This window comes from Pelomonas lactea (assembly GCF_043555885.1).
Classification (GTDB): domain Bacteria; phylum Pseudomonadota; class Gammaproteobacteria; order Burkholderiales; family Burkholderiaceae_C; genus Pelomonas; species Pelomonas lactea.
The window spans coordinates 282,961-510,620 of sequence record NZ_JBIGHX010000002.1 but is presented as its reverse complement, the minus strand read 5'-3'; the positions used below and the strand labels follow the sequence as shown (position 1 = coordinate 510,620).

General features: G+C 70.2%; 183 protein-coding genes, 1 other RNA gene, 1 pseudogene and 4 riboswitches (2 of these 189 only partly in view). Of the genes and pseudogenes, 105 read left to right on the top strand and 80 right to left on the bottom strand.

The genetic code is table 11. The features are described from left to right. Positions 1 to 234, top strand: partial view of a MipA/OmpV family protein gene (locus ACG04Q_RS06560; protein ID WP_394510104.1) — the end only. The gene continues 624 nt to the left of window position 1, outside the view; 234 of the gene's 858 nt are visible here — the last part of the coding sequence; the start codon falls outside the window, past its left edge; the stop codon is at positions 232 to 234. 287 nt (positions 235 to 521) lie between these two features. On the opposite strand, the gene ACG04Q_RS06555 is transcribed toward ACG04Q_RS06560, so the two are convergent. Further along, the gene (locus tag ACG04Q_RS06555; protein WP_394510103.1) at positions 522 to 830 is read right to left on the bottom strand and encodes an Mpo1-like protein; all 309 of its coding nucleotides are present in this window, start codon (positions 828 to 830) and stop codon (positions 522 to 524) included. A 372-nt stretch (positions 831 to 1,202) separates the two neighbouring features. Between ACG04Q_RS06555 and ACG04Q_RS06550 the strand changes: the two genes are divergently transcribed. Both ACG04Q_RS06550 and aroC read left to right on the top strand, forming a co-directional pair. After that, positions 1,203 to 1,670 carry a CBS domain-containing protein gene (locus ACG04Q_RS06550; protein ID WP_394510101.1) on the top strand — a complete coding sequence of 156 codons (468 nt, stop codon included), beginning with the start codon at positions 1,203 to 1,205 and terminating at the stop codon, positions 1,668 to 1,670. Between the two features lie 70 nt (positions 1,671 to 1,740). Further along, complete coding sequence (gene aroC / locus ACG04Q_RS06545; RefSeq protein ID WP_394510099.1) at positions 1,741 to 2,838, top strand: chorismate synthase; 1,098 nt, start codon at positions 1,741 to 1,743, stop codon at positions 2,836 to 2,838. 74 nt (positions 2,839 to 2,912) lie between these two features. Here aroC and ACG04Q_RS06540 read toward each other — a convergent pair whose 3' ends face one another. Beyond that, positions 2,913 to 3,707, bottom strand: coding sequence for a substrate-binding periplasmic protein (locus ACG04Q_RS06540; protein ID WP_394510098.1), 795 nt, complete (start codon positions 3,705 to 3,707; stop codon positions 2,913 to 2,915). Positions 3,708 to 4,042: 335 nt separating this feature from the next. Between ACG04Q_RS06540 and ACG04Q_RS06535 the strand changes: the two genes are divergently transcribed. After that, positions 4,043 to 5,209: an efflux RND transporter periplasmic adaptor subunit gene (locus tag ACG04Q_RS06535; protein WP_394510097.1), complete on the top strand. Its 1,167-nt coding sequence runs from the start codon at positions 4,043 to 4,045 to the stop codon at positions 5,207 to 5,209. Between the two features lie 10 nt (positions 5,210 to 5,219). Next, a complete protein-coding gene (locus ACG04Q_RS06530) occupies positions 5,220 to 8,462 on the top strand; it encodes an efflux RND transporter permease subunit (protein WP_394510096.1) in 3,243 nt (1,080 codons plus the stop codon). Positions 8,463 to 8,539: 77 nt separating this feature from the next. Here ACG04Q_RS06530 and ACG04Q_RS06525 read toward each other — a convergent pair whose 3' ends face one another. Continuing rightward, on the bottom strand, positions 8,540 to 9,679 hold the full coding sequence (locus ACG04Q_RS06525; protein WP_394510095.1) for a hypothetical protein: 1,140 nt from the start codon (positions 9,677 to 9,679) through the stop codon (positions 8,540 to 8,542). 19 nt (positions 9,680 to 9,698) lie between these two features. After that, positions 9,699 to 10,586, bottom strand: coding sequence for a LysR family transcriptional regulator (locus ACG04Q_RS06520; protein WP_394510093.1), 888 nt, complete (start codon positions 10,584 to 10,586; stop codon positions 9,699 to 9,701). A 72-nt stretch (positions 10,587 to 10,658) separates the two neighbouring features. Between ACG04Q_RS06520 and ACG04Q_RS06515 the strand changes: the two genes are divergently transcribed. The 6 genes from ACG04Q_RS06515 (at position 10,659) to ACG04Q_RS06490 (ending at position 17,610) form a co-directional block, all read left to right on the top strand. Then, positions 10,659 to 11,987 (top strand): MFS transporter, encoded by a 1,329-nt coding sequence (locus ACG04Q_RS06515; RefSeq protein WP_394510092.1) that lies wholly within the window; start codon positions 10,659 to 10,661, stop codon positions 11,985 to 11,987. A gap of 11 nt (positions 11,988 to 11,998) precedes the next feature. Further along, positions 11,999 to 12,122, top strand: a riboswitch (TPP riboswitch). Positions 12,123 to 12,210: 88 nt separating this feature from the next. Continuing rightward, positions 12,211 to 14,097 (top strand): phosphomethylpyrimidine synthase ThiC, encoded by a 1,887-nt coding sequence (gene thiC / locus ACG04Q_RS06510; RefSeq protein ID WP_394510091.1) that lies wholly within the window; start codon positions 12,211 to 12,213, stop codon positions 14,095 to 14,097. Next, positions 14,097 to 15,095, top strand: a complete 999-nt coding sequence (locus tag ACG04Q_RS06505) for an FAD-dependent oxidoreductase (RefSeq protein WP_394510090.1) — start codon at positions 14,097 to 14,099, stop codon at positions 15,093 to 15,095. The genes thiC and ACG04Q_RS06505 overlap by 1 nt, the downstream gene beginning before the upstream one ends. Next, positions 15,088 to 15,291, top strand: coding sequence for a sulfur carrier protein ThiS (thiS, locus tag ACG04Q_RS06500; protein WP_394510089.1), 204 nt, complete (start codon positions 15,088 to 15,090; stop codon positions 15,289 to 15,291). The genes ACG04Q_RS06505 and thiS overlap by 8 nt, the downstream gene beginning before the upstream one ends. A 4-nt stretch (positions 15,292 to 15,295) precedes the next feature. Next, a complete protein-coding gene (locus ACG04Q_RS06495) occupies positions 15,296 to 16,084 on the top strand; it encodes a thiazole synthase (RefSeq protein WP_394510088.1) in 789 nt (262 codons plus the stop codon). After that, positions 16,081 to 17,610 (top strand): bifunctional hydroxymethylpyrimidine kinase/phosphomethylpyrimidine kinase, encoded by a 1,530-nt coding sequence (locus tag ACG04Q_RS06490; protein WP_394510087.1) that lies wholly within the window; start codon positions 16,081 to 16,083, stop codon positions 17,608 to 17,610. The genes ACG04Q_RS06495 and ACG04Q_RS06490 overlap by 4 nt, the downstream gene beginning before the upstream one ends. Here ACG04Q_RS06490 and ACG04Q_RS06485 read toward each other — a convergent pair. The 5 genes from ACG04Q_RS06485 to ACG04Q_RS06465 all read right to left on the bottom strand — a co-directional run bounded on the left by ACG04Q_RS06485 (position 17,596) and on the right by ACG04Q_RS06465 (position 23,383). Beyond that, positions 17,596 to 18,195 carry a 3'-5' exonuclease gene (locus tag ACG04Q_RS06485; RefSeq protein ID WP_394510085.1) on the bottom strand — a complete coding sequence of 200 codons (600 nt, stop codon included), beginning with the start codon at positions 18,193 to 18,195 and terminating at the stop codon, positions 17,596 to 17,598. The genes ACG04Q_RS06490 and ACG04Q_RS06485 overlap by 15 nt on opposite strands. A gap of 20 nt (positions 18,196 to 18,215) precedes the next feature. Beyond that, positions 18,216 to 20,036, bottom strand: a complete 1,821-nt coding sequence (locus ACG04Q_RS06480) for a putative bifunctional diguanylate cyclase/phosphodiesterase (RefSeq protein ID WP_394510083.1) — start codon at positions 20,034 to 20,036, stop codon at positions 18,216 to 18,218. Beyond that, the gene (locus ACG04Q_RS06475; protein ID WP_394510081.1) at positions 20,033 to 20,596 is read right to left on the bottom strand and encodes a YfiR family protein; all 564 of its coding nucleotides are present in this window, start codon (positions 20,594 to 20,596) and stop codon (positions 20,033 to 20,035) included. The genes ACG04Q_RS06480 and ACG04Q_RS06475 overlap by 4 nt, the downstream gene beginning before the upstream one ends. 7 nt (positions 20,597 to 20,603) lie before the next feature. Next, entirely contained in the window at positions 20,604 to 22,568 is a 1,965-nt protein-coding gene (locus ACG04Q_RS06470; RefSeq protein ID WP_394510080.1) for a TonB-dependent receptor plug domain-containing protein, read from the bottom strand. Between the two features lie 122 nt (positions 22,569 to 22,690). Then, on the bottom strand, positions 22,691 to 23,383 hold the full coding sequence (locus ACG04Q_RS06465) for a hypothetical protein (protein WP_394510079.1): 693 nt from the start codon (positions 23,381 to 23,383) through the stop codon (positions 22,691 to 22,693). A 182-nt stretch (positions 23,384 to 23,565) separates the two neighbouring features. On the opposite strand from ACG04Q_RS06465, the gene ACG04Q_RS06460 reads away from it, so the two are divergent. Further along, a complete protein-coding gene (locus ACG04Q_RS06460) occupies positions 23,566 to 24,855 on the top strand; it encodes an oligogalacturonate lyase family protein (RefSeq protein WP_394510077.1) in 1,290 nt (429 codons plus the stop codon). Positions 24,856 to 25,088: 233 nt separating this feature from the next. On the opposite strand, the gene ACG04Q_RS06455 is transcribed toward ACG04Q_RS06460, so the two are convergent. Beyond that, entirely contained in the window at positions 25,089 to 28,064 is a 2,976-nt protein-coding gene (locus ACG04Q_RS06455; RefSeq protein WP_394510075.1) for a TonB-dependent receptor, read from the bottom strand. A gap of 160 nt (positions 28,065 to 28,224) precedes the next feature. Further along, the gene (locus ACG04Q_RS06450; RefSeq protein WP_394510074.1) at positions 28,225 to 29,163 is read right to left on the bottom strand and encodes a LysR family transcriptional regulator; all 939 of its coding nucleotides are present in this window, start codon (positions 29,161 to 29,163) and stop codon (positions 28,225 to 28,227) included. Between the two features lie 103 nt (positions 29,164 to 29,266). Between ACG04Q_RS06450 and ACG04Q_RS06445 the strand changes: the two genes are divergently transcribed. Then, entirely contained in the window at positions 29,267 to 30,283 is a 1,017-nt protein-coding gene (locus ACG04Q_RS06445; RefSeq protein ID WP_394510073.1) for a zinc-binding alcohol dehydrogenase family protein, read from the top strand. A gap of 3 nt (positions 30,284 to 30,286) precedes the next feature. On the opposite strand, the gene ACG04Q_RS06440 is transcribed toward ACG04Q_RS06445, so the two are convergent. Beyond that, positions 30,287 to 31,747, bottom strand: coding sequence for a hypothetical protein (locus ACG04Q_RS06440; protein ID WP_394510072.1), 1,461 nt, complete (start codon positions 31,745 to 31,747; stop codon positions 30,287 to 30,289). Positions 31,748 to 31,815: 68 nt separating this feature from the next. Continuing rightward, entirely contained in the window at positions 31,816 to 32,607 is a 792-nt protein-coding gene (locus ACG04Q_RS06435) for an NRDE family protein (protein WP_394510070.1), read from the bottom strand. 91 nt (positions 32,608 to 32,698) lie between these two features. On the opposite strand from ACG04Q_RS06435, the gene ACG04Q_RS06430 reads away from it, so the two are divergent. Continuing rightward, the gene (locus ACG04Q_RS06430) at positions 32,699 to 33,478 is read left to right on the top strand and encodes a substrate-binding periplasmic protein (RefSeq protein WP_394510068.1); all 780 of its coding nucleotides are present in this window, start codon (positions 32,699 to 32,701) and stop codon (positions 33,476 to 33,478) included. 175 nt (positions 33,479 to 33,653) lie between these two features. Here the strand turns inward: ACG04Q_RS06430 and ACG04Q_RS06425 are convergent, their stop codons facing one another. From ACG04Q_RS06425 to ACG04Q_RS06350, 16 genes are all read right to left on the bottom strand, one after another. Next, entirely contained in the window at positions 33,654 to 35,042 is a 1,389-nt protein-coding gene (locus ACG04Q_RS06425) for an L-serine ammonia-lyase (RefSeq protein WP_394510067.1), read from the bottom strand. A 128-nt stretch (positions 35,043 to 35,170) separates the two neighbouring features. Then, positions 35,171 to 38,059, bottom strand: a complete 2,889-nt coding sequence (gene gcvP, locus ACG04Q_RS06420; protein ID WP_394510066.1) for an aminomethyl-transferring glycine dehydrogenase — start codon at positions 38,057 to 38,059, stop codon at positions 35,171 to 35,173. Positions 38,060 to 38,078: 19 nt separating this feature from the next. Then, on the bottom strand, positions 38,079 to 38,453 hold the full coding sequence (gcvH, locus tag ACG04Q_RS06415) for a glycine cleavage system protein GcvH (protein ID WP_394510065.1): 375 nt from the start codon (positions 38,451 to 38,453) through the stop codon (positions 38,079 to 38,081). Between the two features lie 2 nt (positions 38,454 to 38,455). Further along, positions 38,456 to 39,568, bottom strand: coding sequence for a glycine cleavage system aminomethyltransferase GcvT (gene gcvT / locus ACG04Q_RS06410; protein ID WP_394510063.1), 1,113 nt, complete (start codon positions 39,566 to 39,568; stop codon positions 38,456 to 38,458). A gap of 27 nt (positions 39,569 to 39,595) precedes the next feature. Beyond that, positions 39,596 to 39,704: riboswitch (glycine riboswitch) on the bottom strand. 20 nt (positions 39,705 to 39,724) lie between these two features. After that, positions 39,725 to 39,821, bottom strand: a riboswitch (glycine riboswitch). Between the two features lie 80 nt (positions 39,822 to 39,901). After that, positions 39,902 to 43,150 (bottom strand): amidohydrolase family protein, encoded by a 3,249-nt coding sequence (locus tag ACG04Q_RS06405; RefSeq protein WP_394510061.1) that lies wholly within the window; start codon positions 43,148 to 43,150, stop codon positions 39,902 to 39,904. A 103-nt stretch (positions 43,151 to 43,253) separates the two neighbouring features. Further along, positions 43,254 to 43,520: an SGNH/GDSL hydrolase family protein gene (locus ACG04Q_RS06400; protein WP_394510060.1), complete on the bottom strand. Its 267-nt coding sequence runs from the start codon at positions 43,518 to 43,520 to the stop codon at positions 43,254 to 43,256. Positions 43,521 to 43,719: 199 nt separating this feature from the next. Next, positions 43,720 to 44,619, bottom strand: coding sequence for an aspartyl/asparaginyl beta-hydroxylase domain-containing protein (locus tag ACG04Q_RS06395; RefSeq protein WP_394510476.1), 900 nt, complete (start codon positions 44,617 to 44,619; stop codon positions 43,720 to 43,722). Positions 44,620 to 44,633: 14 nt separating this feature from the next. Next, the gene (locus tag ACG04Q_RS06390) at positions 44,634 to 45,497 is read right to left on the bottom strand and encodes an LpxL/LpxP family acyltransferase (protein WP_394510059.1); all 864 of its coding nucleotides are present in this window, start codon (positions 45,495 to 45,497) and stop codon (positions 44,634 to 44,636) included. A 173-nt stretch (positions 45,498 to 45,670) separates the two neighbouring features. Then, entirely contained in the window at positions 45,671 to 62,260 is a 16,590-nt protein-coding gene (locus ACG04Q_RS06385) for a PA14 domain-containing protein (protein WP_394510058.1), read from the bottom strand. A 3-nt stretch (positions 62,261 to 62,263) separates the two neighbouring features. Beyond that, entirely contained in the window at positions 62,264 to 63,871 is a 1,608-nt protein-coding gene (locus ACG04Q_RS06380) for an EAL domain-containing protein (RefSeq protein WP_394510057.1), read from the bottom strand. Further along, positions 63,868 to 64,701, bottom strand: a complete 834-nt coding sequence (locus tag ACG04Q_RS06375) for an HDOD domain-containing protein (protein ID WP_394510056.1) — start codon at positions 64,699 to 64,701, stop codon at positions 63,868 to 63,870. Before ACG04Q_RS06375 ends, ACG04Q_RS06380 begins: the two co-directional genes overlap by 4 nt. After that, on the bottom strand, positions 64,698 to 66,041 hold the full coding sequence (locus ACG04Q_RS06370; RefSeq protein WP_394510055.1) for a hypothetical protein: 1,344 nt from the start codon (positions 66,039 to 66,041) through the stop codon (positions 64,698 to 64,700). Before ACG04Q_RS06370 ends, ACG04Q_RS06375 begins: the two co-directional genes overlap by 4 nt. Positions 66,042 to 66,212: 171 nt before the next feature. Continuing rightward, complete coding sequence (locus ACG04Q_RS06365; protein ID WP_394510054.1) at positions 66,213 to 67,553, bottom strand: HlyD family type I secretion periplasmic adaptor subunit; 1,341 nt, start codon at positions 67,551 to 67,553, stop codon at positions 66,213 to 66,215. Next, on the bottom strand, positions 67,550 to 68,209 hold the full coding sequence (locus ACG04Q_RS06360; protein ID WP_394510052.1) for a hypothetical protein: 660 nt from the start codon (positions 68,207 to 68,209) through the stop codon (positions 67,550 to 67,552). Before ACG04Q_RS06360 ends, ACG04Q_RS06365 begins: the two co-directional genes overlap by 4 nt. A gap of 6 nt (positions 68,210 to 68,215) precedes the next feature. Then, positions 68,216 to 69,613 (bottom strand): TolC family protein, encoded by a 1,398-nt coding sequence (locus ACG04Q_RS06355; RefSeq protein ID WP_394510050.1) that lies wholly within the window; start codon positions 69,611 to 69,613, stop codon positions 68,216 to 68,218. A 12-nt stretch (positions 69,614 to 69,625) separates the two neighbouring features. Further along, positions 69,626 to 71,347 (bottom strand): peptidase domain-containing ABC transporter, encoded by a 1,722-nt coding sequence (locus ACG04Q_RS06350; protein WP_394510049.1) that lies wholly within the window; start codon positions 71,345 to 71,347, stop codon positions 69,626 to 69,628. A 210-nt stretch (positions 71,348 to 71,557) separates the two neighbouring features. On the opposite strand from ACG04Q_RS06350, the gene ACG04Q_RS06345 reads away from it, so the two are divergent. Then, entirely contained in the window at positions 71,558 to 72,979 is a 1,422-nt protein-coding gene (locus ACG04Q_RS06345; protein ID WP_394510048.1) for a dihydrolipoyl dehydrogenase, read from the top strand. Positions 72,980 to 72,989: 10 nt separating this feature from the next. Here the strand turns inward: ACG04Q_RS06345 and ACG04Q_RS06340 are convergent. Next, positions 72,990 to 73,316: pseudogene (locus ACG04Q_RS06340) on the bottom strand (zinc-binding dehydrogenase); the annotation flags it as partial. Between ACG04Q_RS06340 and ACG04Q_RS06335 the strand changes: the two are divergent. The 3 genes from ACG04Q_RS06335 (at position 73,266) to ACG04Q_RS06325 (ending at position 76,081) form a co-directional block, all read left to right on the top strand. Continuing rightward, the gene (locus tag ACG04Q_RS06335) at positions 73,266 to 73,586 is read left to right on the top strand and encodes a LysR substrate-binding domain-containing protein (protein WP_394510046.1); all 321 of its coding nucleotides are present in this window, start codon (positions 73,266 to 73,268) and stop codon (positions 73,584 to 73,586) included. The pseudogene ACG04Q_RS06340 and the gene ACG04Q_RS06335 overlap by 51 nt on opposite strands. 10 nt (positions 73,587 to 73,596) lie before the next feature. Further along, positions 73,597 to 74,367, top strand: coding sequence for an exodeoxyribonuclease III (gene xth, locus ACG04Q_RS06330; RefSeq protein WP_394510045.1), 771 nt, complete (start codon positions 73,597 to 73,599; stop codon positions 74,365 to 74,367). A 112-nt stretch (positions 74,368 to 74,479) separates the two neighbouring features. Then, positions 74,480 to 76,081, top strand: coding sequence for a methyl-accepting chemotaxis protein (locus tag ACG04Q_RS06325; RefSeq protein ID WP_394510044.1), 1,602 nt, complete (start codon positions 74,480 to 74,482; stop codon positions 76,079 to 76,081). Between the two features lie 22 nt (positions 76,082 to 76,103). Here the strand turns inward: ACG04Q_RS06325 and ACG04Q_RS06320 are convergent, their stop codons facing one another. The 3 genes from ACG04Q_RS06320 to ACG04Q_RS06310 all read right to left on the bottom strand — a co-directional run bounded on the left by ACG04Q_RS06320 (position 76,104) and on the right by ACG04Q_RS06310 (position 78,088). Then, the gene (locus ACG04Q_RS06320; protein WP_394510043.1) at positions 76,104 to 76,751 is read right to left on the bottom strand and encodes a CatA-like O-acetyltransferase; all 648 of its coding nucleotides are present in this window, start codon (positions 76,749 to 76,751) and stop codon (positions 76,104 to 76,106) included. Between the two features lie 87 nt (positions 76,752 to 76,838). Next, entirely contained in the window at positions 76,839 to 77,159 is a 321-nt protein-coding gene (locus ACG04Q_RS06315) for a hypothetical protein (protein ID WP_394510042.1), read from the bottom strand. 182 nt (positions 77,160 to 77,341) lie between these two features. After that, positions 77,342 to 78,088 carry a helix-turn-helix transcriptional regulator gene (locus tag ACG04Q_RS06310; protein WP_394510041.1) on the bottom strand — a complete coding sequence of 249 codons (747 nt, stop codon included), beginning with the start codon at positions 78,086 to 78,088 and terminating at the stop codon, positions 77,342 to 77,344. 87 nt (positions 78,089 to 78,175) lie between these two features. Here ACG04Q_RS06310 and ACG04Q_RS06305 point away from each other — a divergent pair, with 87 nt between their 5' ends. Then, positions 78,176 to 78,595, top strand: a complete 420-nt coding sequence (locus ACG04Q_RS06305) for a hypothetical protein (protein WP_394510040.1) — start codon at positions 78,176 to 78,178, stop codon at positions 78,593 to 78,595. Positions 78,596 to 78,661: 66 nt separating this feature from the next. Next, on the top strand, positions 78,662 to 79,204 hold the full coding sequence (locus ACG04Q_RS06300) for a PaaI family thioesterase (protein ID WP_394510039.1): 543 nt from the start codon (positions 78,662 to 78,664) through the stop codon (positions 79,202 to 79,204). A 125-nt stretch (positions 79,205 to 79,329) separates the two neighbouring features. Here ACG04Q_RS06300 and eda read toward each other — a convergent pair whose 3' ends face one another. Further along, positions 79,330 to 79,953, bottom strand: coding sequence for a bifunctional 4-hydroxy-2-oxoglutarate aldolase/2-dehydro-3-deoxy-phosphogluconate aldolase (eda, locus tag ACG04Q_RS06295; protein WP_394510038.1), 624 nt, complete (start codon positions 79,951 to 79,953; stop codon positions 79,330 to 79,332). Between the two features lie 114 nt (positions 79,954 to 80,067). After that, complete coding sequence (gene edd / locus ACG04Q_RS06290) at positions 80,068 to 81,897, bottom strand: phosphogluconate dehydratase (protein ID WP_394510037.1); 1,830 nt, start codon at positions 81,895 to 81,897, stop codon at positions 80,068 to 80,070. A 133-nt stretch (positions 81,898 to 82,030) separates the two neighbouring features. On the opposite strand from edd, the gene ACG04Q_RS06285 reads away from it, so the two are divergent. After that, on the top strand, positions 82,031 to 82,654 hold the full coding sequence (locus tag ACG04Q_RS06285; RefSeq protein ID WP_394510036.1) for a gamma-glutamylcyclotransferase: 624 nt from the start codon (positions 82,031 to 82,033) through the stop codon (positions 82,652 to 82,654). A 1-nt stretch (position 82,655) separates the two neighbouring features. Here the strand turns inward: ACG04Q_RS06285 and ACG04Q_RS06280 are convergent, their stop codons facing one another. Next, positions 82,656 to 83,261 carry a nucleotidyltransferase family protein gene (locus ACG04Q_RS06280; RefSeq protein WP_394510035.1) on the bottom strand — a complete coding sequence of 202 codons (606 nt, stop codon included), beginning with the start codon at positions 83,259 to 83,261 and terminating at the stop codon, positions 82,656 to 82,658. Between the two features lie 104 nt (positions 83,262 to 83,365). On the opposite strand from ACG04Q_RS06280, the gene pdxH reads away from it, so the two are divergent. Beyond that, on the top strand, positions 83,366 to 84,001 hold the full coding sequence (pdxH, locus tag ACG04Q_RS06275) for a pyridoxamine 5'-phosphate oxidase (protein ID WP_394510034.1): 636 nt from the start codon (positions 83,366 to 83,368) through the stop codon (positions 83,999 to 84,001). Here pdxH and ACG04Q_RS06270 read toward each other — a convergent pair whose 3' ends face one another. From ACG04Q_RS06270 to ACG04Q_RS06250, 5 genes are read right to left on the bottom strand one after another with little or no spacing between them, the layout of a single operon-like run. Continuing rightward, complete coding sequence (locus tag ACG04Q_RS06270; protein ID WP_394510033.1) at positions 84,002 to 84,496, bottom strand: DUF3299 domain-containing protein; 495 nt, start codon at positions 84,494 to 84,496, stop codon at positions 84,002 to 84,004. Between the two features lie 19 nt (positions 84,497 to 84,515). Further along, entirely contained in the window at positions 84,516 to 85,706 is a 1,191-nt protein-coding gene (locus tag ACG04Q_RS06265; protein WP_394510032.1) for an ABC transporter permease, read from the bottom strand. Continuing rightward, positions 85,703 to 86,422, bottom strand: coding sequence for an ATP-binding cassette domain-containing protein (locus tag ACG04Q_RS06260; protein WP_394510475.1), 720 nt, complete (start codon positions 86,420 to 86,422; stop codon positions 85,703 to 85,705). The genes ACG04Q_RS06265 and ACG04Q_RS06260 overlap by 4 nt, the downstream gene beginning before the upstream one ends. Beyond that, entirely contained in the window at positions 86,422 to 86,949 is a 528-nt protein-coding gene (gene msrA / locus ACG04Q_RS06255) for a peptide-methionine (S)-S-oxide reductase MsrA (protein WP_394510031.1), read from the bottom strand. Before msrA ends, ACG04Q_RS06260 begins: the two co-directional genes overlap by 1 nt. Before the next feature lie 10 nt (positions 86,950 to 86,959). Further along, positions 86,960 to 90,409: a DUF748 domain-containing protein gene (locus ACG04Q_RS06250; protein ID WP_394510030.1), complete on the bottom strand. Its 3,450-nt coding sequence runs from the start codon at positions 90,407 to 90,409 to the stop codon at positions 86,960 to 86,962. Between the two features lie 39 nt (positions 90,410 to 90,448). On the opposite strand from ACG04Q_RS06250, the gene ACG04Q_RS06245 reads away from it, so the two are divergent. Then, positions 90,449 to 91,243: a YdcF family protein gene (locus tag ACG04Q_RS06245; protein WP_394510029.1), complete on the top strand. Its 795-nt coding sequence runs from the start codon at positions 90,449 to 90,451 to the stop codon at positions 91,241 to 91,243. A gap of 151 nt (positions 91,244 to 91,394) precedes the next feature. Here the strand turns inward: ACG04Q_RS06245 and ubiD are convergent, their stop codons facing one another. Further along, the gene (gene ubiD, locus ACG04Q_RS06240; RefSeq protein WP_394510028.1) at positions 91,395 to 92,933 is read right to left on the bottom strand and encodes a 4-hydroxy-3-polyprenylbenzoate decarboxylase; all 1,539 of its coding nucleotides are present in this window, start codon (positions 92,931 to 92,933) and stop codon (positions 91,395 to 91,397) included. Between the two features lie 219 nt (positions 92,934 to 93,152). Here ubiD and ACG04Q_RS06235 point away from each other — a divergent pair, with 219 nt between their 5' ends. The 18 genes from ACG04Q_RS06235 (at position 93,153) to tolA (ending at position 107,862) form a co-directional block, all read left to right on the top strand. Continuing rightward, complete coding sequence (locus ACG04Q_RS06235) at positions 93,153 to 94,010, top strand: lytic transglycosylase domain-containing protein (protein ID WP_394510027.1); 858 nt, start codon at positions 93,153 to 93,155, stop codon at positions 94,008 to 94,010. Positions 94,011 to 94,018: 8 nt separating this feature from the next. Then, positions 94,019 to 94,139: riboswitch (ZMP/ZTP riboswitch) on the top strand. A gap of 58 nt (positions 94,140 to 94,197) precedes the next feature. Next, positions 94,198 to 95,451 (top strand): serine hydroxymethyltransferase, encoded by a 1,254-nt coding sequence (glyA, locus tag ACG04Q_RS06230; protein WP_394510026.1) that lies wholly within the window; start codon positions 94,198 to 94,200, stop codon positions 95,449 to 95,451. A 9-nt stretch (positions 95,452 to 95,460) separates the two neighbouring features. Beyond that, positions 95,461 to 95,904 (top strand): transcriptional regulator NrdR, encoded by a 444-nt coding sequence (gene nrdR / locus ACG04Q_RS06225; RefSeq protein WP_394510025.1) that lies wholly within the window; start codon positions 95,461 to 95,463, stop codon positions 95,902 to 95,904. Positions 95,905 to 96,048: 144 nt separating this feature from the next. Then, positions 96,049 to 96,594, top strand: a complete 546-nt coding sequence (locus tag ACG04Q_RS06220) for a pilus assembly FimT family protein (RefSeq protein WP_394510024.1) — start codon at positions 96,049 to 96,051, stop codon at positions 96,592 to 96,594. A 104-nt stretch (positions 96,595 to 96,698) separates the two neighbouring features. Next, positions 96,699 to 97,175 (top strand): type IV pilin protein, encoded by a 477-nt coding sequence (locus tag ACG04Q_RS06215; RefSeq protein ID WP_394510023.1) that lies wholly within the window; start codon positions 96,699 to 96,701, stop codon positions 97,173 to 97,175. 2 nt (positions 97,176 to 97,177) lie between these two features. Continuing rightward, positions 97,178 to 97,765: a pilus assembly FimT family protein gene (locus ACG04Q_RS06210; RefSeq protein WP_394510022.1), complete on the top strand. Its 588-nt coding sequence runs from the start codon at positions 97,178 to 97,180 to the stop codon at positions 97,763 to 97,765. Continuing rightward, positions 97,759 to 98,499: a PilW family protein gene (locus ACG04Q_RS06205; protein ID WP_394510021.1), complete on the top strand. Its 741-nt coding sequence runs from the start codon at positions 97,759 to 97,761 to the stop codon at positions 98,497 to 98,499. Before ACG04Q_RS06210 ends, ACG04Q_RS06205 begins: the two co-directional genes overlap by 7 nt. Next, positions 98,496 to 99,800, top strand: a complete 1,305-nt coding sequence (locus ACG04Q_RS06200; protein ID WP_394510020.1) for a PilX N-terminal domain-containing pilus assembly protein — start codon at positions 98,496 to 98,498, stop codon at positions 99,798 to 99,800. Before ACG04Q_RS06205 ends, ACG04Q_RS06200 begins: the two co-directional genes overlap by 4 nt. Continuing rightward, entirely contained in the window at positions 99,797 to 101,134 is a 1,338-nt protein-coding gene (locus tag ACG04Q_RS06195; RefSeq protein WP_394510019.1) for a type IV pilus modification PilV family protein, read from the top strand. Before ACG04Q_RS06200 ends, ACG04Q_RS06195 begins: the two co-directional genes overlap by 4 nt. Before the next feature lie 25 nt (positions 101,135 to 101,159). Then, on the top strand, positions 101,160 to 102,191 hold the full coding sequence (ribD, locus tag ACG04Q_RS06190; protein WP_394510018.1) for a bifunctional diaminohydroxyphosphoribosylaminopyrimidine deaminase/5-amino-6-(5-phosphoribosylamino)uracil reductase RibD: 1,032 nt from the start codon (positions 101,160 to 101,162) through the stop codon (positions 102,189 to 102,191). A 24-nt stretch (positions 102,192 to 102,215) separates the two neighbouring features. After that, positions 102,216 to 103,313, top strand: a complete 1,098-nt coding sequence (ribBA, locus tag ACG04Q_RS06185) for a bifunctional 3,4-dihydroxy-2-butanone-4-phosphate synthase/GTP cyclohydrolase II (RefSeq protein ID WP_394510017.1) — start codon at positions 102,216 to 102,218, stop codon at positions 103,311 to 103,313. 16 nt (positions 103,314 to 103,329) lie between these two features. Further along, on the top strand, positions 103,330 to 103,803 hold the full coding sequence (gene ribH / locus ACG04Q_RS06180) for a 6,7-dimethyl-8-ribityllumazine synthase (RefSeq protein ID WP_394510016.1): 474 nt from the start codon (positions 103,330 to 103,332) through the stop codon (positions 103,801 to 103,803). Further along, on the top strand, positions 103,800 to 104,303 hold the full coding sequence (nusB, locus tag ACG04Q_RS06175) for a transcription antitermination factor NusB (RefSeq protein WP_394510015.1): 504 nt from the start codon (positions 103,800 to 103,802) through the stop codon (positions 104,301 to 104,303). Before ribH ends, nusB begins: the two co-directional genes overlap by 4 nt. Further along, positions 104,303 to 105,493: a pyridoxal phosphate-dependent aminotransferase gene (locus ACG04Q_RS06170; RefSeq protein ID WP_394510014.1), complete on the top strand. Its 1,191-nt coding sequence runs from the start codon at positions 104,303 to 104,305 to the stop codon at positions 105,491 to 105,493. Before nusB ends, ACG04Q_RS06170 begins: the two co-directional genes overlap by 1 nt. Then, positions 105,490 to 105,885 carry a tol-pal system-associated acyl-CoA thioesterase gene (ybgC, locus tag ACG04Q_RS06165; protein WP_394510013.1) on the top strand — a complete coding sequence of 132 codons (396 nt, stop codon included), beginning with the start codon at positions 105,490 to 105,492 and terminating at the stop codon, positions 105,883 to 105,885. The genes ACG04Q_RS06170 and ybgC overlap by 4 nt, the downstream gene beginning before the upstream one ends. After that, positions 105,882 to 106,556: a protein TolQ gene (gene tolQ / locus ACG04Q_RS06160; protein WP_394510012.1), complete on the top strand. Its 675-nt coding sequence runs from the start codon at positions 105,882 to 105,884 to the stop codon at positions 106,554 to 106,556. The genes ybgC and tolQ overlap by 4 nt, the downstream gene beginning before the upstream one ends. Next, the gene (gene tolR, locus ACG04Q_RS06155; protein WP_394510011.1) at positions 106,557 to 106,991 is read left to right on the top strand and encodes a protein TolR; all 435 of its coding nucleotides are present in this window, start codon (positions 106,557 to 106,559) and stop codon (positions 106,989 to 106,991) included. A 1-nt stretch (position 106,992) separates the two neighbouring features. Beyond that, positions 106,993 to 107,862: a cell envelope integrity protein TolA gene (gene tolA / locus ACG04Q_RS06150; protein WP_394510009.1), complete on the top strand. Its 870-nt coding sequence runs from the start codon at positions 106,993 to 106,995 to the stop codon at positions 107,860 to 107,862. Here tolA and ACG04Q_RS06145 read toward each other — a convergent pair. From ACG04Q_RS06145 to ACG04Q_RS06130, 4 genes are read right to left on the bottom strand one after another with little or no spacing between them, the layout of a single operon-like run. Beyond that, positions 107,846 to 108,334, bottom strand: a complete 489-nt coding sequence (locus ACG04Q_RS06145) for a DoxX family protein (protein ID WP_394510007.1) — start codon at positions 108,332 to 108,334, stop codon at positions 107,846 to 107,848. The genes tolA and ACG04Q_RS06145 overlap by 17 nt on opposite strands. After that, positions 108,331 to 109,017 carry an HvfC/BufC family peptide modification chaperone gene (locus ACG04Q_RS06140; RefSeq protein ID WP_394510006.1) on the bottom strand — a complete coding sequence of 229 codons (687 nt, stop codon included), beginning with the start codon at positions 109,015 to 109,017 and terminating at the stop codon, positions 108,331 to 108,333. The genes ACG04Q_RS06145 and ACG04Q_RS06140 overlap by 4 nt, the downstream gene beginning before the upstream one ends. Further along, positions 109,011 to 109,850, bottom strand: coding sequence for an MNIO family bufferin maturase (gene bufB / locus ACG04Q_RS06135; protein ID WP_394510005.1), 840 nt, complete (start codon positions 109,848 to 109,850; stop codon positions 109,011 to 109,013). Before bufB ends, ACG04Q_RS06140 begins: the two co-directional genes overlap by 7 nt. A 2-nt stretch (positions 109,851 to 109,852) precedes the next feature. Then, complete coding sequence (locus tag ACG04Q_RS06130) at positions 109,853 to 110,116, bottom strand: BufA1 family periplasmic bufferin-type metallophore (RefSeq protein WP_394510004.1); 264 nt, start codon at positions 110,114 to 110,116, stop codon at positions 109,853 to 109,855. A gap of 113 nt (positions 110,117 to 110,229) precedes the next feature. On the opposite strand from ACG04Q_RS06130, the gene ACG04Q_RS06125 reads away from it, so the two are divergent. Together ACG04Q_RS06125 and ACG04Q_RS06120 are read left to right on the top strand one after the other, a co-directional pair. Next, positions 110,230 to 110,805 (top strand): sigma-70 family RNA polymerase sigma factor, encoded by a 576-nt coding sequence (locus ACG04Q_RS06125; RefSeq protein WP_394510003.1) that lies wholly within the window; start codon positions 110,230 to 110,232, stop codon positions 110,803 to 110,805. After that, positions 110,802 to 110,996: an anti-sigma factor family protein gene (locus tag ACG04Q_RS06120; RefSeq protein ID WP_394510002.1), complete on the top strand. Its 195-nt coding sequence runs from the start codon at positions 110,802 to 110,804 to the stop codon at positions 110,994 to 110,996. The genes ACG04Q_RS06125 and ACG04Q_RS06120 overlap by 4 nt, the downstream gene beginning before the upstream one ends. On the opposite strand, the gene pcp is transcribed toward ACG04Q_RS06120, so the two are convergent. Then, positions 110,997 to 111,644 carry a pyroglutamyl-peptidase I gene (gene pcp, locus ACG04Q_RS06115; protein WP_394510001.1) on the bottom strand — a complete coding sequence of 216 codons (648 nt, stop codon included), beginning with the start codon at positions 111,642 to 111,644 and terminating at the stop codon, positions 110,997 to 110,999. Positions 111,645 to 111,725: 81 nt separating this feature from the next. Between pcp and ACG04Q_RS06110 the strand changes: the two genes are divergently transcribed. From ACG04Q_RS06110 to ACG04Q_RS06045, 14 genes are all read left to right on the top strand, one after another. Beyond that, positions 111,726 to 114,248, top strand: coding sequence for a GspE/PulE family protein (locus ACG04Q_RS06110; RefSeq protein WP_394510000.1), 2,523 nt, complete (start codon positions 111,726 to 111,728; stop codon positions 114,246 to 114,248). Then, positions 114,245 to 115,966, top strand: a complete 1,722-nt coding sequence (locus ACG04Q_RS06105; RefSeq protein WP_394509999.1) for a GspE/PulE family protein — start codon at positions 114,245 to 114,247, stop codon at positions 115,964 to 115,966. Before ACG04Q_RS06110 ends, ACG04Q_RS06105 begins: the two co-directional genes overlap by 4 nt. Continuing rightward, entirely contained in the window at positions 115,963 to 117,195 is a 1,233-nt protein-coding gene (locus ACG04Q_RS06100; protein WP_394509998.1) for a type II secretion system F family protein, read from the top strand. Before ACG04Q_RS06105 ends, ACG04Q_RS06100 begins: the two co-directional genes overlap by 4 nt. A 152-nt stretch (positions 117,196 to 117,347) precedes the next feature. Beyond that, the gene (locus tag ACG04Q_RS06095; RefSeq protein WP_394509996.1) at positions 117,348 to 117,740 is read left to right on the top strand and encodes a type II secretion system protein; all 393 of its coding nucleotides are present in this window, start codon (positions 117,348 to 117,350) and stop codon (positions 117,738 to 117,740) included. After that, positions 117,740 to 118,198, top strand: a complete 459-nt coding sequence (locus ACG04Q_RS06090) for a type IV pilin protein (protein ID WP_394509995.1) — start codon at positions 117,740 to 117,742, stop codon at positions 118,196 to 118,198. Before ACG04Q_RS06095 ends, ACG04Q_RS06090 begins: the two co-directional genes overlap by 1 nt. 37 nt (positions 118,199 to 118,235) lie before the next feature. Beyond that, entirely contained in the window at positions 118,236 to 118,808 is a 573-nt protein-coding gene (locus ACG04Q_RS06085) for a type II secretion system protein (RefSeq protein ID WP_394509994.1), read from the top strand. A gap of 157 nt (positions 118,809 to 118,965) precedes the next feature. Then, positions 118,966 to 119,778, top strand: coding sequence for a PulJ/GspJ family protein (locus ACG04Q_RS06080; RefSeq protein WP_394509993.1), 813 nt, complete (start codon positions 118,966 to 118,968; stop codon positions 119,776 to 119,778). Next, positions 119,775 to 120,233 carry a hypothetical protein gene (locus ACG04Q_RS06075; RefSeq protein ID WP_394509992.1) on the top strand — a complete coding sequence of 153 codons (459 nt, stop codon included), beginning with the start codon at positions 119,775 to 119,777 and terminating at the stop codon, positions 120,231 to 120,233. The genes ACG04Q_RS06080 and ACG04Q_RS06075 overlap by 4 nt, the downstream gene beginning before the upstream one ends. Then, positions 120,230 to 124,213, top strand: a complete 3,984-nt coding sequence (locus tag ACG04Q_RS06070) for a DUF6701 domain-containing protein (protein WP_394509991.1) — start codon at positions 120,230 to 120,232, stop codon at positions 124,211 to 124,213. Before ACG04Q_RS06075 ends, ACG04Q_RS06070 begins: the two co-directional genes overlap by 4 nt. Further along, positions 124,213 to 125,208, top strand: a complete 996-nt coding sequence (locus ACG04Q_RS06065; RefSeq protein ID WP_394509990.1) for a hypothetical protein — start codon at positions 124,213 to 124,215, stop codon at positions 125,206 to 125,208. Before ACG04Q_RS06070 ends, ACG04Q_RS06065 begins: the two co-directional genes overlap by 1 nt. Then, positions 125,208 to 125,900: a PilN domain-containing protein gene (locus ACG04Q_RS06060; protein ID WP_394509989.1), complete on the top strand. Its 693-nt coding sequence runs from the start codon at positions 125,208 to 125,210 to the stop codon at positions 125,898 to 125,900. The genes ACG04Q_RS06065 and ACG04Q_RS06060 overlap by 1 nt, the downstream gene beginning before the upstream one ends. Then, positions 125,897 to 126,574, top strand: coding sequence for a hypothetical protein (locus ACG04Q_RS06055; protein WP_394509988.1), 678 nt, complete (start codon positions 125,897 to 125,899; stop codon positions 126,572 to 126,574). Before ACG04Q_RS06060 ends, ACG04Q_RS06055 begins: the two co-directional genes overlap by 4 nt. Next, a complete protein-coding gene (locus ACG04Q_RS06050) occupies positions 126,571 to 126,954 on the top strand; it encodes a hypothetical protein (protein WP_394509987.1) in 384 nt (127 codons plus the stop codon). The genes ACG04Q_RS06055 and ACG04Q_RS06050 overlap by 4 nt, the downstream gene beginning before the upstream one ends. After that, positions 126,951 to 128,741 carry a secretin N-terminal domain-containing protein gene (locus tag ACG04Q_RS06045; RefSeq protein WP_394509986.1) on the top strand — a complete coding sequence of 597 codons (1,791 nt, stop codon included), beginning with the start codon at positions 126,951 to 126,953 and terminating at the stop codon, positions 128,739 to 128,741. Before ACG04Q_RS06050 ends, ACG04Q_RS06045 begins: the two co-directional genes overlap by 4 nt. 12 nt (positions 128,742 to 128,753) lie before the next feature. Here the strand turns inward: ACG04Q_RS06045 and ACG04Q_RS06040 are convergent, their stop codons facing one another. From ACG04Q_RS06040 to ACG04Q_RS06010, 7 genes are all read right to left on the bottom strand, one after another. Further along, positions 128,754 to 130,616 (bottom strand): right-handed parallel beta-helix repeat-containing protein, encoded by a 1,863-nt coding sequence (locus ACG04Q_RS06040; protein WP_394509985.1) that lies wholly within the window; start codon positions 130,614 to 130,616, stop codon positions 128,754 to 128,756. A gap of 102 nt (positions 130,617 to 130,718) precedes the next feature. Beyond that, on the bottom strand, positions 130,719 to 131,600 hold the full coding sequence (locus tag ACG04Q_RS06035) for a DMT family transporter (RefSeq protein ID WP_394509984.1): 882 nt from the start codon (positions 131,598 to 131,600) through the stop codon (positions 130,719 to 130,721). Beyond that, entirely contained in the window at positions 131,597 to 132,097 is a 501-nt protein-coding gene (locus ACG04Q_RS06030; protein ID WP_394509983.1) for a methylated-DNA--[protein]-cysteine S-methyltransferase, read from the bottom strand. The genes ACG04Q_RS06035 and ACG04Q_RS06030 overlap by 4 nt, the downstream gene beginning before the upstream one ends. After that, on the bottom strand, positions 132,094 to 133,545 hold the full coding sequence (locus ACG04Q_RS06025; protein WP_394509982.1) for a DNA-3-methyladenine glycosylase 2 family protein: 1,452 nt from the start codon (positions 133,543 to 133,545) through the stop codon (positions 132,094 to 132,096). The genes ACG04Q_RS06030 and ACG04Q_RS06025 overlap by 4 nt, the downstream gene beginning before the upstream one ends. 74 nt (positions 133,546 to 133,619) lie before the next feature. After that, positions 133,620 to 134,363, bottom strand: coding sequence for a substrate-binding periplasmic protein (locus ACG04Q_RS06020; RefSeq protein WP_394509981.1), 744 nt, complete (start codon positions 134,361 to 134,363; stop codon positions 133,620 to 133,622). A 48-nt stretch (positions 134,364 to 134,411) separates the two neighbouring features. Next, positions 134,412 to 135,158 carry a LytR/AlgR family response regulator transcription factor gene (locus ACG04Q_RS06015; RefSeq protein WP_394509980.1) on the bottom strand — a complete coding sequence of 249 codons (747 nt, stop codon included), beginning with the start codon at positions 135,156 to 135,158 and terminating at the stop codon, positions 134,412 to 134,414. Continuing rightward, positions 135,155 to 136,300 carry a sensor histidine kinase gene (locus tag ACG04Q_RS06010; RefSeq protein ID WP_394509979.1) on the bottom strand — a complete coding sequence of 382 codons (1,146 nt, stop codon included), beginning with the start codon at positions 136,298 to 136,300 and terminating at the stop codon, positions 135,155 to 135,157. The genes ACG04Q_RS06015 and ACG04Q_RS06010 overlap by 4 nt, the downstream gene beginning before the upstream one ends. 137 nt (positions 136,301 to 136,437) lie before the next feature. Between ACG04Q_RS06010 and ACG04Q_RS06005 the strand changes: the two genes are divergently transcribed. From ACG04Q_RS06005 to ACG04Q_RS05990, 4 genes are all read left to right on the top strand, one after another. Then, positions 136,438 to 137,835: a phosphomannomutase/phosphoglucomutase gene (locus tag ACG04Q_RS06005; protein WP_394509978.1), complete on the top strand. Its 1,398-nt coding sequence runs from the start codon at positions 136,438 to 136,440 to the stop codon at positions 137,833 to 137,835. Between the two features lie 163 nt (positions 137,836 to 137,998). Continuing rightward, positions 137,999 to 138,754 (top strand): tetratricopeptide repeat protein, encoded by a 756-nt coding sequence (locus ACG04Q_RS06000; protein WP_394509977.1) that lies wholly within the window; start codon positions 137,999 to 138,001, stop codon positions 138,752 to 138,754. Continuing rightward, positions 138,754 to 140,025, top strand: a complete 1,272-nt coding sequence (locus ACG04Q_RS05995) for a 3-deoxy-D-manno-octulosonic acid transferase (protein ID WP_394509976.1) — start codon at positions 138,754 to 138,756, stop codon at positions 140,023 to 140,025. Before ACG04Q_RS06000 ends, ACG04Q_RS05995 begins: the two co-directional genes overlap by 1 nt. A 143-nt stretch (positions 140,026 to 140,168) precedes the next feature. Further along, a complete protein-coding gene (locus ACG04Q_RS05990) occupies positions 140,169 to 143,009 on the top strand; it encodes a fused MFS/spermidine synthase (RefSeq protein ID WP_394509974.1) in 2,841 nt (946 codons plus the stop codon). Between the two features lie 15 nt (positions 143,010 to 143,024). Here the strand turns inward: ACG04Q_RS05990 and ACG04Q_RS05985 are convergent, their stop codons facing one another. From ACG04Q_RS05985 to ACG04Q_RS05970, 4 genes are read right to left on the bottom strand one after another with little or no spacing between them, the layout of a single operon-like run. Next, on the bottom strand, positions 143,025 to 144,428 hold the full coding sequence (locus ACG04Q_RS05985; RefSeq protein WP_394509973.1) for an efflux transporter outer membrane subunit: 1,404 nt from the start codon (positions 144,426 to 144,428) through the stop codon (positions 143,025 to 143,027). A gap of 16 nt (positions 144,429 to 144,444) precedes the next feature. Further along, positions 144,445 to 146,028, bottom strand: coding sequence for a DHA2 family efflux MFS transporter permease subunit (locus ACG04Q_RS05980; RefSeq protein WP_394509972.1), 1,584 nt, complete (start codon positions 146,026 to 146,028; stop codon positions 144,445 to 144,447). Positions 146,029 to 146,038: 10 nt separating this feature from the next. Then, positions 146,039 to 147,136: an HlyD family secretion protein gene (locus ACG04Q_RS05975; protein WP_394509970.1), complete on the bottom strand. Its 1,098-nt coding sequence runs from the start codon at positions 147,134 to 147,136 to the stop codon at positions 146,039 to 146,041. Between the two features lie 24 nt (positions 147,137 to 147,160). After that, a complete protein-coding gene (locus ACG04Q_RS05970) occupies positions 147,161 to 147,976 on the bottom strand; it encodes a pirin family protein (RefSeq protein WP_394509968.1) in 816 nt (271 codons plus the stop codon). Between the two features lie 91 nt (positions 147,977 to 148,067). Here ACG04Q_RS05970 and ACG04Q_RS05965 point away from each other — a divergent pair, with 91 nt between their 5' ends. Next, positions 148,068 to 149,009 (top strand): LysR family transcriptional regulator, encoded by a 942-nt coding sequence (locus tag ACG04Q_RS05965; RefSeq protein ID WP_394509967.1) that lies wholly within the window; start codon positions 148,068 to 148,070, stop codon positions 149,007 to 149,009. Then, the gene (locus ACG04Q_RS05960; RefSeq protein WP_394509966.1) at positions 149,006 to 149,845 is read left to right on the top strand and encodes a hypothetical protein; all 840 of its coding nucleotides are present in this window, start codon (positions 149,006 to 149,008) and stop codon (positions 149,843 to 149,845) included. The genes ACG04Q_RS05965 and ACG04Q_RS05960 overlap by 4 nt, the downstream gene beginning before the upstream one ends. Before the next feature lie 19 nt (positions 149,846 to 149,864). On the opposite strand, the gene ligA is transcribed toward ACG04Q_RS05960, so the two are convergent. Further along, on the bottom strand, positions 149,865 to 151,892 hold the full coding sequence (gene ligA, locus ACG04Q_RS05955; RefSeq protein ID WP_394509965.1) for an NAD-dependent DNA ligase LigA: 2,028 nt from the start codon (positions 151,890 to 151,892) through the stop codon (positions 149,865 to 149,867). 46 nt (positions 151,893 to 151,938) lie between these two features. On the opposite strand from ligA, the gene ACG04Q_RS05950 reads away from it, so the two are divergent. Continuing rightward, complete coding sequence (locus tag ACG04Q_RS05950) at positions 151,939 to 152,451, top strand: hemerythrin domain-containing protein (RefSeq protein ID WP_394509964.1); 513 nt, start codon at positions 151,939 to 151,941, stop codon at positions 152,449 to 152,451. 26 nt (positions 152,452 to 152,477) lie between these two features. Here the strand turns inward: ACG04Q_RS05950 and ACG04Q_RS05945 are convergent, their stop codons facing one another. Continuing rightward, a complete protein-coding gene (locus ACG04Q_RS05945; protein ID WP_394509963.1) occupies positions 152,478 to 153,602 on the bottom strand; it encodes an HD-GYP domain-containing protein in 1,125 nt (374 codons plus the stop codon). Between the two features lie 58 nt (positions 153,603 to 153,660). After that, on the bottom strand, positions 153,661 to 155,598 hold the full coding sequence (locus ACG04Q_RS05940; RefSeq protein WP_394509962.1) for a TonB-dependent receptor plug domain-containing protein: 1,938 nt from the start codon (positions 155,596 to 155,598) through the stop codon (positions 153,661 to 153,663). A gap of 183 nt (positions 155,599 to 155,781) precedes the next feature. Here ACG04Q_RS05940 and ACG04Q_RS05935 point away from each other — a divergent pair, with 183 nt between their 5' ends. Together ACG04Q_RS05935 and ACG04Q_RS05930 are read left to right on the top strand one after the other, a co-directional pair. Next, a complete protein-coding gene (locus ACG04Q_RS05935) occupies positions 155,782 to 157,530 on the top strand; it encodes a cytochrome D1 domain-containing protein (RefSeq protein ID WP_394509961.1) in 1,749 nt (582 codons plus the stop codon). Positions 157,531 to 157,539: 9 nt separating this feature from the next. Next, positions 157,540 to 157,848, top strand: a complete 309-nt coding sequence (locus ACG04Q_RS05930; protein WP_394509960.1) for a c-type cytochrome — start codon at positions 157,540 to 157,542, stop codon at positions 157,846 to 157,848. An 8-nt stretch (positions 157,849 to 157,856) separates the two neighbouring features. Here ACG04Q_RS05930 and ACG04Q_RS05925 read toward each other — a convergent pair whose 3' ends face one another. Continuing rightward, on the bottom strand, positions 157,857 to 158,570 hold the full coding sequence (locus ACG04Q_RS05925; protein WP_394509959.1) for a Crp/Fnr family transcriptional regulator: 714 nt from the start codon (positions 158,568 to 158,570) through the stop codon (positions 157,857 to 157,859). Positions 158,571 to 158,921: 351 nt separating this feature from the next. Here ACG04Q_RS05925 and ACG04Q_RS05920 point away from each other — a divergent pair, with 351 nt between their 5' ends. Continuing rightward, complete coding sequence (locus tag ACG04Q_RS05920) at positions 158,922 to 160,790, top strand: carbohydrate-binding module family 20 domain-containing protein (RefSeq protein ID WP_394509958.1); 1,869 nt, start codon at positions 158,922 to 158,924, stop codon at positions 160,788 to 160,790. On the opposite strand, the gene paeA is transcribed toward ACG04Q_RS05920, so the two are convergent. The 3 genes from paeA to smc all read right to left on the bottom strand — a co-directional run bounded on the left by paeA (position 160,780) and on the right by smc (position 166,865). Then, on the bottom strand, positions 160,780 to 162,087 hold the full coding sequence (gene paeA / locus ACG04Q_RS05915) for a polyamine export protein PaeA (protein WP_394509957.1): 1,308 nt from the start codon (positions 162,085 to 162,087) through the stop codon (positions 160,780 to 160,782). The genes ACG04Q_RS05920 and paeA overlap by 11 nt on opposite strands. 56 nt (positions 162,088 to 162,143) lie before the next feature. Further along, positions 162,144 to 163,196 carry a cell division protein ZipA C-terminal FtsZ-binding domain-containing protein gene (locus ACG04Q_RS05910; RefSeq protein ID WP_394509956.1) on the bottom strand — a complete coding sequence of 351 codons (1,053 nt, stop codon included), beginning with the start codon at positions 163,194 to 163,196 and terminating at the stop codon, positions 162,144 to 162,146. A gap of 156 nt (positions 163,197 to 163,352) precedes the next feature. Next, positions 163,353 to 166,865, bottom strand: coding sequence for a chromosome segregation protein SMC (smc, locus tag ACG04Q_RS05905; RefSeq protein WP_394509955.1), 3,513 nt, complete (start codon positions 166,863 to 166,865; stop codon positions 163,353 to 163,355). Positions 166,866 to 167,024: 159 nt separating this feature from the next. On the opposite strand from smc, the gene queF reads away from it, so the two are divergent. From queF to ACG04Q_RS05875, 6 genes are read left to right on the top strand one after another with little or no spacing between them, the layout of a single operon-like run. Continuing rightward, complete coding sequence (queF, locus tag ACG04Q_RS05900) at positions 167,025 to 167,468, top strand: preQ(1) synthase (protein WP_394510474.1); 444 nt, start codon at positions 167,025 to 167,027, stop codon at positions 167,466 to 167,468. Further along, positions 167,465 to 168,658, top strand: coding sequence for a succinyldiaminopimelate transaminase (dapC, locus tag ACG04Q_RS05895; protein ID WP_394509954.1), 1,194 nt, complete (start codon positions 167,465 to 167,467; stop codon positions 168,656 to 168,658). Before queF ends, dapC begins: the two co-directional genes overlap by 4 nt. Then, on the top strand, positions 168,655 to 169,479 hold the full coding sequence (gene dapD / locus ACG04Q_RS05890) for a 2,3,4,5-tetrahydropyridine-2,6-dicarboxylate N-succinyltransferase (protein WP_394509952.1): 825 nt from the start codon (positions 168,655 to 168,657) through the stop codon (positions 169,477 to 169,479). Before dapC ends, dapD begins: the two co-directional genes overlap by 4 nt. Before the next feature lie 2 nt (positions 169,480 to 169,481). Next, entirely contained in the window at positions 169,482 to 170,645 is a 1,164-nt protein-coding gene (locus ACG04Q_RS05885; protein WP_394509951.1) for a PilT/PilU family type 4a pilus ATPase, read from the top strand. Next, positions 170,642 to 171,502, top strand: a complete 861-nt coding sequence (prmB, locus tag ACG04Q_RS05880) for a 50S ribosomal protein L3 N(5)-glutamine methyltransferase (protein ID WP_394509950.1) — start codon at positions 170,642 to 170,644, stop codon at positions 171,500 to 171,502. The genes ACG04Q_RS05885 and prmB overlap by 4 nt, the downstream gene beginning before the upstream one ends. Then, positions 171,499 to 173,451 (top strand): ATP-binding cassette domain-containing protein, encoded by a 1,953-nt coding sequence (locus tag ACG04Q_RS05875; RefSeq protein ID WP_394509949.1) that lies wholly within the window; start codon positions 171,499 to 171,501, stop codon positions 173,449 to 173,451. Before prmB ends, ACG04Q_RS05875 begins: the two co-directional genes overlap by 4 nt. A gap of 15 nt (positions 173,452 to 173,466) precedes the next feature. Here ACG04Q_RS05875 and ACG04Q_RS05870 read toward each other — a convergent pair whose 3' ends face one another. Then, a complete protein-coding gene (locus tag ACG04Q_RS05870) occupies positions 173,467 to 173,826 on the bottom strand; it encodes a DUF1304 domain-containing protein (RefSeq protein WP_394509948.1) in 360 nt (119 codons plus the stop codon). 119 nt (positions 173,827 to 173,945) lie between these two features. Here ACG04Q_RS05870 and ACG04Q_RS05865 point away from each other — a divergent pair, with 119 nt between their 5' ends. The 3 genes from ACG04Q_RS05865 (at position 173,946) to ACG04Q_RS05855 (ending at position 176,505) form a co-directional block, all read left to right on the top strand. Continuing rightward, positions 173,946 to 174,449, top strand: coding sequence for a MarR family winged helix-turn-helix transcriptional regulator (locus tag ACG04Q_RS05865; protein WP_394509947.1), 504 nt, complete (start codon positions 173,946 to 173,948; stop codon positions 174,447 to 174,449). 44 nt (positions 174,450 to 174,493) lie between these two features. Continuing rightward, on the top strand, positions 174,494 to 174,928 hold the full coding sequence (locus ACG04Q_RS05860) for an organic hydroperoxide resistance protein (RefSeq protein WP_394509946.1): 435 nt from the start codon (positions 174,494 to 174,496) through the stop codon (positions 174,926 to 174,928). Positions 174,929 to 175,053: 125 nt separating this feature from the next. Continuing rightward, entirely contained in the window at positions 175,054 to 176,505 is a 1,452-nt protein-coding gene (locus ACG04Q_RS05855) for an esterase-like activity of phytase family protein (RefSeq protein ID WP_394509945.1), read from the top strand. On the opposite strand, the gene ACG04Q_RS05850 is transcribed toward ACG04Q_RS05855, so the two are convergent. After that, positions 176,506 to 177,423: an asparaginase gene (locus tag ACG04Q_RS05850; protein WP_394509944.1), complete on the bottom strand. Its 918-nt coding sequence runs from the start codon at positions 177,421 to 177,423 to the stop codon at positions 176,506 to 176,508. 82 nt (positions 177,424 to 177,505) lie between these two features. On the opposite strand from ACG04Q_RS05850, the gene lexA reads away from it, so the two are divergent. After that, positions 177,506 to 178,174 (top strand): transcriptional repressor LexA, encoded by a 669-nt coding sequence (lexA, locus tag ACG04Q_RS05845; protein WP_394509943.1) that lies wholly within the window; start codon positions 177,506 to 177,508, stop codon positions 178,172 to 178,174. Positions 178,175 to 178,233: 59 nt separating this feature from the next. On the opposite strand, the gene ssrA is transcribed toward lexA, so the two are convergent. From ssrA to ompA, 4 genes are all read right to left on the bottom strand, one after another. Then, positions 178,234 to 178,606: a transfer-messenger RNA gene (gene ssrA, locus ACG04Q_RS05840) on the bottom strand. 13 nt (positions 178,607 to 178,619) lie between these two features. After that, positions 178,620 to 179,288 (bottom strand): HAD-IA family hydrolase, encoded by a 669-nt coding sequence (locus ACG04Q_RS05835; RefSeq protein WP_394510473.1) that lies wholly within the window; start codon positions 179,286 to 179,288, stop codon positions 178,620 to 178,622. 5 nt (positions 179,289 to 179,293) lie between these two features. Further along, a complete protein-coding gene (gene ubiG, locus ACG04Q_RS05830; RefSeq protein ID WP_394509941.1) occupies positions 179,294 to 179,998 on the bottom strand; it encodes a bifunctional 2-polyprenyl-6-hydroxyphenol methylase/3-demethylubiquinol 3-O-methyltransferase UbiG in 705 nt (234 codons plus the stop codon). Between the two features lie 82 nt (positions 179,999 to 180,080). Then, the gene (gene ompA / locus ACG04Q_RS05825; protein ID WP_394509940.1) at positions 180,081 to 180,737 is read right to left on the bottom strand and encodes an outer membrane protein OmpA; all 657 of its coding nucleotides are present in this window, start codon (positions 180,735 to 180,737) and stop codon (positions 180,081 to 180,083) included. A gap of 263 nt (positions 180,738 to 181,000) precedes the next feature. On the opposite strand from ompA, the gene gyrA reads away from it, so the two are divergent. The 13 genes from gyrA to ACG04Q_RS05760 all read left to right on the top strand — a co-directional run bounded on the left by gyrA (position 181,001) and on the right by ACG04Q_RS05760 (position 195,928). Next, the gene (gene gyrA / locus ACG04Q_RS05820) at positions 181,001 to 183,646 is read left to right on the top strand and encodes a DNA gyrase subunit A (RefSeq protein WP_394509939.1); all 2,646 of its coding nucleotides are present in this window, start codon (positions 181,001 to 181,003) and stop codon (positions 183,644 to 183,646) included. Between the two features lies 1 nt (position 183,647). Next, positions 183,648 to 184,238, top strand: coding sequence for a DUF2059 domain-containing protein (locus ACG04Q_RS05815; RefSeq protein WP_394509938.1), 591 nt, complete (start codon positions 183,648 to 183,650; stop codon positions 184,236 to 184,238). Between the two features lie 10 nt (positions 184,239 to 184,248). Beyond that, on the top strand, positions 184,249 to 185,340 hold the full coding sequence (gene serC, locus ACG04Q_RS05810; protein WP_394509937.1) for a 3-phosphoserine/phosphohydroxythreonine transaminase: 1,092 nt from the start codon (positions 184,249 to 184,251) through the stop codon (positions 185,338 to 185,340). Next, positions 185,333 to 186,430: a prephenate dehydratase gene (pheA, locus tag ACG04Q_RS05805; protein ID WP_394509936.1), complete on the top strand. Its 1,098-nt coding sequence runs from the start codon at positions 185,333 to 185,335 to the stop codon at positions 186,428 to 186,430. Before serC ends, pheA begins: the two co-directional genes overlap by 8 nt. Before the next feature lie 4 nt (positions 186,431 to 186,434). Then, entirely contained in the window at positions 186,435 to 187,331 is an 897-nt protein-coding gene (locus tag ACG04Q_RS05800; protein ID WP_394509935.1) for a prephenate dehydrogenase, read from the top strand. Further along, a complete protein-coding gene (locus ACG04Q_RS05795; RefSeq protein ID WP_394509934.1) occupies positions 187,331 to 189,331 on the top strand; it encodes a bifunctional 3-phosphoshikimate 1-carboxyvinyltransferase/cytidylate kinase in 2,001 nt (666 codons plus the stop codon). The genes ACG04Q_RS05800 and ACG04Q_RS05795 overlap by 1 nt, the downstream gene beginning before the upstream one ends. Positions 189,332 to 189,491: 160 nt before the next feature. Then, on the top strand, positions 189,492 to 191,204 hold the full coding sequence (gene rpsA / locus ACG04Q_RS05790) for a 30S ribosomal protein S1 (RefSeq protein WP_394509933.1): 1,713 nt from the start codon (positions 189,492 to 189,494) through the stop codon (positions 191,202 to 191,204). Between the two features lie 117 nt (positions 191,205 to 191,321). Further along, on the top strand, positions 191,322 to 191,621 hold the full coding sequence (locus ACG04Q_RS05785; protein ID WP_056202110.1) for an integration host factor subunit beta: 300 nt from the start codon (positions 191,322 to 191,324) through the stop codon (positions 191,619 to 191,621). Positions 191,622 to 191,781: 160 nt separating this feature from the next. Further along, the gene (locus ACG04Q_RS05780) at positions 191,782 to 192,078 is read left to right on the top strand and encodes a LapA family protein (RefSeq protein ID WP_394509932.1); all 297 of its coding nucleotides are present in this window, start codon (positions 191,782 to 191,784) and stop codon (positions 192,076 to 192,078) included. Continuing rightward, the gene (gene lapB, locus ACG04Q_RS05775; RefSeq protein ID WP_394509931.1) at positions 192,068 to 193,210 is read left to right on the top strand and encodes a lipopolysaccharide assembly protein LapB; all 1,143 of its coding nucleotides are present in this window, start codon (positions 192,068 to 192,070) and stop codon (positions 193,208 to 193,210) included. Before ACG04Q_RS05780 ends, lapB begins: the two co-directional genes overlap by 11 nt. Before the next feature lie 3 nt (positions 193,211 to 193,213). Then, a complete protein-coding gene (locus tag ACG04Q_RS05770) occupies positions 193,214 to 193,945 on the top strand; it encodes a glycosyltransferase (RefSeq protein ID WP_394509930.1) in 732 nt (243 codons plus the stop codon). After that, positions 193,942 to 194,907 carry a glycosyltransferase family 32 protein gene (locus ACG04Q_RS05765; protein WP_394509929.1) on the top strand — a complete coding sequence of 322 codons (966 nt, stop codon included), beginning with the start codon at positions 193,942 to 193,944 and terminating at the stop codon, positions 194,905 to 194,907. Before ACG04Q_RS05770 ends, ACG04Q_RS05765 begins: the two co-directional genes overlap by 4 nt. Beyond that, positions 194,894 to 195,928: a glycosyltransferase family 2 protein gene (locus ACG04Q_RS05760; RefSeq protein ID WP_394509928.1), complete on the top strand. Its 1,035-nt coding sequence runs from the start codon at positions 194,894 to 194,896 to the stop codon at positions 195,926 to 195,928. The genes ACG04Q_RS05765 and ACG04Q_RS05760 overlap by 14 nt, the downstream gene beginning before the upstream one ends. Here ACG04Q_RS05760 and ACG04Q_RS05755 read toward each other — a convergent pair. Next, on the bottom strand, positions 195,905 to 196,747 hold the full coding sequence (locus ACG04Q_RS05755) for a WlaTC/HtrL family glycosyltransferase (RefSeq protein WP_394509927.1): 843 nt from the start codon (positions 196,745 to 196,747) through the stop codon (positions 195,905 to 195,907). The genes ACG04Q_RS05760 and ACG04Q_RS05755 overlap by 24 nt on opposite strands. Positions 196,748 to 196,770: 23 nt before the next feature. After that, positions 196,771 to 197,775, bottom strand: a complete 1,005-nt coding sequence (locus tag ACG04Q_RS05750) for a glycosyltransferase family 4 protein (RefSeq protein WP_394509926.1) — start codon at positions 197,773 to 197,775, stop codon at positions 196,771 to 196,773. Positions 197,776 to 197,812: 37 nt separating this feature from the next. Here ACG04Q_RS05750 and ACG04Q_RS05745 point away from each other — a divergent pair, with 37 nt between their 5' ends. Both ACG04Q_RS05745 and ACG04Q_RS05740 read left to right on the top strand, forming a co-directional pair. Then, a complete protein-coding gene (locus ACG04Q_RS05745; protein ID WP_394509925.1) occupies positions 197,813 to 199,552 on the top strand; it encodes an ABC transporter ATP-binding protein in 1,740 nt (579 codons plus the stop codon). Between the two features lie 90 nt (positions 199,553 to 199,642). Then, on the top strand, positions 199,643 to 199,882 hold the full coding sequence (locus tag ACG04Q_RS05740) for a ComEA family DNA-binding protein (RefSeq protein WP_394509924.1): 240 nt from the start codon (positions 199,643 to 199,645) through the stop codon (positions 199,880 to 199,882). Here the strand turns inward: ACG04Q_RS05740 and ACG04Q_RS05735 are convergent. Both ACG04Q_RS05735 and dnaE read right to left on the bottom strand, forming a co-directional pair. Beyond that, positions 199,856 to 201,145 (bottom strand): patatin-like phospholipase family protein, encoded by a 1,290-nt coding sequence (locus ACG04Q_RS05735; RefSeq protein WP_394509923.1) that lies wholly within the window; start codon positions 201,143 to 201,145, stop codon positions 199,856 to 199,858. The two genes, ACG04Q_RS05740 and ACG04Q_RS05735, sit on opposite strands and share 27 nt — an antisense overlap. A gap of 28 nt (positions 201,146 to 201,173) precedes the next feature. Then, positions 201,174 to 204,722 carry a DNA polymerase III subunit alpha gene (dnaE, locus tag ACG04Q_RS05730; RefSeq protein ID WP_394509922.1) on the bottom strand — a complete coding sequence of 1,183 codons (3,549 nt, stop codon included), beginning with the start codon at positions 204,720 to 204,722 and terminating at the stop codon, positions 201,174 to 201,176. 203 nt (positions 204,723 to 204,925) lie between these two features. Here dnaE and ACG04Q_RS05725 point away from each other — a divergent pair, with 203 nt between their 5' ends. Genes ACG04Q_RS05725 through ACG04Q_RS05715 form a run of 3 tightly spaced genes read left to right on the top strand, consistent with a single transcriptional unit; the run spans position 204,926 to position 207,778 of the window. Then, positions 204,926 to 205,903, top strand: coding sequence for a glycoside hydrolase family 43 protein (locus ACG04Q_RS05725; RefSeq protein ID WP_394509921.1), 978 nt, complete (start codon positions 204,926 to 204,928; stop codon positions 205,901 to 205,903). Continuing rightward, positions 205,882 to 206,784, top strand: a complete 903-nt coding sequence (locus ACG04Q_RS05720) for a hypothetical protein (protein WP_394509920.1) — start codon at positions 205,882 to 205,884, stop codon at positions 206,782 to 206,784. The genes ACG04Q_RS05725 and ACG04Q_RS05720 overlap by 22 nt, the downstream gene beginning before the upstream one ends. A 49-nt stretch (positions 206,785 to 206,833) precedes the next feature. Then, positions 206,834 to 207,778: a peptidylprolyl isomerase gene (locus tag ACG04Q_RS05715; protein ID WP_394509919.1), complete on the top strand. Its 945-nt coding sequence runs from the start codon at positions 206,834 to 206,836 to the stop codon at positions 207,776 to 207,778. Between the two features lie 148 nt (positions 207,779 to 207,926). Here the strand turns inward: ACG04Q_RS05715 and feoB are convergent, their stop codons facing one another. The 5 genes from feoB to ACG04Q_RS05690 all read right to left on the bottom strand — a co-directional run bounded on the left by feoB (position 207,927) and on the right by ACG04Q_RS05690 (position 216,263). Further along, the gene (feoB, locus tag ACG04Q_RS05710) at positions 207,927 to 209,798 is read right to left on the bottom strand and encodes a ferrous iron transporter B (protein ID WP_394509917.1); all 1,872 of its coding nucleotides are present in this window, start codon (positions 209,796 to 209,798) and stop codon (positions 207,927 to 207,929) included. Continuing rightward, positions 209,791 to 210,051: a FeoA family protein gene (locus ACG04Q_RS05705; RefSeq protein ID WP_394509915.1), complete on the bottom strand. Its 261-nt coding sequence runs from the start codon at positions 210,049 to 210,051 to the stop codon at positions 209,791 to 209,793. The genes feoB and ACG04Q_RS05705 overlap by 8 nt, the downstream gene beginning before the upstream one ends. 75 nt (positions 210,052 to 210,126) lie before the next feature. Further along, complete coding sequence (locus ACG04Q_RS05700) at positions 210,127 to 213,885, bottom strand: hybrid sensor histidine kinase/response regulator (protein WP_394509914.1); 3,759 nt, start codon at positions 213,883 to 213,885, stop codon at positions 210,127 to 210,129. Beyond that, a complete protein-coding gene (locus tag ACG04Q_RS05695) occupies positions 213,885 to 215,093 on the bottom strand; it encodes a transporter substrate-binding protein (protein WP_394509913.1) in 1,209 nt (402 codons plus the stop codon). The genes ACG04Q_RS05700 and ACG04Q_RS05695 overlap by 1 nt, the downstream gene beginning before the upstream one ends. A 3-nt stretch (positions 215,094 to 215,096) precedes the next feature. Continuing rightward, the gene (locus ACG04Q_RS05690; RefSeq protein WP_394509912.1) at positions 215,097 to 216,263 is read right to left on the bottom strand and encodes a response regulator; all 1,167 of its coding nucleotides are present in this window, start codon (positions 216,261 to 216,263) and stop codon (positions 215,097 to 215,099) included. Between the two features lie 138 nt (positions 216,264 to 216,401). Between ACG04Q_RS05690 and ACG04Q_RS05685 the strand changes: the two genes are divergently transcribed. The 10 genes from ACG04Q_RS05685 to ACG04Q_RS05640 form a co-directional block, all read left to right on the top strand. Beyond that, the gene (locus ACG04Q_RS05685) at positions 216,402 to 218,714 is read left to right on the top strand and encodes a hybrid sensor histidine kinase/response regulator (protein WP_394509911.1); all 2,313 of its coding nucleotides are present in this window, start codon (positions 216,402 to 216,404) and stop codon (positions 218,712 to 218,714) included. Then, on the top strand, positions 218,714 to 220,741 hold the full coding sequence (locus tag ACG04Q_RS05680) for an ATP-binding response regulator (RefSeq protein WP_394509910.1): 2,028 nt from the start codon (positions 218,714 to 218,716) through the stop codon (positions 220,739 to 220,741). The genes ACG04Q_RS05685 and ACG04Q_RS05680 overlap by 1 nt, the downstream gene beginning before the upstream one ends. After that, complete coding sequence (locus ACG04Q_RS05675) at positions 220,738 to 221,841, top strand: HD-GYP domain-containing protein (RefSeq protein ID WP_394509909.1); 1,104 nt, start codon at positions 220,738 to 220,740, stop codon at positions 221,839 to 221,841. The genes ACG04Q_RS05680 and ACG04Q_RS05675 overlap by 4 nt, the downstream gene beginning before the upstream one ends. A gap of 14 nt (positions 221,842 to 221,855) precedes the next feature. After that, positions 221,856 to 222,593 (top strand): sulfurtransferase, encoded by a 738-nt coding sequence (locus tag ACG04Q_RS05670; RefSeq protein ID WP_394509908.1) that lies wholly within the window; start codon positions 221,856 to 221,858, stop codon positions 222,591 to 222,593. 79 nt (positions 222,594 to 222,672) lie between these two features. After that, entirely contained in the window at positions 222,673 to 223,629 is a 957-nt protein-coding gene (locus ACG04Q_RS05665) for an alpha/beta fold hydrolase (protein WP_394509907.1), read from the top strand. A 26-nt stretch (positions 223,630 to 223,655) separates the two neighbouring features. Further along, positions 223,656 to 224,435, top strand: coding sequence for an ABC transporter substrate-binding protein (locus ACG04Q_RS05660; RefSeq protein WP_394509906.1), 780 nt, complete (start codon positions 223,656 to 223,658; stop codon positions 224,433 to 224,435). Continuing rightward, positions 224,435 to 225,214 carry a transporter substrate-binding domain-containing protein gene (locus ACG04Q_RS05655; RefSeq protein WP_394509905.1) on the top strand — a complete coding sequence of 260 codons (780 nt, stop codon included), beginning with the start codon at positions 224,435 to 224,437 and terminating at the stop codon, positions 225,212 to 225,214. The genes ACG04Q_RS05660 and ACG04Q_RS05655 overlap by 1 nt, the downstream gene beginning before the upstream one ends. 2 nt (positions 225,215 to 225,216) lie before the next feature. Continuing rightward, the gene (locus tag ACG04Q_RS05650; protein WP_394509903.1) at positions 225,217 to 225,909 is read left to right on the top strand and encodes an ABC transporter permease; all 693 of its coding nucleotides are present in this window, start codon (positions 225,217 to 225,219) and stop codon (positions 225,907 to 225,909) included. After that, the gene (locus ACG04Q_RS05645) at positions 225,906 to 226,592 is read left to right on the top strand and encodes an ABC transporter permease (RefSeq protein WP_394509902.1); all 687 of its coding nucleotides are present in this window, start codon (positions 225,906 to 225,908) and stop codon (positions 226,590 to 226,592) included. Before ACG04Q_RS05650 ends, ACG04Q_RS05645 begins: the two co-directional genes overlap by 4 nt. Positions 226,593 to 226,594: 2 nt before the next feature. Beyond that, positions 226,595 to 227,660, top strand: the 5' portion of a protein-coding gene (locus tag ACG04Q_RS05640; protein ID WP_394509901.1) for a succinylglutamate desuccinylase/aspartoacylase family protein. It continues 50 nt past the right edge of the window; 1,066 of the gene's 1,116 nt are visible here — the first part of the coding sequence; the start codon lies at positions 226,595 to 226,597; the stop codon falls past the right edge of the window.

Below are 227,660 nucleotides of genomic sequence, written 5' to 3'. Positions count from 1 at the left end.
TATTTCGGCGTGCCCGCGTCGGCCACGGCGAGCACGGGCAAGCCTGCCTACGAGCCCGGCGCGGGGCTGCGTGACGTGCACTTCGGCTTCGGCTTCAAGCACGCGCTGAGCAAGCACTGGTTCCTGTTCGGCGGCGCCGGCACCAGCCGGCTGCTAGGCCCGGCGGCCGACAGTCCTCTGGTGCAGAAGACCGGCAGCGCCGCGGCCGGGCTGGGCGTGGCCTGGCGGAACTAGGGAGGGTCTGCAAAACCCCTGTGGGCCGCGTTTGCGACAGCACCGGCCCGCGAGTAGGTGCATCGCGAAGCTGGGGCTGGCCGCCCCGGCGAGCGGTGCAACACCCGCGCGGGCCGGCGTTGTCGCAAACCGCAGGGGCGTGGCTTTGCCGGCGCGGGGCGGCGTTGCGAACCTTGCCCAGGCACGAGCCTGGGCGGCGGTCCGCGCCTTGCCCCGCATCCGGCAAAGACCTCGCCGCGGCCCACAGGGGTTTTGCAGACCCTCCCTAGGCGTTTGGCAGACCCGCCCTACAGTTTCACCCGCCCGCGCCAGATGTCGGCGTACATGACCCAGTCGCCCATGAAGCTGTAGAGCGGGTACTTGAACGTTGCCGGGCGGTTCTTCTCGAAGAAGAAGTGCCCCACCCACGCGAAGCCGTAGCCGCACAGCAGCGCGGCCAACAGCCAGAGCGGCCGCCCCGTGCTCGCCAGCTGCCACACACACGCCAGCACCAGCGTCGAGCCGATGAAGTGCAGCCGGCGGTTGCGGCGGTCGGCGTGCTCGCCCAGGTAGAACGGATAGAAGTCGGCGAAGCGGCGGAAGCTGTCAGTGCCCATGCGCCGATTCGAGCCTGCGCCGCGCAGGGGCGGCATGGTGTTTTCTATGGGGTGGATGCGCGAATAATGTGTGCTATGTTGACCCCGCGTGTCAGGGCCTGTTAAGGCTATGGGGATCGGATGCGTTGCCACTCAAAAGCCCGCGAGCAAGGCGCGAAGTCGAAGCTGGGGTCGACCCCAGCGAGGCTTCGCAACGCCGCGCGCGGGCTTTTGAGTGACAACCCTTCGGGAGAGGGGCTGCGCGGGCGCAGGGCGTCGTTGCGCGCCTTGCCCGGGCACCCGGCCCGGGCTTCAGCGCGGCGCCTGGCCCTGCACCCGCGCAGACCCTCTCGCACCGATTCCCATAGCCTTAACAGGCCCTAGGAGGCCCCTATGAAAGTCGTCGATATCCTGCGTGTCAAAGGCGGCACCCTGTTCACGGTCTCGCCCGACGAACCGTTGAAGGACTCGCTCGCCGTCATGGCCGAGCGCGACATCGGTTCGCTCGTCGTCATGGAGCATGGCGACCTCGTCGGCATGCTGACGTTCCGCGAGGTCATTTCCGCCGTCGTCAAGAACCAGGGCGCGGTGGGTTCCACCATCGTGCGCACGGTCATGGACGACGCACCGCTGACCTGCACGCCCGAGACCGAGATCGACGAGGTACGCCGCATGATGCTGGGCCGCCACGCGCGCTACATGCCGGTCATGAACGGCAAGACGCTGATGGGCGTGATCTCGCTGTATGACGTGGCCAAGGCCGTCGTCGACAGCCAGGACTTCGAGAACCGCATGCTCAAGGCCTACATCCGCGACTGGCCGGTGGAAGAGGGCAGCGCCGAGGCCGAGCCCAAGCTCTGAAGTTCGCAACGCATGAAGGCGGCCTTGCGGGGCCGCTTTTGCTTTTGCGCGCCACCTAAAATCGCCGGCTATGTCAGGTAGCACCTTCGGCGAACTCTTCCGCGTCACCAACTTCGGCGAAAGCCACGGGCCGGCCATTGGCTGCGTCATCGACGGCTGCCCGCCCGGGCTGGCGCTCAGCGAGGCCGACATCCAGCCCGAGCTGGACCGCCGTCGCCCCGGCACCAGCCGGCACGTCACGCAGCGCAACGAGCCCGATGCGGTGAAGATCCTGTCCGGTGTCTACGAGGGCGTCACGACCGGCACGCCCATCTGCCTGCTGATCGAGAACACCGACCAGCGCAGCAAGGACTACGGCAACATCCTCGACACCTTCCGCCCCGGACACGCCGACTACACCTACTGGCGCAAGTACGGTGTGCGCGACCCGCGCGGCGGCGGGCGCTCGTCGGCGCGGCTGACGGCGCCGATGGTGGGCGCCGGCGCCGTCGCCCGCAAATGGCTGCGCGAGAAGTTCGGCACCGCGTTCCGCGGCTGCATGACGCAGCTGGGCGAGATCGAGATCCCGTTCGAGGGCTGGCAGCACGTGGGCCAGAACCCGTTCTTCGCGGCCAACGCCAGCAAGATCGCCGAACTGGAGGCCTACATGGACGACCTCCGCCGCGCCGGCGACTCGGTCGGCGCGCGCATCCGCGTGGAGGCCACCGGCGTGCCCGTGGGCCTGGGCGAGCCGCTGTTCGACAAGCTGGACGCCGACATCGCCTACGCGCTGATGGGCATCAACGCCGTCAAGGGCGTGGAGATCGGCGAGGGTTTCGGCGTCGTGTCGCAGCGTGGTACGCAGCACGGCGACGAACTGAGCCGCGAGGGCTTCGCCAGCAACAACGCGGGCGGCGTGCTGGGCGGCATCTCCACGGGCCAGGACATCGTGGCCAGCATCGCCATCAAGCCCACGAGCTCCATCCGCAGCCCCAAGGCCAGCATCGACCGCGCCGGCAACCCGACGGTCGTCGAGACCTTCGGCCGCCACGACCCCTGCGTGGGCATCCGCGCCACGCCCATCGCCGAGGCCATGCTGGCCCTTGTATTGATGGACCATGCGCTGCGCCATCGCGCCCAGTGCGGGGATGTGGTGCTGCCCATCGAGGCCATAGCGGCGCAACGCTGAGGCGGCGAACCGGGGCGCTCACCCAAGCGGTCAGTGACAACTCGGGGGCTGGGCTCGGGCCAGCCCCGCAGGAATCACGACGGGTGGGCGCATGCCAGGGGCTCAATCCCCTGGGGCTTGAACAATTCGGCCGTGCGGCCTTCCTTGCACAAGCTGTAGAGCACTTGATCGAACTGGCCGGCCTGCTGTGCGCTGACCCGCGTGCGAAGCAGGCCAAACGAGCCGGCGGAGCGCTGAGCGGCGCCCGCGAACTCCAGACTGTTCAGATGCTCCTCGGCAATGATTCGCCGCGCGACCCTGGCGGGCAGCAAAGCCAGGCCCCGACTGCCATAGCGGCCGGCCGACAATTTGCGCAAGACGGTTCGGACATCCGCCTCGGCCATGAGCTGGCTACCGCGCATGTCGCGAATCATGGCGTTCGCCACCGAGGCCGCCAGCGTGCCTTCCTGCACGCCCAGAACGCGCCCGACCAACTCCCGGTTGTCGCCGTGGAATACCCAGGAATCACCAGCCTGTCGGAAGAACTCCAGCTCGGAGGCAGTAACCGGAACGCTGACGTACAACTGGCGCGCGTAGTCGGCCGAGGCGCTGATGGTGAAGATGCCGTCGGCCGCCCCCAGCTCCATGGTGCGCAGCGCACGCCGCCAGGGCATCATCTCGACGGAACACGTCCAGGCCAGACGCGCGCAAGCCTCCTGCAGGAGTTGCACCGTCGGGCCCGTGGGCTGACGCCGCTCATCGAAATACATCAACGGCGGGAAGGGGGCGGTTACGAAGCGCAAGCGCAGAGGCGCAGCCTCCTTGGCCTGCGACAGCGGCAGGCCCAGTACGACTGTCAGGCCAATGACAACCCAAGGTTTGAAATTCATGGCCTAAAGCCGCAGGGAGCGAGTGCACCCGATAGAAATTGACGCCCGGGACTTTATTACAACGGCGCTGCCGCCCATGCTGCTTGGCATCCCAACTGCGCGGTGAACCACGTGGTCTGTTGGCGCTTGTCGGTCCGGGCATCCTCCCTGGCGCGCAGGCTTCCCTCCTTGCCGCTCTGTCCCCGCGCTTCGTCGAACTCAATCGGCTCTTCATCCATGCTCCAGCGGGTGCAGCTCAGCCCCAGCAAACGGCGTTTCGTCACAAGTCCGCTGCACCTGGAAACCCGGATTTCTAGACTGTGAAGGTCTCGAAACTGAAGCTGTCTGGGGGAGTTATGCGCAAGTCTGTGAAGCTGGGCGGCCTTGCGGCCGTCGTGCTGCTGGTGGGCGGTGCCGGCGTGGCGGTCATGGCGAGCAAGGGCGAGGGCCCGAAGAAGCCGGGTGAAGAGAAGGCCAAGCCGGCGCTGGAGTTCGTCGCCAGCGAGGTCGTCAAGCCCGTCGTCACGGCGATGCCCGCGCAGATCGAATTCAGCGGCCCGCTGGTGGCGCCGGGCACGGTGGTCGTGCGCGCCAAGTCCAACGGCACGCTGCTGAACCTGGCCGTGGGCGAGGGCAGCCGCGTGAAGGCCGGCCAGGCGCTGGGCCAGGTGGACCTCGAAGAGTTGCGCTATCGCATTGCCGAGCGCGGCGCGAGCGTGGAAGCCATGCGCGCCCAGATGGACCAGGCCGAGCGCAGCTACAAGGCCAACGAGGGCCTGGCCGCGAAGAACTTCATCGCGCAGACGGCGCTGGACAACTCGCGCGCCGCCTATGAATCCGCCCGTGCCAACTGGCTGGCCGCCAAGGCCCAGCTGGACACCAGCCAGGTGACGATGCGCCAGGCCGGCCTGGTGTCGCCCATCAACGGCGTCGTCGCCAAGCGCCATGCGCTGCCGGGCGAGAAGCTCGCGGCCGAGCAGCAGATCCTGACCATCGTCGACCTGGCCAAGCTGGAGCTGGCGGGGCTGGTGGGCACGCACGAGGTCAGCCGCCTGCAGCCGGGCATGCCGGTGCAGGTGAAGGTGGAGGGCGTGGAGCAGCCGGTGGAGGCCAGGATCGCCCGCATCGCGCCTGCCGCCGAGCCGGGCACGCGTTCCATCGGCGTGACGCTGGTGCTGGACAACCCCAAGGAGCTCTACCGCGCCGGCCAGTACGCCGCCGCCAAGGTGGTGCTGGCCGATGACACGCAGCGCCTGACGGTGCCCATCGCCGCCATCAGCCGCAACTCCGGCCAGGAGCAGGTCTGGATGATCGAGAACGGCGCGCTGGTGCGCCGCGTCGTGACGACTGGCCGCAGCGACGCCCGCGAAGGCCGCGTCGAGATCCTGAACGGCCTCAAGCCCGAGGCGCAGGTGCTGGCCGCACGCTTCGACAATCTGCGCGAGGGCGACCCGGCGCTGATCGTGGCGGCCAAGTCCGCCAAGGTCGCCAGTGCCAGCGCCTCGGCGCCGGCTCAACAGTGAGGGCCGCGCCATGTGGATGACCCGCGTTTCCATCCAGAACCCGGTCTTCGCGACCATGGTGATGGTGGCCTTGTGCGTGCTGGGCCTGTTCGCCTACGCCCGCCTGGGCGTCGAGCAGATGCCCGACATCTCCTTCCCAGGCGCGTCGGTGGACGTGCGCTACCCCGGCGCCTCGCCCGAGGCGGTCGAGCGTGAGCTCGCCAAGCCGCTGGAAGAAGCCCTGAACACGATTGCCGGCGTGGAACGTATCCAGTCGCGCAGCTTCGAGGGCCGCGTGCAGGCCAGCGTCGAGTTCTCGCTGAACGCCGACATGGGCCGCGCGATGCAGGACCTGCGCGACCGCGTGGCCGCCGCGCAGGCCCGCTTCCCGCGGGACGCCAAGCCGCCCACGGTGCAGCGCTTCGAGAACGACAACTCGCAGCCGGTCGTCGTCATGGCGCTGCTGAGCCCGACGCGGGGCTCGCGCGAGCTGTCGATGATGGCCGACCTCATCGTCTCCAAGCGGCTGGGCCGGGTGGAAGGCGTGGCCAAGGTGGACGTGGGCGGCATGACGACGCGCGAAGTGCGCATCGACCTGGACCCCATGCGGCTGCGCGCCTACGGCGTGACGCCGGCCGAGATCGCCAAGGCGCTGGCCGATGCCAATGCCGACCAGCCGGTGGGCCTGCTGTCCGACCAGACCTCCGACGCCATCCTGCGCGTGGAAGGCCGCGTGAAGGACCCCAAGGCCTTCGGCAACATGGTGGTGGCCCGCCGCGGTAGCCTGGCGCTGACGCTGAACGACCTCGGCACGCTGGTGGAGCGCGAGCGTGAGCAGGACAGCATCGCCCGCATCAACGGCCAGCCGGCCGTCAGCTTCAATATCTTCAAGCAGCAGGACGCCAACATCGTCCGCACCGGCGAGGCCGTGAAGGAGGCGATGGAAGAGCTGCGCCGCACGCTGCCCAAGGACGTGGAGCTGCGCATGATCTATGCCGCCAGCGACTTCGTGAAGGGCTCGCTGACCGGCCTGCGCCACACGCTGATCGAAGGCGCGCTGCTGACCGTGGCCATCGTGTTCCTGTTCCTGCACAGCTGGCGCTCCACCATCATCACGGGCCTGACGCTGCCCATCGCCGTCATCTCCAGCTTCATCGCCGTGCATGCGTTCGGTTTCACGCTGAACTTCATGACGATGATGGCGCTGAGCCTATGCATCGGCCTGCTCATCGACGACGCCATCGTCGTGCGCGAGAACATCGTGCGCCACGTCGGCATGGGCAAGGACCACCGCACCGCGTCGTTCGACGGCACCAACGAGATCGGCCTGGCCGTCATGGCGACCACCTTCGCCATCTGCGCCGTGTTCGTGCCGGTCGCCTTCATGGGCGGCATCATCGGCAAGTTCTTCTATCCCTTCGGCATCACCGTCGCGGTGGCCGTGCTGGTCAGCCTGTTCGTCAGCTTCACGCTGGACCCGATGCTGTCCTCCGTCTGGCACGACCCGCCGAATGCGCGCATCAAGCATTGGCCCGTCATCGGCCACGCCATCCGCGCGACCGACTGGGGCATGGACCGGCTGCACGACCTCTACGCGCGCCTGATCGACTGGGCCTTCTCCGGCCGCCGCTACCGCGTCTTCGTGCCGCCCATCCCCGCCTACGGCCACCCGTTCGGCGCGGACGGTCGGCGCGACAAGTCCGCCAGGCGTGTGCTGCGCTTCGCGACGCTGACGCCGCGCGGCCTCGTCATGTGGGGCGCCGTCGCCAGCTTCGTCGCGGCGCTGGCGCTGGCGCCGCTGGTCGGCAGCGAGTTCGTGCCTGAGACGGACAACGGCTTCACGCAGGTCAACCTGCGCATGCCGGTGGCCAGCAGCATCGAGCGCGGCAGCGCCAAGGTGGCGCAGATCGAGGAGATCCTCAAGAACTACCCCGAGATCAAGACCGTCTCCACCGTCGTCGGCAGCACCGGCGAAGGCCTGGCCACCGGCCGCAACCAGGCGGCGCTGAACATCACGCTGACCGACCGCAGCGAGCGCAAGCGCACGCAGAAGGAGATCGAGGACGCCATCCGTGGCGACATCGCCAAGATTCCCGGCATCGAGGTCAGCGTCGGCTTCAACCGGCCGATCTGGATCACGCTGCTGGGCAGCGACCCCGAGGTGCTGACGCAGTCCGCCACCGACCTGGTCGAGAAGATCAAGAAGATCCCCGGCGCCGTGGACGTCGACACCACCGTCAAGCCCGGCCTGCCGGCCTTCGCGGTGCGCCTGAAGGACTCCGCCATCCGCGAGCTGGGCCTGACGGCGCCGCAGATCGCTTCCAGCCTGCGTGCCTACGTGAACGGCGAGATCGCGACCTACTGGACGACGCCGGACGGCAACCAGGTCGAAGTGCTGCTGCGCCTGCCGCGCGAACAGCGCGAGCGCATCGAGCAGATGAGCAAGCTGCCCGTCGCGTTCTCCAGCAGCGGCGCGCCCATCACGCTGGACCAGGTGGCCACCATCGAGCCGGTGTTCAACCCCGAGGTCATCCGCCGCGAGAACCTGCAGCGCCGCGAGGCCGTGTTCGCCGGCGTGCAGGGCCGTCCGGGCGGCGACGTCAACGCCGACGTGCAGAAGCTCATCAAGAACACGCAGCTGCCGCCGGGCGTCAGCTTCAAGGTGGACGGCGCCGGCAAGCAGCAGGCCGAGGCCTTCAACGGGCTGCTCGCGGCCATGGCACTGGCGGGCATCTTCATCTACATCGTGCTGGCCAGCCAGTTCGGCAGCTTCCTGCAGCCCATCGCCATCATGGCCAGCCTGCCGCTGGCGCTGATCGGCGTGATGCTGGCACTGCTGCTGTGGCGCTCCACGCTGAACGTGTTCTCGATGATCGGCCTGGTCATGCTGATGGGCCTGGTCACCAAGAACGCCATCCTGCTGGTGGACTTCGCCAACCACGCCCGCAAGGCCGGCGCGACGGTCGCCGAGGCGCTGCGCGAGGCCGGCCTGATCCGCATGCGCCCCATCATCATGACGACGGCGGCGATGGTGTTCGGCATGCTGCCGATGGCCATCGCGCTGAACGACGGCGGCGAGATCCAGGCGCCCATGGGCCGCGCCATCATCGGCGGCGTCATCACGTCGACGCTGCTGACGCTGGTGGTGGTGCCGGTGCTGTACAGCTACCTCGTGCGCGACAGGAAGCCCGCCGCCAAGCCGGCCGCGGAGCAGGGCGGCGGTGCGCTGCCGCTGCACGGCATGCCCGGCGCCATGCCGGCGGACAAGGACTGACAACCGATCTCCCTCGAGCGCGCTCCAGCGCTTCGGGCCGGCCGCGCAAGTGGCCGGCCCTTTTTGCTGGCGCGTGCTCAGGGCTCCAGGTCGAGCTTGCCGTTCAGGTGCTCGGGCGGCGCGACGCTGCGCATCCACTTGACGGACTCCACCCGCCAGCGCGCATCGTCCTGCTTCAACAGCGCATAGACGCCTGGCAGGTGGGCCGAGCCGTAGGTGAGGAAGATCTTGTCGTGCGGGTCGGCCAGCAGCCGCTGCACCAACTGGCGATTGCGGTAGTCGATGGTCACCGCGTCGAACGGATCGCGCGGCCGGGCCTTGGCGCTGCGCGGGCGCAGCAGCAGCGTCAGCATGCCGCGGCAGACGGTGCCGGCAATCGCCTGCTGGCGCTCGTTGCCGCGCCGCTGCCAGGCCACGAAGGCAGCCAGTTGCTGGTTGCCGATGGCGGGCACGCTGCGGCTGGCCTCGCGGTCCTGCATCGCCTCCAGGAACGTCATGTCGGTGGCCAGCAGCCGGTCGAACTCCCGCTGCAGCGCCAGTGACGACACGTCCGCCGCCACATGCCGTTCCGGGTGCAGCTGCTTGTCGATCTCCAGCGGCGCGAAGTAGCTGGCCTGGAACACCAGGCCACAGGTCGACGCCAGCTGTTCGTAGGCGCGGGCCAGGTCGGCGCCGGTGCCGAGGTATTCGCTCAGCCAGGCATCGGCGCGCGGGTCGGGCAGCACGCCCTCGTAGTAGATGACGGCGCCCTCCATCAAGGCCTTGCCCGCGTCGTAGACGACCGAGCGATAGAAGGCGTCGGTGCCCACGTGCATCATGCCCTGGAAGGTCAGCGTGCGGCTGCCGTTGGTCAGCACCACCTGCGGCTGGATGGGCGGCTTCAAGGCAGTGACCAGCCCAAGGTAGTAGATGGGTGCGGCGATCAGCACACCGGCCAGGCCGTACAGGGCCAGCGCGCACTTGGCCCAGGGCCAGACGGCCGCTCGTGCGCGTTGCCGCGCCCACCAGGCGACCGGCAGCGCGAGCACAGCCGCCGAGGCAAGCAGCGCCGGCGGTAGCCAGGGCGCGATGGCCCACAGCACCGGCAGCGCCGCAAGGGCCAGCAGCGCCACGCTGAAAGCGAGCACCGCGCCCAGCTGCACGCGCAGCCGGCCCCGTGCCCACGGAGGCGAGCCCGCCGACGGCGACGCGATCTGGCTCATCGATGGTGAATGCATGGCGCGCATCCTGACACGCTCAGGCGCAGCTCTCCCGCACGCAGCCGCGCAGCCAGCGGTGCGCGGCATCGCCGTCCATGCGCGGATGCCACAGCAGCGATACCGTGAACGGCGCCAGCGGCAGTGGCAGCGCGAACGTGACAAGGCCGTCGCGCAGCGTGCCGGTGTGGCGCTCCGGCACGGTGGCGATTAGGTCCGAACCGCGCACGAGCGCCAGCGCCTGGCCGAAGCCGGTCACCGTGACGGCGGCATCGCGCCGCAGTGCCAGCGCCGTCAGCGCGTCGTCGACCGGTCCGGTCGCCGTGCCGCCGCGTGAGATGGCGATGTGCTGCCCGGCGGCGAAGCGCGCCACCGTCACGCGCCCGCGGCTCAGCGCGTGGCCCTCGCGCACGACGCCGACGAAGCGGTCGCCGAACAAGGCCTGCGCGCGCAGCTCCGGCCCAGTGGTGGCGCCGATGACGCCCGTTTCCAGGTCCACGCTGCCGTCGCGCAGCGGCCCGCTGTCGCGGTCCGTCTTGGGCACGAAGCGCAGCCGCACGGCCGGCGCCTCGCCGGCGACGCGCGCCAGCAGCGCGGCGCCGAAGTTCTCGACAAAGCCCTCGCGCGTGCGCAGCGTGAACTCGCGCTCCAGCGTGTCCAGCCGCAATGCCGCCGCCGGCCTGAGCGCTGCCTGAGCCTCCTGCACCAGGGGGGCGATGCGCTCGCGCAGTTCCAGCGCCCGCGGCGAGGCCACCAAGCCGCGGCCGGCGCGCACCAGCAGCGGGTCGCCCGTCGCTTCACGCAGCCGCGCGAGGGACCGGCTCATCGCCGACGGGCTGAGTCGCAGCCGCCGCGCGGCTCCGGCCACGCTGCCCTCGGCAAGCAGCGCGTCCAGGGTCAGCAGCAGATTGAGGTCGGGGTTTGACATGGCGTCTCGTGCAGGTATGAAGTGCAGATGATGCGGCTTCCGCCATGGCCGACCAATGCCTATGGTTGAGGCATGAACACCACGCCTCTCGCCTCTCCGGCCGCGACACCGGCCGCCACACCCGTTACCGGCGTGCTCGCCAGCCTCGCCCTCGCCACGCTGCTGCCATCGCTGGCCATCAGCAGCGCCAACGTCGCGTTGCCCACGCTGGCGGCGGCCTTCGACGCCAAGCTCGGCCAGGTGCAATGGGTCGTGCTGGCCTATCTGCTGGCCACGACGACGCTCATCGTCGGCGCTGGCCGGCTGGGCGACCTGATGGGCAAGCGCCGGCTGCTGCTGGCCGGTGTCGCGCTGTTCACCGCGGCGTCCGCGCTGTGCGCCGTGGCGCCCACGCTGCCGCTGCTGCTCGCTGGCCGCGCGCTGCAGGGCGTGGGCGCCGCCGCCATGCTGGCGCTGACGATGGCTCTGGTCGGCGCTGCACTGCCCAAGGAGCGCACCGGTCGCGCGATGGGGTTGCTGGGCACGATGTCGGCGATCGGCACGGCGCTGGGCCCATCGCTGGGCGGTGTGCTGATCGCGAGCTTCGGCTGGCCAGCCCTGTTTGCGGTGAACCTGCCGCTGGGCCTGCTCACGTTTGCCGTGGCCTGGCGTTGCCTGCCGGCGGATAGCGGCGCGGGCAGGGCCGCTGGCTTTGACCTGCCCGGTACGCTGTGGCTGGCGCTGACGCTGGCCGCCTATTCGTTGGCGATGACGCGCCATGCAGCACTGTTCGCCGTGGCCGCCGCGGGGTTGTGGATGTTCCTGCGCACCGAAGGCCGCGCCGCGGCGCCGCTGGTTCGGCTGGAGCGCCTGCGCGAGCCTGCGCTCGCTGCCGGCCTGGCGATGAATGCGCTGGTGTCGGCCGTCATGATGGCCACGCTGGTCGTCGGCCCGTTCCACCTGGGTGGTGCCCTGGGCATCGGCACTGCGGCGGTGGGCGCACTGATGTCCATCGGCCCGCTCGTCTCTGCCGTCAGCGGCGTGCCGGCCGGGCGGCTGGTGGACCGCTTCGGCGCAGGTCGCATGACGCAACTGGGCCTGGCCGCGATGGCGGTGGGTTGCGCGCTCATCGTCGTGCTGCCCGCGTCGCTTGGCGCTGCGGCCTACGTCGGGCCGCTGGTCATCGTCACGCCCGGCTACGCGCTGTTCCAGGCTGCCAACAACACGGCCGTGATGGCCGACGTGGCGGCAACGCAGCGCGGCGTCGTCAGCGCGTTGCTGACGCTGTCGCGCAACCTGGGCCTCATCACGGGCGCCTCGGCCATGGCGACCGTTTTCGTGGCCGGTGGCCTCGGGGTGAGCTTTGCCATCGCGGCAGGTCTGGTTGTTTTCGCACTGGGGCTTGCCAGGCGCGCGAAATGACAAGCACAATCGCGCCCGCTCCGGGGTGCCGGGGCCTGCCGCAAGGCAGGCCTTGACGCTGAGACGGTCGACGACGACCGAACCCGTGAACTTGAACCGGCTAGTACCGGCGTAAGGAGAGCGCGCGCCATGCGGCGTGCCGACGACCACCCTGGCGGTGGAGCGTCCGGCGCGCCCACAGGCGGCCTTGGAGCAGCGAACCCATCAGCTCCAGGAGACCGCCGTGAACGCCCCCGACAAACACCTCACCCTCGATGAACGCGTGTCGCTGACGCGCGAGCCCTTCCCGGCGTCGAGCAAGGTCTACGTGACCGGCAGCCGGCCCGACGTGGCCGTGCCCATGCGCGAGATCGCGCTGACCAACGGCGAGCGCGTCGTCGTGCACGACACCTCGGGCCCCTACACCGACTCCAAGGCCGCCATCGACGTGCGCCGCGGGCTGCCGCCCCTGCGTTCGAGCTGGATCGCCGACCGGGCGGACACCGAGGCCTACGCGGGCCGTACCCGTGTCGCGCTGGACGACGGCGGCAAGCACGAGGACAACGAGCGCATCGCCGCGCTGCGTGCCGAGGCCGCCGCGTTGCAGCGCCCGCCTCGCCGCGCCCAGGCCGGCGCCAATGTCTCGCAGATGCACTATGCGCGCCGCGGCATCGTCACGCCGGAGATGGAGTTCGTCGCGCTGCGCGAGAACGGCAGGCGCGAATGGATGCGCGACTACCTGGGTGACGCCGAGCGCGAGCAGCGCCTGCGCGGCAACGCGATGGGCGCGCGCATCCCCGATGTCATCACGCCCGAGTTCGTGCGCGATGAGATCGCGCGCGGCCGCGCCGTCATCCCCGCCAACATCAATCACACGGAGCTGGAGCCGACCATCATCGGCCGCAACTTCCTGGTGAAGGTCAACGCCAACATCGGCAACTCGGCCGTCACGTCCAGCATCGAGGAAGAGGTCGAGAAGCTGGTGTGGAGCATCCGCTGGGGCGCCGACACGGTGATGGACCTCTCCACCGGCCGCAACATCCACACGACGCGCGACTGGATCGTTCGCAACTCGCCCGTGCCCATCGGCACCGTCCCGATCTATCAGGCGCTGGAGAAGGTGGGTGGCGTCGCCGAGGACCTGACCTGGGCCATCTTCCGCGACACGCTGATCGAGCAGGCGGAGCAGGGCGTCGACTACTTCACCATCCACGCCGGCCTGCGGCTGCCGTTCATCCACCTCACCACGAAGCGCCGCACCGGCATCGTGTCGCGCGGCGGCTCCATCCTGGCCAAGTGGTGCATCACGCATCACCGCGAGAACTTCCTGTACACGCACTTCGAAGAGATCTGCGAAATCATGAAGGCCTACGACGTGACCTTCTCGCTGGGCGACGGCCTGCGCCCCGGCAGCGGCGCCGACGCCAACGACGAAGCCCAGTTCGCCGAACTGAAGACGCTGGGCGAGCTGACGCAGGTGGCCTGGAAGCACGATGTGCAGACCATGATCGAAGGCCCCGGCCACGTGCCCATGCACCTCATCCAGGCCAACATGGACGAGCAGCTGAAGCACTGCCACGAGGCGCCGTTCTACACGCTGGGGCCGCTCACCATCGACATCGCCCCGGGCTACGACCACATCGCCAGCGCCATCGGTGCGGCCATGATCGGCTGGATGGGCACGGCCATGCTGTGCTACGTGACGCCCAAGGAGCACCTGGGCCTGCCCGACCGCGACGACGTGAAGCAGGGCCTCATTGCCTACAAGATCGCCGCGCATGCGGCCGACATCGCCAAGGGCCACCCCGGCGCCCGCGCGCGCGACGACGCGATGAGCAAGGCGCGCTTCGAGTTCCGCTGGATGGACCAGTTCGCCCTCGGCCTGGACCCCGACACGGCGCGCGACTATCACGACGAGACGCTGCCCAAGGACTCGTCCAAGGAGGCGCACTTCTGCTCGATGTGCGGGCCGAAGTTCTGCTCGATGAAGATCACGCAGGACGTGCGTGAGTACGCCAGCCGCAACGGCCTGGAGGCGGCCGAGGTCGTCGCCGTGGGCATGGCGCGCAAGTCGGCCGAGTTCAAGGCGGCCGGCGGCGAGCTCTACATTCCCATCCAGCCGCAAGCCTGATGAACATCGCCATTGCAGGCGCCGGCGTCATGGGCCGGCTGCTGGCCTGGCAGCTCGCGCGGGCGGGGCACCGCGTGCGCGTGGTGGACCCGGCCACGGCGCCGGAGCAGCCCGGCGCGGCCGGCTTCACGGCCGCCGGCATGCTGAGCCCGCTGGCCGAGCGCGAGCATGCCGATGCCGAGGTCGCCGAGCTGGGATGGCGCTCGCTGGCGCTGTGGCCGGCCATCGCCGAGGCGCTGGGTCAGCCGGGCCTGGTGCGCACGCACGGCAGCCTGCTGCTGGCCCATGGCAGCGACCTGGGCGCCGCGCAGCGCGTGCTGGCCCGCATGCCCGACGGCCCGCAGCCGCTGGCCCGCGCCGCGCTGCAAGCGCTGGAGCCGTACCTCGCGCCCGACCTCAAGGCCTGGCTGCTGCCCGGCGAAGGCCAGCTGCTGCCGCGCGAGCTGATGGCCGCGCTGGGCCGGCCGGCCGGCGGCATCGACTGGCTGTGGGGGCGCCTCGCCACCGCGGTGCAGCCGCACGAGCTGCGGCTGGACGACGGCCGCCGGCTCGTGGCCGACCTCGTCATCGACACGCGCGGCCTCGGCGCCCGGCACGACCTGCCGGGCCTGCGCGGCGTGCGCGGCGAGATGCTGTGGCTGCATGCGCCCGGCGTGGTGCTGCAGCGGCCCGTGCGGCTGATGCACCCGCGCCACCGCGTCTACCTCGTGCCGCGGCCGGGTGACGTCATCGTGGTCGGCGCGTCGGAGGTGGAAAGCGAGGACCGCTCGCCGGTCAGCCTGCGCAGCGCCGTCGAGCTGATGGCCGCCGCGCACAGCGTGCTGCCGGGGCTGGCCGAGGCGCGCATCGTCCACATGGACACCAACCTGCGCCCGGCGTTGCCGGACCACAAGCCGCGTGTCGACCACGAGCCGGGCCTGCTGCGCATCAACGGGCTTTTCCGCCACGGCTGGCTGCTGGCGCCGGCGCTCGCGGAACAAGCGCTCCAACATGTCTGAATTCACGCTGAACCACCAAGCCCAACCCTGGCGTGAGGGCTTGAGCGTCGCCGCGCTGCTGGCCGAACAGGGCCGGGCCGCCGATGCCGTCGCCACGGCGCTGAACGGCGCCTTCGTGCCGCGCGGCCGGCGCGACGCCACGCTGATCCAGCCCGGCGACGAGCTGACCTTGATCCAACCCATCACCGGGGGCTGACCTCATGAGCTTCACCCTGTACGGCCGCTCGCTGGCGAGCCGCTTCCTGCTCGGCACCGCCGGCTATCCGTCGCCCGAGATCCTGCGCCTGGCCGTGCAGGCCAGCGGCGCGCAGGTGCTGACCGTGGGCCTCAAGCGCACGCTGGCCGCGGCGGGCGACAACGGCTTTGTCGCCGCGATCCGGGAGACGCTGAAGTCGACGGGCGGGCACCTGCTGCCCAACACCGCGGGCTGCCGCACGGCCACCGAGGCCATCATCCTGGCGCAGATGGCCCGCGAGCTGTACGACACGCCGTGGATCAAGCTGGAGGTCGTCGGCGACGAGCACACGCTGCAGCCCGACCCGTGGGAGCTGGTGGCCGCGGCCGAGCAGTTGGTGAAGGACGGCTTCCAGGTGTTCCCGTACTGCACCGACGACCTCGTCACCTGCCGCCGCCTGCTGGACGTGGGCTGCGAGGTGCTGATGCCCTGGGGGGCGCCCATAGGCTCGGGCCAGGGGCTGCTGAACCCGTTCGCGCTGCGCGTGCTGCGCGAGCGCCTGCCGGGCGTGCCGCTGATCGTGGACGCCGGCATCGGCGCGCCGTCGCATGCGGCGCAGGCAATGGAGCTGGGCTTGGACGGCGTGCTGCTGAACTCGGCGGTGGCACAGGCGGGCGCCCCCGTCCGCATGGCCGCCGCGTTCGGTCAGGCCATCGCGGCGGGGCGGCAGGGCTTCGAGGCCGGCGTGATGGCCAAGCAGGACATGGCCGTGGCGAGCACGCCGGTGGGTGGCAGGCCCTTCCTGATCTCATGACGACACCGATCATCTGGAGCATTGCCGGCCTGGACAGCGGCGGGGGCGCCGGCCTCTCGGCGGACCAGCGCGCAGCCGACGCCATGGGCGTGCACCTGTGCCCGGTGGCGGCAGCGGTGACCGCGCAGAACAGCCGGGCGGTGGAGGCGGTGTTCCCGGTGCCGGCGGAACAGCTGGACGCCCAGTTGGCCGCGCTGGCGCAAGACCTGCCGCCGGTCGTCGTCAAAACCGGGCTGCTGGGCGGCGTGGCGCAGCTGCGCGTCGTGACCCGCTGGGTGGACCGGCTGCGCGAGCGCGGCCCGGTGGCACTGGTGGTGGACCCGGTGCTGCGCGCGTCCACCGGCGCCAGTTTTGCCGGTGACGAGTTGCTGCAGGCCTACCGCGACGAGCTGCTGCCGCGCGCCACCGTCGCCACGCCCAACCGCCGCGAGGCCGACCGGCTGGTGGGGGAGGGCTGCCCGCAGCAGCAGTCGCCCCTGCTGGGTGTGCAGACCGTCTGCATCACCGGCGGCGACGCGGCCGGCCCGCTGGCGCAGGACTGGCTGCACAGTCCGCAGGCGAGCGGCTGGCTGGCGCTGCCATGGCGCGCCGCGCGCAACAACCACGGCACCGGCTGCTGCTTTGCGACGGCGCTGGCCGCCGCGCTGGCCAAGGGCTTCGTGCCGGCGGACGCGGCCGTGCTGGCCAAGATGCTGACGACGGCGGGCCTGCTGCCCGACGCGACACCCGGCGCCGGTGCCGGCCCGGTGCGGCCCGCGCCTGGCTTCATCACCGAGGCGGGCCTGCTACCCGGGTTGTTCGACACGCCGCCCGCGCGCTGGCCGGCCCGACCGGACGGGCCGCCGGCCATCGAAGGCGTCTATGGCATCGCCGACAGCGGCGCGCAGGCCGCCGAGCTGTTCGATGCCGGGCTCACGACCGTGCAGCTGCGCTTGAAGCGCGCCGCGGGCGAGAGCGGCGCCGCCTGGCACACCCGGCTGGCGGCCGAGGTGCAGCCCGCGCGGGATGCCGCACGGCGGCACGGCGCCACCTTCATCGTCAACGACCACTGGCGTGCCGCGCTGGCGTTGGGCGTGGACTTCGTGCACCTGGGGCAGGAAGACCTGCTGGCGCTGGACACCACCGCGCGCGCCGACCTGGCCCAGGCGCGCGCACGCGGCCTGCGGCTGGGCATCAGCTCGCACAGCCTGTGGGAGCTGGCCCGCGCGGTGGCCTGGGCGCCGGACTACGTGGCCTGCGGCCCTGTGTGGCCCACGCTCACCAAGGCCATGCCGTGGCGGCCTCAGGGGCTGGACAACCTGGCCTGGTGGGCCGCCATGTCGCCGGTGCCCGTTGTGGGCATCGGTGGCGTGATGGTGCCGGAACAGATGGTCCGGATCGCCGCGTCGGGTGCCGCGGCCGGCTGTGTCGTGCGCGGGCTCAAGGAACTGCCGGTGCAGGACTGGCTGGACGCGTGGCGCAGCGGGGCGGGCATGCCGGCGACGCCCGATCCGGCCTGGCCGCACCCCTCGCTAGGCGGTGCTTAGGGCCTGGTAGACCAGCAGCGACGCGTGAGCGTCGTTGGCCGCGTACTGCAGCTGCTGCGGCGTCAGTGTTGCGTTGGCCCAGTTGGACGTGGTGGCCTTCTTGGACTTGGCAAACCGCTGGCCCAGCACGACGGCCACGGCAACCTTCAGGCCGACGGCGTCCTTGAAGCCCAGCCGCTTCACCAGCTGCGACACATCGATGGACTTGCCCAGCGTCAGGCCCAGCTTGCGGTGGATCTGCGGCCGGTCGGACGCGAGGCCGAAGCCCACCTTCACCACCTCGTCCGACTCGATCATGGCGCGCAGGAAGTCCGTCACGCCGGGCGTGGCCGTCTGCACGATGTAGGCGTCGGTCAGCGTCGAGAACTGAATCACCTCCGGCCCCGTCTGCGGCTGGCCGGCCACGAACACGGGTTTGCTCTCGGTGTCGAATCCCACGTGCCCGGCGGCGCGCAGCGCCGCTTCGGCCGCTTCGCACTGCGCGGCGCTCTTCAGAAGATGGATGCGGCTGGCCGGCAGTGCCACGTAGGGCGGCATGGCGGCGATCTGCTCGGGGGTGGGGCGTTGGCGGGGCGGGTTGCGCATCGCCGCAGTATGGCCGCGCGTCAGGCGGCGGCCGGCCGCAGCAGCTCCGGCATGCCGTCGGCCGGCACCGGGCGGCAGAAGCCGAAGCCCTGCATCAGGTCGCAGCCCATGGCGACAAGCGTAGCCTCGTCGTCGGGCAGCTCCACGCCCTCGGCCACGACCAGCATGCGCATCGCGTGCGCCACGCGCACCATCGACTCAACCAGCGTGCGCGACTCGGGGTTCGCCGACAGGCCGTGCACGAACAGCCGGTCGATCTTGAGCTTGCGGCAGCGGATGCGCCGCAGATAGGCCAGCGAGCTGTAGCCGGTGCCGAAGTCGTCGATGGCAAGGCCGTAGCCCAGCCCTTGCAGCGTGAAGACGAAGGAGTCGGGCTTGTCGATGTCCTCGAAGTCGGCGCTCTCGGTCAGTTCGAACTCGATGTCCGCGGGCCCCAGCTGCAGCGTCTTGAGCTGCTGCAGGAAGCGCTCGCGGTGCTGGGGCTTGCGGCACTGCTCCCAAGACAGGTTGACGGCCACCAGCGGGCAGCTCAGACCGCTTGCGCGCCAGCTGTCCAGGTCGCGGCGCAGCAGCGCGAGCGTGGCCAGGCCCAGCTCGACGATGAGGCCGGAGCTCTCCGCCACCGGGATGAACTCCGCGGGCGACACCCAGCCGCGCTGCGGATGACGCCAGCGGGCCAGCGCCTCGAAGCCGCGGATGCGGCGCTGTGCGTCGTACTGCGGCTGGTAGGCCAGCGTGAGTTGGTCGTCGGCTTGCAGCGCAGCGCGCAGGTCGCGCTCCAGCGCCAGGCGCAGCCGCAGCGCCTCGCCGATCTGCGGCGTGAAGAGCTGGAAGCTGTCCTTGCCCAGCTGCTTGGCGTGTCGCATGGCCGCGTCGGCGCAGCGCAGGGCTTCGCTGGCATCGCGGGCATGCTCGGGCAGCGAGACGGCGCCCATACTGGCATGCAACGGCAGCCAGTGGCCGTCGCGCAGCAGCGGCTGCGTCAGCGCGCCCAGCAACTGGGCGGCGTGGGCGCGCAGAGCGTCGCCCTCCAGTCGCGGCACCAACAGCATGGCGAACTCGTCGGCCGACAGGCGCGCCACCTGGTCGCCCGGCCGGCACAGCAGCCGCAGCCGCTGGCTCACGGCCTGCAGCACGGCATCACCGGTGGCGTGGCGGTGCTGGTCGTTGATCTGCTTGAAGTCGTCCAGATCCAGGATCAGCAGCGTGGCGCCGGCCTCCTGGTGCAGCACACGCTCCAGCAGCGCGCGCATGTGCTCGCGGTTGGGGAGATCGGTCAGCGCGTCGAACCGCGCGAGGTAGCGGGTGCGACGCTCGACCTCCTTGATCTGCACGCGCAGCCGCTTGGCCAGCACCCAGGCCAGGCCGGCGGTGGCGAGCAGCGTGGCCAGCGTGCCGCCCAGGAACTGCGCCAGGTCCTGCCACATCGGCAGCTGGCTGGCTTCGACCGCCAGCGTGCCGACGCGCCGCCCGTCCGCCGCCACCGGTACCTCGACGTGGGCGCTGCCGGCCAGCTCGTCCAGGCGGGAGCGCTCGGCCGCGGCCCGCGCGTACTGCGTGAAGACGCCGCCGTCCTTGTTCAGCAGCCGGGCGTGCAGGATGGCGGGGTTCTGCCGCAGCGCGGCCAGGCTCTCGCCGGCGTCGTCTCGGCTGTCGAACACCAGGGCGGCCGATACCGTCTGCGCGACGATGCTGGCCTGTGTCTGCAGGTCGCGCGACTGGCGCTCCAGCAGCCGCAGATACTGCATCAGGCTCAGCACCAGCGCGAAGGCGAGCAGCGCCGCCAGCGCGACGGCCAGCTCGCGCAGACGTTCGAAGGCGTCGGCAAGGCTGGGCTTCATGGCGTGGCCGCCTGGTGGCGCACGAAGCGGGCCAGCCGCAGCAGCTTGGTGGAGATGACCAGCCCCGCACGGCGCGCTGCGTCGAGTTCCACGTCGAAGACGATGCGCCCGTCCTCGACCTGCAGGTTGATCATGGCGCCGTGGTCCAGCATGGCGGCGCCGTCGGACACCACCAGCACCGGCGCATCCGCCAGCATCGTACGCAGCGCCGGCTGTGGCGCGGCCAGGTAGAGCAGGTGGCAGCCCGCGGCCGGCTCGGCGCGGCTCAGGCGGCGCACGTCGACGGTGAGCTGCCGGATCGGCCGGCCCGACAGCGTCTGCAGTGCGCTGTCCACTCGGCCGTCGCCCAGCGTGCAGATCTGCAGGCCGCGGCCCGGCGTCTCGCGCTCCGGCGGCCAGGTGACGAACATCAGGACGCGGTAGACGACCTCGGCCTTCAGCGACTCCGGGCTGGCGGACTGGGCCGCGGCGATGGGCGCCGCCAGCCCCAGCGCCAGGGCGCACAGCGTCGCCCGGTGCCACGGCGCCGGCGTGCTGGAAGGCCGCTGAACACCCGTCATCGCATGCTCAGAGCGCAAACCGCCAGTCGAGGCGGAACGAGCGGCCGGGCTGCGGGATGCTGCTCAGCGGCGTGTCAGGCGTGGAAGGGTCCAGGTTCTGGCGGTCCAGCACATTGTTGACGTGCAGCGCCAGGCTCTGGCGCCCGTCAAGCGCGTAGCGCAGGTGCGCGTTGACCACGGCCGTGGCGGGCACCGGCGCGCGGCCCGTGCGCGGCCCCAGCAGCAGCCATTCGGTGCCCAGTTGCCAGCGCTGCCACTCGGGCGTGACGGCATGCCCCTTCAGCATCCACGACGGCGAGTTGCTCAGCCGCTGGCCAGCGTCGTTGCGCGCGCGCATCCACGACGCGCTGGCGCGCCACAGCCAGCCGCCGGGGGAGCGCTGTTCGACACCCAGATCCACCCCCGTGAGGCTCACGCGGCCGACGTTGCGGTACTGCACCGCGGCGTCCGGCGTGTCGCTGAGCGGCACCTGCTCGATGAGGCGGCGCATGCGCGTGTGGTAGGCATTGGCGCTCAGGGCCAGGCCACTGGCCAGCAGGTATTCCCAGGCCGCCTCGGCAGACGTCAGCCGCTCCGGCTTGAGCGCCGTGTTCGCGAGCTGCGAGACGCCGCCGTCGTCGTAGAAGCGTTCATACAGGTTGGGTGATCTGAACGACTGCGCCCACATCAGCTTGACGGATTCGCGTTCGTCGGGCCGCAAGGCCAGCACCGCGCGCGGCGAGAAGGCGGTGGCGAAGCCGCGCACATGGTCCACGCGCAGCCCGGTCGTCAGTTGCAGCGTGGACGACAGCCGCCACTGGTCCTGCACATAGGCGGCCACGGCGTCCTGAGTGACGCGTGAGTCCAGGCTCTCGCGGTACGGGGTCTCATCGAAGTTGCGCTGCAGGCCCGTGGGCGAGGTGCGCAGCTCGGCGCCCAGCATGAGCTGGTGGTTGAGCAGGCCGCGCCACAGGATGCGGCCCTCCAGCGTGGTCCATTGCGCGCGCGCCACGTCGCGGTTGATGCGGTCGGGCGCCTGCTCGAACAGGTAGCGGCCGCGGAACTCGTAGCCGGCCACGCTGACGCGCAACGTCCGGCGCATGTCGTCCTGCCAGCCGGGGTCGAAGCTGATCTCGCCCAGCGCGAGGCTGTCGCTGTAGGTCGTGCCGGGCACGCCGGCCAGCGTGCCGTAGGGCGCCGTGGCCACGTCCTTCTCGCGGCGGACGGCGTTCAGCGACAGCCGCCACGGGCCATGGCGCAGCTTGGCCAGCAGCGCGGCCTGGCGCTCGCCGTCCAGCCCGCGTACCCAGCCGTCGGGCGTGCCGAGTTCGGGCAGGTGCAGGTTCTCGCCGGCGCTGCGCTGCAGGTTCAAGCCGATGAAGAGGTCGCGCTCCTCCGCCGCGCTGGCGCCGTAGTGCACCTCCACGCGACGCTGCCCCTGATCGCCCAGGCTGCCCAGCAGGCGCAGGCCAGGCGCGTCCGCGCCGTTCAGCGTGACGACGTTGACGACGCCCAGCAGCGCGTTGCTGCCATAGACCGACGAACCCGGCCCGTGCACCAGCTCCACGCGCTTGACCCACTCGGCCATGATGGGCAGTTCCAGCTGCGGCAGGCCCTGGTCGTACAGCGCGTCGTTGGCGCGCTGGCCATCGATGGCCATCAGCACGCGCGAGCTGTAGTCGCCCGGGCGGTTGAAGCCGCGCAGGCCCAGCGCGCTGTACGAACGCGAGTTGCTCAGGTAGACGCCCGGCAGCCGGGACAGCAGGTCGCCCACGGTCTGATGCCCCAGCGCGGCGGCTTCCTCGCGCTCCAGCACGCTGACGGAAGCCGGCGCGTCCATCAGGCTCTGCGCGTAGCGGGACGGTCCTTGCACCTCGCGCTTGAGCAGCGCTTCCAGCGCCTGGTCGGCAGTGTCGGCAGCCGGGCTGGCATGGGCAGGCCAGGCGTGGGCAATCGCGGCCAGGCAGGCCGTCGCGAGGATGCGGCAGGTCACGGAAGCAGTCGCCGTCAGCAATGATGGGCGAGGAGGGGAACAGGTGGCCAGCTTATTCAGCGCGACCGACGCGGTCACTGTCAGATGTCACGGCCAAACCGGATTTGCACCGTCTGGCCATGTCAGCCGCCCAGCCCCCGCCGCCAGACCCGTTCGGCGGCGTCGAAAACAGCGGCGTCGCCAAACACCGCGGGGTCGCGCGCCAGCGCCAGCCAGCCCAGCGTGTCGTGGTGGCTGCCGGGAATGACGTCCGCCGAGCGCTCCTTCACCAGCCAGGCATGCAGCCGCGCGTACAGCGCCGGGTGACGCTCGCGGGTCCAGGCCAGGCCGACGAGGTCGCCAAACGCTTCCTCGCAGCGCGCGGCCCGCATGTCCTGCCAGGCCTGCCGCAGGTCGGCGGCCAGGCTGTCGGGCGCCTGGGCGGCGCTGAACCCGGCCGGCAGGCGAAACCAGGCGCCATCCAGGTAGCGGCGGCAGTGGCCCATCTCGTGCGCGGCCATCAGCTCCAGCGCGGCATCCAGCAGCGCGGGCGGCAGCGTGTCGAGCTGTCGCTGGCCGTCGGGGTTGCCGCGCATCGACAGCACCAGCTTGCAGCGGCCGTCAACGAAGCCCAGCGCCAGCGGCGCGGCGCCGGGTGCCGCCTGTGGCTGCACGACGACGTCCAGCGGCAGCGCCAGCGCCTGCCGGGCATGGGTGACCACCGGCGCCATGCCCTGCAGCCAGCGGGCCTCCAGCGGGGTGAGGTCGGCGGCCTGAACGCCCGCCGATAGCGCGGCGCAGCACAGGGTGAGCGGGGTGACGAGTCGGCGCAGCACGGGGGACTTCCTTTGCGCCATCTTGCGGGCGGCGGCGCGGCGACGTCCGTGAACTATGGATTCGAACCGAGGGCGGGCACGTAACGGCGCGCCATTCCGTCACGCTCCGCGGGCCGAATCAATCGCGTGAGCGATGTGGTGCGGTGCCCATGCGTGCGGGTGGCGCTGACTACGATGAACCGATGCACATCTCCCCACGCTCCCTGAAGACGCTCAGCCGCCTGGCCCTGGCCGCGGCCCTCGCCGTGGCGCCGCTGGCAACGCCTGCCGCCGCGCCGGCCGAACCCGGCGGCTGGGTGGACGCCACCACCGGCCGGCGCCTCGTGCGTGTGGATGACACCCCCGGCAATTACGCCCTCTACTTCAACTACAACCCGTTCACGCCGCAGGGCGACCTGATGATCTACCTCACCCCCGAGGGCATCCGCGTCGCCGACACCCGCACCTGGCAGACGCGGCTGGTGCTGAAGGCCGGCGTGGACCGGCTGCTGTTTGCCGGCCCGAAGACGCGCAGCGCCTACTACACGACGCGCGACGCGGCGGTGGAGGAGGGCGGGCCGTCGACCGTGTGGTCGGTGGACCTGGACACGGGCAAGACGCGCCGCATCGCTGACCTGCCCGGCGGCCGCGTGATGGCCATCAACGCCGACGAGACGCTGCTGGCCGGCGTGTGGGAGACGGCGCCGGCGCCGCCGCACATCGCCGCGCAGGGCAAGCGCGACCCGGTGACCGGATCGCCCCACTACGCGGGTACGGGGCCGGACGGCAAGCCGCTGTCGTTCGCCGCCGCCAAGGGCAAGTGGATGGCCGAGCGGCTGGCCGCGCGCGTGCCGATGGAGATGTACAGCGTGGCCATCGCCACCGGCGAGCGCAAGACCATCCACCGCGCGACCGACTGGCTGAACCACCTGAAGTTCTCGCCCAGCGATCCGCAGCTGCTGATGTTCTGCCACGAGGGGCCTTGGCACGAGGTGGACCGCATCTGGACCATCCGTACCGACGGCTCGCAGCTGACCAAGGTGCACACCCGCACGATGGCGGGCGAGATCGCCGGCCATGAGTTCTGGGGGCGCGACGGCCAGACCGTCTGGTACGACCTGCAGACCCCACGCGGCGGCGTGACCTGGCTGACCGGCCGCAACCTCGTCACCGGCGAGCAATGGCGTTATGAGGTGGCGCGTGACCAGGCGTCCTACCACTTCATGCAGTCGCCCGACGGCCAGATGTTCTCGGGCGACGGCGGTAACGCCGGCAAGTGGATCAGCCTGCTCAAGCCCGTGCTGCGCGAGAAGCCGGTGCCCGGCCTCATCACGCCGGGCAGGCTGGAGAGCATCCGCGTGGCGGACCTGGCCCGGCACGACTACACGCTGGAACCGAACCAGCACTTCACACCCGACGGCAAGTGGCTGGTCTACCGCGCAAACATTGAAGGCAAGCCTGTCATCTATGCCGTAGAGCTGCCGCCGCGCTGAGCGCGGCGGGCCTCAGTTAAGTACTCGGGCCGAGCGCCGGGCCGCCCCAAGCCGGCCCGCCAGGGCGATGTGCGTGCGGCTCAACGCCGCACGCATCGCCTGCCACACGCGAGACGCGTGTGGCGTTCGAGCCGTCCAAGCTCGCGCAGGCGAGCTTGGAGCCGCGGCTCTCACTCCCCTCGGGGGACCGACCAGATGCGCCGCGTACAGCAGGCGCGACTGGACGAGGGGCTTCAGAACTTGTAGGAAAGTCCCATGGCAAACGTCCGCCCGAAGTGCGCATACAGCAGCGTGTCATCCCGCTGCGAGTCGCGGCCGTAGCGCAGCGGCTGGTCGGTCAGGTTGGCAGCCTCGACCGTCAGCTTCAGCTTCGGCGTCACGTTGTACGACGCCGAGAAGTCGATGTTGGTGGACGCGTTGACGAAGGTGACGTCGTGGCCGTTCACGTCGCCCAGCACGTTGAACAGGTACTTGGAGCGGTAGGCCGCCGAGACGCGGGCGCTGAACTGGCTGTCCTCGTAGTACAGCGTCAGGTTGCGCGCATCGGGCGACATGCCCACCAGGTTGGCGTTCATCGCCAGCTGCGGCAGCGTGGCCGTGGCCGTGCGGGTGATGTAGTTGATGGTGGACTTCACGTGCGTGATGTTCGCCAGCAGGCCGAAGTTGCTCCACACGCCCGGCAGGAAGCTGAACGGCGCCTGCAGGTTGATCTCGTAGCCCGTCAGCGGGCCGCCCGGCGTGTTGGCCGCACGGCTGACCGTGACGACCGAGGACGGCAGCGTCGGGCAGGCCGGCGTGCCGCCGGTGATGGAGCAGGTGCCGCCGCCGGTCAGCAGCGTGTCGGGCAGGCCCAGCGTGTTGTAGGGCACGCGCTCGCTGATGCGCTGGATGTAGGTCTCGATCTTCTTGTGGAACACGCCCAGCGACAGCAGCGAGTTCTTCGCGAAGTACCACTCGGCCTGCAGGTCGTAGGTCTTGGCGCGGATCGGGTCCAGCTGCGGGTTGCCGATGCTGACGGTCTGCGCGTTGGTGTTGACGGAGGCCGACGGCGCCAGGTCCACGTACTCGGGGCGCGACAGCGTCTTGCTGGCCGAGAAGCGCACGAACACGTTCTGCGGCAGCTGCGCGGTCAGGTTGAACGACGGCAGATAGTCGCGGTAGGTCTTGTCGAAGGTGACCGGCGTCAGCACGCCGCCCGCATTGACCAGCGCCGATGCGGTGGCCTTGGTGTCGGCCGCGCGCAGGCCGGCGTTGCCGCGCCAGGTGATGCCGCCAAGCTCGTAGTTGAAGTCGGCCGACACATAGGCGGCGTTGATCTTCTCGGTGACGGTGCGGTTGGACTGGTTCAGCGTGACGAGCTGCGAGCCCGGCACGGCGGCGCAGTTGCACTCGATGTCCCAGACCTGGCGGAACTTGTCCAGGTCCACGGCGGCCCACTGCGTCGGGTAGCCGGAGCCCTCCAGCCCCTTGCCGAAGTTGGAGATCGTGCGCGACACGCTGGCCATCGTGAAGCCGGCCGGGTTGGCCAGGCCGTTGGCCGCGCCGGAGCTGATCTCGAAGTTGTCCCAGCTGTTGTTGCGCGCCGAGAGGCCGCCCTTCAGCGTCCAGTGGTCGTCGAGCTCCCAGCTGGCGGCCAGCGCGTTGGTCTTCAGCGTGTTGCCGGTGTTCAGCCGGCGGCCGACGAACTGGCCGTGCACGGTGCCGTCGGCGTCGGTGGGGCCGAATGTGAAGCTGGCCGGGTTCGCCACGTCGATGCCGAAGTTCAGCGCCGGCACGTTGCGGTTGTTGCGGAAGTCGAACGAGAAGCCGCTGACGTTGGGGGCGTCGAACTGCACCGTCGCGCGCATCGGCGAGTTCAGCCGGCTGGCGGAGATGCCGGTCATGGCCTCCAGCTTGATGTCGTGGGTCAGCTTGTGCGTGGCCGTCAGCACATGCTGGCGGAAGGTGGTGTTGTTGACGTCCAGCAGGCCCTCGGAGCGCACGTCCACGCCGTTGAACTTGCCGTACTCCCAGCTGCCGTTGCTGTTGAAGGACGTCTCGACGATGGACGTCTGCGGCTTGCCGTTGGCCGCGGCGAGCGTGCGGCCCAACGAGATGGCCGAGATGTAGTTGTCGTAGCGGTTGTTGTTGAACTTGCCACCCAGCAGGTCGAGGTTGACCTCGGTGGCGTCCGACGGCTTCCACTGCAGCGCGGCGGTCATGCCCAGGCGCTCGTACTGGGCCACCGAGCGGCGGTAGCGCGGGATGCGCGGGTGGAAGGCACCGCTGCCGGCGGCCGGCGTGGCCACCGTGCCGCCGTAGTTGTCGGTGCGGCCGAACACGTCGTTGTAGGCCGTGGTGCTGGACGTGCGCGGCAGGTTGTTGCCGCAGTTGGCGGCCGTCACGCCGCGCACGGCGTCGTTGGCGGGGCTTTGCGGTGTGGCGCCCAGCGGCGAGCAGAAGCCGCCATCGGCGTTGGCGCTCAGCATTTCCACAGCCTCGTAACCTTCCTCGGTGGCGTGGCGCTTGGAATAGGCGCCCGAGACGAGGAAGCCGACCTTGCCGATGCCGGTGTCGGCGCGCGTCGTGAACAGCCCCGTCACGCGCGGTGCCGGGTGGCGGGCCAGCGTGTTGTAGCTCTGCTGCGCGCCGACCGTCAGCGTCTGCGCGTCCTTGAAGTCGAACGGCCGCGCGCCGCGCAGGTCCACCGTGGCGCCAAGCGACCCTTCCTCCACGTCGGCCTGCGAGGTCTTGCGCACCTCCAGGCTGTTGAACAGCTCGGCCGCGAACACCGAGAAGTCGAACGCGCGGCTGCGGTTGGTGCTGCCGTTGATGTCCGACGCGCCGGTGGCCGAGATCGCCTCGATGCCGTTGATGCGCACGCGCGTGAAGCCGGCGTTCAGGCCGCGCACGGTGATCTGCTTGCCCTCGCCGCCGTCGCCGCGCGCCAGCGACACGCCCGGCACGCGCTGCAGCGACTCGGCCAGGTTGGCATCGGGAAACTTCGAGACGTCTTCGGCCTTGATGACGTCGACGATGCCGTCGGCGTTCTTCTTCAGGTTCAGCGCGTTGTTCAGGCTGGCCCGGAAGCCCGTCACGACGACGGCGTCCAGCTTGGCGTTGGGGTCTTCCTGCGCGTGGCCGCTGCCCGCCAGCGCGCCCATGGCCAGCGCCACCGCGCTGAGGCGCCAGGGGCTGCGGGACTGCTTCTCTCCGTGGAACTTGCTCATACGACTCCTGTCTCCGTTTTGTGGCCTCTCGGGCGAGGCAGGCAGATGGTCGTCGTACAACCCCGGTGAGCCCAGGGCCGGCGGGCAAACGCTCACGCGTTTGCTCAGCCGGGCTGCGGGATTTCCCGCGAGTTGTCGCGGTTTGGCGACTAGGGGGTTTTCAGCGAGCCGGCATCGTTGCTGACAGCGCGTCGCAACGGTCCTTCAGCGACGCGGCCAGGCGGCGCAGCGCGGGCGTCATGCGGTGCCGGCCCACGGCCATCCAGTGCAGCGGCGCGGGTTCGCCCAGCCAGCCGGGCAGCAGCGCGACGAGCCGCCCCGCGGCCAGGTCGTCGGCCGTGTCCAGCCAGCTCTTGTACGCCAAGCCCAGCCCGCGCAGCGCCCACTCCCGCACCAGCCCACCGTCGTCGGCCGTGCGGCTGCCGCTGACGTCCACGGCGCAGGCCTCGCCGTCGGGCGACGTGAAGCGCCATCGGCCATGCACGCTATCGCCCAGCCGCCAGCGAAGGCAGTCATGCGCGCGCAGGTCCGCGGGCGTGCGCGGCGCGCCGTGGCGTGCCAGGTAGGCAGGGCTCGCGCACAGCACGCGCCGGTTGGCAGGTGCCAGCGGCAGCGCGACGAGCCCGGAATCCGGCGGCTCGCCGTAGCGAACGGCGAAATCCACCGGCTCCTGCACGAGGTCGGCGACGCGGTCGCTCAGCCGCAGTTCGAGCTGCACGCCCCCATCCGCGGGCGGTTCAGCGGCGATGAAGTCTTCGATCCAGCGCCACAGGTGCTGGCGGCCCACGTCGCTGGGCAGGCTGATGCGCAGCCGGCCGCTCAGCGGCTGCGCGTCGCCCGCCGCGTCGCGCAGCGCGGTCTGGCCGTCCTCCCAGGCCGCTAGCAGCTGGCGCGCATGCGGCAGCCACTGCGCGCCGGCCTCGGTCAGCCGCAGCCGGCGCGTTGTGCGCTCGAACAGCCGCACGCCCAGCTCGCGCTCCAGCCGCGCGACGGTGGCACTGGCCTGCACGGGGCCCAGGCCCAGCCGCCGCGCTGCAGCCGAAAAACTGCCCGCCTCGGCGGCGGCGACGAACAGTTGTAGCGGGGCGAAGCGGTCCATCTTCATGTTTATGGTGAAACTTATTTGCGGATCCTAGGCTTTTTGAAAGCAATGCCGGCAGACACCATGGCGGTCATCACATCTCCTGCCTGAAAGGCCCGCCATGAAAGCCATCGGCTATCTCCAGTCCCTGCCCATAGACCACCCCGAATCGCTGGTGGACCTGCAACTGCCCGAACCGCAACCCGGTCCGTTGGACCTGCTGGTGCGCGTGGCCGCCGTGTCGGTGAACCCGGTCGACACCAAGGTGCGCCGCAACCGCGCGCCGCAGCCGGGCCAGCCCGAGGTGCTGGGTTGGGACGCCGTGGGCACGGTGCTGGCGGTGGGCGAGGCCGTGCAGGGCTTTGCCGTCGGCGACCGCGTCTACTACGCCGGCGCCATCAACCGGCCCGGCTCGAACGCCGAGCTGCAGGTGGTGGACCACCGCATCGCCGCGCACGCGCCGCAAAGCCTGAGTGACGCCGAGGCCGCTGCGCTGCCGCTGACGGCCATTACCGCGTGGGAGCTGCTGTTCGACCGCCTGGGCGTGCTGGAGGGCGGCGGCGCGGGGCAGACGCTGCTGGTCACCGGCGCCGCCGGCGGCGTGGGCTCCATCCTCGTGCAGCTGGCGCGCCAGCTGACGCAGCTGCGCGTCGTCGGCACGGCCAGCCGGCCCGAGACGCAAGCCTGGGTGAAGCGCCTGGGCGCCCACGTCGTCGTCGACCACAGCCAGCCGCTGCGGCCGCAACTCGTCGCGGCCGGTGTGCCCGAGGTCGCGCTGATCGCCAGCCTCACACACACCGAACAGCACTGGGACGCCCTTGTCGATGCCGCCGCGCCGCAAGGCCGCCTCGCTCTCATCGACGACCTCAGCGGCCCTGTCGACGTGATGACACTCAAGCGCAAGGCGCTGTCGCTGCACTGGGAGCTGATGTTCACGCGGCCGCTGTTTGGCACGCCCGACGTGGCCGAGCAGGGGCGGTTGCTGGCCCGCGTGGCGGCGCTGGTGGACGCTGGCCGGTTGCACACGACGGTCAGCGAGCAGCTCAGCCCCATCAACGCGGCCAACCTGCGGCAGGCGCATGCGCTGGTCGAGTCGGGCCGCATGCGCGGCAAGGTGGTGCTCAGCGGCGGGTTCTGAGGCTCACCACTTGCAGCCCTTGCCGCGCGCCGCGTCGATGGCCAGCGGCACGACGGCCAGCAGGCCGGCGCCGCTGTAGGCCTTGCGGCAGTCTTTGTTGACGGCGTCTTCCACCGACTGCTCCAGCTTGGACTTGCGCTCGGGCGGTGGCGGGATCAGGGCGATGAGGCCGGTGCTGCCGCGCCGGGCCGTCATGTCGCCGCGCGGCAGTGCCAGGTTCAGCGGCGCCCGCGGCGCGCTGGCGGCGGCCGTGGGGGAGGGCGGCGGGGCTGGCACATCGGGGCCGAGGCGCGGGCCGGCGTCCGGCGAACCGGCGGCCGCCTTGGGCGCGGCGAAGGGGCTGGCGTTCGGGTCGCCGCGCGCGGGGCCGGCCGGCGCGCTGACCTGGCCGGGCAGGTTGCCAGCCAGCTCTGACAGGCTGGTGGCGCCCGGTGCCGGTACGGCTGCGCGCGTGTTGGGCGTGGCGGCCAGCGGTGCCACGCCGCCAGCGGCGTCCGTCGATTCCAGCCGGCGCACCGGGGCCGGCAGGTCCTGCGCGCCCTGCAGCGCAGCGGCGGTCGCGGCCGCTACCGTGCCGGGCGCGCGCAGGTCGCTGGCGCGGGCCAGCGGCGCCACGGCCGCGCCGTCGGTGGTCGCTGCTTCCAGGCGCTGCACGGGCGCGGGCAGCGCTGTGGGAGGTGTCAGTGCGGGCGTGGCGGTGGCGGTGCTGCGCAGCTCGGCCGGGCGCGGCAGCACCGCCGTGGTGGCCGCGGCGGCCGGGGCTTCCAGCCGTGTGACGGGGCGTGGCAGGTCGGCGCTGGGGACGGCAGCGGTGGCGGCCGGGGCAGCACGCAGCTCGGCGGGGCGGGGCAGCGTGGCCGTGGCGGGCCCCGCGGGGGCCGCGTCCAGCCGGTTCACGGGCGCCGGGAGGTCGGCGGGCTGGATCGGCAACTGCGCCGCCCGGGCGGGCGTGCGCAGGCTGGCGGCGGGGGCCAGCGGCGTCACGGCGGCATCGGGCCGGGTCTCCAGCCGGTTCAGCGTGGCCGACGGCAGCTCGGGCGCGGGCAACTGCAGCGGCGCGGCGGGCGGCGGCGTGCCCAGGTCCTGCCGCTCGACGGGGCGAAAGCCCTCGGGCAGGTCCAGCGTGGCCGTGCTGGGCGGCGCGTCGGCGGCGTCGTCGGTGCGCGCGGCCTCGGGCGGCACGGGTTGCGGGCGGGGGCGGCCCAGCGCGCGCGCACCGGCCTCGGCGGGCGACGGGCCGGCCCCGCCGGTGGCGGTGTCGGCCGGCGGCGCGTCGGCGTCACCGCCGCTGCGGCCCAGCAGCTTCACCGTCAGGCTGCCCCAGACGCCCTGGCCCGGCGCAGCGGTGCCGGTGGCGTTGCCGAACATCAGCACCAGCCACACGTGCAGCAGCAGCGCCAGCAGCAGGCAGCGCTGCATCTGGCGGGCATCGGGCGGCGGGCGGCGGAGGGCAACGGCGGTCACGGCCGCCGCATTGTGTGCCAGGCCGGTGACGGTCCGGAGTGAGGGGCAACGCCGATGCGCACGTGTGCTCAGGGCCAGCGGGGCAGGGTGTGGCGCACGGGCGGCAGCGCGGCGCCGTCGGCCGCGTAGCTGCGTTCGACGAGGTGCGTGGCGCCGCCGGCCTCGCGCACCAGCACCGTCGCGCAGCGGGTGCCGTAGACGGCCGGCGCGCCGGGCTCGGCGATACGGATGAAGCGCGGCGACAGCAGCCGCTCGCGGGCCAGGCCCACGCCGGTGTCGGGCAGGTCGGCATCGGCCGCGGGCGTGGGGTCGGCCAGCGCGGCGAGCAGGCGTTCGGTGAGGTCGTCCGCGCCGCTGGCGTCGGTCAGCGCCTCGGCCAGCGCGGCACGCAGGCCCGTGGTCTTGGGCCAGGGTGTGTCCAGCGCCGCGTTGGACAGCGCGTGGATGCCGGGCGCCAGCGGGACCGGCGCGGGCGCCCGGTTGCTGAGCCAGTGCCAGGCGTTGCGGGCCAGGTCGCCGGTGACCAGGTTGAAGCCGTTGTAGCCCTCGGCCAGTTGGCGGGCGAATGCGGGCGCGTCCAGCTCGCTGGTGAGCCAGTCGACGACCAGCGCGCCGCGCGACGGCGCGGCGGGGTTCTGCCGGCCCGGCTCGCGCACGTTGGTCAGCAGCGCGAGGCGGCCGGCGCGCGTGACGCCGAACCACGTGCCGCCGGCGCTGAGGTCGCGGCCGGCGAGGATCTGCGGCCGGTCAGTCCACCAGGCCATGGGCGCGGCGGTCCGGGCGAAGAACTCGTCGCGGTTGGCGGCAATGACGAGCGGAAAGCGCGGGTGGGCGTTCAGCGCGAAGGCGGCAAGGCACATGGGTGGGAGGCTAGGGTCTGTCGGGAGGCACGGCGATCGCAGGAAGCGAGGGTGGCCGCCTATCATCGCGGCAGCAACACTGGAGAACACGGTGCAGCGACGCCAGTTGGGACTGTTGGGGCTCGCATGGACCTGGGATGGCCTGGCCGCGACGGGCAGGCCCGCCACCGTGCCCTCGCCCAACTCCGGGGCGCCGTTGCGGCTGCTGAGCGAGGAGTTCCCTCCCATCAACTTCACCGAAGCCGGCCATCCGAGCGGCCTTGCCGTGGAGGTCGTGCAGCAGGTGATGCTGCGCCTGGGCCAGACGGTGCCCATCGAATTCCTGCCCTGGGCGCGGGCCTACCGTGCCGCGCAGGGCCGTGAGCCGGTGGCCTTGTTCTCGGCGGCGCGCATTCCGGAGCGGGAGAGGCTGTTCCAGTGGGCGGGGCCCATCGTCACCTTCTACAGCAGCTTCTACGCGCGCGCGGGTACGGACCGGCTGCGGCGTTTCGACGAGGCCCGCCAGGCCGAGGCCGTGCTCGTCGTGCGGGACTGGTACACGGCTCAACAGCTTGAATCCCAGGGTTTCCGCAACCTGCGCTATGTCAGCGGCCCCGTGCAGGGCCTGCGCATGCTGCTGGCCGGGCGCTCGACACTGTTCGCCTCGGAACGCATCAGCATGCCCAGCACGCTGCAGGCGGCCGGCATCGAGCCTGGTGCGCTGGCCGAGGTTTACACCTACGCCAGCAGCGACGGCTACGTCGCGTTCTCGCCGGGTACCCCCAAGCGTGTCGTGGCGGACTGGCAGCGCGAGATCGACGCGATGAAGCGGGATGGCAGCTTCCAGGCCATCTACAAGCGCTGGCTGCCCCAAGACAATCCACCGAGGTGACTCGCACCCGGTTTTCGGTATTCGGGCCGAGCGCTGGGCCTGCCATGTGCCGCAGGCGCATGGCGTTGCGCAGGCACAAGCCGCCCGCAGGGACTGCTTGTGCCCGACTCCACCTCACCGGGCCGGCCCGACTGGGCGCGCCCGCGTTCCGCGTGGCAAGCCCAGACAAGAGGGCTCAACACTCGACGATGTTCACCGCAAGGCCGCCGCGCGCGGTTTCCTTGTACTTGGTCATCATGTCGGCGCCGGTGTCGCGCATGGTCTTGATGACCTTGTCGAGACTCACGAAGTGCGTGCCGTCGCCGCGCAGCGCCATGCGGGCGGCGTTGATGGCCTTGACCGAGGCGATCGCGTTGCGCTCGATGCAGGGGATCTGCACCAGGCCGCCGACGGGGTCGCAGGTCAGGCCCAGGTGGTGCTCCATGCCGATCTCGGCGGCGTTCTCCACCTGCTCCGGCGTGCCGCCCATGACGGCGCACAGCGCGCCGGCCGCCATCGAACAGGCCACGCCCACCTCGCCCTGGCAGCCGACCTCGGCGCCGCTGATGGACGCGTTTTCCTTGTAGAGGATGCCGATGGCCGCCGCGGTCAGCAGGAAGTCGATGACGCCATCTTCGGTGGCGCCATGCACGAACCGGGCGTAGTAGTGCAGCACCGCAGGCACGATGCCTGCCGCGCCGTTGGTGGGCGCCGTGACGACGCGGCCGCCGGCGGCGTTCTCCTCGTTGACGGCCAGCGCGTAGAGGTTCACCCAGTCCATCACCTGCAGCGGGTCGCGCAGGGCCTGTTCAGGGTTGGACGTGAGGCTGGCGAACAGGCTGGGCGCGCGGCGCTTGACCTTGAAGCCGCCGGGCAGGATGCCCTCGGTCCTGCAGCCGCGCTGCACGCAGGCCTGCATCACGCCCCAGATCTTCAGCAGGCCGGCACGCGTCTCGACGTCAGGCCGCCAGTGGCCCTCGTTGCGGCGCATGACCTCGGCGATGGACAGGCCGTATTTCTTCGTCAGCGCCAGCAGCTCGTCGCCGGTCTTGAAGGGGTAGGGCAGCACGGTCACGTCGGGTGCGATGACCTTCTGCTTGCTGCCGTCGGCCGCCACCTCGTCGCTGACGATGAAGCCGCCGCCGACCGAGTAGTACACGCGGTTGGCGAGTTCGGCGCCTTCGGCATCGAAGGCCAGACAGCGCATGCCGTTGGCGTGGAAGGGCAGGCTCTCGCGGCGCTTGAAGACGAGATCCTTGGCCTCGTCGAAGCTGATCTGGCGTTGGCCGACGAGGTTCAAATCGCCCCCGCGGATGCCGTCCAGCAGCGCGGGAATGGCCTCGACGTCCACCGTGTCTGGCTCATGGCCCGCCAGGCCCAGCAGCACGGCCTTGTCGCTGCCGTGGCCCTTGCCGGTGGCGCCGAGGCTGCCGTACAGCACGACCTGCACACGGGCCACCCGGTCCAGCAGGCCATCGTGCTGCAACCGCAGGCCGAACAGACGCGCGGCGCGCATCGGCCCGACGGTGTGCGAGCTGCTCGGGCCGATGCCGATCTTGAAGAGGTCGAAAACGGAAACGGCCATATCTGCCTCGGTTCGGTAGAGGGCGGCTTGTGGCCGCCCGACTCATCCAGCGGCTGCCGTGGAACTGGCTTTGCCAGGCCACCGGCAGCGCCCCCTTGAGGGGGCCGGCGAAGCCGGTAGAGGGTGGGTCAAGCCTCGTCGTACTCGCTGAGCGGCACGCAGGAGCAGAACAGGTTGCGGTCGCCGTAGACGTTGTCCACGCGGCCCACCGGGGACCAATACTTCTGGCGGCGCAGGCTGGGCAGCGGGAAGGCCGCCACCTCGCGGCTGTAGCCGTGGGCCCAGTTGCTGGCGCTGACGACCATGGCCGTGTGCGGCGCGTTGACCAGCGGGTTGTCCTCGCGGCTGACCTTGCCGGCCTCGACGTCGGCGATCTCGTGGCGGATCTGGATCATCGCGTCGATGAAGCGGTCCAGCTCGGCCCGGCTCTCGCTCTCGGTGGGCTCCACCATCAGCGTGCCGGCGACGGGGAAGCTCAGCGTCGGCGCGTGGAAGCCGTAGTCGATCAGGCGCTTGGCGACGTCCTCGGCGCTGACGCCGGAGCTGTCCTTCAGCGGGCGCAGGTCCAGGATGCACTCGTGGGCCACGCCGCCACCCTTCACGCCGTCGATGCCACCGGAGAAGTGGATGTCGTAGTGGTCGGACAGGCGAGCAGCGACATAGTTGGCCGACAGGATGGCGACTTCGGTCGCCTTCTTCAGGCCCTCGGCGCCCATCATGCGGATGTACATCCACGAGATGGGCAGCACGGCTGCGTTGCCCAGCGGAGCGGCGGACACGGCGCCGATGTTGGTCGCCTTGCCCAGGCCCGCGGTGCGGTGCGCCGGCAGGAAGGGCACGAGATCGTCAACGACGCAGACCGGGCCCACGCCCGGGCCGCCACCGCCGTGCGGGATGCAGAAGGTCTTGTGCAGGTTCAGGTGGCTGACGTCACCGCCGAACTCGCCAGGCGCGGCCACGCCGACCAGTGCGTTCATGTTGGCGCCGTCCACGTAGACGCGGCCGCCATGCGCCTTCACCACCTGGCAGATCTCCTTCACGTGCGTGTCGAACACGCCGTACGTGGAGGGGTAGGTGATCATGATGGCGGCCAGCTTGTCGGCGTGCTGCTCGCACTTGGCCTTCAGGTCGGCCAGGTCGATGTTGCCCTCCTTGTCGCACTTGGTGACGACGACCGACATGCCGCACATCTGCGCCGACGCGGGGTTGGTGCCGTGGGCCGACTCGGGGATCAGGCAGACCGTGCGCTGGTGGTCGCCACGCGACTCGTGCCAGGCCTTGATGGCCAGCAGGCCGGCGTACTCGCCCTGCGAGCCGGCGTTGGGCTGCAGGCTGATGCCGGCGTAGCCGGTGCACTCGGTCAGCCACTGCTGCAGCAGCGTGTCCAGCTCGGTGTAGCCGGCCAGCTGGTCTTGCGGCGCGAACGGGTGCAGGTTGGCGAACTCGGGCCAGGTGATGGGGATCATCTCGGCCGTGGCGTTGAGCTTCATCGTGCACGAGCCCAGCGGGATCATGCTGCGGTCCAGCGCCAGGTCCTTGTCCGACAGGCTGCGGATGTAGCGCAGCATCTCGGTTTCGCTGTGGTGGGTGTTGAAGACCGGGTGCGTCAGGAAGGCGCTGGTGCGGCGCAGCTGCGACGGGATCAGGCTCTCGACGCCGGCGGCGAACTCGGCCACCGTCGGCACGGTGGCGCCAGCGGGCGCGAACCACGACCACAGCGCTTCGATGTCGGCGCGCGATGTCGTCTCGTCCAGCGCGATGCCGACATGCTGGTCGCTCAGCTTGCGCAGGTTGGCCTGGGCCGCGACGGCCTTGGCCATCACGGTGGCGACATCGCACTCCACCAGCAGCGTGTCGAACACGTGCGGCGTGACGACCTTGAGCCCCATGCGCGTCAGGCCGGCATGCAGGATGGCCGTGTAGCTGGCGACGCGTTCGGCGATGCGCTTGAGGCCTTGCGGGCCGTGGTAGACGGCGTACATGCTGGCGACGACGGCCGGCAGCACCTGCGCCGTGCAGATGTTGGACGTGGCCTTCTCGCGGCGGATGTGCTGCTCGCGGGTTTGCAGCGCCAGGCGCATGGCCGGGTGGCCTTGCGCGTCCTTGCTCACGCCGACCAGACGGCCGGGCATGGAGCGCTTGAACGCGTCCTTGCAGGCCAGGAAGGCGGCGTGCGGGCCGCCGGCGCCCATGGGCATGCCAAAGCGCTGGCTGTTGCCGACGACGATGTCGGCGCCGAACTCGCCAGGCGAGGTCAGCAGCGTCAGCGCCAGCAGGTCGGTACAGACGATGAAGGCTGCCTGCTTGGCGTGGGCCTGCTCGGTGAAGGCCTTCAGGTCATGGATGAGGCCGGTGGTGCTGGGGTACTGGCAGACGACGGCGAAGTAGTCGTGCTCGGCCATCAGCGCGGGCGCCATGCCGACCAGCACCTCGAGGCCCAGCGGCTTGCAGCGCGTCTGGATGACCTCGATGGTCTGCGGGTGCACGTCGCCGGCGACGATCAGCGTGTTGCTCTTGCTCTTGACCGAGCGCTTGGCCAGCGTGACCGCCTCGGCGGCCGACGTGGCCTCGTCCAGCATGGAGCCGTTGGCGATGTCCATGCCGGTCAGGTCGGTCACCAGCGTCTGGAAGTTCAGGATGGCTTCCATGCGGCCCTGCGAGATCTCGGCCTGGTAGGGCGTGTAGGCGGTGTACCAGGCGGGGTTCTCGAGGATGTTGCGCAGGATGACGCCCGGCGTGTGCACGCCGTAGTAGCCCTGGCCGATGAAGCTCTTGTAGACCTTGTTCTTGCCGGCGATGGCCTTGAGTTCGGCCAGCGCGCCCGCCTCGGTGATGGGGGCGGGCAGCTTCATGCCTTGCGAGCGGCGGATGGCCGCGGGCACGACCGCGTCGATCAACGCGGTGCGGCTGGCCACGCCGACGGCGGCACACATCAGGGATTCATCGACGGCATCCGGCCCGATGTGGCGGGCGTGGAATTCGGTAGCGTCTTCGAGGATGGAGAGCGGCGTCGGCATGGCAGGGCTTACTTCGGAATTACAGGGTCTTCAGCAGGGCGTCGTAGGCGGTCGAGTCCATCAGCGCGTCGAGCTGCGCAGGGTTGCTCAGCTTGACCTTGAAGAACCAGCCAGCCTTCAGCGGGTCGGAGTTGGCCAGCGACGGGTCGTCGCGCAGGGCTTCGTTGACCTCGGTGATCTCGCCGTCGACGGGCATGTAGACGTCGGCCGCGGCCTTGACCGACTCGACGACGCCGGCGACGTCCTTCTCGGCGTAGGTCTTGCCGACTTCGGGCAGGTCCACGAAGACCACGTCGCCCAGCGCATCCTGCGCGTGCACGGTGATGCCGACCGTCGCGGTGCCGTCACCGTGGACTTCCAGCCATTCGTGGTCGGGGGTGTACTTGATGGACATGCTTAACCTCGGTAGTAGCGGTTGGGGGTGAAGGGGGTGGAAGAGACGACCATCGGCGTGCGCTTGTCGCGCACGATGGCGAAGACTTCGGTGCCGACGGCGGTGTGTTCCTTCGCCAGGTAGGCCAGCGCCACCGGCTGGTTGACCGTGGGGCCCAGCGTGCCGCTGGTGACGACGCCGATCTCGGTGCCCTCTAGAGTGACGATCTTGGCGCCCTCGCGCACGGGCATGCGCTCCTTGCCGACCAGGCCCACGCGCTTGCGCGCAGCGCCGTTGGCGAGCTGCTCGTCGATGACGGCCGCGCCAGGGTAGCCGCCGGCACGCGCGCCCCCGGCGCGGCGCACCTTCTGGATGGCCCAGGTGATGGACGCTTCGACCGGCGTGGTCGTTTCGTTGATGTCGTGGCCGTACAGGCACAGGCCGGCTTCCAGGCGCAGCGAATCGCGCGCACCCAGACCGATGGGCTTGACCTCGGCATGGGCCAGCAGCTTGCGGGCGAGGGCCACGGCGTCGTCCTCGTGGACGGAGATCTCGTAGCCGTCTTCGCCGGTGTAGCCGGAGCGGGTCAGGAAGGTGTCAATGCCGTCCAGCGTGAAGAAGCCGCCGGTCATGAAGGTCAGCTTGGCGACATCGGGGTTCAGGCGCGACAGCACCGTCACGGCCTCGGGGCCTTGCAGCGCCAGCAGCGCACGCTCGGGCACGGAGACGACCTCGCAGCGACCGGCCAGGTGCTTTTGCATGTGGGCGATGTCCTGGTCCTTGCAACCGGCATTCACGACGACGAACAGGTCGTCGGGCCGCTTGCAGACCATCAGGTCGTCCAGCAGGCCGCCCTGGTCGTTCGTGAACAGCGCGTAGCGCTGCTTGAAGACGCCGAGGTCGATGATGTCGACGGGCACCAGTGTTTCGAGCGCCGCCGCGGCATCTGCGCCCACGAGGCGCACCTGGCCCATGTGCGACACGTCGAACAGGCCGGCGGCCGCGCGCGTGTGCTTGTGCTCCGCCATCACGCCGGTGGGGTACTGCACCGGCATGTCGTAGCCGGCGAAGGGCACCATCTTGGCGCCGAGTTCGACGTGCAGGGCGTGGAGGGGCGTTTTTAGCAAAGAGGACATCAAGAGCTCCGACGGAATTCGGGTTTGGATGTCCTCGCTGTCCGGGGTACCTGAGAGATTGACCCCGGCGAATCGCCACGGGCTTGCCCCTTCGGTGGACCGGCTCGGGGGCCGGCCTCTCTCCAGTGAGGAACGCCGCCAGTGTCTGCCACCGATGACGTTTTGTCAGTCCTTTTGCCTGAGCGTTTGGATCGAGGACCCTGCGCCTTCGGCGGCCCCCAACTGCACCGGGGCGCTCTCCTGACAGAGCCGGCATTCTAGCCACGCTCCTGCCCAGCGGCGTGCAGACCGCCGGGCGATCGCGTTGAAGCCGTCCGGCGCCGGGGGGAGGCCTCAGTCGCCCAGGTGCCCCGACTCCAGCGCCTCGCTGTCGATGGGCATGGTCTTGCCGTCGGCGCCCTCGAAGAACAACGGCTTGCGTGCCTTGGCGACCGGGGCGAGCTGGTTCATCGTCTTCGCGTCGAATAGCCGGCCGTTCTGCATGACCTGCGCGATGCGATCGCTCTGGCGGATGTCGGCCAGCGGGTTGCCGTCGATGACCACCAGGTCGGCCAGCTTGCCGGGTTCGATCGAACCCAGGTCCTTGTCGAAGCCGAAGTTGCGTGCCGGGTTGATGGTGGCGGTGCGCAGCGCCTCCATCGGCGTCATGCCGCCCAGCACGAACATCCACATCTCCCAGTGCGCGCCCAGCCCCTCGCGCTGGCCGTGGGCGCCGATCATGGTGTTGACACCGGCGCGCGACAGCGCCGTCGCGGTGCGGGCCACGCGGATGATGTTGAAGTCCTCCTCCGGTGCCGTCTCGCGGCGCACAGCGCGCGGCTCCAGCACCGTGCGCGGCACATAGCGGCTCAGCAGCGGGTGCTTCCAGACGTCGGTGCGGGCGTACCAGTAGTGCTCGCCGTCCAGGCCGCCGTAGCCGACGTTCAGCGTGGGCGTGTAGCCCACGGCGGTCTGGCCCCAGAGCTGCTTGACGTCGTCCCACACCTCGGCCAGCGGCAGCGCGTGCTCGACGGTCGTGTGGCCGTCCACCACCATGCCCATGTTCATCTGGAACAGCGAGCCGCCCTCGGGCACCACCATCATGCCGGTCTGGCGCGCGGCCTCCAGCACCTGCTGGCGCTGGTCGCGGCGCGGCTGCTGGTAGCTCTTCACGCTGATGGCGCCTTCGGCCTTCTGGCGGTTCAGGTGCGTCAGCGCGTCGTCCAGGCCGTTGATGTTGGACGTGAACGGCGTCTTGGCGCCGTACAGGATGGTGCCGGTGGAGTAGATGCGCGGGCCCTGCACGACGCCGGCGCGCTGCATCTCGGCCTGCGTGAAGATGGCCGAGCTGAGGTTGCTGGGGTCGTGCAGCGTCGTCACGCCGAAGGCCAGCGACGCGAGGTTGATCCAGCTCTGCTGCGGGATCAGGCCCGAGTCGTTCATCGCGCCGTGCCAGTGCGCGTCGATGAAGCCCGGCACGATGGTCTTGCCGCTGGCATCGATGCGCTTGGCGTCGGCCGGGATGGCCACGTCCTTGCCGACCGCGACGATGCGGTTGCCGTCCACGAGCACGGTGCCGCCTTCGATGACCTCGTCGCCCTTCATCGTCACGATGCGCGCGCCGGTCAGCGCGAGTTTGGCCGTGGGCTTGTCGCTGGCCTGCAGGAAACCGATCTTCTGGCCGGTCGCCTTGTCCTTGCCCTGCGCGCTGGCCGTGAAGAGCTCATCGCCCAGCGTGAAGTGCAGGCGCTGGCTGTCGCCGCTCCAGTGCAGCGCCGAGCCGGCGTTGACGGACAGCTGCCGCACCGGCAGCGCGTCCATCTTGCCGCCCACCGTGATGGTCTTGCCTGCACCCTGCACGGCGGGCAGGGGCGTCACGTAGGCCTGGAAGCGCTCGACGAAGCCCAGCCACTGGCCGTCGGGCGAGACGCTGTATTCGCTGGCCACATCGCTGCGGGCCACCTCGGTCTCGCTGCGGTCGTGCAGGTTCAGGCGGGTCAGCGAGAAGCGCTGCTCCACCTCGCTGGTGCTGCTGGTCTTCGTGAAGAACAGCTCGTCGCTCTTCGCGCCGAACTGCGGCGCGCTGCCTTCCTTGGCGATGCGCTCGGTCTTGCCGGAGCCGTCGGCCGCGGCGAGGTAGAGGCCCGTGTCCAGGCTGTGCCACGGGCTGGTCAGCCCGCCGCCCTTGACCTTGCGGTAGGCGACGCTCTTGCCGTCCGGCGACAGGCGCGGCTCCAGGTACTTGCCGGGTTCCTTGACGAGCACGGTCTCCTTGCCCGAGGCGATGTCCAGCCGGCGGATGCTGCCCTGGGTGTCGTCGCGCCAGGTCGCGTAGACCAGGCTCTTGCCGTCGCGCGCCCAACTGGGCGCGAATTCGAAGGCCTCGTCCTGCTTGGTGAGCCGGCGCGGCGCGCCATCGGGCAGGTCCTTCACGTACAGCGCGCCCAGCGCCGAGTAGACGACGCGCTTGCCGTCCGGCGACACCTGCGCGCCGCGCAGCTGGCGCACGGCGAACTTGTCCGGCGCCACGTCCTGCGCAAAGCGCATGGGCTCGCGCAGCTCGCGCGTGTCCTTCACATGGAAGGGGATCTCGGCCGCCGTGTTCTTGAACGGGTCGACGCGCCAGATCTTGCCCTCGGCCCAGACGACGATCTCCTTGCTGCCCGGCATCCACGCGAAGCTGGGGTAGACGCCCCACATCGCCCAGATCTCCTGCAGGTCGCGCGACAGGCCGCTCCAGGCCGGCCGCTCGGCGCCGGTCTGCAGGTCCTTCAGGAACAGCGTGCTCTGGTTGCGCACGCGGCGCACGAACGCGAGGTACTTGCCGTCGGGCGACGGCGTGGGCCGCACGGCGCCGCCGGGGCCGGTGACGAACGGCTCCACCGAGCCGTCGCTCAGGTCCTGGCGGAAGATCCTGTAGATCTCGCCGTTGCTGTCCTTGTTGTACTCAAAGACGCGGCCGGGCGTCGTGTCCTGCGAGTAGTACAGGTACTTGCCGTCCGGCGAGATGGCCGGCTCGCCCAGGTCCTTCTGCCAGTTGGGCTTCTCGTTGAGCTGCACGCCCTTGTTCTTGGCCGCGTCGCCGTCCACATGAAACAGCCAGATCTCGCCCGAGCCGGCGCTGCGCGTGCCGGTGTAGTGCTTGCGCGCCAGCAGGTACTTGCCGCTGGGATGCCAGGCGGGGTTGTTCAGCAGCCGGAAGTCTTCCTTGGTGACGGCGCGCGCACCGCTGCCGTCGACGTTCATGACCCACAGGTTGTCGCCGCCGCCGGCGTCGCTGAGAAAGGCGAGCTGCTTGCCGTCCGGCGAGAAGCGGGCCTGGTGCTCCCAGGCAATGGAGTGCGTCAGCGCCTTGGCCTCACCGCCGGTGATGGGCAGCGTGTAGAGGTCGCCCAGCAGGTCGAACACGATCGTCTTGCCGTCGGGGCTGACGTCCACGCTCATCCAGGTGCCGCTCTTCACGTCGATGCTGGCGGTCTTGGCGACGCCGGGCGGCGCGTTGACGTTCCAGGCGGGCGTCGCAGGGGGCTTCGTAGCATCCTGTGCATTGGCGGCGAGGGCGGCGGCCAGCAGCAGGGCAGGGGCGGCGGTCAGGCGGGACATGGAAGGTGTTGGGGATCCAAAACTTTCGATGCTAGCGAAGGCACGCTTGCCCCATCGTTCGTCACGGGCGGGCAAACCCCAGGGCAGGGTGCAGGGGCAGGGTTCAGCGCCTGAACTGCTGCACGCCGACAGCCCGCGCCATGGCGCCGTAGCCGGCGGCGTTGGGGTGAGAGAAGTCGCCGCTGTTGAGTTCGGCCCGCTGGCGGTCCGGACGCGTCGGGTCGCGCAACGCCAGGTCGAAGTCCACCACGGCGTCGAAGCCGCCGCCGTCGCGGACCCAGGCGTTCAACTGCTGGCGCAGCGCCTCGCCGGCCCGCGTATGGGCACGGGCACCCTGTGCGCCTTCGCGCGGCAGCAGTGTGGCTGTCACGGAGTTCCGGCTCTTGCTGCAGGCGCTCCGCAAGTTGGTCGGTCCAACGCGCGTCGCTGTCGAGCTCGATGCCCACGCCATCGGTGGTGGAGTCGCCCACGGCCACCACCACGCGCGAGCGTGCGTCGGTCAGCACGTCGACGTTGGTGACGAAATGGCGGCTGTCGGCCGTTCCAGCCCTACCCGCGCGGTGGCGTCATCAGCCGAACAACCACCAGGCCAGCAGCCCGCCGAAGATGATCCATTGCAGCGCGTAGTAGGCGAAGCGGCTCCTGGCCTTGATGCGCTTGCCGAACAGGCGCACCTGTTGCACGTAGGCAAAGAGCTTGTTGATGCCGCCGGTACGGTCGGTGTCGGAATTGGGCGCGGACGCCGCGCGGATCAGCGTATGGCTGATGAAGTGGTTGAACCAGCGCGCCACCGGGTTGTTCAGCGGCCGCTCGACGTCGCAGAACAGGATGATGCGCATCTGGTCCGACTGGTTCTCGGCGTAGTGCAGGTAGGTCTCGTCGAAGATGACGCCCTCACCGTCGCGCCATGAGTAACGCTCGCCGTCCACCGAGATGTAGCAGCTGTCGGCGTTGGGCGTGACCAGGCCCAGGTGGTAGCGCACGGAGCCGGCGAACGGGTCGCGGTGCGTGACGAGGCGCCCGCCCGGCGGCAGCGCGGCGAACATCGCGGCCTTCACGGTCGGAATGCGTTGCAGCAACTCCGTCGTCACCGGGCACAGCGCCTTGGCCGATGCATGCGCGTCGTCGTACCACTTCAGGTGGAAGCGCGTCCAGCCGGTCTTGAAGAAGCTGTTGAAGCCAGCGTCGTTGTACTTGTCGCTCTTCTTGATCTCGCCGGCCTCGGCGAGCCGATAAGCCTCCGCGCGGATGTCCTGCCAGTGATCCTGCAGCAGCTTGAGTTCGGGGAAGCCCGACACCGGCAGATATGGCCTGGCCGGCAACCTGGAGAACAGGTACATCAGGCAGTTGATCGGCGCCATGAACGTGGAGTGATCCGTCAGCTGGCGGAAGAACTTCAGTCGCACGCGACCCCGGAAGTGCACGTAGACCGTGCTGGCGACGAACACCGCGACGATGCCGAGCTTGATGTAAGGAATATCAGTCATTTGCCATATAAGTCGGCCTCGCCAGGCGGGCGCGACTTGAAGCGCTTGTGCAGCCAGAAGTACTGGTGCAATTGTCGGCGCGCCTGCGCCTCGATGACGGCGTTCATGCGTGTCGCGTCGGCGACAACGTCATCCGTGGGAAAGCTGTCCAGCGCCGGCTCTATGACCAGCGTATAACCGTCGGCCTCCCGGCGGGGGTAGCAGGGCAGCACGGCTGCCTTCGTCACGGCAGCCATGCGCGACAACCCGCCGATGGTGGCGGCCGGCACGCCGAAGAAGGGCACGAATACCGAGTCGCGTGCACCGAAATCCTGGTCGGGGAGGTAGTAGAGGCGGTAGCCATCCTTCAGCGCCCGCAGCGTAGGTCGCGTGCCCTGCTGGCGCGCAAAGATGATGCCGGTGCTGAAACGCAGCCGCTTGGCGCGGAAAAAGGCGTCCAGCCACGGATCCTTCTGCACCGAGTAGATGCTGACGACGGGCGTCTCCAGCGAGATGCGCAGGCCGGCCAGGTCCAGCCCGGTGAAGTGCGGCATCATCAGGATGACGTTGCGGCCGTCCAGCGCGCGCAAGTGCTCCAGCCCTTCGATGCGCATCAGCCGCTTGAGCCGCTCCTGCGAGGCGAACCAGCAGTAGCCGTACTCCAGCAGCATCTGCACCATGGCGACGAAATGCCGGCGCAACAGCCGGCTGCGGGCCGCGGCCGTCCAGTCGGGCAGCACGAGTCGCAGGTTGACGTCACCAATGTGCCGGCGGGACGTCGGCAGCAGGTAGATCAGGCTGCCGATCACCCAGCCCAATCCCGAAATGACGCGAAACGGCAGCCAACTCAGCAGCCACACTAGGCCCACGAGCAACTTCACGCCCACGCCGCCACCTCAAGAAATTCCAACAACGCCATCCACAGGCCCCATCTAGTTATGGGGCGGCATCGTAGTGGCTGCGCCGCATGCCGGGGCGGCGCCGCACTTCCATTTATTTATTTACATAATGCACATTGTCGACAATATGGATGGGCAGGCCGCGGGCCTGCCTCTCAGCCGCCACCGCCCGTCACGACGTGCAGCGTCGACGTCTGCACCCAGATGCCGGCCTGGTCTTCCATGACCGCGTAGTCGACCAGTGCATTGCCGTACACGTCGGTGCCCGTTGTGAGTTGCTGCAGTTGCGTGCCGGCGGCCACGTTGATGACGTCGCCGCTGTCCAGCTTCAGCGTCAGCACGCGGTTGGCATCGGTGATGCTGGTCAATCCCAGGCTGGACAGATCGACGCTGCCGGCGCTGCCGTTGCGCAGGTCCAGCGCCTCGATGTTGCGGGCGACGTTGATCAGCGACGCGATGTCGAAGCTGGCACCGACGCTCGTGAACTTCAGCAGGTCCACGCCTGCGCCGCCGTCGGCCGACGCCAGGTCGGCCGGCGATGCGGCGATCAGCGTGTCATCGCCGTTGCCGCCCAGCAGCGTGTCCAGGCCGCCGGCGCCGGTCAGCGTGTCGTTGCCGTCTCCACCGGTCAGCGTGTTGGCCGCGGCGTTGCCGGTGATCTGGTTGTCCAGCGCGTTGCCGGTGCCGTTGATGGCCGTGCCGCCGGTGAGCGTCAGGTGTTCGACGTTGGCGTCCAGCGTGTGCGACACCGATGCCTGCACGGTGTCCGTGCCGGCGCCGGTGCCTTCGGTGACCGTGTCGCCGGCGTTGTCGACGACATAGGTGTCGTTGCCCGCGCCGCCGGCCATCGCGTCGGCACCGGCGCCGCCGTCCAGCACGTTGTCGCCGGCGTTGCCGGTCAGCTGGTTGTTCAGGCCGTTGCCGGTGGCGTTGATGGCCGCCGAGCCGGTCAGGATGAGCTGCTCGACGTTGACCGGCAGCGCGAAGCTGATGGACGACTGCACGACGTCCATGCCGGCGTTGGCGGCCTCCGTGACGGTGTCGCCGGCGTTGTCGACGACGTAGGTGTCGTTGCCCGCGCCGCCGGCCATCGCGTCGGCACCGGCGCCGCCGTCCAGCACGTTGTCGCCGCTGTTGCCGCTCAGCTGGTTGTCCTGCGCGTTGCCGGTGGCGTTCAGGTTGGCGGTGCCGGCCAGCGCCAGGTTCTCGACATTCGCCGCCAGCGTGTAGCTGACGGACGCGGTCACGCTGTCGGTGCCCTCGCCCGCGTTCTCGGTGATGACGTCGCCGAGGTTGTCGACGACGTAGCTGTCGTTGCCGGTGCCGCCGATCAGCGTGTCGGCGCCCGCGCTGCCGTCCAGCACGTCGTTGCCGGCCAGGCCGGTCAGCGTGTTGGCGGCGCCGTTGCCCACCAGCACGTTGTCCAGCGTGTTGCCGGTGCCGTTGATGGCGCCAGCACCGGTCAGCGTCAGGTTCTCCAGGTTCACGCCCAGCGTCCAGCTGACGCTGGCCTGCACGAGGTCCGCGCCTTCGCTGGCGTTCTCGGTGACGGTGTCGGACAGCGAGTCGACGACGTAGCTGTCGTTGCCCACGCCGCCGGCCATCGCGTCGTTGCCGGTGCCGCCGTCCAGCAGGTCGTCGCCGTTGCCGCCGGTCAGCGTGTCGTTGCCGACGCCGCCGAACAGCGAGCCGCCTGCGCTTGCGATGGTGAAGACGGTGGGCGCGGCCGTCTTGTACGGGTTGGCGGCGGCCAGCAGGCCGACGGTGCCCCATTTCCAGGCCAGGTAGCCGTCCAGCCGCTGCTGGTCTGCCGTGCTCAGCGTGGTGCCGGTGACGACGACCTCGCTGTAGTCGGCGCTGCTCATCCACTGGCCGCCCCAGCTGTTGCCGATGGTCAGCGAGCCGTTGAAACTCAGCGCCTGGTTGACGGTGGACACGACGTGCGTCGCCTCCGCCAGCGTCGTGTAGACGTTGGCGCGCGTGTTCCAGGTCTGCAGCGTGCCGTCCATGGTCCAGGCGGACTTCAGGTTGGTGTTGCCGGCGCCGACCACGTCGGTGGTGCCGTCACCCTGCCCGGCAATCAGCAGCCAGGGGCTGCTGCTGGCGCCGGTGTACATCGGCATGTAGAAGCTGTCGCCACTGCGCTGCACCCAGTAGATGCTGCCGCCCGATGCGATGGTGGGCAGGCTGATGGACAGCCGGTCGTCCAGGCCGTCCAGTCGCAGCGTCGGCAGGCCGTTCATGCCGTCGGCGATGTAGAAGGGCTCGTAGCTGCCGTTGCTGGTCGTCGCATCGCGGCCGTTGCCGCTCTTGTCGCGCCACAGGGCCACGCGGCCGTCGGCGGTCAGGCCGCCTTCGGCGAAGCCTTCGCGCACGCCGTCGCCGTCCAGGTCGGCAGCGTCCAGCCACAGGGAGAGGTTGTTCAGCTGGCCCGGCGTCCAGGCGCTGACATTGCCCAGCCGCAGCACGTCGTCGCCGTCACCGCCCTGCAGCGTGCTGCCGCCGTCGCCGGTGAGGTTGTCGTTGCCGTTGCCGCCGATCAGCGTGTCCGCGCCGCCGCCGCCGATCAGCGTGTCGTTGCCATCGCTGCCGTCCAGCGTGTTGACCGCGGCATTGCCCGTCAGCGCGTTGGCGGCCGCGTTGCCGCTCGCGTTCACGGCGGCGCTGCCGGTCAGCGTGATGTTCTCGATGTTGGGCAGGCTGGCCAGCGTGAACGTGGCGCTGGATTGCACGGTGTCGGTGCCCTCCCCCGCGTTCTCGACCAGCGTGTCGGCCTGGTTGGCGACGACGTAGATGTCGTCGCCGGTGCCGCCGGCCAGCACGTCGACGTTGGGGCCACCCACCAGCGTGTCGTTGCCGGCGCCGCCGTTGAGCGTGTCGCCGGCGGCGTCCGTGGCAGCCGCATCACCGTAGCTGAACACCGACGACGGCACGGCCGTCATCGTCGCCGAGGCCGGCGTCGTCCACAGCAGCTGCGCGTAGGCGCCGCCCGAGCCTTCGTTGGACTGCATCTGGATGGTGTGCAGTCCCGCGCTCAGCGTCAGCACCAGCGCGCTGGCCTGGCCGCTGGCATAGGTGCTATTGACGAGCGACTGGCCGTCGATCGTGAGCACGGCAGCGTCATCGGAACGGATGGCGAAGGTGTAGCTGCCCGCGGTGGCGATGTTGATGTAGCCCGTCCAGCGCGCCGAGAAGTTGTCGACGCCGATGACGCCGGTGGCCGGCGAGCCGTTGCCCCAGCTGAAGTTGATGTCGGCGTCCTGGCGCGTCAGCACGGGCACGCCCAGCCAGCTCTGGTTGTTCCAGTACTCGCCGCGCAGGCCGCTCTGCTGCTGGCCCGCAAACGGGCTGGGGCGGCTGCCGGCCACGAGCAGGTCGTCGCCGTTGCCGCCGGTCAGCGTGTCGGCGCCGCCGCCGCCGTACAGCGTGTCGTTGCCGTCCAGGCCGGAGAGCGTGTCGTTGCCGCTGTTGCCGACGATGAGGTTGGCCAGCGCGTTGCCGGTGCCGGTGTGGGCGCCGGTGTCGGTGAAGCTCAGCCGCTCCAGGCCGGTGCCCAGCGTGTAGCTGGCCAGGCTGGTTTCGATGCTGTCCAGGCCGACGGTGTCGGTGATGACGTCGGACGCGCTGTCGACGACGTAGGTGTCGTCGCCGGCACCGCCCACCATCGTGTCGTTGCCGGCGCCGCCGTCCAGCCGCTCGTTGGCCTGCGTGCCGGTCAGCGTGTTGTTCAGCGAATTGCCGAACAGCTTGAGGTTGTTCTGGTTGCCGGCCGTCAGGTTTTCGACGTTGGCCGGCGCACGGAAGTCGACGTTCGCCTGCACGGTGTCCGTGCCCTCGCCGCTGTTCTCCACGATGCTCGTGAACGGCAGGGACACGATGTAGGTGTCATTGCCCGCGCCGCCGGTCAGCGACACCGCGTTGGGCGTGCCCAGGTTGCCGGGGCCGGTGAGCACGTTGTCCAGCGCGTTGCCGACGCCGTTGACGTTGTAAGAGGACGAGAGGTCCAGGTTCTCGACGTTGGCCGGCAGCGTGAAGCTCAGCACCGTCGCGTTGTTGGTGGTGCGCTGCAGGTAGACGGTGTCGGTGCCCTCGCCCGCGTTCTCGACGACGTTCAGGTTCAGGTTGAAGTTGCCGAAGCTGTCGGCCTGCTGGTAGTAGCTGTCGTCGCCGGTGCCGCCGGCCATCGTCGTGGCGATGCCGCTGTAGACGCTGGCGTACAGCTGGTTGTTGGCGGTGTTGCCGGTGATCGTGCCGGCCGCACGGCCGATGTAGAAGATGTTCTCGACGTTGGCGGCCAGCGTGTAGCTGGTGGATGCGTAGACCGCGTCGGTGCCCTCGCCCGCGTTCTCGTTGACGAGGTCGCCCGCGTTGTCGACGAAGTAGACGTCGTTGCCCGCGCCGCCGGTCATCGTGTCGGCGCCGGCGCCGCCGTCGATGCGGTTGGCGCCGCTGTTGCCGAGGATGGTGTTGGCCAGCGCATTGCCGGCGCCGTTGATGGCGGCCGTGCCGGTCAGCGTCAGGTTCTCGATGTTGGCCGTCAACGTGTAGCTGACGGCGCTCAGGACCAGGTCGCTGCCCGCGCTGGCTTCTTCCACCACCGTGTCGCCGATGTCGTCGATGGTGTACGTGTCGTTGCCCGCACCGCCGGCCATCCAGTCGGCGCCGGTCTTGCCGTCCAGCGTGTCGTTGCCGTTGCCGCCGAACAGCGCGTCCACGCGCACGCTGCCGTTCAGCGTGTCGTTGCCGTCGCCACCGAACACGACTGCGTCCACGCGGCCCGTGCCACGGGCCGACGCGCCGTTGTAGGCCGCGGTCAGCGTCTCGGCGGATGCGGTGCCGAACTGGATCTTGGCGCCGGTCCACAGCGCGTCCAGCCCGACGGTGCCCAGCGCGCCGCCGGTCAGGTTGGCCGCCGTGCCCACGCCCCACTTGGTGGCCAGGTAGTTCTCGATGACGCGCTGCTCGCCGGCGGACAGCACATGGTCGAACACCAGCAGCTCCGACACCGCGCCGCGGCTGGCCTCGCTGTTGGCGCCGCCGTAGCCCGACAGCTGCACCTTGCCCAGCCAGCCGTCGAAGGTGCTGCCGGTGGCCGGCAGCGCCACGCCGTTCTTGTAGAGCACGCCGGCGCCGACCTGGTCGGCCGCCGTGTAGAGGATGGGCGTGTTGGGCTGCACCGTGCCGTTGGTCTGCGACACCCAGTTCTGGCCGTACAGCTGGTCCTGGTAGCCGCCGTGCCAGCCGATCAGCGAGTTGTCGGTGGACGACGACACCAGCCGCCCGTTCTGCGTGCCGGTCAGCTGGCCGACGACGAACAGCGAGTAGTTCTGCCCCACCCACAGGCTGCTGGTGAGGTTGTCGTTGCCGTCGAAGCTGATGGTGGGCTGGCCGTTCAGGCCGGTCAGGTCCAGCTTGGGCGACGCGCTGGCCGTGGCCTGCGTGAAGTTGTTGCCGCTGCCGCTCTTGTCGACCCAGGTGCTGAGGTTGCCGTTGCCGTTGATGAGGCCGGCCTCGCCCAGGCCCGAGGACGTGCCGTTGCCGTCCAGGTCGGTCGCGTCCAGCCAGGTGATCTTGCCGGCGATGCTGGCGAAGGTCGGGTCGGCCGACATGCCCCACAGCGTGCGCAGGTCCGACAGGCTGGGCAGCACCAGGCCGCTGATGTCGATGGCCAGGTTCACGCCGCCCACAGTGATGGCCGTCAGCAGCTTGCCGGTGTTGCCGTTGGTCAGCAGCACGTCCGGCGCGTTGGTGCGGTAGTCGGTCGCGTTGTTGTAGTCGCTGCTGTTGAGCAGCAGCAGGTCGTTGCCGTCCAGCAGCAGCTCCAGCTTGCCGCCGCCGTCGGCGCCGACGAAGCTCGTGGTGTTCACGTCGGCCGAGCGCACCGTGACGGTCTCGGCCGTACCACCGAAGAAGTCCAGCACCTCAATGCCCTGCACCTTGGCGGTCAGCTGGTTGACGTTGCTGACGCCCAGCCCGTCCAGCTTCAGGCTGTCCACGCCGCTGCCGCCGTTGACGGATGCGAAGGTCAGGTCCGCGACGAGGATGGTGTCGGCGCCCGCGCCGGCGTTGATGGTGTCGGCGCCGCCGCCGCCGACGATGAGGTTGTTGCCGGCGTTGCCGGTCAGCACATTCGCAGCGCTGTTGCCGGTGGCCGAGATGTTGGCGCTGCCGGTCAGCGTCAGGTTCTCGAAGTTGGCCGACAGCGCCCAGCTGACGCTGGACAGCACCGTGTCGGTGCCGCCGCCGGCCTGTTCGTACAGCGAGTCGCCGACGTTGTCGACGACGTAGCTGTCGTTGCCCGCGCCGCCCACCAGCACGTCGGCGCCCTGCCCGCCGTCGAGCTGGTTGTTGCCGCTGTTGCCGGTGACGGTGTTGCCCAAAGCGTTGCCGGTGCCGTTGATGTCGCCGGTGCCCGTCAGCACCAGCGTCTCGACGTTGGCCGTCAGCGTGTAGCTGATGCCGGTCAGCACCGTGTCCGTGCCCTCGCCGAAGAACTCGACGACCAGGTCGCCGGCGTTGTCGATGACGTAGGTGTCGTCGCCCAGGCCGCCGGTCATCTGGTCGGCGCCCGCGCCGCCGTCGAGCTGGTTGTTGCCTTCGTTGCCGGTCAGCAGGTTGACGAGACCGTTGCCGGTGGCGTCGATGGCGTCCGCGCCCGTCAGCTCCAGGTTCTCCAGGTTGGCGCCCAGCACCCAGCTGACGGAGCTGCGCACGGTGTCCGTGCCTTCGCCGGCGTTCTCGGTGATCAGGTCGCCCACGCTGTCGACGACGTAGATGTCGTTGCCCGCGCCGCCGACGAGGCGGTCGTCGCCCTCGCCACCTTCCAGCACGTTGGCGCCGGCATTGCCGGTGATCTGGTTGTTCAGCTCGTTGCCGGTGCCGTCGATGTCGGCCGTGCCGGTGAGCACCAGGTTCTCGACGTTGTCGGCCAGGCCGTGGCTGAGGCTGGCCGACACGGTGTCCGTGCCGCCGCCGGCGGCCTCGACGACTGTGTCGCCGCTGTTGTCGACGATGTAGCTGTCGTTGCCCGCACCGCCCACCAGGCGGTCGGCGCCGGCGCCACCGTCCAGTGTGTTGTTGCCGCTGTTGCCGGTGATGACGTTGTCCAGCGCGTTGCCGGTGCCGTTCAGGTTGGCCGTGCCGGTAAGCGTCAGGTTCTCGACCTCGTTGACCAGCACATAGCTGATGGACGCCTGCACCGTGTCGCTGCCCTCGCCCGGGTTCTCGGTGACGACGTCGCCGGCGTTGTCGACGACGTAGGTGTCGTTGCCGGCGCCGCCGGCCATCGTGTCGGCACCCAGGCCGCCGTCCAGCACGTTGTTGCCGGTGTTGCCGGTCAGCGAGTTGGCCAGGTCGTTGCCCGTGCCGTTGAGGTTGTTGCTGCCCAGCAGCACCAGCGCCTCCAGGTTGGCGCCCAGCGTCCAGCTGACGGACGACTGCACCGTGTCGTAGCCCTCGGCGGTGTACTCGGTGATGGCGTCGCTGCCGTTGTCGACGATGTAGGTGTCGTCCCCCGCGCCGCCGGCCAGCTGGTCGGCGCCGGCGCCGCCGTCCAGCAAGTTGGCGCCGCTGTTGCCGGTCAGCTGGTTGGCCAGCGAGTTGCCGGTGGCATTGATGTCGTTGCTGCCGGTCAGCACCAGGTTCTCGACGTTGGCGCCCAGCGCGAAGCTGACGCTGGCGCGCACCAGGTCCACGCCCTCGCCCGCGGCCTCGATGACGACGTCGCCGGCGTTGTCGACGAGGTAGGTGTCGTTGCCGGCGCCGCCGCTCATCGTGTCGGCGCCCAGGCCGCCGTCGATGAGGTTGTTGTTGACGTTGCCGGTGATGACGTTGGCCACCGCGTTGCCGGTCGCGTCGATGCGGTCCGCGCCGGTCAGCACCAGGTTCTCGAGGTTGGCGCCCAGCGTGTGGCTGATGCCGGATCGCACGGTGTCCGTGCCCTCGCCGGCGTTCTCGACGATGACGTCACCCGCGTCGTCGATGACGTAGGTGTCGTTGCCCGTGCCGCCGACGAGGCGGTCGGCGCCCGCGCCGCCGTCCAGCACGTTGGCGCCGCTGTTGCCGGTGATGACGTTGTCCAGCTCGTTGCCGGTGCCGTCCACGCTGGCCGTGCCGGTCAGCACCAGGTTCTCGATGTTGGCGCCCAGCGCGAAGCTGGCCGCGGCGCGCACGGTGTCCGTGCCTTCGCCGGGGTTCTCGACGACCTGGTCGCCGGCATCGTCCACCACATAGACGTCGTCACCGGCGCCGCCGGCCATCAGGTCGGCGCCCGCACCGCCGTCCAGCGTGTTGTTGCCGGCGTTGCCGGTGAGCTGGTTGGCCAGTTCGTTGCCGGTGCCGGTCAGGTTGGCCGACCCGGTGAGGATGAGGTTCTCGACGTTGGCTTCCAGCACGCGGCTGACGGACGAGATCTCAGTGTCGTTGCCCGCGCCGACATCCTCGACGACGACGTCGCCGGCGGTGTCCACGTAGAAGGTGTCGTCGCCGCCGCCGCCGGCCATCGTGTCGGCGCCCGCGCCGCCGTCGATGACGTTGGCCGCCGCGTTGCCGGTGATGCTGTTGGCGCCGGCATTGCCGGTGCCGCTGATGTTGCCGGTGCCGGTCAGCACCAGGTTCTCCAGCGTGGCGCCCAGCGTGTAGCTGATGCTGGAACGCACGGTGTCCGTGCCCTCGCCGCTGGCCTCGATGACCTGGTCGCCGGCGTTGTCCACGCCGTAGGTGTCGTCGCCCAGGCCGCCGGTCATCACGTCGGCGCCCGCGCCGCCGTCCAGCACGTTGTTGCCGCTGTTGCCGGTCAGCTGGTTGGCCTGGCCGTTGCCGGTGCCGTCGATGTCGGCCGTGCCCGTCAGGATCAGGTTCTCGACGTTGGCCGACAGCGTGAAGCTGACGCTGCTGCGCACGAGGTCCGTGCCCTCGCCCACCGCCTCGGTCACGGTGTCGCCCGCGTTGTCGACGAGGTAGGTGTCGTCCCCCGCGCCGCCGGCCATGCGGTCGGCGCCGGTGCCGCCGTCGATGAGGTTGGCGCCGGCGTTGCCGGTGATCTGGTTGTCCAGCTCGTTGCCGGTGGCGCCGACGTTGCCGGTGCCGGTCAGCACCAGGTTCTCGACGTTGGCGCCCAGCGCGTAGCTGATGCTGGCGCGCACGGTGTCCGTGCCCTCGCCGGCGTTCTCGGTCACCGCGTCGCCGGTGTTGTCGACGACGTAGATGTCGTTGCCCGCGCCGCCGGCCATCGCGTCGGCGCCCTGGCCGCCGTCCAGCGTGTTGTTGGCGAGATTGCCGGTCAGCTGGTTGTCCAGCTCGTTGCCGGTGGCGTTGATGTCGCCGGTGCCGGTCAGCACCAGGCGCTCGAGGTTGGCGCCCAGCGCGAAGGTGACGCTGGAACGCACGGTGTCCGTGCCCTGGCCGCTGAACTCGGTGACGGTGTCGCCGAGGTCGTCGACGACGTAGGTGTCGTTGCCCGCGCCACCGGCCAGCGTGTCGGCGCCCGCGCCGCCATCCAGCGTGTTGTTGCCGCTGTTGCCGGTGATCTGGTTGGCCAGCTCGTTGCCGCTGCCGTCGATGTTGGCGCTGCCGGTCAGCAGCAGGTTCTCGAGGTTGGGGCCCAACGTGAACGTGACGCTTGAGCGCACGAGGTCCGTGCCCTCGCCGGCTGCCTCCAGCACCGTGTCGCCGGCGTTGTCGACGACGTAGCTGTCGTTGCCGGCGCCGCCGGCCATCGCGTCGGCGCCCGCGCCGCCGTCGATGGTGTTGTTGCCGGCGTTGCCGGTGATGACGTTGTCCAGCGCATTGCCGGTCGCGTCGATGTTGGCGCTGCCCGTCAGCACCAGGTTCTCGACGTTGGCCGGCAGCACCAGCGTGACGGACGAGCGGATGGTGTCCGTGCCCTCGCCGGCGTTCTCGGTCACCACGTCGCCGGCGTTGTCGACGACGTAGCTGTCGTCACCGGCGCCGCCGGCCATCTGGTCGGCACCCGCGCCGCCGTCCAGCTGGTTGTTGCCGCTGTTGCCGGTCAGTCGGTTGGCGGCCGAGTTGCCGGTCGCGTTGATGTTGGCGGCACCTAGCAGCGTCAGGTCTTCCAGGTTCTCGCCGAGGCGGAAGCTGACGCTGGCGAACACCTGATCCGCGCCCTCGCCCACGCCTTCGGTGACGGTGTCGCCGGCGTTGTCGACGAGGTAGCTGTCGTCGCCCGCGCCGCCGGCCATCGCGTCCGCGCCGGCCTTGCCGTCCAGCAGGTTGTTGCCGCCGTTGCCGGTGAGCTGGTTGTCCAGCTCGTTGCCGGTCGCGTTGAGGTCGCCGCTGCCGGTCAGCTGCAGGTTCTCGACGTTGGCGCCCAGCACCCAGCTGATGCCCGCGCGCACGAGGTCCGTGCCTTCGCCGGCGTTCTCGGTGACGGTGTCGCCGGCGTTGTCGATGACGTAGGTGTCGTCACCCGCGCCACCGGCCATCTGGTCGGCGCCGGCGCGGCCGTCAAGCACGTTGTTGCCGCCGTTGCCGGTGAGCACGTTGGCCAGCGCGTTGCCGGTGCCGTCGATGTTGGCGCCGCCGGTCAGCGTCAGGTTCTCGAGGTTGGCCCCGAGCGTCCACGTGACCGCGCTGCGCACGAGGTCCGCGCCCTCGCCGGCCCGCTCGGTGATGCTGTCGCCGGCGTTGTCGACGACGTAGGTGTCATCGCCCGCGCCGCCGGTCAGCACGTCGGTGCCGGCGCCGCCGTCCAGCACGTTGTTGCCCGCGTTGCCGGTGATGACGTTGGCCAGCGCGTTGCCGGTGCCGTCGATGTTGGCGGTGCCCGTCAGCGTCAGCTGCTCGATGTTGGCGCCCAGCCGGAAGCTGACGCCGGACTGCACGAGGTCGATGCCCTCGCCCGCGTTCTCCGTCACCGTGTCGCCGCTGTTGTCGACGACGTAGACGTCATTGCCCGCACCGCCGGCCATCGCGTCGGCGCCTAGGCCGCCGTCCAGCGTGTTGTTGCCGCTGTTGCCGGTGAGGGCGTTGTCCAGCGCGTTGCCGGTGCCGTTCAGGTCGCCGGTGCCGGTCAGCACCAGGTTCTCCAGGTTGGCGCCCAGCGTGTAGCTGAAGCCGGCACGCACGGTGTCGGTGCCCTCGCCGGCGTTCTCGGTGACGACGTCGGCCGCGTTGTCGACGACGTAGGTGTCGTTACCTGCGCCGCCCGCCATCACGTCGGCGCCCAGGCCGCCATCCAGCGCGTTGTTGCCGCCGTTGCCGGTCAACGCGTTGTCGAGGTCGTTGCCGGTGGCGTTGATCGGCGCGGTGCCGGTCAGCACCAGGTTCTCGACGTTGGCGCCCAGCGTGAAGCTGACGCTGCTGCGCACGAGGTCGGTGCCGCCGCCCGCGGCTTCCGTCACCGTGTCGCCTGCGTCGTCGACGAGGTAGGTGTCGTCGCCCGCGCCGCCCAGCATCGCGTCGGCGCCCGCGCCGCCGTCCAGCAGGTTGGCGCCGCTGTTGCCGACGATGCGGTTGTCCAGCTCGTTGCCGGTGCCGCTGATGTTGCCCGTGCCGGTGAGCTGCAGTTCCTCGACGTTGGCCGACAGCGCATAGCTCACGCTGCTGCGAACCGTGTCGTAGCCCGCATTGGCGTCTTCGGCCACCGTGTCGCCGCTGTTGTCGACGATGTAGCTGTCGTCGCCTGCGCCGCCGGCCATCGTGTCCGCGCCGGCCTTGCCGTCGATGAGGTTGGCGCCGGCGTTGCCGGTGATGACGTTGTCGGCCGCGTTGCCGGTGGCGTCGATGTTGCCCGCGCCCAGCAGCGCCAGGTTCTCGAGGTTGTCGCCCAGCGTCCAGCTGATCGACGAGCGCACGAGGTCCGTGCCCTCGTTGGCGGCTTCGGTGATCTGGTCGCCGGCGTTGTCGACGACGTAGGTGTCGTCGCCCGCGCCGCCGGCCATCTGGTCGGCGCCGGCCTTCCCGTCCAGCACGTTGTTGCCGGCGTTGCCAGTGAGCGTGTTGGCCAGCGCATTGCCGGTCGCGTCGATGTTGGCCGTGCCCGTCAGCGTCAGGTGCTCGACGTTGGCGCCCAGCGTGAAGCTGACGCTGCTGCGCACCAGGTCCGTGCCCTCGCCCGCGGCTTCCGTCACCGTGTCGCCGGCGTTGTCGACGACGTAGATGTCGTCACCGGCACCGCCCGCCATCGCGTCGGCGCCCGCGCCGCCGTCGATGAGGTTGTTGCCGCTGTTGCCCGTGATGACGTTGTCCAGCGCGTTGCCGGTCGCGCTGTTGCTGCCGGTGCCCGTCAGCACCAGGTTCTCGACGTTGGCGCCCAACGCGTAGCTGATGGACGAACGCACGGTGTCCGTGCCTTCGCCGAAGTTCTCGGTGACCACGTCGCCGGTGGACTCGACGACATAGCTGTCGTCGCCCGCGCCGCCGGCCATGCGGTCGGCGCCCAGGCCGCCGTCCAGCAGGTTGTTGCCGGCGTTGCCGGTGAGGACGTTGTCCAGCACGTTGCCGGTTGCGTCGATGTCGGCGGTGCCGGTCAACGTCAGGTTCTCGACGTTGGCCGACAGCGCATAGCTGACCGACGCATTGACGCTGTCCGTGCCCTCGCCGGCCGCTTCGACGATGACGTCGGTCGAGTCGTCCACCGTGTAGGTGTCGCTGCCCGCGCCGCCCGTCAGCACGTTGGTGCCGGCCGCGCCGGTCAGCTGGTCGTCGAAGGCCGAGCCGATGACGTTCTCGATGCCCGCCAGCGTGTCGCCCTGCGCATCGCCGCCGCTGCCGCGGCCGGTGCCCAGGTTCACCGTCACGGCCGCGGTCGACGCGGCATAGGTGGCGGTGTCGATGCCGGCGCCGCCGATCAGCGCATCCGCGCCGGCGCCGCCGTTCAGCAGGTCGTTGCCGGCGCCGCCGTCCAGCCGGTTCGCGCCGGTGGTGCCGATCAGCACATCGTCGAATCCCGACCCCGCCAGGTTCTCGATCGCATCGAACGTGTCGCCGGCCGCGTCGCCGGTGTTCAGCGCCGTGTCGGCCAGGCTCACGGTCAGGCCGCTGAGCGCGCCGGCGTAGCTGGCGGTGTCGCTGCCGGCGCCGCCGGACAGCACGTCCGCCCCGGCGCCGCCGATCAGCACGTCGTCGCCCGCGCCGCCCAGCAACCGGTTGACGCCGGCGTCGCCTTCCAGCGTGTCGTCGAAGGCCGAGCCGGTCAGGTTCTCGATGGACTGGAAGCTGTCGCCGGCCGCATCGCCGGCGTTGGTGGCCGCGTTGACCAGGCTGGCCTTCACGCCGGACGTGGAGCCGACATAGGTGGCCGTGTCGTTGCCGGCGCCGCCGAGCAGCTGGTCCGCGCCCGCGCCGCCTTCCAGCAGGTCGTCGCCGTTGCCGCCATCCAGCCGGTTGTCGTTCGCGTCGCCCCTCAGCGCATCGCCGAAGTTGGAGCCGATCAGGTTCTCGATGCCGCCGATGACGTTGGCCTGCGCATCGCCGCCGTTGCCGGTGCCGGCCACGAGGTCCACCTGCACGGCGGCCGCCGAGGCGGCGTAGCTCAGCGTGTCATTGCCCAGCCCGCCCTGGATGACGTCCGCGCCACCGCGGCCTTCGATGAGGTCGTCGCCATCGCCACCGGCGATGACGTTGGCGTTCGCGTCGCCCGTCAGCGTGTCGTTGTAGTTGGAGCCGGTCAGGTTCTCGATGGACAGGTAGCTGTCCCCCGCCGCTGCGCCGGTGTTGGTGCCGGGCGCCAGCAGGCTGGCGGCCACGCCGGCGGTGGCCGATGCGTAGCTGGCCGTGTCGCTGCCGTCGCCGCCATCCAGCACGTCCGCGCCGTCGCCGCCGTCCAGCACGTCGTCACCGCCACCGCCCACCAGCTTGTTGACCCCGGCCGTGCCGGTCAGCTGGTCGTCCTTGTCGGAGCCGGTCAGGTTCTCGATGCCCGAGAGCCGGTCGCCTTCGGCATCGCCGCCCAGGCCGATGCCGGTAGCGAGGTTCACGCGCACGCCCTGGCTGGACGTCGCGTAGGTCGCCGTGTCGGTGCCCGCGCCGCCGGCCAGTTGGTCGGCGCCGGTGCCGCCCTCCAGCAGGTCGTCGCCATCGCCGCCGTCGAGCCGGTCGTTGCCCGCCAGGCCGGACAGCGTGTCGTTGCCCGCGCCGCCGATCAGCGTGTTGGCGCTGGCCTCGCCGGTCAGCTGGTCGTCGCCCGTGCCGCCGGTCAGGTTCTCGATGGACTGGAAGGTGTCGCCCGTCGCATCGCCACCGGTGACGACGCCGGTGGTCAGGTTGATCTGCACGGCCACGCTGGACGTGGAGTAGTCCGCCGTGTCCGAGCCGTCGCCGCCGATCAGCGTGTCGGCGCCCGCGCCGCCGATCAGCACGTCTGCGCCGCGGCCGCCGTCCAGCACGTTGCTGCCGTCCCCACCGACGAGGCGGTCGGAGAAGCGCGAGCCGGTCAGGTTCTCGACGTTCACCAGCGTGTCGCCCGCAGCGTCGCCGCCGGTGTTGGGCGTGGCGCCGGTCAGGTCCACCTTCACGCCTTCCTGCGAGTCGGCGTAGCTGGCGGTGTCGGTGCCGTCGCCGCCGTCGAGCTGGTCGGCCCCGGCACCGCCGAACAGCGTGTCGTCGCCGGCGCCGCCCTGCAGCCCGTCGTTGCCGGGGTTGCCGATCAGCACGTTGTCGAAGCCGTCGCCGATCAGCAGGTCGTCGTTCTCGGAGCCGGCCAGGTTCTCGATGCCGCTGTAGGTGTCGCCGCGCGCCTCGCCGGTGTTCAGCGCCGCATTGGCCAGGTTCGCGGTCACGCCGGTCAGCGCGTCCACGTAGCTGGCCGTGTCTTTGCCTTCGCCGCCCACCAGCGTGTCGGCGCCCTCGCCGCCTTCCAGCTCGTCATCGCCGGCGCCGCCGTCGAGCTTGTTGTCGCCGGCGCTGCCGATCAGCAGGTCGTTGAAGCCGGAGCCGGTCAGGTGCTCGATGTCCTGCAGCCGGTCGCCCGTCGCGTCGCCGCCGCTGCCCTGGCCGGTGCCCAGGCTCACGTTGACGCCGGCGGCCGAGCTGGCGTAGCTGGCCGTGTCGCTGCCGGCGCCGCCCTGCAGCATGTCGGCGCCGCCGCGGCCTTCCAGCAGGTCGTCGCCCGCGCCGGCCTGCAGCACGTTGGCGGCGGCGTCGCCGCGCAGCGTGTCGTCATGGTCGGACGCGATGACGTTCTCGACCTGCGACAGCGTGTCGCCCTCGGCCTCGCCACCCTTGCCGGTGCCGGCGGCCAGGTCGATGGTGACGCCCGCGGTCGAGCCGCTGTAGACGGCCGTGTCCGTGCCCGCGCCGCCCACCAACTGGTCGGCCCCGCCGCGGCCTTCGAGCTGGTCGTTGCCGGCGCCGCCGTCCAGCCTGTTGGCGCCGGCGTCGCCGCGCAGCTGGTCGGCCCCGCCGCTGCCGGCGAGGTTCTCGATGCCTTCCAGCGTGTCGCCGTCGGCGTCGCCGCCGCTGGCCGTGCTGGCTGCCAGGTCCACGCTGACGCCCGCGCCCGAGCCTTCGTAGCTGGCCGTGTCGTTGCCGCTGCCGCCGACGAGCTTGTCGGCACCCTCGCCGCCCACCAGCCAGTCGCTGCCGGCGCCGCCGTCCAGCTTGTCGATGCCGGCGCCTCCGAAGAGGCGGTCCGCGCCGACAAGGCCGCTGATCGTGTCGTTGCCGGCGCCGCCGTCGATGACGTCACCCAGGCCGAAGGCCGGGAACACGACGCCGGCCTTGCCGCCGACGTCATAGGCCATGTCGGCGGCGCTGGTCACCTCGCGCACGATGGCGGGCAGCGTCAGCTTGCCCTCGATGGTGGCGCCGTCGATGTCGGCCGTGGCGGTGACGACGATATCGAAGGTCGTCGACGGCGCGGCGGCCGCGTCGGACGCGACCGCGTACCGCACCATGACGCTGTAGCGCGTGGCGGCGGCCGGGTCGGTGGGCACCGTCAGGTCCCAGCCGGTGGCGCCCTTGGTGGCGCCGACGACCTCAAAGCCGTCCGGCAGCCCGGTGATCACCACCGTCTTCACCAACGCGCCGGCCTTGGCCGACAGCGAGATGTCGAACTGGCGCGCCCAACCCGAGCCCATGCCCTTGCCGCCGTCGCCGTTGATGGTGTCGTCGCCGGATGTGCCCTGGATGAGCTCGGGTGCGGCCTGCGCGGCGGCCGAGAAATCGGTGGCCGACTCGGCCGAGCCGCCGGAGCCGGTGATGGTGGTGCCGCTGACCTCCTGGCCGGTCACGTTGTGCACCTGGCCGGCCACCGTCAGCACCGCGGCGGCGGGCGGCGGGGGCGGTGTGCCGCCGCCGGGCGGGCCGCCGGCGGGCCGCGGCGCGACCTGGATGACGAGCGAGAACGGCCGCGCCTCGTCGTGAAACTCGGCCTTGCCGGCGCCCTCGCCGCCGCCGCTGCCCGACACCAAGCCGCTGTCCGCTGGCGGTTTGGGTGGCGGCGGCATGTCGCTGCTGCTTTCGCGTGCGGCCGGTGCCGGCGCCTCGGCGTCGGTGGTGTTTTTCTCGACGGTGCGCAGCAGCGTGTCGGTGATGTTGACCGGGCCGGCCTGCGTGATCAGCGAGGACGCCTCGGTCGCGCCGTCCTGGAACTGCAGCTTGAAGTCGGGGTCGGCCAGCGCGCGCAGCGCGGCGCCCTGCAGCACATGCTGCGTGCCGTCGGACATGACCAGCACCAGATCCACGCCGGCCACCTGCACCTTGGCCACCGCTGCGCGCGACAGCGCCAGCTTGACCGTGGCATCGCCCGAGGGCGGGTGGATGACGACTCTGCCGTTGTCCATCGACTACTCCGTGATTGGCTGCACCGCATCCGCGCAAGGGATGCCGACGCTGCGCAGCAGCTGCGCGTCCGCGGGCGTGGCCGCCTCGGCGGCCAGCACGCGCAATTTTTCCGAGGCGCCCAGCTCGGCCATCAGTTGCAGCAGCCGGCGCTTGCCCGCACTGGCGTCGCCGGCCAGGCCCGAGCTCAGGTTGGCGCCCAGCCGCAGGTAGTTCACGCCCAGGCGGCGCAGCAGCGCGAGGTCTTCGGGCGGCGCCGTCACGCGGCGGATGCCGATGCGCACACCGTGGCGTTGCAGCATGGCCGTCAGCGGGCCCAGCACGCTGTGCAGCTGGCGCTCGCCGTCGATGTCGAATTCCACCGATAGCCGGCTGGCCAGCGCGCCCACGCCGGCCAGCGCCTCATCCAGGCGGGTGACGAACGTGGGCCGCTCGGCCGAGCGTGGCGACACGCGGATGGCAACCTTCTCGTAGGCCTCGGCATGGCCGGCGATGCGGGCCAGCGCGAGCTCGGCCAGCCGCAGGTCCACGTCGGCAATGCGCGCGGTGCGCAGCGCCGCGGGCAGCACCTCCTCGGCGCCGAAGCGGCGGCCGTCCGCGTTCTCCAGCTGCACGTCGGCCAGCAGCTGCGCCGTGGCGCCGTCAGCTGCCCGCACGGGCGCCAGTGCCAGCGACACGCGGCCGGTCAGCAGCGCCTCGTCGATGAGGCTGCGCCACTGTGCGAGCGACACCGTGGGCCCCGTGCGCGTGGCGCGCACCATCATCCAGGCCGCGTCGCCACCCTCGCCGGCCTGCAGGCCGCGGTCCACGCGCGACATCACGGCGGCTATCGTCTCGCCGCCGTGGAAGGCGCTGGCCGCCAGCAGGCCCACGCGCGGCCGATCGGTCAGCTCGCGCTGCTTGAGGCCGTGCAGCGCCTCGGCGAGCTCGCGGGTCCAGCCGTCCAGTGCGTCGGGCGCGACGCGCGGCACCAGTACGGCGAAGTCCGCGCCGTTCAGCCGGGCGACGGTGCCGCCGGCGGCGTCCAGCCGCAGCGCCCGGGTGCGCATCAGCGTGGCCACCTGCTTGAGCAGCTCGTCGGCGCGCTCACGGCCGGCGCGCTGGTTCAGGCCGGCGAGGTCGTCCACGCGCAGCAGCACCAGGCCGCCGGTGGCCTCGGTGTCGGGGTCATGCAGCAGCGCCGCGAGCCGGTCCATGAACTGCGCGCGGGCGGCCAGGCCGGTGACGGGGTCCACCGAGATCTCGGCATGCAGCTCGCCCAGCCGCTGGTCGCGGTCGTCCAGCTGCGCCTTGATGCGCGTCAGCGCCACATTGATGGTGCGGGACATCGCGGCCCATTCGACCGGGCCGTCCTGCGCGCGCTCGGCAATGCGGCCCTGGCCGGCGGCGTCCAGCTGCGCCATCAGCGGCTCGCCGCCGCGCCGCCACCAGCGCGACACGACCGACAGGCCGGCCAGTGTGGCCCCCGCGGCCACGGCGTGGATGACCAGCAGCCAGCCCAGCTGCTGCTGCGTCAGCGTGCCATGCAGCAGCGTGGCCGTGGCCACCGCCGCCAGCGCGAAGCCCGCGGCCACCACGCCGGCGGCCCGCTGCGTGGCGCTGCCCAGGCTCATGCGTCACCCCCGGCGGCGATCTGCTCGTACTGCGCGCCGAAGCGCTCGTCCAGGCTGTCGGCCACCAGCGAAGCGGCCGCAACCAGCCCCGCGTCCAGCTTGTGCAGCGCGCGCTGCGCGTTGTCACCCGCCTCGATGGACGCGGCCACCTGCGTGGCCAGCGCCAGCACCGGCGCCAGCGTGCCCGGCGCGGGCTGCTCGTCCAGGTGCTGGGCCACGGCATCGACGATGGACGCCGGGAAGCCCAGCTCGTCCAGCCAGGCCGCGCTGACCCGGGCGTGGTCCATGCCACAGAGGCTGCGCTCCAGCGCCGCAAGTTCGGCCCCGCGCGCCGAGCGCACGCCGGCCAGCGCCGCGGGCAGCGTGGCCGCGAATGCCTGGCACAGGATGAGGTGGCCCACGTTGTGCAGCAGGCCGGCCAGGAAGGCGGCCTCGCCGTCGGCGCCGGCGAGCCGTGCCAGGCTGCGCGCCGCCTTGGCAGTGACGGTGGCGTCCAGCCAGAACTGGCGCAGGTTGACACCCGGCACGGCGACGAACACCGCCTCCAGCCCGCCGCTGATGACCAGTGTGCGCAGCGTGTCGGTGCCGATGATGGCGACGGCGTCCTTCAGGCTCGCCAGGCTGCGCCGGCCGCAGTAGTACGGCGAGTTGGCGATGCGCAGCGTGCGGGCGGCCAGCTGCGGCTCCTGCTCCAGCTCGTCGACCAGTTCGAGGATGGACGCGCCCGGGTCGCGCAGCTGGCTGATGAGGCGGCGCACGACACGTGGCACCGACGGCAACTGCAGCTGGCCGCCGGCCGCGGCCCGCACCTGGTCCATGACAGCGGTCATGTGCGGCCCCCCTTGTCGTCGCTCAGCGCGTCGCGCAGCTGGTCCTTCTCCAGGTTCCACAGCGTCGAATCCATGCGCTTGACGAGTGCGGCCTGCTGCAGCACCTCGTCCTTGAGTTCGCGGTTGGCCGACGTCAGCGTCGCGATCTCGCGCTCCAGGCTCGCCACGCGCGACAGCGCGGTGCGCACATCGCCCACCAGCGCCTCCTGCGCGGGCAGGAAGTTCAGCATGCGGCCGACGCGCTCGTTGGACGAGCCGCTCTCCTGCAGCATGCCCTCGGCCGCCGACGCCAGCCGCGCCATCGCCGGCACCACGTCGCCTACGCCGCCCACGGTGGCCGTCGTGCGCTCCAGCACCGCCTCCTGGCTGGCCAGGCGCTCGCTGAGCGCGGCCGATGCGCCGGCCATCTGCGCCACCTGCGGCACCAGCAGGTCCAGCCGCGCGACGACGTCGGCCAGGCCGGCGCTGGACGCGCGGTGCTGCTCCAGGATGTCCGCCAGCAGCGTGGCCAGGAAGCGTTCGCTGATCTCGACGTTCTCGTTGACGCTGCTCTTCTCGGCCAGCGACAGCACCTCGCCGCGCACGGTCTCGATGAGGTCCGTCGCGGCCTTGCGCACGGCCACCATCTGGAAGCCCAGCACGATGGAGCCCACCAGGCCGAACATCGACGCCGAGAACGCGGTGCCCATGGCCGACAGCGGCTTCTGCAGGCCGCCGACGATCTTGGCGAACTCGCCCTCCATGTCGGCGCCGCCGCCGGCGCTCTTGGCAATGGTGCCGATGAGGCTGGACGTCTCCACCAGCGTCTCCAGCAGGCCGACGAAGGTGCCCAGCAGGCCCAGGCCCACCATCAGGCCGACGAGGAACTGGCTCAGCTCCTGGCGCTTGTTCAGGTACTGCTCCAGCGCCTCGATCTCGGGCTCCATCGCGGAGCTGTGGATGTAGACCTGGTGGCCCAGGCCCAGCTTCTGCAGCCGGTCCAGCATGCCGGTCACGAAGGCCGGTGGCCCGAGGCGCGGGTGCTGCTCGCCGCTGGCGTCGCCGTCGCGCAGCCAGCGCATGCCGGCGCGGAACACGCGGTCCTCGCCGAACAGCTCGACGAGGTGGCCCGCCATGGTCCACATGCCCCAGCACAGCACGGCAATGATGATGCCGTTCAGGATGGGGTTGGACAGGATGGCGAACGACACGAAGTGCCACATCGACGCGGCGCCGGCCAGCATGGCCAGCAGCGGCAGCGCGACGAAGAACACATGCCGGCGGCCCATGCCGTGGTCGTGCGGCTGAGGGCCGCGCGGGCGCAGCGGCTCGGTCACCGTGGCGGCGGGGGTGTTGCTCATGGTGTTGATCTCACTTCGGATTTCCACTTCGGGCCGAGCGCCGGGCCGCCCCAAGCCGGCCCGCGATGGCGATGTGTTCGCGGTTCGATGCCGCGAACATCGCCGTCCCCTCGGGGGACCGGCCGGGCGCGCCTGCGTTCAGCAGGGCGAGACTGGGCGAGGGGCTCATGATCATTTCCGATCGCGGAGTGCCGTGTCGGCCAGTCCACGAATTGGCGATAGCAGGTACTGCAGCACGGTGCGCTGGCCGGTCACGACGTCGGCGCTGACGCTCATGCCCGGGCCCAGCGGCTGGCCGAAGCGGCGGGCGCTGGCCGGGTCCACGGCCGCGACGACGCGGAAGTAGCGTTCGCCGCGTTCGTCCAGCAGGCTGTCGGCGCTGATCTCGCTGACCTTGGCCTCCAGCGTGCCGTAGGCCGTGTAGTCGAACGCGGCGACCTTCACGCGCGTGGGCAGCCCCACGCGCAGCGTGCCGCGCTCGGCGGGCGATGCGCGCGTCTCCACCACCAGCGCCTCGTCCAGCGGGGTCAGCTCCAGCAGCGTCTCGCCGGGCTTCACGACGCCGCCCACCGTGTTGCTGGCCAGCTTGTTGACGATGCCGGCCACCGGCGCGGTCAGCACCGTGCGGCGCACGCGGTCGTTCTCGGTCTTGATGTCTTCCTCCAGCCGGCGCAGCTCCACGCGCGCATCGCTGAGCGCCGTGCGCGCCTCGCTGCGGAACTGCGCGATGGCCTCGGCCTGACGGGCCGACAGCTCCGACGCCGCGGCCGCGATGCGCGGCATGGACGCCTCGGTCTCGGCGATCTGCGTCGTCAGCCGCTCGACGCGGCCGCGCGCGTCCAGCAGCTCGCTCTGCGAGCCGGCGTTGCGCGCCACCATGTTCTGCACCAGCGCCAGCTGCGAGCGGGCCACGTCCAGCTCGGCGCGCAGGCCCTTGGCGCGCGCGCCGGCCTCGGCAGCCTCCTGGCGGCGCTGCGTGGCCTGCTCCTCCAGCACGCGGGTGGTCTGCGCCAGCTTGGCGGCGCGGGCGGCGAACGCCTCGGCCTCGGCGCGCACCGCCGGGTCGTCGGCGGCCACGCCGGCCGGCGGCTGGAAGCGCGCGGCGCCGCTGGCCTCGGCATCCAGCCGCGCAACGCGCGCCGCCATGCCGGCCAGCCGCGCGCCCTTCTCGGCCCGCGACGAGTTGGCCTGCAGGTCCGACACGGCCACCAGCGACTGCCCGGCCGCCACCACATCGCCCTCGCGCACGAACACCCTGGACAGGATGCCGCCCTCCAGGTGCTGCACCAGCTGCTGCTTGCCCGACGGCACGATGCGGCCCTGCGTGTGCACGACGAGGTCCACCCGTGCCAGCGCCGTCCACAGCGCCAGCGCGGCGCAGATGCCGGCCACCGCGTAGATCAGCGCGCGCGGGCGGCGCAGCCGGCGCGTCTGGCCCAGCGTGTTGTCGAAGTAGCCCAGCAGCAGGTCCACGGGCACGTCGCGCGCCGCGGTGGTCGGCGTCGCCGTCATGGCTTCTCTCCCAGCCGCACGGCCACGGCCGGTGCCGGCGCGCTGGCCTTCATGTCGATGCGGGTGACGATGCGGTCGCCCGCAACGCCCTGCCCCAGGAGTTCGTTGCGCACCGCCATCGCGCGGATGAACGCGGCGCGCTGGTTCTCGCTGAGGTGGATCTCGGGGCCCAGCGCCACCACCTCCAGCCGCAGCGCGGGCGACTCGGCCAGCCGCGCCTTCAGCGGCGCCAGCGCCTCGGCCAGCGCCTTGGCGGCCTTCTCGTCCACCGTCAGTGCGCCGGGCGCGAAGTCCAGCTGCAGGTAGTGCTCGGCCGGCTTGACCTTGGCTGCCGCCGCGCTGGCCGCCAGCGCGGCCTCGTTGCCAGCCACGGCGATGCGGGTGCGCTGCGGCGCCGCCGTGTCGACCACCGGCGGCGTGCCGCCCGGCTTCTCCTTCTCGGCCGCCGGCGCCACCACCACCTGGCGGGCGCGGCCCAGCTCGGCCTCCTGCTCGGCGATCTTGGCCGCCATGCGCTTGGCCAGCATCTGCGCCGAGAAACTCAGCGCGATGGCCAGCACGACGATGACGAACACCATCGCGATGACCACGTTGGTCAGCGCATCGACGAAACCGGGCCAGAAGTCCCCGCCGCTGCTTTTTCCGCCGCCTGCCATGCTCGACTACCGTCCCACCACTTGGCGCAGCGCGCCGGTCAGGTGGGCAATGCGCCACTCGTTCTGCGCCGCAGCCACCACCACCTGCACGATGTCGAGGCGGCTCTGGTGCAGGCGTTGGTAGGCGTCCAGCACGTCCAGCAGTTGGCGGTTGCCGCCGGTCAGCTGGGCGCGGAAGGCGTCCACCACCTTGCGGTTGGCCTCCAGCTCGTCGCGCACCGACGTGAAGCGCTCGGTCGCGGCCTGCAGGTTGGCGTAGCTGGTCTCCAGGTCCTGCACGACGCGGCGGCGCACCGCCTCGCCGCGCGCCTGCAGCTCGTTGCGGTGCGCCTCGGAGGCCTTCATGCGGGAATAGTCCGCACCGCCGTTGAGCAGCGGCACGGTCATCACCAGCATGGCCTTGCTGTCCTTCTGCTGGGCCTCGGTGCCGGCGGCGTTGCGCGTCTGCGAATGCGTCAGCTCCACGGCCAGGCGCGGCAGGAAGGCCGAACGGCCGCCCTTGCGCTCCGACTCGGCGGCCTGCTGTTCCAGCCGCGACGCCAGGATCTCGGCGTTGCCGTCGCCGGCCTCGGCCATCGCCGCGTCGGCGTCGGCGGGCAGGTAGAGGTCCAGCGGCGCATCCAGCGCCAGGCCGAACGGCGTCACGGACGACAGCCGCTGGAAGTTGCGCAGCGCCGCCGCGAGCGCTGCACGCGAGTCGGCCAGGCCCGAGCGCACGTTGGCCACGCGCGCCGCGATGCGCTCGCGCTCCGCCGGGCTGGCACCGCCGGCGGCCACGCGGTCGCCGATGTAGCGCAGCAGCTCGCCCAGCTCCTTCTCGTAGCCCTGGCCCAGCTCCACGCCCACGCGCTGCTGCAGCACCGCGAACCAGGCGCTGCCGGTGTCCAGCAGCATCTGCGACTCGACGCCCGCCAGCTGCACCTCGGCGGATGCGGCCAGCAGCTCCTGGCGCGTCCACTCGTGGCGGGCCGCCTCGTCCACCAACGCCTGGCTGAGCACGGCGGAATGGTCGGCGCGGCCCAGGTTGGCCTGGCTGTCGGGCGTTTCGAGGTGCCCGCGGCCGACGGCGAAGCGCGTCTCCAGTTTGGGCAGCAGTGCACCGCGCGCGGCCTTGCGGGTGTAGTCGAAGCTCAGCGCGCGGTAGCGCGCGGCGGCCACGTCGGGGCTGTTCTGCCAGGCCTGCTGCAGTGCGTCGGCCAGCGTCAGCGCCGGGCCGTTGCCGGCCAGCGGCAGCACCGGCGGCATGCCCAGCAGCTGCTGCAGCACGGCGACGCGGGGCTTGGGCGCGTCGGGTGCCGAGGCGGCTGACGCGGCCGGAGCCGGCGGCTCCGCCTGGGCCAGCGCCAGCGCGGGTGCGATGCAGAGCAGGGTCAGCCCGCTCAGGCGACGCAGGGAGAAAGACATGGGTCGCATTCCTTAGGCGGACGTCGTGCGGTTCGGCGCGGGCGTGCGCGGGGTGACGGCGCCGGGCGCCAGCAGCCGCTGCGGCGGCGCGTCGGCCACCAGCCGGCCGCGCTCCAGCACCAGCACGCGGTCGCAGATCTGGATGAGCTCGGCGCTGTGCGTGGCGACGACGATGCAGCGGCCGTCCTTCCACCCCGGCAGTGCGGCGATGAAGCCTTCCTGCGCCTGGCGGTCCAGCCCCAGCGTCGGCTCGTCCAGCAGCAGCAGGTCGGAAGGCTGGTGCAGCACGCGCGCCAGCGCCAGCATCTGCCGCTGGCCGCCCGACAGACCGGCGCCGTTGGGGCCGAGCTCGGTGTTCAGGCCCAGCTCGCCGCGGTCCAGCTGCGGGCCCAGGCCGGCCACGCGCAGCGCACGCAGCAGGTCGGCCTCGCGGGCGCCGTCCTCGCCGGGCGCGACGACGTCCTGCAGCCGCCCGGCCAGGAAGCCCGGCTCCTGCGGCTTGTAGGCCACCGTGCCGGCCAGCCAGCGGCGCGTCAGGTCGTCGGCGACGACGCGGCCGCCCAGCGCGAACTGGCCCGACGTGGGCACCACATGCCCGGCCAGCAGCTTCAGCAGCGTGGACTTGCCGGCGCCCGAGCTGCCGACGACGGCCACCAGCTCGCCGGCCTGCAGCGTGGCCGTCACGTCGGCCAGCACCGGCGCCCGGTCGGGGTAGGCAAAGCCCACGCCGGCCAGCCGCACGCCCTCGGCGGCGGCCGCGCCCAGCGGGCCGGTGGTATCGCGGTCGGGCAGCACGGCAGCATCCAGCGCCACGGTCTGCGCCATGTCGCGCAGCGCGCGCATGAACTCGCGCCAACGCACCACCACCGGTGCGAACAGGCAGATGGAACTCACCAGCCGCCCGCCCAGCATGGTGGCTGAGATCAGCCCGCCGACGCTGAGCGCCTGCGCCTCGATGCGGTAGACGCCGGCCACCAGCGTCAGCACCGTGCAGGCGGACATGCCCACCGGCAGCAGCTGCTGGCTGACCTGCTGCCACACCCGTGCCCGCGACGCCGCCCGGGCACCGACGGCCGACGGTTCGCGCAGGCCGCGCTCGGCCACGCGGGCCGCGGCGGTGGACATCAGGCTGTCGCGCGCGATCAGCACATCCACCAGCCACGACAGCTTGGTGGCCGACGCCTTGTTGGCCACCTGCGAGCGGCGCGCCGCCGCGCCCTGCAACACGGCGCCGGCCCCCAGCAGCACGAGCCCGGTCCCCAGCGGGATCAGCACCAGCGGCCCCGCGACGACGGCCAGCGCGATGGCGAACAGCACGGCGAATGGCACATCCGCCAGCGGCAGCAGGAACTGCGCGGAGAGCACGTCGCGCGTGGCCGCCAGCTCGCGGTAGCGCGACATCAGCGTGCCCACCGGCAGCGGCCTGGAGGCCGGCGTGGCCAGCACGCCGCGCAGCAGGCGCTCGTCCAGGTGCATGTCCCAGCGCGCGCCGGCATGCTCCACCAGCAGCACGCGCGACAGCCGCAGCACCAGCTCCAGCGCAAACAGCAGCCCCATGCCCAGCGCCAGCGCCCACAGCGTCTCGTGCAGCTCGTTGCCCACGGCCTTGTCGTAGACGAGCATGGAGAACAGCGGCAGCGTCAGCACGAAGGCGTTGACGAGCAGGCTGGCGAGCGCCAGATCGGTCAGGTGACGACGGTTCGCGCGGAGGAACAGCAGGAGGGCTTCACGCATGCGTCGGCAGCGACTCGGGCCGCACGCCGGCAAAAAACGGCCAGACGGGCGGGGGCAGGCAAGGAAGTGAGGAGGGCCGGGTCATGATAGCCATGCCCCAGGGGGGCACATTGGAGGGAAAACGAGTCATAAACCACATAGATGCCCGGTTACTCAGGCCGGCGACGGCGCGGGGCTATCCTGCCCCGGTCATCGACCTGCGAGCTTGAAATGACCCATTCCTGCGACGTGGCCATCATCGGCGCCGGCACGGCCGGCATGGCGGCCTACCGCGCCGCGCGCCGCCACACCGAGCGCGTGCTGCTCATCGAGGCCGCCCACTACGGCACGACCTGCGCCCGCGTGGGCTGCATGCCCAGCAAGCTGCTGATCGCCGCAGCGGACGCCGCCGAGGCCGTGCGCGAGGCGCACCGCTTCGGCGTGCAGGCGGATGCACCGGCCATCGACGGCCGCGCCGTCATGCAGCGTGTGCGCAGCGAGCGCGACCGCTTCGTCGGCTTCGTCACCGACACCGTGGAAGGCTGGCCCGAGGCGACGCGGCTGTTCGGCCGGGCGAGCTTTGTCGACGCGAACACGCTGGACGTGGACGGCCGGCGCATCGAGGCCCGCGCCGTCGTCGTCGCAACGGGCTCACGCCCGCGCCTCCCGGCGGGCTGGCGCGAGCGGCTGGGCCATCGCCTCATCGTCAACGACGACGTGTTCGATTGGGTCGACCTGCCGCGCTCGGTGGCCGTCGTCGGCGCCGGCGTCATCGGGCTGGAGCTGGCGCTGGCGCTGCACCGGCTGGGCGTGCGCGTGCGGCTGTTCGCCCGCGGCGAGCGCATCAGCCCGCTGACCGACCCCGAGCTGCAGGCGCTGGGCCGGCAACTGTTTGCCGAGGCGCTGCCGCTGACGGCCAACGCGGGCGACCTGCAGCCGGCGGTGGACGGAGACCAGGTGCTGCTGGGCGGCGAGCGCTTCGACCTGCTGCTGTGCGCCAGCGGCCGCGAGCCCAACCTCGACGGCCTGGGGCTGGAGGCCCTGGCCCTGCCACGCGACGCCGCGGGCCGGCCGCGCATCGACCGCCACACCGGCCAGTGGGGCGCGGGCCCGCTGTTCGTGGCCGGCGACGCCACCGAGGACCGGCCGCTGCTGCACGAGGCCGCCGACGCCGGCCGCATCGCCGGCGACAACGCGGCGCGCTTCCCCGACGTGCACCGCCGCCCGCGCCGTGCGCCGCTGGCCGTCGTCTTCAGCGATCCGCAGATCGCGATGGCCGGCGCCAGCCATGCCGAGCTGACCGCCGCCGGCACGGCGTTCGACACCGGCCGCGTCAGCTTTGCCGACCAGGGCCGCAGCCGCGTCATGGGCGTCAACCGTGGCGGCCTGCATGTCTACGCCCAGCGCGGCACGGGCCGGCTGCTGGGCGCGGAGATGATCGGCCCCGCCGCCGAGCACATCGGTCACCTGCTGGCCTGGTGCGTGCAGCGCGGCGACACGGTGCAGCAGATGCTGAACTACCCGTTCTATCACCCGGTCGTCGAGGAAGGCCTGCGCACGGCGCTGCGCCAGCTGCACAACGACCAGCACCTGCCCGACCCGCCCATCGAGGACTGCCTGGACTGCGATACCGAGGCCGAAGTCGGCGGGTGACGCGCGGCACTCAGCCCACGTCGACGACAACCTTGCCCCGGCCCTGCCCGGCGGCGACGACGGCGTGCGCGTCGCCGGCGGTGACCAGGGCGAAGCGCCGCGCATCCAGCCGTGGCGCCAGCAGTCCAGCCTCCACCAGCGCTGCGGCCTCGCGCAGGATGGTGCCGTGGGCTTCGCGGCCCTCGCCGCTGAGCAACGGCAGCAGCGTGAACACGCCCGAATAGGTCGCTGCGCGGAAGAACAGCGGCGCCAGGCTGTGCGTGCCCCAGCCCAGGATGCTGACGACATGGCCGCCGTAGCGGCGCACGGCCGTGAAGGACGCCTCCAGCACCTCGCCGTCGCCGGGCTTGTCACGCTGCGCAGCAACAACCGCCAGGTGCAGGCGGCGCTGTGCGCGGCCGGCCGGGGCTGGACGGTGCTGCCCTGCCCGCTGGGCGACGCCCACCCGGGCCTCGTGAAGGCCACGCCGCCCGAGGCGCCGCCCGGCCGGCAGGTCTACCTCGGCTACCACCGCGACCCGCGCCGCCTGGGGCGGCTGCAGCGCCTGGTCGAACACGTCGTGGGCCGGCTGGCGCCGGTGACAATGCCGGCCGATCCCCAGCCTTGAGACCCCCGCGATGAAGAAGTTCGCCACCTGGAACGTCAATTCCCTCGCCATCCGGCTGCCGCAGGTGCTGGACTGGCTGGCCGCCCACCCCGTCGACGCACTGGTGCTGCAGGAGACCAAGCTCACCGACGACAAGTTCCCGACGATGGAGATCGGCGAGGCCGGCTGGCAGGTGCAGTGGTTCGGCCAGAAGACCTACAACGGCGTGGCGCTGATCAGCCGCGAGCGCGCCGACGGCGTCATCAAGAACATCACCGGCTTTGCCGACGAGCAGGCCCGCGTCATCGCCGGCACGGTGGGTGGCGTGCGCGTCATCGGCGGCTACTTCCCCAACGGCCAGGCGCCGGGCAGCGACAAGTTCGCCTACAAGATGAACTGGCTGACGGGGCTGCGCACCTGGCTGGCCGACGAGCTGAAGGCGCACGAGCAGCTGGTGCTGATGGGCGACTTCAACATCGCGCCGGAAGACCGCGACGTCTACGACCCGGTCGCCTGGGCCGGCCAGATCCACTGCACACCCGAGGAGCGCGAGCACTTCCAGCAACTGCTGGGCCTGGGCCTGACCGACGCGTTCCGGCTGTTCGAGCAGCCGGCCAAGAGCTGGAGCTGGTGGGACTACCGCAACCTGGCCTTCCGCAAGAACCAGGGCCTGCGCATCGACCACATCCTCGTCAGCGAGGCGCTGAAGGGCCGTGTGACGGCCTGCGAGATCGACAAGGCGCCGCGCAAGAACGAGCGCCCCAGCGACCATGCACCGGTCATCGTGACGCTGGATATCTGAGCATTGCGTCACGCGCCGCCGGCCTGCGCGGGCGGCGGCTCTCAGGGTTTGCGCCAGGTCAAGCAGGCGGGCCGCGACGCGCCGCATGCTGCAGTCCAGAGAGGACCTGCGCATGCGCCACCAAGCCGTCACCCATCGAGAAATCCCCTTCCCCACCGGCCGGGCGCTGGTGTCGACGACCGACCTGAAGGGCCGCATCCTTCACGCCAACGCGGCCTTCGTCGACCTCAGCGGCTACACGCTGGAGGAGCTGCTGGGCCAGCCGCACAACATCCTGCGCCACCCCGACATGCCCGAGGAGGCCTTCCGCGACCTGTGGGCCACCATCGCCGACGGGCAGCCTTGGTCGGGGGTGGTCAAGAACCGCAGCAAGAACGGTGACCATTACTGGGTGTACGCCAACGTGACGCCGCTGCTGGACGGCGGCCGGCCGGTGGCCTACCTGTCGGTGCGCACCCAGCCCACGCGGGCGCAGATCGAGCAGGCCGAGGCGCTGTACGCGCTGATGCGGGCCGAGAAGGCCGACGGGCGGCTGCGACACCGCCTCAGCGCTGGCCGGCTGATGCGCCCGGGCTTGGCCGGCGGCGTGCAGCGGCTGCGCCGGCGCCTGCCCTGGCTGGGCGGCATGCCGGCTCCGCTGCTGGCCGCTGCCGCCAGCGTCACGGCGTTTGCCGCCGCGGGCTCCTGGGCCGCAGGCTCGGTGGCGCTGGCTGCGGCGGGGGTGACGGCCTTCGTACAGCACGCGAGGCTGCGCGGAATGCTGCGCGCGACCGAGGGGTTCGCCAACGCACTGGCCGCGGGCGACCTGTCGACGACGCTGCGCACCAGCGGCCATCTGCTGACGCGCCGGCTGGAGTCGGCGCTGGCCCAGGTGTCCGTCAACCTGTGCGCGATGGTGACCGACACCCGCCATGAGATCGACCGCATCCGCCGTGTCAGCGACGAGATCGCCCAGGGCAACCAGGACCTGGCCCAGCGCACCGAGAGCCAGGCCGCGAGCCTGCAGCAGACGGCGGCCAGCGTCGAGCAGATCGCGGCCACCGTGCGCGACACCAGCGAGCACGCCGGCAATGCCAGCGGCGTGGCCGGCCAGCTGCACGAGGTGTCCAGCAACAGCGCCAGCGTCGTGCATTCGGTGACCGACACGATGGGCGGCATCGCCGCGTCGTCGGGTCGCATCGGCGAGATCGTGCAGCTCATCGACAACATCGCCTTCCAGACCAACCTGCTGGCGCTGAACGCCGCCGTGGAAGCGGCGCGGGCGGGTGAGCATGGCAAGGGCTTTGCCGTCGTCGCCGGCGAGGTGCGGGCGCTGGCGCTGCGCAGCTCCACGGCGGCGCGCGAGATCAAGACGCTGATCGACGATTCCACGCGCCGCGTGCGCGACGGCGAGGCGCAGACCCGCACGGCGCGCGAGAGCATCGACGCCACGCTGGCCCAGGTGCGCGCCTTCACGGGGCTGATCTCGCACATCGACGACGGTGCCCGCGCGCAGCTGCAGGGCGTCTCCGAGGTCAACGGCGCCATGCATGCGCTGGACGGCATCACGCAGCAGAACGCCGGTCTGGTGGAGCAACTGGCCCGCGCGGCCGCGCAGATGCAGCACGACACCGAGCAGGTGGCTGCGGCGCTGCATGTATTCCGACTGGCGGCCAACGAGGAGCGCTCGCTGCCCGATGCGGTCGAATTGCGCCGCGCGGCGCGCCGGGCCTGACGCAGTCGGCCGGCGTCAGACGTCAGACAGCGTCGAGATTCGCCTGCAGGCGCTCGAAGAAGCGCCCCACGTGCACGCCGTCGCACAGCGCGTGGTGCACGTCCACGGCCACCGGCATCAGCAGCCGGCCGCCTTCTTCCTTGAATCGGCCGAAGGCGATCTTGGGCCGGTCGTCGCCCTGGCCGCGGGCATGCGTGAAGGCGGTGAAGGCCAGCCAGGGCAGCGCGGTCATGTGCACCAGCGTCTCCTCGCGCACCTCGCCGGGCTCGTCGGCGGCGAACAGGTCGCCGCTGGCGCGGCGCACGCGCTCCACATGAGGGCGGGCCCGCGCCGCAAACGCTTCCAGCGACGGGTCGCGTGGCAGCGTGACGAAGCCGAAGCTGCCGTCGTCACGCAACACCGTGGTGCTGGCGTGGATGGTGGTGAACTCACGCACGCCCAGCCCCTCGGCCAGCAGCGTCTGGCGCATGCCATCCACCGAGTTGGCCGCCTCCAGCGCGGCATGGTGATAGGCCAGCCATGGCGTGGCGCCATGCGCGGCGGCGCGCTCGCGCAGGCCGGTCACGTCCACCGGCACGGTGACGCTGAAGGCCGGCTGGGCCATGTGGCGGAAGTGGGCCAGCGCCGCGCGGCGCGGCCAGGCGTCCAGGGGAATGTCGCGGTCTTGCATGCCGGCATGCTCGCACGCCGATGGCACAAAAAAACCCAGGCGGTCGGGGCGCCTGGGTTGCGCAAACGCGGTGTTCGAGCCGGGCCGTCAGTCGGCGGTGCTCGTCTGCCGCATGCCGAAGTCGTCGAGCGCGCGATGCAGTTCCTCGGCGCGATCCTCGCCCAGGTCGCCCACGAGCCGGCTGGCAGGCGTCAGGCGAATCTGGCCGATCTGGTTGTAGCCCAGTGTCTTGGCCCGTTCCAGCGTGCGCTCGGTCAGCGGCAGGCAGTCGAGCGGCGCCTGGTCGGCGAGGCTCAGCAGCCGGGCATAGGTTTCAGAAGAGATGGACACGGTGTCGTCGAGTTCAAGCTGGTGTGATGCATCCAGTTTCTTGGACTCAGGAAACAAATTGATAAAGCGCTGAGTCATCCTTGCGAGACCTCGCCGCGCTCCGCGTTCAGCAGCCGGTACGGGGCAGGCCGAGAATTTCGTAGACGAGGTCGATGAGGCTCATTTGGGGCTCCAACAAGGAGGTAGCGGGGATTCGATGCCCCGAACTGTCCCTGTTTTCACCCCCCTAGAAACCTGGAAGGTCTGCTAGGTTGCCTGATTCAAAGAATGCCAAAGGCGACGCATTTCAGGACGGCCTGGTGCTTGGAATTGACACCCAATTTGCGCATCACATTGCCCAAATGAAAGTTCACCGTCTTTTCGCTCATGCCGAGGATGACGCTCACTTCCCAAGCGGTTTTTCCCTGCGCCGTCCAGCTAAGCACATCAAGTTCCCGCTTGGTGAGCTTCGGTCGTTCGCCTTGCTCGGGCTTACTCAGACGGCCAATCTCCGGGCCAAGCAAACGGTCTGCTGCAGCCATGGCGTGAGCGCCGAGAAGTTGAAGACCTGCCACCATCTGCATTAAGCCTGCTCCGGATTCCGGCAGCGCTTCTTCTCGATCCACGCCTAGGAGGAAATGCTTGTCTTCGGGAAGATGCAGCTTGATGGCGATGCCAGTCTTGAACCCGAACGGGGCCTGCGTTTCCCAGAGCTCGCCAACGCCCGCGTTGACATAGGTTTGCTGGTCGTAAAGGACGGGGAGCGATTGGGACATCAGTCGCTCAAGCACTGGATCGCGCAGCGAATCACCCAGATCCTTGGCAGCCTCAGCGTGACCTTCAGGGGGATTGCCGAAGCTCCTGCCGAGAATGCCGGCACTATTCAGTCCGCCGCGCATCAACAGTCCCGAGATGATGGGGAAGCCCAACGCGTCCGCCGTCCTGACGAGGCGCCGCTCGAAGCTCACCAAGTCCTCGCTCATGCCGACGTCGATCAGCTGCTGATAGTTCATTTCCGGGGTGACCATACCTGCCAAGTCTGCCAGCTTGTTGCCAACCCCTTGGTGACCAGAGACTGCCCCTCGTTCGAATTCCACGACCGTGAGGTATTGCTCATGTCCACCCTGATCCGGCTGCCCGAGGGCAGCGTCTGCTGGCCCGCCACCGCGCTGTCGAGCGCCGCCGCGGATGTTCGCCACGCCCATACCCGCGTGCTGCGCACGCCTTCCGCCGAGCGTTCCGTGGGCGGCACCACACGCTGGGAGCGCCGCTATGCCGACGTCAGCGCGTGGCTGGAATGGGACTGGGTGGAGATCGACGAGGGCACCGTCGTGCAGGCCGATCCGCTGAACGTGCGTTCCAACGTGCTGCTGCTGGACGACCGTGGCCGGCCGCTGCTGTCGTCGCGCCGCCGCACGACGCTGGCAACGCTGGTCTACCTGCTGCCGTGGCAGGGCGCCGTGCTGGACGAACTGCGGATGGTGGAGCCACAGCGGCGCGCGCCGGCCCAGGCTCCGCTGCGGCTGGCGGCCTGAACCCAGGCGACAGCGGCGCCCGGCGCGCTTGCGCAGAATCGACGGCTCAACTCCCGGGCCGACGACATGACTTCTGCACTTTCTCCCGATGACACCCTCGCCCAGTGGCGCGCCGACGAGGCCGCGGTGCTGGCCCGCGTGCAGCAGGAGGTCGGACTGGCGTCACCCGCCATGCTGGCCGGCAAGACCGGGCTGCAGCAGATGCAGGCCATGCTGGACGGTCTGGCGCCGCGCCCGCCCATCAGCGAGACGCTGGACTTCACGCTGATCTCGGTCGCTGACGGCGAGGCCGTGTTCCAGGGCCGCCCGCAGTTCAAGCACTACAACCCGCTGGGCAGCGTGCATGGCGGCTGGTTCGCGACGCTGCTGGACTCGGCGCTGGGCTGCTCCGTGCACACGACGCTACCCGTCGGCCGGGCCTACACGACGCTGGAGTTCAAGGTGAACCTGGTGCGTGCGCTGACCGACCGCGTGCCGCTGGTGCGCGCCATCGGCCGCGTCGTTCACCGTGGCCGGCAGGTGACGACGGCGGAGGCCGATCTCGTCGGCCACGATGACAAGTTGTACGCGCATGCGAGTACAACCTGCCTGCTGTTCGACATGCCCTGACACCCCTCGTCCAAGGACTACCTTGGACGGTCCCCCGAGGGGACGGCGATGCTCGTGGCATCGAGCCACGAGCACATCGCCAGCGCGTGCCGGCCTGGGGCGGCGCGGCGCTCGGCCCGCAGAAACTACGGCCGCAGCGCTGACGCCTCGGCGGCCAGTTTCGTGATGCGCGCCCAGTCCTTGGCGTCCACCGCGTCCTGCGGCGTCAGCCAGGAGCCGCCGCAGACCTTGACGTTGGGCAGCTTCAGGAAGTCGGGCGCGGTCTGCAGCGAGATGCCGCCAGTGGGGCAGAAGGCCACGTCCGGGAACGGGCCGGCCAGCGCCTTCAGCAGGTTGACGCCGCCCACGGCCGTGGCCGGGAACAGCTTCAGGAAGTTGAAGCCGGCCGAATTGGCCTGCATCACTTCAGACGCGGTGGACACGCCGGGCAGCAGCGGCAGGCCCTCGGCCTTGCAGGCGGACGCCAGCGCGTCCGTGTAGCCGGGGCTGACGCCGAACACGCAGCCGGCGTTCTTCGCGTTGCTGACGTCCTGCGGCGTGCGCAGCGTGCCGGCGCCGACGATGGCTCCGGGCACCTTGGCCATGGCCTCCATGGCCTGCAGCGCGACGGGCGTGCGCAGCGTCACCTCAAGCACCTTGACGCCGCCGGCGACCAGCGCTTCGGCGAGCGGCACGGCGTCTTCCAGGCGCTGGATGACGATGACGGGGATGACGGGGCCGTGGCTGGCCAGGCTCAGGGTTTCAAGCATTTTTCTTTAGTCAGTGGTGCCAGAGCGACTCGCTTCGCTCGGGCGGTCTGGCACTCAATTCATCAGAGGTGCCAGAGCGACTCGCTTCACTCGATCGGTCTGGCACGCAATTGTTCACAACCAGGTGACAGCGCCCTCTTCGGCACTCAGCACGTTGCGTCGCAGACCCGCGAAGAGTTCGCGGCCGAGGCCGTGCGCGTTGACGTCGGCCTCCGCGGGCGCCAGCGCCACGTTCTCGCGCGCGGCCCACTCGGCCTCGTCCACCAGCGCGGCCAGCACGCCGTTGACGGCGCAGACGCGCACGACGTCGCCGTCGCGCAGCTTGGCCAGCGGGCCGCCGGCCAGCGCCTCGGGGCTGACGTGGATGGCCGCGGGCACCTTGCCCGAGGCGCCGCTCATGCGGCCGTCGGTAACCAGCGCGACGCGGAAGCCCTTGCCCTGCAGCACGGCCAGCGGCGGCGTCAGCTTGTGCAGCTCGGGCATGCCGTTGGCGTGCGGGCCCTGGAAGCGCACGACGACAACGACGTCCTTCTCCAGCTCGCCATTCTTGAACGCGGCCAGCATGGCTTCCTGCGTCGTGAAGATGCGGCACGGGGCTTCGATGGTGTGGCGGTCCTCCGGCACGGCGGACGACTTGATGACGGCACGGCCCAGGTTGCCGTCCAGCAGTTTCAGGCCACCGGTGGCGCTGAACGGCGCGGCGGCCGTGCGCACGACGCTGTCGTCGATGGGGGTAGCGGGCAGCGCCTCGCGGACGACCTCCCCGCCCTGCCCCACGCTGCGCGGCACGGTGGTGTAGGGCCGCAGGTTGTCGCCGCCCACGCTCAGCACGTCTTCGTGCATCAGGCCAGCGTCCAGCAGCTCGCGGATGACGAAGCTGGGGCCGCCCGCGGCCTGGAACTGGTTCACGTCGGCGCTGCCGTTGGGGTACACGCGCGCCAGCAGCGGCACGACGCCGGACAGGTCGGAGAAGTCCGTCCAGTTGATCAGGATGCCGGCCGCGCGGGCCACGGCGACCCAGTGGATCAGGTGGTTGGTCGAGCCGCCGGTGGCCAGCAGCGCCACCATCGCATTGACGATGCAGCGCTCGTCGACGACTTGGCCGATGGGCTTGGCCGCCTTGCCGGCCACGCGGCCGGAGATGTTCAGCGCCGTCGCGACGGCCTCGCGCGTGAGCGCCGTGCGCAGGTCGTCGTGCGGATGCACGAAGGCGCTGCCGGGCACGTGCAGGCCCATGGCTTCCAGCAGCATCTGGTTGCTGTTGGCGGTGCCGTAGAAGGTGCAGGTGCCGGCGCTGTGGTACGCGGCGGACTCGCTCTTCAGCAGCTCGTCGCGCCCCACCTTGCCCTGCGCGTACAGCTCGCGCACCTTGGCCTTGTCGCTGTTGGAGATGCCGGTGCCCATCGGGCCGGCCGGCACGAAGACGGTCGGCAGGTGGCCGAAGTGCAGCGCGCCGATCAACAGGCCCGGCACGATCTTGTCGCAGATGCCCAGCAGCAGCGCCGCGTCGAACACATCGTGCGTCAGCGCGATGGCGGTGCTCATCGCGATGGTGTCGCGCGAGAACAGGCTCAGCTCCATGCCCGGCAGGCCCTGCGTGACGCCGTCGCACATGGCCGGCACGCCGCCGGCCACCTGCACGGTGGCGCCCAGGCGGTGGGCCTCGGCACGGATCTGCGCGGGGTAGTCCTCGTAGGGCTGGTGGGCCGACAGCATGTCGTTGTAGGCCGTGACGACGCCGAGATGCGGCGCCTTCTCGGCGACGATGCGCAGCTTGTCATTGGCCGGCAGCGCCGCCACGGCGTGTGCCACGTTGGCGCAGCCCATGCGCTCGAAGCCGCGCTGGCGGTTGTTCAGCAGGGCGATGCGGGCAAGGTAGTCACCGCGCAGCTTGGCGCTGCGCTCGCGGATGCGGGCCGTGACTTCGTTCAGGGTGGTGTTCATCTCTGGGTCTCCTGGCGCCTCGGCGTTCGTAACCGGACGTTGAGAATTTAGGTAACCATATTACTTGCCCGCGCGGCTCCGCGGGTTACGGCCTGGGTACCTCCGGCGTCATGCCGTGACAAGATGGCAGGCCATGGCTTCACAGGCAATCCACATTCCCCATGGCCCCGAGCGCAGCCAATACCTGCTGCAGCGCACGACCGCCGAATGGCGCGCCAGCGGCGACGACCTGCTGCTGTTTGCCTACGGCTCGCTGATCTGGCGACCCGAATTTGACTTCACGCAGGCGCTGCCGGCCCGCGTGCTGGGCTTTCACCGCGTGCTGCGCATGCGCTCGCGCGTGAACCGTGGCTCGCCGCAGGAGCCCGGGCTGGTGCTGGCGTTGCTGTCCGGCGGCAGCTGCCGCGGCCTGGTCTACCGCATTCCGCGCGAAGCCGGCGAGGCCGTGCTGCTGCGACTGTGGGCGCGCGAGATGCCCAACGGCGTCTACGAGCCGCGCTGGCTGAACTGCGACACCCCGGACGGCCGGCTGCGCGCGCTGGCGTTCACGCTGTCACGGCAGAGCCCCAACTGGACCGGGCCGTTGCACGAGCCCGAGTTGCTACACATCTTCCAGCACGCCAGCGGCCGCTACGGCACGACGCTGGACTACCTGCTGCGCACCATCCAGGGTTTGCGCGAGCACGGCATCCGGGACATGGAGCTGGAGCGGCAGGCCCACCTGGCCGCGCGACACGGGCTGTGCGCGCCGCTTTGAATCACGCGAGCAGGCGCGCGAGGTCTTCGGCGGTGTCCACGTCGACGTGGACACCGGGGTCGTCGACGGCGATGGGCTGGGCCGCGTAGCGCGCGACGATGCGCCGCGCGCCCTCGTCGCCATTCAAGGCCATCAGCTCCGAATACAGCTCGGTGCCGAAGCCCACTGGATGCCCCTGCATGCCACGGTATTGCGCGAAGCAGACGGGGTAGCGCTCCAGCCCCTGTGCGACGGCCAAGATGGTGGCCGGCTGCACCAGCGGCATGTCCGCCGGCAGGATGAGCCAGCCGTCGGCGTCGCCGCTGGCGCTGACGCCGGCGACGATGGAATGCCCCATGCCTATGGGATGCGGTCGGCCGGAAGCGTCATGCTCGGGCAACGTCACCACGTCTCGCGCCGCCACGAACCGGTGCGCCGTGGGCGCGAATGCGGCCGTCGTCACGACGACCACCGGCAGCTGCGTGGCAATGGCATGGCGAAGCGTGCGCGTCAGCACGGTGTCCGAGCCAGGCGCGCTGCCCAGCCGCTGCTCCAGCTTGTGTCCCGGGCCGCGAAAGCGTGAACCGCGTCCTGCTGCGAGCACGACGACGGCGGGGCGTCGTTTCATCATCGGAGGTGGGTTCATTGCTGCAGTGCCGCAAGCATGCCGGTCACGTTGGATCTTGACCAACTGGGACGTTCACCTAAGGGAAGGTCTGCATACTTCGGGGCATGAGCAAGTTGAGCGATTTCCGAAAGAGCTACGAACTAGGGGAGCTGGACGAGGCCGAGGCCGCCGATGGCCCGCTGGCGCTGTTCAACCGCTGGATGGACGAGGCCATCGCGCACGACGTGTCGGAGCCGACCGCGATGACGGTGGCCACCGTCGGCGCCAACGGACGCCCTTCCACGCGTGTGGTGCTGCTGAAGGGGGCGGACGCGCGCGGCATGGTCTGGTTCACGAATTACGAAAGCCGCAAAGGTGAGGAGTTAGCCGGCAACCCGTTCGCCGCGCTGCAGTTCCACTGGGTGGAAATGGAGCGGGTCGTGCGCATCGAAGGCCGCGTCGAGAAGACGTCGGCGCAGGAGTCGGACGACTACTTCAGGAGCCGCCCGCTGGACTCGCGCCTGGGCGCCTGGGCCTCACCGCAGAGCCGCGTCATCAGCTCGCGTGCCGTGCTGGTGGCCAACGCGGCCAAGGCTGCCGTCGAGCACGGGCTGAACCCCGACCGCCCGCCGCACTGGGGCGGCTACCGGTTGGTGCCGGACCGCTACGAGTTTTGGCAGGGCCGCCGCTCGCGGCTGCACGACCGGCTGGTGTTCACGCTGGACGGCGGCGCCTGGCGCCGCGACCGGCTCGCGCCGTGATCAGTTGACGGCGGTGCCGTCCTCCACGCGGTAGTACAGGCCGTAGGGGTCGTCCATCAGCACGGCCAGCGTGCCCTCGACGACGACAGGCTCCAGCGTGTAGCGCACGGGCTTCTTGGTGCGCACCTCCACCATGCCCTCGGGGCCGGCCGGCACGCAGAAGGAGCAGCTCGTGGGCACCGACGACAGCAGGAAGTGCTGCTGCTTGTCGCCCGCCTCCAGCGGCGTCATGAAGCCCTGCACCTTCACCGTCTTGCGGTCCAGCGCCTGCACGGCGGCCGGGAAGGTCGGCACGAGCTTCTTTTTCTCGGCCCTGGCGGTGACCTGGGACAGCAGCTTCCACGACACGATGTCGGCGCGTTCCTCCAGCGGCTTGAACGGGCTGCGCGGGTCGTGATAGCCGGGGCCCTGGCCCATGACGGGCGGGGTCTGCGCGAACGCGGCGGAGGCGGCCGAGGCAGCCAGGCAGAGGGCGAGGACGGTCTTGAACTTCATGGCGACGGATTGTCGGGCTTCAGCGCGGCGCCTGCAGCAGCGTGGTGACATCCAGCCGGTACGCTCGCCACGCCGGCCAGGCTGCCGCCAGCAGCGCCAGGCCGCCGGCCAGCAGCGGCACCAGCCATTCCGCCTCGCTGACGCCCAGCGGGCCCAGCCGCAGCGACTGCCGCTCGGCCAGCAGGTGCTCCAGCCCGGCGACGAGGCCGTGCCCCGCCGCCAGCCCCAGCACCGTGGCCAACCCGGCCAGCAGCAGCGCCTCCAGTGCGATGAGTGCGGCGATGCGCCGGGCCGGCGCACCCAGCATGCGCAGCATGGCCAGGTCGCCTTGGCGGGCGCGCACCGCGTGCAGCAAGGCCACCCAGACGGACAGGCCAGCCGCGATCAGCAGCACGATGCCGAAGCCGCGCAGCACCTCGGTGCCCGCCCCCACCAGCCGCATCAGCCGGGCGGTCTCCAGCGCCGGCGCGGCGGACTGCAGACCTTCCTGCGCATTGACCCAGCGCGGCAGCATCGCCGCACCCAGCGGGCTGCGGTAGCGCACCAGCGCCAGCGTAATCTCCCGGGGTTCGTCTTCGTCGTGCGCGTCATGGGCCTCATGATGGTCGCCGTGCACCTCCCAGACCGACGCGAGATCGGTCAGCACCAGCCGGTCCAGCACGCTGCCCGACTCGGCCAGCACGCCGACGACCTCGAACTGGTGGTCAGCATGGGCATCGCCGCCGGCCAGGCCGTGGCTGCCGGCAAAATGGGCGCCCGGCTTCATGCCGCTCGTGCGCGCCACCTCGGCGCCCAGTACCGCCTGCATGGGCTTGGCCCACAAGGCGCCCTGCCCCAGCTTCGCGTCGTAGAGGTCGAGGTAGTCGGGCGTCGTGCCGACGACGCGGAAACCGCGGAACGAATCGCCCAGCGACAGTGGCACCGCCTGCGCCACCAGCGGCTGGCGCTTCAGCAGCTCCAGCGTGGCCAGCGGGATGTTGCCGGTGGGCGCATCGAGGTGGAACACGCCGGCCAGCATGATCTGCATCGGGCTGCCCTTGGCGCCGACGACGAGGTCGATGCCGGCCAGGTCGCGCCGCAGCCCGGCCTCCACCTGGGCACTGGCGCGCAGCACAAAGGTCACGGCGGCGAGGCCCAGGGTCAGCAGCAGCAGGTTCAGCGCCGTCGTCAGCGGGCTGGACCACAGATAGCGCCAGGCCAGCCGGATCATCGCGTGACCCCGCTGGTCCAGAACGTCGTGCGGTCCGACGACACGTCGATCGGCTGGCCGTCCGGCGCACGGCCAGGCAGCACCAGCTCCGTCACATCGTCACGGTCGCCCAGCGCGTCGATGACGCGGCCGTCATGGCTGGCGATGATGAGCGTGCAGCCCTCGCGCTCGGCCGTGCTCAGCAGCAGCGCCAGCATGTGCAGCGCGTGTTCGTCGTCCAGGCTGGCGCTGGGTTCGTCGGCCAGCAGCAGCCGTGGCCGGCGCATCAGTGCGCGGGCCAGCGCCACGCGCTGCGCCTGGCCCACGCTGAGCTGGTGCGGCCGGCGGCCGGCCAGGTCCGCAATGCCCAGCGCCGCGAGCAGCGCCGCGGCGCGGGCCGTGTCGGCGCGCTGCCCGGCCGCCAGCGCCGGCAGCGCCAGGTTCTCGGCCACGGTCAGCGCGTCACTCAGGTGCAGCCGCTGCGGCACGACGCCCAGCGTCGCGCCGCGCCAGGCGTCCAGCGCCCGCGGGCTCAGACCCTGGAGCTCGGTGCCGGCTACGCTGAGCAGGCCCTGCTGCACGCGCAGCAGGCCGGCCAGCAGCGCCAGCAGCGTCGACTTGCCCGACCCCGACGCACCGCGCAGCAGCAGGTGCCGGCCGGCCGGCAGCATGAAGTCCGCATAGGCCACCTCGGCGCCGCTCGCGTAGCGGTGGCGCAGCCCGCCCCAGGCCAGCATCACTTGACGAGGCGCTTGAAGCTGGCGAGGAACTTGTCCACCTTGCCGGCGACGACGAAGGCGCAGTAGCCCTGGTCCGGGTTGCGCGCGTAGTAGTGCTGGTGATAGGCCTCGGCCGGGTGGTAGTTGGCCTCGGGCTGCAGCTCCGTGACGACGCGGCCGCCGTGGTGCTCGTTGGCCTCGCGGATGACCTCGGCCGCCAGCTCGCGCTGCGCCTCGGTGTGCCAGTAGATGGCCGAACGGTACTGCGTGCCGACGTCGGCGCCCTGGCGATTCAGCGTCGTCGGGTCGTGGATGGTGAAGAACACCTCCAGCAGCTCACGCAGCGACACGACGGCAGGGTCGAAGTCCAGCCGTACGACCTCGGCATGGCCGGTCGTGCCGCTGCAGACCTGCTCGTAGTTGGGGCTGGGGTGCTGGCCGTTGCTGTAGCCGCTCTCGACGCGGTGCACACCGCGCACCTGCTCGTAGACGGCTTCCAGGCACCAGAAGCAACCGCCGGCCAGCGTGATTCGTTCCAGGGTCATGACATGACTTTCAGTGGGCTGCGAGCGACAGCTCGACATGGGGGCGCCAGCCGCTCGCACAAGCCCCGTCGCAGAGCTTGGGCGCGGCCAGGAAGACGCGGGCATTGGGCGCGCCGCGGGCCAGCAGCGCGTCGCGCACGGCCACGGCGCGGGCGACGGCCAGTTGGCGCAGCGCCTCGTCGTCCACGACGTAGCTGGCCATCAGCAGCCCGCGCATCTGCGCGGGCGGCAGGTCCTGGGCCAGGCCCAGCACGTTGCGCGGCTTGTTGGGCAGCTTGGTGGCGGTGTACAGGCGCTTCAGCGCGGCGTCGGGCGTGGCGGCGTTCTCGGCCTTCAGTGCGGCGTCCAGGCGCTGCTCGCGCAACGCGGGGATCTCGCTCTCGGCGTCGGCCCAGCCGGTCAGCGTGAGCTGCACGCCGGGCTTGTCGGCCAGCAGCCGGGCGATGCGGTCCAGCTTGTCGGTGGCGGCCGGCTCGGCGCTGGCCGGCGCGAAGGCGATCTCGGCCTCCTCCGGCGCATCGCTGCCGCTGAACAGCGAGAACGGCGAGGTCAGCGCCTTGCCGATCAAGTTGAGGAACAGCTTCCACACCAGGCCGCCGACGCTGAACTCCGGGTCGCTCAGCGAGCCGCTGACGGGCAGGTTCACGTCGATGACGCCATCGCGGTCCTTCAGCAGCGCGACCGCGAAGCGCACCGGCAGCGACGTCGCGTCGGGGCTGTCCACGCGGTCGCCGAAGGTCAGCTGGTTCAGGATGATCTGGTTGCTGGCGCTGAGCTGCCCGCCCGGTTCGACCTTGTAGGCCAGCCGTGCCGACAGCTTGCCGCGCTCGATCGCGTAGCCTGCATATTTGCCGGCATAGGTGGACAGCGGCGCGAGCTCGATGTCGGTCGCGTTGGCCTGGATGTCCATGGCCGGCGGGCTGCCCGGCTTGAGCTGGCCGTCGATCTCCAACAGCCCGGTGCCGGCCACCTTGCCTCGTACAGTCAACGGGGCCATGGCCGTGCCCGCCGTCGAGAACGCGCCCAGCGAACCTTGCAGCTCCGTCAGCCGCGCGCTGTAGTTGGGCTTCACGAAGCGGTCGTTGAAGTCCACCGTGGTGCGGCTGACGCGGCTGCGCTCGACGGCGATCTCGGGCGCCGGCGCCGAGGCCGGGGCCGGGGCCGGGGCCGCCGGAGCGGATGCCGCCGCCGCAGGGCCGAGGTCGCGCAGGTTGAAGCGCCCCTGCTCGCTGACGATGAGGCGGGCATAGGCGTCGTCCAGCAGTGCATCGCGCACCGCCAGCCGCGGCGGCGCGCCAGGGGCCAGGGTCAGGTGGACACCGTCCAGCTGCAGCAGCTGCCAGCTGAGCAGGTCTTCGCCGCTGACGCGCTGGCCGTCGACGAGGCGCGTCTGCAAGAGCGCCAGCGGCCCGACGCGTACGTCGCCCGCCAGAGCGGCCCGCCAGGCGCCGTCACCCTGCTGTGCGGCCTCCAGCGTGGTCTTCAGACCCAGCTCGGCGCGCTGGATCTGCACGCCCCAGGCGGGGTCGAGATAGGCGTCCAGCAGGCGCAGCGGCAAGGCCTGGGCCTGCAGGCTGCCCACGGCGGACAGCGGCGCCAGGCCGACGCGGCCCTGCCATTGCAGGCTGCCGGCGCTCGCGGCGACGGGCTGGTCGTTGGCTCCCAGCGCGGCAAGCTGCGTGCTCAGCTGCGCCTGCACCGGCGCGGCCGCCGGCCAGGCGAGCGCGCCGAGCTGCAGCCGCAACGGCTCGACGGTCAGCGCCACCGGCGCCACGCCCGCGGGCACGGCGGCATCGCGCCAGCGCAGCGCGCCGCGATCCACTTGCAGGCCGGCCAGCTGCAGCGTCCAGGCCGGGCCGGTGGCGGGCGCGGCGGCGTCCGGTGGCAGCAGGGCCGCGATGTTGAGCTGCCCCTGTCCGTCGCGTGTCAGTTGGGCCCGTGGTGCGTCGAGCTTGAGCGTGCCCAGGCGCAGTGCGCGCTTGGCGGGGTCGATGTCGGCCTGGTCCAGCCGCGCGGCGGCCAGCGACAGCACCGGCTTGGCCGCGAGGCTGAGCCGCGCGTCCGCCAACTGGACCTCGCGCAAGCTCAGCTGGGCCCGGTCGGCGGCGCCGTCGGCAAGCGGGTCCTTGATGCTGAGCGCCGCCTTGGCCGACACGCCGGCCACCAGCCGGGCGCCCGCCGGCAACGGCAGCCACGCGGCCAGTTGGTCGACGGCGAGGTCGGTGAGCTCGGCCTGCGCGTCCAGCAGCTCGGGCGCCAGCCTGGCGCTGGTGTTCAGCCGCCCCTCGCCCAGCTGAAGGCTGGCGTCGAGCTGGGCCGGCGTCTTCAGGGGCCAGGCGGCGGCGCCCAGTTTCAGCTGGATAGCGTCCAGCGCCAGGTCGCGCAGTGTCAGCTGGCCATCCCTGACTTCCAGCCCCGCCACGCTGATCTGCCATGGCGCCGCGGCGCCCCCGCCTTCTCTCGTCGCCGGCAACGGCCGCACCCACGCGCTGGGGGACTCCAGCACGATCTGACCGAAACCGAGCTGGCGGCGCAGCGGCTGCACGTCCACCAGCGGCACGCTCAGGCGCTTGAAGCCCAGCAGCGCTTGGCCGTCAGGCATGGCCAGCGCCACCCCGTGCAGCTGTACACCGCCGCTGAGCTTGAGGCCAGGGGGCTGCTTGGGACGCTCGGCAAAGTCCAGCGCCAGGTCCACGTCGAGGCGCCCCGAGGTGAGGCGCAGCGGCAGGCTGGCCGGCAGGTAAGCGGCCAGCGGTGCCAGGTCCAGCCCCGCCAGCTTGAACGACAGGCGCCCGCTGGCATCGTCTTCAAAAGGCAGCGCCTCGGCCCGGCTGTCGAAGGCGACGCCGTCCAGCTGGCCGCTCAGGTGCGGCAGCACCTTGATCTTGACGTCGGAGGCCAGCGTCGACACGAACGGCAGCGCGAGGTGCAGGGCAGACAGTTCGTGCTTGCGCTGCACCGGGCGGTCGTCGAACACGACGCGGCCGTCGCTGAGCTCGATGTTGTAGACGGCGAACTCGGGATCATCGCTCGGCGGCGCGCCGGGCTTGGCGGCAAAGCGGGTGATCAGGTCATCGATGTCGTAGCGGCCTTCGGCCGTGCGGGCGATGCGCAGCTCCGGCTGGTTCAGCGCCAGCGATTCGACGACCAGATGCCCGCGCAGCAGCGAGCGCAGCGACAGGGCGGCGTCGAGCTTGCCGAGTTTGAACAACGGCGGCTGGCCTGGCGCGGCGGCGTTGATCTGCAGGCCGTCGAGCACCACGGCCAGGCGCCAGGGCTGGAAATGCGCCTGCGCGATGCGCACGGGCCGGCCCAGCGCGTCGCTGGCCAGCGCCATGCCGCGGCCGGCTATCCAGCCCGGCAGCGCGAGTGTGACGATGAGCAGGGCCAGCGAGACCAGGGCCGACAGCGCGACCAGGGTCCAGAGGGCGATACGAAGTTGTGAACGGGGAACGGTCATCACGGCGAACGCATTATTGATGTCGACGATGATGGACCCGTGAGCTTCCCCCTCGACTATTCAGGTTTCAAGACGCTGCTGCTGGCGCTCGCGCTGCCGCCGGCGCCGATGCTGTTGCTGGCCGCCTGGGGCGGCTGGCGACTGCGGCGGCGCCAACGCGGTGGAGGCTGGGTGTTGGGTGTGGCGCTGGCCCTGGCTTGGCTGTCGGCGACCGACGTGGCGGGCGAGGCCTTGGGCTGGCTGGCCGGCCAGCCACCGCTGCTGGCGCCGGCCCGGATCAACGCGTTGAAGGGGCAGCCCGACGGCGCCGTGCTGGTGCTGGGCGGCGGCGTGCGTCGCCACGTGCCGGAGTACGGCGGCGGCATGCCCAACGACATCACCGCCGAGCGCCTGGCCTATGGCGTCTGGCTGGCGCGCCGGACCGGCTGGCCCTTGGGGTTCTCCGGCGGCATTGGCTGGACGGCCACGGAACTGCGCCAGTCCGAAGCCAGCATCGTCGCTCGTGTGGCGGCCGAGGACTATCGCCTGCCGCTGCGCTGGGCCGAGGGCAGCTCGCGGGACACCCGCGAGAACGCGGCCAACACGCTGCCGCTGCTCGCGCAGGCCGGGGTCAGGCAGGTGCTGCTCGTCACGCATGCGGCGCACATGGCGCGTGCGCTGCGGGCCTTCGAGACCCAGGCCGCGCCGCTGGGCCTGCGCATCGTGCCCGCGCCGGTGGGGCTGCACGCCGATGACGGCGACACCTCGTTCGACGACTGGTGCCCCAGCCGTGACGGCTTCGAGCGGGTTCGTTACGTCGTCTACGAGGCCATGGCCCGCGTCGGCGGCCGCTAGAAATAGAAACCCCGCCGGGCTTGAAGGCCGGGCGGGGTGGGTGGCGAGGCCACCTTGGGGCTCAGAGGCAATCTGCCACTGGGCTCCTGGCGCGCAAAGATTGCGCCAGAGGGTTTGCCTGAAAAGGCTTAGCAACAGTAGGCGAGCGGCGTCAGGGCTTCAAGAAGAGTTGTCCGAATAGCGCGTCGGCCCGGGCCGTGACCTCGGCCGGCAGCGTGATGCAGCGGCCCCACTCGCGGTCCGTCTCGCCGGGCCATTTGTTGGTGGCATCCAGCCCCATCTTGCCGCCCAGGCCGCTGACGGGCGACGCGAAGTCCAGGTAGTCGATGGGCGTGTTGTCCACCAGCGTCGTGTCGCGCACCGGGTCCATGCGCGTCGTGATGGCCCAGATCACCTCCTGCCAGTTGCGCGTGTCGATGTCGTCGTCCACGACGACGATGAACTTCGTGTACATGAACTGGCGCAGGAAGCTCCAGATGCCGAACATCAGCCGCTTGGCGTGGCCGGGGTAGCTCTTCTTGATGGACACGACGGCCATCCGGTAGCTGCAGCCCTCGGGCGGCAGGTAGAAGTCGACGATCTCAGGGAACTGCTTCTGCAGGATGGGCACGAACACCTCGTTCAGCGCCACGCCCAGGATGGCCGGCTCGTCGGGCGGCTTGCCGGTGTAGGTGGAGTGGTAGATGGGGTTGGCGCGCTGGGTCTGGCGCGTGATCTCGAAGACGGGGAACCAGTCCTGCTCGTTGTAGTACCCGGTGTGGTCACCGAACGGGCCTTCCAGTGCGTGCAGGTAGCCGCCCTTCTCCTTCAGCGGCACGCCGCGCTCGCTGACGCCGGTGTAGCCGGCCGACGCCGGCGGGATGTGGCCTTCCAGCACGATTTCGGCGGAAGCCGGCGCCTGCAGCGGCTTGTCGCCGCCGACGCCGGTGTTGACCAGTTCCGTCCGCGAGCCGCGCAGCAGGCCGGCGAATTGATATTCCGACAGGCTGTCCGGCACCGGCGTGACGGCGCCCAGGATGGTGGCCGGGTCGGCGCCCAGCGCCACGGCGATGGGGAACGGCTGGCCCGGGTTCGCCAGCGCGAAGTCGCGGAAGTCCAATGCACCGCCGCGGTGCGCGAGCCAGCGCATGATGACCTGGCGCGGCCCGATGAGCTGCTGGCGGTAGATGCCGAGGTTCTGGCGCGTGCGCGTCGGGCCGCGCGTGATGACCAGACCCCACGTGATCAGGGGGGCTGCGTCGTCCGGCCAGCAATGCTGGATGGGCAGGCGTCCCAGGTCGATGTCGGCGCCTTCGAACACCTCCTCCTGGCACGGCGCCTTGCGCTGCACGGAGGGCTTCATGTCCCACAGCGCCTTGGCCATCTGCAGCAGCTTTCCGGCGTCCTTCAGCCCCTTGGGCGGCTCAGGTTCCTTGAGGCTGGCCAGCACCCGCCCCACGTCCCTCAAATCGGCCAGAGAGTCAGCGCCCATGCCCAATGCGACGCGACGCGTTGTCCCGAAAAGATTGGTCAAGGCGGGGGTGGCATGCCCTGAGGGGCTCTCGAACAACAGGGCCGGTCCGCCGGCCCGCAGCACGCGGTCGCTGAGGGCCGTCATCTCCAGCACGGGCGAGACTTTTTCACGCACGCGCTTGAGTTCGCCCAAGCCCTCCAAGCCGGCGATGAAGTCCCGCAGGTCGCTGTATTTCATAACTGAAAGTAGTTTTGATCGGCCAAAGCAGCCTTGACGGGTTATCTTCAAACCCTAGAATTCGTTCGCTTCGGGTTTCTACGGAACCCAACCGGCCAGGTCCACCGGGCACGCAGATGCCACAGACCGAGCGTCAACGGCCGGGAAATTATCACCGTCGCCTCACCCAGACCGCCGCTTCCCGGCAGCCTGTGGCGGGCCGCGACACCAAGGAGTCGCATGACGACACGTCAAGATCTCATCAGCCTGGCTCGCCTCACGCGGGATTCGGCGTCGCTGTTCGTGAAGGACATCGGCAACGGCCTGCTCGTGGTCAGCCACAACACGCTGGCCCTGGTGGGCCTGGCGGTCGTGGCGGTGCTGCTGGTGTTTTCGAGCCAGGCCGGGCTGCGGGAGAAGCTGGAATCGTCCGCTTTGGGCTGGCTGAGCGCCCGCCAGGAAGCGCGCGCCGAGGCCGAGGGCAACACGCTGCTGGCCGCCGCGGAGCCGGACGCCATCGCCCGCGCCACCGCCACCGACCCCAAGGAGCTGAGCCGCCAGCAGGCTGCCGTGGCCCATTGGCTGGCGCGCCGCTACAGCGTGGCGCCGGAGCCGATCAGCCGCCTCGTGCAGGAAGCCTGGGCCGTGGGCAACCGTGCCAAGGTCGAGCCGACGCTGATCCTGGCCATCATGGCCATCGAGTCGCGCTTCAACCCGTTTGCCCAGAGCGCCGTCGGCGCGCAGGGCCTGATGCAGGTCATGACCCGCGTGCACGACGACAAATACGAGGCGTTCGGCGGCACCCTGGCCGCGTTCGACCCGGTGACCAACCTGCGGGTTGGCGTGCAGGTGCTCAAGGAGTGCATCCAGCGCGCAGGCAGCCTGGAAGAGGGGCTGCGCTACTACGTGGGCGCCGCCAACCTGGCCGAAGACACCGGCTACGCGGCGCGCGTGCTGGCCGAGCACGACCTGCTGAAGGCAGTCATCTCGGGCCGCAGCGTGGCACCCAACACGGTCCCGGCGGCGCGCCCGATGCGCGAGGCGGCGTCGGCGCCGTCCACGGGTGGCGATTCCGCGCAGATCGCGCTGCTGCGCTGAATTACACTGGCCGCTCACGCGACTGGCGATCAGGGGCACGCGCTGCCCTGAGGTGGGACACCACCGGGAAGCGTGAGGCGGCCGAGGTTGATGCCTCACCGCTTTCAGCCGTTCGCCTGGGCAGCCCTGAGCTTCACGTCCTCCGTGACCGCCGGGGATTTACCGCCTGACCTTCGGAACACCTGCCATGTTTGACCGCACCACCTCCACCCTCGCCCTGGTCGACCCCGAGCTCTGGACCGCCGTCCAGAACGAAACCCGCCGCCAGGAAGACCACATCGAGCTGATCGCCAGCGAGAACTACACCTCGCCGGCGGTCATGCAAGCCCAGGGCAGCCAGCTGACCAACAAGTACGCCGAGGGCTATCCCGGCAAGCGTTACTACGGCGGCTGCGAGTACGTTGACGTGGCCGAGCAACTGGCCATCGACCGATTGAAGCAGCTCTACGGCGCCGAATTCGCCAACGTGCAGCCCAACAGCGGCTCGCAGGCCAACCAGGGCGTGTTCTTCGCGCTGCTGCAGCCCGGCGACACCATCATGGGCATGAGCCTGGCCGAAGGTGGCCACCTGACCCACGGCATGGCGCTGAACATGAGCGGCAAGTGGTTCAACGTCATCTCCTACGGCCTGAACGCCAAGGAAGAGATCGATTACGACGCCATGGAAGCCCTCGCCCGCGAGAAGAAGCCCAAGCTCATCATCGCCGGCGCCTCCGCGTACTCCCTGCGCATCGACTTCGAGCGCTTCGGCAAGATCGCCAAGGAGATCGGTGCCTACTTCATGGTCGACATGGCCCACTACGCCGGCCTGATCGCTGCGGGCGTCTACCCGAACCCGCTGCCGCACGCCGACGTCGTCACGTCCACCACGCACAAGAGCCTGCGCGGCCCGCGCGGCGGCATCATCCTGACGAACAAGGAAGACATCGCCAAGAAGATCAACTCGGCCATCTTCCCCGGCATCCAGGGTGGCCCGCTGATGCACGTCATCGCCGGCAAGGCCGTGGCCTTCAAGGAAGCGCTGTCGCCCGAGTTCAAGGCCTACCAGCAGCAGGTCGTCAAGAACGCCAAGGTGCTGGCCGAGACGCTGATCGAGCGCGGCCTGCGCATCGTCTCCGGCGGCACCGAAAGCCACGTCATGCTGGTGGACCTGCGCCCCAAGAACCTGACCGGCAAGGAAGCCGAGGCCATCCTGGGCGCCGCCCACATGACCTGCAACAAGAACGGCATCCCCAACGACCCGCAAAAGCCCATGGTCACCAGCGGCATCCGCCTGGGCACGCCGGCCATGACGACGCGCGGCTTCAAGGAAGAACAGGTGCGCGCCACGGCCCACCTGATCGCCGACGTGCTGGACAAGCCGCACGACGAGGCCAACCTGGCTGCCGTGCGCGAGAAGGTCGCTGCGCTGACGGCTGCCTTCCCGGTCTACCGCGGCTAAAGCGACCGAATGCGCTGCCCGTTCTGCTCTCACGCCGAGACCCAGGTTGCCGAGACCCGGGAATCGGATGAGGGCGACGTCGTCCGGCGCCGGCGCCGCTGCCTGTCCTGCGACAAGCGCTTCACGACCTATGAGCGGGCCGACATCGCCCTGCCCTCGGTCGTCAAGAAGGACGGGCGGCGCGCCGATTTCGATTCCTCGAAGTTGCGCGCTTCCATGCAGTTGGCGTTGCGCAAGCGCCCGGTCAGCGTCGAGCAGATCGACGCGGCGCTGAACCGCATCGAGGAAAAGCTGCTGGCCAGCGGCGCGCGCGAGATCGCGTCCACGCGGCTGGGCGAACTGGTCATGCGCGAGTTGAAGCGCATCGACAAGGTCGCCTACGTGCGCTTCGCGTCGGTCTACCGCAGTTTCGAGGACGTCGACGAGTTCCGTCAGCTGATTCGGGAAATTTGATCCGGAGTTTCCCTATCCCCCTTCAGAGGGGCCAGGGGGGCGCCTCTCCCCCACCTCCCCCTCCATCCCGCCTTAAGGGGGAAAGACGCGTACGGGGCTGGTTTCTAGAGTTCGTTCATCGCCAACGAACCTCTCGGAGCCGCCATGAACCGCACCGCCACCCGCCGCCTCAGCCTCGGTTTCACGCTGGTCGAAATGTGCGTCTGCGTGAGCGTTGGCGCCACGCTGCTGAGCCAGGCCGTGCCCAGCCTGAACAAGATGCGCCAGGAACGGGTGCTGCGTGCGGCCTCCGGGGCGTTGGCAGATGACCTGCGCTTTGCCCGCGCGGAGGCGGCGCGCATGAGCGATTCGGTCTACTTCCGCGTCAGCGGCAAGGGGGCCAATGCCTGCTACGTGCTTTACGCCGGCAAGCGCGACGGCTGTGATTGCGCCGGCGGTCAATCCGCCTGCAAGGCGCCTGGCAGCTACGTCATCAAGGCCGAATGGCTGCCCGCGGCAAAGGGCCTGCAACTGCGCAGCAACGCCGAGACGCTCGAGTTCCAGCACCGCCAAGGTCTGGTCACGCAGACCGGCAGCATCGACGTTTCCCTGCAAAGCGGTGCCGGCATCCGCCAGGTCATCGCCATCACCGGGCGGGTTCGCCACTGCTATACGGGTGCCAAGCTCAGCGGCATTCCCAAGTGCGCGTGAACAGCTCCCTTGTTCGTGGTGGCTGTCGACCAGCGGTCAAGCTCCGGGGATGAGCGGTCATCCTGTAACCTTTTGTCTTCATGCCACTGTTCAGAATTCACGCCATGAGTCCTTCTGCCAGCCGCCACTCCCGCGGGTTCACGCTCATGGAGCTGATGATCGCCGTCGTCGTGGCCGGCATCCTGGCGGCGGTGGCCTACCCCTCCTACACGTCCTTCATCGCGCGCGGCCGCCGGGCCGATGCGATGGCCGCACTGACCAGCGTCGTGCAGGCGCAGGAGCGGTATCGCTCCAACCGCACCACCTACGCGAGCTCCACTGGCTCCGGCGGGCTCGACATGGAGCGGCAGCTGGCTGCAGTTTCAAAGTATTACGACGTGAGCCTTGAAGGTATTGGTGAGTCGCTCAGTTTCACGAACGGTTACGTCGCCGTCGCCAAGCCCAAGCGCGGCAGCCCGCAGGACGGCGACAAGAACTGTCAGATCCTGCGTGTGAAGCTGGAAGGGGCAATATTCAAGTACATGTCCGCGGACGGTTCGGACAATGACACCACCGCCACCGAGAATTGCTGGGGCCGCTGACCATGCTGCGCTCCAATTTCAACAAGCAGCGCTCCGGGGTGACCCTGGTCGAGATGCTGATCGGTGTCGCCGTGTTGGGTGTGCTGCTGGCCGTGGCCGTGCCATCGTTGACGGGCATGATGGAGCGGCGCCGCGTCGTAGCCACCGCGGGCGAGATCGCCAGCTTCTTTGCGCAGGGGCGCAGCGAGTCGGCCGTCACCGACAACAAGGTGTCGCTGCACATGGAGCGCGTACCTGCCGCCGTGGGCGAGTTCAGCTGCCTGCGGCTTACTACGCATCGTTTCGTTGACACGTGTACGTGCAATCGCCGTGCGAACGACGTGTGCAGCGTTGGCGACGCCAAGATCTTGCGCGAGTTCATTCTGCCCAGGAGCAGTTCGGTGCGCTTCGAGGCCACGGCGACGGGATGGGGATTCGACCACTATGCGGTGACGTTCCAGCGAGGGACATATCCGACCGACGTGAAGAACCTGATGATTGTCGTGACGGGCATCAAGACGAACGCGCAACTGCGTGTGGAGTACAACAACGCCGGACGGGTGCGCACCTGCTCGCCCGACGGCAGCATCGGCGGGTTCCCGGCATGCTGACGAAACCGTTTCACCAGCGTGGCCTGGGTCTTGTCGAGCTGATGGTGGGCATCACCGTCGGGCTGATCGTCGCGGCCGGCGCCTCAATGGTCGCCGTCAACCAGATCAATGAGCACCGCCGGTTGATGCTTGAGACCCAGATCCAGCAGGACTTGCGGGTGGCCGCCGACCTGCTTCAGCAAGATCTGCGCCGCGCAGGCTACCGCGGACAAACGGAGCAAGGCGTCTGGGCTCCGCCAACGGGTGTGGGCACGTTGGATGAAACCGCTGGCCTTCCGGCCACGGCCAACAACTACAGCCCTGTAGAGGTGACGGACAACAGCACAGAGCGTTCGATCACCTACAGGTATGCGCGGCGCGTCGGCGTGACGGTCGGTGCCGCGTCGCCTCGCAATGCGGAGCAATTCGGATTCAAGTGGGACAAGGCGACGCATGTGCTGTACGCGCGGGTTGGCATCGTGAATGGGCGAGACAACTGGCAGCCCGTCATCGACCCAGACATCGTCGAGGTCACCAACTTCGATGTGGAACTGACAGAGCAGTCCACCGACGTCGGTGAGTTCTGCGCACAGGCCTGCGGCGCAGCCCCCCTGCCTGCGTGCCCGAAGCACGTGGTACGTCAGGTCAGCTTCAGCATCGAGGGTAAGGCCCTGCACGACCGTAACGTCAAGCGCACGGTGTCGGGTGTGGAGCGGCTGCGCTCCGATCGCATCACTGGAAGTTGCCCGGCATGAAGCACGCTTCCCGACTCAGTCGAGCCCGTGAGCATGGCGCTGCGACGCTGGTCGTCGTCATGGTGCTATTTCTCGTCATGGCGCTGCTCGCGGCCTATGCCAACCGCGCGCTGCTGTTCGAGCAGCGTGTGTCGGCCAGCTACTTCCGCAGCAACGTGGCACAAGAGGCCGCCGAGGCCGGCATCGAATGGACGCTGGCGCAACTGAACGGCATGGCCGTGAATGCGCAATGCAGGCCGGCTACCACCGGTGGACAGCGCTTTGCAGACAGGTACCTCCAAATCGATGCTACCGAGCGGCGTCTGGAGTCCACGATGGGCGTCACTGCTCTTGACCCCGTGGACTGTGTGCGCGACGCACCTGACCAGGGTTGGACCTGTCGATGTCTTGACCCGACCGTTACCCACGTGGATCGCAGCGGCGCTGACGGTACGGACATGGTGCCCAGCTTTTCGGTCAGTTTGGTTGACGCCGCCCGTGCTGGCACCGTGTCGCTCAACGTCACCGGCTGCAGCGGCAGCCAGCCGGAAGCTTGCAACAGCGACGCAGCGCCGGCAAACATGAGCAAGGCTCAACTGGCGCGCTCCCAGTTCAGGGTGCTGCTGGGTCTGGTCAGCGCTGTTCGCAACCCGCCGGCAGCCCCACTCGTCGTGAAGGGTAATCTGCAGGCCACGGGATCCGACCGGTTGGGGCTGCACAACACCGATCCCCGCTCTGCCGGCATGCTGGCGGCGGTGGGGGGCAGCGTCAGTGGTCTGCTGGACGACCGGCTGGAGAGCGTTCCCGGAACCAGCGCCAGTCAGACCGTCGTGGAGAGCGATGACACGCTGAGGGATGCGGACGTCGACAAACTCTTTCGAATGTTCATGGGCACGAATGTGTCCAGGTATCCCGATCATCCGGCCGCCCGCAAGCTGACTTGCAGCGGGGACTGTAGTTCGGCCCTGGCGGCCGCTTACAGCGCTGGTCAGCGCATCGTCTGGGTGAGCGGCAACATGACACTTTCCAGCAACACGACGCTGGGCGTTGCGAACGACCCGCTGTTGATCGTCGTCAATGGCGCAGCTCAGTTGACCGGCCCCTTCCAGCTCAACGGCATGCTCGTCACGACGGGCAACCTGAACTGGACGAACACCAGCACCATGCCGTCACTTGTGAACGGCATCGTCCTGGTGGGCGGCGCACTCACCACGCAAGGTCGTGTGGACATTGCCTACCAACAGGCTATCGCCGATCAATTGCGCAATCGCATGGGCAGCTATGTCCGCGTACCGGGCAGTTGGATGGACGTTGCTCAATGACGGCCATGAAGCTACACATATCCTCTTCCCGCCGTCACGCGTCGCAGCGCGGCGTCACGCTGATCGAAGCGTTGGTGGCTCTCGTCATCATGTCGTTCGGCATGGTGGCGCTGGTCGGCTTGCTGAGCAACCTTCGCTACGGTGGCGACGTCGCCAAGCAACGCAGCGAGGCCATGAATCTCGCGCAGACGGAGCTCGAGAAACTGCGGAGCTACGCTGTTCTCAAGAGGGCGACGGGCACGACGGTGCAGGACTACGAGACCGACTTGCTCGGCGCAGTTCAACCCACAACCAGCACCGGGGAGAACTCCAACACCACGTTCACGTTGACCCGGACGGTGAAGCCGCTGCTCCGGGGCGTCACGCTCGCCAGCGGCGACGTCGAGCCGCAGGCTCTGCGTGCCCAGACGGTGAGTGTGCGTGTCGACTGGCGTGACCGCAGCGGCACGCCGCAGAGCGTGACGATGAACACCATCATCTCCCGCGCCGATCCAGTGTTCACGCTGGCCGTGGGCGTCACGCCCCCGAGCAACGGCGTGCGTCTAGCCGGCAACCGCCACCCCGCGATTCCTCCGCGCGCACAAGACCTTGGCAATGGCAGCAGCGCCTTCCGCCCCCCCAATGGCGGCACGGCCGTGTGGGTCTTCAACAACCTCACCGGCGTCATCACCGGCAAATGCGAGATTGGCGAGACCACAACGCTCTCAGCGAGTGCGGTCGACTCCTGCAAGAACAACACCGTGGGCTATCTGATCAGCGGCAGCATCCGCTTCTCGAACGCCGACACGCCCGATCCGGCCCGACCTGAGGCGACGGCCCTGCCCTACCCGCTGACCGCCTATCTGAACCTGACGCCCAGCCAGTTCAAGGTTCGCGACAGCGAAGGCGCCTATTCGCTGGCGCCTGGCGGCGATTACCGGGAGTCACCCAACCACGTCTGTTTCAGCGATGCGCCGGAGCCGGGCCTCACGACGCGCACGGCGGTGAACTACTACTGCATCGTGTTCCCCAATACGCAGACGCCGCGCAACTGGTGGGGGCAGCTGCTGCTGACGGGGCTGGACCTTGGAACGTCCGCGACTCAGCACAAGGTCTGCCGCTACAGCGCCGACTACAACGGCAACGGCTACACCTACGTTCCCGCCACGAGGGAAGACGAGCTCGACAAGATTGACAACGAAGAGCATCCCGCGACCTATCAGCGCGTGACGTACTCGCTGGCGCGCCAGAACTTCCTCGTCGTGCGGGGGGACGTCTCCTGCCCCACGGCTCCTGCGCCGGACCCGGCCAACGGCATCTTCCTGAACTACTCCACGGTGCAGATCCAGCCCTGATCCGGTGGCTGGCTAGACTGGGCGCATGCCCGCTCTTGACATCGCCTCAGCGCTGAAGCGCGCCCTCGCCCTGGCCACCGAGGCCATCGGCCTGACCGACCCCAACCCGCGCGTGGGCTGCGTGCTGCTGGCCGCCGACGGCCGCGAACTGGGCGCCGGCCACACGCAGCCGGCGGGCCAGTCGCATGCCGAAGTCATGGCGCTGCGCGACGCGTCCGCCCGTGGCCACGATGTGCGCGGCGCCATTGCCGTCGTCACGCTGGAGCCCTGCTCCCACCACGGCCGCACGCCGCCTTGCTGCGACGCACTCATTGCTGCCGGTATCACGCGCGTCGTCGTCGCCGTTCAGGACCCCAACCCGCAGGTGGCCGGCCAGGGCATCGCCCGCCTGCGGGCCGCCGGTGTCGCCGTGGAGTTGGCCGACGCCGCCACAGCGGACGCTGCCCGCGAGTTGAATATCGGCTTCTTTTCCCGCATGCAGCGCGGCCGTCCGTTTGTTCGGCTGAAGTCCGCCGTCTCGCTGGATGGCCGCACCGCGCTGCCCGACGGACGCAGCCAGTGGATCACCGGCGAGGCGGCCCGCGCCGACGGCCACGCCTGGCGGCGGCGTGCCGGCGCGGTGCTGACCGGCATCGGCACGGTGCTGGCCGACGACCCGCGGCTGGATGTCAGGCTCGTGCCCACCGCGAGGCAGCCGCTGCGCCTGGTGCTTGACCCGCAGCGCCGCCTGCCGCCCGGCGCGCGCATCCTGCAGCCGCCGGGTGAAGCGCGCGTGATCGGCCCTGGCCGCGCCGACCTGCCTGCGCTGCTGGCAGAGCTGGGGCGCGAGGGCATCAACGAGCTGCATGTGGAGGCCGGGCCGACACTGTCCGGCGCCTTTCTGGATGCCGGCCTGGTCGATGAACTGCTGGTCTACCAGGCGCCCATGCTCATCGGCGAGGGGCGGCCGCTGGCGGCACTGCAGACGCTGGGAGGGCTGGACCAAGCGCGCCGCTGGCGACTTGTCGAAGCCCTGCCCGTCGGTGCAGATCTTCGCCTCAGGCTGCGTCCTACCTAGGGTCGGCACCTACAATCGCTGGCTATGCCCATCTCCCCCATCCCTGAGCTGGTTGCCGAGTTGGCAGCCGGCCGCATGGTCATCCTCGTCGACGAAGAAGATCGTGAGAACGAGGGCGATCTCGTCCTCGCCGCCGACCTCGTCACCCCCGAGGCCATCAACTTCATGGCCAAGCACGGCCGCGGCCTGATCTGCCTGACGTTGCCGCGCGAGCATTGCGAACGCCTGCAGCTGCCGCCCATGACACGGCGCAACGGCACGCAGCACGGCACGGCGTTCACCGTGTCCATCGAGGCTGCCACGGGCGTCACCACCGGCATCTCCGCGGCCGACCGCGCCCGCACCGTGCAGGCCGCCGTCGCCGCCGATGCCAAGGCCAGCGACCTGGTGCAGCCCGGCCACATCTTCCCGCTGCAGGCACAGGACGGCGGCGTGCTGATGCGCGCCGGCCATACCGAGGCCGGCTGCGACCTGGCCCGCATGGCCGGCCTGTCGGCCACGTCGGTGATCTGCGAGATCATGAAGGACGACGGCACGATGGCGCGCCTGCCGGACCTGGAGATCTTCGCCGCCGAGCACGGCCTGAAGATCGGCACCATCGCCGACCTGATCGAGTACCGCAGCCGCAACGAGAGCCTGGTCAACCGCGTCGCCCAGCGCCCGCTGACGACGGCCCAGGGCGAGTTCGACTGCCATGTGTTCACCGACCGCACCGGCGGCACCCACCTCGCGCTGACCCATGGCGCCTGGAACAGCAGCGACGAAGTGCTGGTCCGCGTGCACGAGCCGCTGTCCGTCATGGACCTGCTGGAAGCCGGCTCCTGCGGCCACTCCTGGGGCCTGCCGGCCGCGCTGGCCGCCGTCAAGGCCAGCGCTGCGGGCGTCATCGTGCTGCTGAACTGCGGCGAGGATGCCGCCGGCGTGCTGGCCCGCGCCCGCGACGCGAAGCCCACCGCGCCCGTCCGCGGTGCGATGGACCTGCGCACCTATGGCGTGGGCGCCCAGATCCTGAAGGCGCTGGGCGTGCACCACATGAAGCTGCTCGGCAGCCCGCGCCGCATGCCCAGCATGACCGGCTACGGGCTGGAAGTGACCGGCTTCGTCACCCCCCCTTCCTGCTGAACCCGAGGGACCCGCGATGCAACACTCCGACCAAGGCCTGCCTGGCTTCGAAGGCGCCCTCGACGGCAGCGACCTGAGCGTGGCCATCGTGCAGGCGCGCTTCAACGACACCCTCACCTCCGCGCTGGCCAGTGCCTGCCTGGCCGAGCTGTCGGTGCTGGGCGTGCCGGCCGAGGCCATCCGCCACGTGACGGTGCCCGGCGCGCTGGAAGTGCCGCTGGCGCTGCAGGCACTGGCCGAGACCAATGACTATGACGCCCTCATCGCGCTGGGCTGCATCATCCGCGGCGAGACCTACCACTTCGAGCTGGTCGCCAACGAGAGCGGCTCGGCCGTCACGCGCGTCGGGCTGGACCACGGCATCCCGATCGCCAACGCCATCCTGACCGTCGAGAACGAGGCCCAGGCCTGGGCCCGCGCCGAGCCCAAGGGCCGCGACGCCGCCCGCGTGGCCGTCGAGATGGCCAACCTGCTGAAAGAGATCGAGTGAACACGCCCAACAAGACCGCCCCAAAGACGGCCAACACGACGGCCAACAAGCCCGCCGGCAAGAAGGCGCCCGTCAAGTCGGCCCGCCGCCGCTCGCGCGAGGCCGCGCTGCAAGGCCTCTACCAGTGGCTGCTGACCGGCGAGGACATCGGCGTCATCGTCGCGCTGGGCCGCGAGCAGGAGGGCTACGCCAAGCTGGACCTGAAGCACTACGAGGCGCTGCTGGGCGGCTGCGTGCACGAGGCGGCCGACCTGGATGCCATCCTGTCCCGCCACGTGGACCGCAAGACGACGGAGCTGTCGCCCATCGAGCACGGCATCCTGATGATCGGCGCCTACGAGCTCAAGCACTGCCTGGACATTCCGTACAAGGTTGCCATCAACGAGGCGGTGGAGCTGGCCAAGTCCTTCGGCGGCACCGACGGGCACAAGTACGTCAACGGCGTGCTGGACCGTGCGGCCGTGGACCTCCGCCCCCTCGAGGTCACCGCCAAGCGCTGATGAGACTGGCAGCGCGGCTGGACCGCATCGAGCCCTTCTATGTGATGGAGCTGGCCAAGGCCGCGGCGCAGCTCGCAGCCGGCCCGCTGTGCGACCCGACCCGGGGTGGCCGCCGCATGATCCGGCTCAACATCGGCGAGCCCGACTTCGGCGCCGCGCCCGCCGTGCGCGACGCCGTCGCGCGCATCGCGCAGGGCGACACGCCCTACACCGACGCGCTGGGCCTGCCGGCGCTGCGCGAGGCCATCTCGCGCTGGTACGGCCAGCGCTTCGGCCTGGCCATCGCGCCCGAGCGCATCGCCATCACGGCCGGCGCCTCGGCCGGCCTGCAACTCGCCTGCCTGGCGCTCTTCGAGCGTGGCGACGAGGTGCTGATGCCCGACCCCTGCTACCCGTGCAACCGCCACTTCGTGACGGCCGCGGACGCCGCGCCGCGGCTGCTGCCCACCAGCGCTTCCCAGCGTTTCCAGCTGGATGCCGATCAGGTGCGCGACGCCTGGACGTCGGCCACGCGCGGCGTGCTGCTGGCCTCGCCCAGCAACCCGACCGGCACGTCCATCGCGCCCGAGGTGCTGGCGAGCATTGCGGGCTTCGTGCGCGAGCGCGGCGGCGTCACGGTCGTCGACGAGATCTACCTGCCGCTGAGCTACGACGACCGCTTCGGCCGCAGCGCGCTGGCGCTGCCGGGCGGGTTGGGTGACGACATCGTGTCGGTCAACAGCTTCTCCAAGTACTTCGGCATGACCGGCTGGCGGCTGGGCTGGCTGGTGCTGCCCCCGGCCCTGGTGCCGGCCGTCGAGCGGCTGGCGCAGAACCTCTACATCTGCCCGTCCACGCTGGCGCAGAAGGCAGCGCTGGCCTGCTTCGAGCCGGCCTCCATCGTCGAATTCGAACGCCGCCGCGCCGTGCTGCGCGAACGCCGGGACTTCATCGTGCCGGCGCTCAACGCGCTGGGCCTGACCGTGCCCGTGCCGCCTGATGGCGCCTTCTATGCCTGGATGGACGTGAGCCGCTTCCACACCGACAGCTGGGCCTTCGCGCATGAGCTGCTGCAGAGCGCCCAGGTGGCGCTGACGCCTGGGCGCGACTTCGGCCTGGCCGACCCGCAACGCTGGATGCGGCTGTCGTTCGCATCCTCGCTCGATGACCTGCAGGAAGCCGTGGCCCGCCTTGGAGAGGTGCTGGCATGACCTTCAATTGGCCGGTGCGCGTGTACTGGGAAGACACCGATGCCGGCGGCATCGTGTTCTACGCCAACTACCTGAAGTTCTTCGAGCGCGCCCGCACCGAGTGGCTGCGCGCGGCCGGTGTCGAGCAGCACCAGCTGCGCGAGGACACCGGCGTCATGTTCGTCGTCGCCGCCACCAGCCTGCGCTACCTGGCGCCGGCGCGGCTGGACGACCTGCTCACCATCACCGTCGAACCCGAGCCGGCCGGCCGTGCCAGCCTCGTCGTGCGCCAGCGCGCGCTGCGCGGCGACACGCTGCTGGCCGAAGGCGAGATCCGCATCGGCTGCGTGCGCGCCGTTGACCTGAAACCCCAACGCCTCCCTGACGCTGTTGTCGCAGCGATCGCTTCATGAACCAAGACCTGTCCATCGTCTCCCTGATCCTGCACGCCAGCCTGGCCGTGCAGCTCGTCATCGCGGGCCTGCTGCTCGTGTCGCTCGCGAGCTGGAGCGTCATCTTTGGCAAGCTCATCGGCCTGGGCCAGATCAAGCGCCGCAACGACGCGTTCGAGGCCGAGTTCTGGAGCGGCAAGAACCTCAACGACCTCTACCAGGCCGTTGGCAACCGCCAGGACGGCGCGCCGCTCGAGCGCATCTTCGCCTCCGGCATGCGCGAGTTCCTGAAGCTGCGCGAGAAGCGCGTGACCGACTCCGGCGCGCTGCTGGACGCCGCCCGCCGCGCGATGCGCGCCAGCTTCCAGCGCGAGCTGGACGCGATGGAGAGCAACCTGTCCTTCCTCGCGTCCGTCGGCTCCGTGTCGCCGTACGTGGGCCTGTTCGGCACCATCTGGGGGATCATGCATGCGTTCGTCGGCCTGTCCAACCTGACGCAGGTGACGCTGGCCACGGTGGCGCCGGGCATCGCCGAGGCGCTGGTCGCCACCGCCATCGGCCTGTTCGCGGCCATCCCCGCGGTGCTGGCCTACAACCGCTTCGCACGCCAGATCGACCGCGCCGCGATCACGCTGGAGACCTTCATCGAAGAGTTCTCCAACATCCTGCAACGCAACGCCACGCAAAACTAAATGGCCGCCGTTTCCGCCCGCGGCGGCCGCCGGCGCCGCACGATGAACGAGATCAACATGGTCCCGTTCATCGACGTGATGCTGGTGCTGCTCATCATCTTCATGGTCAGCGCGCCGCTGATCACCACCGGCCTCGTGGACCTGCCCAGCGTGGGCAAGAGCAAGCAGCAGCCCGAGCATGTCATCCAGGTCATCGTCGGCACCGACGAGCGGCTGAAGATCAAGGTCGACCAGCTGGAACCCGAGAGCATCCCGGCGAACCGGCTGGCCGAGCGCGTGAAGAAGGCGCAGGGCAGCAATGACAGCAACCCGGTCGTCATCTCCGCCGACAAGAACGTCAAGTACGAGGCCGTCGTGCAGGTGATGGACACGCTGCAGCGCGCCGGCGTGCAGCGCGTGGGCCTGGCCGTGAAGAGCGGCGCCGCCGCGAAGTGACATGACGGCTGCCGCGACGTTGCGCCCCCCCGAGGTCGCCGGCATCGGCCGCGGCCTGCTGTTCGCGCTGATCGCGCACGGCCTGCTGATCCTCGCGCTCAGCTACGGCCTGCACTGGCGCAGCGACTCGGAGCCGGCCTTCGAGGCCGAGCTGTGGTCGTCCATCCCGCAGATTGCCGCGCCGCGCGAGGAAGCGCCGCCGGAGCCCGAGCCCGAGGCGCCCAAGCCCGAACTGAAGGCCCGGCAGCAGGCGGCCGAAGAAGCGGCCGCCGAGCAGCGCGAGGCCGAGATCGCCATCGCCAAGGAAAAGAAGCGCAAGGAAGAAAAGGCCCGCGAAGAAGCCGCGGCCAAGCTCGAGCGCCTGGAAAAAGAGAAGGCAGCCAAGGAGAAGGAAGCCAAGGACAAGCTGGCCAAGGAGAAGGCCGCCAAGGACGAGGCCGACCGCAAGAAGGACAAGGCAGCCAAGGACGCCAAGGAGGCGAAGGAAGCCAGGGAGGCCGACGCGAAGCGCGAGGCGCAGCGCCAGGAGTTCCTGCGCCGCATCCAGGGCATGGCTGGCGGCACGCCGGGATCCACCGGCAACGCGGCACAGAACGCCGCGCCGTCGGCCGGCTGGGTGGGGCGCGTGAAGGGCAAGATCCGCCCGCTGATCATCTACGCGGAAGACACCGGCTCCAACCCGACCACCGAGGTCCAGGTCGCACTGGCGCCGGACGGCCGCATCCTCGGCAGCAAGATCCTCAAGCCCAGTGCCGACCCCGACTGGGACCGCGCCGTGCTGCGCGCCATCGAGAAGGCCGAGACGCTGCCGCGCGACACCGACGGCCGCGTGCCGGCGGTGCTGATCCTGAGCTTCAGGCCGCGCGAGTAGCCAGCCAGCGGTCGACCGACCAGCGCCCCGCGCCCCACAGCGCGATGACGACGGCCAGCACGCCCCACAGCGTGTGCTGTGCCTCGGCGGCCGGCGAGAAGTCGTCGGCCGACAGCGACAGCGCCGCCATCAGGTTCACGACGAACAGCCCCGCGCCGGCGAATCGCCCGGCCAGGCCAAGCACCAGCAGCACCGGCAGCACGAGCTCGCCGGCCGTGCCCAGGTAGGCGGCCAGCACCGGCGGCAGCAGCGGCACCTGGTAGACGTCGTTGAACAAGGCCAGCGTGGATGACCAGTCGCGCAGCTTGGTCAGGCCCGACAGGAAGAACACCTGCGCCACGTACAGCCGCGCCGCCAGCAGCGCGACGGACTGCAGCTGGCTGACGGCCGCATCCAGCGGCGCCGGCAGGCGGCTGGGCGGTACGCCCGGGTCGGTGAAGGTGCGCAGCGCGGCGGAGATCAGAGCGTTCATGGCGGGGGTGTCCGGTTCGGAGGTGCAGACCTGGCCCCTTGCAGCCAGGCGTTCTGCAGCGCGGCTTGCAGCCAGGCGCCGAAGTCGAAGTCGGTCTCGGGCGCCGAACCTTTCACCAGCGCGTCGGCAAGATTCACGCCGGCCAGCAGCGCCTGCATGAACGCGGCCTGGGCCGGCGGCAGCGGCTGCGACACCGCGCGCCAGCCCTGGCGCCACACCAGCACCGGCCCGCCGTGCTGCGCCAGCAGCGCGACACCGGGGCGCAGTTGCAGCCACAGCTGCTCGGGTGGCGTGGTGCCCAGCAGCGCGAGGGCCTCGGCGTCCAGCACCGCATCGGCCGCGCGTTCGGCCTGGTGCGAGGCCCAGTCCAGCCGCGCCAGGTCGGGCAGGCCCGAGTCTTCGCCGGCGCGTTCGATGAGGAAGGCCGCCAGCGCCCCGCCCCACTGCGCCAGGTCGCCGCTCTCGGGGGGGTGGTGGCGCCAGAACGTCCAGGCCAGCGACGCGAACTCGTCCTCGCCCAGCGCGTCGTGCAGGCGGCCGAAGGCCACGGCCAGCGCCTGGGCCGACAAGGCCCTCAGGTTGTTGCGGTAGGCCGCGAGGCCGCGTTCGGCGCCGGTCAGCCCGGCCGGCGCTTCGCCGCGACCGAGCAGCGCGTCGACGAAGGCCTGCTGCTGTTTCAGCACACCGCCGCCCTCGCCCGCCCGGCCTCGTCCAGCAGCACGTCCAGCTCGGGCACGGCCGTGTCCCACTCAATCAGCGTGGGCGTGGGGCCGAAGCGCCGGATCGCATGTTCGTAGACCTGCCAGACCTCGTCGCGCACGCGGCTGCCGTGGTCGTCGATGACGAGGCCGTCGGTCTGCTCGGCGTGCCCGGCCACATGGATCTCGCCGACGCTTCCCGGCCGGATCGCGTCCACCCAGCGCATCGCCTCGCGCGCGGCGGCGCCGGGAGCCAGCCCGTCGTTGCGCGCGTTGACGAACAGGTTGTTGACGTCCAGCAGCAGGCCGCAGCCGCTGCGCTGCGTCAGCAGGTTGAAGAACTCGGGCTCGGCCAGCGTGTCTCCCGCCCAGCCGGCATAGGCGCTGATGTTCTCCACCAGCACGGGCCGGCGCAGGCGCTGCTGCACCTGCTCGACGTGGCGGACCATCAGCGCCAGCGATTCGTCGTTGAACGGGATGGGCAGCAGGTCCGCCGCGTGCAGCCCCGAGCCGACGCGCGCGAAGCAGGCATGGTCCGACACCCAGCGCGGCTGCACGCGCTCGACGAGCCGGGCCAGCTGCGCCAGATGGCGCTCGTCCAGCCCGGCGGCCGAGCCCAGCGCCAGGCCCACGCCGTGCAGGCTGACGTCGTAGGCCGCGCGGCCGGCGTCCAGCACGGCCAGCGTGAGGCCGCCGTCGGCGAAGAAGTTTTCCGAATGGACCTCGATGAAGCCCAGCGCGGGGCGCCGGGCCAGCAAGGTCTCGTAATGGGGCTGGCGCCAGCCGATGCCGACGCAGGCTTCAGGCGCCATGCCCATGCTTACTTCTTGGCCGCCGGCTTGGTCGAGCCGCCTTCCTTCTCGCACGTGCCCTTGGCAACGTACTTCCATTCGTTGGCGTCCTTGTCAGTCTTGGCTTGGCCGGCGCAGGAGTGGCTGCCGTTGGCCGAGGCGCAGTCGTTCTGGCCGGCCTTGGCGATGCCGTAGCACTTCTCCTTGGCGGCATCGGCGGCCTGGGCCTGGGCAACAAGGCCCAGCGACAGTGCGGCGGCCAGGGCGGAGGACACGAGGGTGGGGTTCTTCATGGGACAGGTCTCCAAAAGGTTGGGAAGGTGAAGGCGGCCGATGATGCGGCGGCGACGTTGAAGTCGCAAGGCATCGCGCGGTCCTTACACTGCCTGCGCATTTTTGTTCAGCCATGACCGCCACGCCCGACTACTGCAGCCAGATCGAAGCCCTGCGCCCCGTGCTGCTGAAGTATGCGCGGCTGCAGTTGCGCAACCCGGCCTGGGCCGAGGACGCGGTGTCGGAGGCCGTGCTCGCCGCGCTAGAAAAGCCGCAGGCCTTTGCGGGCGCGAGCCAGCTCAAGACCTGGCTCATCGGCATCCTCAAGCACAAGCTCATCGACCAGATCCGCAAGAACAGCCGCGAGCTGTCGACCACCGCGTCGACCGACGACGGCGAGGATCTGGACGACCTGCTGTTCGGTGCCGACGGCCACTGGCGCGAGGCCCAGCACGACTGGGGCAACCCCGAGGACGCGCTCAGGCAACTGGACTTCATGAGGGTGCTGGAGGCCTGCGTGGACAAGCTGCCGGGCCAGCAGGGGCGGCTGTTCATGATGCGCGAGTGGCTGGAGCTGGAGTCGGACGAGATCTGTAAGGAACTGTCGATCACGCCGACCAACCTGTGGGTCATGCTGCACCGGGCCCGGTTGAGGCTGCGGGAGTGCCTGCAGCTGGGCTGGTTCGGCACGACGCGGAGCGCCACTTGATCAAGCTGAAGATCACCTGCCGTGAGGCGACCCGGATCCTGCTGAACGGCGAGGACCGCACGCTGCCGCTGGCCGAGCGGCTGTCGCTGCGGCTGCACCAGCGCGCGTGCGGCAACTGCCGCCGCTTTGCGCGCCAGGTGGCGCTGATGCGCCAGGCGAGCGCCCGCTGGCGCCACTACAGCGAAGACTGATCAGCTGGTGGGTGCGCCCTCGTCGGGCGCCGGCTGCACCGTTGGCGGCGCCAGCGCGACGGCCAGCGCAAGCCGGATCGCATCCACTTGCGCCGCCAGCCCCATGCTGGGCACCGATGGCTGCGCCCGCGCCGCCTGCTCCGGCAGCGCGGGCAGATGGATGAAGCCACTGGGCACGCCCTGACCGGCCAGTTGGTGCTGCAGCTCGAAGAACAGCTGGTTGCAGACGAAGGCGCCCGCCGACAGCGACAGCCCTGCCGGCAACGCTGCCGCCCGCAGCGCGTCGCGCATGGGCTTGATGGGCAGCGTCGAGAAGTAGGCCGCAGGCGCGTCGGCGCGCACGGGCACATCCTGCGGTCGCTCGCCGGCGTTGTCGGCGATGCGCGCGTCGATGAGGTTGACGGCTACGCGCTCGATGGACACCTCGCTGCGGCCGCTGGCCTGCCCCAGCGCGATGGCCATCACCGGCCGCAGCTCGTGCAGGGCTCGCGCCAGCGCCGCAGGCGCGTCGGCAAACGTCGTAGGCAAACAGCGTGCCTGCACCAGTGCGCCGGCGATGAGCTGGCCATGCAGCGCGCGCGCCACTTCCCAGGAAGGATTGATCGCCTCGCCGCCAAAGGGCTCGAAGCCGGTGAGCAGGATGTTCATGCCGCGATTGTCCGGAATGCCGCCAAACCGTGCCGTTTTTGGCTCCGGCCCCCTGGCAGCAGGCCTCCATAATCGGCGGCCATGACCGACCCGTCCGAGCCACTGCCCTGGCCCCATGGCGACGCCGCGGCCAGCGCGGAGCCGCCATCGGGCTTCTTGTGGCCCACCCCCCCTTACGCGGCCTATCCGCAGCCGCAGGTGCAGCAAGGCGCCGAGGCCTGCGAGATCCTGGGGCTGAACAACAGCCGCAGCAACGGCCAACTGCTGGCGCTGGACGCCGCCGAGCGCATCGTGCGCATCAACGTACCGCCGGCGCGCAACAGCATGCCGCTGAAGTTCAGCCAGTTCCGCGCCGTCAAGCTGCTGCGGGCGATTACGGTGCCGCCGCGCGACGAGCGCGACGTCAACGCGCCGCTGAGCTTGGACCAGCGCCCGCGCAGCGACTTCCGCCTCGTGTTCAACGGCGGCGACGAGCTCAAGGGCATCACCATCGGCCACCAGCACGACAAGCTGGGCCTGTTCCTGTTCCCGCCGCTGTCCGACAGCGACGACTCGGTGCGCCGCGTCTTCATCCCGCGCGAGGTGCTGGCGCATTTCGAGATCGGTGAGCGCATCGGCGACCTGCTGCTCAAGGACCAGCTCGTCACGCAGGAACAGCTCGCGGCCGCTGCCGTCGAGCAGAACGGCCTGCGCCAGAGGCGGGTGGGCGACATCCTTGTCGAGCAGCACATCGTGACGGCCGAGCAGCTGCTGCGTGCCATCGAGCAGCAGGCACGCATGCCCATGGTGCGCATCGGCGAGGCGCTGCTGGCGCTGGAGCTCGTGACGCCCGACCAGCTGGAGCTGGCGTTGCTGCAGCAGCGCGACGACCGCTCCGTGCCGCTGGGTGAGCTGCTCGTGCGCAAGGGGGTCATCAGCCGGGCTCAGCTGCAGTCGGCGCTGGCGCGCAAGATGGGCTATCCGGTCGTCGACGTGGAGAACTTCGCCGTCGAGCCCGACGCCGTGCGCAAGCTGCCGTTCGCCGTCGCCAAGCGGCTGGAGATGCTGCCGCTGGTGCTGCGCGACGGCCGCCTCGTCGTCGCGATGGAAGACCCGACGCGCCGCGACGCCATCGACGAGGTGGAGTTCATCACGCAGCTCAAGGTCGTGCCCACGCTGACGCGATTGGGTACGTTGCAGTTCGCCATCCCGACCACCTTCGACCGCTTCGGCGCCGAAGCCATCTCGCGCGGCAGCGTCGACACGCTGCCCGACCTCACGCCCGACTTCGCGCTGGAGTCCTCCAACAAGCTCATCGAGAGCCTGGAGCGCGACAGCAGCGAACGCGCGGCGAAGGAAGACGAAGCGCCCATCGAGCAGAGCGACAACTCGCTGGTGCGCCTGATCAACACGATGATCAGCGAGGCGCACAACCAGGGCGTGTCCGACATCCACATCGAGACCTACCCGGGCCGCGAGAAGCTCAAGATCCGCTTCCGCCGCGACGGTGTGCTGCAGCCCTACCTGGAGCTGCCGCACACCTACCGCAACGCGATGATCGCGCGCATCAAGATCATGTGCGATCTCGACATCTCCGAGCGCCGCAAGCCGCAGGACGGCAAGATCAACTTCGCGCGCTTTTCATCCCAGCACAAGCTGGAGCTGCGCGTGGCCACCATCCCGACCAACAACGGGCTGGAGGACGTCGTCATGCGGCTGCTGGCCTCCAGCCGGCCCATCCCGCTGGACCGCATCGGCCTCACGCCGGCCAACCGCCGCGCGCTGGAAGCGGCCGTGTCGCGCCCCTACGGCATGGTGTTGTGCGTGGGCCCCACGGGTTCGGGCAAGACGACCACGCTGCACTCGGCGCTCAGCCACATCAATACCGCCGAGCGCAAGATCTGGACGGCCGAGGACCCCATCGAGATCACCCAGGCCGGGCTGCGCCAGGTGCAGGTCAACCCGCGCATCGACTGGACTTTCGCCAAGGCGCTGCGCGCGTTTCTGCGCGCCGACCCCGACGTCATCATGGTCGGCGAGATCCGCGACCAGGAGACGGCCGAGATCGCCATCGAGGCGTCGCTGACGGGCCACCTGGTGCTGTCCACGCTGCACACCAACAGCGCCGCCGAGACCATCACGCGGCTGCTGGACATGGGCATGGATCCGTTCAACTTCGCCGACTCGCTGCTGGCCGTGCTGGCCCAGCGGCTGGTGCGGCGCAGCTGCGCGGCCTGCCAGGTCGGCGAGCCGTTGAGCGAGGCCGAGCTGGGCGAGCTGCTGGACGACTATCTGCACGTCTTCCCCGCCGATGCCCGCCCCGACCGCGGCGCGCTGGCCGGCGCGTGGACGCGCGAGCACGGCAGGAACGGCCGACTGATGAAGTTCCGCAGCCCCGGCTGCGCGACCTGCGGGCACAGCGGCTTCAAGGGGCGCGCCGGCCTGCACGAACTGCTGACCGTCTCCAAGAACCTGCGCCGCATGGTGCAGACCGGCGCCCGCGCCGAGGAACTCTTTCACGCCGCGCTGGCCGAGGGCATGCGCTCGCTGCGCCAGGATGGCATCGTCAAGGTCCTGCAGGGCGTCACGACGCTTGCCGAAGTCCACGCCACGAGTAACTCATGACAGAAGAAGCTGCCGCTCCCCGCCCCAAGCTGCGCCTGGGCGACGTCCTCGTCGAGCAGCAGCTGATCTCGGCCGAGCAGCTGACGCAGGCGCTGGCGCTGCAACGCGCGACCGGCAAGAAGCTGGGCCGCATCCTCATCGAAGCCAACCTCATCACCGAGGAGGCGCTGGCGCACGTGCTGGCCCGCCAGCTGCGCGCGCCGTTCGTGAACCTGAAGACCTTCCCGCTGAAGACCGAGCTGGTGCGGCTGCTGCCCGAGACGCCCGCGCGGCGCTTCCGCGCGCTGGTGCTGGAGGAGCGCGGCGACACGCTGCTGGTGGCCATGGCCGACCCGCTGGACCTGTTCGGCTTCGACGAACTGGCCAAGATCCTGAAGCGCCGCCTGGCCATGGCGGTGGTGGCCGACAGCCAGCTCGCCGCCGTCTTCGACAAGCACTACCGCCGCAGCGACGAGATCTCCGGCCTGGCCAAGGCGCTGGAGAAGGACATCGGTGATGCAGTGGACTTCGGCACGCTGCAGGCCAGCGTGGGCCAGGAGGGCGCGCCGGTCGTGCGGCTGCTGCAGAGCGTGTTCGAGGACGCCACGCGCGCCGGCGCGTCCGACGTGCACATCGAGCCGCAGGAAGGCGAGCTGCTGATCCGCAATCGCGTCGACGGCCTGCTGCAGACGCTCACGCAGGCCGACAAGCGCATCGCACCGGCGCTGGCGCAGCGGCTCAAGCTGATGGCCGGCCTGGACATCTCCGAGAAGCGCCTGCCACAGGACGGCCGCTTCACGCTGCGGTTGTCGGACCGCACGCTGGACGTGCGGCTGTCCACCATGCCCAGCCAGTACGGCGAGTCGGTCGTCATGCGGCTGCTGGGCCAGGGCTCGGCGCTGCGCCGGCTGGACCAGGTCGGCATGCCCGACGACATGCTCAAGCGCTTTCGCGAGCTGCTGGCGCGCGACTCCGGGATGATTCTCGTCACCGGCCCCACCGGCTCCGGCAAGACGTCGACGCTGTACGCCGCGCTGGCCGAGCTGGACGCCGAGAAGCTCAAGATCATCACGGCCGAGGACCCCATCGAGTACCGACTGCCGGGACTCACGCAGGTGCAGGTCAACGACAAGATCGACCTGGACTTCGCCAAGGTGCTGCGCGCCGCGCTGCGCCAGGACCCCGATGTCATCCTCGTCGGCGAGATGCGCGACGCCGAGACCGCCGAGATCGGCCTGCGCGCCGCCATCACCGGCCACCTGCTGCTGTCCACGCTGCACACCAAGGACACCATCTCGACGCCGTTCCGGCTGCTGGACATGGGCGCGCCGCCCTTCATGGTGGCCACGTCGCTGCAGGCCGTGCTGGCGCAACGGCTGCTGCGCGGCGTCTGCAAGCACTGCGCCGAGCCGCACCACGCCACGCCGCAGGAGCAGGCCTGGGTCAACGAAGTGCTGTCGCTCAACGGCGAGGCGCCGGCACCGGTGGCCAGCGTCAGGGGCCGCGGCTGCTCGGAATGCCATGGCACCGGCACGCAGGGCCGGCGCGGCATCTACGAGATGCTGGAGCTGGACCCCGACATGGCGCTGGCCATCCAGAAGAGCGATGCCGGCGCCTTCCTGGCCGCGGCGCGCCGGTCGCTGAAGGGCAGGACGCTGGCCGACCGCAGCCTGGCGCTGGTGCGCGAGGGCAAGACGTCGCTCGCCGAAGCCGTTCGCATCAGCGTCGACCCTGAATGAGCAACTTCGCGTTCAAGGGGCGCAACGGCCGCGGCGAGCTGGTCGAAGGCATCGTCGATGCCGTCAGCAGCGACGCCGTCGCCGCGCAGCTGATGGCCGGTGGTGTCGTGCCGGTCAGCATCGAGCCGACACAGGACGCCGTCAGCGCCGCCACCGGCGGCGGCTGGCTGCAGGCGCTGCTGGCCCGGCCCATCACGGGCGAGGACACGCTGGTGCTGACCCGCCAGCTCTACACGTTGCAGAAGGCCGGCGTGCCCATCCTGCGGTCGCTCGCCGGGCTGGAAGCGTCCACCAGCCACCCCGGCATCGTGCGACTGCTGCAGGACGTGCGCGCGAGCCTGGACCAGGGCCGCGAGCTGGCCACCGCCTTCGCCCGCCACCCCGCCGTGTTCAGTGCCTTCTACATCGCGATGACGCGCGTGGGCGAGCTGACCGGCCGGCTGACCGAGGTGCTGCAGCGACTGTCCGAGCACCTGGAGTTCGAGCTGGACATCCGCGCCCGCATCAAGCAGGCGTTGCGCTACCCGCTGATGGTCATCGTCGCGATGGCCATTGCGCTGGTCATCATCAACCTGTTCGTGCTGCCCAAGTTCGCCGAGGTCTTCGCGCACTTCAGGAGCGAGCTGCCGCTGATGACGCGCATCCTGCTGGGCTTCTCGGCCTGGACCGTGAAGTGGTGGCCGCTGGTGTTGGCCGCGGGCATTGGCACCGTGTTCGCCTGGCGCAACTGGCTGGCCACCGCGCGCGGCCGCTACGCCTGGGACCGCTTCAAGCTGCGCCTGCCCATTGCCGGCGACATCGTGCTGAAGGCCACGCTGGCCCGTTTCGCGCGCAGCTTCGCGCTGGCCAGCAGCTCCGGCGTGCCCATCAGCCAGGCCATGACGGTGGTGGCGCAGACGGTGGACAACGCCTACATCGGCGCCCGCATCGAGCAGATGCGCGACGGCGTGGAGCGCGGCGAGAGCATCTCGCGCTGCGCGACCGGCACCGGCGTCTTCACGCCCATCGTGCTGCAAATGATTGCGGTGGGCGAGGAGACCGGCGAGCTGGACACGCTGATGACCGAGATCGCGCAGATGTACGAGCGCGAGACCGACTACGCCATCAAGGGCCTGTCCGCCGCCATCGAGCCCATCCTGCTGGCCATCATCGGCGCGCTGGTGCTGGTGCTGGCGCTGGGCGTGTTCCTGCCGCTGTGGAACCTCGGCCAGGCGGCCATGGGGCGCTGACGCCACACCCGCGTGTGAACCTTGCAACGGATTGCAGGCCGGCGTCGGCGGGGCGGGGGCGCGCCGTGCGCAATTCACTTCCGGCGCGGCGCCGGCTGGCCGATAGTTCACGCACTCCCGGACGACAGCGCACCGCGCAGGAAGGACTCTCCATGAACAAGTCTCAGCAAGCTGGTTTCACGCTCATCGAGTTGGTGATGGTCATCGTCATCCTGGGCGTGCTGGCCGCCGTCGCGCTGCCCAAGTTCGTCAACGTGGACGACGATGCCAAGCAGGCCGCCGTCAACGGCGTGGCTGGCGCGCTGAGCTCCGGCTCGGCCATCAACTACGCCTCGCGCAAGGCCAACGGCACCAAGGGTGTGGCCATCGCCAACTGCAGCGACGTCGAGAAGACGCAGCAGAGCTACACGGGCACCGCCGGTACCGGCCTGCCCAGCGGCTACACCATCACCGCCGCGCCCATCACGGCCGAGTCCACGGTCACCAACTGCGTCGTGAACGGCAACGGCAAGACCGCCAACTTCACGGCCACCGGCATCTCCTGATGCGCGAGGCCCGGCCACGCCTCACGCGTGGCTTCACGCTGGTCGAGCTCATCCTCGTCCTCGTGATCACAGCCGCCCTGGCGGTGTTCGCCCTCCCGAAGGTGGTGGACACGACGCTGTGGCGGCTGCGCTCGTTTGGCGACGAGCTTGTCGCCCGCCACCACGCGCTGCTGCGGCTTTCGTTGCAGCAACGCCGGCCCATCGTGGCCACCATCACCGGCAGCGGCGTCAGCTGGGCCTACGCGGGCGGCGCCAGCCTCGGCAGCCTGCCCTGCCCCGCCACCGAGTCGCCCTGCATCGCCGAAGGCGGCAGCCGCACCGTCACGTTCAACAGCGCCAACAGCGGCGCCACCGCCACCAGCACGGCCGCCAGCCTGACCATCACGGTGGCCTCCGGCAGCTACAGCCAGGCCTACCGTGTCGAGACGGACACGGGCCTGATCTACGCCCTTCCTTGAAGCTTTGCCGACGCGCAGCTGGGCTAGCATGAACCGCATGCACCTCCCCCGCCGGGCCCTGGGCCTCACGCTGATCGAGCTGCTGCTGTTCATCGCCATCGTCGGCATCGCGCTGGCGGCGATGCTGCGGGTCTTCACGACCGCCACCGCGGGCAGCGCCGACCCGATGATCCGCCGCCAGCAACTGGCCATCGCCGAATCGCTGCTGCGCGAGGTGCAGCTGATGCCGTTCACGTGGTGCGATCCGTCAGCACCCAATGTCGCGACGGCCACCGCTGCGACCAGCGCCGAATGCGGCGGCACGGTCGAAGCCCCCGGGCCCGAGGCCAGTGAGACACGCTACGGCCCGACGACCTACTTCAACAACGTCAACGACTACCACGGCTTCACGATGTCCGGCATCAGCGACATCGCCGGCAACGCGGTCAGCGGCCTGGCGGGTTACTCGGCCAGCGTCACGGTGGCCGCCGCCGCGCTGGACACGCTGACCGCCGCCAGCGGCGATGCGCTGAAGATCACCGTCACCGTGACGCCGCCCGGCAACCGCGCCGCCGACGCCGTTGTGCTGCAAGGCTGGCGAACCCGCTATGCGCCCAACTCGCCGTTCTGAGCGATCTCCGGTTGCGGGCCGAGCGCTGGGCCGCTCCCGAGCCGGCCCACCATGGCGATGTGCTTGCCGGTCCACCCGGCAAGCATCGCCGTCCCCTCGGGGGACCGACCAGACTCGCTCGCGTTCAGCGATGCGTGGTTGGGCGAGGGGCGCAACATTGCAGCGCGGCTTCACGCTGATCGAGGCGGTCATGGTGATCGCCATCACCGGCGTCGTCATCGCGATGGTGTCCATCTTCATCGCGCCGGCCACGCAGGCCTACTTCGCCAGCAACACCCGCGCCCAGCTCACCGACGAGGCCGACACGGCGCTGCGCCGCATCGCCCGCGATCTGGCCGGCGCGCTGCCCAACAGCGCGCGCATCACGGGGCAGAGCCTGGAGCTCATCCCCGTCAGCGCCGCGGCGCGCTACGCGGTGGGCACGGACGCGGCCGACCCGCTGCTGTTCGGCACCGCCGACACCAGCTTCGCCATCGTCGGCCCGGCGCTGAAGCTGTCGGCCGGCAACCAGCGGCTGGCCTGGTACAACCTGGGCCCCGGCGTGCCCGACGCCGACGCCTACACGCAGGCCAACGTCCGCGTGGCGTCCACCGCCGCCGGCAGCGTCAACAGCGTGGCCATCGCCGGTGCGGCGCTGCCCGTGTCGCTGCAGGCGGCGCCCTACCGCGTCTACGCCATCGAGCAGCCGGTGACCTACCGCTGCGACACGACGGCCGGCGTCAACACGCTGACGCGCTACACCGGCTACGGCTTCCTGGCGACGCAGCCCGACCCGCCCAGCGGCGGCACGGCCGCCGTGCTGGCCCGGCATGTGCAGAGCTGCAGCTTCAGCTACGACGTGCCGGCCATCGCGGCCCGCTACGCGCTGGTGACGCTGAAGCTGCAACTGGGCATCAACGATGCGCGGAACTTCGCCGACAGGGAGTCGGTCACGCTTTACCACACCGTCCACCTGGACAACCTGCCGTGACCACGTCCTCCCCTTCCCCGCAGCGCGGCTTCACGATGATGTCCATGCTCTTCATCCTGGTGGTGCTGGCAGCGCTGGGCACGGCGTTGGCCGCGCTGAGCCAGCGCCAGCAGCTCGGCTCGGCGGGCGAACTGGCCGCGGCCAAGGCCTACCAGGCGGCGTTCGCGGGGCTGGAGCTGGGCAGCCAGCAGATCCTGCGCGCCGCCGGCCAGCCCGCCTGCCCGTTCACCACGCGCTCGTTCACGTTGCCGGACCAGCTGGCCGACTTCACCGTCAGCATCAGCTGCACGCGCACGCCCGCCGCCGGCACCGTCACCGACGATGGCATCGCGATGGCCTTCTACACGCTGGTGGCTACGGCCTGCAACATCCCCACCGGCGGCGCCTGCCCCAACACGGGCACGGCCGAGCCCACCTATGCCGAGCGGCAGCTGAGCCGCAGCCTCAGCAAATGAGACGCTGGCTCGCCCCCCTGCTCATGCTGGCCGCGCTGGTGCTGCCGGCGCTGGCCCGCGCAGTCGCCTATGACCTGCCGAGCAACATGCCGCCAGGCTGCACCCGCAGCAACAGCAACTACACCTGCCCGGGCGGCAGCCTGGGTTATGGAGACACCCTCAGCGTCAGCGCGCCGAAGCCGGCCACCGTCACCATCACCGGCAACTTCAGCACCGACACCTCGCAGATCAACCAGGCCGGCACCGCCAGCGACCTGACGCTGATCGTCAACGGCACGCTGACGCTGGGCTACCAGGCGCGCATCAAGGCCAACATCACGGCGAACGCCGTCAACGACGCCGGCGGCGGCAACGTCGTCATCACCGGCAACCTGACGGCCAATGCCAACGGCAACATCGCGCTGGCCTACCAGACGACGGTGTCCGGCAACGTCAGCACCAGCGGCACCGGCACCATCACGACGCCGCAGAGCGGCAGCATCGGCGGCAATGTGACGGGCGGCAGCGGCGCCATCAGCATCAGCGAAGCCGGCACCGTGGCCGGCAGCGTGACGGGCAGCGGCAGCATCACCGTCGTGCAGAGTGCCATCGTGTCGGGCAACGTGGCCGCCGGCGCGGGCAGCGTCAGCCTGGGCTTTCGCTCGCGCGTCAACGGCAACATCAGCACCACCGGCAGCATCACGACAGGCCAGGAGTCGGTCGTGGGCGGCAGCATCACCGGGGGCGCCGGCAATGTGTGGGTGGGCTACGCGGCGACGGTCAGCGGCACGCTGACGACCAGCAGCGGCACCATCACCTTCGAGCAGAACGCGATCGCCTCGTCGTGCGTCAAGTCCACCGGCAGCGCCAGCATCACGCTGGGGTACCAGAGCAACGTCAACAGCGTCTGCTGTGGCACCAGCTGCAGCACCAGCTGCGTAGTGAACAACTCCACCTACGCGATGCCGCCGGCCTGCGCGGGCGCCACCGCGCTGGTGGCCGACTACCGCATGGACGAGACCACCGCCTGGAACGGCACGGCCGCCGAGGTCAAGGACGCCAGCGGCAATAGCTATCACGGCCAGTCCGCGACGGCATCCAGCGGCACGCCGGTGGCCATCACTGCCAGCGGCTCACCGGCCTACGGCACGACCAGCAGCGGCAGCTGCGGCTACGGCCTGTACGGCCGTGCCACGCCGGTCAACGCCGCCTATACCTATGTGCAGCTGCCGGGCGGGTTCCCGTCAATGACCGGCAGCTTCACCGTGCTGGCGTGGATACGCAGCACCTCGCCGACGCAGTCGGGCCAGCGCATCATCGCCAACGACGACAACCAGAACGGCTGGGCGCTGAGCCTGGGCGATGTCGGCAGCGCCTCCGTGCGCCTGTTCAATCGCAACATCAACGCCAGCGGCGGCGTCACCACGGGCGGCAGCAACGGGGCCGGCGCCAGCAACACCGGTTGCAGTGGCGGCACCTTCTGCCTGGACAGCGCGCCCATCATCGCGGCCAACACCTGGTATTACGTCGCCGCCACCGTCGACACCGTCAACAAGCGGGTGCAGACCTTCATCTACAACACCAGCGGCACGCTGCTGGCCAGCGCCTCGTCGGCCTTCACCGGCACCTGGCTGGCTGGCAGCGGTGGCACCACCCTGGGCGGCGAGTCGGCCAGCTCCGGCGAAGGGCAGACGCCCAACTTCCACTTCCTGGGCAACATCGACGAGCTGCAGGTCTACACCGGCCTGCTGGGCAGCAGCGCCATCACCACTCAGCTGTCGCGCTCGCGCAGCTGCCCCGCGCCGGCCATCGCCAGTTTCACGATCAGCGGCACCGGCAGCGCGTCCACCTGCTCGCCGCAGACGCTGACCATCACGGCCAGGGACAGCAACGGGGCCACGCTGACGGGCTACACCGGCACCGTCAACCTCAGCACCAGCACCAGCGACGGAGATTGGAGCGCCGGCACCGGCCCCGCACCGTCGGGCGCACTGGTGGCCGGGGCGGCCAACAGCGGCCTGGCCAGCTACACCTTCGCGGCCGGCGATGCTGGCGTCGTCAGGCTCGCGCTCGCACACAGCCTGGCGCAGAACATCACGGTCACGGCCGTCGACAGCACGGTCGCGGCCTCCAGCAGCACCTCGGCCGCCATCGCCTACCGCGACAACGCCTTCGTCTGGACCGAGGACGCCGGCAACCTGGTCGCTGGCAGCTTCGTCGCCGTGGCCGGCCGCAGCCACGACATGCGCGTATCGCTGTGGAAGAAGGACCCGACGACCGGCAACTGCAGCATCGCCACCGACTACACCGGTAGCCGCAACCTCAAGCTCTGGCGTACCGACAGCGCCGGTCCCTGGACGGCGCCCAGCGTCGTCAGCCCGGCGTTCAGCGTACCGGCCAGCCGGCCGGCCGCCAACAACCTGACGCTGGCGTTCACGAATGGCGTCGCCGGCTTCAACCTCGCGACCACCAACGTCGGCAAGTACGCCTTCAGTCTCGACGACGACTCGCTGGCCTATGCCGCCGCCACCGTCAGCGGCAGCAGCACGGACCTGACGGTCCGCCCCTTCACGCTGGCCATCACCGGTCTCACCGCCGGCGGTACCGCCAACCCCGGTGCCAGCGTCGACACTGGCAGCGTGTTCGCCAAGGCTGGCGCGCCGTTCTCGGCCACCGTCACCGCCTACCGCTGGAGCAGCGGCGCCGACGCCAACAACGACGGCGTGCCCGACGCCGGCGCGACGCTGGCGCAGGTGTCGGCCGGCGGCGCGGCGGCGGGCTTCAGCGCCAGCGTGTCGCTGACGCCGCTGGCGGGCTCGCAGACGCCGGCCGGCGGCGTGCTGGGCACGCTGGCCAACAACGTGCTGAGCAGCTTCAGCAGCGGCACCGTGACCGCCGCCAACCTGAGCTACAGCGAGGTCGGCAGCTTCCTGCTCAACACCTCAGCAGTCGTCGGTAATTACCTCGGCACAGCCGGCGTCAACCTGGACGCCCTGGTCTTCAACGCCGCCGGTTCGCAGCAGCCGCGCGTGGGCCGCTTCATCCCCGCCGGTTTCGACGTGAGCGGCTTCGCCGTCACGCACCGCAGCGCGCTGGCCTGCACGCCGGCCTCCGCGTTCAGCTATGAGGGCGAGGACATGAGCTTCGCGTTCACGCTGACCGCCCGCAACGCCGCCGGCGCCACCACGCAAAACTACACCGGCAGCTTCGCCAAGCTCTCGCCCACCACCGCGGCCGGCTTCAACGTCGCCGGCATCTCCGGCAGCACGCTGTGGAAGCCTGGCGGCCGCATGACGACGAAGTCCGCCGGCGGCAGCTGGAGCAATGGCGTCGCCAACATCAGCATGACCGCCACCGCCGGGCGTGGCAGCGCCCCCGATGGCCCCCATCCCAACGCGCAGTTCGGCATCGCGCCGGTGGACAGCGACGGCGTGGCCATGCTGACGCTGAACCTGGACACCGACTCCCCCGCCGACGGTGCGGACCGCGCCCTACTGGGGCAAGTGCCGCTGCGCTATGGCCGCCTGCGCCTGCAGAATGCGATAGGCGCCGCCAACCGTGTGCTGCGCCTGCCGCTGACGGCCCAGTACTGGGACAGTGCCACCTCCACCTACAAGACCAACGACTTGGATTCCTGCACCCGCATCACCGCCGCCAACCTGAGCTTCGGCAACCTCCGCAAGGGGCTGACGACCGCCGATGCGGTGATGAGCCCCACCAGCGTGACGGTCAACCCCACGCAGCCTGCCTACCTCACGCTGGCCGCGCCGGGCGGCGGGCGCGCGGGCAGCCTGGATGTCGCGATCGCGCTGGGGGGCAGCAGCACCGACGCGTCCTGCCTGGGCTGGACACCGGCCATCGCCGCGACTGCCGGCGCCAACCTGGACGCGCTGCGCGGTGCCTGGTGCGGCAGCAGCGCCAACCGCGACCCCAGCGCCCGCGCGACCTGGGGCGCCTACCGCGGCGCCGACGGCGTGCTCTACCAGCGGGAGAACTACTGATGCGCTGGCCCTGGCAACCCCGCCGCAGCGGCCTGCGCCTGCTGCTGCGACGCGTCGGCGAGCAGCACGCTTTCGTGCTGACCGACGGCCCACCCGGCGACGCCCCGGCCCGGCTGCTGCGCTGGGGCTTGCTGCCCGAGCCAAGACCCGTCGCCGCCGGCGAAGCCATCGCGCTGCTGGACCCGGCCGACTATCAGGTGCTGAAGGTCGACACGCCGCAGGTGCCGCAGGACGAGCTCAAGGCCGCGGCGCGCTGGCAGGTCAAGGAACTGGTGGACGTGGACGCCGCCGAGCTGACACTGGACGTCATGCATGTGGGCGGCGATGTCGAGCGTCCCAATGCAACAAGCGCGCGGCAGCTGTTCGTCGTCGCGGCGCGCAACAGCGCCATTCAGGCGCTGACGGCCGGTGCCGCCGGCATCCACGAGCAGATCGGCATCGTCGACATCTGGGAGACGGCGCTGCGCAACCTGCTGGCCGCCCAGGCCCGCGCCGACGACCTCGCCGCGCGCGCCTGTGCGGCGGTGCACATCGACGCGCAGCACTGCCTGCTGGTGGTGTGCGCCGGCGACGAGCTGTTCTACACACGGCGACTGGAGGGCGACGCCAAGCTGCTCGCCCGCGCCCGTGGCGAGCAGGCCGACGCGCCCGCCGCCGAGCTGCCACTGGGTTTCGAGTACCAGCCCGGCGGCGCCTTCGACGGCGGCGAGGCGCAGGAGTCACCGCTGGTTGTTGAGCTGCAGCGCTCCATCGACGTGTGGGAGCGCAGCTGGCCCGACCTCCCGCTGGCCAGGCTGTACGTCATCACCGCCGCGCACGGTGCCGAGTTGGCCCAATTGATCCAGCGCGAGCTGGGGCAGCGCACCGTGGCGCTGGACGCGCTCGCCGCGTTTGCCGCGCCGCCGCCCGCGCCCGAGGGCGATGCCGCCCGGGCGCTGGCCGCCTGCCTGCCGCTGCTGGGCGCCGCGCTGCGCATGGACACCCGGAAGCTCTGATGGCCCAGCAGATCAACCTTCTCACGCCCATCCTGCTGGCGCCCAGGCGCCACTTCTCGGCGCTGACGCTGCTGCAGGCGACGGGGCTCTTGCTGGTGGCGGGCCTGGCCGCCGCGCTGTGGCTGCAGCAGCGCGATCGCAGCGCCGAGACCACGCACCAGGCCCTGCTGGCGACCTACGCCGCCGAGCGCCAGCAACTGACGGTGGCGCGCGCCAACCTGCCCGCGCCGCAGGATGCCGGCCGGTTGCAACAACAGCTGGCGCTGCTGGAGGCCGGCAACGCCGAGCGCCGCGCGCTGTTGCAGGTGCTGGGTGTGGACGGCTCGGTGGACGGTGCGCCGGCCGGCCGGCACCACTCCGACCTGCTCGCGCTCATCGCCCGCACGCTGCCTGAGCCGGTCTGGCTGGGTGAGCTGCACCACAGCGCCGGCCGTGTCGAGCTGGTGGGGGGCACCTTGAACACGGCCGTGTTGCGGCCCTGGCTGGGCCAGCTGTCGGCGCACCCGCTGCTGGCCGGGCAGACGCTGTCGGCGCTGCGCGTCGAACGTGTGGGCGCGGCGGGCAGCGACGCCGGCAAGCCGCTGCTGCCGGGCGCCGACGCGCTGGGCCAGGCTCGGCTGCCGGTGTGGGCCTTCCGCGTCGTCAGCGCACCGGCGCCGCCTGCGGCCATCGCCTCGGGAGGCGCGCCATGAAGGCCTCCACCCCGATCACGCTGGCGCCGCTGCGCGCGGCCTGGGAGCGCCGCGCGCAGCGCATCGACGCACTGAGCCTGCGCGAGCGAGCCATCCTGTTCCTCAGCATCGTCGCCGTGCTCGCGGCGCTGTTCGATGCACTGGTGCTGAGCCCGCTGTCCACGCGCGCCCGGCTGCGCGGCGAGGCCCAGGCCGCCCAGGCCGCCGAGGTCGCGCAGCTGCGCCAGCAGTTCGTCGCGGCCAGCCAGAACGTCGGCGACCCGGCCGGCCAGTTGCAGCTGCAGCTGGACAAGGCACGCGCCGAGCGCGAGCGGCTGGACGGTGAGCTGCGCAAGGCCGGCTCGATCAGCGGCGGCGAGGGGCTGGCCACCGTGCTGCAGCGCCTGCTCGCGCGCGAGCCGGGGCTGGTGCTGGAACAGCTCGCGCTGCTGGCCGACGCCCCCGCCACGCCAGCGCAGGCCTCGGCCTCGGCACCAGCCGGCGTGCCCGGCGTCAGCTGGCAAGGTGTGGAGCTGCAGGTGCAGGGCGGCTACCAGGACATCCAGCGCTACCTGCAGGCTCTGGAGCGCGAGCTGCCCGGCCTGCGCTGGGGCGAGCTGCACCTGAGCGCGCCCGGTTCGGCCGCCGCGCCCAAGCTGCGCGCGCAGCTCTTCCTGCTGAGGGTGCAGCCATGACGATGAAATCCCTCGCCCTGCCCCTGCTGGCCGCCGCGCTGGCGGCCCAGGCTCAGGAGGCGCCGCGCGATCCCACCGCCTGGCCGGAGGCGCTGCGCAGCGCCGTCGCGGCCTCCAGCCCGGCCTCGGGCGTGCAGCCCGAGCGCGAAGGGATTCGCCACGTCGTGTTCACCAACGGCCGCGCCTACGTCGTGCAGCGCGGGCGTCGCTACGGCGTCGGCGAGCTGCTGGACGGCGCGCGCATCGAGCGCATCAGCGAGCAGGCCGTGTGGCTGCGCGAGGCTGGCCAGCTCAGGCGCGAGCCGCTGTACGGCGGCGTCGAAAAGCGCCCGCCCGCGCTGCCGCCGGCCGTCAAGAAATCCAAGGAGAAGCAGCCATGAAGGCCCCGGCCCACCGTCGTCCCCGTCTTCTGCTGTTGAGCGCCGCCGTCGCGCTGCTGGCCGGCTGTGCCGACAAGCCGCTGCGCGTGGCCCAGCCCAGCCAGTCGCTGCGCGAGGAGCTGCAGGCGCAGCGCCCGGCAGCACAGGCCTCCGCGCCGGCCGCCGCGGCGCCCGAGGTGCAGGCCACGCCCGTGCCCTCGCCCGCACCGGCACTGCCGCCCGAGCCGCGCTTCGACCTCATCGTCAACGGCGCCCCGGCGCGCGATGTGTTCCTGTCCCTCGTCAGCGACACGCGCTACAGCATGCTGGTGCATCCCAGCGTCGCGGGCACGCTGTCGGTCACGCTCAAGGGCGTCACGCTGCGCGAGTCGCTGGATGCGATCCGCGAGGTCTACGGCTTCGACTACGCCATCGACGGCCGCCGCATCACCGTCTTCCCGCCCACGCTGCAGACACGCGTGTTCTCGATCAACGCGCTGGCGCTGCAGCGCAGCGGCCGCAGCGAGGTGCGCGTCAGCTCCGGTGCTGCGCCACTCAGCAACCCGAACAACGCCGGCGGCTCGACGGGCACGACCGGCGCCGCCGGCGCCGGCGGCGCCAACACGGTGCTGCAACAGGAGAGCAGCCAGCTCAGCACCAAGGTCACGAGCGACTTCTGGGCCGAGACGAGCGCGGCGCTGCGCGCGCTGGTGGGCGGCGGCGAGGGCCGCACCGTCATCGTCAGCCCGCAGACCGGCACGCTGGCCGTGCGCGCCATGCCCGAGGAGCTGCGCCACGTGGAGGCCTGGCTGAAGGCCACGCGCGTGGCGGTGGAACGCCAGGTGATGCTGGAGGCCAAGATCGTCGAGGTGGAGCTGCGCGAGGGCTACCAGAGCGGCATCGACTGGTCGCGCGTGGGCGACCGCGGCGCCATCGGCCAGACCAGCGCCAACCCGTCCATCCCGAGTGGCGTCAACGGCATCATCAACCCGCTGGTCAGCAATACGCGCGGGCTGCCCACGCTGTCCACCGGCACGCAAAGCCCCAGCTGGCCCGACCTCATCCCGCTGCCGTCGGCGGGCGGCGGCACCTTCGGCCTGGCGCTGGCGCGCGGCGGTTTCCAGGCGCTGCTGAGCTTCATCGAGAGCCACGGCGACACGCAGATCCTGTCCAGCCCGCGCATCGCAACGCTGAACAACCAGAAGGCCGTGCTCAAGGTCGGCACCGACGACTACTTCATCACCGGCATCAGCGGCAGCAACAGCGGCACGACGACCGGCACCAACGGCACGACAACCAACCAGATCCCGACGCTGACGCTGACGCCCTTCTTCAGCGGCATCGCGCTGGACGTGACGCCGCAGATCGACGCGGCCGACACGATCACGCTGCACATCCACCCGTCCGTGTCCAACGTGACGGAGAAGGTCAAGCAGGTGGACCTGGGCTCGGTGGGCAACTTCCGCCTGCCGCTGGCCAGCTCCAGCGTCAACGAGACGGACACGGTGGTGCGCATTCCCGACGGCCACATCGTCGCCATCGGCGGCCTGATGCAGATGGAGGCCACGCGCCGCGGCTCCGGCCTGCCGGGGGCGGACAGCAACCCCATCACGTCGCTGCTGTTCGGCAACCGCGCCAACAACGGCCGCAAGCGCGAGCTGGTGGTGCTGATCAAGCCCAGCATCATCCGAAGCAGCGAGGACTGGGAGCAGCACAACCGGCTCGTCAGCGAGTCGCTGAGCGACACCGAGAGCCGGTCCCGGCGCGTGATCCGGGTGGACGGCGCGGCCCCACCCGCGCCGAAGTAGCGCGTTAGTGCGTCAACGCGACTGGGCCGGCAGCGCGCCCGGCAGGTGCGTCGCGGCGGCCCAGCCCAGCGCCTTGCGCACGTCGGCCGGCACCGGCAGCGGCTGCACGCCGTCCGGCACGCGGGCCAGCTCGAAGCGGCGCAGCTCGGGGCTGCTGAACACCGCGCCATCGGGCGTGGCGAGCGCCCTGCCCCGCGCTTCCACGCCCGGCACGGCCTGGCGGAAGTCGTCCAGCGTCGCGAAGTTCTTCTGGCACGCCGTGCCGGGAACGGGTGCCCAGCTGATCAGCGGCTGGCTGCCCGCGGCGCGGAGGTAGACGTTGCCGTCGACACGCGTCGTCATGGGCGCGGTGACCTTGCCGCACGTGAGCGGCGCCTGCTCGAAGCGCAGCAGCGGGCCTTTCACGCCGGCATCGGCCACCAGCAGGTTGCCCTCGAACACATGGCCCACGCGTTCGTTGACGTCCGGCCCGGTCTGCGGGTGCCAGCCGAAGTGGTCGCCCTGCGCGCTGCGCTCGTTGCGGTCGATCAGCACGGGCGAGTTCACGAAGGTGTTGTGGTGCAGCTTCGCGCCCGAGCTGTTCAGGATGCGCGCGCCCTGCTGGTTGTTGACGAACACGTTGCCCGCCACGGTCAGGCCCTTGGAGATCTCGAAGAAGACCCCGGCCATCGTGCCTTCGACATGGTTGTTGACGAACACGCCGTCCTTGTTGCCGACGTCCCACCAGACGCCGTTGGAATACGGCTGCTCGATGACGAGGTTGTCACGCACGACGACGCGGTGCGACTGGTTGAAGATCTTGACGGCGGCCGGGTAGTAGCCGGTCAGCCGCTCCACGTTGTTGCGCCGGATCAGGTTGCGCTCCAGCAGCACGTCGGACGAGCCGATGATGTAGATGCCCTCGGTGCTGGTGTCGCTGATCAGCGAGTTGCGGATGACGAGCTTGTCGCCGCGGAAGAAGCCGGCCACGCGCGAGCAATGCGTGATCGTGACGTTCTCCAGCAGCGTGCCGACGACCTCCTTGCCGTGCTGCTCTTCCGGCGACGGGCCGACGGGGTCGTCGGTGGGCTCCTCGGACACCTTGGTCGCGGGCTTCTTGCCCTCGATGTCGATGGCCCGATAGGCGTACTGCGTGAACGTGATGCCGCGGATCTGCGGGCCCAGGCGGTCGGACGGCTTGCCGTGCACCTCGCGCGACGGACGGTGCAGCGCGACATCGTGCGCCGTGATCTCCACCAGCCGGCCGGCGGGGTTGGCGCCGATGTAGACATGGCCCTTGGCGTAGTCGATGTAGTAGCTCTTCGCCGTCACCTCGCCGGGCCAGCCGGCGGACTGCAGCGCCTCGCCGTCGATGAACACCATGTCGTTGTTGAAGCGGTGCAGCGGCGTCAGCATGGCCTCGCGGTCGGCATGCCACCAGCCCAGCGGCGCCGCCGGGAACAGCGCGGCCCACGTCGTGCGCCAGACGTTGTTGGGCAGCGCCTGCCACTCGCCCGCGACACGCGTGCCCTTGAGCACCGGCACCTCGTCCAGGTAGGGCTGGATGGTGATGCCCTGGTTCAGCTGCAGGCCGCCGGTGCGGTAGGTGCCGCCGCGCATGACGATGGCGTCGCCGGTGACGACGCGGGCGATGGCAGACTCGATCGTGGTCGGCTCACTGGCCGACGCGCCGGCCGAGTCGGCCTTGCCGTCGGGTGCGACGAAGTACACATGCGCCGCCTTGGGCACCGCGTAGCGCTGCGGCACGGGGCCGTAGGGGCCGCCGGACGGCTGGGCCCAGGCCGGTGCCGCGGCCTGCAGGGCCAGCAGGCCCACGGCGGCCGCCCAGCGGCCCAGGGTCGCCAACGGCGAACGGGAAGAGGTCGGGGAAGTCATGCTGTCTCCATCTGCGCCAAACGGTAGCGCTACCAATTGTTGTGACCGCACGCTACCACGGCTTGGCGCCGCCGCCCTCCTCCGCGGGCATCAACGCGGGCATCAACGCGATTTCGGCCCCACCAGCCCCAGCGCCAGCGCAATGCCCACCAGCACGATGGCGCCGCCCGCCACCATCTGCGCCGTGACGGCCTCCTGCAGGAACAACGCGCCCCACAGCATCGCGAACAGCGGGATCAGGAAGGTGACGGACACCGCGTTCGTCGGCCCCACGCGGCTCATCAGGCGGAAGTACAGGATGTAGGCCAGCGCGGTGCACAGCGCCGCCAGCGCCAGCGCCGCGCCCCACGCGGTGGCGCCTGGCAGCGCCGCGGGCCACAGCCACGCGGTCGGCAGCGCCAGCATCAGCGCGGCCGAAAACTGGCTGCCGGTGGCCACGGCCAGCGGCGAGACGCCGGACAGGTAGCGCTTGGTGGCATTGGCGGCCACGCCGTAGCAGAGTGTGGCGCCCGCGCAGGACAGCACGGCGAAGAAGCCGCTGTGGTCGGCACCAGCTTTGAAGCTGGCCTTGTCCCAGGCCAGGAAGGCCACGCCGGCAAAACCGATGACGAGGCCCAGCGCGCGCCACGGCGTGAGGCCCTGGCGCAGCCAGACGAAGGCGACGACGGCCGTCCACAGCGGCGTCGTCGCGTTGACGATGCTGGACAGCCCCGCCGTGATGGACAGCGCCGCGAACGAGAACAGCGCGAACGGGATGGCGCTGTTCAGCGCGCCGACGAGCAGCAGGCCCTTCCAGTGCGTGCGCAGCGCGGCCAGTTGGCCGCGCGACGCCAGCAGCGGGATCAGCATGGCGCTGGCCAGCCCCACGCGCACGAAGGCCAGCGCGACGGGCCCGAACTCGTGCGCGCCCAGGCGCATGAACAGGAAGGACGCGCCCCACAGCGCCGCGAGCAGCACCAGCTCACCGAGGTCGAACGGTTTCATGCGGCCATCACCTCGACAGTCGCCTCCAGGCTCAGCAGCGCCTGCTTGCGCGCCAGCCCGCCGGCATAGCCGGTCAGCGAGCCGTCGGCGCCGACGACGCGGTGGCAGGGCACCAGCACCGAGATCGGGTTGCGGCCCACGGCCGCACCCAGCGCGCGCGCGGCGCTGGCGCGGCCCAGCCGCTGCGCCAGCCGTCCGTAGGTGTCCGGCGCGCCGGGCGGGATGTCCAGCAGCGCCCGCCAGACCTCGCGCTGGAAGGCCGTGCCGGCCGGGTCCAGCGGCGGCAGCGTGAACGGCCGGCCTTTGAAGTAGGCCGCCAGCGCCGTGGCGGTGGCCGTCAGCACCGGGTCGCGGCCGTCGTCCTCGGGCACGGCCAGCGGGCCGGGGTGGTGTTTCTGGCCGTCGAACCACAGGCCCGACAGGCCGGCGGCGCTGCGGGCGGCGGTCAGCGGGCCCAGCGGCGTGTCGATGCGGCGTTGCAGGATGTGGTGGGTCATGCGTGTCTCCAGAGGTGCAGCACGGCGTAGCTGCGGAAGGGGCGGTAGCGCTCGGCGGCGGCCAAATAGGCCTTGGGCGACACCAGCGGGCCGTCGCCGCTGAGCGCCTTGCGCAGCACGACGTCGCCGGGCGGGAAGGCGTCGGGCCAGCTCCAGCCGCGCATCAGCATGTAGCCGGCCGTCCAGGGGCCGATGCCGGGAATCTGCGTCAGCTCGGCCGCGGCGGCCTCGGGCGAGCCCTCGCGGCGCGCGAACGCGAGCGTCGGCCAGGCCTGCGCCAGCGCGATGAGGCTGTCGGCACGGCGGCCGATGATGCCCAGCGACGCGATGTCGTCGCGCGTCGCGGCGGCGATGCGCTCGGGCGTCGGGAACAGGCGCTGGCAGCCGTCGGGGGCATCGGCCAGCGGCTCGCCGAAGCGCTCGACGAAGCGGCCCGCCAGCGTGCGCGCGGCGGCCACGGTGACCTGCTGGCCCAGCACGGCACGCACGGTCAGCTCGAAGCGGTCCAGGCAGCCCGGCAGGCGCTGGCCCGGCACGCTGGCGCCGCCCAAAGCGGCGGCGATGGCGTCGGGGTCGGCGTCCAGGTCCAGCCAGCGGCGCAGCAGCGGCAGCAGCGAGCCCACCGCCGGCCACAGCGTGGGCGACAGCTCCACGGCCGCCTCGCCCGGCCGCAGGAAGCCCACGCGCAGCCAGCCGGCATGGCGCTGGCCGGCGTGCGTCAGCGCCAGCGAGCGCGTGATGGCGCCCTGCTCCACCCGCTCGACGCCGGCGACGGCACGCGGCGCCAGGAAGGCCAGCACGCCGGCCACGTCGTAGGGCTCCCGGTAGCCCAGCCGCAGCCGCGACGTGGGCGCGTGGCCACTGCCGTCGCGCCCAGCCCGGCGCAGCGCCGTGGGCTGCAGCCGGTAGTGCTCCAGGAAGGCGGCGTTGAAGCGGCGCAGGCTCGCGAAGCCGGCCGCGTAGGCCACGTCCTGGACCGGCAGCGCGCTGTCCGTCAGCAAGGCCTTGGCCAGCAGCAGCCGGCGCGTCTGCAGGTATTGCAGCGGCGACACGCCATGCTCGGCCAGGAAGATGCGGCGCAGGTGGCGGCTCGTGATGCCCAGGTGGGCGGCCAGGCCCTCGACGCTGGCCTCGGCGTCGTCGCAGGCGTCCAGCCACGCCGCGGCCTGGGCGGCCAGTGTGCGCGACGCGTCCATCGTCGTCCACGGCAGCGCGCGCGGCGCCAGCTCGGGCCGGCACTTCATGCAGGGGCGAAAGCGCTCGGCCTCGGCCTGGGCGGCCGTCGAGAAGAAGCGGCAGTTCTCGCGCCGCGGCAGGCGCACGCGGCAGACGGGGCGGCAGTAGATGCCGGTGGACGTGACGCCCACGTAGAGCCGCCCGTCGAAGCGCGCGTCATGCGCCTGCAGCGCGGCGTAGGCGGCGTCGGGAGGCAGGGGGTCGGTCAACATGCGGCCAGTCTAGGCGGCGCTCCTGCCAGGGACTGGCAGTTTCCGGACATGCCCCTGGGGCCTGCCGGGCGAGGCTAGTCGGAAAACGCCGCCTCGGGGTGGCTCTTGCGGAGCTGGGCGACGACACCGCTGTCGACAAGGTGCTGGTAGGCCGCAACGATGTGGCGGACGCGTTCCTCGCTCATGGTCGGGCCAGCCACGGCATACAAGTCGTAGACCTGGCTCAGCGAGGTGATGCGCAGGCCCTCGCTGCCAGGCCGGCTGTCCATGGCGCGCAGCACCGGCTCCGGCCCGATGACGGCGTCGACGATGCCGTGCTCCAGCAAGGCCAGCAGTTCGACGAAGTCCTTGCCCTCGACGACCTGCGTGATGCCGGCCGACTCCAGCAGGCCGCGGCCCACGGACGCGCGCAGCGCCCCGATGCGCAGCGCCTTCAGCGCCGAGAGCTCCCCCGCGACCGGCCCGAGCGCCGGCCGCGTGAACACCGCAAAGCGAAAGCGCCCCACCGGGAACAGCCAGCGGAACTGCGTCTCGCGTTCGGGCGAGCGCGTCACGACGAGGGCCCCTTCCGCGTGGCCGAGCTGCAGCATGCGCCAGGCCCGCGCCCACGGGTAGATCTGCAGGACGGCATCCACTTGCGCCTGCTTGATGACACGACGGAACAGCTGGAAGGCATAGCCGTCCGGCCCATGGACGCCACGCGACAGATAGGGCGGGATGTCGTGGCCCACCCAGACCGCCGACGCGGCCCGCGCAGCCTTGCCCAGTCCTGCGAGCAGGCCGGGCAGGGTCAGGGCAAGGGCACGGCGTGGCAGCATGGGCAGCGGCTGGGGGGCAGGCCCGACTCTAGCCGCTGCTGCGCTGCTTCACATCGCCTTGAACAGATGCACATAGGCCCGGCTGACGGGCAGTTCGCGGTCGCGGCCGCGTACACGGACGAACAGCCGGCTCTGGTCGTCGCGCCGGGTGCCGCTCAGGTGCGCCAGATTGACGATCGTCGAACGGTGGATCTGCCAGAAGCGTTCGGGGTCCAGCTGGCCGGCAAGCTCGAAGATGGGCGTGCGGATCAGATGCTCGGCCGTGGCCGTCTGCACGATGGTGTACTTGTCGTCGGCGTGGAAGAACAGCACGTCGTCCACCGGCACCTGGTGCATGAGCTCGCCTTGGGCGGCGCGGATGTAGCGCAGCCGGGCCGGCGCGGCGACGGCTGCGGGCAGCAGGCGCCGCAGCGTCTCGGCCAGCGCGCCGTCGCCCTCGGGGGCCGCGGCGCGCAGGCGCTGCACGCAGGCCGCCAGACGCTCGGCCTTCAGCGGCTTGAGCAGATAGTCCACCGCACGCGCCTCGAAGGCGTCGACGGCGTACTGGTCGTAGGCCGTCACAAACACGACGCGCGTCGCCCCCTCGATGCCCTGCGCCACCTCCAGCCCGGTCAGGCCGGGCATCTGGATGTCCAGGAACGCCAGGTCGGGCTGCAGTTCGGCGATAGCCGCGGCGGCCTCGATGCCGTGGGCGGCGACCTTGACGATCTGCAGCTCGGGCCAGGCCTGGCCGAGCTGGGCCTTCAGGTACTGGGCCAGGTGGGGTTCGTCGTCGGCGATGAGCGCGGTGGTCATGTCGGCAGGCTGTTCAAGGGAAGTTGGAGTCGGGCGCGGGTGCCGCCGCCAGCGCGGGGCTGCAGCTCCAGCGTGGCGAAGACACCCCAGCGGGCGGTCAGGCGGGCGCGGATGTTGGTCAGCGCGACGCCGTTGCCGGTGCGGCGCTGTCCGCCCGATCGCTGCGCGTCCAGCCCCTGGCCGTCGTCCTCCACGTCGATGACGAGCGCACCCGCGTCGCCACGCCGCGCGCTGACGGCGATCTCGCCACCGCTGATCTGGGGTTCCAGCCCGTGGTGGATGGCGTTCTCCACCAGCGGCTGCACCAGCAGCGGCGGCAGCTCGACACCGGCCAGCTCGGCCGGCAGATCCAGCCGCACGCGCAGCCTCTCGCCCATGCGCAGCTGCATCAGGCCCAGGTAGGCCTCCAGCATGGCGAACTCCTGCGCCAGCGTCGTCGCCTCGCCGCGCAGCTGGCCCAGGCTGGCGCGCAGGTAGTCGGTGAATCGCTCCAGCATCAGCTTGGCCCGTTCGGGGTCGAAGTCGATGAGGCTTTGCACATTGGCCAGCGTGTTGAACAGGAAATGCGGCTCGATCTGCCCCTGCAGCAGCCGCAGCTGGGCTTCGGTGACGCGCGCCTGCAGCTGCTCCTGCTTCCAGCGCGCACGGTAGCGCACGCCGACGACGATGGAGACGAATGCCGAGATGCCCAGAAACTGGCCCCAGAAGGCCGGCTGCAACAACGCGCGGCGCCACCCCTGCGCGAACCACAGCGTGTCCACCATCGCCAGGCCGATGGTGACGCCGATGGCCGAGCACAGCACCGACAGCCCGGTGTAGAACACGCCGGAGCGCCAGTCCTGCCAGCCGACGATGGTGTCGATCCAGCGCTGCGGCGCCAGTTTCTCGAAGCCGCGGAAGATGGCAAAGAAACAGCCCGTTACGCACGCGCTGACAAAAAGGTGGCCCGGCAGCGCATGCAGCCACCAGCGCTCCGTGCCCAGTTGCCGGCCCTGCACGCCGTGGATGACGGCAAAGAAGAACCCGAAGCCGGCGAGCCAGAGCAGGTAGATCAGCATGCGCACGCGCAGCCGGTCGGGCCGGTGCTTCATCAGCGTACGCTGGTGGCGCCAGGCCTGGGCGAATTCCTCGGTGAAGCTCATGGATGCGAGTGTAGGAAGCCCGTGCGGCATGCCCCTTGCATGAGTGACGGATCGACAGCCGACGCGATGGATGGCGAGTCACACCCCGTGCCTACAATCCGCCGCGATTTCAAAACCCAGCATTCAAGAGGGAATTCATGCAGGTCAACGCATCCATCTTCAAGGCCTACGACATCCGCGGCGTCGTCGGCACGACCTTGGACGAGGCGCTCGCCGAGCACCTGGGCAAGGCCTTCGGCACGGAGGCCAAGGCCCTGGGCGAGAAGGCCGTGGCCGTGGGCCGTGACGGCCGCCTGTCGGGCCCGGGCCTTGTGGCCGCGCTGATCCGCGGCATCGCGTCGACCGGCCTGGATGTCGTCGACATCGGCGCCGTGACCACGCCCATGCTGTACTACGTCGCCGCCACGCGCGGCAAGCATGGCTGCAACTCCGGCATCATGGTCACGGGCAGCCACAACCCGAAGGACTACAACGGCTTCAAGATGGTGCTCAAGGGTGCCGCCGTGTACGGCGAACAGATCCAGGGCCTGAAGAAGCGCATCGAGGCCGAGGACTACGCCACCGGCAAGGGCCGCGTCGGCCAGATGGACATCGTGCCCGAGTACACGGCACGCGTCGTCAAGGACTGCAAGCTGGCCCGCCCGATGAAGATCGTCGTGGACAGCGGCAACGGCATCCCCGGCGCCTCGGCCCCGGCCATCCTGCGCGCGCTGGGCTGCGAGGTCATCGACATCTTCTCCAAGGTGGACGGCGACTTCCCCAACCACCACCCCGATCCCAGCCGCCCCGAGAACCTGGAAGACCTGAAGAAGATCGTCCACGCCACCGACGCCGAACTGGGCCTGGCCTTCGACGGCGACGGTGACCGCCTCGGCATCGTCACCAAGGACGGCGAGATGATCATGCCGGACCGCCAGATCATGCTGCTGGCCGCCGACATCCTGAAGCGCCAGCCCGGCGCCGAGATCATCTTCGACGTCAAGTGCACGCAGCGCCTGGCGCCGTGGATCAAGGAACACGGCGGCAAGCCGCTGATGTGGATGACCGGCCACTCGCTGGCCAAGGCGAAGCTGAAGGAAACCGGTGCACCGCTGGCCGGCGAGCTGTCGGGCCACATCTTCTTCAGCGAGCGCTGGTACGGCTTTGACGACGCGATGTACACGGCCGGCCGCATGCTGGAGATTCTGTCCCGCGACGCCGACCCCAGCGCCACGCTGAAGGGCCTGCCCAACAGTTTCAACACGCCCGAGATCAACGTGCCCTGCGCCGAAGGCGAGCACCACGAGGTCGTCAAGAAGCTCAAGGAGCTGGTCACGCCGGGCGACCTGCCGGGCGTGCTGGAGATCAACACCATCGACGGCATGCGCTTCGAATATGCGGACGGCTTCGGCCTGATCCGCCCGTCCAACACCACGCCGGTGCTGGTGCTGCGCTTCGAGGGCCACACGCCCGAGGCGCTGGAGCGCATCCAGCACGACGTGCTGGCCCAGCTCAAGCGCGTGAAGCCGGACGCGACCTTTGCTGCCGGGCACTGATGCCCCTCGCCCAGGCTCGCTGCGCTGAATGCGAGCGAGTCTGGGCGGTCCCTCGAAGGAAGGGCGATGCTTGCGGCATCAAGCCGCAAGCACATCGCCAAAACGGGCCGGCTTGGGAGCGGCCCGGCGCGCGGCTCGAATAACAAATCACAGGGAGAACAACATGCCATTGATCGGAGGCCTGCACATCCTGATCGCGCTGCTGTGCGCGGTGCATGCCGTGCGCAGCGGCCAGCCGATGTACTGGCTGTTCATCCTGTTCGCGTTCCCGCTGCTGGGCAGCTTGGTGTACTTCTTCGCCATCTACCTGCCCAACTCGCGGCTGGACCATGGTGCCCGCAAGGCCGTGTCGGCCGCCGCGCGGGCCATGGACCCCGGTCGCGACGTGCGCGAGGCGCGTGCCGTCTATGACGTGTCGCCGTCCGCGCAGAACCAGATGCGGCTGGCCGAGGCGCTGCTGAACGCCGGCGAGGCCAAGGAATCTGCCGAGCTGTACGAAGCCGCCCTCAAGGGCCCGTTCGCCAATGACCCCGACCTGCGCTTCGGGGCCGTGCGCGCCTACGTGGAGTGCCAGCGCTTCGACGCGGCGCTCGGCCATCTGCAGACGTTGAAGGCCGACCGGCCCGACTACCGACCCGACCAGGTCCTGCTGCTGCTGGCCCGCTGCCTGGCCGGCACCGGGCGCAACGCCGAGGCGCGCGAGAGCTTCGAGGCCGCCGTGCGCCAGTTCGGCAGCTTCGAGGCTCACGCGGAATATGCGATCTGGGCGTTGGCAAGCGGCGATGCAGCCACCGCCGCGCGGCTGCAGACCGAGATCGACCGCCAGGTGCAGCTGTGGAACCCCGTCAGCCGCGAGCTGAACGCCCCGGTCATGCGCCGCCTGAAGGCCGCGCACGAGCTGGCGCGCAAGGGTGGCTGATGCCTGAAGGCCTCGCGCTGGCCCTCTACGCGGCCGCGCTGCGGCTGCTGACGCCGTTCTACCTGCTGCGCCTGTGGCGGCGCGGTGCGCAGGAGGCCCCGTACCGCCACGCGCTGGGCGAGCGGCTGGGTTTCTACGCCGGAACGACTACCCCTGGCCGGCTGTGGATACACGCCGTGTCGCTGGGCGAGACGCGTGCCGCCAGCGCCCTCATCGACGCGCTGCGCGCCCGCGACCCAGCGCTCAGGTTTCTGCTGACGCACTCCACCGCCACCGGACGCGAGGCCGCGCAGGCGCTGCTGCGCGAAGGTGACGCGCTGACCTGGCTGCCCTACGACACGCCCGGAGCCGTGCGCCGCTTCCTGCGCCACTGGCAGCCGCGGCTGGGCGTGCTGATGGAAACCGAGGTCTGGCCCGTGCTGCAACGCGAGGCAGAGCGTGCCGGCCTGCCCATGGTGCTGGCCAACGCCCGCCTGTCCGAGAAGAGCCTGCGCCAGGGCCGGCGCTTCGGCGCGCTGCTGCGGCCGGCCGCCCGACGCATGACGCTGGCGCTGGCGCAGACCGAGGCCGACGCGGCCCGCATCCGCGCGATGGGCGCGGCCCGCGTCGAGGTGGCGGGCAATCTGAAGTACGACATCGCCGTGGACCCGGCGCTGATCGACCGCGGCCGCAGCTGGGCCGCCCTGCTCGGCCGGCCCGTGCTGATGCTGGCCGTCAGCCGCGAGGGCGAGGAGCAGGCGCTGCTCGACGAATGGGCGAAGCGGCCGGCGCCGCACCCGCTGCTGGCCATCGTGCCCCGGCACCCGCAGCGCTTCGACGAGATCGCCACCCGCACTGAGGCTGCCGGCTTCACGCTGGCGCGGCGCAGCAGCTGGAAGGACGAACCGCCTGCCACGGCCCTGGCTGCCGACGTCTGGTTGGGCGACTCCATGCGCGAAATGCCGCTGTACTACGGCCTGGCCGGCGTCGCGTTGCTGGGCGGCAGCTTCGAACCGCTGGGTGGCCAGAACCTCATCGAGGCGGCGGCCTGCGGCTGCCCGGTGCTGGCCGGGCCGCACACGTTCAACTTCGCGGAAGCCGCCGAGCTCGCCATCGCCGCAGGCGCGGCCGAGCGCTGTGCGACGCTGGCCGAGGCAGTCGCGCGCGGGCTGGTTTTGTGCAATGACGATCCCGGACGGCGCGCGATGCATGCGCGCGCCCTCGCCTTCTCGTCTGCCCACCGTGGCGCCGCCGCGCGCATGGCAGACGCCCTCTTGTCCCTTCAACGATGAACCGAGCCGCCACTGCCCGCTGGACCCTGCAACTGCTGTTCGTCCTGTCGGGCGGCGCAGCGCTGATCTATCAGTCCATCTGGACGCACTACCTCGGGCTGACGCTGGGCCACGCGGCCTACGCGCAGACGCTGGTGCTGATGATGTTCATGGGCGGCATGGCGGTGGGCGCATGGGGCGTCAGCCGCATCACGGCATCGCTGCGAAGGCCGGTTGCCGTCTACGCCGCTGCGGAGGCCCTCGTCGGGGTCATGGGCCTGGTCTTCCATACGGTCTTCGTCGCCTACAGCGACCACAGCCAGACGGCGGTGCTGCCGGCACTGCGCAGCGCCGGTGCGGCGACGCTCTGGCAATGGGCCAGTGCGGCCGCGCTGATCGCGCCACAAACGGTGTTGCTGGGCGCGACCTTCCCGTTGATCGCCGTCGGCGTGCTGCGGCTGGACGGTAGCCGCCAGGGGCAGACGCTGGGAGGTTTGTACTTCACCAACGGACTGGGGGCTGCCCTCGGCGCGCTGATCGCGACCTTCGTGCTGCTGCCCAGCCTCGGCATGCCCGGCTCTCTGCAGGTGGCGGGCTGGCTCAACCTGATCGTCGCGGCCGCCAGCCTCGGCCTGAGCATGGTGCTGCGTGAGGGGCACGCGGAACCGGCTGCCGCGGCCGAACCCGCCGCGCCATCGCAGAGCTCGGGGCGGTTGCTGCCGGCCCTGCTCGCGGCGACCTTCCTGTCCAGCGCCGCATCGTTCGCCTACGAGCTGGGCTGGGTGCGCATGCTCAACCAGGCGCTGGGCAGCAGCCTGCACAGCTTCGAGCTGATGCTGGCGTCCTTCATCGCCGGATTGGCGCTGGGCGGGCTGTGGGTGCGGCGCGTCGGCGATCGCATCGCCGACCTGGTGCGCTACGCCGGCTTCGTGCAGGTCGCCATGGGGGTGTGCGCGATGCTGTCCGTCGCGCTGCTGGGCAATGCCTACCACTGGGTGCCCTACGTGCTGCAGGCGCTGGCCAAGACCCACGCCGGCTATGTGCTCTACAACGTTGCGACGGCCGGCATTGCCATCCTCATCATGGCGCCGGCAGCCTTCTTCGCCGGCATGACGCTGCCACTGTTCACGGCGGCGCTGCTGCGCCGAGGTGTCGGCGAGCGCGCGGTCGGCCAAGTGTATGCGGCAAACACGCTGGGTGCGATCCTGGGTGTGCTGGTGGCTGCCCATGTGCTGATGCCGCTGCTGGGCGTCGGCATGACGCTGCTGCTTGCAGGCGCGGTGGACCTCGCCATCGGTCTGGCGCTGCTGCGCGCGCTGAGCCCCGGGCGCTGGGCTCCGGCGGTCCTGGTGGCCTCGGGCGCGGGTATCGCCGTGTTTGCCGGCATGGTGCATTGGGGCATGCCGGACCCGCTGCTGCAGTCGGCGGGCGTGTTCCGGTACGGCAAGCGGGATCTCGGCGCCCGCAAGCTGCTGTTCTACAAGGATGGCGCCACCGCCAGCATTTCGGTGGTGCGCGAAGGAGGCACGACGGTCATCGCGACCAATGGAAAACCGGACGCCGGCATGAACGCGCCCACCCGGACGGCCGGCGCCGATGAGATCACGATGGTGATGCTGGGCGCGCTACCGCTGGCCGTGCACCCCAAGCCTGACGACATAGCCGTCATCGGCTGGGGCTCGGGCCTGAGCACGCACACGCTGCTGGGCTCCGCCATGCCGAAGCGCGTGGACACCATCGAGATCGAACGCGCCGTCTGGGAGGGAGCGTCCATGTTCGCGGAGCGCAACGCTCGCGCCTACCTGGACCTGCGGTCGCACGTCCATTTCGAGGATGCGCGCGAGTTCTTCGCACGGGGGCAGCAGCGCTATGACGTGATCGTGTCCGAGCCGTCGAACCCCTGGGTCAGCGGCGTGGCCAGCCTGTTCACGCAAGAGTTCTATCGCGGCGTCAAGCGCAGCCTGAAGCCCGGCGGGCTGCTGGTGCAATGGATACACAGCTACGAGATCTCCGACGCGCTGCTGGCTGAAATGATCGCCGCGCTGCTGGCGGAGTTCCCGGACAGCGAGATTTACGCCACCAACGCGGCGGACCTGATCGTGCTTGCACCACTGGGCGCCCTGCACACGCCGCGCGACCACCTGTGGCATTCACCGGCCCTCGCCAATGAGTTGCGCCACGTCGGCCTGATGTCCCCGACGGACCTTGTCGCACGCCGCATCGGCGGGCCAGCGGTGCTGCGCACCTATGTGCGCATGCAGGGAGCGACGCCACATTCCGACTTCTTCCCCACTGTTTCCCTGCAGGCGCCGGAACAACGTTTCCGCGGCGTCAAGGCGGACCTGCTGCAACGGCTCGCGACCCAGGGCCTTCCGGCCCTCGGCGTGCTGGACTGCCGCACGACCTGGCCCTCGGCAGCGCCGATCCAGCAGGCGACCGACATGCCGCTGCTGCGGGCCCGCCAGCAAGCCGTCTGGGCCGCAGAACGCTTCAGCGGCAGCGGCGGCGGGCAGGCGCACGGTGCGGGGCTGACACGACTCGTCGATGCAATGCGCATGCAGCAACAAGCGGGCACACCGCTGGATGGCGATTCGCTGCTGGTTTATGCGGCGAACATCGCGAATGAGGTGCTCGCACACGTCCCGGCCGCGGATCAGCAGCCGATGTGGGACGTCCAGGCGTGGCGCAAGGCAAGGCCCGCACTGCCGGACGGCGTGGCGACGCTGCTGAAGCTTTACGACGCCACGGCGCGCCATGACTGGCCCGAGGCAGAACGAGCGGCGGAGCTGATCCTGGCGGGGCGCGTCCAGCCAGCGCCCAGTGGCATCAAGGAACAGGTGCTTGTGCTCGGCATGCTGGCTGGGGCAGCACAGGACCAGTCAGATGCCGTGCGCAGCCGCGAGTCACGCTGGGGCTCACAGGTGCCGCCAGGTGCGTTGGGCGAGCTACGGCGCTTCCTCAAGGCCTGGGAAGACGGCGGCGAGAAGGTCTGCGCCGCCCGTTGAGTTGCGGCGCAGGGCTCAGCTGCCCCAGCCGCCCCCCAGCGCCTTGACCAACTGTGCCGTCGCCGCCCACTGCGCGCCGCGCAGCTGGGCCAGCGCCCGCTCGGTGGCCAGCGGTGTGCGTTCGGCCTCGGTCACGTCGAGATAGCTGACGGCCCCCTTGTCGTAGCGGCTCTTCGCCACCGCCAGCGCCTGGCCGGCGGAGGCCAGCGTGCGGGTCTGCGCGTCGACGACCGCGGTGCGGCCCTGCAGTTCGGCCAGCGCGTCGTCCACCTCGCGCAGCGCCTGCAGCATGCGGCCGCGGAAGGCGGCCAGCGATTCATCGACGGACGCCTTGGACGCCGCCAGGTTGGCCTTGTTGCGCCCGCCCTCGAACAGCGGCAGCGAGATGCTGGGCCCGACGTTGTAGAGGCGCGCCGGCGCCGAGATCAGCGCGCCCAGGTCTTCGCTGGAGTAGCCGAAGCTGCCGGTCAGCTTGATGGATGGGTAGAACGCCGCCTCGGCGATGCCCACCTGCGCGGTCGCGGCATGCAGCTGCGCGAGGCTCTGCGCCAGGTCGGGCCGGCGCTGCAGCAGCTCCGACGGCAGGCCGGCGCGGATGGCGGGCGGCGTGGTGAGCGGAACCGCGGTGAGCTTCAGGTCGGCGGCCGCCTGGCCGGTCAGCGCGGCCAGCTGGTTCAGCACCAGCGACTGGCGCCGTGGCAGGTCGGCCACGTCGGCATCGGCGGCGGCCAGCTCCGCGCGCACGCGCTCCAGGTCCTGCGTCGTCGACGAGCCGGCGTCGAAGCGTGTCTGCGCCACCTGGAAGGCCTTGGCGCGGCTGTCGCGCAGTCGCTGCAGCGCGGTGGCTTCGTCGGCCAGCGCGCGCCACTGCCAGTAGGCGGCGGCGACGTCGGCCGTCAGCGCGACGCGGGCGGCGGCGGCGTCCAGCGTCGTCGCGTCGAGCTGCGCCTGCGCGGCCTCCTGCTGGCGCTTCACGCGGCCCCACAGGTCCAGCTCCCAGCCGACGCTGGCCGACAGCCCGAAGCTCTCGCCCTCGAACGTGACGGCGCGGCCGTTCAGCACCGGCGTCGTCGTCGCCTTGGCCGACGTGCGCAGGCCGCCGGCACTGGCGCCGACGTCCACGCGCGGCAGCTCGTCGGCCTGGGTCGCGCCGAACACGGCGCGGGCCCGCTCGATGCGCGCGGCCGCGGCGGCCAGCGTCGGGCTGGCCTGCAGTGCCTGCGCCTGCAGCGCGTTGAGTTGCACGTCACCAAACATCAGCCACCAGTCGCGCTGCAATTCGGCGCCGGCCGCCGGGCTGGCGGCGCGGTAGGCGGCCGGCGCGTTCGCGGCCGGCGCCTGGTAGTTGGGGCCCAGCGTCGTGCAAGCGGCGAGCGCGGCCGCGGCGACGAGGGTGAAGACAGTCTTGAGTTGGATCATGGTCGATCTCCCGAATTCAATGCGCCGCTTCAGCGGAGGCAGCGCCGCCCATCACCTTCTTGCTCATCCACACGATGAGCACGCAGCTGAGCAGCGCGACACCGAGGATGAGGAAGGCGTCGTTGTAGGCCATCACGAAGCTGTCGCGCCGCACGACGTTGTCAAGCGCCTTCATGGCCATGTCCTGCGCCGTGGTGGCGTCGAAGCCCTTGGCGGTGAAGTTGGCCGCCAGCGTGTCCAGCCGCGCCTGCGTCGCGGTGTCGTACAGCGTGACCGACTCGCCGATGCGGGCGCTGTGCAGGTGCTCGCGGTTGGTCAGCAGCGTGGCCAGCGTCGCGATGCCCACCGAGCCGCCGAGGTTGCGCATCATGTTGAACATGCCGGACGCGCTGGGCAGCAGATTGGGCGGGATGCCGTTCACCGCGAAGTTGGTCAGCGTGATCATGATCAGCGGCTGGCCCAGTGCCCGCACCACCTGCGCGGCGATCAGCTCGGGGCCCGCCGTGTCGGCGCTCATGTGCGTGTTCATGAAGCACGACAGCGCGAACAGGCCCAGGCCCACGCTCATCATCACGCGGTTGTCCAGCTTGGTGGACAGCTTGGCCGCGAACGGCATGATGAACAGCTGCGGCAGGCCCATCCACATGATGACCAGGCCAATCTGCATCGGCGTGTACTGCGCGATCTGGCCCAGGTACAGCGGCAGGATGAAGGCCGAGCCGTAGAGGCCCATGCCGGTCGCGAACGCGATGACGCCGGCGATCAGGAAGCTGGGACGGCCCAGGATGTGCAGGTCGATGAAGGTGTTCCGGCGCGTCAGCCCGCGCCAGGCCCAGCCGTAGAGGCCACCCACCGCCAGCACGGCGGCGGTGATGATGAACGTACTCTGGAACCAGTCCTTGGCGTTGCCTTCCTCCAGCATCGCGGTCAGCGAGCCCAGGCCCAGCGCCATGAAGAAGATGCCCCACCAGTCCACGTCGCGCAGCAGCTTGAGGTTCATGGGCTCCTTGTCCAGCCCGTAGCCCACGCCCAGCATCAGCAGCACGCCCGGCACCCAGTTGATGTAGAAGATGCTGGGCCAGCCGTACAGCTCGGTCAGGTAGCCGCCGATGGTGGGGCCCAGCGTCGGCGCCAGCGTGGCCGTCATGCCGAACAGCGCCAGGCCGATGGGCCGCTTCTTCAGCGGCAGCTTGCGCGTGACCAGCGTCATCGCCATCGGGATCATGACGCCACCCGTGAAGCCCTGGGCCGCGCGGAACGCGATCATGCTCTCCAGGCTCCAGGCCATGCCGCACAGCGTGCTGAACAGCAGGAACAGCGCGACGTTGACGATCAGGTAGCGGCGCGTGGAGAACACCACCGACAGGAAGCCCGCCAACGGGATGACGACGATCTCGGCGACGAGGTAGGCGCTGGAGATCCAGGAGCCCTCTTCCTGCGTCGCCGACAGCGCGCCGAGGATGTCGCGCAGCGACGAGTTGGTGATGGCGATGTCCAGCACCGCCATGAAGGCCCCCAGCAGGCTGGCCAGCACGGCGATCCAGGTGCGGCCGCTGACCTTCTGGTCGGGCGGCGGCGGGAGGTAGTTCTCGTTACCCATGACGCGGGTCTCAGAGTTCGACTTCCACCTGCACCGACAGCCCCGGCACCAGGCGCGACGCCGCATCGCCCAGGCCCTTCAGGCTCTCCGGCTCCAGCACCACCTTGACCGGCACGCGCTGCACGATCTTCGTGAAGTTGCCGGTCGCGTTGTCCGGCGGCAGCAGTGCGAAGCTGGCGCCCGAGGCGGGTGCGAAGCTGTCGACATGGCCTTCCAGCTCGCGGCCCGGGAAGGCGTCGACCTTGATGTGAACCTTCTGACCAGGCTTCATCTTCGCGAGCTGGGTTTCCTTGAAGTTGGCGACGATCCAGGTTTCGGGCTCGACGATGGCCGCGAGCTGCTGGCCCGGCTGCACGCGCTGGCCCACCTCCACGGTGCGCTTGCCGATCCGACCGTCACTGGCCGCCTTGACCTCCACGTAGCCCAGCTGGTTCTGCGCGTCCTTGAGCTGTGCCTGCGTGGCGGCCTTCTGCGCGTTGGCCGACTGGCGCGCGCTCTCGGCGGCAGCCACCGCCTCCTTGGCGGCGCTGGCGCTGGCCTTGCGCGCGGCCAGGTCGGCGCGGGCCACGTCGCGGGCAGCCAGCGCGGCGTCCAGCTCCTGCTTGCTGGTGGCGCGCAGCTCGGCGCCGAACAGCGCCTGGCTGCGCTTGGCTTCCAGCTCGGTGCGGGCCAGCACCGCCTCGGCCTGGGCGACCTGCGAGCCGGTGGCCGCGGCCTGCGCCCTGGCCTGCGCGATCTGCGCAGCGCTGGTGGCGATGGCCGCGTCGGCCTGCGCGATCTGCGCCTTCAGCCGCTCCACCTGCACGGCGGCGTCGGCCGGGTCCAGCCGCAACAGCACGTCGCCGGCCTTCACGACCGCGTTGTCCTGCATGTGCATCTCGGTGACGACGCCGGCCACGCGCGTGGCGACCGGGTGGATGCGACCGGCGATGAAGGCGTTCTCGGTCTCGACGAGATGCTGGCTGCGCCACCACATGCGCCCTCCCAGCGCGATGCCGCCGATCAGCAGCAGCGCGCCGACGATGAGCAGCGGCACGGGCGGGCCGCTCTTCTTGCCGTTCTGGGCGGCGGGCTTGGGCGCGGCGGCGTTGTCTTGCGGAGCGTTCATGACAGGGTTCCTTGTGCGGGATCGTTAGGGTTGTTGTCGGGGGCTGAGGCGGCCCATGCCGCCGGTCTGGAAGCGTTGCAGCGCGGCCACCACCTGGCGCTCGTCACTCATCGCGAACGGGCCGTGGCGCACCAGCGGCTCGCGCAGCGGCCGGCCGCTGAAGCAGGCCAGGCGCAGCGGGTCGATGGCGGTGAGCTGCGCGCTGCCGCCTTCGGGCAGGCTGAGTGCGCGGCCGGCCGACAGCGGCAGCCCGGCGCCCTGCCCGCGGCCGGCGATGGCGACGGCGAAGCCCTGCTCGCCGTCGTCCAACGCCAGCTCGAAGCAGGCGCCGGCATCGATGTCGACGATGGACAGCGCCGTCGGCCACGGCAGCGCCAGGCCCGCGGTGCCGCCGAACACCTGCACCGCCCGCCAGCCGGGGGCGGCGCGGTGTGGCATCTGCTCCGGCGCCAGCGCCATGACGGCCGGCGCGCGCAGCTTCTGGTCGGCCGGCAGGTTCACGAAAATCTGCAGGCCATGCGCCTCGCGGCCGGGCTCGGCCGGGAATTCGTCGTGCATGACACCGCGGCCGGCCAGCGTCCAGTGCAGGCCGCCGGGCGCCACGGCATGCTCGCCGCCCAGCGAATCGCGGCTGACGAGGCCGGTGGCCGAGTCGTCGAACAGATAGGTCACCGCCGAGAAGCCCGCGTGCGGGTGCGGCGCGAACACCGCCTCGCGCATGCGGAAGTGGTCCACCATGATGAAGGGGTCCAGCAGCGCCAACGGCTCACGCCAGCCCTCGGCCTCGAAACCGGCACCGATGCGGTGGCGTTGCGGCTGCAGAAGGCGGGCGGTTGACATGATGGCCGCGACTGTAGAGAGTTCCATTTCCGGCGCATAGCCGTAAAACTCAAACGGACCGTTCCGGAAACGAAACGCAATAAAACGAGACATGAAGATCGACGACCTGCTGCTGCTGGCCCAGGTGCACAAGGCGGGCTCTCTGTCCGAGGCTTCGCGCCAGCTTGGGCTTCCGAAGGCCACGCTGAGCCGGCGCCTCACGGCGCTGGAAACCTCGGTGGGCGCGCGGCTGTTCGTGCCCGGCGCGGCGCGCATGACGCTGACCGAGCTGGGCGAGCAGCTCGCCGAACGCGCTGCGCGGCATGACGACGACATCGCCGAGACGCGCCACTGGCTGGCCTCGCGCGACGCCACGCCGCAAGGCAAGGTGCGCGTGTCGGTGCCGTCGGAGTTCGCGATGCTGGTGCTGGCCGACAGCTTCGCGCGCTTCGTGCGCCGCTACCCGAAGGTGGAGCTGGAGCTGGACACCACGCCGCGCCGCGTGGACCTGTTCAACGAGCCCTACGACGTGGCCGTGCGCATGGGCCCGGTGGACGAACCGGACCTCATCGCTCGCCAGTTCATGCTGCTGGAACGCGGCCTGTACGCCAGCCCCGTGTACCTGCAGGCCCGCCCCGCGCCGCAGACGCCGGCCGATCTGGCCGACCACGACTTCGTCGTGCTGACGCAGGGCAAGGGCATGTACCGCAAGCTGCTGAACGGCAAGCAGACGGCCGAGGTGCAGATGCGCGGGCCGCTGGAGGCCAACGCCATCGGCCTAGTGCTGTCACTGACGCGGGCCGGCGGCGGCATCGCCAGCTTCCCGTTCGGCATGGTGGCCGCCGACGTGGCCGCCGGCACGCTGGTGCCGGTGCTGCCGGAGTGGCGCTACGAGCCGCTGCCGGTGCACCTGCTGACGGCCAGCCGGCGGCTGATGCCGGCCAAGACGCGGGCCTTCATCGACCACCTGTTCGAGACGGTGCCGGAGTGGGCCAAAGGACCATTTCTCGCGGTGCCGTCGAAGTTTTCCGGGCTCGTCGAGCGCAAGTCATGAGGAGGTTCGTCGTCCCGGCGCTTGCATTGCTTGGCGTCGTTGCCGTAGCTGGCCTTCGCAACACCGACCGAGCGGTGGATGAGGCACCGGTTTCTGCAGAGCGCGGCACCGCAGAGCCTCTCAGCCCCGAGTCGGTGGCGAGCGCCGTGGCAGCTGCATCGGCGGCGCAGATGGCAGGCGCGGCGGACACGACGCCCCCATCGAAGGCGGCCGAGGTCAGTCGCCTCGTGCGGATGGGCACGCCGGCTGACGCATGGGCGGCCTACCAGCTGCTTGCAGCCTGCGTTCGCGCGAGGAAGATCGCCGAGCAGTTGCCAACGACGCCGCCCGGTATCACGCGCACCTGGATGCGCAAGGAGCCCAAGCCTGGCGTCGTCTGCGGCGACATCAGTCCGGGGCAGATCGCCAGCCGGGCGAGCTACTTGGAACCCGCGGCCAAGGCGGGGCTTGCGGGCGCCGCGATGGCGTTTCTCCGGGAAGGGCCGACGGGCCAGCCGGAGCTGGACATGGATGCCGCGCCTGACAGTCCGGGGGTGGCCGAGTGGATGCAGCGCTCCAGGTCCTATGTCCGGCAGGCTGCCGAGAACGGGGAGCGGGAAGCGATCTTCAACATGAGCAACTTCCATCAGTTCACGGCGCCAGATCATGCCCAGGCGCTGCGGTACTTCGCGGCTTATGTCGAACTCACCCGCGACAGCACGGCACCGCGACCCGGACGTGACATCACCGATGCGCAGACATTCGCGCTGCTGAAGCAGGGGCTGACCGATCCACAGATCGCCGAGGCGATGGCTTCCGGGAAGCAGCTGGCCGAACGGGTTCAGCAACGCCGTTGAGGCCGGCAGGCCGGTGATCTCAGCCGGCCAGCAATGCCCGCAGCCCCGCTTCGTCCAGCACCGGCACCCCGAGCGTGCGCGCCTTCTCCAGCTTGCTGCCGGCTTCCTCGCCGGCGATCACGTAGTTCGTCTTCTTGGACACCGAGCCGCTGACCTTGCCGCCGGCGTCCTCGATCAGGGCCTGGGCCTCGTCGCGGCTGAGCGTGGGCAAGGTGCCGGTCAGCACGAGCGTCTTGCCCAGCAGCGGGCGCGGCCGGTCGTCGGCTTCGCCGCTACTTTCCTGCGGCTTCACACCGGCGGCAAGCAGCTGCTCGACCACCTCACGGTTGTGCGGCTGCGCGAAGAAGGTGTGGATGCTGGCCGCGACGATCGGCCCCACGTCAGACACCTCCAGCAGTTGCTCGACGCTGGCGTTCATCAGCTTGTCGAGCGTGCCGAAATGGCGGGCGAGGTCCTTCGCCGTGGTCTCGCCGACCTGGCGGATGCCCAGCGAGAACAGGAAGCGTGCCAGCGTGGGCGTCTTGCTCTTCTCGAGCGCATCGACGATGTTCTGTGCGCTCTTCTCGGCCATGCGGTCCAGCCCGGCGAGCTTGGCCACGCCGAGCTTGTAGAGGCCCGGCAGGCTCAGCACGATGCCGGCATCCACGAGCTGCTCGACGAGCTTGTCGCCCAGGCCCTCGATGTCCATCGCCCGGCGGCCCGCAAAGTGCAGCAGCGCCTGCTTGCGCTGCGCCGGGCAGAACACGCCGCCGGTGCAGCGGTACTCGATGCCGCGCTTCTCGCGCACCGCTTCGCTCCTGCACACCGGGCATTCACGCGGCATGTGGAAGTTGGGCACGTAGGCGGGCCGCGCGCCCGGCACGCGGCCGACCACCTCGGGGATGACGTCGCCCGCGCGGCGGATGATGACTTGGTCGCCCACCCGCACGCCCTTGCGGCGCATCTCGAACACGTTGTGAAGCGTCGCGTTGCTGACGGTCGTGCCGCCGACGAAGACCGGGTCCAAGCGCGCCACGGGCGTGAGCTTGCCGGTGCGGCCGACCTGCACGTCGATGGCGAGCAGCGTCGTCACCTGCTCCTGCGCCGGGTATTTGTGCGCGACCGCCCAGCGCGGCTCGCGGGTCTTGAAGCCCAGGCGCGCCTGCAGTTCGCGGTCGTTGACCTTGTAGACGACGCCGTCGATGTCGAACGGCAGGCTGTCACGCTTGGCGGCCATCGCAGCGTGGAACTCGACGAGGCCTGCCGGCCCCTGCACGACGGACCGGTCGCCGTTCACGGGCAGGCCGAAGGCCGCCAGCGCATCGAGCAGACCGCTGTGCGTGGCCGGCACGTCCCAGCCCTGCACTTCGCCCAGGCCGTAGGCGTAGAAGCACAGCGGCCGCTGGCGCACCAGCGCCGGGTCGAGCTGCCGGATGGCGCCCGCTGCGGTGTTGCGCGGGTTCACAAAGGTCTTCTCGCCCTTTTCGCGCTGGCGCTCGTTGAGCTTCTCGAAGTCGTCGCGGCGCATGTAGACCTCGCCGCGCACCTCCAGCACGGCCGGCGCCTGGCCCTGCAGCCGCAGCGGGATCTGGCCGATGGTGCGCACGTTCTGCGTGACGTCCTCTCCCGTCTCGCCATCGCCGCGCGTGGCGGCCTGCACCAGCACGCCATGCTCATACCGCAGGCTCATGGCCAGGCCGTCGAACTTCAGCTCGGCGGCGTACTCGACCGGCGCGTCGGCCTCGGTCAGCGCCAGCTCGCGGCGCATGCGCGCGTCGAACGCGATCGCGCCGCCCTCGGTGGTGTCGGTCTCGGTCGTGATGGACAGCATGGGCACCACGTGGCGCACCGGCGTCAGCCCGGGCAGCACCGCGCCGATGACGCGCTGGGTGGGCGAATCGGCCGTCAGCAGCCCGGGGTGCGCAGCCTCCAGGGCCTGCAACTCGGCGAACAGCTTGTCGTACTCGGCGTCCGGCAGCTCCGGCGCGTCGAGCACGTAGTAGAGGTGGGCGTGATGGTTGAGCTGGGCGCGCAGGGCAGCGGCGCGCAGGGCGGGATCAGCAGTCATGCCCGCATTGTCGGGGGCGCCGGCGACGAGAATCGGCAGCATGGCCATGTCACCCCTGCTCCACGCCGGCCCCGCGGTCGGGTTCGACCAGCCCTTCGAGATGCTGCTGGCCTGCCACGAGCGCGTGCAGCGCAGCCTGGACCTGCTGCTGCGACTGCAGGCCCACGTGGCGCGCCGCGGCGCGGACACCCAGGCCCGCGACGCCGCGCGTGATGTGCTGCGCTACTTCGATCTCGCCGGCCCCAAGCATCACGAGGACGAGGAGCGCCACGTGCTGCCACGGCTGCGCGCCGCCGGGCGCGAGGCGCTGGCTCAGCGGCTGGCCGACGACCATGCCGAGATGACGCGACAGTGGGCCGCACTGCGCCCCGCCCTCGCCGGCCTGGCCGCGGGCGACGCGACGCTGCTGGACGCTGACGCGTGCCAGGCCTATGCCGCGCTGTACGCGGCCCATATGCGCGTCGAGGAGGCCGAGGCCTTCCCGCTGGCGGCGCAGGGCATCGCCGATGACGCGCTGGCCGCGATGGGCAGCGAGATGTCCGCCCGGCGGCGCGGCTGACGCCTGGAGCCTGCCGGGCGGGCCGGTCACTCGTCAGCGAAGCGTTCGCGGATCTGCCGGCGCGCGTCCTCGTTGCCGAGCAACGCCTCGACGCAGGGGCCGTCGATGAGGCCACGCGCCGCCTGGTTGCGCAGCTCGTCGGCACAACGGGCCTCGTCCCAGGGCGCCTTGTAGGGCCGGGCGGAGGAGAGCGCGTCGTACATGTCGGCCACCGCGACGATGCGAGCGGCCACGGGAATGTCGGCCAGCTTCAGCCCTCGCGGGTAGCCGCTGCCGTCGCCGCGCTCATGGTGACCGGCGACGACGTCGCGCATGATGATGGCCGCCGCGTCGCCCTGCAGGCCGAGGTCGGCCACGATGTGGTCGATGAGCTGTTCCCCGATGGTCACATGCTGCTGCATCTGCCGCCATTCGTCGGCATCGAGCCTGCCGGGCTTGAGGAGGATGGCGTCGGGGATGCCCACCTTGCCGATGTCGTGCAACGGCGCGAACAGATGCAGGTACTCCACGGCCTCGTCGTTCAGGCCGTAGCGTTCGGCGACGCCGCGCGCGATGAGACGCGAGTACTTCGCCATGCGCTCCAGATGCCTGCCGGTCTCGACGTCGCGGATGCGGGCCAGGCCGGTGGCGATGTCGACAGCGCCGATCAGGTGATGCACGGCCGAGAGGCGCAGCAGGTAAAGCTGCGAGATGATGTCGGCAAACTGGTCCAGCACGCCGCGCACCACCGGCGTGAACTCGGCAGGTTGCGTCGAGTCGAAGAACAGGAAAGCCGAGAGCTCCGCGCCCCGGAAGATGGGCAGCGTGTAGCTGCTGCGGTACTTGCGCGACTTCAGCCAGCCGGTGTGCACGTTGGCGGCGTGATATGTCTCGTCGATGTCGTCCACCACGCGCGCAACGCCGCTGTCGCGCAGCGCGACGAGCGACGGCACATCGCTCAGCCGGGCCTCGTAGCGCTGCAGCGAGGGGCCGCCCTCATTGCTGCTGGCGAAGGTCTTGAGCAGGTCGGTGTCGGGGTCGTACAGCGCCAGCGCGATGCGGCCGATGGACGGATAGCGTGCCAGCAGGATGCTGTGCAGGCTGCGGATTCGCTCGCCGAGACCGGAGCGCTCGATCTCCGCGCGGTTGAGCACCTGTTCCGACGTTCGCATGACGCCTCCCCAAGACGTGACCGGCCCATGGTAGAGCGGGCTCCCGCCGCCGGGGGCGTCACCAGCGCCCTTCGACACCGATACGACAGCTGCGCGGCAATTCTTCCCAGCTGAAGAGGCTGGACCGGGTGGCCAACCGCAGGTTTGCGACGTTATCGATGCCGGCGCGCAGGGTCAGGCCATGCCCCAACGCGAGGCTGGCATGCAGGTTGGCCAGCGTGACGCGCGGCACGGTCTGCGGCGGTTGCCCCGCCACCGTGGCGGCCAGGCGCAGGCCGCTCTGCGTCGTCACGTCGCCGCCGGCCTGCCAGGCGCCCTGCCGCCAGTCGGCCCGCAGGCCCCAGGTGGTGCGGGCGCGTTTTTCCAGCCACACGCCGCGGCCGTCGTGCGCGCTCAGCAGGCCGGCCTGGGCCTGCAGCGTCCAGCCGCCACCGCGCCAGCCGGCGGCGGCCTCCAGCCCCTGCAGCACGGCCGTGTCGATGTTGCGGAACTGGTAGGTGCCACTGGCCGGCGTACCGCTGAGCAGCACGGGCACGATGAGGTGGCGGATGCGGTTGCGGAACAGCGTCAAGGAGGCCCCGGCCCTTGGCGTGTCCCAGGCCACGGTGGCCTCGGCGTTGTCGTTGGTTTCGGGCTGCAGCCCGGCCTGGCCGACGTAGGTGTTGGGGCCCTCGTCTTCCTTGTAGTCGGGGTTGATCTGCTTGAGCGTCGGCCCCTTGAAGCCGTGGCCCACGCCGCCCTTGACGACCCAGCCGGCCCCGGGCTTCCAGACGGCATACAGCCGCGGGCTGAACTCCGTGCCGAAGCGGCTGGCGTGGTCGGCGCGCGCGCCGGCGGTCAGGCTCAGCGCCGGTGTCAGGCGGGCTTCGTCCTGCAGGTACACGCCGGTGTGCGTGGCGCTGGCCTGGCCGCCGGGCAGGCCAGCGTTGCTCAGCCGCTCATCGCGCAGCTCGAACCCGGCTGTCAGCAGCTGGGTCGCTCCCGCCGGCGTGCTGGCCTGACCTTCCAGCACGCGGTCGGTCAGCGAGTTGGGCCGTAGGGAGGCGACGCCGTTGGTCTTCACGTTGCTGACCGCCAGGCGGTTCTCATAGGCGCGCAGCAGCGTCTCGCGGCCTGCGCCCCAGTCGGCGTCCCACTGCAGCGCGGTGTGGTCGCGCACGAGGTGGTGCTGGCTCTGGTGGTAACGCTTCTGGCCCGAGCGCTCGCGGGCATCGAGCCAGCGTCGTTCGTCTGCGTGCCGGCTGTCCAGCGTCAGGCGCTGGCCGGGAGCGGCATGCCATTGCAGCTTGAAGCTGGCCTCGCGCGGCTGGCGCCCTTCGATGGCGGTGATGCGCGCATCGGCCGCCGTCGGCGTGGCCTCGCGCCGCGCATCGCTCAGCGCGACGCCGAAGTCCAGCGCCGCACCGAAGCGGCCGCGCAGCGCCGCGCCCAGCCGGTGGCCGCTGCCACCGCGCAGGCCGCTGCGCCCCTCGGCGAACTCGCGGGCCTGCAGCTCGCCCGTCAGCGGTTCGGTGATGACGTTGATGACGCCGCCCAGCGCCTCGGCGCCGTACAGCACCGACATGGGCCCGCGCACGACCTCGATGCGGGCGATGTCCACCGCGCCGGTCCAGTCGAGCTGGAAGTCGGACGAGCCGACGAGGCCGTCGCTGGCCGAGATGCGCTGGCCGTCCACCAGCACCAGCACGTGGCGCGGGTCCATGCCGCGCAGCGACAGCGATTTGCGGCCGCCAGTGGGGCGGCCGAAGGCGGTGACGCCGGGCTCCACGCGCAGCGCCTGCAGCAGGTTGTCGGTGCCGCGCTGGGCCAGGGTCTCGGCGTCGACCACGGTGATGGCCGCCGGCGCGTCGGCCAGCGGCATGGCGTGTCGCGTGGCGCTGACGACGATGCGCGGCAGCGCCTCGGGGCTCTCGGCGGCCAGCGCCGCGCCGCCGCCCAGCGACAGCAGCGCCAGCGCCGACAGGGGCAGGCGGGGAAGGTGCAGTGAGGTGTTCATGGCCCGCAGCATTGCGCCGGGCGATGTGCCAGACCTTGACCGAGTTCAAGACGCACGGTGCCCGCCGCCCGCGGCTTGATCCACGTCAACACACCCGCAACGTGGCCAAAAACTTGAACCCGGTCAAGGAAGCCGCGCACGGCTGCTTCGAGCATGGGGCCATTCCCACTGCAAGGAGTTCCGATGAGATCCGCCCTCCCCCGCCTTCCGCGCGTCGCGCTGCTGGCCGCCAGCCTGCTGTTCGCCTGGCCGCTCGCCGCGATGGCGCAGGCCCCGGCCGATGCCGCCAAGAAGGACGTGCTGCCCGCCGAGGTGAAGTACCACTCCGGCCCCTCGCCCGTGGGTGCCGTGCCCATGGTGGAGAGCCGCAACCCCAAGGCACCGGCAATGACGCAGGCCGAGTTCGATGTGGCCCGCCGCATCTACTTCGAGCGCTGCGCCGGCTGCCACGGCGTGCTGCGCAAGGGCGCCACCGGCAAGCCGCTGACGCCCGACATCACGACGGCCAAGGGCACCGATTACCTGAAGGTGTTCATCGCCTACGGCAGCCCCGCCGGCATGCCCAACTGGCAGACCAGCGGCGAGATGACCGAGGAGCAGGTGGACATCATGGCCCGCTACATCCAGCACGAGCCGCCGACGCCGCCCGAGTTCTCGATGGCCGACATGTTGGCCACGTGGAAGGTCATCGTGCCGCCCGAGGCGCGGCCGAAGAAGAAGGAGAACGCCTTCAACATCGCCAACATCTTCAGCACCACGCTGCGCGACACCGGCGAGGTGGCGCTGATCGACGGCGACACCAAGCAGATCATCAACATCGTCAAGACCGGCTATGCGGTGCACATCTCGCGCACGTCGGCGTCCGGCCGCTACCTGTACGTGATCGGGCGGGACGCCAAGATCAACATGATCGACCTGTGGATGGCCAAGCCCGACAACGTCGCCGAGGTGCGCGTGGGGCTGGAGGCCCGCTCGGTGGACACGAGCAAGTTCAAGGGCTTCGAGGACAAGCTGGCGATTGCCGGCAGCTACTGGCCGCCGCAGTACACGATCATGAAGGGCGACACGCTGGAGCCGCTGAAGATCGTCTCCACCCGCGGCAACACGGTCGACAAGCAGGAGTACCACCCCGAGCCGCGCGTGGCCTCCATCGTCGCGAGCCACTACAAGCCCGAGTTCGTCGTCAACGTGAAGGAGACCGGGCAGACGCTGCTGGTGGACTACAGCAACGTCGACGCGCTGAAGGTGACCACCATCGGCACCGCGCGCTTCCTGCATGACGGCGGGCTGGACTCCACGCATCGCTACTTCATGGTGGCGGCCAACCAGAGCAACAAGATTGCGGCCGTTGACCTGAAGGAAGGCAAGCTGGCCAAGCTCATCGACGTGGGCAAGATCCCGCATCCGGGCCGCGGCGCCAACTTCGTGCATCCGCAGTACGGCCCGGTCTGGAGTACCGGCCACCTCGGCGACGACACGATCTCGTTGATCGGCACCGACCCCGTCAAGCACCCGGCCCAGGCCTTCAAGGTGGTCGCCACGCTGAAGGGTCAGGGTGGCGGATCGCTGTTCCTCAAGAGCCACCCCAAGAGCGAGCATCTGTACGTGGACACGCCGCTCAACCCTGATCCGGCGGTGGCGCAATCGGTGGCGGTGTTCAACGTGAAGGCGCTCGACAAGGGCTACAAGGTGCTGCCCATCGCGCAGTGGGCGGGCCTGACCGACGACGGCGCCAAGCGCGTCGTGCAGCCGGAGTTCAACAAGGCGGGTGACGAGGTGTGGTTCTCGGTCTGGTCGGCCAAGGACAAGCAGTCCGCCCTCGTCGTGGTGGACGACAAGACGCTCAAGCTGAAGGCCGTCATCAAGGACCCACGCCTGATCACGCCCACCGGCCACTTCAACGTCAACAACACCCAGCAAGACATCTATTGAGGTCGCACCATGAGAAAGACGCTGCTCATCACCGCGCTGCTGGCCCTGGCCGGTGCCGCGCATGCCGGCCCCGACGAGGCCCTGAACAAGGCCGGCTGCGTGGCCTGCCATGCACAGGACAGGAAGCTCGTCGGCCCGGCCTTCAAGGACATCGCCGCCAAGTACCGCGGCCAGAAGGATGCTGCCGCGCAACTCGCCGACAAGGTGCGCAAGGGCGGCAAGGGCGTCTGGGGGCCCATCCCGATGCCGCCCAGCGGCGCCGACAAAATCGCCGATGCCGACCTGAAGGCGGCGCTGGAGTGGGTACTGGCGCTGTGAGGCGCTGACTACGCCCCGGCCACGTGGCGCGCGAGCGCTGCGGGGTCGGGCAGATGGATGTCACGCCGCGCGATGCGCAGCAGGCCGGCGCTTTCCAGCTCGTGCAGCACGCGCGAGAAATACTCGGGCGTCAGCGACAGCAGCGACGCCACCGTCGCCTTGGCCGCGGGCAGGCTCACCACCGCGGGCCCCGGCTCGTCCGGGTTCACGTCGCGCAGCAGATAGCCCACCACGCGCTGCAGGCCCGACTGCAGCGCGCTGGCCTGCACGTCCTGCACCAGGCCGTGCAGCCGGCGCGACAGGCCCGCCAGCATGCCCATCGCGAACGCCGCGTCGTGCTGCACCTCCTGCAGCAGTGCCTGCCGCGGCACCTGCACGAGCAGCGTGTCCTGCAGAGCCTGGGCATGCACCGGGCAGGGCCGCTCCATGAACACCAGCGCCTCGGCAAAGCTCTGGCCGGGGCCAACGAGCTCGATGACCTTCTCGTTGCCATTCGGTGCCGTCATGTACAGCCGCACCTGGCCGCGAGCCACGATGAAGACCGCGTCGCAGCGCGCACCAGCCCACAGCACCGGTTCGCCACGCGCCGCCGCCGCCAACCGGCAGCTCGCCGCCAGACGCTGCAGCGCGGCCTCGTCCACATCGACGAACAGGGGTTGGCTGCGCAGGAACTGGGGGATGTTGAAGGGGGCGAGCATGGCGGCGTCGGGTCGGGAGCGCATGCTGCGGGCTGATGCGCCAGGCCTGGTTGATCCGCATCAAGACAAGCGCTTGCGAGCATCCGTCCGCGCCTGAACTGCCGTGGACGGCACAGAAATTCGCCAGTAAAGTTGCAAAACTACAAATCAACACAAGCAGCCGAAAACGCAATCCCGCCGGCTTCCAACCGAAACAATTCGTCTTCTAGGGGAATTGTTGAATGATTGGTAGTTTTCCTACGTTTCTTTTGCCGGTCGATGTCTAGAGTTCGGCCACTTGCCGGCAAGCCCGGCAAGGCGGCCAGGGCATGCAGTCGATCGGCCGGCCACAGCCGCCCCGCACCGAGGGCGGCAGCAACACACCGGAGACAAACCATGCACAAGCTGCCCTCGAGCCGCCGGCTCGCCCACGCCCTGACAGCCACCGCCGCCGCGGCGCTCGCCGCCCTCGCCGCGCCGGCCCAGGCGCTGAACCCCAACTCGACGTCCGTGCAGATGTTCGAGTGGAGCTGGCCCGACATCGCCACCGAATGCACGCAGTGGCTCGGCCCCAAGGGCTTCGGCGGCGTGCAGATCTCGCCGCCGCACGCGTCCAAGAATGCCAACGGCTGGTGGGGCGTCTACCAGCCGGTGAACTACGTGAACCTCACCAGCCGCATGGGCACGCCGGCCCAGCTGCAAAGCATGATCAACAGCTGCCACGCGGCGGGAGTGCGCGTCTACGCCGACATCGTCGTCAACCAGATGGCCGATGGCAGCGGCACCGCCACCGACGGCTCGACCTGGAACGCCGCCACGCTGAGCTACCCCTTCTTCAGCGCCAGCGACTTCCACGCCAACTGCAGCATCAACGGCAGCGACTACGACACGCCCGCCGGCCGCAGCAACGTGCAGAACTGCCGCCTGGGCGGCCTGCCCGACCTGGCCACCGAGAGCAGCTACGTGCAGGGGCAGATCGCCAACTACCTGAAGGCGCTGCTGGCCATGGGCATCGACGGCTTCCGCATCGATGCGGCCAAGCACATGCCTGCCAGCGCCTGGACCGCGATCATGAGCAACGTGAAGGCGGCCTATCCCAAGACGCTGCAGGGCGAGCCGATCTGGGTCACGCAGGAAATCATCAACGACGGCGAGGTGGACCGGCCCAGCTACTTCCCCATCGGCACGCTCAACGAGTTCCAGTTCACGTCGGCCATGCGCGACGTGTTCCGCAACAACAACGGCCTCAACCTGGCCAGCATCCCGTCGGTGATGGGCACCTGGGGCAACTGGGGCGGCAGCTGGGGCTTCATCCAGCCGCAGAACGCCACGGTCTTCATCACCAACTGGGACACCGAACGCAACGGCGGCTCGCTGAACATCAACAACGCCGCCGGCAACGACGGCGCCAACCAGCGCTACACGCTGGCCAACATCTTCATGCTGGCCCAGGGCTACGGCGAGAGCCAGCTGTACTCGGGCTTCAAGTTCAGCAACACCGACGCCGACCGCCCCACCGCCAGCCCCTACAGCGGCGGCGTGCCGCAGATCAACGTGGTGTGGGACTTCGCGCACCGCTGGACGCCGCTGGCCAACATGGTGGGCTTCCGCAACGCCGCCATCGGTCAGGCGCAGCAGAACTGGATTGTTGGCAACAACGGCAATCAGGTCGCGTTCAGCCGCGGCAACGTCGGCTTCGTCGCGCTGAACAACAGCGGCAGCGCCTGGACGCGCACGTTCGCCACCGGCTTGGCCGCAGGCACCTACTGCAACGTCATCAACGGCACCAAGAACGCGGCCGGCACCGGCTGCACGGCCGACTCGGTGACCGTGGACGCCAGCGGCAACGCGAGCTTCACGGTGCCCGCCAACAACAGCGGCGGCAACCCGGCCGTGGCGATCTACACGGGCCAGAAGACCAGCAGCGGTGGCGGCACTGGCAACTGCGCGGTGACGTTCACCATCGCCAACGCGAACACGGTGGTGGGCCAGAACCTGCGCGTCGTCGGCAGCGTCAGCGGCCTGGGATCGTGGGCGCCGGCCTCGGGCTTCGCGCTGACCATCCAGGGCTCCGGCGCCAACGTGCCGTGGACGGGCACCGTCAACCTGCCGGCCGGCACGGCCATCCAGTACAAGTACGTGAAGTGGAATGGCTCCACGGCCGTGTGGGAGAGCAACCAGGCCACCGGCAGCGGCAACCGCGAGTTCACGAGCTGCGCCAGCGGAGCCACGCAGTCGCGCAGCGACGGCAACTTCAAGTTCTGACCGAGCCGGCGGGCGCTGCCGCGGTGATCATGACCTGGTCCACGCGGTAGCTGTCCACGTCGACGACCTCGAAGCGCCAGCCTTCCCACTCGACAACGTCCGTGCGGCGCGGGATGCGGCGCAGCATCGCCATCAGAAAGCCGGCCAGCGTGTCGTACGTGCCGGCGCGCGGCCAGCCCGAGATGCCCAGCGCGCGCTCGACATCGGGGATGGGCGTGATGCCGTCCGCCAGGAACGAGCCGTCCTCGCGGCGCACGATCTGCTCCTCGTCGTGCGGCGCCACCAGCGCGCCCATGACGGTGCTCATCACGTCGTTGAGCGTGACGACGCCCACGACCAGGCTGTACTCGTTGACGATGACCGCGAAGTCCTCGTGCGCGTCGCGGAACTGCGTCAGCATCTCCGACAGCGTCAGCCGGTCCGGCACGATGAGCACCTTCTTGACCAGCACGCCGCCGTCCTCGCGCAGCGACAGCCGCTCGCCACGCAGCACGCGCTGGAACAGGTCGGTCGCGTCCACGTAGCCGACGATCTGGTCGATGTCGCCATCGCAGACGAGGTAGGTCGAGTGCGGCGTGTCGGCGATGCGGTTGCGGATCAGCGCGTCGTCGTCGTCGCGCGAGAAGAACACGATGCGCTCGCGGTTGGTCATCACCGTCTCGACGGTGCGCGTGTCCAGCTCGAACACGTTCTCGATGACCTGCTGCTCCTCGTCCGCGACGACGCCGGCCTGGTAGCCCGCCTCGGTCAGCGCCAGGATGTCGCGGTAGCTGATGGTTTCGTCGCGCTTGGCTGGCAGACCCAGCAGCCGGATCAGCCCCTCCGTGATGCCGCTGAAGGCCCAGGCCAGTGGCTTCAGCACGCGGCACAGCATCAGCATGGGCCCCACCAGCGCCATCGCGACGCGCTCGGGCTCGTTCATGGACAGCCGCTTGGGCACCAGGTCGGCCATGACGATGAACAGCGTCGTGATGCTGACGAAGGAGGCCGCGAAGCCCAGCGTGGCCGCCAGCTCGGGCGCCACCGCCAGCTTCAGCGCCGCCTCGAAATGAGGCGTGAACGCGCCCTCGCCGACGATGCCGGCCAGGATGGCGACGGTGTTGACGCCGATCTGCACGACGGTGAAGTAGTCACCCGGGTGCGCCTGCACGGCCAGCACGCGGGCCGCGCGGGCGTCGCCGCCGTCGGCGCGCTGCTGCAGATTGAGCCGCCGCGATGCCGCGAGCGACAGCTCGGCCATCGAGAAGAAGGCGCTGGCGGCGATCAGGAGGGCAATCAGCAGCAGGCTGAAGCTCAAGCGGGCTCCGCGGGGTTGGGGCGTTTCAGTTTAGCGGCCCGCCACCGCCCCGGCGGTCAGCTGAACAGCCGCCGCGCGGCCGGCGAGCCGGCGGCCAGGTCGCGCTCGGCCAGCGCCTCGTACAGCTTCTTCAGCTCGACATCGATGGCCGCGAACGCGTGCAGGCCCAGCACCTGGCCGCGGTCGTCGCAGACCTCGGCCTCCAGGTCGCGCGCCAGCGCGCGGGCGGCCTCCTGCCACGCCGCAAACGGCTCGGCCTCGGCGGGGGTCTGCGGCACGTCCAGCGCCAGCGTCAGCTCGCGCAGCGACAGCGCCTCGGGGTCCTCCGCCAGCGCGGCCTGGGCATCGAACTGCAGCGTCAGCACCGGCGGCGCGCCCTCTTCCACCGACGGCAGCACCAGCCGCCCCGGCAGCGCGCCGGCCACGAAGCCATGCCGCGCGGCGGACTGCTGCACGAAACCCGGCGTCCACGCCGTGGCCCGGGCGCGCAACAGCAGCGCCAGCTGCGCGTCATGGCTGGCGGCGAACTGGTCCAGCTCGCGGGCGCGGGCCACGACGTCCAGCATGTCGGGGAACTGCACGAAGCCGCCGATGCCGTCGGCAAAGGCCTGGATCTTCTGCACGAACTCCGAATACTCGATCTCGGTCATCGCGCCGCTGCGGTTGGCCATCTTCAGGCCGGCCTGGAACTCGCTGTAGCGCCGCCTCGGCGCGGGCAGCTCCCAGTCGCCGGTCTCGGCGTTCAGGCCCTCGATCTGGAACGGCTTGGTGCCTGCGCGGCGGCTGCCGGGCTGGTGCTGCAGCGCCAGCTCGCCCGCGGCGGGATGCTCGACGGTGATGGTGGCGATGGCGTCGATCAGCGCGTCGATGCGGGCCGACGGCCGGCGCACCGGCCGGGCCACGGCGGGCAGGTTCACGTCCAGGGCATCCGGCTCGACCACGGCATCGGTCTCGGCCGCTGCCGGCGGCGCATCGAAGCTGGGCTCTTCCATCGGCGGCACGGCGCGCTTGGGGCCGGCCTTGCGCGCCGTCCAGGCGCCATGGGCCACGACACCGGCGAGCACCACGCCTCCGGCCATCGCGAGAAGTTCAGTCAGAGAGACGCTCATCTATTCATCCATTCTGCATTCGGGCCGAGCGCCGGGCCGCTCCCAAGCCGGCCCGTCTGGCGATGTGCAAGAGGCTGGACGCCGCTTGCATCGCCGTCCCCACGGGGGACCGACCGGGCTTGCCCGCTCTCAGCGCGGCAAGACCGGGCGAGGGGCTCACGACTCCGCCATGGCCAGCGCCTTGTCCATGTCCACCGCGACGATGCGCGAGACGCCCTGCTCCTGCATCGTCACCCCAATCAGTTGTTCAGCCATTTCCATCGCGATCTTGTTGTGCGAGATGAAGAGGAATTGCGTGCCGCTGCTCATCTTGCTGACGAGCTTGGCGTAGCGCTCGGTGTTGGCGTCGTCCAGCGGCGCATCCACCTCGTCGAGCAGGCAGAACGGCGCGGGGTTGAGCTGGAAGATCGCGAACACCAGCGCGATCGCCGTCAACGCCTTCTCGCCGCCTGACAGCAGGTGGATGGTGCTGTTCTTCTTGCCTGGCGGCTGGGCCATGACCTGCACGCCGGCGTCCAGGATTTCCTCGCCCGTCATCACCAGCCGCGCCTGCCCACCGCCGAACAGCTCGGGGAACATGCGGCCGAAGTGCTCGTTGACCTGGTTGAAGGTCGAGCCCAGCAGGTCGCGCGTCTCCAGGTCGATCTTGTGGATCGCGTCTTCCAGCGTCTTGATGGCGGCGTTCAGGTCGGTGCACTGCGAGTCGAGGAAGGTCTTGCGCTCGCGCGCCGCGGTCAGCTCGTCCAGCGCAGCGAGGTTGACGGCACCCAGCGCGGCAATCTCGCGGTTGATGCGGTCGATCTCGCCCTGCAGGCCGTACAGCTTGACGCCGTTCTCTTCGATGGACCTGGCCAGCGCCTCCTGGTCCACGGCCGCGGCTTCCAGCTGCTCGCGGTACTGCGCGCCGCCCAGCTGCGCGGCCTGTTCTTCCAGCTGCAGCTTGGTGATGGCCTCGCGCAGCGGGTCCAGGCTGCGCTCGAAGGTCAGGCGCTGCTCGTCGGCCTTGCGCAGGCGCAAGCTGAGGTCGTCGTAGTTGGCGCGCACGGCGGCCAGCTGCCCCTCGCGCTCGACTTTCAGCGCCAGCGCATCCTGCAGTCCGGCCTCGGCGGCGGCGTCGTTGAAGCCGTCCAGCTCGGCCTGCAGGCTGGCGGCGGACGTGGCGACGGTGGCGATCTGCGCCTGCGCGGTCTCGATGCCGCGCTGCAGCTCGCCGCGGCGGGCGGCCAGCGTCTGCGTGGCAAAGCGCGCCTCCTGGGCGCGGCGCTCCAGCGTGCGCAGCTGCTCGCGCGCATCGGCCAGCTTGCGCTCGGCAGCGATGACGCCGTCCTCCAGCTCGGCATGGCGCTGCTGCGCGTCGCCCAGCTGGATGTCCAGCTCCTCGAAGCGCGCCTCGCCCACCGCGCGGCGCTCCTGCAGCGCCTCCTGCTGCTCGGTGATCTCGGCCAGCTCGGCGTCCAACGCGCTGCGGCGCTGCTGGCTGGCTTCGGCCTGTTGCGTCAGGCGCAGCAGCTCGACCTGCAGCTGGTGCGCGCGCGTCTGCGCCTCGCTGGCCTCACGGCGCAGCGCGGTGAGGCGGCCGTTGGCATCGTTGAACTGGTGCTCCAGCCGCGTGAGCGTGATGCGGGCCTCGTCGGCCACGAGGTTCTGCGCGCGCTGCGCGGTCGTCAGCTGCTCGATCTCCTGCGCGCGCGCCAGCAGGCCAGCCTGCTCGGAGTCGGGCGCGTAAAACGTGACCGAGAACTGGCCCACCGCATGGCCTTGCGGCGTCAGGATCAGCTCGCCGTGCGTCAGCCGGTCGCGTGCGGCGAGCGCCTCGTCCAGCGTCGGCGTGGTGTAGACCCCCTCCAGCCAGTCGTTCAGCAGCGCCACCAGGCCGGCATCGTCCAGCTTGAGCAGGGACGTCAGCGTGGGCAGCGTCTCGTGCGTGTTGGCGATGGCGCCCGACGGTGTCGAATAGAAAGCCAGCCGGGCTGGCGGCGCGTCCTGCTCGAAGGCGCGCACCGTCTCCAGCCGGCCCACGCTCAGGGCGCCCATGCGCTCGCGCAGCGCGGCCTCCAGTGCGTTCTCCCAGCCTTGGCTGATATGCAGCTTGGTCCACAGGCCTTGCAGCCCGTCCAGGCCGTGCTTAGCCAGCCAGGGCTTGAGCTTGCCCTCGGTCTGCACCTTTTCCTGCAGCGCCTTCAGCGCCTCCAGGCGGGCCGTCAACTCCGACTGGCGGGCCAGCTGCGCATTGGCATCCTGCTGGGCGGCGCGGCGCTGCTCTTCCAGCTGAGGCAGTTGCTCGGCGAGTTCCTGCAGCCGGCCTTCCGACAGCTCGCGCGCCTCGTCGGCCGCAGCACTGCGCTCGTGCAGCGCGGCCAGCGCGTCATGGTCAGGCGCGCCCAGCGAGCGCGACTCGGCGCTCAGCCGATCCTCGCGCTGGCGCAGTGCCTTGACCTGCTCGTCCACGCTGCGGCTCTCGGCGGCCAGCACCTGGATCTGCTGCTGTACCTGGGCCACCAGCGCGCGCTGCTCGTTGGCGCGGGCCTGCGCGGCCCGCACGGCGTCCTCGCTGTTGGGCAACTGGGCCTGCTGTTCCTCGGCCTGCGCGGCCAGGATCTCGCTCTGCTCGTCGGCGCCGGCGATCTGCTCGGCGATGCCTTCCAGCTCCGCTGCCGACTCCTCGACGCGCGCGCGCCACTGCTGGTCCTGCGCATGCAGCTCGGCCAGGCGAGCCTGGGCGCGGTTGCGGCTCTCGACGACGAAGCGGATGCGCTCCTCCAGCCGGCTCACCTCCAGCTGCGCCTCGGCATATCGGCCTTGTGACGCATGCAGCTCGTCGCCGGCGGCGTAGTGCTGCTGGCGCACTTCCTCCAGCTCGGCCTCCACCGCGCGCAGCTCGGCGGTGCGGGCCTCCAGCGCCGTCTGCGCGTCGGCGTGGGCCAGTTTCACGCGCGTGGCCTCGTTGCCGGCGTCGCGCAGCTTCAGCCACCAGAGCTGGTGCAGCTTCAGCGTGCCGGCATCCTGCAGGCTGCGGTAGCTGGCCGCCACCTCGGCCTGGCGCTCCAGCTTCTCGAGGTTGGCGTTCAGCTCGCGCAGGATGTCGTCGACGCGGGTCAGGTTCTCGCGCGTGTCCTTGAGCCGGTTCTCGGTCTCGCGGCGGCGCTCCTTGTACTTGGAGACACCCGCGGCCTCTTCGAGGAACAGCCGCATCTCCTCGGGCTTGCTCTCGATGATGCGCGAGATGGTGCCCTGACCGATGATGGCGTAGGCGCGCGGGCCCAGGCCTGTGCCGAGGAACACGTCCTGCACGTCGCGGCGACGCACCGGCTGGTTGTTGATGAAGTAGCTGCTGGTGCCGTCACGCGTCAGCACGCGCTTGACGGCAATCTCGGTGAACTGGTTCCACGGACCGCCGGCGCGCGCGCTGCTGTTGTCAAACACCAGCTCCACGCTGGAGCGCCCCGCCGGCTTGCGGTTGCCCGAGCCGTTGAAGATGACGTCCTGCATGGACTCGCCACGCAGCTCGCTGGCCTTGCTCTCGCCCAGCACCCAGCGCACCGCATCCATGATGTTGGACTTGCCGCAGCCATTGGGCCCGACGACGCCCACGAGCTGCCCCGGCAGCTGGAAGGTGGTGGGTTCGGCGAAGGACTTGAAGCCGGCGAGCTTGATCGAGTTCAGCCGCATGGAGGTCGCGAGGTAAGCCCTTGATTTGGCTAAAGAAAAGCGCCCTTTCCAGGCGCTTCAGCGGGGCCGGATGATAGCATTCGCCCCCTCCCAGAACGCCTCACTGCCATGGCCACCAAGAAGTCCGCTGCTGAACCCGCAAAGAAGAACAAGCCCAAGATGCGCGAGGTGCCCCCGAACCCGCCGAGCAAGCCCAGCAAGGACATCCTGGTCTTCCCGAACCCGAATCCCGAGCGCGACTACGTCATCCAGTTCCAGGTGCCCGAGTTCACCTGCCACTGCCCGCTGACCGGCCAGCCGGACTTCGCGCACTTCACGATCGACATGATCGCGGACGAGCTCTGCGTGGAGCTCAAGAGCCTGAAGATGTACTTCTGGAGCTACCGCAACGAGGGCGCCTTCCACGAGAAGGTCACCAACAAGATCCTGGACGACATCGTCAAGGTCACCGACCCGCGCTTCATCCGCATCACGGCCAAGTGGTACGTGCGCGGCGGCATCTACACCAACGTCGTCGCCGAGCACCGCAAGCCCGGCTGGACGCCCGCGCCGCGCGTGGACCTGCCGACGCATGGCTTCGAGTCGGGGATGCTGGGCGCATGAATCCGCTGCTTGACCGGCTGCACCCTTATCCGTTTGAACGCCTGAAGCAGCTGACGGCCGACATCCGGCCCAACCCGGATTTCGCACCGATCTCGCTGGGCATCGGCGAGCCCCGCCACCCCGCCCCCGCGTTCATCGGCGAGGCCATCCAGGCTGCGATGCCGCAGCTGGCCGGCTACCCCGCCACGGCCGGCACGCCCGCGCTGCGCGAAGCCATTGCCGGCTGGCTGCAGCGCCGCTACGGGCTGGCGCTGAACGCGGCCACGCAGGTGCTGCCGGTCAACGGCTCGCGCGAGGCGCTGTTCGCCATCGCGCAGACGGTGGTGGACGGCAGTCGCGCCGGCGCCACGGTCGTCTGCCCCAACCCCTTCTATCAAATCTACGAAGGCGCTGCGCTGCTGGCCGGCGCCGACGTGGCCTACGCCAACGCCGACCCGGCGCGCAACTTCGCGGTGGACTGGTCGCAGATCACCGACGCCACCTGGGCCAGGACGCAGCTGCTGTACGTCTGTTCGCCCGGCAACCCCAGCGGCGCGGTGATGCCGCTCGCCGAGTGGCAGACGCTGTTCGAGCTGAGCGACCGGCACGGCTTCGTCATCGCGTCCGACGAGTGCTATTCGGAGATCTATTTCCGTGACGAGGCGCCGCTGGGTGGCCTGGAGGCGGCGGCCAAGCTCGGCCGCAGCGACTTCAAGAACCTCATCGCGTTCACGTCGCTGTCCAAGCGCTCCAACGTGCCGGGGTTGCGCTCCGGCTTCGTGGCCGGCGACGCGGCGCTGCTGAAGAAGTTCCTGCTCTACCGCACCTACCACGGCAGTGCGATGAGCCCCCTGGTCCAGGCCGCAAGCATCGCGGCTTGGAACGACGAGGCGCATGTCGTCGACAACCGCGCGCGCTACCGGCGGAAGTTCGCCGACGTGACGCCGCTGCTGGCCGAGGTGCTGGACGTGGCGCTGCCCGACGCCGGCTTCTACCTGTGGGCCGCCGTTCCAGGTGGTAACGACATCGCCTTCGCTCAAGGGTTGCTCGCTCAATACAATCTCGCGGTCCTGCCGGGCAGCCTGTTGGCCCGCCCGGCGCACGGCAGCAATCCCGGCGCCGGGCGCATCCGCCTGGCCCTCGTGGCCGACGAGGCCGAATGCCTGGAAGCCGCCCGCCGCATCGTCTCTTTCACGACCTCTCTCGCATGAACACCGCCGAACTCCAAAGCACGATTGACCTCGCCTGGGACAACCGCACGTCGCTCGACCCCGTCAACGCGCCGGAAGTGCGCCAGGCGGTCGAGCACGTCATCGCCGAGCTGGATGCAGGCCGCCTGCGCGTGGCCACCCGTGAGGGTGTGGGCCAGTGGACCGTGCACCAGTGGATCAAGAAGGCGGTGCTGCTGTCGTTCCGCCTGAACGACAACCGCCTGATGGGCGACAAGGACCTGACCTTCTTCGACAAGGTGCCCACCAAGTTCGCCGGCATGAGCGAAGCCGAGCTGCGCGCCACCGGCGTGCGCGTGGTGCCGCCGGCCGTCGCCCGCCGCGGCAGCTTCCAGGCGAAGAACGTCGTGCTGATGCCCAGCTACGTGAACATCGGCGCCTACGTCGACGAAGGCGCCATGGTGGACACCTGGGCCACCGTCGGCTCCTGCGCGCAGATCGGCAAGAACGTGCACCTGTCGGGCGGTGTCGGCATCGGCGGCGTGCTGGAGCCGCTGCAGGCCAACCCGACCATCATCGAAGACAACTGCTTCATCGGCGCCCGCTCCGAGGTGGTCGAAGGCGTCATCGTCGAGGAGAACTCGGTCATCTCCATGGGCGTCTACATCGGCCAGAGCACGCCGATCTACGACCGCGCGACCGACACCGTCAGCTACGGCCGCATCCCGGCCGGCTCCGTCGTCATCTCGGGCTCGCTGCCCAAGGACGGCGGCCGCTACAGCCTGTACGCCGCCATCATCGTGAAGCGCGTCGACGCGCAAACCCGCTCGAAGACGAGCATCAACGAACTGCTGCGCGCCTGAGCATGGCCACCAGCGGCAACATGGAGCGCATCCTGCGGCTGATGGCCGACAAGGGTGCGTCGGACTGCTACCTGTCGGCCAACATGCCGGTGCTGATCCGCATCAACGGGCAGACGGTGCAGCTGTCCGACCAGCTCCTGACGCCACCTCAGCCGCGCCAGCTCATCTCCGAGGTCATCGACCCCGCCAGCCTGTCGGAGCTGGACAGCTCCGGCGAGCTGAACATGGCCGTGTCGGTCAGTGGCGTGGGCAGCTTCCGGCTGTCGGGCTTCCGCCAGCGCGGGTCCATCGCGGGCGTGTTCCGGCACATCCCGCACGACATCCCGACGATGGAGAGCCTCGGCCTGCCGCCCATCCTGGGCAACATGATCAAGGAGAAGCGCGGGCTGATTCTGATGGTGGGCGCGACCGGCACCGGCAAGAGCACGACGCTGGCCAGCATGCTGGAGCTGCGCAACCAGACCATGACCGGGCACATCCTCACCATCGAGGACCCGATCGAGTACCTGTTCAGCAACAAGCGCTCGGTCGTCAACCAGCGCGAGATCGGCCGTGACACCGCGTCGCTGCAGATCGCGCTGAAGAACGCGCTGCGCCAGGCGCCGGACTGCATCCTCATCGGCGAGATCCGCGATCGCGAGACCATGACGGCGGCCATCAGCTATTCGCTGTCCGGCCACCTCGTGCTGGCCACACTGCACGGCAACAACACCTACCACGCGCTGAACCGCATCCTGTCGTTCTACACACCCGAGTCCCGCCCGGCGTTGCTCAACGACCTGGCCGCGGGCCTGAAGGCCGTCGTGTCGCAACGCCTCGTGCGTGCAACCGCCGGCGGCCGCGTGCCGGTGCTGGAGATCCTGCTGAACTCCAAGCTGGTGGCCGAGCTCATCGAGCAGGGCGACTTCACCGGCGTGAAAGAGGCCATGGAGAAGTCCATCGCCGAGGGCTCGCAGACCTACGAAGAGCATTTCGCCAAGCTCATCACCGACGGCACCATCACCCGCGAGGAAGGCCTGGCCTTCGCTGACTCGCCCACCAACCTCTTGTGGCGGCTGCAGAACGAGGCGCCCGGCGCGCGGCTCGCGACCGCGCCGCGCAAGGAAGAGAAGGCTGGCGATGAAGCCAGCTTCACCGAAATCACCCTGGACGTCCGCGGCACTTGAAGCTGATCGACTGCATTGACACCCAAGCCGCCCGCCTGACCCAGGCGGGCTTGTTTTTTGGCCATGGCACGACGAATGCGTTCGACGAGGCCGCGTGGCTGGCGTTGTGGCGCCTGGGCCTGCCGCTGGACGAGCTGGACGAGCACGAGGACCGCGAGCTGACCAGCGCCGAGGTCGCCGCCATCACGGCGCTCATCGACGAACGCATCGCGACCCGCAAGCCCGCGGCCTACCTGACCGGCGAGGCCTGGCTGCAGGGCGTGCCGTTCACCATCGACGAGCGCGCCATCGTGCCGCGCAGCTTCATTGCCGAGCTGATCGCCGACGCCAGCATCGACCCCTGGCTGAACCCGGCCAGCCGCCGCGTGCTGGACCTGTGCACCGGCAACGGCAGCCTGGCCGTGCTGGCAGCGATGGCGTGGCCGGACGTCGACGTCGACGCGCTGGACCTCAGCGCCGATGCGCTGGCCGTGGCGAAGCTGAACGTCGAGCGCCACGACCTGGCGTCCCGCATCCGACTGCTGCAGGGCGACGGCCTGGCCGGCGCCGATGGCACCTACGACTTGATCCTCTGCAACCCGCCCTACGTGAACAGCGCCAGCATGGCCGCCCTGCCCGCCGAGTACCGCGCCGAGCCCGAGCTGGCGCTGGCCGGCGGCACGGACGGCATGGACTTCATCCGCCAGCTGCTGCGCGCCGCGCCCGCCGCGCTCAACGACGACGGTGTGCTGGTGCTGGAGATCGGCAACGAGCGCCCGTTCTTCGAGGCGGCATTTCCAGAGCTCGAAGTCGTCTGGATGGAAACCTCCTCCGGCGCCGACCATGTGCTGCTGGTGACGAAAGAAAACCTGCTGTGATCACTCTCCGCGACATCACCCTGCGCCGCGGCGTCAAGGTCGTCCTCGACAACGCCTCCGCCACGCTGCAGCCCGGCGAGAAGATCGGCCTCGTGGGCCGCAACGGCGCCGGCAAGTCCAGCCTGTTCGCGCTGCTGACTGGCCGCCTCTCCAACGACCGCGGCGAGGTGGAAGTACCCAAGCACTGGCGCCGTTCCGAAGTCGCCCAGAACATGCCCGAGACCGATGACGGCGCGACCGACTACGTGCTGCAGGGCGACCTGACGCTGGTGGCCGCCCGCGTTGCACTGGCCGAGGCCGAAGCCGCCGAGGACGGCCACGCGATGGCCGACGCGCACGCGGCGCTGGCCGATGCCGGCGCCTTCGACGCCCGCTCGCGCGCGCAGGCGCTGCTGATGGGCCTGGGCTTCAAGACCGAGCAGCTCGACGCCCCGGTCAACAGCTTCTCCGGCGGCTGGCGCATGCGCCTGCAATTGGCCCGCGCGCTGATGTGCCCGGCCGAGCTGATGCTGCTGGACGAGCCCACCAACCACTTGGACCTGGACGCCCTCGTCTGGCTGGAAGCCTGGCTGCAGCGTTACGACGGCACGCTGATCATCATCAGCCACGACCGCGAGTTCCTCGACGCGATCACCAAGGTCACGCTGCATCTGGACGAAGGCAAGCTGGTGCGCTACGGCGGCAACTACACCAGCTTCGAGACCCAGCGCGCCGAGCGCATGGTGCTGCAGCAGGCCGCGTACGCCAAGCAGCAGGAAAAGGTCGCCCACCTGCAGAAGTTCATCGACCGCTTCAAGGCCAAGGCCAGCAAGGCCAAGCAGGCGCAGAGCCGCGTGAAGGCGCTGGAGCGCATGGAGAAGCTCGCGCCGGTGCTGGCATCGGCCGACTTCAACTTCGAGTTCCGCGAGCCGCTGAACCTGCCCAATCCGATGCTGATGTTCGACGAACTCAACGCCGGCTACCGCACCGATGAGGGCGACAAGATCATCGTGCGCGGCGTGGACCGCTCCGTGCTGGCCGGCCAGCGCATCGGCATCCTGGGCGCCAACGGCCAGGGCAAGTCCACGCTGGTCAAGACCATCGCCCGCGCGCAGGCGCCCATGGGCGGCAAGCTCACCGAGGGCAAGGGCCTGTCCATCGGCTACTTCGCGCAGCAGGAGCTTGACGTGCTGCGCCTGGACGAAGGGCCTCTCGAGCACATGGTGCGCCTGGCCCGCGAGGTCGGCCCGCAAGGCCGCGAACAGGAGCTGCGCGACTTCCTGGGCCAGTTCCGCTTCACCGGCGACATGGTCAACCAGCAGGTCGGCAGCCTGTCCGGCGGCGAGAAGGCGCGCCTTGTGCTGGCGATGCTGGTGTGGCAGCGGCCAAATTTGCTGCTGCTGGACGAGCCGACCAACCACCTGGACCTGAACACGCGCGAGGCGCTGTCGCTGGCGCTGAACGAGTTCGAGGGTACGGTGATGCTGGTCAGCCACGACCGCGCGCTGCTGCGCGAGGTCTGCGACGAGTTCTGGCTGGTGGCCGACGGCGCGGTCAAGCCGTTCGACGGCGACCTGGACGACTACCAGCGCTGGCTGCTGGACCAGAGCAAGGAAGCCGCCCGTGCGGCCAAGAAGGGGGCAGCGGCCCCGGCGCCGGCCAAGGCGGCAGCCGCCTCAGCCCCGGCGCCCGCGCCCGCGCCGCGCGAGGACCGCAAGGCCTCGGGCCAGGCGCGCGCAAAGATCGCCGAGCAGACGCGGCCGCTGCGCAAGGAGATGGAGGCCATCGACAAGCGCATGCACGCGCTGGCCGCGGAGCGCGCGGAGATTGAGGCGCAACTGGCCGAAGGCGCCGCGGCCTCGGCCATCGCCGAGATGGGCAAGCGCCTGAAGGCGATTGCCGACCAGCTGGAAGCCGACGAGATGCGCTGGCTGGAGCTGGGCGAGCAGATCGAGGCGCTGTCCGCCTGAGCGCCTGACGTCCGATCAGGCCGCCAGCGCGGCCGCCAGCGTCAGCGCGCCGGGCAGCGCCTGCACGAACAGGATCTTGCGCGATGCGGTGGCCGCGCCGAACACGCCGGCCACCACCACGCAGCCCGCGAAGAAGATCATCCAGGGCCGGCCTGCGGCCGCACCCTGCATCACGCCCCAGGCCAGGCCCGCGGCCAGGAAGCCGTTGTACAGCCCCTGGTTGGCCGCCAGCGCCTTGCTCTGCTCGGCGAAATCCGCCTTCAGCCCGAAGGCGCGGCGCCCCAGCGGCTTGGTCCAGAAGAACATCTCCAGCACCAGGATGTAGACGTGCAGCAGCGCGAGCAGCGTTGCGAGCACCAAAGCCAGGGTCTGCATGGCCCTCTCCTCTTGAAGTTGATTTGACACGCATGGTCGCAGACCGTCGGCGCGCCGGCTGTCACCAGAAAGACCATTTTGATTGTGTGCAATTTAATTGCCACCTACATTCTTAACCCATGCCACGCCGCAAGCCCACCACCGCCTCCGCTGCCGACGCCACCCCGGCCGCCGACCCGCGGGAGCAATGGCTGCAGCTGGACCGCCAGCTGTGCTTCGCGCTCTACAGCAGCTCGCTCGCGATGACCAAACTCTACAAGCCGCTGCTGGCGCCTCTGGGCCTGACCTACCCGCAGTACCTCGCGATGCTGGTGTTGTGGGAGAGCGACGGACTGGCCGTCGGCCAACTGGGGCAGCGGCTGTCGCTGGACTCCGGCACCCTCACGCCGTTGCTCAAGCGCCTGGAGACGCTGGGCCACATCGAGCGCCGCCGCGCCCGGGATGACGAGCGCCGCGTCGACATCTTCCTGACGCCCGCCGGGCGCAAGCTGCGCCGCCAGGCGCTGGACATCCCCGGCCAGCTGGCCTGCGCCAGCGCCTGCGACCTGCACGAACTCGCACTGCTGACGCAGCGCCTGCACGAATTGCGCAGTCAGCTGACTGCGGCCACCGAGGCGGCCTGACGCGCCTCACCCCTTCCCGTTCCCCCACCCCCAAGGAGCTCACCATGGCCATCGAAAAAGCCCTCTACACCGCCACCGCCACCGCCACCGGCGGCCGCGCCGGCACCGCCAAGTCCTCCGACGGCGCGCTGGACGCCGTGCTGACCACGCCCAAGCAGCTGGGCGGCGACGGCGCCTTCGGCACCAACCCCGAGCAGCTGTTCGCGGCCGGCTACTCTGCGTGCTTCATCGGCGCGATGAAGGCCGTGTCGGCCCGCCAGAAGATCGCGCTGCCGGCCGAGGTCAGCATCACCAGCGACGTCGCCATCGGCCCGCACGCCAACAAGCCCGGCGCCTTCGGCATCCAGGTCGACATGAAGATCTCCGTGCCCGGCATGGACCGCGCCCAGCTGGAAGCCCTGGTGGCCACGGCCCACGAGGTCTGCCCCTACTCCAACGCCACCCGCGGCAACGTCGACGTCACGCTGACCATCGTCTGATCGCGCGGCCCCGGGTTCCCCCGCTCACGCGAGTGCGGGGTGCGCCTGGGGCGCCGTCACGGGCTTTTCACAAGCCCTGCCTAGCCTCCGGCGTTCTTTCAACAAAGCAACGTCCTGGGGGCCCCATGTTCTTCCGAGCTTCTCTGCTCACGCTGACCGCCATCGCCAGCGCCTCGGCCGCTGCGGCCACGTCGGTCAGCAACGTCAGCTTCGTCAACGGCATCACCATCGCCGGCAATACGCTGGACCTGTCGAGCGGCAGCGACTTCGACCGCCGCGTCGGCTTCTTCTCCGACATCTACTACGACCGCGCCCGCAACGAATGGTGGGGCCTGTCCGACCGCGGCCCCGGCGGCGGCACGCTGCCCTACGAGACGCGCGTGCAGCGCTTCACGCTGGACATCAACGCCAACACCGGCGCGATCTCCAACTTCAAGATCCAGCAGACCGTCAAGTTCACCAGCGCCAGCATCGCGCTGACCGGCCTGGCGCCCGACACGCCAAGCCTGCTGGGCAAGTCCTTCGACCCCGAAGGCATCGTCGTCAACCCCGTCACCGGCAACCTGCTGGTCAGCGACGAGTACGGCCCCTCGGTCTACGAGTTCAACCGCAGCGGCCAGCTGGTGCGCCAGTACGCCACGCCGGCCAACCTCGTGCCCAAGGCCGGCAGCAGCGTCAACTACAACGCGCTGGCGCCTGCCGGCAGCTCGCCGCAACTGACCAGCGGCCGCGAAGGCAACCGCGGCCTGGAGGCGCTGGCCATCACGCCCGACGGCCGCTACGCGTTCGCGATGCTGCAGAACGGCACCGTCACCGATGGCTACGACGCCGCTTCTGGCACGCGCGGCCAGTACACCCGCATCGTCAAGTACGACACCACCACCGGCGAGGCCGTCGGCCAGTACGCCTACCAGCTGAACAGCTCGGGCCAGGGCCGCGGCATCTCGGCACTGGTGGCCATCGACGCCAACCGCTTCCTCGTGCTGGAGCGCAACAACCGCGGCATCGGCATCGGCGCCACGGTGGCCAGCCCCGACAAGAACGTCTTCGAGGTGGACCTGAGCACCGCCACCGACGTGTCCGGCCTCAACCTGCCCGCCAGCGGCCTGCTGCCGGCCGGCGTCATCGCCGCCGCCAAGGGCGCCAAGGTCATCGACCTGGACGCCAACACGCTGGCCGCGCTGGGCAACAAGTCGCCCGAGAAGTGGGAAGGCCTGGCCATCGGCCCGCAGCTGGCCAACGGCAAGTACGTCATCCTGGCCGGCACCGACAACGACTACAGCGTCACGCAGAACGGCAGCGGCACGCAGTTCGACGTCTACCTGGACGTGACGAAGTCGGACCCGTTCGCGTCGTCCATCCAGTGTCCCGTGGGGACGACGACCGGCTGCTTCTCCACGGCCACGTCGCTGGGCGCCACGCTGACCAGCGCTTACCAGCTGCTGCCCGGCGTACTGCACAGCTACACTGCCGACATCGCCGGCTACACCGCGCCGGTGCCCGAGCCCGAGACCTACGCGATGCTGCTGGCCGGCCTGGGCGTGCTGGCCTGGGCCCGGCGTCAGCGCCGCGCCTGATCAGCGTGCCAGCAAGGCCAGCATCAGCTCGATGCGCGCCTTGACCGGGCTCAGCGCGCCGGCCGACGGCAGCAGGCCGGGCAGGTCCATCACCGGCCCGGCATCGCAGCGCGTGCTGCGCAGCACGCGCACGCCGGCGGCCTGCGCGTCGCGCAGCGCCATCTCCAGCGGCCGCGCCAGCGTGCCGTTGCCGGTGCCGGCGGCCACGATGCCGTCCACGCCCGCCGCCAGCAGCGCCCGCACGACGCAGCCGTCCGCGCCGGCGTGGTTCAGCACGATGTCCACGCGCGGCCAGTCCGCCGCCGGCGCAGCGATGCGTGCCAGGCCCAACGCCTCGCCCGTGGGCCAGCAGCCCAGCACGCGCACGGCGCCCTCCTCCACCCGCGCCACCAGCGCGCCGTCCGTCGACTCGAACGCATCGACGCGGTAGCTGTGCGTCTTGCGCACCTGCAGCGCGTCGTGCACCCGCCCCGCGAACGCCACGACGACGCCCGCTGCGCCCGGCGTGGCCGCCACCTGCACGGCATCCGCCAGGTTCTGCGGCCCATCGGGTACCAGCGCCGTCGCCGGCCGCATCGCCGCCGTCAGCACCACGGGTTTGGCCGGCGCCACCACGCGGTGCAGCAGGTAAGCGGTTTCCTCCAGCGTGTCCGTGCCGTGGGTGATGACGATGCCGCCGACCTCGGGCCGCTCCAGCTGCGCCTGCACCGCGGCGGCCAGCGCCTGCCACGTCGCCACATCCATGTCCTTGCTGTCCAGCTGCGCCACCTGGTGCGCCTCCAAGCGCCGCCCGGCCAGCGTCGGCACGGCGGCCAGCAAGTCCTCCACACGCAGCTGCGCTGCCGTGTAGCCCACGCCATCCGCGGCGCTCTGCGCGGTGCCGGCAATCGTGCCGCCCGTGCCGAGAATGACGATCAAGGGCTCAAGGGTTTGCAATTTTCGATTCCTGGATAAAAATACAGATACTGGATACACAACCAGCCCAACAAAAAGGCCGCCCGTGCAAGACCAACCCAAGCTTACCGCCCGCCAGCAGCAGATCTTCGACCTGGTCCGCCACGCGATCGAGAGCACCGGCTCCCCGCCCACGCGCGCCGAGATCGCCGCCGAGCTGGGCTTCAAGTCCGCCAACGCCGCCGAGGAGCATCTGCAGGCGCTCGCCCGCAAAGGCATGCTGGAGCTGGTCGGCGGCACGTCCCGCGGCATCCGGCTCAAGTCCGACACGCTCAGCGCCGTCAACCGCGCCCGCCAGTTCAGCCTGCCCATCCCCAGTCTGGCGCAGCTCACGCTGCCGCTGATCGGCCGCGTCGCTGCCGGCGCGCCCATCCTGGCGCAGGAGCATGTCGAGCAGACCTACACCGTCGAGCCTGGCCTGTTCGCCAAGAAGCCCGACTACCTGCTCAAGGTCAAGGGCATGAGCATGAAGGACATCGGCATCCTCGACGGCGACCTGCTCGCGGTGCAGTCCGCCAAGGAGGCCCGCAACGGCCAGATCGTCGTCGCCCGCGTCGGCGAGGAAGTGACCGTGAAGCGCTTCAAGCGCGGGCCCGGTGGCATCGAACTCCTGCCCGAGAACGCCGATTTCCAGCCCATCGTCGTCAGCGAGGACGAGCATTTCAGCATCGAGGGCCTGGCCGTCGGGCTGATTCGTGGACAAGGGTTCAATTGACGCCGGCTCGATGGAAATGAAAAAGGCCCGTGTCACCGACACAGGCCTTTTGTTTTGGATGGTGGAGCCGGGGGGAATTGAACCCCCGTCCGCAAGCCATCACCGGGCAGATCTACATGCTTAGCCGGCTGATTTGAATCTCACGGTCAACTCGCGCAGTGGCACGCTAGCTTTCCCGCCAGTCACTTGATCTCACGCCCCACCGAGTGACCCGGTCAGACGCCAGCCGATGTGAGTGACTTCTCAGCCTTGCCCCTCGCGGAACTCAGCCCGGCCCATCGGCCTGCCGTTGAGAAGCTCATCCGCAATTAAGCGGCGAGTGCGAACGTAGAGTCGTTTGCAGTTACTTTGTTTCCAGTGGTTTTACGAGCGGACTGGTGCTCGGCATGCCCTACTCCGGATCCGCACCCACGTCGAAACCAGGTCGGCCCCAGGACCGCGTAGTTTAGGCCAGACCGAGCCGCTTCAAGAGGTCACCTGGCACATTCAGTTCCAGATCCGCGTGCCAGTCAGCGTAGCGGGCCTGCGGACCGAGGTAGCCCCAGGCCGCCACCGCGGTGGCCATGCCGGCCGCGCGGCCGGCCATCACGTCACGCTCGTCGTCGCCGACGTACAGGCAGGCCTGCGGCGCCACGTCCAGGCGGCGCGCAGCCTCCAGCAACGGCGCCGGGTGCGGCTTGGCATGGCCGGTGGTGTCGCCTCCAACGACGACCGCCGCGCCCAGCCGCAGCGCGGCCGTCAGCGGCAGCGCGAAGCGCTCGGCCTTGTTCGTCACGATGCCCCACGCCAGGCCCGCCTCCGCAAGTGCGGCCAGCTCCGCCACGATGCCGGGAAACGGCTGCGTGCTGTCGTACATCAGGCCCTCGTAGCGATCGAGGAACTCGCGCTTGAGGGCGTCATAGCCCGGCTGCCCGGGCGCCACGGCGAAGGCCTGGCCCAGCATGCCGCGCGCGCCCGAGCCGCCATGAGGCCGGTACTGCGCCAGCGGCAACGGCGCCAACCCGCGCTCGACGCGCATGGTGTTGGCCGCGCGGGCGAGGTCGGCCGCGCTGTCGATCAGCGTGCCGTCGAGGTCGAAAAGCACCGCACGCAGATGCGCCCAGCGCGGTGCCAGCCGCTTCACAGCGGGCGCCGGCAGGCGATCAGGTAGTTGACGTCGGTGTCGCTGCCCAGGCTGTAGCGCTGCGTCAGCGGGTTGTACGTCAGGCCCCGGCTGGACTGCAGTTCCAGGCCAGCGTCGCGGCAGAACTGCGCGAGTTCCGACGGCTTCAGGAAGCGTGCGTACTCGTGCGTGCCCCGGGGCAGCATGTTCAACACGTATTCCGCGCCGACGATGGCCAGCAGGAAGGACTTGGCGTTGCGGTTCAGCGTCGACAGGAACACCCAGCCACCCGGCTTGACCAGCGTCGCCAAGGCACGCACAACGGAGGCCGGATCCGGGACATGCTCCAGCATTTCCATGCAGGTCACGGCGTCGAAGCTCGCGGGCTGCTCGGCGGCCAGCGCCTCGACGGCAATCTCGCGGTACTCCACGCCCTCGGTGCCGGCCTCCATCGCGTGCAGTTCGGCCACGCGCAGCGGCTTGGTCGACAGGTCGATGCCCAGCACCTGGGCGCCTGCGCGAGCCATGGAGTCACTGAGTATGCCGCCGCCGCAGCCCACGTCGACGACACGCTTGCCGGCCAGCGGGCACAGCTGCTGGATCCAGCCCAGGCGCAACGGGTTGATCTGGTGCAGCGGCTTGAAGTCGCTCTCAGGGTCCCACCAGCGGTGGGCCAGTTCGCCAAACTTGGCGAGCTCTTGAGGATCGGCGTTGATCGTCATGACGGATCAGATGCAGAAAAGGAAAAAGCCCCGACGGACGGGCCGTGCGGGGCTTCGCGCAAAGCGCCCGAAGGCGCAGAGCTTACTTGTTGCGCGTACCGACGACTTCGATCTCGGTGCGGCGGTTCTTGGCGCGGCCTTCGGCGGTCTTGTTGTCGGCCACAGGCTGCTTCTCGCCCTTGCCTTCGGTGTAGACGCGGTTCGGCTCGACGCCCTTGCTCACCAGATAGGCCTTGACGGCTTCCGAGCGGCGGATCGACAGCTTCTGGTTGTACTCGTCGCTGCCCACGGAGTCGGTGTGGCCCACGGCGATGATGACTTCCAGGTTGATGCCCTTGGTCTTGCTGACCAGGTCATCCAGCTTGGCGGTGGCTTCGGGCTTCAGCGTCGACTTGTCGAAGTCGAAGAAGGCGTCAGCAGCGAAAGTGACCTTCTCGCTGACCGGAGCGGGCGGCGGCGTCACGGGCTTCGGAGCCACGGGAGCGGGAGCCGGGGGCGGCGGAGCGACCGGCTTGGGCGGTTCGACCTTGGGTGCCGGCTTGATTTCGCCGTCACAGCCCTTGGCAGCCGTGGCGGGCGTCCAGAAATTGTCACGCCAGCAGTATTCGTTGGTGCCGTTCTTCCAGACGGTGCCGTCGGTTGCGCGCCAGTTGTCGATGGTCTGTGCCGATGCGCCAGATGCAGCAACAGCGACCGCAGCCACCGCAAACAGCGACGCCACGCGATTCAGTTTCTTCATGATTCTCCTCTCAAGGAATGCCGCAGTTGCCCTGCGAGAGTCAGTACTCAAACCTCTAACCTTAGGAGGCACTTTAGGGTTTCTCCTAGGGACTCGACGATTGTGCCATGTGGGCACCGAGACCGACGCATTGTGGCGGCCTACGTTCATGGGCACGGTGACGCTGTTGCGCTGCTGCTACAAGGTGGCGCGGCCGTTAGAATTCGCGCCTTTCACCTACCTTCAAGGACGTCGCGCCCATGTAGGCGCGCGCCACGCCGCGCATGACCCAGTTCGCCAAGGAAACACTGCCGATCAGCCTTGAGGAGGAGATGCGCCGCTCCTACCTCGATTACGCGATGAGCGTGATCGTGGGCCGGGCCCTGCCGGACGCGCGGGACGGCCTGAAGCCGGTCCATCGCCGCGTGCTGTACGCGATGAACGAGATGGGCAACACCTACAACGCCAAGTACCGCAAGTCGGCGCAGGCGGTGGGTGAGACGATGGGTAAATACCACCCGCACGGTGACTCGGCGATTTACGACACCATCGTCCGCATGGCGCAGCCGTTCAGCCTGCGTCACATGCTGATCGATGGTCAGGGCAACTTCGGCTCCATCGACGGCGATAACGCCGCGGCGATGCGATACACCGAAATCCGCCTCGACAAAATCGCCCACGAAATGCTGGCCGACATCGACAAGGAAACTGTCGATTTCGGGCCCAATTACGACGGCAGCCATAAGGAGCCGCTGGTCCTGCCGACGCGTTTGCCGAATCTGCTGGTGAACGGCGCGGCCGGTATTGCGGTGGGTATGGCGACGAATATCCCGCCACACAACCTGAACGAGGTCGTCGACGCCTGCCTGTTTGCGTTGCGCAAGCCGGACTGCACGGTGGACGAGCTGATGGAAATCATCCCGGCGCCGGACTTCCCCACGGCCGGCATCATCTACGGCTTGTCCGGAGTGCGCGATGGCTACCGCACCGGCCGTGGCCGCGTGGTGATGCGCGCCAAGGTGCACTTCGAGGACATCGACAAGGGCAACCGCCAGGCGATCATCGTTGACGAGATCCCCTATCAGGTCAACAAGAAGAGCCTGCTCGAGCGCATCGCCGAGTTGGTGCACGAGAAGAAGATCGAGGGCATCAGCCACATCCAGGACGAGTCCGACAAGTCGGGCATGCGCGTCGTCATCGAACTGAAGCGTGGCGAGGTGCCCGAGGTCGTCCTGAACAACCTCTACAAGCAGACCCAGCTGCAGGACAGCTTCGGCATGAACATGGTCGCCCTCGTGGACGGCCAGCCCAAGCTGTGCAATCTGCGCGACATGGTCATCGTGTTCCTGGAGCACCGCCGCGAGGTGGTGACCCGCCGCACGATCTATGAACTGCGCAAGGCGCGCGAGCGCGGCCACGTGCTGGAAGGCCTGGCTGTCGCGCTGGCCAACATCGACGAGTTCATCGAGACCATCAAGACCTCGCCGACGCCGCCGGTCGCCAAGGCGGCGCTGATGAGCAAGAGCTGGGACTCGTCGCTGGTGCGCGAGATGCTGTCGCGGGCCGAAGGCGGCAGCGCCGCCTACCGCCCGGAAGGCCTGGAGCCCGAGTTCGGCATGCAGGCGGATGGCCTGTACCGCCTGTCCGAAGCGCAGGCCGGCGAAATCCTGCAGATGCGCCTACAGCGCCTGACCGGCCTGGAGCAGGACAAGATCGTCGGCGAGTACAAGGACGTGATGGCCGAGATCGCCGACCTGCTGGACATCCTGGCCACGCCGTCGCGCGTGACCACCATCATCGGCGACGAGCTGACGCAGCTGAAGACCGAGTTCGGCCAGACCAAGCTGGGCGCGCGGCGCTCGGTCATCGAGCACAACGCCCAGGAACTGGGCACCGAAGACCTGATCACGCCGACCGACATGGTCGTGACGCTCTCGCACACCGGCTACATCAAGAGCCAGGCGCTGAGCGAGTACCGCTCGCAACGCCGCGGCGGCCGTGGCAAACAGGCCACCGCAACCAAGGATGACGACTGGATCGACCAGCTCTTCATCGCCAACACGCACGACTGGATCCTGTGCTTCTCCGACCGCGGCCGCGTCTACTGGCTGAAGGTCTGGGAAGTGCCGCAGGGCTCGCGCAACTCGCGCGGCAAGCCCATCGTCAACATGTTCCCGCTGCAGCAGGGCGAGAAGATCACCGTCGTGCTGCCGCTGACGGGCGAGTTCCGCAGCTTCCCTGAAGATCACTTCATCTTCATGGCCACGGCCATGGGCACGGTCAAGAAGACGTCCCTCAAGGACTTCAGCAACCCTCGCAAGGCCGGCATCATCGCCGTGGACCTGGACGAGGGCGACCACCTGATCGGCGCCGCGCTGACCGACGGCCGCCATGACGTGATGCTGTTCAGCGACGGCGGCAAGGCCGTGCGCTTCGACGAGGACGACGTGCGCCCGATGGGCCGCACCGCCCGAGGCGTGCGCGGCATGATGCTGGAACCCGACCAGCGCCTGATCGCGATGCTGGTGGCCGAAGACGAGACGCAGAGCGTGCTGACCGCGACAGAAAACGGCTACGGCAAGCGCACGTCCATCGTCGAGTACACCCGCCATGGCCGTGGCACCAAGGGCATGATCGCCATCCAGCAGAGCGAGCGCAACGGCCGCGTCGTGGCCGCGACGCTGGTGCGCCCGGAGGACGAGATCATGCTGATCACCGACAAGGGCGTGCTGGTGCGCACCCGCGTCGCCGAAATCCGTGAACTGGGCCGCGCCACGCAAGGTGTGACCCTGATCGCGCTGGACGACGGCGCCAAGCTGTCGGGCCTGCAGCGCATCGTCGAGAACGATGCCAACGAAGCCGATGCCGCTGCCGATGGCGGCGACAGCAATGACAGCAGCGGCGACACCCCTGAAGCTCCCAAGGACTGACATGATTTCTCGCAAGCTGGGCCTGGCCCCTCTCGTGGCCGTGACCCTGGCCCTGGCCGCCGGCTCTGCGCTGGCGCAACCCTCGCCCGCCAAGAAGGCGCTGATCGACAAGATCGTTGCGCTGCAGCAGCAGGGCCTGGCCGATGGCCTGGCCGGCAGCATCGTGCAGGGGCCGCTGCCTCAGCTGATGCAGGCCGGCCGCGCAGCGCTGCAGCAGGTGCCCGCCGAGAAGCGCGAGGCCACGGCCAAGGCCATGGACGCCGAGCTGAAGAAGTTCGTCGAGGAGAACGTGCCCTATCTGAAGGACAAGATCTCCAAGGCGGTGCCCAACACGGCTTCGGCGCTACTGGACGAACGCTTCAACGAGGACGAACTGAAGCTGATCCTCGCTTGGGCAGAATCCCCGGTCAGCCAGAAGTTCGGCATGCTCAGCGTCGAACTGCAGAAGGCCGTCGCGCAGAAGGTGATGGCCGAGGCCGGCCCCACGCTGGAAGGCCGCCTGAAGACGCTGCAGGGCAACCTGGCCAAGCAGCTGGGCATCCAGCCGCCTGCCGCCGCCTCCAAGCCCGCCGCCCCCGCGCCCAAGAAGTAAACCGCCCTCGATGACCTCATCCCGCCCGTTCAATTTCGCCCCCGGCCCCGCCACCCTGCCCGAGCCTGTGCTGCGCCAGGTGGCCGCCGAGATGCTGGACTGGCACGGCAGCGGCATGAGCGTCATGGAGATGAGCCACCGCGGCAAGGAGTTCGGCAGCATCCTGGAGGCCGCCGAACGCGACCTGCGCGAGTTGCTGGCCGTGCCGGCGAACGTCCGCATCCTGTTCATGCAGGGCGGCGGGCTGGGCGAGAACGCCATCGTGCCGATGAACCTCAGCCGCGGCGGCAAGGTGGACGTCGTCGTCACCGGCTCCTGGTCGCGCAAGAGCGCGGCCGAGGCGCGCCGCTACGCCGACGTGCAGATCGCCGCCGACATCGGCAAGAGTCACAAGATCCCGACCGACTGGGCGCTGCGCGACGACGCTGCCTATGTGCACGTCTGCACCAACGAGACCATCGACGGCGTCGAGTTCCACGAGCTGCCGCAGCTCGCCAACGGCGTGCCGCTGGTCATCGACGTGTCGTCCCACGTGCTGTCCCGCCCCATCGACTGGAGCCGCGTCGGCCTGGCCTTCGGCGGCGCGCAGAAGAACATCGGCCCGGCCGGCATGACGATGGTGTTCGTGCGCGACGACCTGCTGGGCCGCGCGCTGAACATCTGCCCGTCCGCCTTCAACTACGAAACCGTGGCGGCCAACCAGTCCATGTTCAACACGCCGCCGACGTTCGCCATCTACGTCGCCGGCCTGGTGTTCCAGTGGATCAAGGGGCTGGAGTACGGCGGCAAGCAGGGCCTGGCCGCCATCGAGCAGCGCAACATCGACAAGGCCGCCCTGCTCTACGGCGCGCTGGACGCGTCCGGCTTCTACGAGAACCGCGTCGACCCGAGCTGCCGCTCACGCATGAACGTGCCCTTCCTGCTGAAAGACGAGAAGCTCAACGACACCTTCCTCGCCGAAGCCAAGGCGGCCGGCCTGCTGTCCCTGAAGGGGCACAAGTCGGTGGGCGGCATGCGCGCGTCGATCTACAACGCGATGCCGCTGGAAGGCGTGCAGGCGCTGGTCGGCTTCATGCAGGACTTCGAGGCCCGCCATGGTTGAACCCGTCGCCTCCCAGGCGCTGCTGGCGTTGCGCGACCAGATCGACGGCCTGGACAAGCAGCTGCTGGAGTTGCTGAACCAGCGCGCCCGCGTCGCCGAACAGGTGGGCGAGATCAAGCGCGCCGAGGGCACGCCGTTCTTCCGCCCTGACCGCGTCGCGCAGGTCATCGACAAGATCCGCGCCGCCAACCCCGGCCCGCTGAAGGCCGAACACGTGTCGGCCATCTGGCGCGAGATCATGTCCGCCTGCCTGGCGCTGGAGTCGCCGCAGCGCGTCGCCGTGCTGGGCCCCGTCGGCACCTTCTGCGAGCAGGCCGCCATCGAGTATTTCGGCGGCGCCGCCGACATGACGTACTGCGCCAACTTCGACGAGGTCTTCCACGCAACGGCTTCGGGCAGCGCGCAGTTCGGCGTCGTCGGCGTCGAGAACATGACCGAGGGTGTCGTCACGCGCTCGCTCGATCTCTTCCTGCACACGCCCTGCCACGTCGTCGGCGAGGTCAGCTTGCTGATCCGCCACAACCTGATGCGCAAGGAGCCGTCGATGCACGGCATCGAGGCCGTGCTGGCGCATCCACAGGCGCTGGCGCAATGCCAGAACTGGCTGAACAAGCACCTGCCCGACGTCGAGCGCCGCGCGGTATCCAGCAACGCCGAGGGCTCGCGCCTGGCCGCCGCCAACCCGGCCTGGGCCGCGTTGGGCAGCGAGCGCGCATCGACGCTGTTCGGGCTGCACATCACCGCGCACGCCATCCAGGACGAGGCCTACAACCGCACGCGCTTCGCCGTCATCTGCCTGCCGCAGACCATGGCCACGCCGCCCGCCACCGGTCGCGACTGCACCAGCCTGGTCGTCTCCGTGCCCAACCGCCCGGGCGCCATGCATGACCTGCTGGTGCCGCTGAAGACCCACGGCGTGTCCATGACGCGCCTGGAGTCCCGCCCCGCCCGCACCGGCCAGTGGGACTACTACTTCTACATCGACCTCGACGGCCATCCCAGCCAGCCCAACGTGGCTGCCGCGCTGGCTGAACTGCGCGAGAACTGCGCCTTCTTCAAGATGCTGGGTGCTTACCCGGTGAAGGCTTAAGCCGATGTTCCAGCAGCTCGGCGTCATCGGATGCGGCCTGATGGGCGGCAGCTTCGCGCTGGCGATGAAGAAGGCCGGCCTGGTCAAGCGCGTCGTCGGCTACAGCAAGTCGCCGTCCACCACCAAGCAGGCCAAGAAGCTGGGCGTCATCGACGTCGCGGCCGAGTCCGCGCTGCTGGCCGTGTCGGGCTCGGACATCGTGCTGATCGCCGTACCGGTGTCGGCCACCGAAGCCACGCTGAAGGCCATCCGCCATCTCGTGAATCCCGGCGTGCTGTTCATGGACGTGGGGTCGACGAAGTGCGACGTCATCGAAGCCGCCCGCCGCGCGCTGGGTGAGCGCGCCGCCAGCTTCGTGCCCTGCCACCCCATCGCCGGCAAGGAGTCGGGCGGCGTGCAGCACGCCGAGGCGACGCTGTACGAAGGCCGCCAGGTCATCCTGACGCCGCAGCCGTTCACGAACCCGCAGCTGGTGCAGCTGGCCACCGACGTCTGGTCGGCGCTGGGCACCACGGTGCTGAAGATGCGGCCGCACAACCACGACGCCGCGTTTGCCGCCGTCAGCCACCTGCCCCACCTGCTGGCCTTCGCCTACTTCCAGGCCATCGCCGAGCAGCCGGCTGCACGCGACTACCTGAGCCTGGCCGGCCCGGGCTTTCGCGACTTCACGCGCATCGCCGCCGGCGAGCCCGGCGTCTGGCGCGACATCCTGCTGGCCAACAAGCACGAGGTGCTGGCGCAGTCCAAGCGCTTCCGCACGATGCTGGACCAGCTCGAAGCCCTCATCGAAGCCGGCGACGCCGCCGCGCTCGAAGCCGCGCTGCGGCCCATCGCCGAAGGCCGCTCGGCCTGGAACCTGTCTTCCCCCGCTGTCCCTCCCGGCCGCCCTCCGGCTAAGTGATGTTCAAGATCCCCTTCCTCGACCTGCCGCCGCTGCGCGGTGCCGCGGGCACGGTGCGCCTGCCCGGCTCCAAGAGCATTTCCAACCGCGTGCTGCTGCTGGCCGCGCTCAGCGAGGGCAAGACCGTCGTGCGCGACCTGCTGGCGTCAGACGACACCGCCGTCATGCTGGAGTCGCTGCGCACGCTGGGTTGCGCCGTGTGGCGCGAGGGCAGCGACGTCGTCATCGACGGTCTGGGCGGCCGGCTGCGCGCCAAGGACGCCAAGCTGTTCCTCGGCAATGCCGGCACGGCCATGCGCCCGCTGACGGCGGCGCTGTCGCTGCTGGCCGCCACACAAGGCGGCAGTTTTGAGGTGTCGGGCGTGCCGCGCATGCACGAGCGCCCGATTGGCGACCTCGTCGACGCGCTGCGCGGCCTGGGCTGCGAGATCGACGACCTCGGCAACGCCGGCTACCCGCCGCTGCGGCTGCGCGGCCCGTCCAAGCTGGCGCTGGACACGCCGGTGCGCGTGCGTGGCGACGTGTCCAGCCAGTTCCTGACGGCGCTGCTGCTGGCGCTGCCGCTGGTGGCCGAGCGCAGCATCCGCATCGAAGTCATTGGCGAACTGATCTCCAAGCCCTACATCGAGATCACGCTGGCGCTGCTGGCGCGCTTCGGCATCGCCGTGCAGCGTGAAGGTTGGGCCGCGTTCGTCATCCCGGCCGGCAGCCGCTACGTGTCACCGGGCGAGGTGTTCGTGGAAGGCGACGCGTCCTCGGCGTCGTACTTCGTCGGCCTGGGCGCCATTGCTGCCACCGACGCGCCCATCCGCATCGAAGGCGTCGGCAGCGAATCGCTGCAGGGCGACGTGCGCTTCATCGAAGCCGCCGCCGCGATGGGCGCCGAGGTCAAGGCCGGCCCGAACTGGCTGGAGGTCAAGCGAGGCGCCTGGCCGCTCAAGGGCCTGACGCTGGACTGCAACCACATCCCCGACGCCGCGATGACGCTGACCGTCATGGCGCTGTACGCCGACGGTCCGACGACGCTGACCAACATCGCCAGCTGGCGCGTGAAGGAAACCGACCGCATCGCCGCAATGGCCACCGAGCTGCGCAAGCTGGGCGCAACCGTGGACGAAGGCCCGGACTGGATCCGCGTCGAGCCGCTGAAGGACTGGCAGGCCGCGGCCATCCACACCTACGACGACCACCGCGTCGCAATGTGCTTCTCGCTGGCCGCGTTCAACGGCCTCGTCACGGCCGCGGCCAAGCCGGTCCGCATCCTGGAGCCGCACTGCGTCGCCAAGACCTTCCCGGACTATTTCGAGACGCTGTTCGGCGTCGTCAGCGTCGATGCCGCCGACGTGCCCGTCATCACCATCGACGGCCCCACCGCCTCCGGCAAGGGCACGCTGGCCGACGAGGTGGCCAAGCTGCTGGGCTTCAACGTGCTGGATTCCGGCGCGCTGTACCGCGTGACCGGCCTGGCCGCCCGCCGCGCCGGGCTGGATCTGGACGACGGCGACGCGGTCGCCGCGATCGTGCCGACGCTGCAGCTGCGCTTCGCCGACGGCCATGTCTTCCTGGGGCAGGAAGACGTCAGCGCCCGGCTACGCGCCGAGGCCACCGGGCTGCTGGCGTCGCAGGTGGCCGTGCACCCGCAGGTGCGCCGCGCGCTGCACCAGCTGCAGCTGGACTTCCGCCGCCTGCCCGGCCTCGTCGCCGACGGCCGCGACATGGGCACGGCCATCTTCCCGGACGCCGCGCTGAAGGTGTTCCTGACCGCCAGTGCCGCCACGCGCGCCGAGCGCCGGCATAAGCAATTGATTTCCAAGGGAATTTCGGCTAATATTGAGGGCTTGCGCGCGGATTTGGAGGCGCGGGACGAGAGGGACAAGAACCGCTCGACCTCGCCTTTGGAGCCCGCGCAGGACGCGCAGCTGCTGGACAACTCGGCGCTGACCATCGAAGCCTCGGTGGATCAGATGCTGGCTTGGTGGCAGCAGCGCAGGCCCTTCTGAACTGAACCGCAGAGGGGCCACGGCCCGCCGGCCAGCATCGGGCGCCCGCCCGCTTGTCATGAGCAACGCAAGGAACTCGTGGCCGGTGATGTCAACAACCTAACCCCGCAGGTTCGCCTGCACCGCCGCGCTGGTTTCCGGCGCATCAGGATCAACCAACATGTCCCAAACCCAAACCTCCTCTTTCGGCATGGAATCCTTTGCCGCGATGTTCGAGGAGTCGCTGCAGCGCTCCGACATGCGCGCCGGTGAAGTGATCTCGGCCGAAGTCGTTCGTGTCGAACACAACTTCGTCGTCGTCAACGCCGGCCTCAAGTCCGAAGCGTACGTGCCCATCGACGAGTTCAAGAACGACCAGGGCGAACTGGAAGTCCAGGTCGGCGACTTCGTCTCCGTCGCCATCGATGCCATCGAAAACGGCTACGGCGACACCATCCTGTCGCGCGACAAGGCCAAGCGCCTGGCCTCGTGGCTGAGCCTGGAAACGGCTCTGGAGTCCGGCGACTTCGTGACCGGCACCGTCTCCGGCAAGGTCAAGGGCGGCCTGACCGTCCTGGTCAACGGCATCCGCGCCTTCCTGCCCGGCTCGCTGCTGGATACCCGCCCGGTGAAGGACATGAGCCCGTTCGAGGGCAAGACCATGGAATTCAAGGTCATCAAGCTCGACCGCAAGCGCAACAACGTTGTGCTGTCGCGTCGCGCGGTGGTCGAGGCTTCGATGGGTGAAGAGCGCGCCAAGCTGCTCGAGACGCTGTCCGAAGGCGCCATCGTCAACGGCGTGGTCAAGAACATCACCGAATACGGTGCGTTCGTCGACCTCGGCGGCATCGACGGCCTGCTGCACATCACCGACATGGCCTGGCGCCGTGTCCGTCACCCGAGCGAAGTGGTGACGGTCGGCCAGGAACTGACGGCCAAGGTCCTGAAGTTCGACGCCGAGAAGAACCGCGTCTCCCTGGGCATCAAGCAGCTGGGCGACGACCCGTGGTTCGGCGTGGCCCGCCGCTACCCGACCGGCACCCGCCTGTTCGGCAAGGTCACCAACATCGCCGACTACGGCGCCTTCGTCGAGATCGAGCCGGGCATCGAAGGCCTGGTGCACGTCTCCGAAATGGACTGGACCAACAAGAACATCGCCCCCAGCAAGCTGGTTTCGCTGGGCGACGAAGTCGAAGTCATGGTCCTGGAAATCGACGAAGACAAGCGCCGCATCAGCCTGGGCATGAAGCAGTGCAAGGCCAACCCGTGGGAAGAGTTCGCCGAGAACGTCAAGCGCGGCGACAAGGTCAAGGGCCCGGTCAAGTCGATCACCGACTTCGGCGTGTTCGTGGGCCTGGCCCAGGGCATCGACGGTCTGGTGCACCTGTCCGACCTGTCTTGGGACGAAGCCGGCGAGACCGCCGTGCGCAACTTCAAGAAGGGCCAGGAAGTCGAAGCCGTTGTGCTGGCCGTGGACGTCGAGCGCGAGCGCATCTCGCTGGGCATCAAGCAGCTGGACAGCGACCCGTTCACCGCCTACACCACGATCAACGACCGTGGCGCCTCGGTGACCGGCAAGGTCAAGGCCGTGGACCCGCGTGGCGCTGAAGTCGAGCTGGCTGACGGCGTGATGGCCTACCTGCGCGCCTCGGAAATCTCCCGCGACCGCGTGGAAGACGCCCGCAACGTGCTGAAGGAAGGCGACGAAGTCACCGCCATCATCGTCAACGTGGATCGCAAGACCCGCAACATCCAGCTGTCGATCAAGGCCAAGGACAACGCCGACCAACAGGAAGCCATGCAGCGCCTGAACCAGTCGAACGAGCGTGAAACCGCCGGCACGACCAGCCTGGGCGCCCTGCTGCGCGCCAAGCTGGACAACCAGGGCAACTAAGCTCTCGGTCGATCTGCCCGGCCTGAAGCATTCGCTGAAGGCCGGGTATGCTCCCCACAGGCTCGCCGGCCTCGCCAGCGGGCCTGTTTCAATTCAGAACCACAAAAGCCGTCTCGCATGACCCGCTCCGACCTCGTTGCCGTCCTCGCCGAACGATTTGGCCAACTGACCCAACGCGACACCGAGTTCGCGGTCAAGACCATCCTCGACGCGATGAGCGACGCACTCGCGCGCGGCCACCGCATCGAGATCCGCGGCTTCGGCAGCTTCTCCATCAGCCGTCGCCCGCCCCGCGTGGGCCGCAATCCGCGCAGCGGCGAGCAGGTCATGATTCCCGAGAAGCTGGCGCCGCACTTCAAGCCGGGCAAGGCGCTGCGCGAGGCTGTCGACAAACACCTGCCCGTCACCGACGCCTGAAATGACGCCCCTCGTCCAAGGAGTACCTTGGCCGCTCCCCCGAGGGGACGGCGATGCTTGCCGGATTGACCGCCAAGCACATCGCCAAGCCGGGCCGGCTCGGAAGCGGCCCAGCGCCGGGCCCGGAAAACAAAGCTGCCGCTGAGCCAGAATCCTGCGCATGCGCACCCTCGTCTGGCTCCTGCGGGCCCTGCTCTTCTTCACACTGTTCGCGTTCGCGCTGAACAACAGCCACGACGCCGTCGTGCGCTGGTTCTTCGGCCACGAATGGCGCGCGCCGCAGGTCATCATCGTGCTGCTGGCCTTCGGCCTCGGCGCCGCGTTCGGCGTGCTGGCCATGGTGCCGGCCTGGTGGCGCCACCGCCGCGCCGCGCAGCGCCTGGAGCCGCCCGCCGCCCCCACTCCCGCGCCCGAGGCGCCTGCCGTTCCCTACGCCGCCCACCAAGATGGAGTTTGATCCGCGCTGGCTGCTGTTCGTCCTGCCCGTCGTCTTCGTCCTTGGCTGGCTGGCCTCCAAGCTGGACTCCAAGCAGTGGAAGCTGGAGCAGCGTGAATCGCCCAAGGCCTATTTCAAGGGGCTGAACCTGTTGCTGAACGAGCAGCAGGACAAGGCCATCGACGCCTTCATCGAGGCCGTCCAGAACGACCCCGACACGTCCGAGCTGCACTTCGCGCTCGGCAGCCTGTTCCGCCGCCGTGGCGAGACCGAGCGCGCCGTGCGCGTGCACGAGCACCTGATCCGCCGCGGCGACCTCGCCAAGGCTGACCGCGACCGTGCCCAGCACGAGCTGGCGCAGGACTTCTTCAAGGCCGGCCTGTTCGACCGCGCCGAAGCAGCGTATGCGGAACTGCGCGGCACCGCCTTCGAGCGCGAGGCGCGCCTGGCGCTGCTGTCGCTGTACGAGCGCTCGCGCGACTGGGCCAAGGCCGCCGAGGTGGCCGCGGAGCTGGAGGCCGCCGGCACCGGGTCGTTCTCGGGCCGCATCGCGCATTACCTGTGCGAGCAGGCGCTCGTCGCGCAGTCGCAAGGCCATGCCGACCTGGCCCCCGAGCTGCTGGACCAGGCCCAGCGTCGCGCGCCCGAGGCCGCGCGGGCCTACGTGCTGCAGGGCCAGTTGCTGCTGAAGGCGGGCCAGCACGATGCGGCACTGGCCGCGTTCACGAAGCTGCTGTCCGTGAACCCGCCGGCCTTCAACCTCGTGGCCGCCGACTGCGCCGCCGCCGCCAAGGCGCTGGGCCAGCCCGAGCGCGCCATTGCCATGCTGAGCGAGCAATACCAGCGCGCGCCCAGCATGCACCTGCTGCGCGCGCTGGCCACGCTGCAGCCCGAGCCGCAGCGCGAGCGCCTGGCGGCCCACCTGCGCGAGCAGCCGGCGCTGTCGGCCGCGACTGACCTGCTCAAGCTCAATGCCGCCGCGCTGCCCGCCGACGAGGCCGGCCCGCTGGTGCAGACGCTGGAGAAGGCCACCAAGCCGCTGCTGCGCTACCGCTGCGCGGCCTGCGGTTTCGAAGCGGCGCACTATTTCTGGCAATGTCCCGGCTGCCTGAATTGGGACAGCTATCCGCCTCGCCACGTCGAAGAGCTCTGAACGATGCGCCACATCATCTGCATGAAGTGGGGCACGAAGTACGGCCCCGAGTACGTCAACCGCCTCTACGCGATGGTGCGCCGGCACCTGAAGGGCGAGTTCAAATTCGTCTGCCTGACCGACCGCACCGAGGGCATCCGCGCCGAGGTCAAGTGCTTCCCCATCCCCGAGCTGACGCTGCCCAACGGTGAGCCCGAGCGCGGCTGGAAGAAGCTCACCACCTTCAGCCCTGCCCTCGTCAACGACTACGGCCTGCGCGGCACCGCGCTGTTCCTGGATCTGGACGTCGTCATCGTCGACGACATCACCCCGTTCTTCGAGGTGCCGGGCGACTTCCTCATCATCCACGACTGGAAGCGCCCCTGGCGCATCACCGGCAACTCGTCGGTCTACCGCTGGGAGCTGGGCGCCCACCAGGACGTGCTGACGGAGTTTGTCGCCGACCAGGCCAAGGCCAAGGCGGAGTTCCGCAACGAGCAGGCCTTCCTGTCCGCCGTGCTGCATCGGCAGGGCAAGCTGCAGTACTGGGACGCGAGCTGGTGCGCCAGCTACAAGTACCACTGCATCCCGGCCTGGCCGACGAGCTACTGGCGTGACCCGTTCATCCCCGACGGCGCACGCATCCTGATCTTCCACGGCGTCATGAACCCGCCCGACGCGCTGGCCGGCCGCAGCAACGGCAACTGGCGGCACGCCAGGCCGGCACGCTGGATTGCCGACCACTGGCGCGAATGAGCCTCACCGCGCTCCTCTTCCTGGCAGCCGTCGTCACCGTCGCCGGCCTGTTCCTGCGCGAGTTCGCCACCGTCGCGCGGGCGCATGCGCCGGCGCAGACGCGGGCCGTATTCGTCGGCGACAGCGCACCAGCATGCGCGGCCGCGATCCCCAAGGTGATCTGGGCCTACTGGCAGCCAGCACCGCCGCCCGCCTTCATCCAGGCATGCATCGCGAACTGGCGCCGCTACGCCCCCGACCACGAGGTGCGGCTGCTGAACCGCGCCAGCATCGACCGCTGGCTGCCCACCCTGCGCGCCGACTTCGACGCACTGCCCGCCTATCGCCAGGCCGACTGGCTGCGCATTCAGCTGCTGGCACGCCACGGCGGCGTGTGGATGGATGCCTCCATGCTGCTGAGTCGTGACCTCGGCTGGCTGCACGACCTGCGGGCGCACCGCCAGGCCGAGTACGTGGGCTTCTACATCGACCGCCACACGACCCGGCCCGAGCTGCCCCTCATCGAAAACTGGTTCATGGCGTCGGTGCCTGCCGGTGGCTTTGTCACCGAGCTCGCCGCAGCGTTCGACCGCGCGCTGGACGAAGGTGCCGAAACCCTGCTGCAGCGACTGCGCAGCGAAGGCCGGCATGCGGCGGTTGTGCAAGGCCTGAACGATGAGTTTCAGCGCTACCTGCTGATGCACGTCGCCGCTGCCGACCTGCTGGACCGCGCGCCCGAGGCCCACCGCCTCGCGCTGCTGCGCGCCGAGGACGGACCGTATGCCTGGTTGGCCGCTGTCGGCTGGCGCAAACGCCATCACTACGCGCGGCTGGCGCTGACGCATGCCCCCACGCGCCTGCCCGCGCTCATCAAACTGCGCGGCGGCGACCGCGACGTCACCGCGCGCAACTGGCTCAAGGGCCGCTGGCTGGCCGGCAGCGCGCTGATCGAATTGCTGGGCCGCCCCGATGACCCGCGCTGATGCCGCCCGGCCGTGGCTGAGCATGCTCATCCCGGTCTACAACGTGCAGGACTATCTGGCGCAATGCGTGGACTCCGTGCTCGCGCAGGCGGACGAGGGCGTCGAAGTCGTGCTGTACGACGACTGCTCCACCGACGGCTCGCGCGCGCTGATGCAGACGCTCGCCGACCGCCACCCAGGCCGGCTGCGGCTGCTGGACGGCGACCGCAACCGCGGCCTCAGCGCCGCGCGCAACCGGTTGCTGGATGCCAGCCGCGGCGCGTGGATCTGGTTCCTGGATTCCGACGACTTCCTGCTGCCCGGCGCCATCGCTGGCCTCAAGGCCTGGGCCGACCGCGACGACGTGGACCTCGTGCTGTGCGACTTCCGCGACCACCACGACCGCCCGCGCCTGCGGCAACGCCTGTTCGGCGAGCGCCACCAGCGCACCCAGGACATCCCGCCGCGCCAGCCCTGGCGCGACGCCGGCCGGCTCATGGAAGGCGCGCTGACGCGCAGCCAGCTGCATGCCTGGAGCAAGATCGCGCGCCGCGCGCTGTACGGCGAAGACCTGCGCTTCCCCGAAGGCCGCTACTTCGAGGACGTGTTCGTGTCGCCGACGCTGATGCTGCGCGCGCAGACCGTGGTCTACGTGCCCGAGCCGTGGATCGCCTACCGCAAGCGCCCCGGCAGCATCCTCAGCACGCCCAACCCGACGAAGTGGCAGGACCTGCAGGACTCGCTGAACCACCTGCCGCCGCTGCTCGCGGCCAACCGTGCGCGGCTCGACGAGAACACGCTGAACGCAGCCACCTATCTGGCCTACCGCAGCTGGATGCGCGCCACCTGCCAGGCACGCCGGGCAGGCGACTGGATCACCGTCATGCGGCACTTGCGGCAGTGCGAGGCAAACTCGCCGACCTCGCTGGCCGCGATGCTGGGTTACTGCGAGAAGCGCGGTTGGCTGTGGCGCGCGCTGCGCATACGCGCCGCCGTGGGCGAGGCTAGCCGGAAGGCGTCAGCGCAGCCGCCGGGCAAGTAAGGCCACCTGCAGGCTGACACGTTCCCCCAGCGTCGCTGACGCCTCGGCCGCGTTGAAGCGGCGGAACAGGTTGAACCAGCCGAAGCGCGGGTCTTCCACGTTGGGATGCACAGTCACCCGGTCGGGGTGCTTGAGCGCCACCATCAGCAGCAGCGTCTGGTCGTCGTCCACCCAGTCCTTGGCCAGCAGTTCCTCCAGCGCGGCATGCACGCCGTCGCGCAGCAACGGCCAGTCGTCGCGATGGGCGATGAGGTGGCAGCCCTGGATGTAGACCGTGTTGGTCTGGATGGTCTGCAGCAGGTCGATGGGCTCACTGAGCGAGCGCAGACCAAAAAAGTGGACGCCCGTGGGCCACGGCGACATCCAGCGCCGCGAACGCGGCAACTGGCGCGGCTTGCGCAGGTAGCCGAAGTCGATCCACGCCACCTGTTCATGGCCGGCGCCGGCAAGGGCCTGGCAGCAGAAATCGCTCTTCAGCGCGTTCACCAGCACGTACTCGGCGGAGTTGTACTCGGGCGAGTCGATGGGGCCAATGCCGGCCCGGTAGGCCGGGTCCTGCTGCACGCGGCGGATGCGCTCCAGCAGCGTGGCGTGCCGCTTGAAGATGTCGTCGTAGACGACGGTCAGGTTGGGCTTGCGGCGCCGGATGACCTCGAAGCGCTCGCGGAACTGGGGCTGCGAAAACACGACGATGTCGTTCTTCAGCAGGCACAGCCGCTCGAAGCAATCGAAGTAGCGGTCGCTGCTGCGCTGGTAGTGCTGCCACTGGCTGCGACCGATGTCGTAGAAGGCCGTGACGATGAGCGGGAGGTTCGTCATGTGAAGTCGTGCGGTGGGTGGGCTCAGCGCGCCCCGCAGGCGCGGTAGAAGGCCTCGATCTCGGCCACGCGGGCCGGCAGCGCGAAGGGCTCTGTGGCATGCACACGGCGGGCGGGCCGCTGTGCATGCAGGCGGGTCAGCGCCTCGGCCAGCGCCGCCACGTCGCCGCAAGGCAGCAGCGGCTCGAAGCCGGCCTGCAGGTGCCGCGCGCCCTCGGTGGCTGTGGCCAGGATGGGCAGGCCGGCGTGCATGGCTTCCAGGAACACCAGGCCGAACGGCTCGCTGCGCGCGGCGCTGACGAACAGGTCCAACGCGGCCAGGCAGTTGGCCGGCTCGTTCGTGAAGCCGGGCATCACGACGTCGGCGCCGGCCTGTGCGCGCACCGCCTGCCAGTCGGGCCCCTGCCCCACCAGCACCAGCCGCGCGCCGGGCAGCGCGGCCTGCCGGAAGGCCTGCACGAGCAGGTCCCAGCCCTTGCTGTGCTCGCCACGGCCCAGCGTGCCGACCAGCCAGTCGCCCGGCCCCACGCCCCAGGCCGCGCGCAGCCGCTCGCGGGCGCCGGGCTCGGCCGGCCGCGGCTGGCTCCAGTTGTTGATTTGCGCGACGCGGCCGCCGAAGCCGGGCGGGATCTGCACCAGCTGCTGCGGCGTGATGGCGATGAGCCCGTCCATGTGGCCGTGCTGGCGCGCCTTGTAGGCGATGTGCAATGTCGCGACGCGCACCGTGGGCGGTTTCACGCCCGCCAGCGCCTTGCACGCGAAGCTCAGGTGGGCATGGCAGACGTCGGGCCGCCACGCCTTCGCCCAACGCGCGATGCGGGTGGCGGGCAGGAACTGCGGGTAGGTCAGCCGGTGCTGCTGCACGCGCGGGTCCAGCCGGTGCGCCCAGGCGTCCGGGCGGTCCTCAGCGGCAGCATCCGCCAGCACGAAGCACACCTCGTGCGCGGCGCTCTGCGCGTTGGCCAGTTCGATGGCGTAGCGCTCGCTGCCGGCAAAGCGTTTCGTGAAGAGAAGGTGGGCGATGCGCATCGGGGCGCCATTGAAACACGGACGACAATCGCGCCCCATGTCCATCGACACCCGTCCCTCCCTCGCCCGCCGGCTGGGCCAGTACGTCTACCCCTACCGCTGGGGCGCCGTGCTGACCGTCGTGGCCTACCTCTGCCTGGCCGGCACCGAGTGGTTGCTGCCCAAGCTGATCAGCTACGCCTTCGACGACGAAGGCTTCACGAAGGACGCCTACCCGCTTTGGATGGTGCCGGTCGTCCTCATCGGGCTGTACGCCGTGCGCGGCGCGTCCAGCTTCGCCGGACAGTACCTGTTCCACTGGACGCAGACGCGCAGCGTGCTGGACTTCCGCACTGCGCTGGTCAGCTCGCTGCTGCGGCTGGACGCCCAGGCCTACACGCGCATGCAGCCCGGCACCGCGGTCACCAAGGTCGTCAACGACCCGCAGCAGATCCTGCAGCTGACCGGTGACGTGGGCATCGCGCTGCTGCGCGACGGGTTGGCGGCTGTCGGCTTCATCGTCTACCTGTTCTATCTGAACTGGCAGCTGACGCTGATGGCGCTGGTGGTCACGCCGGTCATGGCGCTGGTGATGCGCAAGGTCAACCAGCGCATGCGGCAGATGTCCACGCGCTCCTACGACTCGCAGCTGGTGCTGGTCAACAAGGTGGACGACATCACGCGCGCCTGGCGCGTGGTGCGGCAGTTCGGCGCGGCGGATTTCGAACGCCAGCGCTTCATCGACGCCGCGCTGGAGGTGCGCCGCTACAACCTGAAGGCGGCGGCGGCCAGTGCGCTGGCGCAGCCGGTGTCGCAGCTGGTGGCCAGCGTCGGCCTGTCACTCATCATCTGCCTGGCGCTGTGGCAGGCGCGCAGCGAGGGCACCGGCGTGCAGCACTTCGTCACCTATGTGGCAGCGCTGCTGCTGCTGCTGTCCAAGCTGCGGCATCTGTCCGACCTGTCATCGCAGCTCACCCGCGCCAGCGTCATCGCCAAGAGCTGCCTGGAGCTGCTGGACGCGCCCCCGGAGGTCGACACCGGTACGCAGGAGCTGCCCGGCCCGGCCCGCGGCGACATCGTCATGGAGGCCGTGTCGCTGACCTACCCCGGCGCGTCGCGGCCGGCGCTGGACGGCCTGACGCTGGCCTTTGGCGCCGGCAGGACGACGGCGCTGGTGGGCGCCTCGGGCGCCGGCAAGAGTTCCATCATCCACCTGCTGCTGGGCTTCGGCCGGCCCGACGCCGGCCACATCCGGCTGGACGGCGCCGACATCGAGCTGCTGACGCGTGCCTCGCTGCGCCGCCAGTTCGCTGTCGTGTCGCAGGACATCGTGCTGTTCGACGACGCCATCGCCGCCAACATCGCCTACGCACAGCCGCGCGACGAGGCGAAGCTGGAGCAGGTGCTGCGTGCGGCCCACCTGTGGGACTTCGTGCAGACGCTGCCCGAGGGCGTGGAGACCGTGGTGGGTGCCAATGGCAGCAAGCTGTCCGGCGGCCAGCGCCAGCGGCTGGCCATCGCCCGCGCGCTGTACAAGGACGCGCCGATCTGGATCTTCGATGAGGCCACGTCGGCGCTGGACACCGAGAGCGAGCGTGCCGTGCAGCAGGCGCTGAGCCAATGGTCGGGTCGCAAGACGCTGATCGTCATCGCGCACCGGCTGTCCACCATCCGCGACGCTGACGCCATCCACGTGCTGGGTGCCGGCAAGCTCGTCGAGACCGGCACGCATGCCGAGTTGATCGCACAGGACGGCGCCTACGCCGCCATGGTGCGCGCCCAGGCCGGTGAGGCGTGAGCCCCGCCCCCGCCGCCAGGCCCTGCGAAACGTTTCGCGACCGCTGACATGCAGCGCAGGGCTTGGCTGTTGTGGATGGCAGCGCCGGCAATGGCACAGCCTCCCGCCGACGTGGAGGCCAACACCGCGACGCGTGCGCAACTCGAGTCGCTGCCCGGCCTGGGCCCGGCACTGGCGCAGCGACTGTTGGCCGCGCGGCCGTTTGCGGACTGGGAGGACCTGATGAAGCGCGTCCCGGGCGTCAAGGCCACGGCGGCGCAGCGGCTGTCGGCGGCCGGGCTGCGCGTGGCGGGGCGGCCGTTCTCAGCAACCGGCGGCAAACCCGGCTGAGCGGCTGCGGCGCAGCGCCGCCGGGTCCGTCTGCGGCGCCCGCGCCGGCCAGCCGAAGAAGCGCTGCACCTCCGCCCGCTTGGCCAGCGTGTCGCTCATGCCCAGGTTGATCAGCTCGCCCACGAAACTGGGCTCGAACAGCAGATAGCTCACCAGTGCCGAGCCACTCGTGGTCTTGCCCTTGCCGCTGACGCCGAAGGCCCGCAGCATGGCCCGCACGGACTGCGGCAGGCTGGCCTGGTGCTCGCCGGCGAGGTCGTCCAGCCGCCGGCTCGGCGCGATGACCAGCAGTTCGATGGACCGCAGTGCCGTCGCCATGCGCGTCTCGTGCGGCAGCAGCGCCAGCGTGCGGTTGATGCGGCGCAGCCGCTCGACGTCCACGGCCAGCGCGTCCAGGAAGATGTTGGACAGCGCGTGGCCGGCGATCTGCGCCATGCTGGGGTGGGCGTCGCTGGCGCCGGTGCGCCGGCCCTCGGGCTCCTTCATGCGGCCGGCGCCGATGACGAGGATGCGCTCGGCCCCCAGGTGCACGGCCGGCGAGATCGGCGCGCTCTGGCGCATGGAGCCGTCGCCGAACCATTCCGGCATGCCCTCCAGCTCCAGCAGTTCGGCCGGAAAGATGAACGGGATGGCCGACGAGGCCATCAGGTGGCTCAGCGTCAGCCGTGACTGCACGGCCATGCGCTGCTCGCGCAGCCAGGGCACGACGTGGTGGTGGGTCTGGAAGAAGGTGACGTGCTGGCCCGAGGTGTAGCTGGAGCCCGTCAGCGCCAGCGCGCGCAGGTGGCCACCGCCCAGCATGGCCTCGATGCGGTCCATGTCCAGGTAGCGTGTCAGCAGTTCGCGCAGCGGCCGGTTGTCCAGCAGGCTGCGCGGCCGGCTGCGGGTCCATTGCGCGAGGGCCCATCCCAGGCTCAGCATGGACAGCCAGCGCGCGCCGCTCTTCACCGCCTCGAAGGCGTCGGCGCGATAGATGTTCTCGACGTGCAGGCCCTGCCACAGGTGGAGCAGGCCGTCGACGGCGCCGTCGAAGTCATCGGCATGGCAGGCCAGCGTGGAGGCGTTGATGGCACCGGCCGACGTGCCGCTGATGATGGGGAAGGGGTTGCTCTGCGTCGCGCCGGCGTCGCGGCGCAGCTGCGCGATGGCGGCCAGCACGCCCACCTGGTAGGCCGCGCGCGCACCGCCGCCGGTCAGGATCAGCCCGGTGACCGGCGAGGGGCGGGTCAGACCCGTCGAGGGCTTGGGAACGATTTGTAGCATCTGGCGAAATCATCGCCGATGCGACGCTTCAGCCAAGCTCGTAGATCACCTCAGCCGCCCCCCCGAGTCGGGCTAGCGCCTCGTCGGCGGGCCAGAAGCGGCTGGCCTCGCCCAGCTCCACCAGCCAGCGCGCGCCGACCTGGCCGCCCTGCGGCTCGGTCTTCATCGCCACGCGCACCGGCAGGCCCTGCTTGCGCACGCCGCCCTCCTCCGTCTCCACCTCGCGCGGCGGGAAACGCTGCACCAGCTCGTGGATGAGGCCGGCCGCGCCGGCGTCGCTCAGCAGCAGGTGGCGGCCGAAACGGGCGCGTGCGGCCGTCAGGCTCCACACCGCCTGCACGTTCATGCGCAGGCCGCCGGAAAAGCGGTCGTTCTGCACCTTGCCCTGGGCAATGATCAGCTCGTCCTCCACCAGCAGCTCCTTGGCGCTGTTGAGCAGCTCCTCGTTGGCCACGGCCTCGATGGCGTCGCTCTTGTCGTCCAGCTTGAAGATGCCGACGCGGCCGCGCTGGCCGTTGATGATGCGCATGCCGCTGACGATGCCGGCCACCATGGTGGGCTCGCGGCTGTCGGCCAGGTCGGCGATCTGGCGCTTGACGATGCGCCGCACCTCGGCACCGCTCTGGTCGAACAGATGGCCCGACAGGTAGAAGCCGATGGCCGTCTTCTCCAGCGACAGCCGCTCCTTGATGCTCCACGGCTCCGCATGCACCAGGTCCGGCTCGGCGGTGCTGGACGCGTGCGAGTCGCCGAAGTCGAACAGGCCACCCTGGTCGGCATTGGCCTCGGTCGTCTCGGCATGCGTGTAGCCACGCGCCACGCTGGCCAGCAGCTTGGAGCGCTCGGGGTTGATGCTGTCGAACGCGCCAGCCTTGATGAGCGCCTCGACGACGCGCTTGTTGACGGCCTTGCGGTCCACGCGCAGGCAGAAGTCGTAGAAGCTCAGGAAGGGCCCGCCCGCCTCACGGGCCGCGATGATGGCCTCGATGGCGCCGCGGCCCGTGCCCTTGACGGCGCCCAGCCCGTAGTTCACGAGACGGTTGCTGAGCGGCTCGAAGCGGTACTGCCCCTTGTTCACGCAGGGCGGCTGGAAGTCGATGCCGAACAGCTTGGCGTCATTGAGCAACACCTTGAGCTTGTCGGTGTCGTCCATTTCGATGGTCATGTTCGCCGCATAGAACTCGGCCGTGTAGTGCGCCTTGAGCCACGCCGTGTGGTAGCTCAGCAGCGCGTACGCGGCGGCGTGCGACTTGTTGAAGCCGTAGCCCGCGAACTTCTCCATCAGGTCGAACACCTCGTCGGCCTTCGCCTGGTCGATGCCCTTCTCCGCGGCGCCCTTGCGGAAGATCTCGCGGTGCATGGCCATTTCCTCGGCCTTCTTCTTGCCCATCGCGCGGCGCAGCATGTCGGCGCCGCCCAGGCTGTAGCCGCCCAGCACCTGGGCCGACTGCATCACCTGCTCCTGGTAGACGAACACGCCATAGGTCTCGGCCAGCACCTGCTCCAGCAGCGGATGCGGGTACTCGATGGTCTCCTTGCCGTGCTTGCGCGCCACGAACGACGGGATCAGGTCCATCGGCCCCGGGCGGTACAGCGACACCAGCGCGATCAGGTCCTCGAAGCGCGACGGCTTGGCGTCCTTCAAGAGGCGCTGCATGCCGGGCGATTCAAACTGGAAGATGCTTTCCGACAGGCCCTTGCCGAACAGGTCGAAGGTCTTGCGGTCGGTCAGCGGGACCCTGGCCCAGTCGAAATCGGCGCGGTCGGCATGGCGGGCGACGATGAAGTTCTTGGCCAGCTCCAGGATGGTCAGCGTGGCCAGGCCCAGGAAGTCGAACTTCACGAGACCGATGGCCTCCACGTCGTCCTTGTCGTACTGGCTGACGGCACTGGTGGAGCCGGGCTGCTGGTACTGCGGGCAGAAGTCGGTGATCTTGCCCGGCGCGATCAGCACGCCGCCGGCGTGCATGCCGATGGAGCGCACCGTGCCCTCCACGCGCGCCGCCATCTCCAGCAGGCCGGCCACTTCCTCGTCGGCCTTCTCGCGCTCCTCGATCTCCGGCGACTCGTGCCGCGCGTAGACCATCTTGGCCTTCTCGGGGTCGAAGTTGGGCGGCAGCTTGGCCAGCGTGACCGTCTTGCCGGGCGGCGCCGGGATGAGCTTGGCGACGCTGTCCACATGGCCGAAGCCCATGCCCAGCACACGGCCGATGTCGCGCAGCGCGCCCTTGGCGGCCATGGTGCCGAAGGTGGCAATCTGGCTGACGGCCGGCAGCCCGTACTTCTGCTTCACGTAGTCGATGACGCGGTCGCGGTTGCCCTGGCAGAAGTCGATGTCGAAGTCGGGCATCGAGACGCGCTCGGGGTTCAGGAAGCGTTCGAACAGCAGGTTGTAGCGCAGCGGGTCCAGGTCCGTGATCAGCAGCGCGTAGGCCACCAGCGAGCCGGCGCCCGAGCCCCGGCCCGGGCCCACCGGGCAGCCGTTTTCCTTGGCCCAGCGGATGAAGTCCGACACGATCAGGAAGTAGCCCGGGAAACCCATCTTGATGATGGTGTTGAGCTCAAATTCAAGCCGCTCCACGTAGCGCGGCCGCTCCTTCTCGCGCTCGGCATCAACGGGGAAGAGGTGCACGAGCCGGTCCTTCAGCCCGGCATGGCTCAGCTCGCGGAAATACTGCTCCATCGGCATGGGCGTGCCGTCTTCCAGCGGCGGCGTCGGGAAGTTGGGCAGCTGCGGCTTGCCCAGCACCAGCGTCAGCGAGCAGCGCTTGGCGATCTCGGTCGTGTTGCGGATGGCGCTGGGGATGTCGCTGAACAGCTCCCGCATCTGCGCCTGCGTCTTGAAGTACTGGCTGGGCAGGAAGCGCTTGATGCGCTTGGGGTTGGCCAGCGTCTCGCCCTCGGCCACGCAGACGCGCGCTTCGTGCGCCTCGAAATCCTCTTCGCTCAGGAACTGGATGGGATGCGTCGCCACGACCGGCAGGCCCAGCTCGGCCGCAAACGGCACACTGGCCTGCACCAGCGCCTCCTGCCCGGGCAGGCCGGCGCGCTGCAGCTCGATGTAGAAGCGGTTCGGGAAGATGGCCGCGAGCTTGTGCGCCCATTCGCGCGCCCGCACCTTGTCGCCCTGCAGCAGCGCCTGGCCCAGACCGCCCAGCTGCGCACCGCTCAGGCAGATCAACCCCTCGCCCAGCTCCTGCAGCCAGGCCCAGGTCACACAGGCCTGGTTGCGCTGCACGTTCTGTATCCACGCACGCGACAGCAGCTCGCTGATGTTCAGGTAGCCCTGCTTGTTCTGCACCAGCAGCAGCAGCCGCGTGGGCGGCTTGTCGGTGGCGTCGGGCTCCAGCCAGCAGTCCGCACCGAGGATGGGCTGCACGCCTTTTTTGCGCGCCGCCGAGTAGAACTTGATGCCGCCGAACAGGTTGGCGAGGTCCGTGATGGCCGCCGCCACCTGCCCGTCCTTGGCGGCCGCAGCGGCGGCGTCATCGGTGCGTAGCGTGCCATCCACGACCGAGTATTCGGTGTGCATGCGCAGGTGGACGAAGGGCAGTTCAGCGGAAGCAATCTCGGACATCGCGGCATTGTAGGAACGCCGCTCCACCCGCCGCGCGGTCAGCGGTGTAAACGCTTCCGGCGAAAATATTTAAGTATTACTTTTAATCGATGCCATTTCCTGAATCGGCGTTTGTTCGCGGTTTCAACGCGCTTATAGTCATATTTAATTCACTCAGGTCGCCCGCAGAGGCGGCCGCATCGACAACATCCGGAGACCCACCCATGTCCATGATCCTGAAGCGCCTGCTGCGCCTGGCCGCCGGCTGCGCACTCGCCGCCACCCTGACCGCCCCGCAGGCTGCCCCCTGGACGCTGACCGGCGCCATCGGCACGCACGACCCGCACCTCTACAAGACCAGCTCGACCTGGTGGCTGTTCGAGACCACCGACAACGGCGGCATCGGCGTCAAGTACTCCGCCAACGGCACCGCGTGGACGCAGGGCGGCCCCATCTTCGCGGGGGGCCTGGCCTGGTGGAAGACCTACCTGCCCGCCGACAAGACGGCCATGGTCTGGGCACCGGGCTGCGGCGAGTACAACGGCCTGGGCTACTGCTACTACGCGATCTCCAGCTTCGGCTCGCAGAAGTCCGCCATCGGGCTGACGACGTCGGCCGGCGGCATCGCCGCGGGCCAGTGGGTGGACCAGGGCGCCATCCTGACCTCCAAGTCGGGCGACGGCTACAACGCCATCGACCCCGCCTTCGTGCTGGCCGACAACGGCGACCCCTACCTCGTGTTCGGCTCGTTCTGGAACGGCATCCACATCACCCGCGTCAGCAAGGCCAACCTGAAGCCGCCAACGGGCGGCATCGTCAACATCGCCAAGGATTCGACCAACGGCATCGAGAACGGCTTCGTCGTCAAGAAGGCCATCAACGGCACGACGTACTACTACCTGTTCGCATCCAAGGGCGCCTGCTGCAAGGGCGCCAACAGCACCTACTACATCGTCGTGGGCCGCTCGACCTCCATCACCGGCCCCTATGTCGACAAGGCCGGCAAGGCCATGCTGTCGGGCGGCGGCACGGTGCTGGCCAGCAGCGGCTCGCGCTTCAAGGGCCCCGGCGGGCAGTCGCTGCTGGCCGACGGCTCCGTGATGGCCTGGCATGCCTATGACGCCAACAACAACGGCGCGCCCATCCTGTTCATCGGCAACGTGACCTGGGGCTCGGACGGATGGCCGCAAGCGGTCTGGTGATTGCGCCGCGCGTCGCGCTGGCGCTGGGCGTCGCCTTGCTGGGCTGGGCCTGGTGGGGCGAGCAGCGGCCCGATGCGCCGCCGCCGGCCGCCACGCCACGGCTGACGCTGCCGCTGGCGGCGCCGGGCGTGAGGCCCACGGCGGTCGGCGTCGCCGTCGCGCCAGCCAGCCCGGTGCAGCCCGCACCGACGGCCGCGGCCGTTGACCTGCCGGCGCTGCTGGCCGCGCCGGGCGCCGACCTGCGCGCCACGCTGCAGGCCGCGCTCGCCGCGCAGGCCCGGGGCGGCCGCCTCTACGCCCGCGCGCTGGCCCGCCGCTGCGCCGACCTGGCCGGCCTGCAGCCCGCCGCCGCGCCGGACCGCAACGACGCCCGACACCAGCGCGCCGTCACCCGCCACGCCGCGCTGGCGGCCGGCTGCGGCCAGTTCGCAGGCCCCGAGTGGCTCGCGCTGGTCAACATCGCGCCCGGCGAGCCCGGCGCCGGCGACCCGCTGCTGGCCGTTCAGCAGTCGGACCTGGACGACACGCCGCTGCTACGGGCCGTCGTCGCCCACCCAGACCCCTTGCTGCTCGACGAACTGGGCGAGCGCCTGCTGAGGCGCCGCCTGGACGGCCAGCCGGTGCTGTACTTCGACGGCCAGCGCTTCGACGATGACGCCAGCCGGGCCACCGCCCAGGCCGCGCTGCGGCTGCTGCCCTGCGAGTTCGGCCTGACCTGCGACGAGCGCGACCCCGAGGTCTGGCTGGCCTGCCTGCGCGGGGACGGCTGCGTGGCGTCGCGCGCCGATGGTGCGACGGCGCAAGCACGCGCGCTCGCGGCCCGGCTGGCGGCAGCGCTGCGGGCAGGCGAACTCGGCCGCTTCCTGCCGCCACCCGCCTGAGGTTTGCGAGGGCTGGGCAGGCACGCCGCCGCAGCTAAGCTGCGCGCCCATGAAACACCTCGCCCTCGCGCTGGCCACCGCCGGCCTGCTGTCCGCCGCCGTCGCCTCCCCCAAGGCCACGCCCAAGCCGGCGGCCCACAAGAAGAGCGCCCAGGAGATCCTGGCCGCCTCGCCCGCCAGCGACTGGCGCGCGCTGGACCCCGACAACACGCTGCTGATGGACCTGGCCACGCCGCAAGGCCATGGCCAGGTGCTCATCGAACTGGCGCCGCGCTTCGCGCCGGCCCACGTCGCCAACATCCGCGCACTGGCCCGCGGCGGCTACTGGGACGGCCTGGCCGTGGTGCGCGTGCAGGACAACTTCGTCACCCAGTGGGGCGACCCCGACGGCGAGGACACCGCCAAGGCCCGCCCGCTGCCCGCCGGTGCTGCGCCGAAGCTGCCCGCCGAGTTCTCGGTGCCGATCGACGCCATCGGCAAGGCCGCCGGCTTCGCACGCCTGCCCGATGCTGAAGGCTGGGCGCCGCGCACCGGCTTTGCCGGCGGTTTCCCGGTCGCGGCCGATCCCAAGACCGGCAAGGCCTGGCTGGCGCACTGCTACGGCATGGTGGGCGCCGGCCGCGGCGACGCGGTGGACTCCAGCAACGGCACGGAGCTCTACGCCGTCATCGGCCAGGCGCCACGCGGGCTGGACCTGAACATCACGCTGGTGGGCCGCGTGCTCAAGGGCATGGAGCACCTCGCCGCCCTGCCCCGCGGCGGCGCGGCCATGGGCTTCTACGAGAAGCCCGAGCAGCGCACCGTCATCCCGCGCGTGCGCCTGCTGGCCGATGTGCCCGAGGCCGAGCGGCCCGCGCTGCAGGTGCTGCGCACCGAGTCCGCCACGTGGAGCCAGCTGCTGGACGCGCGCCGCTATCGCGGCGGCTGGTTCGTGCACAGCCCCGGCTACATCGACATCTGCAGCGCGAGCGTTCCGACCCGCCCCAAACCCTGAAGCCCCTCGTCCGGTCTCGCTCCGCTGAACGCGGGCGAGGCCAGACGGTCCCCCGAGGGGACGGCGATGTGCATGCGGCATCGAGCCGCATGCACATCGCCAGAGCGGGCCGGCTGGGGAGCGGCCCTGCGCTCGGCCCGCAACCCCCTCAAGCGCCCAGGTAGAGCGCCACGCGGTAGGTGATGAACGACGCCAGGTAGGCCAGGCCGAACAGGTAGCCGGTGATGATGAGCGGCAGCTTGTAGCCGCCGGTCTCGCGCTTGACGGCGGCCAGCGTCGCGATGCACTGCGGCGCGAACACATACCAGGCCAGCAGCGACAGCGCCGTTGCCAGGCTCCAGCTCTGCGCGATCAGCGGCGTCAGCGCCTGCGCGGCGTCGTCGCCGGTGGCCGACAGCGCGTACACCGTGCCCAGCGCGCTCACCGCCACCTCGCGGGCCGCCAGGCCCGGCACCAGCGCCAGGCTGATCTGCCAGTTGAAGCCGATGGGCTCGAAGATCTTCGCCAGGCCCGCGCCGAGGTAGCCGGCAACGCTGTACTGGATGGGCGCGCCCGTGGCGCCTTCCGGCGACGACGGAAAGCTGGACAACAGCCACAGCGCCAGCGTCAGCAACAGGATGATGCCGCCCACGCGCTTGACGAACACGACGGCGCGCTGCCACAGACCGATGGCGATGGAGCGCGGATGCGGCCAGTGGTAAGCCGGCAGCTCCATCATCAGCGGCCGCACCAGCCGGCCGGCGCTCGTGAAACGCTTGAGCACCCAGGCCACCGCCATCGCACCCAGGATGCCGGCCAGGTACAGGCCGAACAGCACCAGCCCCTGCAGCTCGAAGCCCCAGACCTCGCGGGCGGGGATGAAGGCGCCGATCAGCAGCGCGTACACCGGCAGCCGCGCGGAGCACGTCATCAGCGGCGCGATCATGATGGTGACGATGCGGTCGCGCGGGTTGGCGATGGAGCGCGTGGCCATGATGCCGGGGATGGCGCAGGCAAAGCTCGACAGCAGCGGGATGAAGCTGCGCCCCGACAGGCCCACGCTGCCCATCAGCCGGTCCAGCAGCAGGGCCGCCCGCGGCAGGTAGCCCGACTCCTCCAGCACGAGGATGAAGAAGAACAGGATCAGGATCTGCGGCAGGAACACCAGCACGCCGCCGGCGCCGGCGATGACGCCGTCGACGATGAGGCTGCGCAGCCAGCCGTCCGGGATCAGCTGCCCCACCTGCGTGCCCAGCCAGGCCATGCCGTCCTCGATGAGCGCCTTGGGCGGCTCGGCCCACGAGAACACGCCCTGGAACAGCAGGAACAGCAGCACGGCCAGGATGACCGAGCCGGCCACCGGGTGCAGCAGCACGCGGTCGACGCGGTCGCTGGGCAGCGTGGGCAGCTCGTGGTCCAGGTCCAGCGCCTGCAGCCAGGTCTTGACGGCGACATGGTCGTCCACCGCCGGCGCGGCGGCCGGTGCCGGGTGGGCGGCCTCCCACACCTCGGGCCGGTCCAGCAGAGCGCGCAGCTCGTCCAGGCCTTCCTTGTGGATGGCGACAGTGCGCACCACCGGCAGGCCCAGCTGCGCCGACAGCGCCGCCGCATCCACCTTCAGGCCGCGGCGGGCCGCCAGGTCGGCCATGTTCAGCGCGACCACCACCGGCAGCCCCAGCCGGCGCACGGCCAGCAGCAGGCGCAGGTTGCGGCGCAGGTTGGTGGCGTCCAGCACCATGACGACGAGGTCGGGCCGCTTCTCGCCCTTGGCGCGCCCGGCCAGCACGTCGCAGGTGACGCGCTCGTCGGGCGAGCGCGGATGCAGGCTGTAGGTGCCCGGCAGGTCCAGCAGGCGCAGCGCCTTGCCGGCGGCCGAGATGACGCGGCCTTCCTTGCGTTCCACGGTGACACCCGCGTAGTTGGCCACCTTCTGGTGGCTGCCGGTCAGGCCGTTGAACAGGGCGGTCTTGCCGCAGTTGGGGTTGCCCACCAGCGCGACGAGCTTGCCCCCCTTGTGGACGTGGATGACCGACTCAGTCATTGCGCGCGGTCACGGCAATGCACTGGGCCTCGGCATGCCGCAACGCGAACGTCGACTGCCCCACGCGCACCACCAGGTTGCCGTCACCCAGCTTGCCGCGGCGCAGCACACGCACCGCCTCGCCCGGCAGGAAGCCCAGGTCGGACAGCCAGGACGCCCATTCCGGCGAGTGCACCGGCGCACTGACCTGCTGGACGGTCAGCGCCAGCCCGGCGGGGGCGGAGGCGAGGCTGGAAGGCAGCGTCTCGGACATGGAAGCGGGCTCGTCGGCACAAGCCAATGATGAGAATGATTCTCATTGTAAGGGCCACAATGACGCGCCGGGGGCTCAGCGCGGATTGAGGCTTTCCAGCAGCTGGTCGCAGGCCTTGAGCGCCTTGGCGAAGTCCAGCCGGGCGACGGCCGCGGACAGCGTGGCGAACTCCGGCCCCAGCGCGTCGGCTTGGGGCCCCAACTGCTCGCAGGCCGTCACGGAGCGCATGTTGCGCTCCAGCAGCAGTTGCCGCAGCCGACGCAGCGCATCCAGCGGGTCCGGCGTGTCTGCCGGCCCGGCGGTGTTCACGGCGGCCCCGGGCGGCGGCGCCAGCACGGCCAGCGTGTCATCCAGCAGGCGCCCGAGCGCGTCGACATCGACCGCCTGCGGCGTGCCCTGCACGCGCACCGCCTGCTCCTGCTGGCCGGCCAGCGCCGCCAGCGCGTTGGCACCGACGGCACCCGCCAGCCCGCGCAGGGTGTGCAGCACGCGCACGATGTCGGGCATGGACCCCACGCCGAGCTGGCGGCGCAGCGCATCCATCTCGATGGGCGCATCCTGCGCGAACGAGGTGGCAAGGCGCTGGTACAAGGCTTCGCGGCCGCCCAGGCGCTGCAGCGCGGCGGCACGGTCCAGCAACTGTGGCGCGGCGGTCGGCGCGGCGGCAGCCGCCACCAGCTGCACGCGGCGCACGTGGCGATGCAGGCAGGCCACCAGTTGCTCCAGGTCAACCGGCTTGGCGACATGGTCGCGCATGCCGGCGGCCAGGCAGGCCTGGCGGTCGGCATCCATCGCGTTGGCCGTCATCGCGATGATCAGGCTGTCGGGGCGGCGCCGGAGAATCTGCTGCGTGGCCTCGAAACCGTCGATGTCGGGCATCTGCAGGTCCATCAGGATGGCATCGAACGGCGGCTCGGTGACCAGCGCCAGGTGCGCGCCCTCGACGCCGCCGAAGGCCAGCGTGACGACGGCGCCTTCGTCCTCCAGCAGCTCCTGCGCCACCTGGCGGTTGAAGCCGTTGTCCTCCACCACCAGCAGCCGCATGCCCGCCAGCCGCTGCTTGCCGCCCTCGGCGCGGCGCGTGCGCGGGCCACCCTGCGTGGCCTCCGCGACGGCGTCCTGCAGCATGGAGGCCGTGACCGGCTTGACCAGGTAGCCGCCCAGGCTCTGCACCTCCTGCTCGCTGCGCTCGGCCAGCAGTTCGCGGCCGTGCGCCGTCACCATGATGATGACCGGCGCGTCGGACTCGTGGCTGTCGCGGATGCGGCGCGACGTCTCCCAGCCGTCCAGCCCCGGCATGCGCCAGTCCATCAGGATGAGGTCGTAGTGCGGGTCACCACGTTCGGCGGCGAGGTGCACCAGCGCCAGCGCCTGCTCGCCGCTGGGCGCCAGGTCGCAGTCCCAGCCCAGGCTTTCGCCGATGCCCTGCAGCACCTCGCGGGCCATCGGGTTGTCGTCGACGATGAGCACCTTCAGGCCCGCCGGCAGCGGCGCCGCGTCATGCGGGCCCGCCTGCGCCTCGGCCAGCGTCAGCTCGAAGTGGAAGCGGCTGCCCTCGCCCACCCGGCTGTCCACCCGCAGCTCGCCGCCCATCAGCGCAACGAGGCGGCGGCTGATGGCCAGGCCGAGCCCGGTGCCGCCGTAGCGCCGCGACGTGCTCTGCTCCGCCTGGCTGAAGCCGGTGAAGATGTGTTCCAGCTTGTCGGGCGCAATGCCGATGCCGGTGTCGCGCACCTCGAAGCGGATGCGTGCCTTGCCGCCGGTCTCGTCGAGCAGCGTCAACGCCAGCACGACCTCGCCCTGCTCGGTGAACTTGAGCGCGTTGCCGGCCAGGTTCAGCAGCACCTGGCGCAGCCGCGTCGTGTCGCCCACCAGCGCCGCGGGCAGCCGCGGGTCGAGGCGGAACAGCACCTCGATGTCCTTGGCTCCGACGTTGGCCGACAGGATGACGGCCAGCTCGCGCATGAAGTCGCTGAGCTCGAAGCGGTGCGGGTCCAGCTCCATCTTGCCGGCCTCGACCTTGGAGAAGTCCAGCACATCGTTGATGACGGCCAGCAGCGCCTGCGCGGCCGTGCGCGCCTTGGACGCGTAGTCGTGCTGGCGCGGCGTCAGCTCGGTACGCAGCAGCAGGTTCAGCATGCCCAGGGCACCGCTCATGGGCGTGCGGATTTCGTGGCTCATGTTGGCCAGGAAGTCGCTCTTGGCCTGGCTGGCCGCCTCGGCGGCCACGCGGGCACGCACCAGCTCGATCTCGGCGCGGTGGCGCTCGGTCACGTCGATGAGCATCTGCACGACGTTGACGAGGCGGCCACGCCGGTCGCGGATGGCACTGGCGCTGCCGTCCACGAACAGCTCGCCGCCGCCTGGCAGTGCAAAGCCGCGTTCGAAGCGCACATGCTCCATGCGCCCGGCGGCCAGCCGGGCCAGCTCGCCGCCCGGCACGCGGCCGGGGCGGAAATCCGGCAGATCGGCCAGCTTGCCGCCACGCAGCTCCTCGCCGGTGCGGCACAGCATGGCCGTCAGCGCCTGGTTCACGTCGAGGATGACGCCCTGCGCGTCGCACAGCGCGATGCCCACCTGCGCCCGCTCGAACACGCCACGAAAGCGCTGCTCGCTGTCGTTCAGCGCCCGCGTGCGCTGCTCCACGCGCGCCTCCAGCAGTTGCTTCTCGACGACGAGCTGCTCGGTCATGTGGTTGAAGTTGCGCGCCAGTTCGCGGAACTCGGTGAAGCCGCAGATGGGCGCGCGTTCGTCCAGGCTGCCGCCGGCGATGCGCGCGACCGCGCGGTTCAGCAACTGCACGGGCTCCACGAGCCGCCGCCCCACCAGCAACGCCAGGCCCAGCGCGAGCCCCAGCGCGAGCCCCAGCGCCACCAGCAGCCGGTTGCGCAGCGAACGCACCGGCATGAACGCCTCGTCGGCGTCGATGTTGACGGCGATGCCCCAGCCCAGCGCCGGCAGCGAGCGCCACGAGGACAACACCTCCACGTCCGCATAGTTGCGCGCCAGCCCGCTGCCGCTCTCGCCCCGCAGGCCGCGCACTGCCGGCAGCGCATCCGCCGCGCGCAGGTCCAGCGGGCGCACGGACGGATCGTGCGGGCGGCGCAGCGCATCGTTGACGAACACGACCTCGTGGCCCTGTTGCCGCACCAACACCGTCTCGCCACTGAGCGGCAGGCCGGAACGGTCGGTCGCCACGCGCAGCAGCCGATCCAGGTCCAGCTGCAGCACTATGCTGCCCAGCACCTGGTTGCCGTCGACGACCGCGTGCACGACGAACAGCGTGGCCGGGCCATCGCCGCGCAGCCGCATGACGGGCGTCAGCTGCACATCCAGCCGGCCGATCGCCTGCCGGTGCGCCGCCAGCAACCCCGTGCCCTCGAATGCACCGCTGTCCAGGCGCGCCAGCTCCAGGCTGGTGCCGGCCGGCGGCTTCATCGCGAAGCTGATGCGTCCATCCGGCTGCACCAGCATCAGGTTGCCGTACTTGCCGGTGTCATAGAGCCGCGCAAAGAACGCGCGGCTGGCATCGGGCACCCGCGTTGCCACCGCATCGCGCCGTTGTGCCAGCAGCTCGCGCGCGTCCGCCGCCTGCGCCACGACCTGCGCATCGATCTGCACCTCGCTGAGGTACTCGTTGATCTCGGCGACCTTCTTGCGCGCGACGGCCACCAGCCCTTCGCTGACGGCATCGCGCAGGCTGCGCTCGAAGCTGGCCAGCTGCCACAGCCCCAGCGCGCCCAGCGGCAGCAGCGACAGCAACAGGCTGCCCAGCAGCAGCGCCGGACCGACGCGCCAGGCCGGCCGGCCGGACTCGGGGGCGACGCTGGCCATCACCGCCGCTGCTCCGCGTACGCGGCCATCAGCCCACGCCAGTGCTCCAGCGACCGGTAGGTCGGCCACACCGACGGGCGGATGGGTGCAGACGTGCGCCAGACCTCCGTCAGCTGCCCGTCCGGCCGCACCTGTGCGATGCGCAGCGGGCGCCACAGCCGGCGGGTCTGCGCATCCGGCGCGGCGAAGCCATCGGGAGCTTCGACGACCTGTTGCAGCACGCTGGCATTGACGGCCTCGGTCTGCAGGCCGCCCAGCTCGCGCACGGCCGCGGCCCACAGATGCACGGCCACGTAGATGGCCACGGCGGGATCGCTGGCCTGCGCGTCAGGGCCGTTCAACGCGCGCAGCCGCGCAAGAAAGGCCGCGTTGGCCGGGCCCGGCAACGACTGCAGATAGCTCCACGCGGTGAAGTGCAGATCAAGCCGCCCCCCTCCGTAGGCGCGCAATTCCGGCTCGGACGCGACGAACGACAGCAGCGGCACGTCGCCCAGCTCGGCCGCCACCAGCGCGTCGAAGAAGGCCTGGTTGCTGGCGCCGCGGAGCGTGCTGAGCACCAGTGCGGGCCGCATGCGGCGCAGGTCGGTGACGACGGCGGCCATGTCCGGCGAATCCGGCGGCACATGGCGCTCGCCGAGCACCTGGCCGCCGTGCAGCGGGATGAAATCGCGCAGCACCGCGTGGACGCCGCGCAGGAAGGGGCCTTCGGTGCCGACGAGGTAGACGCGCCGGCCGAAGCCGCCCATGGCCCAGTCGGTGGCCGGCAGGACCTGCTGGTTGGGCGTGGGGCCGGTGTAGACGATGTGCGCCGAACGCTCCATGCCCTCGTGCGCCATCGGGTAGAACAGCAGATGCCGCTGGGCCTCGACGACCGGGCGCACCTGCTGGCGGCAATCCGACGTGCCGCAACCGAACAGCGCCACCGCGCGGCCCTCGACGATGAGCCGCCGGGCGGCCTCCCCGGCGCCGGCACGCGCATCCTCCACGCGCAGCGCCACCCGCCGCCCCAGCAGGCCTGCACCCCGGTTGAGCTCGTCCACCGCCAGCCCGGCCGCGGCCAGCTGCGGCGCGTCCCCCGACGACAGCAGCCCGATGACGATGGGGCCGGCCGCGCCGCCGTCGCCGGCGGGACGGCGCAGCGCGAGGACCGCCGCCACGCCCACCGCCAGCAGCACGAGGCCCCCTAGCAGCGCGCGCCGGATCCGCATCGGCTAGTTCGCGGCGCGGCGCGCCTCGGGGGAGATCAGCGGCAGCGTCAGCCGCACCGTGGTGCCGACACCCGGCGTGGAGTCGACCTGGATCTGCCCTCCCAGTGCGAAGGTGACAAGGTTGCGCACGATGTACAGCCCCGGCTCGCTGCGGTTGGGGCCGAAGCGGGTCGAGAAGAACGGGTCGAACACGCGCCCCAGCAGGCCCGGCGGGATGCCCACGCCATGGTCCTGCACGCTGATGGTGAGCTGGTCGGTGCCCAGCGGCCGCACGCGCAGATGCACCTCGCCGCCGGCCTCGCGGTAGGCGTGCTTGATGGCGTTCTGGATCAGCGTGGACAGCACCTTGGCCAGCGCGCCGCGAAAGCTCAGCAGGTGCAGGTCGTCGCCGGCGTCCAGCTCGCAGCGCACCTGGTGCGCCTCCAGTGCCGGCGCCAGGCTGCTCACCACCTCGTGCACCAGCTCCAGCAGCGAGAAGCTGCGGCGCTGATCGCCGAAGTTGTCGGCCGTGGACTGCAGGAAGGAGTCGACGATGGACAGCGTGCGCTGCAGGTTGGACAGCACCAGCCCGACACTCTCCTCGCTGACGCGCAGGTGCTTGTCCAGGTCGCTGCGCTTGATGTTGCCGGCTTGGGCCAGGCCGTTCAGGTGGGCCAGGTCGTCCTGCAGCGTGCAGGCCGAGATCAGCGCATTGCCCAGCGGCGAACTCAGCTCCTGCGCAATGCCGGCAATGGTGCGGCCCACCGACGCCAGCTTGTCGCGCTGGAACAGCTCGATCTGCGAGCGCGCGAAGCTCTCGGACGCCAGCTTCAGCGCCAGCTGCGTGCGCACGCGCGCCTTCACGACGACATCGACGAAGGGCTTGGGGATGTAGTCCACCGCGCCGTGGGCGAAGCCTTCGGCCTCGTCGGCGGCGCTGCCCTGCACGGTGACGAAGATGACCGGCACGCCGCGCGTGCGCGGGTCGGCCTTCAGGCGGTCGCAGACCTCGTAGCCGCTCATCTCGGGCATCAGCACGTCGAGCAGGATCAGGTCGGGCAGCTGCTGCGCGCAGAAGGCCAGTGCCTCGGCACCGCTGGTCGCCATGGACACCTCGCAGTTGTCCACCAGCAGCTGGTACAGCGCGTGGATGTTGCTCGGTTGGTCGTCGACGACGAGGATCAGCGGCATGGCGCTTCAGGATAACCGCTGCGTCAGGCGCCGCGCCAGCACGCCGCCCTGGGCTTTCCCCAGGGCGGGGGTGTGCATTCCTGCCCACATTTGCCGACGGCCGCTATCCATAATCGGCCAGCCCCAAGCGGCCGTTCCATGTCCCAGCGCCACGCCACGTACGCCCTCCTGCTGTTTGCCGCGGCCGCCCTGCTGGCGCTGCTGGCCCTGCTGCTGAACCTGCGCGCCAGCACGGGCGGCGCCGTGGATGCCGCGCTCGTGCTGAACGCGCTGCTGCTGCCGCTGCCACCGCTGTGCGCGCTGGCGCTGCACCGGCGCGACGCCGAGGCCCGCGCTCATGCCGCGGCCACGCAGGCCGCCACCGAGGCCAAGACGCGGTTCCTCGCACAGATCAGCCACGAGGTCCGCACGCCCATGAACGCCATCATGGGCATGACGCAGCTGGCGCTGCAGACGCCGCTGACGCCGGAGCAACGCGAGCTGCTGACCAAGGCCGACGCCGCCTCGCGCACGCTGCTGGGCCTCATCAACGACGTGCTGGATGTCTCCAAGATCGAGGCCGGCCAGTTACGCATGGAGTCACACCCGCTGCGGCTGGAGGACGTCGTCGCGCAGGCCGTGGAGATGGTGCGCCCGCTGCACGCCACGCCCGGCGTCGCGCTGGTGTGCGACTGGGTCGACGCCGGCCTGCTCGGTGCCCGCGGCCAGCTGCTGGGCGACGCGCTGCGGCTGCAGCAGGTGCTGGTCAACCTGCTGTCCAACGCGCTCAAGTTCACGCCGGCCGGCCAGGTCGTGCTGCGGCTGGACGCGCCGGGCGAGGTAGCTGGCGCGGTAGCGCTGCAAATCACCGTGCAGGACAGCGGCATCGGCATGGACAGCGAGCAGATCGCCGCGCTGTTCCGCGAGTTCCACCAGGGCGATGCCTCGGTGCCGCGCCGCCTGGGCGGCACCGGCCTGGGGCTGGCCATCACGCGCCGGCTCGTCGAGCTGATGGGCGGCACGCTGGACGTGCAAAGCACGCCGGGCCACGGCAGCCGCTTCATCATCCGGCTGGCGCTGCCGCAAGACGCCGCCACCGCGCCGGCCCCGCCGCTGCCGCCGTCCAGGCTGCTGCTGGCCGACGCCCACGCCGGCAGTCGCGCGGCCACGCAGGCGCTGCTCACGCACCTGGGCCTGGGGCCCGCGCTGGAGGCCAGCGCCGACGTTGCCGGCACGCTGGCCGCGCTGGACCAGGCGCGCGCGGCCGGCCTAGCGTTCGACTGGTTGCTGCTGGACTGGGCCCTGCCGGGCCCCGGCCCGACTGGCGCCGACCTGCTGGCCCGGCTGCGCCGCGACCACCCGGCCCTGCGCATCGCCGTGCTGAGCCCCCGCGGTGCGGATGACAGCACCGGTCAGCTGCGCGCATTCGGCGCCCGTGCGCTGTGCCCGCAGCCGCTGCTGCCGGGCGAGCTGCGCCGGCTGCTGCGCGACGCGTCGGCAGAGCGCCCAGCGGCGGGCGCGGACGCCCAGCCCCTGGCCGGCCTGCGCGTGCTGCTCGTCGAGGACCATCCCATCAACCAGGAAATCGCGCTGCGTCTGCTCGGCAGCCATGGCGCGCGGGTTGACGTCGCCGGCGACGGCCAGGAAGGGCTGGACCGGCTGCAGGCCGCCGGCCCCGGCGCCTACGACCTGGTGTTGATGGATCTGCAGATGCCGGTGCTGGACGGCCTGAGCGCCACGCGCCGCCTGCGCGAGCTGCCCGGCTTCGAGACCCTGCCGGTGCTGGCCATGACGGCGCATGCGCTGGGCGACGAGCGCGCGCAGTGCCTGGCCGCGGGCATGCAGGGCCACATCGCCAAGCCGCTGGATGTGGCCCGGCTGGTGCGCGAGCTGCAGCGCTACCGCCCCGCGCCGACACCCGCCCCGGCGTTGCCGGTGCTGGACATGGCGGCCGGCCTGCGCCAGTTCGGGGGCCAGGCGGCGCTGTATAGGCGCACGCTGCAGGGCTTCGCGACGCAGTACGCCGATGGCCTGGCAACGTGGGTCGGCTGGCTGGACGACGGCGACTGGCCCGAGCTGCGCCGCGCCGCGCACACGCTGCAGGGCCTGGCGGCGACGCTGGGCGCGCAGCCGCTGCACCGTCTGGCGCTGGCGCTGGAGCGCAGCGCCGCCCTGGCGGATGCGGCGGCCTCGACCGCACAGCTGGCCCGCGTGGACACGGCGCTGACGGCGCTGCTGGCGGAAGTTCGCGCCGCGCTCGGGGAGGCATCGCCAGCACCGCAGGCGCAGAGCCCGGGCGACCTCGCCGCGCTGCAGCTGCTGCTGGGCCAAAGCGACAGCCGTGCGCTCGACTGGTGGCAGGCGCACGGCGCGCACAGCGGCCTGGACGCGGCCACCGCTGCGCGGCTGGAGCAGGCGCTGGGTGTGCTGGACTTCGACGCCGCACTGCTGGCGCTGCGGGAGGCACGCTGATGGCCGGCGCCACGCTGGTGGTCATGGGCGCCGTCGGCACGCGCTGGCTGTTCGGCCTCATCGTCGCGTCGGCGCTGGGCGCCTGGGCCAGCGAGACGCTGCTGGGCGTCATCGACCCCAACGACCGCGTCGCCTATCCGCTGCTGGCCGCCGCGTTCTCGGCGCTGCTGGCGCTGGTATGGCGGCGGCCGCGGCAGCTTGGGCTGTGGCAGCGCACAGGCGTCACGCTGCTGGCGCTGTACTTCAGCACCAACATGCTGCTGTACACACTGCGCCCCGACCCCGGCCCGAGCCTGTACACGCTGGGCAGCCTGGCGCCGTGGACGCTGGGCGGCTGCCTGCTGCTGTTCACGACCTGGCGCGCCCGCCAGGCGCTGGTCATCGCGCTGGCGCTGCTCGCGCTGATGCTGGCGCCACCCACGCTGCTGCGCTTTGCCGGCCAGCCGCCGCAGTGGCTGCTGGCGGCCTGGCCGCTGCTGGCCAACCTGGCGCTGTGCCAGGTCATGTTCTGCCTGGCACTGTGGGGGCTGTCGCGCCAGCTGGCGCTGCTGGCGCTGCTGGCACCGGCCGGCGACGGGCCGGCCACGCCCGACGATCTCGTGAAGTCCCGCCTGGTGGAGCTGGAACGCTCCCGGGCGGCGGCCGAGGCGGCATCGCGCGCCAAGTCCGACTTCCTTGCCAACATCGGCCACGAGATCCGCACGCCCATGAACACCGTGCTGGGCCAGACGCGGTTGCTGCTGGCCGGCCGCCTGAACGCCGGCCAGCGCAGCCAGCTGCTGGAGGTGGCGCAGGCTGGCGAGGCGCTGCTGCGGCTCATCGACGGTCTGCTGGACTACGCCGACCTGGACGCCGGCCGCCTGCCGCTGGCCGACGAGCCGCTGCGGCTGGAGCCGCTGCTGGCCAGTGCCTTCGACGCCGTGCGCCCCGCGGCCCAGGCCAAGCAGCTGGAGCTGCTGTGCGAGATCACGTCGCCCGAGCTGCTGGGCGCGGCCGGCGCGCGCCGCGGCGATGCAGCACGGCTGACACAGCTCGTCACCGAGCTGCTGGTCAACGCCGTCAAGTTCACGCCGGCCGGCCAGGTCAAGCTGAGCGCCGCGCTGGACGAAGGCGGCGCCTGGCGGCTGCGCGTGCGCGACAGCGGCGTGGGCCTGACACCCGAGCAACTGGCCCGCCTGTTCACGCCGTTCGCGCAGGCCGAGGCCGGCGCCACGCGGCGTTTTGGCGGCACGGGGCTGGGCCTGGCCATCTGCCGCGCTCTGGCAGAACGCATGGGCGGCACGCTGACCGCGCGCAGCACGCCCGGCCGCGGCAGCGCGTTCGAACTGGTGCTGCCGCCGGCACCCTGCCCCGGCCTGCCGCCGCCGCCGATGACCGAGCCCGCCAGCATCGTGCTGGTGCAGGCGCCGCACAGCGCGGGGCACGACGCCTTGCTGGCGCTGCTGAAGGCGCTGGCGCCCTCGGCGCACATCGACGTGCTGCCCCAGGGCGCCCAGGCGATGGCCAGGCTGGCCAGCACGCCGGCCAGCCAGCCGCTGGACCTGCTGCTGGTGGACTGGGTGTTGCCCGACATGGAAGGCGGCGAGCTGCTGCGCCGGCTGTCCGAGGCCGGCCCGGCGCGCGTACGCCGCGCCGTGCTGCTGAGCGCCTTCGACACGCCGGTGTTGCGCGAGCGCGCACTGCGCCAGGGTGCGCATGCACTCGTACCCAAGCCGCTGCTGCCACACACGCTGCGCCGCCTGCTGGACGTGGAGCGCCCGCTGCCCTTCGTGGCCGCCGAGCCCGACGACGCTGCGCCAGACCCGGGCCCGGCCGCCACCACCGACGCGGCCACGCTGATCAGCGAGCTGGACACGCTGCTGGGCGACGCCGACAGCCATGCGCTGACGCTGTGGGAGCGGCACGGTTCCGCGGTGCTGGAGATGCTGCCCGCGCGGCAGGCCAAGGCGCTGGCCGGCGCCATGCAGCGCTTTGACTTCGACGAGGCACAGGCCGCGTTGCGCGGCGACAAGGACAAGGTGCCATGACGCCGCACGACGTTTTCCTGTCACCGCAGGCCACCGTGCTGGTCGTCGACGACACGCCGGCCAACCTGACACTGCTGGCCCAGGTGCTCAAGCCCGACTACCGCGTGCAGCTGGCCGTCAGCGGCGCCAAGGCGCTGGAGATCTGCCGCCGCCAGCCGCCGGATCTGATCGTGCTGGACATCATGATGCCGGAGATGGACGGCTACGAGGTCTGCCGCCGCCTGAAGGCCGACCCGGCCACGCGCCGCGTGCCGGTCATCTTCCTGACCGCGCTGACGCGGCCCGAGGACGAGAGCAGCGGCTTCGCGGCCGGTGCAGCCGACTTCATCCACAAGCCCTTCAACCCATCCACGGTGCTCGCACGCGTGCGCACCCACCTGCAGCTCAAGCTCGCGGAGGACCACCTGCTCAACCACAACGCCCAGCTCAGCGGCGAGCTGGACGCGCGCCGGCGCGAGGTGGAGCGGCTGCGCGACACGACGCTGTTCGTCATGGTGGGGCTGGCCGAGTTCCGTGACGCCGACACAGGCAACCACATCCAGCGCACGCAGGAGTACGTGCGCACGCTGGCACGCTGGATCGCGGCCCAGCCCGACGGCCCGGCCGACCTGAGCGAGGCCGCCATCGACGAACTGGCCAAGGCCGCGCCGCTGCACGACATCGGCAAGGTGGCCATCCCCGACGGCATCCTGCTCAAGCCGGGCCGGCTGTCGGCGGACGAATGGCGCGTCATGAAGACCCATGCAGAACAGGGCGCCGACCTGCTGCAGCGCGCCATCGACCGGCTGGGCGACGACGCCGGCCTGATGCTGACCTTCGGCAAGCAGATTGCCCGGCACCACCACGAGAAGTGGGACGGCAGCGGCTACCCCGACGGCCTGGCCGGCGAGGCCATCCCGCTGTCGGCCCGGCTGATGGCGGTGGCCGACGTCTACGACGCGCTGATCAGCGAGCGGCCCTACAAGCAGGCCATGACGCACGAGGAGGCGCTGGACTTCATCCGCGCCGGCAGCGGCAGCCACTTCGACCCGCACGTCGTCGCGGCGCTGGAGGCCTGCGTGGACGATGTGCGGCAGATCGCCTCCCGGTGGGCGGACTGATAATCCGCCCCCTCATGCAGTCCGGTCACATTCTCAACATCTCCTGCTACCTCTTCGTCTCGCTGGCCGACACGGCCTCGCTGCGGGACCGTCTCGAGGCGCGCGCGCTCGCGCTGGACCTGAAGGGCACCGTGCTGATTGCCGAGGAAGGCATCAACCTCTTCCTGGCCGGCCCGGCCGCCGCCGTGAATGCCTGGGTGGATGAGCTGCGCGCCGACGCCCGCTTCGCGACGCTGACCCCCAAGGAAAGCTGGAGCGAGGTGCAGCCCTTCCAGCGACTGAAGGTGAAGGTCAAGCCCGAGATCATCCGCATGAACCGGCCCGCCGTGCGCCCCGACCAGGCCCCGCGCGCCCCGGCACTGCCGCCGGCAACGCTGCTGCGCTGGCTGGACCAGGGCGTGGATGACGAAGGCCGCGAGGTCGTCATGCTGGACACGCGCAACGGCTTCGAGGTGGACGCGGGCGCTTTCGACGGTGCCATCGACTGGCGGCTGCACAAGTTCAGCGACTTCCCCGACGCGCTGGCCGCCCACCGCGACGAGCTGGTCGGCAAGACCGTCGTGAGCTACTGCACCGGCGGCATCCGCTGCGAGAAGGCCGCCATGCTGCTGCAGGAGCAGGGTCTGACGGCCTGGCAGCTGGACGGCGGCATCCTGAAGTACTTCGAGGACACCGGCGGCAGGCACTACCACGGCAACTGCTTCGTCTTCGACGACCGCCGCGGCGTCAACGCCGATCTAAGTCCGACGTGAGCGAGCGCCGGGCTGCCCCAGGCCGGGCACGCATCTCCTCGGGGGATCGGGTGGCGTACTCGCCGGCCGAGGGGCGCGCATGACCGGCAGGTTCAGCGATCTGGCGCTGAAAGCCGTCGGCATCCTGCTGATGCTGGCCGCGCTGGGTTTTGCCGCCAGCAAGGCGCCCGACCGGTCGCTGGAGAGTCTGGTGCCACGCTGGGCACCGCCGCCGTCGGACTTCGTCGAGGTGGACGGCCTGCTGGTGCACGTGCGCGACCAGGGCCCCAGCAGCGACCCGCTGCCGCTGGTGCTCATCCACGGCACCAGCGCCAGCCTGCACACCTGGGAGGGCTGGGCGACCGAGCTGTCGCGCACCCGCCGCGTCATCAGCTTCGACCTGCCGGGCTTCGGCCTGACCGGCCCCAACGCCGACGGCGACTACCGCGAGGCCCGCTACGTCGCGTTCACGCGCGCGCTGCTGTCCCGGCTGGGCGTGGGCCGGGCCATCGTCGCGGGCAACTCGCTGGGCGGCGGCGTCGCCTGGGAGCTGGCGCTGGCCGACCCGGCGCGCGTGGCGGGTCTGGTGCTGATCGACGCGACCGGCTTCGACTTCGTACCCGAATCGCTGCCGCTGGGCTTTCGTGTCGCGCGCACGCCGGTGCTGCGCGAGGGCATGCGCTGGGTGCTGCCACGCCGCGCCATCGAGGCGAGCGTGCTGGACGTCTACGGCGACCCGTCGCGCGTGACGGCCGCGCTGGTGGACCGCTACTACGAGCTGGCGTTGCGCGAAGGCAACCGCGTGGCGCTGATGCAGCGTATGGACCAGATGGCCCCGGGGCCGGTGCAGCGGCTGGGCGACATCCGCGTGCCGACGCTGATCCTCTGGGGCGGCAAGGACCGCCTCATCCCGCCGCGCTGGGGCCAGGCCTTCCACACCGCCATCCCGGGCAGCCAGCTCGTGACCTTCCCCACCCTGGGCCATGTGCCTCAGGAGGAGGACCCGGCTGCTACCCTTGCGGCCTTGCGCGACTGGCTACCCAGCGTCACGCCCTGAACACCGTCCCACCCAAAAGGTCAGACATGAAGAAAACCGCCCTGTTCGTCCTCGCCCTGGCCGCCTCGGTCGCCCAGGCCCAGGCCCCCGAGTGGAAGAAGCTGCGCATCGGCGTCGAAGGCGCCTACCCGCCCTTCTCCGAGATCGGCACCGACGGCAAGTTGAAGGGCTTTGAGATCGAGCTGGTGCAGGCCTACTGCGCGGAGATGAAGGCCCAGTGCACGCTGGTGCAGCAGGAGTTCGACGGGCTCATCCCGGCGCTGCAGTCGCGCAAGGTGGACGCCATCTTCGCCAGCGTCTCCATCACGGCCGAGCGCGAGAAGGTCATCGCGTTCTCCAAGCCCTACTACTCGACGCCGGCGCGGCTGGTCGCCAAGGCCGGCGTGAAGCTGGAGCCCACGGCCGCCGGCCTGAAGGGCAAGAAGATCGGCGTGCAGCGTGGCACCACGCATGAGACCTACGCCGCCGCCAACTTCAAGCAGAGTGAGGTGGTGCGCTACGGCAGCCAGGACCAGGTGTTCCTGGACCTCAAAAGCGGCCGCATCGACGCCACGCTGATGGACTCGCCCGCCGCCGACTTCGGCTTCCTGAAGAAGCCCGAAGGCAAGGGCTTCGCCTTCGTCGGCGGCCCGGTGCTTGACGACAAGATCTTCGGCGCCGGCACCGGCGTCGGGCTGCGCAAGGCCGACGAGGCGACGCTGGGCAAGAAGTTCAATGCCGCCATCGACGCGGTGCAGGCCAACGGCACATTCAAGAAGCTGGCCGACAAATACTTCGACTACGACATCGCACCCGCCAAGAAGTGATGCGACGCCGCGCCGCGCTGCTTGCCCCGCTCGCCCTGGCCGGTCCGGCCCTGGGCCAGGCGCCGTCGCTGAAGCTGCGTGTCGGCCTCGCGGCGGGCTACGCGCCGTTCAGCGAGGTGGGCAGCGACGGCCAGCTCAAGGGCTTCGAGGTGGACCTGGCTCACGCGCTGTGCGCGCGCATGGGCCTGCAGTGCGTCCCCGTCATGCTGGACTTCGACGGCCTCATCCCCGCCCTGCGCGCGCGCAAGATCGACGCCATCATGGCCTCCATGTCGGTCACGCCGGAGCGCCAGCAGTTGATCGCGTTCTCGTCGGCCTACTACTACTCGCCGGTGCGAATGGTCGTGCGCACGGACTCGCGGCCGGACGTCAGCCCCGCCGGCATGAGGGGCAAGCGCATCGGCGTGGAGCGCGGCACCATCCACGAGCGGCTGCTGGCCGCACAGTTCAAGGACAGCCAGGTGTTGCGCTATGCGACGCAGGACCAGGCGTTTCTCGACCTCCGCGCCGGCCGCCTGGACGCCACGCTGGTGGACGCCGTCATCGCGCAGTTCGGCTTCCTGAACCGCTCCGAGGGACGCGGCTTCGCGTTCGCCGGCCCTGATTTCGGCCGCGACGAGCAGTACTACGGCAAGGGCATCGCCGTGGGCCTGCGCAAGGCTGACGCGCAGACGCTGGGCGTGCGCCTGGATGAGGCGCTGGCCGCGCTGCGCAGCAGCGGTGCGCTCAAGGCGCTCAACGACCGCTACTTCAGTTTCGACCTCGTGACTCCACGCTGACCATGCTGCTGCACGGATTCCTTCCCAGCCTTCTCGAAGGCGCCGCCGTCACGCTGGGCGTGGCGCTGTCGTCTCTGGCCGTGGCTGCCGCGCTGGGCCTGGCCGGCGCGCTGGCCAAGCTGTCGCGCTCGCGCGTGCTGCAGGCCATCGCCGCCACCTACACGACGCTGATCCGCGGCGTGCCCGACCTGGTGCTGATGCTGCTGGTCTTCTACGGCGGCCAGGTGGCCGTCAACACCGTGGCCCCCATGCTGGGCCATGAGGACTACATCGACATCGACCCCTTCGTTGCCGGCGTGCTCACCATCGGCTTCATCTTCGGCGCCTACCTGACCGAGGCCTTCCGCGGCGCCTTCCTGGCCGTGCCGCCGGGCCAGCGCGAAGCCGGCCTGGCCTACGGCATGAGCCCGCGCCAGGTGCTGGTGCGCATCACGCTGCCGCAGATGCTGCGCCACGCGCTGCCGGGGCTGTCCAACAACTGGCTGGTGCTCATCAAGAGCACGGCCATCGTGTCCATCATCGGCCTGTCCGACCTGATGACGCGCGGCCAGCAGGCCGCCGGCAACACGCGCGAGCCGTTCAGCTTCTACCTCGCCGTGGCGCTGATCTACCTCGTCTTCACCAGCGTGTCGGAGCTGGTGTTCGGCTGGGCGAACCGGCGCCTGGCCATCGGCGTGCGAAAGGGTGAGCTGTGAACTTCGACGCCATCGTCGAGAACCTGCCGATGTACTGGGAGGGCCTGGGCATCACGCTGAAGCTGCTGGCGCTGTCGCTGGGCTGCGGCCTGCTGATCGCCGTGCCGCTGGCCCTCGTGCGCACCGTGTCCCGGGGCCTGGCCTCGCGTCTCGTCTGGGCCTACACCTACGTGTTCCGCGGCACGCCCATGCTGGTGCAGCTGTTCCTCGTCTACTACGGCCTGGCGCAGTTCGACGCGGTGCGCGAGAGCTGGGCCTGGCCCTGGCTGTCGTCGGCCACGTTCTGCGCCTGGCTGACGTTCACGCTGAACACCGCCGCCTACACGACCGAGATCATCGCCGGCAGCATCCGCGCGCTGCCCGCCGGCGAGATCGAGGCGGCCAAGGCGCTGGGCATGGGCCGCGCGCTGATGCTGCGCCGCATCGTGCTGCCCGCAGCGCTGCGCCGCGCGCTGCCCGCCTACGGCAACGAGGCCATCTTCATGCTGCACGGCACCTCGCTGGCCAGCGTCGTCACGCTGCTGGACCTCACCGGCGCCGCCCGCGCCGTCAACGCCAAGTACTACCTGCCCTTCGAGGCCTTCATCACCGCCGGCATCTTCTACTTCGTGCTGACGCTCGGCCTGGTCGGGCTGTTCCGCTTCGCCGAGAACCGCTGGCTCAAACCCATGATGAGCCGCTGACCATGCAACTCCATCGCCACCCTCTCCTCTCCCCCGCCCCCGGCACCCAGCGCGAGCTGGTCTCGCTGCACTACGGCAAGCCCGGCGGCCAGAAGGCCTACATCCAGGCCTCGCTGCACGGCGACGAGCTGCCCGGCATGCTGGTGGCCCACCACCTGCGCCAGCAGCTCGATGCGCTGGAAGCCGCCGGGCACATCACGGGTGAGATCGTCCTTGTGCCGATGGCCAATCCCATCGGCCTCTCCCAGTTCCTGCTGCACGCGCACCTGGGCCGCTTCGAGCTGATGTCGGGCGAGAACTTCAACCGCCACTACCCCGACCAGATCGCCGCCGTGGCTGCCGCCGTCGAGCCGCTGCTCGGCGCCGACCCGGCCGCCAATGTCGCGCTGCTGCGCCGCGCGTTGAAGGCCGCGGTGCAGGCCTCGCCGGTGGACACCGAACTGCAGTCGCAGCGCCGCGCACTGATGGGTTTGTCCTGCGACGCCGACATCGTGCTGGACCTGCACTGCGACGCCCAGGCCGTCATGCACCTCTACACCGAGACGCCCTGCTGGCCCGACTGCGAGCCGCTCGCGCGCTTCCTCGGTTCACGGCTGACGCTGCTCGCGCAGGACTCGGGCGACAACCCGTTCGACGAAGCCTGCTCGCAGGTCTGGTGGAAGTGGAAGGCGCATTTCGGCGAGCGCTTCCCCATCCCGCAGGCCTGCCTGTCGGTCACCGTGGAGCTGCGCGGCGCCACCGACGTGACGCACGAGCTGGCGGCTGCCGACGCGAGGAACATCGTCGATTTCCTGCGTTGGCGCGGCCTCATTGCCGGCGACAAGCCCGCGCTGCCCGAGCCCCAAGGCGACGCCCGCCCGCTGGCCGGCAGCATGCCCATCAAGTCCCCCGTGGCGGGCGTGCTGACCTTTCTGAAGGCGGTGGGCGAGGACGTGAAGGCCGGCGACGTGCTGGCGCATGTCATCGACCCCATCACGGCCCAGGTCACCGAGCTGACCAGCCCCGTCGACGGCCTGTTCTTCGCACGCGACTTCCTGCGCTTTGCCAACGCCGGCATGCGCGTCGCCA

What these genes read in the sequence shown, in the direction of transcription:
- ubiD (WP_394510028.1), bottom strand. Translation starts at nt 92,933, where the DNA reads ATGAAATACAGCGACCTGCGGGACTTCATCGCCGGCTTGGAGGGCTTG.
- ubiG (WP_394509941.1), bottom strand. Translation starts at nt 179,998, where the DNA reads ATGACGATCAACGCCGATCCTCAAGAGCTCGCCAAGTTTGGCGAACTG.
- ACG04Q_RS06540 (WP_394510098.1), bottom strand. Translation starts at nt 3,707, where the DNA reads ATGAATTTCAAACCTTGGGTTGTCATTGGCCTGACAGTCGTACTGGGC.
- tolA (WP_394510009.1), top strand. Translation starts at nt 106,993, where the DNA reads ATGACGGCTGCCGCGACGTTGCGCCCCCCCGAGGTCGCCGGCATCGGC.
- ACG04Q_RS06060 (WP_394509989.1), top strand. Translation starts at nt 125,208, where the DNA reads ATGGCCCAGCAGATCAACCTTCTCACGCCCATCCTGCTGGCGCCCAGG.
- gcvH (WP_394510065.1), bottom strand. Translation starts at nt 38,453, where the DNA reads ATGTCCATCAAGTACACCCCCGACCACGAATGGCTGGAAGTCCACGGT.
- bufB (WP_394510005.1), bottom strand. Translation starts at nt 109,850, where the DNA reads ATGGGCATGGCGCCTGAAGCCTGCGTCGGCATCGGCTGGCGCCAGCCC.
- ACG04Q_RS05650 (WP_394509903.1), top strand. Translation starts at nt 225,217, where the DNA reads ATGCTGCTGCACGGATTCCTTCCCAGCCTTCTCGAAGGCGCCGCCGTC.
- ACG04Q_RS06525 (WP_394510095.1), bottom strand. Translation starts at nt 9,679, where the DNA reads ATGCATTCACCATCGATGAGCCAGATCGCGTCGCCGTCGGCGGGCTCG.
- ACG04Q_RS06310 (WP_394510041.1), bottom strand. Translation starts at nt 78,088, where the DNA reads ATGGTCACCCCGGAAATGAACTATCAGCAGCTGATCGACGTCGGCATG.
- msrA (WP_394510031.1), bottom strand. Translation starts at nt 86,949, where the DNA reads ATGACCCTGGAACGAATCACGCTGGCCGGCGGTTGCTTCTGGTGCCTG.
- ACG04Q_RS05680 (WP_394509910.1), top strand. Translation starts at nt 218,714, where the DNA reads ATGGCCGGCGCCACGCTGGTGGTCATGGGCGCCGTCGGCACGCGCTGG.
- ACG04Q_RS05920 (WP_394509958.1), top strand. Translation starts at nt 158,922, where the DNA reads ATGCACAAGCTGCCCTCGAGCCGCCGGCTCGCCCACGCCCTGACAGCC.
- ACG04Q_RS06210 (WP_394510022.1), top strand. Translation starts at nt 97,178, where the DNA reads ATGCTGCGCTCCAATTTCAACAAGCAGCGCTCCGGGGTGACCCTGGTC.
- ACG04Q_RS05870 (WP_394509948.1), bottom strand. Translation starts at nt 173,826, where the DNA reads ATGCAGACCCTGGCTTTGGTGCTCGCAACGCTGCTCGCGCTGCTGCAC.
- ACG04Q_RS05865 (WP_394509947.1), top strand. Translation starts at nt 173,946, where the DNA reads ATGCCACGCCGCAAGCCCACCACCGCCTCCGCTGCCGACGCCACCCCG.
- ACG04Q_RS05700 (WP_394509914.1), bottom strand. Translation starts at nt 213,885, where the DNA reads ATGGCCAGCGTCGCCCCCGAGTCCGGCCGGCCGGCCTGGCGCGTCGGT.
- ACG04Q_RS06215 (WP_394510023.1), top strand. Translation starts at nt 96,699, where the DNA reads ATGAGTCCTTCTGCCAGCCGCCACTCCCGCGGGTTCACGCTCATGGAG.
- ACG04Q_RS06300 (WP_394510039.1), top strand. Translation starts at nt 78,662, where the DNA reads ATGACTTCTGCACTTTCTCCCGATGACACCCTCGCCCAGTGGCGCGCC.
- ACG04Q_RS05995 (WP_394509976.1), top strand. Translation starts at nt 138,754, where the DNA reads ATGCCTGAAGGCCTCGCGCTGGCCCTCTACGCGGCCGCGCTGCGGCTG.
- ACG04Q_RS06450 (WP_394510074.1), bottom strand. Translation starts at nt 29,163, where the DNA reads ATGGACCGCTTCGCCCCGCTACAACTGTTCGTCGCCGCCGCCGAGGCG.
- ACG04Q_RS05795 (WP_394509934.1), top strand. Translation starts at nt 187,331, where the DNA reads ATGTTCAAGATCCCCTTCCTCGACCTGCCGCCGCTGCGCGGTGCCGCG.
- ACG04Q_RS05750 (WP_394509926.1), bottom strand. Translation starts at nt 197,775, where the DNA reads ATGCGCATCGCCCACCTTCTCTTCACGAAACGCTTTGCCGGCAGCGAG.
- ACG04Q_RS06095 (WP_394509996.1), top strand. Translation starts at nt 117,348, where the DNA reads ATGAACAAGTCTCAGCAAGCTGGTTTCACGCTCATCGAGTTGGTGATG.
- ACG04Q_RS06425 (WP_394510067.1), bottom strand. Translation starts at nt 35,042, where the DNA reads ATGGCCGTTTCCGTTTTCGACCTCTTCAAGATCGGCATCGGCCCGAGC.
- ACG04Q_RS06200 (WP_394510020.1), top strand. Translation starts at nt 98,496, where the DNA reads ATGAAGCACGCTTCCCGACTCAGTCGAGCCCGTGAGCATGGCGCTGCG.
- ACG04Q_RS05720 (WP_394509920.1), top strand. Translation starts at nt 205,882, where the DNA reads ATGGCCGCAAGCGGTCTGGTGATTGCGCCGCGCGTCGCGCTGGCGCTG.
- ACG04Q_RS06035 (WP_394509984.1), bottom strand. Translation starts at nt 131,600, where the DNA reads ATGAAACCGTTCGACCTCGGTGAGCTGGTGCTGCTCGCGGCGCTGTGG.
- ACG04Q_RS06195 (WP_394510019.1), top strand. Translation starts at nt 99,797, where the DNA reads ATGACGGCCATGAAGCTACACATATCCTCTTCCCGCCGTCACGCGTCG.
- ACG04Q_RS06445 (WP_394510073.1), top strand. Translation starts at nt 29,267, where the DNA reads ATGAAAGCCATCGGCTATCTCCAGTCCCTGCCCATAGACCACCCCGAA.
- ACG04Q_RS05780 (WP_394509932.1), top strand. Translation starts at nt 191,782, where the DNA reads ATGCGCACCCTCGTCTGGCTCCTGCGGGCCCTGCTCTTCTTCACACTG.
- ACG04Q_RS05665 (WP_394509907.1), top strand. Translation starts at nt 222,673, where the DNA reads ATGACCGGCAGGTTCAGCGATCTGGCGCTGAAAGCCGTCGGCATCCTG.
- ACG04Q_RS05760 (WP_394509928.1), top strand. Translation starts at nt 194,894, where the DNA reads ATGACCCGCGCTGATGCCGCCCGGCCGTGGCTGAGCATGCTCATCCCG.
- ACG04Q_RS05670 (WP_394509908.1), top strand. Translation starts at nt 221,856, where the DNA reads ATGCAGTCCGGTCACATTCTCAACATCTCCTGCTACCTCTTCGTCTCG.
- ACG04Q_RS06355 (WP_394510050.1), bottom strand. Translation starts at nt 69,613, where the DNA reads ATGTCTTTCTCCCTGCGTCGCCTGAGCGGGCTGACCCTGCTCTGCATC.
- ACG04Q_RS06260 (WP_394510475.1), bottom strand. Translation starts at nt 86,422, where the DNA reads ATGCTGGCCTGGGGCGGGCTGCGCCACCGCTACGCGAGCGGCGCCGAG.
- ACG04Q_RS06285 (WP_394510036.1), top strand. Translation starts at nt 82,031, where the DNA reads ATGGCTTCACAGGCAATCCACATTCCCCATGGCCCCGAGCGCAGCCAA.
- ribD (WP_394510018.1), top strand. Translation starts at nt 101,160, where the DNA reads ATGCCCGCTCTTGACATCGCCTCAGCGCTGAAGCGCGCCCTCGCCCTG.
- aroC (WP_394510099.1), top strand. Translation starts at nt 1,741, where the DNA reads ATGTCAGGTAGCACCTTCGGCGAACTCTTCCGCGTCACCAACTTCGGC.
- ACG04Q_RS06490 (WP_394510087.1), top strand. Translation starts at nt 16,081, where the DNA reads ATGACGACACCGATCATCTGGAGCATTGCCGGCCTGGACAGCGGCGGG.
- ACG04Q_RS05740 (WP_394509924.1), top strand. Translation starts at nt 199,643, where the DNA reads ATGGCACAGCCTCCCGCCGACGTGGAGGCCAACACCGCGACGCGTGCG.
- ACG04Q_RS06315 (WP_394510042.1), bottom strand. Translation starts at nt 77,159, where the DNA reads ATGACTCAGCGCTTTATCAATTTGTTTCCTGAGTCCAAGAAACTGGAT.
- ACG04Q_RS06505 (WP_394510090.1), top strand. Translation starts at nt 14,097, where the DNA reads ATGAACATCGCCATTGCAGGCGCCGGCGTCATGGGCCGGCTGCTGGCC.
- pheA (WP_394509936.1), top strand. Translation starts at nt 185,333, where the DNA reads ATGGTTGAACCCGTCGCCTCCCAGGCGCTGCTGGCGTTGCGCGACCAG.
- ACG04Q_RS06085 (WP_394509994.1), top strand. Translation starts at nt 118,236, where the DNA reads ATGCACCTCCCCCGCCGGGCCCTGGGCCTCACGCTGATCGAGCTGCTG.
- ACG04Q_RS06345 (WP_394510048.1), top strand. Translation starts at nt 71,558, where the DNA reads ATGACCCATTCCTGCGACGTGGCCATCATCGGCGCCGGCACGGCCGGC.
- eda (WP_394510038.1), bottom strand. Translation starts at nt 79,953, where the DNA reads ATGCTTGAAACCCTGAGCCTGGCCAGCCACGGCCCCGTCATCCCCGTC.
- ACG04Q_RS05970 (WP_394509968.1), bottom strand. Translation starts at nt 147,976, where the DNA reads ATGTCAACCGCCCGCCTTCTGCAGCCGCAACGCCACCGCATCGGTGCC.
- ACG04Q_RS06480 (WP_394510083.1), bottom strand. Translation starts at nt 20,036, where the DNA reads ATGAAGCCCAGCCTTGCCGACGCCTTCGAACGTCTGCGCGAGCTGGCC.
- ribBA (WP_394510017.1), top strand. Translation starts at nt 102,216, where the DNA reads ATGCCCATCTCCCCCATCCCTGAGCTGGTTGCCGAGTTGGCAGCCGGC.
- tolQ (WP_394510012.1), top strand. Translation starts at nt 105,882, where the DNA reads ATGAACCAAGACCTGTCCATCGTCTCCCTGATCCTGCACGCCAGCCTG.
- ACG04Q_RS05990 (WP_394509974.1), top strand. Translation starts at nt 140,169, where the DNA reads ATGTTCATGGGCGGCATGGCGGTGGGCGCATGGGGCGTCAGCCGCATC.
- ACG04Q_RS06025 (WP_394509982.1), bottom strand. Translation starts at nt 133,545, where the DNA reads ATGTTGACCGACCCCCTGCCTCCCGACGCCGCCTACGCCGCGCTGCAG.
- ACG04Q_RS05965 (WP_394509967.1), top strand. Translation starts at nt 148,068, where the DNA reads ATGAAGATCGACGACCTGCTGCTGCTGGCCCAGGTGCACAAGGCGGGC.
- ACG04Q_RS05770 (WP_394509930.1), top strand. Translation starts at nt 193,214, where the DNA reads ATGCGCCACATCATCTGCATGAAGTGGGGCACGAAGTACGGCCCCGAG.
- ACG04Q_RS06020 (WP_394509981.1), bottom strand. Translation starts at nt 134,363, where the DNA reads ATGCTGCCACGCCGTGCCCTTGCCCTGACCCTGCCCGGCCTGCTCGCA.
- ACG04Q_RS06435 (WP_394510070.1), bottom strand. Translation starts at nt 32,607, where the DNA reads ATGTGCCTTGCCGCCTTCGCGCTGAACGCCCACCCGCGCTTTCCGCTC.
- ACG04Q_RS05930 (WP_394509960.1), top strand. Translation starts at nt 157,540, where the DNA reads ATGAGAAAGACGCTGCTCATCACCGCGCTGCTGGCCCTGGCCGGTGCC.
- ligA (WP_394509965.1), bottom strand. Translation starts at nt 151,892, where the DNA reads ATGACTGCTGATCCCGCCCTGCGCGCCGCTGCCCTGCGCGCCCAGCTC.
- ACG04Q_RS06055 (WP_394509988.1), top strand. Translation starts at nt 125,897, where the DNA reads ATGAAGGCCTCCACCCCGATCACGCTGGCGCCGCTGCGCGCGGCCTGG.
- ACG04Q_RS05985 (WP_394509973.1), bottom strand. Translation starts at nt 144,428, where the DNA reads ATGATCCAACTCAAGACTGTCTTCACCCTCGTCGCCGCGGCCGCGCTC.
- ybgC (WP_394510013.1), top strand. Translation starts at nt 105,490, where the DNA reads ATGACCTTCAATTGGCCGGTGCGCGTGTACTGGGAAGACACCGATGCC.
- ACG04Q_RS06515 (WP_394510092.1), top strand. Translation starts at nt 10,659, where the DNA reads ATGAACACCACGCCTCTCGCCTCTCCGGCCGCGACACCGGCCGCCACA.
- ACG04Q_RS06520 (WP_394510093.1), bottom strand. Translation starts at nt 10,586, where the DNA reads ATGTCAAACCCCGACCTCAATCTGCTGCTGACCCTGGACGCGCTGCTT.
- ribH (WP_394510016.1), top strand. Translation starts at nt 103,330, where the DNA reads ATGCAACACTCCGACCAAGGCCTGCCTGGCTTCGAAGGCGCCCTCGAC.
- ACG04Q_RS05735 (WP_394509923.1), bottom strand. Translation starts at nt 201,145, where the DNA reads ATGCTACAAATCGTTCCCAAGCCCTCGACGGGTCTGACCCGCCCCTCG.
- ACG04Q_RS06280 (WP_394510035.1), bottom strand. Translation starts at nt 83,261, where the DNA reads ATGAAACGACGCCCCGCCGTCGTCGTGCTCGCAGCAGGACGCGGTTCA.
- ACG04Q_RS05745 (WP_394509925.1), top strand. Translation starts at nt 197,813, where the DNA reads ATGTCCATCGACACCCGTCCCTCCCTCGCCCGCCGGCTGGGCCAGTAC.
- ACG04Q_RS06010 (WP_394509979.1), bottom strand. Translation starts at nt 136,300, where the DNA reads ATGAGCTTCACCGAGGAATTCGCCCAGGCCTGGCGCCACCAGCGTACG.
- ACG04Q_RS06070 (WP_394509991.1), top strand. Translation starts at nt 120,230, where the DNA reads ATGAGACGCTGGCTCGCCCCCCTGCTCATGCTGGCCGCGCTGGTGCTG.
- ACG04Q_RS06530 (WP_394510096.1), top strand. Translation starts at nt 5,220, where the DNA reads ATGTGGATGACCCGCGTTTCCATCCAGAACCCGGTCTTCGCGACCATG.
- ACG04Q_RS06050 (WP_394509987.1), top strand. Translation starts at nt 126,571, where the DNA reads ATGACGATGAAATCCCTCGCCCTGCCCCTGCTGGCCGCCGCGCTGGCG.
- ACG04Q_RS06495 (WP_394510088.1), top strand. Translation starts at nt 15,296, where the DNA reads ATGAGCTTCACCCTGTACGGCCGCTCGCTGGCGAGCCGCTTCCTGCTC.
- queF (WP_394510474.1), top strand. Translation starts at nt 167,025, where the DNA reads ATGCGCGAGGTGCCCCCGAACCCGCCGAGCAAGCCCAGCAAGGACATC.
- ACG04Q_RS06220 (WP_394510024.1), top strand. Translation starts at nt 96,049, where the DNA reads ATGAACCGCACCGCCACCCGCCGCCTCAGCCTCGGTTTCACGCTGGTC.
- ACG04Q_RS06045 (WP_394509986.1), top strand. Translation starts at nt 126,951, where the DNA reads ATGAAGGCCCCGGCCCACCGTCGTCCCCGTCTTCTGCTGTTGAGCGCC.
- nrdR (WP_394510025.1), top strand. Translation starts at nt 95,461, where the DNA reads ATGCGCTGCCCGTTCTGCTCTCACGCCGAGACCCAGGTTGCCGAGACC.
- ACG04Q_RS05960 (WP_394509966.1), top strand. Translation starts at nt 149,006, where the DNA reads ATGAGGAGGTTCGTCGTCCCGGCGCTTGCATTGCTTGGCGTCGTTGCC.
- ACG04Q_RS06205 (WP_394510021.1), top strand. Translation starts at nt 97,759, where the DNA reads ATGCTGACGAAACCGTTTCACCAGCGTGGCCTGGGTCTTGTCGAGCTG.
- ACG04Q_RS06000 (WP_394509977.1), top strand. Translation starts at nt 137,999, where the DNA reads ATGCCATTGATCGGAGGCCTGCACATCCTGATCGCGCTGCTGTGCGCG.
- ACG04Q_RS05675 (WP_394509909.1), top strand. Translation starts at nt 220,738, where the DNA reads ATGACGCCGCACGACGTTTTCCTGTCACCGCAGGCCACCGTGCTGGTC.
- ACG04Q_RS05855 (WP_394509945.1), top strand. Translation starts at nt 175,054, where the DNA reads ATGTTCTTCCGAGCTTCTCTGCTCACGCTGACCGCCATCGCCAGCGCC.
- ACG04Q_RS06385 (WP_394510058.1), bottom strand. Translation starts at nt 62,260, where the DNA reads ATGGACAACGGCAGAGTCGTCATCCACCCGCCCTCGGGCGATGCCACG.
- ACG04Q_RS06110 (WP_394510000.1), top strand. Translation starts at nt 111,726, where the DNA reads ATGACCGACCCGTCCGAGCCACTGCCCTGGCCCCATGGCGACGCCGCG.
- ACG04Q_RS06090 (WP_394509995.1), top strand. Translation starts at nt 117,740, where the DNA reads ATGCGCGAGGCCCGGCCACGCCTCACGCGTGGCTTCACGCTGGTCGAG.
- ACG04Q_RS06550 (WP_394510101.1), top strand. Translation starts at nt 1,203, where the DNA reads ATGAAAGTCGTCGATATCCTGCGTGTCAAAGGCGGCACCCTGTTCACG.
- ACG04Q_RS06040 (WP_394509985.1), bottom strand. Translation starts at nt 130,616, where the DNA reads ATGACTTCCCCGACCTCTTCCCGTTCGCCGTTGGCGACCCTGGGCCGC.
- ACG04Q_RS06485 (WP_394510085.1), bottom strand. Translation starts at nt 18,195, where the DNA reads ATGCGCAACCCGCCCCGCCAACGCCCCACCCCCGAGCAGATCGCCGCC.
- gcvP (WP_394510066.1), bottom strand. Translation starts at nt 38,059, where the DNA reads ATGCCGACGCCGCTCTCCATCCTCGAAGACGCTACCGAATTCCACGCC.
- ACG04Q_RS06305 (WP_394510040.1), top strand. Translation starts at nt 78,176, where the DNA reads ATGTCCACCCTGATCCGGCTGCCCGAGGGCAGCGTCTGCTGGCCCGCC.
- dapC (WP_394509954.1), top strand. Translation starts at nt 167,465, where the DNA reads ATGAATCCGCTGCTTGACCGGCTGCACCCTTATCCGTTTGAACGCCTG.
- ACG04Q_RS05925 (WP_394509959.1), bottom strand. Translation starts at nt 158,570, where the DNA reads ATGCGCTCCCGACCCGACGCCGCCATGCTCGCCCCCTTCAACATCCCC.
- ACG04Q_RS05885 (WP_394509951.1), top strand. Translation starts at nt 169,482, where the DNA reads ATGGCCACCAGCGGCAACATGGAGCGCATCCTGCGGCTGATGGCCGAC.
- ACG04Q_RS06130 (WP_394510004.1), bottom strand. Translation starts at nt 110,116, where the DNA reads ATGAAGAACCCCACCCTCGTGTCCTCCGCCCTGGCCGCCGCACTGTCG.
- ACG04Q_RS06405 (WP_394510061.1), bottom strand. Translation starts at nt 43,150, where the DNA reads ATGTCCCGCCTGACCGCCGCCCCTGCCCTGCTGCTGGCCGCCGCCCTC.
- ACG04Q_RS06030 (WP_394509983.1), bottom strand. Translation starts at nt 132,097, where the DNA reads ATGACCCACCACATCCTGCAACGCCGCATCGACACGCCGCTGGGCCCG.
- ACG04Q_RS05660 (WP_394509906.1), top strand. Translation starts at nt 223,656, where the DNA reads ATGAAGAAAACCGCCCTGTTCGTCCTCGCCCTGGCCGCCTCGGTCGCC.
- ACG04Q_RS06265 (WP_394510032.1), bottom strand. Translation starts at nt 85,706, where the DNA reads ATGATCCGGCTGGCCTGGCGCTATCTGTGGTCCAGCCCGCTGACGACG.
- ACG04Q_RS05695 (WP_394509913.1), bottom strand. Translation starts at nt 215,093, where the DNA reads ATGCGGATCCGGCGCGCGCTGCTAGGGGGCCTCGTGCTGCTGGCGGTG.
- dapD (WP_394509952.1), top strand. Translation starts at nt 168,655, where the DNA reads ATGAACACCGCCGAACTCCAAAGCACGATTGACCTCGCCTGGGACAAC.
- ompA (WP_394509940.1), bottom strand. Translation starts at nt 180,737, where the DNA reads ATGAAGAAACTGAATCGCGTGGCGTCGCTGTTTGCGGTGGCTGCGGTC.
- ACG04Q_RS06375 (WP_394510056.1), bottom strand. Translation starts at nt 64,701, where the DNA reads ATGACCGCTGTCATGGACCAGGTGCGGGCCGCGGCCGGCGGCCAGCTG.
- ACG04Q_RS05860 (WP_394509946.1), top strand. Translation starts at nt 174,494, where the DNA reads ATGGCCATCGAAAAAGCCCTCTACACCGCCACCGCCACCGCCACCGGC.
- ACG04Q_RS06370 (WP_394510055.1), bottom strand. Translation starts at nt 66,041, where the DNA reads ATGAGCAACACCCCCGCCGCCACGGTGACCGAGCCGCTGCGCCCGCGC.
- ACG04Q_RS05725 (WP_394509921.1), top strand. Translation starts at nt 204,926, where the DNA reads ATGTCCATGATCCTGAAGCGCCTGCTGCGCCTGGCCGCCGGCTGCGCA.
- tolR (WP_394510011.1), top strand. Translation starts at nt 106,557, where the DNA reads ATGGCCGCCGTTTCCGCCCGCGGCGGCCGCCGGCGCCGCACGATGAAC.
- ACG04Q_RS06365 (WP_394510054.1), bottom strand. Translation starts at nt 67,553, where the DNA reads ATGACGGCGACGCCGACCACCGCGGCGCGCGACGTGCCCGTGGACCTG.
- ACG04Q_RS05945 (WP_394509963.1), bottom strand. Translation starts at nt 153,602, where the DNA reads ATGCGAACGTCGGAACAGGTGCTCAACCGCGCGGAGATCGAGCGCTCC.
- ACG04Q_RS06535 (WP_394510097.1), top strand. Translation starts at nt 4,043, where the DNA reads ATGCGCAAGTCTGTGAAGCTGGGCGGCCTTGCGGCCGTCGTGCTGCTG.
- ACG04Q_RS05755 (WP_394509927.1), bottom strand. Translation starts at nt 196,747, where the DNA reads ATGACGAACCTCCCGCTCATCGTCACGGCCTTCTACGACATCGGTCGC.
- ACG04Q_RS06380 (WP_394510057.1), bottom strand. Translation starts at nt 63,871, where the DNA reads ATGAGCCTGGGCAGCGCCACGCAGCGGGCCGCCGGCGTGGTGGCCGCG.
- ACG04Q_RS06360 (WP_394510052.1), bottom strand. Translation starts at nt 68,209, where the DNA reads ATGGCAGGCGGCGGAAAAAGCAGCGGCGGGGACTTCTGGCCCGGTTTC.
- edd (WP_394510037.1), bottom strand. Translation starts at nt 81,897, where the DNA reads ATGAACACCACCCTGAACGAAGTCACGGCCCGCATCCGCGAGCGCAGC.
- dnaE (WP_394509922.1), bottom strand. Translation starts at nt 204,722, where the DNA reads ATGTCCGAGATTGCTTCCGCTGAACTGCCCTTCGTCCACCTGCGCATG.
- ACG04Q_RS06325 (WP_394510044.1), top strand. Translation starts at nt 74,480, where the DNA reads ATGCGCCACCAAGCCGTCACCCATCGAGAAATCCCCTTCCCCACCGGC.
- ACG04Q_RS05690 (WP_394509912.1), bottom strand. Translation starts at nt 216,263, where the DNA reads ATGCCGCTGATCCTCGTCGTCGACGACCAACCGAGCAACATCCACGCG.
- ACG04Q_RS06320 (WP_394510043.1), bottom strand. Translation starts at nt 76,751, where the DNA reads ATGCAAGACCGCGACATTCCCCTGGACGCCTGGCCGCGCCGCGCGGCG.
- lapB (WP_394509931.1), top strand. Translation starts at nt 192,068, where the DNA reads ATGGAGTTTGATCCGCGCTGGCTGCTGTTCGTCCTGCCCGTCGTCTTC.
- ACG04Q_RS05715 (WP_394509919.1), top strand. Translation starts at nt 206,834, where the DNA reads ATGAAACACCTCGCCCTCGCGCTGGCCACCGCCGGCCTGCTGTCCGCC.
- smc (WP_394509955.1), bottom strand. Translation starts at nt 166,865, where the DNA reads ATGCGGCTGAACTCGATCAAGCTCGCCGGCTTCAAGTCCTTCGCCGAA.
- ACG04Q_RS05655 (WP_394509905.1), top strand. Translation starts at nt 224,435, where the DNA reads ATGCGACGCCGCGCCGCGCTGCTTGCCCCGCTCGCCCTGGCCGGTCCG.
- glyA (WP_394510026.1), top strand. Translation starts at nt 94,198, where the DNA reads ATGTTTGACCGCACCACCTCCACCCTCGCCCTGGTCGACCCCGAGCTC.
- gcvT (WP_394510063.1), bottom strand. Translation starts at nt 39,568, where the DNA reads ATGTCCTCTTTGCTAAAAACGCCCCTCCACGCCCTGCACGTCGAACTC.
- thiS (WP_394510089.1), top strand. Translation starts at nt 15,088, where the DNA reads ATGTCTGAATTCACGCTGAACCACCAAGCCCAACCCTGGCGTGAGGGC.
- ACG04Q_RS06235 (WP_394510027.1), top strand. Translation starts at nt 93,153, where the DNA reads ATGACGACACGTCAAGATCTCATCAGCCTGGCTCGCCTCACGCGGGAT.
- ACG04Q_RS06460 (WP_394510077.1), top strand. Translation starts at nt 23,566, where the DNA reads ATGCACATCTCCCCACGCTCCCTGAAGACGCTCAGCCGCCTGGCCCTG.
- ACG04Q_RS05815 (WP_394509938.1), top strand. Translation starts at nt 183,648, where the DNA reads ATGATTTCTCGCAAGCTGGGCCTGGCCCCTCTCGTGGCCGTGACCCTG.
- ACG04Q_RS05705 (WP_394509915.1), bottom strand. Translation starts at nt 210,051, where the DNA reads ATGTCCGAGACGCTGCCTTCCAGCCTCGCCTCCGCCCCCGCCGGGCTG.
- ACG04Q_RS05940 (WP_394509962.1), bottom strand. Translation starts at nt 155,598, where the DNA reads ATGAACACCTCACTGCACCTTCCCCGCCTGCCCCTGTCGGCGCTGGCG.
- ACG04Q_RS05800 (WP_394509935.1), top strand. Translation starts at nt 186,435, where the DNA reads ATGTTCCAGCAGCTCGGCGTCATCGGATGCGGCCTGATGGGCGGCAGC.
- ACG04Q_RS06455 (WP_394510075.1), bottom strand. Translation starts at nt 28,064, where the DNA reads ATGAGCAAGTTCCACGGAGAGAAGCAGTCCCGCAGCCCCTGGCGCCTC.
- pcp (WP_394510001.1), bottom strand. Translation starts at nt 111,644, where the DNA reads ATGAACATCCTGCTCACCGGCTTCGAGCCCTTTGGCGGCGAGGCGATC.
- ACG04Q_RS05910 (WP_394509956.1), bottom strand. Translation starts at nt 163,196, where the DNA reads ATGAGCGTCTCTCTGACTGAACTTCTCGCGATGGCCGGAGGCGTGGTG.
- pdxH (WP_394510034.1), top strand. Translation starts at nt 83,366, where the DNA reads ATGAGCAAGTTGAGCGATTTCCGAAAGAGCTACGAACTAGGGGAGCTG.
- ACG04Q_RS06145 (WP_394510007.1), bottom strand. Translation starts at nt 108,334, where the DNA reads ATGAACGCTCTGATCTCCGCCGCGCTGCGCACCTTCACCGACCCGGGC.
- ACG04Q_RS06270 (WP_394510033.1), bottom strand. Translation starts at nt 84,496, where the DNA reads ATGAAGTTCAAGACCGTCCTCGCCCTCTGCCTGGCTGCCTCGGCCGCC.
- ACG04Q_RS06555 (WP_394510103.1), bottom strand. Translation starts at nt 830, where the DNA reads ATGGGCACTGACAGCTTCCGCCGCTTCGCCGACTTCTATCCGTTCTAC.
- ACG04Q_RS06105 (WP_394509999.1), top strand. Translation starts at nt 114,245, where the DNA reads ATGACAGAAGAAGCTGCCGCTCCCCGCCCCAAGCTGCGCCTGGGCGAC.
- ACG04Q_RS06350 (WP_394510049.1), bottom strand. Translation starts at nt 71,347, where the DNA reads ATGCGTGAAGCCCTCCTGCTGTTCCTCCGCGCGAACCGTCGTCACCTG.
- ACG04Q_RS05765 (WP_394509929.1), top strand. Translation starts at nt 193,942, where the DNA reads ATGAGCCTCACCGCGCTCCTCTTCCTGGCAGCCGTCGTCACCGTCGCC.
- xth (WP_394510045.1), top strand. Translation starts at nt 73,597, where the DNA reads ATGAAGAAGTTCGCCACCTGGAACGTCAATTCCCTCGCCATCCGGCTG.
- ACG04Q_RS06335 (WP_394510046.1), top strand. Translation starts at nt 73,266, where the DNA reads ATGGCCGCCGTAGCGGCGCACGGCCGTGAAGGACGCCTCCAGCACCTC.
- ACG04Q_RS06005 (WP_394509978.1), top strand. Translation starts at nt 136,438, where the DNA reads ATGCAGGTCAACGCATCCATCTTCAAGGCCTACGACATCCGCGGCGTC.
- gyrA (WP_394509939.1), top strand. Translation starts at nt 181,001, where the DNA reads ATGACCCAGTTCGCCAAGGAAACACTGCCGATCAGCCTTGAGGAGGAG.
- ACG04Q_RS05685 (WP_394509911.1), top strand. Translation starts at nt 216,402, where the DNA reads ATGTCCCAGCGCCACGCCACGTACGCCCTCCTGCTGTTTGCCGCGGCC.
- ACG04Q_RS05935 (WP_394509961.1), top strand. Translation starts at nt 155,782, where the DNA reads ATGAGATCCGCCCTCCCCCGCCTTCCGCGCGTCGCGCTGCTGGCCGCC.
- ACG04Q_RS06125 (WP_394510003.1), top strand. Translation starts at nt 110,230, where the DNA reads ATGACCGCCACGCCCGACTACTGCAGCCAGATCGAAGCCCTGCGCCCC.
- ACG04Q_RS06065 (WP_394509990.1), top strand. Translation starts at nt 124,213, where the DNA reads ATGCGCTGGCCCTGGCAACCCCGCCGCAGCGGCCTGCGCCTGCTGCTG.
- ACG04Q_RS05975 (WP_394509970.1), bottom strand. Translation starts at nt 147,136, where the DNA reads ATGAACGCTCCGCAAGACAACGCCGCCGCGCCCAAGCCCGCCGCCCAG.
- ACG04Q_RS06170 (WP_394510014.1), top strand. Translation starts at nt 104,303, where the DNA reads ATGAGACTGGCAGCGCGGCTGGACCGCATCGAGCCCTTCTATGTGATG.
- ACG04Q_RS06015 (WP_394509980.1), bottom strand. Translation starts at nt 135,158, where the DNA reads ATGACCACCGCGCTCATCGCCGACGACGAACCCCACCTGGCCCAGTAC.
- ACG04Q_RS05980 (WP_394509972.1), bottom strand. Translation starts at nt 146,028, where the DNA reads ATGGGTAACGAGAACTACCTCCCGCCGCCGCCCGACCAGAAGGTCAGC.
- feoB (WP_394509917.1), bottom strand. Translation starts at nt 209,798, where the DNA reads ATGACTGAGTCGGTCATCCACGTCCACAAGGGGGGCAAGCTCGTCGCG.
- serC (WP_394509937.1), top strand. Translation starts at nt 184,249, where the DNA reads ATGACCTCATCCCGCCCGTTCAATTTCGCCCCCGGCCCCGCCACCCTG.
- ACG04Q_RS06250 (WP_394510030.1), bottom strand. Translation starts at nt 90,409, where the DNA reads ATGACCGTTCCCCGTTCACAACTTCGTATCGCCCTCTGGACCCTGGTC.
- ACG04Q_RS05950 (WP_394509964.1), top strand. Translation starts at nt 151,939, where the DNA reads ATGTCACCCCTGCTCCACGCCGGCCCCGCGGTCGGGTTCGACCAGCCC.
- rpsA (WP_394509933.1), top strand. Translation starts at nt 189,492, where the DNA reads ATGTCCCAAACCCAAACCTCCTCTTTCGGCATGGAATCCTTTGCCGCG.
- ACG04Q_RS06475 (WP_394510081.1), bottom strand. Translation starts at nt 20,596, where the DNA reads ATGACGGGTGTTCAGCGGCCTTCCAGCACGCCGGCGCCGTGGCACCGG.
- ACG04Q_RS05785 (WP_056202110.1), top strand. Translation starts at nt 191,322, where the DNA reads ATGACCCGCTCCGACCTCGTTGCCGTCCTCGCCGAACGATTTGGCCAA.
- ACG04Q_RS06100 (WP_394509998.1), top strand. Translation starts at nt 115,963, where the DNA reads ATGAGCAACTTCGCGTTCAAGGGGCGCAACGGCCGCGGCGAGCTGGTC.